We start from the raw sequence: 229,058 nt of genomic DNA, 5'->3' as shown, positions 1-229,058 counted from the left end.
GCTTCGGTTCTCATACCCTAGCCTTTCCTTTTGCCGTGATTTGTCGGCGTATTTCGTCTAACGTCTCGAATACACGAGCAGTCTGGTCCAAGGTATGGAGTGGATGCTCGCGTTCCCCGTTCAGGATCGCGGCGGTTACCTCCCGGAGCATGGGCACATAGCCGTAGCCCTCCCTCGTCGTCTCATAGATCTCGCGTGTTTCGCCTTTTTCGGGGCTGAAGCGGTGGAGTGTGAACCGGGACGCGAACCAGAAGCCGGTGTCGATCGTGATCCAACCGGAAGTTCCTGATAGAGAAGCGGCCTGGTCAAGGAAATCGACCATCGAACTCGCACCCTGGGCGAAACGCCCATCGGGGTAGTTGAGCGTGTAGTTTTGGCTGAGGTCTATCGCGTCCGCTTGCACGATGCCCTCAGCAGTAACACTCGATGGATCGCCGAGGAACATGTGACTGATTGTCACTGGGTAGATGCCCTGGTCCAGGAGTGCGCTGCCGCCAGGCTTCCAGCGGCTTGATTCGTCTCGCGGGAAAGGTGCGCCGAAGGACGACCTCACGCTGCGGATCTCACCGATCGCCCCCTCGCGCACGATTTCACGAAGGCGAAGGTAGGTCGGGTTGAACTTCATCCACATTGCCTCCATTAGGAAAGCCCCGGATTCGGACGCAATGGCGGCGAGTTCCCGGACCTCCGCGGCATTCAAGCCGATCGGTTTCTCGCAGAGCACGTGACGACCACGATTGAGCGCCTCGCGTGCGAGCTTGAAGTGCGTGACATGCGGCGTGCCGATGTAAACGGCGTCAATGTCCGCATCGAGCATTTCGCCGTAGTTGTTGAAGCCGACGGGGATCGCAAACGAGCTAGCGAACTCCTTTGCTGAACGCGTGTGGCGGCTGGAGATGGCGACGACATCAGCATTGTCCACGAGGGAGAAATCTGCTGCAATTTGCCTGGAGATCCCACCAGTCCCTGCGATGCCCCACCGAAGTCTTCTCTTGGATGGGCCCATCAACTCTTGATACCGCCGGCGTATCCCTGCATAAGTTTCTTCTGAGCAAATACGTAGAAGGCAAGCACGGGCGCCATGGCGATGAGGACCACGGCGAAGCTCAAATTCCACTGCGAGACGAGGCTTCCGACGTAGTTGTAGACCACCACAGGAAGTGTCATGTACGGCGAGCCGTTCAGGAAGATCACTGCCGTGAAGAAGTCATTCCAGACGAGGAGCCCTGCCAGGATGGCCACCGTCCCTGTTGCTGGTGACATCAGCGGGAAGATGACGCGCGAGAAAATCTGGAAACGGCTCGCCCCATCAATGGTGGCCGCCTCTTCATAGTCCCTGGGCAGCCGCCTGAAGAAGCCGGAATAAATGAACACCGCCAGGGGCATGGTCATGGCCGTGTAGATGATGATCATGCCCCACGGGTTGCCAATTAGGCCAAGGCTTCGTGCACCGATGTACAGGGGAAGGACCCCGAGTTGGGTGGGCAGGACGATGGCGATCAGGAAAATTCTAAAGACGTTGTTGGATAGTTTCCGGGTGCTCCGCGCGAACACGTAGGCTGCAGCCGAGGACAGGGCTATGAGCACCAGCACGGTTCCGATGGTGATGAGAAGGCTGCTGGACATGCCTTGGTAAACATTGCCGGACTGACTGCCCGTTGGCGAGAGCAGTTGGATGAAATTATCAAAAGTGGGAGCCGACGGCGGGGCAAAGGCAGAGCTGGTGAGCACCTCCTCCGTGGTTTTGAGTGAGGTGCTGATCAGGATCCAAAATGGAAGCAGCAATATGATGGCGGCAATTACCACCAGGATTTCCCTGGCGAGCGACCACTTCGTGTAGCGATGCATTTCAGTCTCCGTTGTTGGCGCGGTCGCGCACGATGAATTGCTGGATAAGTGCGAGGATCAGGATGAATACCGTGAGGATAAGAGCTGCGGCCGCACCTAAACCGAAGGCACCATAAACGAAAGTCTGCGAGTAGACCTGGGACGCGAGCGTCTGTGTAGCGTCCGCTGGTCCGCCCCCAGTGAGCGTGAGGACCTGGTCAAAAACGGACAACCCCTGAATCAGGGTGAGGACAGTCGCTATGGCCACCGACGGCTGAATGGTCGGCAAGACAATGCTTCGGAATATCCGCCACATCCCCCCACCATCCAAGGCTGCTGCTTCTTCCAGTTCCACGGGCACTGTGGCGAGACCGGCCAAATAGATGACCATAACGAACCCGATGCTCTGCCAGACCATGACGGCCAGGATGCACCAGAGCGCCAATGAGGGGTTTGCCAGCCAGTCCTGCTTCAGGTTTCCCAGACCAACAGCTTCCAGGAACTGGTTGAGGGGTCCGTCGAAGGCAAAGATGAATTTCCAGACGAAGGAGACAGCCACGGAGCTGAGCACCACCGGCATAAAAATCAGCGCACGCAGTACGAAACGTGTCTTAAGCGTCCTGTTCAGTGCCAGGGCGAAGAGCAGGCCAAGGATGTTTGTGAAAACCACGAACCCGGCCGCAAGAAACAAGGTGTTTCGAACGGAGCCCACCAGCGTTGGATCTTGGAGTACCTGGATGAAGTTGTCGAAGCCGACGAAGTTGAAGTCCCCCAGTCCAGTCCAGTCAGTGAAAGCGAAGAACGCTCCGAATGCTGTTGCCATGTAGGTGACGACGAGCGTGAGGGCGACAGCCGGGAGTGCCCACCACCAACGGCCGAAGCCGATCCCGGAAGGGCGCCGTGAGGGTGCCGGAGGGGGTTCGTTGTTGTCAGTCCCTGGCGGGATGATCCGGCCATTGGTAATAGTCACTGTCGTGGTTCCTTATTTGTTGCTGAAGGGAAAGGGAGGTGCCGGCCAGTTGCTAAGCCGGCCGGCACTCATCGTTTATTTGCCCCAGGCGGCGTCCATGTCCTTCAGGACATCCTCGGCCGATTTTTGTCCTGTGATCATGGCGGTAACACCCTTGCCGAGGCTGTCGTAAACCTTGGCCGAGGGCCATTCGATCTGTCCCAGCGGACGTACTTTGTCCTCCTTGTACAGCCCCGAGATGGGTTCGTAGCTGGCGGGGAGCGCGTAATCGCCAAGGTTGACGGGAAGGGTGCCCTGGCCCTTCGCGACCATCTCGGCGCCTTCTTTTTCGCTGAAGTACTTCAAGAACTCCTTTACCAGCTTGGGGCTCTTGGTCTTTGCGTTACCGGCGAGGGCAAGCTCAGCCGTTGTGCCCAGGTACGTGTCTGAAATGCCCGGGCCAGGCATTGGAAGGACAACGGGATTCACAGCCCCCTTGGACCCATCGGCGATGCTCTTGGCTGCTCCGCCGGGAGCAAAAAAGCCTAGGGCTTTACCCTGCCCGACTGAACCGATGATTACGTCGAAGCCGGCACCGGCAGCACCGTCCTGGAAGCATCCTGAATCGAACATCTGTTTCACACCGTTGAGGGCTTGCTGCCAACCTTTCTCATCCGAGAATGTGGTCTTGCCGGCTGCGCGGTCTTCATTCCAATCGGGATTCGGCCCATAAACCGTTGAGGTTGCCAAGGTCATTGCCAAAATCCCCGGGTTTGCGGGAACGGTGCCCGCAAGGGCGGTCAGCGAGACACCCTTGTCGCGGGCAACCTTGCACTGCTCCAGGACGTCGTCAAACGTCGAGGTGTTGTCCAGCTGCACCCCCAGTTCCTGTGCCTTGGCCTGATTGAAGATTAGACCGGCGGGCATCGAAGACAGTGGAACGGCGTAAAGCTTGTCCTCATACTGGAAGAGCTTTTCAATGCTGTCCGGCAGTGTTTCCTTGAGCTCCGGCCCATTCAGTTCCAGGAGCAGTCCAGCTTTGGCGAAACCAGTCATTGCGCCTACCTGCCCCTGGCCGGAGAAAACGCTGATGACGTCGGTGGCGGTGCCACCTTGCAGTTGCGTTGTAACTGTCTGAGGAAGAGTTTCCGCCGGCAGCTTGACCAATTCGACCTTGACGCCTGGGTTTGCTTTCTCGAAGGCGGCCACTGTGTCCTGAATGAACGTATCCGTGGGGTTGGCGGTGGAGAACGAAAAGCGAATCGTTTGCGGCTCGGCACCCGTTGGCTCGGTGGAACCTGAACCGCCGGCACAACCGGTCAATACGACGGAAGCAGCAACAGCGGTGGCAGCGACGGACAGCCACCCACGGCGGTTAATCGAAAACTGTGACACGGGGTACCTTTCAGACATCTTTGTCGAGGGGCGACTTCTCGGAAACGCTAAGCCCTCGTGGCTCCGGCAGTGGCCCGTGGCCAGCTACCTCTTATGGATTCCAGTAGACCGAAGTTCGTTCGCGCCGTCCACGCGACTTTGCTTATGGCCTCCATTGATGGAAGTGATGGTGCTTACTTTCCCATTCCATACCAGGCATCGGTCCTTCTGATGGCGGGAACGGGTATTCACTCCAATCGGGCGGATATGCTTGTGCTATTCAGGCGGGGTGAGGGCACATGGCATACAGGCCATGATGAATAATCCCCCCCGATGCCTAACGGGTATCGGGCAAGCAGACGAAAACGCACACTGTTTCGTCCCGCCTGCACGCCTTCCGGCGGGACTCTCAATTCTGTTGGAGATCCAATGACTGTTACCCGGCCCACTCACAGTGGCTGTCCCTTCCTCAATCCGCAAAAGCTCTTCGAAGACCTTGCAGAAGCGCGGACAGCCCAGGGACTCCCCCATTCGGACACCTTCGAAAGCCGGGTAGTCACGCGGTACGACGATATCGTCCAAGCACTCCACGACCCGGCAACCTTTTCCTCCCAGCCCACTGTAGGGACTGTCCCCTCCCCCTGGCGCGAACAATTCGAGGGCCGGGTGCCCAGCAGGGGAACGCTGCTGGGTTTGGACAACCCGGACCATGACCGCCTGCGGTCAAGCGTCAACAGCTTTTTTATGCCCCGGAAGCTGGCCCGGTACGAGGGCTGGATCCGTGAACAGGCCCACCTCATGGTCGATGGTTTCGTTGAGGACGGCCGGACGGAGTTGAAGCTGTCCTTCGCCCTGCCGTTGCCGCTGAAGGTTATCGCACACGTCGTAGGCCTTGACTCCGAACGGTCCGAATGGATAGGCGCAGCCCTTGGCTTCTTTATGGGCCCCCGGGACATCTACCACCCGGGAACCCCTGACGAGAAAGCGAAGCTTCTGCTCGACCTGCACGACTACATCCTGGAGGTCATGGACGAGCGCAAGCACAACCGCCGGGACGACCTGATCAGCCACATATGGAATGAGCGGGAGTCGGGAGCCGTTGAGATGACGGACTTCGAAATGTTGTCCATGTTTCCGGGGCTAATGCTGGCAGGACACGAAACATCTTCGAATCTGATCTGCATGGGCCTGTCACATCTCCTGGCTGACCCAAGCCGTTACTCGGCCGCGCAGAAGGATGACACCTCGCGGGCTGAAGCCCTTGAGGAACTGTTCCGCTACGAGTCAGCCATCACTGGTATGAAGAGGTTGGTGACCAAGGACGTCACCCTCGGTGGGACGCAGCTGAAGGCCGGTGAAACAGTCTTTCTTGCATACGCCGCCGGATCCCGTGACACAACAAAATTCAGTGAACCGGACAACATCAACTTTGACCGCGATTGGGCTGTGCCGCACCTGGGATTTGGCCAGGGCATTCACGCGTGCCTGGGAGCGCCGCTCGCACGTCTCCTCCTCCGCATCGAACTGGAAGTCCTGCACGAGCGGCTTCCGGATCTTCGTCTCGGTGTCCCATACGACGAGCTGGAGTACACGGTCGTCTCGGAGGGCCGGGGCATGGTTGCCCTGCCGCTCGAATGGACGCCGGTGCCTGTCGCCGAAAGGACCAGCGCTGCCATCATTGATGAACTTCCTTCGGCCGCCCTTCCCGTAACTGTCAGCGCCCGCCGCCTTGTCACCGAGAACGTTGTGGAGCTGACGCTGGAGACCAGCGGTCCTGACACTGTGAGCTGGGAACCAGGGGCGCACCTTGACCTTGAACTCCCCGACGGCTCCTTGAGGCAGTACTCGCTGTGCGGTCAAACGGGAACCTCTGAACTGCGGATAGCTGTCTTAAAGGAAGACAGCGGCCGAGGAGGGTCCAAGCTCATTCACGACCAAGTCAAGGTCGGAGACAGGTTGAGCATCAGGGGACCTCGCAATCATTTCAGGCTGAAGCCAGCCCAGTTCCTGCTGTTCGTCGCCGGTGGCATTGGAATCACTCCCCTGCTTCCCATGATTGAAGGAGCTGAGCGCCGCGGCACACCCTGGCGCCTGCTCTTCCTTGGCCGCGACCGGAAACTCATGCCCTATGTCGAGGACCTGGTGCAGCGCCACCCGGCGAACGTCTATGTCTGGCCAAGCAGCGAACGCGGCCGCTACAACCTTGATGACATCTGGTCCAGGATTCCCGCCGAAGATGCCTTCATATATGCCTGTGGCCCGAACGAACTTCTGGAAGGTCTGGAAGAATCCGCCGGCAGGCACGATGCAGATTTCCGGCTGGTAGTAGAGCGCTTCGCAGCACAGAAGGTGGAGCACCTGCCCAATCGTCCCATCGAGGTGCAGATGTCCCGAACCGGGAAGACCGTCACGGTAGGGGTGGACGAGAACGTTCTGGACGTCCTGAACCGGGAGGGCGCCAGCATCCTGTCGACCTGCCGCGAAGGTACCTGCGGGACCTGTGAAGTGCGGGTGCTGGAGGGAGTACCCGAGCACCGCGACTCGGTCCTCAGCCTTGAAGAGCGACTCGCGAATCGAACGATGATGACCTGCGTGTCACGGTGCCGGAGCCGGCGCTTGGTGCTGGACGCGTAAGCAACCACAAGCCTCCACACTCCGTGGCCAGAAGGCCGCCCCGGTCCCACTCCTGACCAATGCCCTTTGCGCCCTCCAAACTGCAGGCGCAAAGGGCATCCGGAGATGATCGGCTTTTGTCCCGACGTTGTCGCTGCAGGGAGTTCTTCGATGAACCCTGCGGAGACCGCGGAAATAGTTTTCCCCTATGCTCACCATTTTTACTCCGCATGGTCGTTTTGCGCCCAAAGTGCCAGTCAGAGTCCTAGGGTGAGACCAAATACAGCTGCCCCTGCCTAAAGGACCTCTAATGCCAGACCTGCCCCATGCCCGCGACGGAGAATCGAGCAAGGACCCCCTGCTGTTCCAGGAGTTCGTTGATCCACCGGCAAGTGCACGTCCCAGGGCTTGGTGGCACTGGATGGACGGAAACGTTGATGAGGCTGGAATCGTCAAGGACCTGGAGTGGTTTGCCGCATCCGGAGTCGCCGGTGTGCAGGCGTTCAACGGCTCGATGGGAACACCTGAATATGTAGCCGAAAAGGTCACCTTCCGTTCCCCCGCCTGGCAGTCAGCAATGAGGTGTGCCACGGACACTGCCGACCGGCTGGGCTTGGAGCTGTCAATCGCCACCTCGGCCGGGTGGAGTGCCACCGGAGGCCCATGGGTCCGCCCCGCAGCAGGAATGAAAAAGCTCGTCTGGAGCACGACAAAGGTCAGCGCCGCCGATCGGGCACCCTTGGCGCTACCCGTCCCGCCGTCCGTATCCGGGCCATTCCAGGACGTCCCGTTCAAGGCCGTCCGTGGGTCGGAAATGAAGATACCCGACCACTATGAGGAGGTGGCCGTTGTGGCGCTTCCTCACCGTGAGTGCCATCATCCGGTCCTCCCTGCAAGGCTTACCGCCAGCGGCCCATCGTCGGGCGAACGCACTTTGGATACGCTGGCCGACGGTCGATTCTGGCCCGCCGCCGAGCTGCCTGCCGCCGATACTGCCGATCGTGACGGGCGCGGCACAGCTTGGGTTCTGTTGGACTATGACGAGCCCGTTGCGATTGCTTCCATCCGAGCCGGCCTGCCCGCCCGGCACGGCTTCGGCTCGTCGCCCGCTCCCTTGGCCTGGCTTGAAGCCAGCGACGACGGTACTACCTTCAGGACGATCGTCGAGCTTCCCCCGTCCCCTTCCCCCGTCCGCTCGGCGGCTTTTCCCGCCGTGACGGCTCGCTATTTCCGGCTTCGTCTTCAGGACCGTGTCGGCTTCGGCTTTCCTTTCGGGCCCGGTGTCAAACCTCTGAGGTTTCCGGCCCCGGAGGGACAAAACGCTCTCTTCAAACTGTCCGGACTACAACTCTTTCCGGGTCCCCAGGTCAACCGGGCAGAAGAGAAGGCCGGCTTTGCACCCGTCCCCGACTTCTATGCCATCGAGGGTGGCCCCTCGGAGGAGCTGGCCGCAGTCCAGCCTGAGGACATCGTTGATCTGAGTGACCGGCTTCAGCCGGACGGGACTCTGGACTGGGAGCCGCAGCAAGGTGACTGGACAGTCATTCGCTTCGGGTACTCCCTCACCGGCCACCTGAACGGGCCGGCTCCCGCGGACGCCACAGGCCTGGAAGTAGACAAGCTCGACGCCGGACTGGTCACCGAATATATCGAGCAGTACCTTGGCTTTTTTGACGATGCCCTGGGCCAGGAACTCGTCGGCTCCAAAGGGGTGACGGCCCTGCTCAGTGACAGCATTGAGTCCGGGCCGCAGAACTGGACAACTGCGATGCGGGAGGAGTTCGCCAGCCGGCGCGGCTACGATCTTCTCCCATGGCTGCCCGTGGTCAGTGGCGTTTTAGTGGGCGGCGCCCAACGCAGCGACGCATTCCTGTGGGATTTCCGGCGCACCATCGCAGAGCTTCTGGCGGAGAAGCATTACGGGACCATCGCCCGAATAGCACACGCACGGGGAATGGGCTATTACGCCGAGGCGCTGGAGGACCACCGCCCACAGCTGGGCGACGACCTCGAGATGCGCTCCCACGCCGACGTCCCCATGGGAGCGATGTGGTGCTACGAACCGGAAAACGGCCCCCAACCAACGTATGTTGCGGACTTGCGCGGCGCCGCCTCCGTAGCCAACATCTACGGAAAAGCAGCAGTGGGAGCTGAATCCATGAGCGCGTTCGGCAAGCCATATATGTTCACCCCCAGGAACCTCAAACCCATCGTGGACATGGAATTCGCCCTGGGCGTCAACCTCCTGAACCTCCATACCTCCCCCCATCAGCCGGACGCCGCCCCCAAACCAGGTGTGACCCTCTCGCCCTACCTCGGCCAGGCCTTCACCCGGAACGAGACCTGGGCCCACGCTGCCCGGCCGTGGATCGACTACATCGCACGCTGCAGCCACCTGCTCCAGCAGGGAACGCACGCCGCCGACATCGCTTACTTCTACGGCGAAGAAGCCCCGGTGACCGGTGTGTTCGGTGATTCAGCCCCCGAGGTCCCTGAAGGATACGGGTTCGATTTCATCAATCTCGATGGTCTGTTGAACCACATCACGGTTACGCCCGCCGGTCATCTGCTCAGTACCGGGGGGGTTACGTACCGACTCCTTTACTTGGGCGGATCCAGCCGCCGCATGACGCTGGCCGCAGTCCAGCGCATCACCGAACTGCTCGACGCCGGAGCAACAGTGGCCGGATGGCGGCCGCAGAGCTCACCGAGCGAAGGGGACGACAGGGACGATTGGACCGCCGGCGTCGATGCCCTCTGGAACCAGCAACGGCAACGCCTTCTGGACCTGGAAGGGGTGCCCACACTTGACGGGCTCACGGTTGCGTTGGCGAGGATGGAGGTCCGTCCCGACTGGGTCCTGAGCACCGCCGATGGCTCAAATCTGGCCGTGATCCATCGTCGCCTTGACGAAGGCGACCTGTACTTCTTCAGTAACCAGCTCGACCGGCCGGAGAAGGTCCATGCAACATTCCGGGTGACGGCCACGGCGGCAGAGCTCTGGGATCCGGTAAGTGCCAGCCGCGAGACTGCTTCGATCATCTCTGGGGAAACCTGGGAAACAAGCCTCGATATAGACCTTGATGCGTTTGGCTCCCTATTTATCCTGCTCGGACACGAACACTCCCGCCTGGCTCCACCCCCTGAACAGCTGGAAGTTCCTGGACGGCCGGAGTCTCCCGTGCAGGGGCAGGAGCTGGACGGACCCTGGCATGTAAAGTTCGACGGTGATTCCCAGTCCCCTTCGCCGCTCACCTTGACTTCGATCGAACCTTGGAGCGGCCCCATCGCTTCGGACCATCCAACGGATGTAAAGCACTTTTCCGGAACAGCCGTCTACAGCCACACGTTCCAGCTCAACCAGCCCGGGAACGGATCCATGGACCGGTTGGTGCTGGAAATTGGCGACGTTCACGACCTTGCAGAAGTCCGCCTCAACGGGCGGGACCTGGGCGTGCTCTGGACGCCACCCTTCAGGGTGGAAGTCACCGGTGCTGCTAGAAACGGCGAGAACCTGCTGGAGATAGCTGTCACTAACTCCTGGGCCAACCGGCTCATGGGAGACGCCGCGGCTGCTGGTGTGACGGCACGCCCGGGCGCCCACGTTTTCGAACCCAAGGCCGACACGCTGCCGGCTGGCCTTCAGGGACCGGTGCGGCTGATGGCCTACAGGAAGTAGCTGTTCCGGATGGAACACTGTGGGGAGCCGGCCACAGGCCTGGCTCCCCAAGGAGTTCTCGAGGTGTCGGCTACTCGGTGGGTGTCGTCTTTTCCGAAAGACGCTGTTCGGGCATGAAGATGGACAGCAGTACTCCCACGGCGAAGATACCGGCGAGCACCGCGAAGATGGGAAGGAAGGCACCCGAGTAGATGTCTGCCACGCCCGCCTGCAAAGCGTCAGGAAGCTCCTGGACTAAGTGGGGGTCGGTAAGGGTGGTAGCGGGGAGACCGAGGCTGTTGCTCGCTGTGGCCTGTGCGAGCGAGGCTGCGAAAAGTCCGCCTAAAGCGGCAGTTCCTACCGTGACACCCAGTTCCCGTAAATACCCCAGTGAAGCGGTGACTCCTCCAACCACCGAATGCGGCATGGCATTCTGGGCAGCGACCACCGTGAGCTGCATAAAACTGCCCACTGCCAACCCCAACAGGGCGATCAACACTCCGACTACGGGCAGCGGCGTTCCGGGCGGAAGGAACCGAAGGCAGAGCGCGACTACGGTGGCCAGAGCAGAACCGGCGAGCGGAAAAACCTTGTATCTACCGGTACGGGTGACGATCCAGCCGCTTAGGTTGCTGGAGAGCATCATTCCCAGCACCAGGGGCAGCAGGATCATTCCCGCCACGGAGGCTGAGGTCGAGTAGGCCATTTGTATATAGCTTGGCAAGTAGGCCACCACGCTGAACAGCCCGGCGCCGATCACCAGCCCCAGCCCCGCAGCGTTGACCACCGGCCAGCTTTTGAACATGCGCATCGGTATCAGCGCATGTTCCGAGCGTATCTCCACCACCACAAAAATGACTCCGAATACGGCGGCGGCCAGATACAGGCCGAGCACCACACCGGCAGGAGCATCAGATTCTGTAGAGAGTGCAACCGCGCCGACCAAAGTGCACGTGAAAGGGAGCATTGTCATAATGCCGGCCCAGTCCATTCCGCCCCTGCCGCGGGCGACGTGGAGTTTGCGCAGTGAAAATGCCATTGCAAGCGCGAGGAGGCCCAATGGCAAATTGATCCAGAAAACCCAGCGCCAACCGACGGTATCCGTGATGGCGCCGCCCAGTAAGGGGCTGACAACTGTTGCAATGCCAAACACTGAACCTAGGGGGCCAAGATATTTCGGCCGCTGTCGCGGTGGAACCATGTCGGCAATGATCGCGGCCGGCAAGACAGCCGTGCCGGCGCCCCCCAGCCCTTGAATTGCGCGGTACACGGAGAGCTGGAACATGTCCTGCGCAAAGCCGCAAAGCACGGAAGCCACAAGGAATATTGCCAGTGCGACCATCATCAGCGCCGGCCTGCCGAACCTGTCCCCGAGACGCCCATAAACGGGCATGGCAACAGTCATTGCCAATGCGTAAGCCGTGATAACCCAAGCCATGTGATTGGCCCCGTCCAACTCCCCCACCACTGTTGGTAAGGCTGTCGCCACAATGGTGTGGTCCAGCGCTCCCAGTAAGACGATGATCAGGAGTGCGGCGTAAACGCGGCCGATCCGAATCCCGGCCGCAGGATTCCCCGGCGTTTGTTGCTCCGAGCGTGGCACGACTGGTTCAGCATCTGATGGGGTGGTTTTCGACAAGTCTGCACGGCGCACCGCAACCTCGTTCCGGGAATGCCAGCGGGACTGGCACGACGCCGGCCAGGTGCGCGTCCGGGGGAATCTCCACCCCGACCGACGGGCCCTCCGAGGCCCCAGCGTCCTCTCGAACTTATCATCGGCCCCGGCCTTGGATCGATGGGATTATGCATTCGAATTCTCGATAGCCCGCATACCTTGGAACTATTTCCGTAGCCTCCTGTCCGGCGCGTTTACTTGATGAAAACTCGACGAAGAGGAGAGCTTCCGATGGCACAGACCATTCCTACTTCCACCGCTGAATCCCAGGAGACAAGCCCGGACAATCCAGCGTGGTTCCGTTACGTCCTTGGCCAGTACCCCACCGGGGTCACGCTCATCACGGCAGCCCGGGATGATGAACCTGTCGGCATGGTAGTGGGTACTTTCAGCTCGGTATCACTGGACCCGCCCCTTGTGGCCTTCATGCCCGATGTCCGCTCCACCAGCTGGCCCAAGATCCAGGAAGCCGGCTCTTTTTGCGCCAACGTCCTGACCGCGGCCCAGCAGGACATTTGCCGCGCCTTTTCCCGCAAGGCCGATGACCGCTTCAGTGCTAATGCCTGGGCGGATACACCTTCGGGCAGCCCGCGGCTCGCGGGCTCGGCTGCCTGGATCGACTGCGACATCGAAAACGTGATCCGCGCCGGGGACCATGACATCGTCATTGGACGGGTGAAAGCCCTCGGGGTGGGCGAGTCAAAAGATCTGCCACTACTATTCCTGCGTGGCGGCTACGGCTCCTTCAGCATTCCGTCGATCATCTCCCCCGCAACAGCCCTGACACGCCATGTGAAAGCTGCAGACGTTGCCAGGCCTGAAATCGAGGCTCTTGCAGAGGCGCTCAAACTTGAGGTCCTCGTCAGCGGCGTAGTCGATGACTCAGTTATCGTTTTGACCGCAGCGGGCATGGCCAGTTCCCCCGTAGGCTCGCCCTCACGGGTAGGGGTCTCCTTTCCCCTGGCGGCACCCCTGGCCCCCCTTCATGTGGCCTGGGCCGGAGAGGCCGCCGAGTCGCGCTGGATTACCAACGCCCAAAACGTCGTGGAGTACGTTGATCCCGAAGTTGCCCATGCTGAACTGCGGCACGTCCGTGAAACCGGATATGCAGTCTCCGCTGGTAAGGCGACCGCGGCCGAGTTTGAACGACTGGTTGCGGTGCCAAGTGACACCGCAGCTCCCGACCTGAGCGGCGTCCTGCCTGGGCTGCTGGAACGGACGGCATCCATGGGTCCAGCATCCATCGATGACCCGGCGGGAGTGACATCACTCCACGCCCCGGTTTTTGACTCCGCAGGACAGGTGGCCGTCACACTGACCCTCAACGGTTTTTCCGGATCTGAATCACCTTCCCGGCTCGCCGAATGTCGGGACCACCTCCTGGCGGCTGCATCCGCGATCAGCGACGGGATCGGAGGCCGGCCTCCACACTAGGAAGCAAGCGAAGCAAGGACAAGCCGTTGGCCTATTGACCGCAGCTTTGAGCCGGCCCATAATTAGTATCAACATTCTAATTCGGGTTCTGCCGTATGAGACCGAAACCCCTCAACGTGGAGAAGAACATGGTCAATCTGCTGACAGCCGACCTCAACCTGCTCGTCTCGCTCGACGCGCTGCTCGAGGAGCGGAACGTTACCCGGGCTGGTGCACGGATCGGAATCAGCCAGCCAGCGATGAGTTCTTCACTACAGCGCTTGCGAAGGCAGTTCGACGACGAGTTGTTGACCCGCGTGGGCTCAGCCTACGAGCTCACTCCGTTGGCGCAGGTCCTCAAGGAGGATGTCTCTGAGATCCTTCGCCTTGTGGAACGCACCTTCGATGCCCAGGCCGTCTTCGATCCAGCGTCTTCCACCAGGAGTTTCCGCGTGATCACTTCGGATTATTGCCTCACGGTGCTATCCGGAAAACTCATGGCGATGTTGCAGGAGGAGGCTCCCGGTGTTCAGGTGCACTTTGACGCTGTCACGCCCTTGGCCGTGGATCGCATCAAGGAGACGTTGCAGAACGCCGACCTGATGCTCATACCCAAGGGGCACTTCTCCGGGTTTCCACACAACGAGCTGTTCACGGACAACTGGGTTTGCGTGACCGGCGCCGATTCACCCGAGCGCAGCCTCACGGTGGAGGAAATGCGGGACGCCCGGTGGGCGAGGCTGTTCGGAGCAGAGGTAGACTCCACGCTCGCTGACCGGCGCGTCTATGACCTGCAGCTGGGCGAGAAAACCGACATCATCGTCGACACCTTCCTGATGCTTCCGTTCGCTGTCGCGGGTACTGACCGGCTTGCTTTGGTCCAGGAGCGCCTGGCCCGTCTGTTGGCTGTCGTAGCAGGCGCCCGCGTCATGCAACTGCCCATCAACCTTCCCACCCTTGTCGAGTGTGCCTGGTGGCACCCGTCAAAGTCCGGGGATCCGGGACACCAGTGGTTCCGACGCCTCGTTGACAGGGCCGCCGCGCAACTGGAACCGGTTTTGCCCGCCGAATTCCCGTCCACAAACCCTACGGGCGACGATGCCGCTGCCCAGCTACATGTGGCTTAACGCCCATCATTCCGCCAACCTCTAAACCCCCAACTTTCCAGGAGTTTTCCATGCACTTTTCCCTGTTTCTCACCTCCCGCTCCAGCAGCCCGGAGGAAGACCGCCCAGTGATGCAGGCCATGGTGGAGCACGCCATTGACGCCGAACAAAAGGGTTTCGACGCCGTGTTCCTGCCGGACCACCACTTCACTGGGTATGCTCCCCCCGCCAGCGACCCGTTCGTGTTCGCCGCTTACCTGGCCGGAAAACTGGACCGCATGCACTTTGGGTTCTCCGTTCAGACGCTGGCCCTGCATCACCCCGTCAGGTTCGCGGAGCGGCTGGCGCTGCTGGATCAGTTGACGGACGGCAAGCTGCTGGTCGGAGTTGGCAGCGGAACCACCCCCGAAGAAATGATCGGCTTCGGGGTGAACTTCCAGGACAGCTCACGGCTGGCTAACGAGAACCTCGAAATCGCCGAAAAACTTTGGGCGAAGAAGCCCGGTGACGAGCCTGTTACCTTCGACAACGGCCACTACCGGGGATCGGTTGTGTCCCGGATTGTCCCGGCCCCCTACACCAAGCCGGAGCCCCGCGTCATGTCGGTTGCAGCCCGGCCCTCAAGCGTGGAACGCGCTGCAAAGAAGGCACAACCGGCATTCATCCTCGCTTTCGCGCCCCCCGTTATCGACGGCGGCAACGCTTTCGAGTTCGTCAAAAAGAACTTCACCAACTACCGCACCGCCCTCGAAGCCGCCGGCCACTCCGAAGCGGCTGTCAGGGCAGCACTGGAGTGGACCACGCACTCCTACCAGCACGTGCACATCGCCGAGACCGACGAACAGGCCGCCGCGGAGATGGACATCATCCTGGAGCAGTACCAGGAAGCAGTGGAACGTGAGCACGCAGCCAATAAGGCGGCCGAAGCCATCAGCGGCGTGGACCTTCGCCCGGCACCGGACGCCCGTACTGAAGGGTACAAAGGCACCTGGTGCCTCTATGGCAGCCCGGAGACAGTCGCCGCCGAACTCCAAAAGTACGCTGACCTGGGCATCGGCAACGTCCTCCTCGCCCTTATGGGCGGCCCCCTCACTGAGGAGCGCCGCCGCTTCACCGAGCAGTCCATGCAGCTCTTCTCAGAACGCGTCCTGCCGCTGTTGAAGTCCTCGGATGCTGTTGCTGCGCCTGAGAAGGTCGCGGCCCGGTGATCTCTGGTCCGGTGGCAGGCACTGCGGCCAAAGCCGTGCCTGTTTCCAGCCTCCGTGGTGCCGAATTAACCGGTGGCCGCACCGGTTGGAGTACGACGCGCAGCGAAGAGACAGGCGTCGAAGAGATGGTCTTGCTCGACGGTCCCATCGGCATCGTCAGCAAGGCGATGGACGAACGAGACACTTCCCTCATCATGCCCTCCGGAACCGCGTTGGCCGCCACATGGAACCCGGAACTGGTGTCCGAAGTCGGACAATTAATTGGCCAGCAGGGGCTGGAACGAGGCGTCAATGTCGTCCTGGGACCGAACCTGAACCTTCCGCGTTCGCCCCTCTCGGGGAGGGCCTTCGAGATGTTCTCCGAGGACCCATACCTGACAGGTGTGCTCGGTGCCGCGTGGGTCCGGGGCGTCCAGTCCCAGGGCGTCGGGTCGTGCACCAAGCATGTCGTGGCGAACGACACGGAGACTGAACGGCGACGGATGAACTCGCGCCTTGAGCCCGCGGTCCTCCGGGAGACGTACCTGCGGCCCTTCGAAACAGCAGTCCGTACGGCAAACCCCTGGATGCTGATGATGGCCTACAACAGGGTCAACGGAACACACTGCTCCCAGAACGCGGAACTGATCGGCATACTCAAGGACGACTGGCAGTACGACGGCGTGGTGGTTTCGGACTGGTTTGGAGTGGATGACACCTCCGCGTCAGCCACCGCCGGGTTGGACCTGGAGATGCCAGGGCCGGCCAAGTTTCTGGGCGACAGGTTCGCCGAGGCCGTCGTTGCCGGGGACATTCCGGAAGCGCGGCTGCGTGACGCCGTCGAACGCATCACCCGGCTCGCGGACAGGACCGGACGCCGTACAGGAGGAAAGGCGCCGGAACCTGCCCGCATCCGCACGTCTGCAGAGCAACGCGATGTCCTTACAAGGGCTGCCGCTGCATCATTCGTGCTGCTGGAAAACAGGGATAACGTGCTGCCGCTGGATCTGGCGAGGACCCGGAGGTTGGCCGTGGTTGGTCCCAACGCCACAAAGCCCTGCTTCCAGGGCGGCACCTTCGCAACCGTCCGGCCCGAAGGCGAGGTCGTCACACCACTGGATGCCATCCGGGATGCCGTAGGACCGGACGTAGAGGTGGCCTACGAGGCGGGGGCCGAGCCGTCCTCGCCCCTGCCACTGACCGAACTGGGCAGCACAGCGCCGGACGGCACACCAGGGGTACTGCTGGAGATCCTCACAGCGGACGGGAACGGTACCGCTGACGTCCTGTACAGCGAGGTCCGGCAATCGTCGTCGTTCGTGTGGTTCGGCCCGGTACCGGGCTTGGGCGCCGGCGTTCCTGGCCGCGCCCGTATCACCGCCCGCCTGAGGTTGGAGACAGCGGCGCGCTGGGAACTTGGAGCCGGGGGTACAGGCACCAGCGCTCTTACCGTCAACGGCAGGCATGTGCTGGAAGTCCCGCCTCCCGCCCCCCACGATGTCATGGGGGCTGTCGCGAGGGCTGAAACGCACCAGATCAGCCTTGACCTGCCCGCGGGCGAGGTGGAGGTTTCGGTGGAGATGGCATTCCAACCCGGGAGGGTGCAGGCCATCACTGCCGTCGCTACACCCGAAAGTACAGCCGATCCCCTGCAGGACGCCGTCAAATTGGCGGACTGGGCGGACACGGTCATTCTGGTCGTCGGCGACGAGCAGGGCTCCTCGCGCGAAAGCGCCGATCGGACGACAGCAGCACTGGAACCGGCATGCGATCGCCTGGTTGAAGCAGTGGCAGCGGTCAACCCGGAAACTGTGGTGGTGGTCAACGCCTCCCGAGCAGTGCTGCTGCCCTGGGCGGAGAAAGTGAAAGGGCTGGTCATAGCCTGGTTCCCCGGGCAGAAGTTCGGGCACGCCCTTGCATCTGTCCTGACCGGTGCCGCCGCACCCTCCGGGCGGCTCCCGGTGTCATTCCCCGGACAGGACGAGGACATCCCGGGCTGGGGCACGGGCTTGGACGCTGACCTGACACTGGACTACGCCGCCAGCGAGCCAACGGGCTACCGTTATTTCGAAACGTCCGGAAGGAGCCCACGCTATCCGTTCGGCTACGGCCTCGGGTACACGGACTTCAAACTGGTTGATGCCGTGCCGGCATCAACCACGCTTGGTCGTGGCGACAATGCTGCGGGGGTGGAAGGCGTGGCTGTCCACGTGACGCTCCGCAATACTGGTAGGTCGCCGGGTCGGGACGTCGTCCAGCTTTACGGCAAGGCACCTGGCGAAACAGGGTTTCGACTGATGGGCTTCGCAGCACTGGATGTGTACGCCGATGCGAGTGCCGGGGCAACGGTCGCCGCGGACCCGCTCGGCTTCCGCCGCTGGGATATAGCGAACTCCCACTGGATCGTTCCCCCCGGTGATTGGGAGTTGCGGGTGGCAAGGAATGCCGCTGACGAAGGAATCCTCTGTAGGATCACCTTGTGACTGTTCCGGACACCAAGTCCCGTGAGCCCAAGCAGGCCAGGAGCCGCCAATCGTTCGAAAAGACGATCGAGGCGGCCCTGGCCCTGCTGCAAGAGCGGGGCAGCGACGAATTCACTCTGGCCGATGTCAGTGCCCGGTCCGGCGTGTCCATCGGTTCCATCTATGCACGGTTTCAGAGCAAGGATGAACTGATCCGGGTGGCCCACGGCCGGAAAATGGATGACATCGACGCCGTCTCAAACCATCTTTTCGAATCTTTGTCGATCAGCCCGAATGCAGGACTGGAATCAGTGGCGCAAGCAGCTGTTGACCGGACCATAGAGGTCCTTCGCCGGTACGCGGATATTCTCCGACCATTCATGCTCCGTGCCACCCAGGACGAAACGATTTCGAACCGCGGCGCGGCCTCGCATGCTGTCCTGGCAAAAAACTTCTCAGACGTCTTGAACCAGTGGCCTGAAGGATTCCTCCACGAGGCCGACGTCGACTGGAGCTTCAATGTTGTCTACAGCGTTGTAGCGCGCCGGCTGGGACTTGGCAGCACCATGGAAGGCAGTGGAAACTTCGAATGGCGGGAGATCGCCGAGAAGCTGGCCGGCATGGTCGCTTCCTATCTCCTGGCGGGCCACCAAGACTCAACGCGCCCCTGACCCTGCGGCATAACGAGCGGCGATACCGGCTATCCAAAAGCTCGTCTTCCGGTCATTCTCCGACTCTCGGCATAGTGGAAACTATCACCGCTGAAATTGATCCAAGGAGATCCCATGCATGTTCGCGTCAGCCCAGGGTCTGTGGCGCTTGATGAACCAGACGATTGCACCAGCTTCAAGGTGATGCTGTCGGCTGCAGCCAAGGACAGCCTCCCGAGGCTGCTTGAATCGACAGCGGCTGGCAAGCTGGAGGGCCAGGAAGTCATGGTATCCGTGTCCTGGATCAAGGGCGAATGCGCCGGCCGGATCGGAATGGGCTGGAACTACCGCTTTGCCAACATGCTGGTATACGCCGCCGGAAAAGGGTGGCTGAGCGACGATGGAAGCCACGTACGGGCACACATCGAGACGTTCTAGAGACGCCGTCTCCTAAACGCAGGCATTTCAGAAGACCTCGATGCAGTACTGCATTGAGGTCTTCTTTGTCTTACAAGGGCAGCGGGGATTGGCGAGCCGAGTACGGCACGAGAAGACAGCGCTTCCGAAGACCACGGCTGATTCGGATCACCACTTCCCTTTTTCGGACTATGAAGTGGTACGCGTGGCTCGAAGGCGTTCAGCGATTCGTTCAAGTGCATCGTCCACGGGTTCAAAGGATGTGGGCAAATTCAGGAATCCGTGGAGCATTCCTCTCACCAGGGCCTGCTCAACGTCAACGCCTGCTGCCGCCAGCGTAGCGGTGAACGCTTCGCCGGACGCGCGGAAGTCGTCATACTCAGCGTTCAAGACCAAGGTCGGCGGGAGCCCGTCCACATTGGCCAGGGCGGGCATTGAGTAGCCCGGCGGATTGGAACTAAGCGCACCAAGATAGTTTTCCCTCATCGAGCGGAACATCTCCGGCGGGAGCCGCAGGACCGGCAGCATCTGCGCCAGTGCGAGTTCCAAGGACTTTGAAGGTGCCGGTAGATCAGCGTGCATTGAGGGATACACCAGTATCAGATGCTCGGGCGCCCAGTTATCCTCGTCGCGCAGACGCAGAGCTGCCCCAGCAGCAAGGTTTGCGCCTGCGCTCGCTCCGCCAACGGAAATCGACGACATGACTAGGTCTTCAGTATTTTCACGCACCCATCGAATTGCGGCCACAACGTCATCCAGGGGGACGGGATAGGTGATGCCTTCCACGGCAAGCCTGTAGTCAACGCTCACCACTACGGCACCGGCCCTATGGACAAGTTCCCTGGCGGTCCAGTCGGCTTCTTTCATGTCGAGATCGCCGAACCGGAAAGCACCCCCGTGCATCCAGATGAATCCCGGCCTGCCCTGCAAAGCCCACCCTTCAGGAAAGTAAATCCGCACAGGTATGGGACCGTGCGGGCCTGAGATACTTCGTTCTTGTGTGATAACACTGGTGGGTGGTACGGCACCGGGATAGGCATCGAAGGCTTCCAACTGACGAAGCATTGCCGGGCTCGAAAGAGCTTCGGCGATGGACGGGATCCCGTCCAAGAGCACAAGCCGTGAGGCAATTTCAGAGTGGAAAGGCACAGATCTTCCTTTATGTGGGTCTTACCTGAAGCGGACGCAAGCCAGGTACGCTTTCATCGGACGAAGCCAGTTGAACTAACTCAAGCGCAGCACTACGTGGGCGGCACCCTCGATGCCGCCACCCACATACACATCAAATTCGCCCGGTTCTACGGTAAATTTTCCCTCGTTGTCCCAGAATCCGAGGTCTTTCCACCCCAGTTCAAAACTCAGCTGCTTGGCCTGCCCGGCTTCCAACGCTGTCCGGGTAAAGGTGCGGAGCCTCCGCACGGGCTGGGTGAGTGAAGCCACCCGGTCACGAATGAAAACAAGCGTGACTTCATCCCCTGCCCGCTCCCCTGTGTTGGCTAACGGGATGTCGAAACGGAAGGTCCGTCCCTCGCGTATTGCGTCGAGTGCCATTTCTTCAGTTTCTACGCGAAGCGCTCCGTAGCTAAAGCTCGTGTAGCTCAGCCCGTGGCCGAACGCGAACTGCGGCCCCAGCGGCAGATCCCGGTACTTGGAGGTATACCGGTCGTCCGTGTTCCCAGGTCCCATGAGCGCGACATCGATGACTGCCTCCTCGATGGTTGCTGAGAGCTTCGCCGGTCGCCCCGTATTTTCGTGGTCATAGTAAATGGGCACTTGGCTGGCAGACCGCGGAAAGGTCATAGGCAACCTGCCTCCAGGGTTCACGGCGCCACTTACAGCACGTGCAACGGCTGCGGGTCCTTCCAACCCAAGATGCCAGGCTTCGAGAACGGCGGGAGCCGAATCGATCCAAGCGCTGGTCACCAGGGGTCGGCCGTTGAACATGAGAACCGCAAAGGGAGTGCCTGTTCCCGCGATTCTTTCGATCAGTTCTTCCTGACCGCCCGGCAATCTCAGGTCGCTGCGGGAACTGGCCTCGCCTGTCAAGGATGAGGGTTCACCTACGGCAATCAAGACCACGTCATGTTCGGCCGCCGCCGCTACCGCCTCGGCCAGAAGTTCGCTGTCCTTTTGGAAGAACCCGGCGCCCTCCTTCACGGTCAGTATCCAGTCAGGACATTCCTGACGTAGTGCGTCCGCGAGGGTGCTGGAGGGTTCGGCAAAGGACTGCGCCCATGCTCCGAGATGATCATTGCTTTCCGCATAGGGACCCACGAGCAATACCCGTTGGGGTGATTGCCCAAGTGGAAGGACGCCGTCGTCATTTTTTAGAAGCACAAGGCTCTTTTCTGCGGCGTCTCGGGCCGCCCGCCGGCTTTTGTCTGTCGGGGTTGTAACTTCCAACGCAGGATCCCTTAGGGGAGTCTCAAAAAGGCCAAGGGCATGTTTGAGCCGCAAGACCCGGCGGACAGCATCATCTACCCGTTCGGGAGACACGTTGCTGGCGGATAGCAGCGTTCCGCCGTTAGCGCCGACGACGTTACCGCCCATTTCGACGTCGAGACCGGCAGCGAAGGACTGCCGAAGCGCATCGCCAAGATCAGCGGCGACCCCGTGCTCGATGAGATTGACGACGCCATCGGCGTCGCCGACAACAATGCCGTCAAAGCCCCACTCCTCTTTCAGCAGTTTCGTCAAAAGTTCGCTGTTGGCGTGCGCCGGGCGTCCCGAAACTGTGTTGAAGGCTGCCATGACAGTGGCCGCCCCGGCCTCAACGGCAGCTCTGAACGGTTCCAGGTATACGTTGCGCAGACGCTGAATAGACAGGTCGACAGTATTGTAGTCGCGCCCGCCTTCAGCCTGGCCATAGGCGACGAAATGCTTGGCACATGCCAGGATCGAGTCCTCGTCAGCAAGAGATTCCCCTTGGTACCCACGAACCTTGGCGGCACCGAAGACGCTGTTAACGTGGGTGTCCTCACCGAAGCCTTCCACTACCCGTCCCCACCTAGGATCCCGTGAAACATCAATCATCGGGGAAAATGTCCAGTTCACGCCTCCTGATGCTGCTTCCTTCGCTGAGATCCGGGCATCTGACTCAGCCACGGCCGGGTCAAAGCTCGCAGCCTGCGCCAACGGAACAGGAAAGGTAGTGCGCTGGCCATGGACTACGTCCAAGCCGATAAGCAGAGGAATTCCGTGCGGGGTCTCCTCGCGGGCCAGGCGTTGAAGTTCATTGGTGGCTTCCGCACTTCGCGGCCAGAAGACCGCCCCGATTCCACCTCGCACCAGGTCCTTGACGTCTTCGAATCGGGGGCGGAAGGCAATCTGAAGTTGTGCGAGCTTCTGCTCCCAAGTCATGGCAATGAGGAGCTCGTCGATGACCTCTCCCACTGTTTCACTGCGCAGCTCATGAGCATCTGTTCGGCTGGCCATGGATAACTCCTAGTTGGCTTGTTTAAATCAGGGGCACTGGCCCTAAACGCGGATGGGACGTGGCAACTTACGTCGACCACGCTGGACAGCGCTCACTTCTTCAGGGGGCTTCCCAACATGCGCCGTAGCCAAGCCTCACGCGCGGCCCGCGTATCACGCGAAATCGACGCCGCTGGTGCGAGCAGTTCGTAGCCATGGAAGCCGCCCGGCCACACATGGAGTTCCGCCTGTCCTCCGCTTTTCCAGATTTTGCTGGCGAATTCCACTACTTCATCACGAAACGTTTCCGCTGACCCCACATCCAAAAACGTGGGAGGCAGGCCGGACAGATCAGTCGCCCTAGCCGGCGCCGCGTAGGGGGATACATCAGGGGTCCCCTTCTGGCTACCGAGGAGAGCAATCCAGCCGACCTCGTTGCGCGAGCGGTCCCAGGTGTCGATACCCTCCATCTGGCATGCCGAGACCGTGTTGTTTCGATCGTCAAGCATCGGCGCAGTCAGCATGAGCCCGAGAGGCATCCGGCGCCCATGGTCGCGTGCGAGCAGAATGAGGGACGCTGCCAGTCCGCCGCCGGCACTCTGTCCCAGGACAATGACGCGATTGTCGTCAATGCCCAGTTTGTCCGCGTTTTCAAGCGTCCAGCTTAAGCCAGCGGCGCAGTCCTCTACAGGGCCCGGGTAGGGTGTCTCGGGGGCCAGTCGGTACTCAACTGCCACGATGACAAGGCCCAGAGCTTCTGCAAGATGTATATAGGCGGCCATGCTTTGCCTTGCGGTTCCGCTGAACATTCCTCCCCCATGGACCAGATAAAGTGCTGGTCGGCGAAGGGAAGGCTGGGCGGGAGTGCAAATCACGACGCTGATATCTGCCCCGGCTCCGCCAGGAATGGTGCATTCTTCTATGGTGAAAGCGCCGTCTTGAGACAGAACCGCATCGGTGGGAGGTCCGAAGCCCATTGGCGGCTGACGCGCGGACTGAAGGGTCTCCAGCGTGAGGGTAGGAAACGGCGGGATGTTCGCCAAGACCATGCCGCATTCCCGGTCAAGGGGCGGTGGGGGAACCACTTCGGTGGGCTGGTCGTAACCTGTCAAGACGCCGCTCCTCTTTGTGATTCGGCTTGCTCTCTTAGTCTCTGCTTTGTCGCTGCCGCTTGATGCTTCCGCGGAAGCACCCAGCGGCACCGTTCTCAGCTCACCCGAACGCGCCGATCCTGTTTGCTGTTGTGAAGCCCAAATCTTTGTCACAACCACTTTCGCGCCGCGCTCCTGCTGCCGGAAGACGAGTGTTCTTATGCCGGGTATCGGCCGAACTTATACCGCGCCACCGCCCCGCTGCCGACTGGAGGCTCTTCAGCGCCACGCGGTCGATGCACGTCTGCTTTCACCACCTGCCACCGCCAAGGAAGAATATGGCCTCCTGGCTGAGACGGATGCACCTTGGGCATGAAGCGGCTGGTCAAAAAGGGCAGACCTTCACCAGTGTTGTCCCTATGATCCGCCAGACGTGTGGGGACTCGTCCCCACGCGCATCCCTGCCACCACCGACACGTGTACCAGTTCGGGGAGCACATGCCGGCCTCTTCTTACGACTTCCAGCTGGAGGTCCTAGCGGGTCGGGTTATGCGCTGCTTTTGATCTGGTCGATGCGCTCCTAGGTCACCGCGCCGCTGTCGGCGAGTTCCTCGATAAGGGATTCCGGTCACCGGAACTGGTCAACGCGACGACCCTTGAAACCACCGGTCCGACTCGCCGCACCACCACAACGCAATGCCGGCATTCGCGTTAGGCGCCGTTCAGCTCGGCTCGCGTGGGCGGGTTGGCGCCCGGCCGGGACACCGTGACGGCCGCCGCCTTCGCGGCATGGGCCAGCAATTCAGCCAGGCCCTCCGCAGGGAGTTCGCGCAGGTCCTTGCGGTTCTGGGCACCGTCGAGGCCGCGGTCCACCAGGCCGGACAACAGCGCAGCCATAAAGGAGTCACCCGCGCCCACCGTGTCCGCCACCTCAACTTTGGGAGCCGGCACCTGCGCCTCGCCCTGCCGGGTTATCCCCCACGGCCCGTCCGCTCCACGGGTGACCACCACCATGGCCGGGCCCTCGTTGCCGCCCAGTTCCAGCCAGCGGCGGGCAGCGTCGAGAACGTCCATGTCCGGGTAGAGCCAGGCGAGGTCTTCGTCGGATGCCTTCACGACGTCCGCAAGGGTCACGAATTTTTCGGTGTGCCGGCGCGCATAGTCCACGTCGGTGATGATGCTGGGCCGGCAGTTCGGGTCGAAGCTGATGGTGGCCCGCGGGTGGGCGTATTCGACGGCGGCCAGCACGTCCGTGGCGCCGGGCGCCAGCATCGTGGCGATGGAGCCGGTGTGCAGCAGGGTGGTTCCCTGCAGCATAAACGCCAGCCGGTCGGCGATGCCGGGAAGCTCCCAGGTGAGATCGAAGGTGTAGGTGGCGGCGCCGTCGTCGTCAATCAGGGCGGTGGCCACGCTCGTGGGAAGATCGTCCGGGCCCAGCGGAAGCATCACAGAACTGGAGCGCAGGTGCGCGGCGACCGAATCGCCGTACGCGTCCCGGCCGTAGCGGCCGATGAACTGCACCGGGTGGTCCAGCCGGGCCAGGCCCACCGCAACGTTCAGCGGGCTGCCGCCCACGTGGGCCTCGATCCCGGAGGCGCGCTGGACGACGTCAACAAGGCCTTCGCCAATAACTGTGAGCATCCTCACACTCTGCCAGAGGAGCGGCTGGCCGGCACGTTGCTAAGCACGATGACGGTAATCCCAGCCGACTGGCCGGGCTGGCTGATGCTCTGACCCGCTATGGCGCCAGCAGCTCCTCGACCAGCTCCCGGCACTTCACGTAGGCCGCATCGTCGGGGTTGATGAGCGCGAAGTGGTCCCCGGGTACCGTCACCAGCCGCGCGGGCACCTTTCCGCCACGGCTTGCCTCAACGTACGTTGCGGACATGCCGAACGGTACGTCCTCGTCCTCGGTCGTGTGCACGGCGTAGACGGGGACGTCCAGCGGCAGCGCAGCCATCGGATCCGCGTACCGGTGCCGTCCCGGAAGGTCCGACGACGGCCCGCCCAGTAAGTTGGCCACGGCACCGTTGCTGAGGTTGAGCCTTTCAGCTTCCGCCAGATTGAGGACGCCGGACTGGCTCACCACCCCGGTGAGGCGGACGCCGTCGGGAGTGGCACCGGCTTCGCGCTGCTCGGCCTCAAGCCCCAGCGAGCCCAGCCGGTCGCGGCCTGCCGCCCACACCGCCAGGTGGCCGCCGGCGGAGTGCCCCAGGGCGACAACCTTCCGCAGGTCCAGCGCATGCCGGCCGGCAAGGTCGCGGAGTTTGTCGATCCCCGCCAGCACGTCCTGGAAGGTGTGCGGCCAGCCCCCGCCGTTTCCGGCCCTCCGGTACTCCAGGTTCCAGGCCGCCATGCCGTGGCTGGCAAGCTCCAGGGCAATCGGCTCCCCCAGTTCCGCACCGTACGTCGAGCGCCAGTATCCGCCGTGGATCACCACCACCACACCCTGGTGCCTCCCGCCCCCGGGCACCTCCGGCAGGAAAAGCTCGCCCCACTGACTGGGGTCATCGCCGTAGCCATACCTGTGCCGCTGCACTGCGTCCTCCACCTGCCGAGCCTACAGGGAGGGCTATGCTGCATTACCGCCAAGACAGGTGCCCTCGCCGGACGGGCAGGGTTAGGCTCAGGAGGAAACTGCAGGCAAAGGAGACGCAGCATGAGCAGCAGGACCGGTCCCGCCCGGACGCTGGCAACAGCCGGCCGGAAGCCATCCGCACCCGGAGATCATTCCCGTCTTTCCGCGCTCGTGGCCGCCGCCCCCGGGCGGCCGGGGCAGGTGTCCTTTTCTCCTTTCGACGGCGGCGCTGTGGGTGAAGTGCCTGCCTGCACTTCCGGGGACGTCGAAAACGCCGTTGCCGGCGCGCGGGCAGCCCAGCGGAAGTGGGCCGCTGTTTCCATGAGGGAGCGCAGCGCCGTCGTCCGGCGTTTCCACCAGCTGCTCCTCGAACGGGAGACGGAGATCCTTGACCTCGTCCAGGCCGAGAGCGGCAAGTGCCGGCTCAATGCGTTCGAGGAACTCGCCGACGCAGCCCTCACCGCGGCCTACTACGGGCGCACAGCCGAACGGTACCTGCGCCCCGCACGGCGGAGGGGTGCGGCCCCGGGCCTGACAAGGGCCGTGGAATACCGAACTCCCAAGGGCGTGGTGGGCATCATCAGCCCGTGGAATTATCCGCTGACCCTCGCCGTCTCGGACGCAATCCCGGCCCTGCTGGCGGGCAACGCAGTCGTCCTCAAACCTGATTCCCAGACCCCTTTCACCGCGCTGCTGGCCCTGGAACTGCTGCGGGAGGCCGGGCTTCCGCATGACCTGTTCCACATTGTCACCGGGGACGGACCCCTATTGGGACCGGCGCTCATCGCCGGGATTGATTTCCTGATGTTCACCGGCTCGTCGGAAACCGGGAAACTGGTGGCAAAGCAGTGCGGCGAGCGCCTCATTGGTTTCTCCGCGGAGCTGGGCGGGAAGAATGCCATGCTGGTCCTCGCGGACGCGGACCTGGAAAAGGCCGCCCGGGGTGCCGCGCAGGGCTGCTTCTCAAATTCAGGGCAGCTGTGCATCAGCATGGAGCGGATCTACGTGCACCACGGAGTCTTCGCGGAATTCCTGGCTGCCTTCACGAAGGAGGTGGAGGTGATTCGCCTGGGTACTGGTCCCGGCTGGGACATCGACATGGGTTCACTCACCGGCCAGCGGCAGCTGGACCGGGTCACCGCCCACGTCCAGGACGCCGCCTCGAAGGGTGCCAGGATTGTCACGGGCGGCCGCGGCAGGCCGGACCTTGGCCCGTTCTTCTACGAACCCACCATCCTCACCGGCGTGACGGAGGACATGACCGTCGCGCGTGAGGAAACGTTTGGACCCGTCGTCGCCGTGTACCAGGTGAAGGACGACGACGAAGCCATCGCCTTGGCCAATGACTCCCGCTACGGACTGAATGCCAGCGTCTGGTCTGCCCGCCATGGGCAGAAAGTGGGGCGGCGCCTGCAGGCCGGGACTGTCAACGTGAATGACGGGTACTCGGCTGCATGGGCCTCCCATGATGCGCCGATGGGCGGGATGAAGGACTCCGGTGCCGGGCGGCGCCACGGCCGTGCGGGAATTCTGAAGTACACCGAGGCGCAGACCGTCGCAATTCAGCGGATCTTCCCGATTGGCCCGGCGCCGGGAATGACAAACAAGCGGTACGCCCGGCTGGTCAAGGGCGCGATACGTCTGATGGGCCGGTTCTCCTGATGGGACCCGGCTGATGGGCCGCGGCACTTCCCTGTCCGGCAGGACCGTGCTGGTCACAGGGGGAGGCAGCGGCCTGGGCCGGCGGATGGCCATCGGTGCCGCCCGGCGGGGTGCCCGCGTGGTCATCTGGGACGTCTCCGCCGAAAGCGGCAGCTCCGTCCGGGACGAAATCCGCGCCGCGGGCAACCTTGCGGAAGCGCAAACCGTAAACGTGGCGGACAAGGATGCTGTCAAGCAAGCAGCAGCGGCTGCCGGGCAGGTGGATGTGCTGGTCAACAATGCGGGGGTGGTCAGCGGCCGGCAGCTCCTCGACGCGACCGACGAGGACATCAGACGGACGTTCGACGTCAATGTCCTGGCCCTCTACTGGGTGACGCGCGCATTCCTGCCCGGAATGGTGGACCGGGGACGGGGCACTGTAGTTACTGTCGCAAGCGCGGCGGGCCTGGTGGGGGTAGCCAAACAGAGCGACTACTCCGCCAGCAAGTTCGCGGCCTTCGGTTTCAACGAATCCTTGCGCGCCGAGCTGCGGAACGGAAGGACCGGAGTGTCAACCTTGGTGGTCTGCCCGTACTACATCGACACGGGAATGTTCGACGGCGTGCGCACCCGGTTTCCCAGGCTGCTTCCCATCCTCAAGGAAGAAGAAGTAGCGGCGGGGATCCTGGACGCCATAGAAAGCGGACGGCAGAAACTGGTGCTGCCGCCGCTCGTGAACCTGGTTCCGGCAGCGCGGATGCTTCCCGTCGGAGCATTCGACCGCCTGATGGATGTCCTCGGCATCAACCGGACCATGGACCAGTTCACCGGGCGCGCCCGTGATGCCTTATAGCCCCAGCCACATTGGTTCCGTCACCGGAAGTCGACACTCTTGTCTTTGGCTACCTCCAGCAGCGTCGTCTGGAAGGCGATCTCGGCCGCGGCCCTGACCCTGTCATGCCGGTGTGCCAGGAGCACCCGGCGGGAGGGGGCACTCGAGCCCAGCGAGACGATGCTGACACCTGGGTGCTTGTTCACCACAGCCGTCCGTGGGGCAAGGGCTATGCCCAGGCCCACGCTGACCATGGCCTGGGCCTCCTGGTAGTCATTGGCATGGAAGGAAATCCGCGGTGAAAATCCTGCGGCCTGGGCGCTGCGGTGGAGCACCTCGACCACCGGGTGCTCCTCTTCCCGGACAATCCACTCCTCATTCGCCAGGTCCGCCATGTCCACCTGCTTGCGGCGGGCGAGCCTGTGGTCCTTGCCCACGATGAGGGCTGTGGCATCTTCGAAGACGGTTGTCAGGGCGAAGTTTTCCGGACTCAGGCGGTTCCATTCGTAGTCCCAGAGCAGGGACATCCCCACTTGCCCGTTTTCCAGCATCTCAATGAGGTCATCAAAGCGGCTGCTGCGCACGTGCAGGGTGATCGCCGGGTACTGCGCCTTGAACCTGCTGATGACCAACGGCAGGAACGAACCACCCAGGGTGGGAAACGTCCCCATGGTGAGGCTGCCCCGGTTCAGCCCCGCGATCTCGGCAAGGTCCGCTTCCGCGGCTGCCATCTGGCGAAGGATTCTTCGTGTATGCGCCGTCAGGACGTGGCCGGCGTCCGTGGGCACCATTCCCCTGGCCTGCCGCTGCAGGAGGGGCTGCCCCACTTCGGCCTCGAGGCGCCGGAGCTGCTGCGAAACGCCGGAGGGGGAATAGACGTGCTTCTCTGCCGCGGCAGTGATCGAACCGAGCTCCACAACATCCAGCAACAGTTCCAGTCTCCGAACGTTCAGCATGGCGGCCTTCCTTGAAGTTTTCGTTATACCCCCCTAACAATTTTAGCCACTTACTTCATCCAGCGCGGCGCGGCGCGGGGTGGTGCCGCGGTCCCCGCCCCAAAAGACCCAATCCACGTTCCTGACGCGTGGTTTCAGGGCGCTAAGAATGAAGTAAAAGTGCAGGGATATGCAGTTTTTAGCGTTTGTAATTCATCTGGGATGGGCATCACACTGGGTTAGCCGACAGGGCAAATCGCCCGTATTCCGGCGCCGGGAAAGGTGTGAAAGCAATCATGGTAAAGATCCCTGCCGCCTGGATGCGTGGCGGAACCAGCAAGTGCTGGGTCTTCGAATGGGACAGCCTGCAGGTCCCGGGGAAGACCGTGGATGAGGTCCTCCTGCGGCTCTACGGAAGTCCTGATAACCGCCAGATCGATGGTGTTGGCGGCGGTACATCCACCACCAGCAAGGCTGTCATCCTGTCCCGCTCGCTCTCCGATGAAGCGGACGTGGATTACACCTTCGCCCAGGTGGGGATCGAGGAACAGCGCGTCGACTGGGGCAGCAACTGCGGCAACTGCTCGGCCGTCGTCGCCCCGTATGCCATCGAACGCGGCTGGGTGGAAGCGGGTCCTGAGACCACGCTGGTCCGCACCCTGAACACCAACACCAATCAACTCATCCTGCAAAAGGTCGATACACCCGGCGGCGAACTGGGTTACTCCGGCGACCAGGTCATCCCCGGTGTACCGTTCCCGGGCATGCCTGTGGGAATGGGCTTCTTCGACCCCGCCGGACGGACAACGGGAAAGCTCTTCCCCACCGGGGAGCCAATGGACAAGGTCACCTTTGACGGCAGGCAGGTGCCCGCAACGCTTATCGACGCCGGCGCTCCCGTTGTCATCGTGGAAGCCGAATCCGTGGGCCTGACCGGCCACGAAACGGCAGCAGAGATCGATTCGCGGACCGAACTGCTGGTGCATCTCGATGACATGCGCCGTGACGCTGCGGTGCAGATGGGACTGGCCGGAAGCCGGGCGGAAGCCGAACGCGCCATTCCCAAACTGGCCCTCGTGGCCAGGGCCGGGCAGTCCGACGAAGCGGACCTGGTGGTCCGCATGCTGTCCATGGGCCGCCTCCACCCGGCCCTTGCGATCACGGGCAGCGTTGCTCTGACCATGGCGGCCCAGCACACCGGAACCGTGGCGGCGAACCTCATTTCCAGTGACGTTTCAGAGGGCGTCACCCTGCGGACCCCTGCCGGCCTGGTCCAGACCTGGTCTGAAGCCAGGGACGGGGTCCCCGTTGTCGGTGCGCTGCGCAGCGCCCGGCGGCTTGCCGACGCGGAACTCCTGCTGCCGGACACCTGGTAAAGCGCCCCATTACAAGCACGCCCCCTCCGGCTGCCCCCACAGCTGACACGGCACATGAATTAAGGACCCCTCAATGACGAGTCAAAAGTCTTCCCTGGAACCTCCCGAAGGCCTCCAGGAAACAACGGCCACGGAACAGCCCGAACCGGCCAAGCACAGCCGCCGCATGGTGCTGGGAGCAATAGCCTCCTTCGCCGTTCTTGGCCTGGCAACAACCGTGCTGGGCGAAGGGCTCCTGAACCCGCCCTCCAGCACCGAAGACGGGAACTACAGCGGCGAAACCGTTGAATTCCTGATTCCCCTGGCCTCCGGCGGCGGCACCGACACCTGGGCCCGCTTCATCGGTACGGAGCTGACCAACTACATCCCCGGCCGCCCCGGTTTCGCGCCCGTCAACGAACCCGGTGGCGAGGGCATCTCGGGCACCAACAAGTTCGCCCGCTCGGCAAAGACCGACGGTACCGAGATCCTGGTGGGCACCGCGTCTACCGTGGTTCCGTGGGTCCTGGGCCGCTCGGCCGTGAAGTACTCGTTCGAGGACCTGAAACCCGTGGTGGTCAACGGCACCGGCGGCGTCATCTACGCCCGGACGGAAGCCGGCGTCAACGGCATCGGCGACCTCATCCACAGGGACAAGCCCCTCGAATTCGGAGGCATCAGCGCCACCGGGCTGGACATCACCACCCTCGTCGCCTTCGATCTGCTCGAAGCCGACGTGACCTCCACCTTCGGCTTCGAAGGCCGCGGCCCGGTCAACCTGGCGCTGCAGCGCGGAGAAATCGACCTGGATTACCAGACCACCTCCGCCTACGGCTCCGCCGTGGAGGGCATCGCCAAGGAGGGCAAAGCCACCGTGCTGATGTCCTTCGGGCAGTTGGACGGCTCGGGCGACGTCATCCGGGACCCCAACTTCCCGGACGTGCCCACGGTCGTGGAAGCCTACGAGCAGCTGCACGGCAAGAAGCCCTCAGGGGAAAAGTTCGAGGCGTACAAGACCCTGCTCGGCCTGACGTACACCTACCAAAAGGGCCTTTGGGTCCCCAAGGACACGCCCGAGAAGGCCATCAAGCTGCTGCGTGAATCAAACGAAAAGCTCGGCGCCGACCAGGACTTCCAGGCAAAGGCAGCGAAAGTCCTGGGCGGCTACCCCCTGGTAGCGGACGCGGACATGGCCAACCGCGTCAGGGACGCCTACACCGTCAGCAGCTCCGTCAGGTCCTACGTCAAGGACTTGCTCGAGAGCACCTACAACATCCACGTTGAATAAGGACCATCATGCTTGACTCCGCTATGGCAGCGCTGGCATCACTCGCTGACCCGTCCCTGCTCATCATGCTCCTGATCGGCACAGTCGCCGGCCTCATCATGGGCCTCATCCCCGGCCTCGGCGGCACAGGCGCCGTCGCCATCCTCCTGCCCATCACCTTCGGCATGGAACCGCCACAGGCCCTGGCACTCCTCATCGGCGCACTCGCCGTGGTCCACACGTCAGACACCGTCTCGGCCGTGCTGCTTGGTGCCCCCGGCTCCGCCTCAGCCAGCGTGACAATGCTCGACGGCTACTCCATGGCGAAAAAAGGGCAGGCCGCCAGGGCACTGACGCTTGCGTTCCTGTCCTCCATGGCAGGCGGCATCATCGGCGCCGTCGGCCTCACGCTCGCCATACCCCTCGCCCGGCCCCTCGTGCTGTCCTTCGCAAGCCCGGAACTGTTCATGCTGACAGTCCTCGGTGTAGCCCTCGCCGCCGTTCTCTCCCGCGGCAACATCATCAAGGGCATCTCCGCAGGCCTCCTCGGCCTGGTCCTCGGCATGGTGGGCACCTCACCCACAACGGCCGAGGAACGCTTCACCTTCGGCAGCCTGTTCCTCGGCGACGGACTGTCACTGGTAGCCGTGGCCCTGGGCATCTTCGGCCTGGCCGAAATCGCCTCACGGGCCAGCCAGCGCCGCGGCCAGACGGAGACCATCACCGTTGGCGGAGGCTGGGGCAAGGGCATCCGGGAATGGCTGTCCCACTGGACACAGGTCATTCGAGGCGCCCTCATCGGCATCTGGGCAGGCGTGCTGCCCGGCGTCGGCGCCACCGCCGGAACATGGCTGGCCTACGGCCAGGCCGTTGCAACCGCCAAGGACAAGCGCCAGTTCGGCAAGGGCGACCCCCGCGGCATCGTCGGCCCCGAAAGCGCCAACAACTCCGTCGAAGCCGGCGACCTCATCCCCACCCTTCTGTTCGGCATCCCCGGCGGCGTCCCCTCGGCAATGCTCCTGGGCATGCTGCTCACGTACGGAATCCAGCCGGGCCCGTCCATCATCACCGAACACCTGGACCTGATGTACCTCATCGTGTGGTCCTTCGCGATTGCTTCCATCCTCGGGGCCCTGTTCTGCTTCCTCAGCGTCAAGCAGCTGGCCAAGCTCACCAAGGTCCCCTTCGCCGTCCTGGCTGCAGGCCTCGTGGCCGTTATGCTGCTCGGCTCCTTCCAGGAGGGCGGCCAGCTCGGCGACCTCTGGGTGATGATCATCCTCGGCGTTTTCGGCTGGCTGCTGAAGTCCACCGGATTCCCCCGCGCCCCATTCCTCATCGGGTTCGTCCTGGCAATCCCGCTGGAACGCTACTACTTCCTCACCGACAGCCTCTACAACGGACTGGACTGGATGGCCCGCCCCGGCGTGCTGGTCTTCCTCGCCATCCTGATCCTGCCCATCCTCTGGGCCTTCATCAAGTTCATCCGCGCCCGCAGGAACACCAACCTCGACGACGGACACCGGGACGAGCGCCCGGAAGATGACGAAAGCCCCCTGAAGGACTCCACCTGGTCCCTCGCCGCCGCAGGCATCTTCGCCGCCGCCTTCGCCGCAGCACTGATGTCCTCGGCGTCGTTCTCGCCCGAGGCCCGGCTGGTGCCCCAACTGGTCAGCATCGGAGGCCTGGTCTTCTCCGGCATCCTGCTCTTCATTGAGATCCGGACAAGGCTTCGCGGCAGGACGCCTAAGGCAGGTCAAACCATCTCCGAGGAGGCAGAGGGAATCCTTGCCACACAGCCCGCGAAGGCAGGCTGGACCCTCGACGCAAAGTTCGCGTTCAAGACCTTCCTATGGATGACAGGGTTCCTGGCCCTCACGGCCGCCTTCGGATACCTGATCGCAGTCACGATCTTCATCCCGGCCTTCCTCCTGATAGTCGCAAGGGCCCGGCTCAAGACGGCGGTGGTCTACACAGCGGTGCTGTACGTGGTGCTCCTCGCACTCCCGTCGCTCCTTCCCATCGACCTGCCCCAGGGCTGGCTCAACACACTCGTCTAGGAACCAGCATGCCCACCACCAAAAACGACGGAAGAGACAAACCATGACGGTTCTCGTTGCCTACGCCCCCGCACCTGAGGGCCGCGAAGCCCTCACCCAGGGCATCGCCGAAGCAGTGCTCAGGAAAGCAGACCTCCTTGTGGTCCATGTTGGCCGCGGCCATCACGGCCTGGAGGCGAATGACCTGAAGGACATCGAAGACCGGCTGCAGGCAGCAGGGCAGGCACTGCATCTCGAATCCTCGGTCCTCGCAGACCCCGGCGACGCAGTCATCCAGATCGCCCAGGACCGGAACGTGGACATGATCGTCATCGGCCTGCGGCACCGCTCCATGGTGGGGAAACTCATCCTGGGAAGCACCGTCCAGCGCATCCTGCTGGACGCCACCTGCCCGGTACTCGCAGTCCGCGCAGACCGGCTCAACTGACCGCACTGTTCAACCAACCATCCGGCGGGACCGCCTCCATCCGGTCCCCCACTGGCTGCCGGTAACGCCCGGCAGGGATGTCCCACCCCGCATTCCATCGCAACAGGAACCCCGAAGGACGGGCGCGGGGCGGGACAGCACCAGAAGGAGGCAGGGGACCTACCAGTCACCCTGCCTCCTTCGCACGCCCCAGCACCCTGCATGCGGGGACCCGATCCATGAGGAGACCACATGATTAGCACCGAGCAACAGACCGCTGCCCCGGAGGGCGATTCCTGGGAGCACAGTCCCGGGCCCCGGCCCCGCCGCCGTATCCTACTGATTGCGGCTGCCGGTTTCGCGCTTCTGAGTCTGGTGGCCATCGTGCTGGGAGGGAACCTCTTCACCCCGGCGGCCACCACGGATTCGGAGCCGACCATGACCGCGACCCAGATCGTCCCGCTCGTCGTCCTCGTGGTGATGTTCATCGTGGCCACGAAATGGCCCCTGAACATCGGTGTAATGGGCCTGGTGGCATCCTTCGGCATCGGCTACTTCATGCTGGGAATGACCGACCGGGAAATCCTTGCGGAATTCCCTGCCAGCATTGTCCTGACCATCATCGGTGTCACCTACTTCTTCAGCATGGCGCAGCGGAACGGCACCATCGACATCATCGTCCAGAGCTGCGTCCGCCTCGTCCGGGGCAAGACGCTGGTGCTTCCCTGGGTCTTCTTCCTGCTGGCCGCGGCGCTGACGGCGCTGGGCACCTTCTCCCCTGCCGCCGTCGCACTGCTGGCACCCGCGGCGATCGGATTCGCCTACGAGTCGCGCATCCATCCCGTCCTGATGGGCGCCTTCATCATCAACGGAGCGCACGCGGGCGGCTTCTCCCCGCTGTCCGTGGCGGGCGTGCTGGTCCATGACATCGCGCTGGACAACGGCTTCCCCATCTCCCAGGGTGCCCTCTTCACGGCCAGCTTCGCCCTCAACCTCATCCTGTCCGTCCTGACAATCGTCATCTTCGCCCTCCTGGGACGCCTCCGGGACGGCGAAAAGGGCCAGCACGCCGACCTGGTAGTACCGGTCACCATCAGGCCGCACGGCCAGCAGATCCTCACCCTGGTGCTGATCGTTGCGATGCTCGTCTGCACCTTGGGCTTCCGCATGCCCATCGGATTTGTTGCCCTCTCCGCGGGCCTCCTGCTGGCCCTCATCAACATCAAGGAACACCAGACGTTCATCGGCGGCATTTCCTGGTCCACGGTCCTGCTGGTGGCCGGCATGATCACCTACGTCTCCCTGCTCCAGCACGTCGGAGTCATCGACACCCTCGCCGAGCAGGCCCTGGCACTGGGAGCACCGCTGCTCATCGCACTCGTCCTTTGCTACGTGATAGGCGTCGGCTCGGCCTTCGCCTCCTCGACGGCGCTGCTCACCGCCTTCATCCCCCTGGCCGGCCCGCTCCTGGCCACCAGCACCCTCAGCGCCTCCGGAACGGTGGCAGCACTCGCTATTGCCGCCACCGTCGTCGACGTTTCCCCCTTCTCCACCGACGGTGCCCTTGTGGTGGCCAACGCCCGCGAAAACGACAGGCAGCGCGTCTACAAGCAGCTGATGATCTACGCCGGAGCCGTGGTGCTGACCGCCCCGGCACTGGCATGGGTCCTGCTGGTGCCCACAGGCATCATGTGAGCATCGCCGAAGGCCCCGGAATGGACCTCCCCGTTTGGCAGGGACCGTTTCTGGGCACGGTGTTGTCATGGATGCTGCGGAAACTATTACTACCCAGGACTCGACGGTCGATGAATGGACGGAGGCCCTGGCCCAGTCCACCGGTTCCCCGGGCGGTGGCGCCGGGTCCGGGCTGATGCTTGCCGTGGCGGCGTCACTGACGTCCATGGTTGCCGGTTACACGGAACCGAAAGAGCACGAGGCCGCGGAAGTGGCGGAGATCCGGGAGCGGGCCCAGGCCCTCCGGCGGGAGGCTCTGCAGCTCGCCGATGAGGATGCGACGGCGTCGCAGGCCTTTGGTGCCGCATTCCGCCTGGATCCGGGTCCGGACCGGGAGGAAGCCATCCACCGCGCGTCACTCGACGCCGCCAAGTCATCGGCCGTGCTCGGCGAGCGCGCCATCGAAGCCGTCGATGACCTGGCCTGGCTGGCGGCCAACGGCAACCCGGCGCTCATTGCCGATGTCGTCGTCGCGTTCGGGGCACTGCGTGCGGCGGTGGCCGGGGCGCGGACCAACGTCAGTTTCGACCTTGCGTCGCTGCGGTCCGCGGGCGCCACCCTTGAGCAGATCCGTGAACAGCACCAGGACCTGTGGTCCGCTGTGGAACGCCTCAGCACCGCGCTTGACCGGATCGACGGTCTGACGGCCCGGATTGATCACCGCGCCGCCCCCACCGATAGCATCTGATGGAGCGGGCTCCCCATTCGGTCGCCCGGCGGGACGAACCACCGCACTGACGGCGGACCGACATTGAGGACAGTATCTTGGATGGAGTCTTAAAGGGCTTCTTTGTGGTGGGCGCGGTCATGCTGGTCGGCTACATCCTGGGCAAAACAAATGCCCTGGGCCCGCACGGCACAAAGGTGCTCTCCACCCTGACGTTCCTGGTGGGGCTGCCCAGCCTGATGTTCTCCCTGATCGCCTCGCGGCACATCTCCGACGTCCTCAGCACAACAGGCCTGATCTCGGTGGCCACGGCGGCAGCCATGATGGCCGTGTTCGCCATCATCGGCGCCATCGCCAGATGGGGGGTCCGCAGGACGACCATCGGAGCACTGGCCACCGGCATCGTGAACTCCACCAACCTCGGCGTCCCGCTGTCGTCCTACGTGCTGGGCAGCGCCACCTACGTCACGCCCATCATGCTGTTCCAGCTCGCCGTCATCACCCCGATCGCCCTCACCATCCTGGACCTCAGCGATCCCGACGCGGAAAAGCCCTCCATCGGGCGCATCCTGGCCACGCCCTTCCGCAACCCCGTGACGGTGGCGGCCATCCTCGGAATCATCGTCAGCGCCGTCGGGATCCAGGTTCCCGAACTGATCCTGGATCCGCTGTCGCTGATCGCCCAAGTGACCGTCCCCCTCATGCTGATGATTTTCGGCATGTCGCTGCACGGCCTGTCGCCCCGCGGCACCAACGGCGACGGTGCGCCCACCACGGTGGCCGTGATCCTCAAATCAGCCGTCCAGCCCGCCCTGGCGTGGGTGCTGGCCGTGTTCGTGTTCCGCCTGGATGCGTTCAGCACGTTCGTGGTCACCGCCTGCGCCATCCTCCCCACCGGCCAGAACGTGGTCCTGTACGCCGTCCGTTACCGCGTGGGGCAGAGCCTCGCGCAGTCGACGGCGGTGATCACCTCGGTTCTAGCGGTGCCCCTGCTGCTGGGCGCGGCCTGGCTGTTGAACTGAACCGCCTGGCCCAGAGCCGCCCGGCTGCAGCCGGCAGCCACCGGCACAGGGCCCAGTAGCCCACCCCCAGCACGAGGGACCCGACGACGGCCAGGACCGGGTTGACAGGAAGCAGCAGCGGGTAGACCAGCCAGTGGGTGAGGTAGATGTACAGCGACGCCGCGGCCAGCCAGCCGATGACCCGGCGCAGGAACGCGGGCACAGGCAGCGCCGGCACCCACACCAGCAGCAGGATTCCTGCGGCGACGGTGACATCCCTGACGCTGCTGCCAAAGAAGCCCGGCAGGGTCACCAGGGTGATGGCGGAGACAGTGATCCTGTGGAGGTGCGTGCGGGCCCGCGCGAGTGCCCAGCCGAGCGCGAAGATCCAGAAGACGGGCGGGGGTTTGGGCAGGCCGGGATCCACGACGTCGTACCGGCTCAGCAGCGCGATGGCCACCAGGCCCAGTGCAAAGGCAAAAGGTGCCCGGCGCTCCAGCCGGTCAACCCAGGGCACGGCCATGAGCGCTGCCACGGCCAGCAGGATGTACACCAGCAGCTCCACGAACCAGAAATGCCACTGCGTGGTTACCGCCTCGGGCCCCACCATCGCGTTGAGCAGGAAAATGTTGGCCACCGTGTAGTGGTCCGTGAGGAGGTAGGCCACGGCGATGAAGGCCGTGGAGGGCACCACTATCCGGGCAACGCCGCGGAGCTGGCGGCGCAGCCGGGTTACCCGCTGGTCGGCCAGCTGGAACCGTGCGAAGTTGTAGCCGGCCACCGCGAAGAGCAGGTGGGCGGTCTGGAACATGATCAGCTCCACGTGCGTGGCCACGATGCACACGATGGCGACGGCCCGGAGCACAATCGAGGTCTCCAGGAAGGAGAAGGGGCTCCGCCGCCGGGGCTTCCGGCGGCGCTCCAGTTCCCGCACCGGCAAGAGGTGCCAGTCGGCGGGAAGCTGTCCCAGGACGCGTTCCAGCTGCACGGAGACTGCCACGTAGGACAGCGAGTCGCCGTCAAGGGAGACGAACGTGTCATCGTCCCCCACCACGGGACATTCCAGGGCTTCGGCGAAAATGGTCCGGATGTCGTCGACGTGGCCGGCTGGGGCTGGACCCGCCGGAGCGGCTTGGGCTGTTGCCGCGTGATCCGCAACGGCGGCGCTGGTTGCACCGGCGGCACCCGCAGCAGCGGGCTCCGGAGCGGCAAGGGCCAGGACCCCCGGGTAGTCCACCTTGCCGGTGGCCAGGCGCGGCAGGGCTTCCACAGTATGGATCACGACGGCGGCGCGGGGCAGCCCGAGCGTGCCGGCCAGGGTTTTGGCGAGGATTCCGCCGTCGTGCCCGCCTTCGACGGCGATTACCAGACGGTCGTCCGTGCCGGCGGCGGCCGAGGTGATCCCCATGTCGGCAAGGATCCGCTCCACCTGCCCGAGGTCCACGCGCAGGCCCACGATCTTCACGAACCGGCTGCGCCGCCCCACCACCTCATACAGGCCGTTGGGCTGCCGGCGGGCGAGGTCGCCGGTGCGCAGTTCGTGGACTTCCCGGCCGAGTGCGAGGTCTGCGGGATCCTCGGCGTACCCGAGCATGACGTTGGGGCCGCTGTAGACCAGTTCCCCGTCTGCCAGGTCCTCCACGGGGTCGATGCGGAAGGATCCGCCCGGCACGGGGACCCCGATGGTGTCGGCATGGTCGGCGGCAAGGTCCGGCGGAAGGTAGGCCATCCGGGCCGTTGCTTCCGTTGCCCCGTACATCACAAAGAGGTCCCAGCCGCGGCGCTGCCCGGTTTCCGCCCAGGAGCGCACCTTCTCCGGCGCCAGCCGCCCGCCGGCCTGGGTGACGTAGCGCAGGTGCGGCAGGTCCTCGTCCGCGAAGCCGACCCGGTCCAGGAGGTCGAAGGTGTAGGGAACGGCCGCGAAGGAGGTGGCCTGCCGATCCCGGAAGAGATCCCAGAAGCAGGGGTCCACCACCGAGAGGTCCGTGAGCACCAGCCCTGCCCCGCGGATCAGGTGGCTGTTCACAACTGACAGGCCGTAGCAGTAATGCAGGGGCAGCGTGGTGGCGGCCCTGTCATCGGCCCCAATGCCCAGGTACTCGGCGATGGCCTCGGCGTTGGCCGTGAGGTTGGTGTGGGAGAGGCGCACCAGTTTCGGCGAGCCCGTCGAGCCCGAGGTGCTGAGCAGCAGCGCCAGTTCAGGATGCAGGTGATGCCGGGAGCCGTTGCGCCGCTCCTCGAGCACGGGCACCCCGTGGCCGTCGCCGGAGCGCAGCAGCACGTCCGGGTCATAGGCGTGCATGAGGGACGCGAGGGCCTCCGGTTTGTCGGCCGGGGCCAGCAACAGGACGTGGCCGGCGGACAGGGCTGCGAGGTAGGCCACCAGCGAGTCCAGGTCGTTCTGCGCTGCCAGCACCACCAGCCGGCGTGCCGTTCCCAGGCGGGCGGCGGCGTCGTCAACGCGGGAGGCAAGCTCCCGGTAGGACAGGACGCCGTCAGCGCTGAGCACTGCCGGGCGGTCGCCGTGGCGGGCGAGGTCGGTGAAAGCGGCCCGGGCGAGGTCTGGCTGCGCGGTCATTGCGTCACCGGGGCGATATATGTGGACATAAAGCTGGCCTAACTTAGCTGGACGGGCTCGGGCGACCGTTGATGCAGGGAGCTGCCCGGGGGCGGGGAAGTGATGGCGTGGTCGCCCAGCAGCAGCGTGGGTGTGGTCCCTGCCGCCACGGTCACGGCCACCGCTGTTCCCACGGGGTGGCGGACGGTGTGGGGCTGCCAGGAGCGCACGGTGCGTCCCGAGGCCAGCCTGACGTAGTGAAGGACAAAGGCGCCGTGGTACTCGACGGCCGAGACGCGCGCCGGGGAATCGGGGTCCGGGCGCAGCGCCACCTCGTGCGGCCGCAGCACCACGTCCACGTCCGCCTCGCTGTTGGCCCAGCCCGGCACGGTGGAAACGACGCCGATTTCGCAGGTCAGGAGGGCGCGGTGCACATGGGCGGGGAGGAAGTCCGCGTCGCCCATGAAGGAGGCCACAAATCTGGTGGCGGGCTGCTCGAAGACCTTCTCCGGCGTGTCCGCCTGTTCGATGACGCCGCCGCGCATCACCACCACCCGGGTGCCGACGGAGAGCGCCTCTGTCTGGTCGTGGGTGACGAGGACGCCGGTGGTGCCGGCCTCACGCAGCGTTGCCACGGTGTCCCGGCGCACCTGCGCGCGCAGCGACTCGTCCAGGCTTGAGAACGGCTCATCCAGGAGGACGACGGCGGGGCGGGGCGCCAATGCGCGGGCGAGCGCCACGCGCTGCTGTTCGCCGCCGGAAAGCTCGTGCGGGTACCGGCCCGCAAAGTGGGCAAGGCGTACCAGGTCCAGGACTTCCCCGGCCCGGGCTTTGCGCTCACCACGGCTCAGCCTGTCCAGCCCGAACTCCACGTTCTGCGCCACGGTCATGTGCGGAAACAGTGCGTAGTCCTGGAAGACGAGCCCTACCCGGCGCCGCTCGGGTTCCACGAAGCGGCGCTTGTCCGCCACGACGTCCCCGGCCACCCGGATGGTGCCCTTGTCCGGCCGTTCCAACCCTGCGGCGAGGCGGAGTGTGGTCGACTTGCCGCAGCCGGACGGCCCGATGACGGTCACCAGCTCGCCGGCCGGAACTGACAGGTCCAGCGTATCGACGCCCACGGCCGAGCCGTAGTTTTTGCTGACGCCTTCGAAGACGAGCGCTGCAGGAGCACCGTCCGTGCCGGCAGGATGCTTTCCACGTGCCACACGAATGGTCATGCCGGGACCTTTCCAGGTGTTTCATTGCGGCGGGCCTGCCTGACGAGGACCAGGACGGGGAGGACGGCGGCCGCGACGATCACCAGTGCGGGCAGCGACGCCTTTTCCCAGAAGTTTTCGCGGGCAAGTTCGTAGACCCAGACGGACGCCGTGGTGAAGCCGAAGGGCCGGAGCAGCAGCACGATGGGCAGTTCCTTGACGGCGTCGATTGCCACCAGCATCAGGGCCACGGCAATCCCGGACCGTGCCAGGGGAACATGGACCCGCGCCAGGATGCGCCGTGGGCCGGCGCCCAGGCTGAGCGCCGAGAAGGTGAGGGTTGCCGGGATTTTCGCGAAGCTGGCGTCCACGGCCTGGTAGGCGGGGGCGAGGAAACGGATCACGTAGGCGTAAAGGATGCCCAGGACCGAACCGGTGACCAGCAGCCCGGTGCCGCCAGGAACACCTGCAGCCTCGAGGGCATCATCCAGTGCCGCGAAGGAGATGAGGACGCCGATGCCCACCACGGCGCCCGGCACGGCGTACCCGAAGGTGGTCAGCTGCGCCGCCGAGGAAACGAACCTGCCCCCGCTGAGGCGGACGCCGTGCCCCACTGCCACGGAGATGAATACGCAGGCCGCAGCAGTGACTGCCGCGACCAAAAGGGTATTGACGATGTACTCGCCGAAGCGCGGATCCGCGAGGAAGCCGGGGTTTTTGACGGCCCCGCCCACGGCCCATCCCAGCAGCTGGAGGACGGGGATCAGGAAGCCTGTGCTGACGGCAGCCGTGCACAGAGCGGCGGCAGCCCAGCCACGGCCGCCGTGCAGCGTTGTCGGCTGCAGGCCCTGTCCCCTTCCGCCCTGCCGGTGATAGCGTGCCCGGCCGCGCAGGGCCCGCTCCCCCGCCAGGACGGCAACGGCGAACAGCAGGACCAGGACGGCCAGCTGGGTTGCGGCGTGGAAGTTGAAGGTGCCCTTCCAGACCAGGTAGACACCCACGGAAACGGTCTGGACGTTGAAGTACTGCACCGTCGCGAAGTCGGTGAGCGTCTCCATCATCACCAGGGCCATGCCGGCGGCCAGCGACGGCCTGGCGAGCGGCAGCAGGACCCGCCGGAGTGCGCGTCCCCGCCCTGCACCGAGGGTCCGGGCTGCGTCATACGTGCCGGATGCGTGCTCACTGAGCGCGGTGCGCGCCAGGAGGTAGACGTAGGGGTAGAGGGACAGCGACATCACCAGCACCGCGCCCGGCAGCGACCGGACGTCGGGGACCCAGACGTCCGGCCCCAGTACGGCACGCAGGGCGGTCTGCACCGGCCCGGAGACGTCGAACACGGAGAGGAAGACGAAGCCCAGGATGTAGGCGGGTACGGCCAATGGCAGGACCAGCAGCCAGGCGAAGACATTGCGCAGCGGAAAGCGGTAGGCGGTGACGAGCCATGCGAGGCCGCCGCCCACCAGGAGGGAGCCCGCTGCCACTCCCAGCATCAGGAGCAGGGTGGTGAGCACCATGCCGGAAAGTCCCCGTGGCGGTGCGGTGTCGCCCACGCTGCCCAGGCCATCAACAACCACGGCGAACACGGGGGTGGCAACCACCACGGCCACCAGGACCACGAGTGCGGACCACGCCGGGCGCCCGGCACCGGCCGTCCGGCGGGGACGGCGTTTCGGCGTCCCCGCTTCAGCGAGGACCGCCGTTTCGGTCACTTGTATCCGGCCTCGGCGAGCAGGTCCACGGCCGCGGCGTTGAGGTCGCCGTAGGCTTCGGCGTTCAGCGGCATCCGCTTGAAGTCACCAAAGCCCGCAATCACCGGCTCGGGTTTGGCTGCCGGGTTGACCGGGAATTCGTGGTTGGCGTCGACGAAGGCGTTCTGGCCCTTCGTGGCGAGCCACTCGATGAGCCGCTGCGCGTCCCCGGCGTTGTCGGAGCCCTCCACCACGCCCGCACCGGAAATGTTGACGTGCGTCCCGGCGCCTTCCTGGCTTGCCCAGTAGAGGTCCACCTTGAAATCGGGTTTGTCCTCCAGCGTCCGGGCCAGGTAGTAGTGGTTGTTGATGCCCACGTCGCAGGTGCCGGCGTCGATCGCCTCAAGCAGCAGTACGTCGTTGCTCATGATCTGAACGTCGTTGGCCACCCAGCCCTTGGCAATCTCCAGGGCCTTCTCCCGGCCGTGCAGGTCGATCAGGCTCGCGACGAGGGACTGGGTGTAGGACGAGGTGGCGTCACGCATGCACAGCCGCCCCTTCCACTTCGGGTCCGTCAGCCCGGCGTAGGTGTCCGCCGCGTCGAAGTCAGCGGGATCCACGTTCTGGGGGTTATAGGTGACGGTGCGTGCCCGCATGGCCAGCCCGAACCAGCGCCCCTGCGCGTCACGGAGGTCCTCCGGGACTGCTTCATTGAGGGCGGCTGAATCAATGGCGGCGAGCTCATCCTGGCGCGCCGCATTCCACAGGTTGCCGGCGTCCACCGTCATAAAAACGTCCGCCGGGGAGTCTTCCCCCTCGGCTTTCAGGCGCTCGAGAAGTTCTGCGTCGTCACCGCTGATGAACTCCACGGTGATGCCCGTTTCGTCCGTGAACTGCCCGAACGCGCCCTCCAGGTCATAGTGGCGGGCTGAGTAGATCTGCAGGTCGGCAGGCTGTCCACCGATGATGCCGCAACCGGTCAGGGCGGATGCCAGTACTGTCAGGCCTGCGGCGGCAGCGAGTAAGCGTCGAGTGGGCACGTTGGGGCTCTTCTCAGGGGGCGGCTCTGGGACCGCACGGCAATTTGGCAAGGTAAGGCTATCTTAATTACTTGCCCGGCCTGTAACTGTTAAGGGCCGTGACTGCCCAGCAGGCGCCGTTGGACGTCGGTTACTTCCGGGTACGCCGCCTGCGTGCCTTTCCGGGTGGTGGCCAGGGCCGCGGCCACCGAAGCGAACGCGGCAGCATCGGCGAGCGCATCCCCTGCGGCCAGGCGCACGGCAACCGCGCCGGTGAAGGCATCTCCGGCCCCCGTGGTGTCCACCGCGTCCACCTTCGTGGGCTTGATGAACGTCACGCGGGCGCCAGGCCCGGCCAGCGAGTCCAGCACCACGGAGCCCTGCGAACCCAGCGTCACCAGCACCTGCCGGATCCCCCGCTCCGCGAACCGTTCCCGCACGGCGTCCCACTCTGCGGCGGCGGCCTCAGCGCCCGGCACCGACGCGCCGGCGCCCAGGAACAGCGCGGCCTCGTGCGCATTCACCAGCAGGACATCGGCGAGGACGGCCAGGGCGGCGGGGACCTCCGCGTACGGCGAGAGGTTCAACAGGACTGTTGCGCCGGCGTCGTGCCCTGCCTGCGCGGCTGCCACCACCGTTTCCATGGCGACTTCAAGGCAGAGGCTGACGACGGCGGCGCCGTCCAGGACGTCGCCTGCCTCGGCGACGTCGGCCGGGGAGAGGGTGCCGTTGGCCCCGGCCGAGATGATGATGTTGTTCTCGCCGCGTGAATCCACGGCGATGACCGCAACGCCCGTGGGCTCGCTGGACGTCCGGACGTGTCCCACGTCCACACCCGCCCCGGCAACCGAGGCGAGCAGCATGTCGCCGTTAGGGTCCTCCCCCACGGCACCGACGAGGCTGACCCGGCCGCCCAGCCTGCCCGCGGCGACGGCCTGGTTGGCGCTCTTGCCGCCCGGGTTCACGGCGAAGCCGTTGCCGTGCACCGTCTCGCCGGGCAGCGGGAGGCGTTCGCAGTAGATGGTCAGGTCCGCGTTCAGGGAGCCGACGACGACGATCCGGCCGGTCTTTCCGGCGCCGGTGGTTCCGCCGCTCATTCGGCCACCTCAGCCTCGATCGGCTTGGGGATCAGCAGCGAGGCGGCGAACGCGGCCACGGTCAGGGCCAGGCCCACCACCACAACGGTCAGGTAGGAAGCCTGCGCATCGCCGAGTGCAGACGTCGCCACCAGCACGGCGGGCAGGATGAGGAAGCTCAGGCCCGCGCCGAGGTTGAAGGCACCGGCATTCATGCCGGGCAGGAAGCCGGGGTTGCCCGCGGGCGAGAGGACAACGCCGAGTCCATTGAGCATGATGTTGACCGTACCGGCGTACATGATGCCCAGCAAGACCGTGCCGGCGATCATCAGGGGGAGGCTGTTGAGACCGAAGAACGCGATGATGGCGAGCGCGGCAACACTCCCGAGGAGTCCGATGCGCAGCACTTTGGTGTAGCCGAGGACGGGTGCCAGCTTGCCGCTCAGCGGGCCGACGAGCCAGCCGAGCAGGGCGTACGGGGTGAGGATGATCAGCGACATCTCCGTGGGGCCGATGCCGAAGCCGGGCTCGGCGGCCTGCACGTAGGCGGGGACGATGCCGTTGATCACGGCGAAGATGCCCGTCATGGTGAGGGTGGTGGTGAGCAGCGGTGCCCAGGTGGCGCGCTGGCGCAGGTGCACCGTTTCCACCATCGGCTGGCTGGCCCGCTTTTCCGTCCGCCAGAAGGCGAGGAACGCGACGGCGGAGACGGCCACGAGTGCGAGGCTCAGTACGAGGGTTCCGGAGGAGAAGGCGCCCACCAGCTTGGAGCCTTCGTTAAGCGCTGTCAGCAGGGCGCCCACGGCCACCACGATGAAGAACACACCGCGCCAGTCCATGGTGGTGCCGGCCGCCGGCTTGCTTTCAGCGGCGAGGAAGGCGATCAGCGCGGTGGCCACAACAGCAAGGACCACCATGAGCCAGAAGATGCTGCGGAAGCCGTAGTGCTCCGCGAAGTAGCCGCCCACGAAGGAATCGACGCCGGCCACGCCGCCGTTCACGGCGGTGATGAGGCCCATCAGGGTGCCGTATTTACGGGGGTTGCTGACGGCGGAGCGCAGCATGATCAGGCAGAGCGGCACGGTAGGTCCGCTGACGCCCTGGATGATGCGGCCCACGAACAGCCAGGTCACATCCGGTGCCAGGGCTGCGATGACGGAGCCGGCGGCCATAAGCAGCATCATGCCCAGCAGGACCTTCTTGCGGCCGATGATGTCGCTCAGCCTCGGCAGGAACAGGGAGAACAGGGCGGCCGCGGTGAAGAACCAGGTCTGCGACAGCCCGATGACGGCCTGGTCCGTTTTAAGTTCTTCGCCCATGGTGACCAGGGCGGGGCTGAGCATGGAGGCGTTGAGCTGGAAGGCCACGCAGGCCGCCAGGAGGGCGATCATCAGCGCGGTGACATTGCCGCGGCCGGTCTTGGGTGCGGTGATCGTGGCAGTCATCTACTTGACCCCTCCGGCGGTGAGGGCCGCGCCTTCGCGGCTGTCGGCGTCGGACGGCTCGCCGATGCGGACCAGCGCATCGGTGACCAGGTCCCAGAACTTCGTGTGGTCCAGGTCCACCGCAACGCTGGTGTGGCAGTCAGCCGGGGCCGGGGCACGGAAGTCCGCCACGGTCATGCCCAGGGTCAAGGTGCCCTGCAGTTCGATGTTCACCGGCACCTTGCGGGTGCTGACGATGCTGGGATCGATGACGTAGGCCACGGCGCACGGATCATGCACGGGCGGGAAGTCAAAGCCCTGCGCGTCCTTATAGGTGTGGGCGAAGAAGTCCATCAGTTCCGTGACGAACTGTGCGGGTTTGGTGCCGATGGCCGCGATCTTTTCGACGACGTCCGGGGTGGCCAGCGCCTGGTGGGTCAGGTCGAGGCCCACCATCACCACGGGCCACTTTTCGTTGAAGACGATGTGGGCGGCCTCGGGATCGATGATGATGTTGAACTCGGCCACCGCGCTCCAGTTGCCCACGTGGTAGCCGCCGCCCATGAGGACAACTTCCTTGACGCGCTCCACGATGCGAGGTTCCTTGCGGGCGGCCAGGGCGATGTTGGTGAGGCCCGCGGTGGGAACCAGGGTGACGGTGCCCGGCTCGTGCGCCATCACGGTGTCGATGATGAGGTCGACGGCGTGGCGGGGGTCCAGCTCGATGGTGGACTCGGGGAGGGCGGGGCCGTCCATGCCGGACTCGCCGTGGATGTCCGGCGCGGTTTCGATGCTGCGGACCAGGGGGCGGCCGCAGCCGGCGGCGAAGGGGACGCCGGTGATGCCGGCGATGGTGCCGACGGCCAGGGCGTTGCGGGTGACCTTTTCCAGGGTCTGGTTGCCCACCACCGTGGTGACGGCCAGCAGGTCGATGGCGGGGTTGCCGTGCGCGAGCAGCAGCGCCACGGCATCGTCGTGCCCGGGGTCGCAGTCCAGGATGATTTTGGTGCGTCCGGCCTGGCTTGCGGGCTGGGGATTTGGTTCCACGATGGTTCTCCACGTCATTGGGGTCCTGCCTGGGGTGGCAGGAGGCTCAGCATTCCGGAGTGATCATGACACTGTTTCGGCGGTCACGTCAAACGCTTAACGCTCCCCACCCGCCCCCTCTCCTCGCAAGCTCGGACAGGGAACCCTGCGGGCGTGGGCCCACTTACGTCAAACGCTTGATGCCATGCGCTGCCTGAAAGTGTTGTGTTGCTACTACGATCGAGGTATGGAATCCGTGGAACAGGTGCAGCAGCCGCCGCGCCACCGGCGGATCACGGCCGCCATGGTTGCCGAGCGCGCCGGGGTCTCGGTGGCCACTGTGTCACTGGTGGCCAACGGCAAGACCGCAGGCCGCGTTTCCGAGGACAACATTTCCCGGGTGCGGGACGCCATTGCCGAGCTGGGCTACGTGGTGGACGGCATCGGCAGCTCCCTGGCCAGGGGCGTCAGTTCCATCGTGATCCTGGTGGCCCCGGACATTTCCAACCCGTTCTTCGCCAAGGTCATCGCCGGGGTCCGCGAATCGCTGGGCCCCAGCTACCAGCTGCTGCTGTCCGTCACGGACTCGGGCGAGTTTCCGAAGGCAGCCGACGTCCGCAAGCTGATGTCCCTGCGCCCGGCCGGGCTCCTGGTTGACGCCCCGAACGCCGACTTCCTTGAGGACCTGTCCGTGGGCGGGCCCCTGGTGCTGCTGGACGCACCCGGGATGGAGTCGTTCGCGCCGGCCGTGAACCTGGACGTGGCCTCTGGAGCGCGGGAACTGGCCGCGCATCTTGCCGACGCCGGGCATCGTCGGGCGGCCTACCTGGACAGCGTTACCGGGACCACTACCTTCGCCATCCGCCGCGATGCATTCCTGGCCGAGGCGGCAGCGCGCGGCATGACGGTGGATTCCGCCGACGTGCGGAGCACAACCATCGACGTCGGAGCGGCAGCGGCCGCCTTCGCCCACGCCTGGCCGGACTGGCAGCGGAACGGGATCACCGCCGTGGTCTGCGCCACCGATACGCACGCCTACGGTGTGCTGCAGGAAGCGCGCGTGGCAGGGGTGAAAATCCCGGAGGAGCTGGCCGTGGCCGGCTTCGACGACCTTCCCTACTCCGCCACCAGCAGCCCCGGCCTCACCAGCGTGCACCTGCCCGCCACTCCCCTGGGCCTGAAGGCCGGTGAACAGCTGCGCCGGCTGATGGAGGGACGGGCGCTGGAGCCCACCGACCTGACGCTGGAAAGTTCCCTGGTGGTGCGGGGTTCAACGCTCGCGGGACGCTGAAGGTTACTGCCGCCGTCGTTCTGTCACAGCCCGGCCGTAAGCTGGGAGCATGCCGAGTCACTGGGAAAGCCTGGACGCGCCGCTGCGCGAATCCGTGCAGCACAACGTGGAGATTTACGAGCGCGTCCGCCCTGCCCTGAAGCTGGTCACGCGCGATGTCCTGCTGATCCTGCGGGACATGCTGAAGGACTCCGAAGTTACCCCGCTGTTCGTGACCGGCCGGACCAAAACCGTGGAATCATTCAAGGAAAAGATTTCCCGGACGGAAGAACCGCTCGAGCCCGGCGGACCTCCCGTGCTGAAGTTCCCGGACCCGTTCCGCACCCTGAACGACATGGTGGGGATCCGCGTCATCACCAAACTGCCGGCGGAAAATGCCGCGGTGGCCAACATCATCAAGCGCCAGCGCCAACTGTTTGACTGCCGGGGGGACCGGGAGAAGGACATCGGATCCATCGAGTCCGGCACCTACGGGTATTCCAGCCGCCACCTGATCCTCCGGACCATCCAGAACGAGGCGGTCAAGGAGTACCAGCAGGTCTTCAACCCGGACATCGCGCCCAACGGCAGCTACTTTTTTGAATGCCAGATCCGCACGATCTTCGCCCACGCCTGGAGCGAGATCGAGCACGACATCCGGTTCAAGGCCGAGGACCCAAGGGCGTGGACCCCGCATTTCGACCGCCAGTTCACGGCGACGGCGGCCATGCTGGAAACCGTGGAAACTGCGTTCGCCGACCTGCACGAACGGTACGAGGAAGTGCGCAGTTTCTGGGACACGGACGGCGAGGGGGCGGCGCCGTTGACCCCCAACCGGATCCGCGACGTGTGGCGCACTCTGCTGCCGCACGTGGACCGGAAGGTGGACGACGACTGGGGCTGGGCTGCCGAGCTCCTCGCCGCGCACGGCCTCAACCAGACCATGCAGCTGGCCGGGCTGCTCAGCGCCAACCGCATCACCGAGGTCCGCAAGGCGCTGGACCACCGCTACTCCCCCGGCCCGGACCGGCTGCTGGATGACCTGCTGCTGTGGCAGTACGGCACCAAGCACATCGACCTCACCGCAGAACCGGCCGACGCCGTCCCGCACCCGCGGCGGGACAGCCTCCTGCGGCGGCTCAAACAGATCGAACGGTACCGGCTGACGAAGAAGTAGGGACGCCGCTAGGAAGATGTAGAGCGCGTGTCGAAGGCCGCGGCCGATTCCCGCAGAAGGCGGGCCACCGTGTCCACGGGCGTGCCGGCGGACCGCCGCCTGTCGAAGCGCCGGAGGACGATGCGCCGCGTACCCAGCCCGGGGACGTCCAGGACGTCAACCCCGTCCTGGACAACGCCCGTCAGCGCCAGGGTGGGCACGATGGCTGCGCCCTCGCCGGCAGCCACCAGTGCCAGCGCGGTCAGCGTGTCCTGATACTGATGCACGGTTTCCATCGGGACACCCGTTGACTGGCGGAGCCGGCCGAGTACCGAGGCGTTGGCGGCTGACGGCTCGACGCCGAGCCACGGAAATGGCAGGCGGCCAAGGTCAATGTTCTCGGTGGTAAGGAGGGCGCCGGCGGGAACCACCAGTTTCCAGGGCTCGTCCAGCAGGGGTTCCTCTATCATTCCGGCGGACAGCGAACGTTCGCCGGACGTCGTCGAATCGAGCTCCACCACCACGGCGTCCAGGGCTCGCTGCCGGAGGAGCCGCATCAGGGCGGGGAAGTCGTCCTCAATCATCCGGATCTGCAATTGCGGGTACTGGATGCGCCACTCGGGCAGGCGCGGGATCACCACGGTCCGGACAAAGCTGGTGAATCCGCCGACGCGCACCACGCCGGCAATGGTGGCACCGCCTTCGATGCGGGCGCGGGCGACGCTGAGGGCGCGTTCAATCTCTTCTCCGGCTTCGGCTATCGCCAGTCCGGCCGGTGTCAGCACCGAGCCTTTGGGTGTGCGAAGGACCAGCGAGTGCCCTGTTTCCTCCTCAAGTTTGTTGAGCTGCTGGGAGACCGCGGAGGCCGTAATTCCCAGTTCGTCAGCGGCGGCGAGCACGCCGCCGGTACGGGCAATCGCAAGGAGCACACGGAGCCGGCGCGGATCGATATCCATGTTAAGCAGTTCTAAACCATGTCTTCAGAGGAATGCAATTGATCTAAAGCTTGGGCCTGCTCATAATTGCTGCTAAAGGGCTAGTTACGCCGGGTGATTATCGGCTGGGCATCAACTGTGAAGGGACATCATGGAACTGCTGTGGGAAATTGCGGGCTGGGCAGGCGCGGTTGCAATACTCAGCGCGTACCTCGCCGTATCCATGGGTTGGCTCAAAGCCGGCAAGGGCTTCCAGATCGCGAACCTCCTCGGTTCCTGCGCCTTTATCGTGAACGGCGCATTCCACGAGGCATGGCCGTCCGTGGTCACGAACATCGCCTGGTTCCTCATCTCAGCGGTAGCGCTGTTCCGCATGCGCTCCGCGGACGGGGCCGCGGCTACCAACGGTGAAGCCCCGCAGGCGCAGTTCCCTGGCGTTCCGGAGACCGGCCAAATGGCCATTATTGACGCGCCCCGCGCAGCGTAGCTTCACCTGCTCCTCAACGGCAGGCCGCTTAGTCCTGCCCCGCGGCGGCCAGCTTCTCGGATCGGTTAACTGACCGGCGGATACCAACTATCCGGACGGCGACCCCCACAAGGACGAGGCTGATTCCCAGCGTCATCAGAATCCAGACCGGTACCGTAGCGGCATCGATATTCCGGTAGCACTCTGCCGCCAACCCGGTAGTCCGCATCTGCACGTCGGCCATTTCGGCTGCGGTGCTGTTCGGAAGCAGAGGACTGCCGCACAGCGGCCCCACCGTCTTCAGCCCGATAACAAAACTGAGGATGTGCAGGGCGAATCCGACGGCGACTGTCAGAAGCCAGCCGCGCCGCTGGCTAAGCTCCTGATTAATGTCCCTGGTCGCATCTCCCGGAGAATCTCGAACCTCCATACGTAGAGCTTAACGGGAGTCCCGCCTGCCGTGGTGGCGTCCGTGTTGAGGTGGACGCGCCTGTGTGGCGGGAACGGCTACACGTACTGCGTTCATTTATGGATAACCCCTAGGATGACCCTCATGACATCTGATGACGAGAAGGATCCTCCTGTACCCGCCGATCTGGTCGGGGCACCGAAGCGCATCCACCACGATCGGGTTGCCCGAGAGAATGACCGATCCGACCGCACGACCCCTTCGGAGCAGCCGACGGACTAAAAAATTTTTCCTGTCTTGTCGATCTGATGCCGGCCCGTTCGACGCGATAGTAGAAGGACGCATCAGGCGTTCTCAGTACGAAGGAGAAGAACCGTGAAGTTCATGCTGATTATGCGCGCTACCGAAGAGGCAAAAAAGGCCTACGAAGCGGCGGACATTGAACAGATCATCAATGCCATGGGCGCCTACAACGAATCGCTCATGAAGGCGGGAGTGCTGCTCGCCGGTGAAGGGCTCGCCGACGATATGAGCGAGGCCTTCGTTGTTGATTTCTCAGGCGAGAACCCCATTGTTACCGACGGCCCCTACGGGGAGACCCATGAAATGTTCAATGGATTCTGGATCATCCAGACCGCCAGCAAGGAAGAAGCTGTGCAGTGGGCCAGCCGCTGCCCGCTGGGCCCGGGCAACAAGCTCGAAGTCCGCCGCGTCACCGATATGAGCGACTTTGAAGACTTCTCGGACAACGAATTCCTCCAAAAGGAAGCCGGCTGGCGTGAGGAACTCAACCAGCCCTAGCCGCATGGCCGACGATCCCTTAAACACCTCCACACCGGCGATCCAGCGCACGCTGGACGCCGTGTGGCGGATCGAAAGCGCGCGGATCATCGCAACGCTTGCCAGGATGACCGGCGACGTCGGCCTCGCGGAAGATCTCGCCCAGGAAGCCCTGATCGACGCCCTCACGCAGTGGCCCGGGTCAGGCGTCCCGGATAACCCGGGCGCCTGGCTTACGGCCGTGGCAAAACGCAAGGCAATAGATAACTGGCGCCGCCGGGACCGGCTCGACGAACGCTACCGTGCAATCGCGCACGACCTTACGGAGATGACCGAGGACCAGTGGCAGCCCATCCCCGATGATGTGCTCAGGCTGGTCTTCATCGCCTGCCACCCGGTGCTCTCCCGTGAGGGGCAGGTCGCCCTGACCCTTCGCACCGTGGGCGGGCTGACCACCGGGGAGATTGCCCGGATGCTGCTGGTTCCCGTCGCCACCGTCCAGCAGCGCATCGTACGGGCAAAGAAGACCCTGTCGGCCGCCCGTGTGCCCTTTGACACCCCCGAGCCGAACGAGTGGAACGCGCGGCTGGGCTCGGTGCTGGCGGTGCTGTACCTCATCTTCACCGAAGGTTATGCCGCCACAGCAGGTCACCAGTGGATCCGGACCGACCTCGCCAACGAAGCGCTGCGCCTTGGGCGTGTGCTTGCCGGCTTGCTTCCTCAGGAGCCCGAAGTTCACGGCCTCGTCGCGCTGATGGAGTTCCAGGCATCCCGGTTCGCCGCGCGCGTCCGCCACGACGGTGCCCCGATCCTGCTCGCTGACCAGGACAGGTCACGCTGGGACAGGACGCAAATAGGACGTGGCCTGGCATCACTGGCACGTGCCGATGCGCTCGGCCGCGGAAGGGGCAACTACTGCCTTCAGGCGGCCATCGCGCAATGCCACGCGACCGCCCGCAGCTTCGAAGAAACCGACTGGAACAAAATCGTGCTGCTCTACGAGGCCCTGGGACGGCTGGCACCCAGCCCCGTTGTCGACCTGAACCACGCCGTAGCAGTTTCCATGGCCACCGGCCCTGCAGCCGCCTTGAAGATCGTGGACCGCCTTGTTGCCGGAGGCACCCTCCGCCACTCACACCTGCTGCCAAGCATCCGGGGAGAGCTGCTCACCAGACTCGGAAGAACAGAGGAAGCCAAAACCGAACTGTTGCAGGCAGCCGCACTCACGGCCAACGAACAACAAAAAGCGGTTCTCCTCGCCAAGGCAGCCACCCTCTGATTATTCGCGCGGGCTCCGGGCCAAAGGCCCAGACGGGCAGGCTCCTGCCGCAGTACAGCTGAACGGCAGTGGTTCCAGGGCAAATGGCGGTGCACTGCTTGCCGCGGTGGCGCCCGCTTCAGCGGTGGGATCGGCTGGATTCACCTTCGTACTGCGGGGCAATGCTGAAATGTGAAAAAGTGTGGACATGGCTGCACTCATCGAGGATTACGCGTTACTTTCGGATCTTCAGACCGGTCCTCTCATCTCCCGGGAAGGCAGCGTGGACTGGCTTTGTTTCCCGCGCTTCGATTCACCGTCTGTGTTCAGCCGGCTTGTAGGTTCTGACGAACACGGTCACTGGCTGTTGGCCCCCAACGATTCAGGTGCAGTCGTTGTCGACCGGCATTACGTCGAATCCACGTTTGTGCTGCAAACGTTGTGGGAAACCTCCGGCGGGCGCATCCTGGTGACGGATTTCATGCCCCTGGGAGACAGCAGTTCCTCCCTGGTCCGCCGTGTCACAGGTTTGGCCGGCAGCATGGAAATGCGGCAGGAACTCCGGATCCGGCCAGGATATTCCACTGTCCTGCCGTGGATGAGCCGTGTTATCGACAGTGGGCCGACGGCATCGATGGTTCTGTTGGCAATGGCAGGTCCGGATGCTTTCGCACTGAGAGGACCCCATCTGCCACAAGCCCATGCGCACGGACATGAAGGAACGTTCCTCATCTCCGAAGGCGAAACGGTGGATTTCGAATTAACGTGGTTCCCTTCGCACCGCCCCGTGCCGGCCGCGACGGACGTTGACGCCGCCCTCGAAGTAGCAACCGAGTATTGGAGCCGGTGGGGAAGCCACTGCAGGCAAGACGGCGCCTATGGAGGCGCCGTTAAGCGGTCATTGTTGGTACTTCGCGCCCTCACGCACATGGAAACCGGGGGCATCGTCGCAGCGCCCACCACGTCCCTTCCGGAGGACTTCGGTGGACCGCGGAATTGGGACTACCGGTACTGCTGGTTGCGCGACGCAGCCCTGACATTGGAGTCGATGCTGACCCACGGCTACGAAACAGAGGCCCTTCAGTGGCGCAACTGGCTCCTTCGCGCCCTCGCCGGTGACCCTGAGCAAATGCAGATCATGTACGGGGTCGGGGGCGAGCGGGAACTTCCGGAACGCGAACTTACCCACCTTCCTGGCTACGCCGACTCTAAGCCAGTGCGCATTGGCAACGCCGCCGTATCGCAGTTCCAAGCGGATGTTGTTGGTGAAGTGATGGTGGCCCTGGAGAGACTGCGTATGGCCGGAGGAAAAGAAGACCATTTCTCCTGGGCACTTCAGCAGGCACTCTTGGGCTTCGTCGAAAAGCATATCGATGACAGGGACTTCGGGCTCTGGGAGATGCGCGGCGAAGCACAATACTTCACCCACTCCCGGGTTATGATGTGGGCCGCTTTCAACAGCGCGGTCCGGGCGGTACGGCTGCACGGGCTGACTGGTGATGTTGAGAAGTGGGAGCACCTTCGTGACCGGTTGCGTGAGGAGATCATGCGCGAGGGATTCAACAGGAGCATCGGCTCATTCACGCAAACCTACGGTGGAACTCAAACAGACGCGGCGTTGCTGGTGATGCCCCAGGTCGGTTTCCTTCCGTACAACGACGAACACATGCTCGGCACGGTCGCACGGTTGGAGCAGGAACTCCTTACCGGCGACGGCCTTTTGCTCCGCTACCGGACAGAGAGCGGCGTTGATGGTTTGGAGCCGGGCGAACACCCTTTCCTCGCATGCTCATTCTGGCTGGTGGAACAATACGCACGCACAGGTCGGCACGGCGAGGCAAAGACCTTGATGGACAAACTCGTGGGGCTCGCAAACGAGCTCGGCCTGCTGAGCGAAGAGTACGCAAGCGATGAAGATCGGATGGCCGGCAACTTTCCCCAGGCATTCTCACACTTGACCCTCGTCAGGGCGGCCGACGCCATGCACGGGGTGGACCGGCTCAGCCTGACTGTCGAAGAACCGGAGTGAACACGGTCTCCCCCAGCCCGCCCCTACCCTCGGTGAGCACAAGCGATTTTTCCCGGAAACGACGCTTTCGCCAAGGTTTTTGCAACCTGGGTTTCCAGCGTTTCTCCAACTCGGGTTCCTGAAAGTGGTTGATACCACTCGTTCAAGCGGTGTACCGGTGTTTGACGCGTTCATCGAATCTTGCCGGTCTTACCGAGCTGAGCAAGGCGCTGCCTAAAAACCCTCGATTGCGAGGCTTACTACCGGCTAATTCGCGACGCTACGCCCTTTGCTCACCACGGGCTTCGTCGCGGTGCCCCCAGGAGCGTGTTGCCGGCGCGGTGCTGCAAAATGACCGTCCCAGTTGAGCGGCGCAACCACTGTGAAAAGCCAAGCTATTCGCAAGCCCCTCCACCGATCCTTTCCTCGTAGGCATCATCCGTCCTGCAGTTGAGCTATTCCGGGGCCTGAGAGCTCCGATAAGGAAAGGACTCGTAATGAGCTTTCGAAGGCACGTTCCTCCCGGTACGCCAGGTAACTCGTCCTCACGCAGACGCATCACTGGCTTGCTCGCGGGAACCACCACGCTGGCACTTGTGGGAGCCGGTGCGTCCGCTGTAATGGCGGCGAATCCCCCGGTCGGCCCCGGCAACATCGAAATTTTCACCAAGCGCGACATGGTCGCCATCGAGGGATACGCTGCACAGGCGGGACAGGACGCGACCATCCGCGTGTCCCGCGGCGGTAACCTCATCGGCGTCGCACGCGGGGTGGTCGACGCCACAGGCTTCCTCGAGGTCAATCACCCGGGAGGTGTTTGCTGGGATGTGGTTACACCCAACATCACAGGAGGCGACGAAGTCACGGTCGAGTTTGAGGACGGCAGCGGCGACGGAGCCCTTGCAGGCACATCGATAATCACCTCGGTCGACGCTGTTGACGGGACGCCCACTCCGGACGTCGCCGGCGACATCGAGGGCCAGGTTGTGGTCAAGGGCACGTACGGCGCGGACGTTGACACCGCCCGTATGGCGGTGGAAATCGTCAACCCTGATATGAGGGACATGGGCATCGGCGAGCGTGCAATCGGCTGGCCCGACGATGAGGTACCTGCCGGCTACAGGGTCGATGGCGTCGCTGAGAACGGCGAGTTCACCGTGACGTACGGTTTCTTCTCTGAAGCCGAGCGGGACGCTGCTATGGCCGGCGACCCGTCCGTAGCGAGCTGGCAGGCAGAACCGGTGGGGGTTGAAGCCCAGCTCGGCCTGACCATCTCCGAGTTCAAGGAGATCGACGGCCCAGGCTTCGGCGGATGCCCCGCGGGGCCCTCCGGGCAAGCACCCAACTCACCCACTGAGGCCTTCGCCAGCGCGGCAGGCAACGGCAGCATTACCGCCACCTGGGCACCCGCCACCGTCCCCGCGGACGCTCCGGCCATCACCGGCTACGAAGTGATCGCCGAGGACACTGTTCTGGGCCAGGAAGTGAGCATCAAGGTCGGAGCCGAAGAAACAAAAGCAACCATCCGCGGCTTGGTGGACGGTCAGGTGTACCCGGTCAAGGTCGTGGCACTGAACGGACAGGCAAGTACCCCTGCAACCGCTGGCACGGTTACCGCGACGTCTGCCGAGCTGCCTCCAGAGGCCTCCGCACCCACAGCCCCGGGCAACGTGGCGGTGAACGACGGTTCCCTGCTCGGTTCAGCGGATGTCACGTGGACCGCGGCCGCCGCCAATGGCTCGGCTGTCACCGGGTACACCGTCGAGGCGCGGTCGGGCGATGCGGTAGTCGTAACGGCTGACGCAGGAAGCGGCGCCACTTCAGCCAAGCTCGAAGGGCTGACACCTGGCACAGAGTACAGCTTCGTCGTCACGGCCAAGAGCAGTGCCGGCAACACCGCAGCCGAACCGGTTATCTACTCCGTGAAGGCAGGGGAACTGACTGCACCGTCCGCTCCCAACGTCGTTCGCGTGACCACGGGCAATGGCAGCGCAACTGTCGAATGGCAGGGTGCAGCCGCAGGCAATACACCGGTTACCGGTTATGTACTGACGGCCACGCCGGCCGCAGGAACAGCGGTCACGGTGGAGACGGACGCGGCAGCGCGTACCGCCGTGCTCAGCGGGTTGACCAACGGCACCACCTACACCCTCAAGCTGGTCGCTAAGAGCGCAGCAGGCGATAGCGCTCCGGCAACCTTTGGTACCGGCGCTTCGTCAACCGTGACTCCCGCGGACCAGCTCACGGCCACGGCCGAGTTCCGCGCTGACAAGCGGGAATGGCGGATTGGTGGAAGCGCCAGCATCACCACCGGCAACACGATCACGGCCACCGCCAACGGTGTGCGGATCGGCACCGCGGTGGTCGCCGCTGACGGTACCTGGACGATCCGGGCCCGTAACTCGCTTGCAGCAGCGACGTCAACCATCAACGTGACGTCCTCCGCGGGCGGATCCATCACCGTACCCGTCAGTTCAAGGTAGTCGAATCCACTGAAAAAGGGCCGGAGAACGGCTCTTCGAAGAAGTCCCCCGTCCCATTTGGGACGGGGGACTTCTGTCGTGGTTGGAGGTTCTGCAGCCGCGAAGTGACTGTTCAATGACTAATGTCCAGACGGTGAGGTCCGTCAAGATGGTAGGTATGTTGCCTTTGAGCCAGATCTTCGCGTTGAGGGAAACGGTGGACCAAGAATGGCGTTCCCCAGTTGCCGACGCTGTGGGCGAGTGCTGGGGCGTGCCGGCAGGGGCTCTCCGTTTCTGGCGTTCGTCCGCGGCCCACGTGTTTGTTGCCCCGCCAGGAGCTGACTCCCGAGGTGTGCTGTACGCGCGGTTCGCGCCCGCGGAGGACCCCGCGGGGTACCGCCTTGCCGAAGGCGCGCGGTTCCATGCCCGTTTGGCAGCCGCTGGTGCTTCTGTTGCGCGGGTTGTCCCCTCCCGAATAAACACAATGGTCGAGCGGATCGGTACGCCGCTCGGCGACATGTACGCCTCGGTCCTGGGCAAGGTGGACGGGGACGAGCTGGATGTTGAGGAGCTCGACGGCGGTGCTGCCGCCGCCTGGGGAGCAACGCTGGCTGCCTTTCACCAGGCCGCGGGCCAGCCGGCCATCCGAGCCCAGACAAAGCCGCCGGATCCGTTCGCCGCCTTGGCAGCTGCCCCTGCTGCACTGGAAGATCCGGAACTGGCGGAAGCTGCGAAGACCCTGAGCACAGTACTAACGGCCAGCCCTGCCACGCCGCTCGTTCTCGGTCACGGCGACTTTGAACTCGACAACCTGCGCTGGACTGACGGATGGCCTGCCTGCTTCGACCTGGACGAATCCGGGGCTATGCCGGCGGCAGCGGATGTGGCCTCAGCAGCACGGGACCTTCTGGGGCCACGCCCAGGTTCCCCGGAACATCCCGAGCTCCTAACGGCCTTCCTCCAGGGCTACCAACGCATCTCGGGCCAAACCATCGAGCCCCAGGAGCTGGTGTTGCCCCGGGCAGCCTTCGCCGCGCAGCAACTGCTGCAGGCAACTGAAGTCCTGGATACTCGCTCCCCCTCCGTCGCCTGGCTCAAAGAACTGGACGGGTCCCTGCGAACCCATTACCAAATTCAGCATGACCTTCTACTGATAACCGCGGACGTATTGGTTTAGCCAGCTTGAGAGCGGCCGCAGAAAGAGTGCTTTCGCGCCCTCCGTGGGGATTCTCAGGTCTCAGTGAGAGCGCTGTTGCGTTGAGCAAGGGTCAGGAAGATCCCTGTGTGGTCAAGGCCGCCGTCGCCCCGCGCCACCATATCCTCGAAAAGATCCTTGATTACCGTGCTCAGGGGTAGCTCCAGCTGTGCCGTTCCAGCCGCCCCCAGCACGAAGTTGAGGTCCTTCAGCTGGTTTTGGGCGCTGCCGCCCCCTGTGAAGTCGCCGTCAATCCATCTGTGCCCCTTTTGGCGCAGCACCTCGGAGTCGGCCAGCCCGCCCCGGAGCAGTTCGAGCATCACCGATGGATCGAGTCCCCCGCCGCGCGCGAGAAGCATGGCTTCGGAAACTGCCGTGACCGTGCCGGCGACCACGATTTGGTTGCAGGCCTTGGCGAGGGCGCCCGAACCTCCGGACCCCATGTGCCGGATGGTGCTGCCCATGAACTCGAACGCCGGGGCGACCGAGCGAAGTGCGTCCTCGTCCCCGCCCACCATGATGCTCAGGGTGCCGTTTTCGGCACCCACGGTGCCGCCACTGACAGGGGCGTCCAGGACCCGGACGCCATGTTCGCGAAGCATCCGTTCGCCAAAGGCCGCCACTGCCCCCGGCGAGACGGTCCCGTGCACGACGAGTATGGGCCGGGCAATGCCCCGGGCTGTCCATCCGGCTAACAGGCCCTCTTCTCCCGGAAGCAACGATTCGACGTGGCTTAGGTCCGGCAACACGGTGAGGACGATGTCGGCGGCCGCCTCAAAAGGTGAAGTCGCAACGCGGGCGCCGAGGCCCACCAAGGCTTCGGCCTTCGAAGCAGTCCGGTTCCAGACTGTCAGCTCGCCGTAGCCCTTCAGCAGGCGGCGCGCCATCGGTTCCCCCATCGGCCCTAATCCCATCAGGGCAAGCGCTGGGTGGTCATGTTCAGGCATTGGGATCCTTTAGAGATTAGGGCAGACGTTACTGGTTGGTCAGGAGATCAGACGGCCACAGGATGAGCTGCGGGAAGACGGCCAGCATGACGATGGCAACCACCATGACCACGTAGAGCGGCACCGCGGCCTTCACGATCTTCTCCATCGGCAGCCCGCTGACATAGGACGCCGCGAACAGGCAGACGCCGACAGGCGGCGTGACCAGGCCAACGGCAAGGGCAGCAACGAGGAAGACGACGAAGTGGATGGGATCCACGCCGGAAGACACAGCCGCGGGCATGAGCACCGGTGTGCAAAGCAGGATGGCGGCGACTTTGTCCATCACCGTTCCGATGATGATCAGGATCAGGCCGATCAGCAGCATGACGATGGTGGGGTCGGTGCTGACGCTCAGCAGCCAGCTGCTGACCTTTGCCGGCAGTCCGTCAATGGTGAAGATGTAAGAGGCGACGCCGGCGATCATGGCGATGAGCAGGATGGTGCCGGTGGTGAGGCCAGCGTCCACGATCATTTTGGGCATCTGGCGCCACTTCATGTCCCGGTAGACGTAGATGCCCACCAACAGGCTGTAGAAGACGGCGACGGCGGCAGCCTCCGTGGGCGTGACGAGCCCGCTGAACATGCCCACCAGGATGATCACCGGGCCGCCCATGGCCGGGATTCCCCCGAGGACGATCCTCAGGCCCTTCTTGAAAGGCGTCCTTGAGACCTCGCCGTAACCGTGGCGTGCCGACAGGAAGAAATTCACAAGCATCAGGACGAGGATCAGGACAATGGACGGTCCAAATCCGCCCGCGAGTGCCGCGCCTACCGACACGTTCGCGGTCGAGGCGGCGATGATCATGAGGATGCTCGGCGGTATCAGTGAGGACAGGGTAGCGGTGACCATGGTCATCGCGGCCGCATAGGGCCGCGGGTACTTATGGTCAGTCATGGCCTTGATCTCGATCTTGCCAAGGCTGACAATGTCGGCAACCGAGGAACCGGAGATGCCGCCGAAGATTGCGCTCGATGCGATGTTCACTTGGCCAAGGCCGCCACGGAAGCGGCCGAAGATGACTTCGGCGCCACGGAAGATGCGGTCTGAAATACCCCCTCCGGCCATGAGGTTGCCGGCCAGGACGAACAAGGGGACGGCAACCAGCAGGAAGCTGTTCATGGAGCTCATCATTGACTGCGGCAACAGGTCGAGGGGGATGTCGAAGATCAGCAGCGTGGCGATGACGCCGATGCCGAGTGAGACTGAGAGCGGAACGCCCAGCAGCAGCAGGAGGAGGAAAATGCCCAGCAGGGTCAGGCTCATGCGATCATCTCTCCTTTGAGGATCCGCTTACGCATATAGGGGGAGAAGTAGACGGTGGTGATATGGGCGACGATTGCGAGTGCCGCGCCAATTACAAGGGGAAGTGTTACCAGGAACATTTTGAGTCCCAGGGCAGGACTGGACTCTCCGGCGGCGTACTGCTGCAGCATCAGTTCCACCGTCTTGTAAAGCAGGACACTGAAGAACACGGTCCCGCAGATGGCGTAGAGATGCATGCTGACTTGCTTAAGCCAGGCTGGTCCCCACGCCACCGCGAAGTTCACGCGCGGGTGCACGGCGGCCCGGAAGCCGGCTGCCATCCCCAGGAAGGTGGTGTCCATGAACAGGAAACGGGTCAGTTCCTCGGTCCATGGCAGCGAGGCTCCCATCTGCCGGCTGACCATCTGGGCCGCAAGGCTAAGCAGCATCGCGCAGATTCCGACGAAGAGGAGAGCATCCACGGCCTTCCAGATCAGACCATGAGGTTCCGGGACTTCGCCTGCCGGAACCACCGTGATGCCATCTTCGGCCGTCTGGTGTTCGGCCCCACGGGTTGGGGTGGTTCCTTCATCATGCATTGCACTCGTCTCCTGCACTGGACCCGTCACCTTACCGTCCAAGGAATTCAAGGCTTGACTGTACGAATTCCTTGCCCACCTTGCCTTCAAGCTCGGGGTAGACCTTCTGCGCTGCCGCCTGGAACTTTTCCCGGGCTTCAGGCGTCAGTTCGTTGATCTTCACGCCTTCGCCTTTCAGCTTCTCAAGGGTTTTGGCGGCTTCGTCGGTGTCGTACTTCGTCTTGAAGTCAGCGGTGTCGTCTGCAGCTTCCTGCAGGACCTTCCGGGTATCCTCATCGAACGAGTCCCACTTCTTCTTGCTGAACCCAAGGACGAGGCCGTCCGAGATGTGGCCGGTCAGGGAGAGGTAGTCCTGGACTTCGAAGAACTTGTTGTTCACGGGAACTTCCAGGGGGTTTTCCTGGCCGTCGATAGTGCCGAGCTGCAGGGCGGTGTAAACCTCTTTGAAGTCCATCGGCGTCGGGTTGGCGCCCACTGAGCCAAAGAACTTCACCCAGAGGTCATTCTGCGGTACCCGGAGCTTCAGGTCCTTGAAGTCCTCGGGCTGGGTAATGGGGCGCACCGAGTTGGTGGTGTGCCGGGGAGTACGGGTCAGCATGGACACGCCCTTGATACCCAGCTTGTCCAGTGAGCCCAGCAGTTCCTTGCCTGGCTCGCCTTCAAAGTACTTGGTGACCTCCTCCGAGTCCTTGAAAAGGTAGGGAAGGCTGACGGCATTCATCTTCGGCTCGAAGGACGCGTATACGGAAGTCGACATGATGGTCGAGTCCAGCGTGCCATTTCCAAGCAGGTTGACGGCGGCGTTCTGGTCCCCGCCAAAAAGGGTGCCATCGGGGAACGTCTCGACCTTGACCTTGCCGTCGCTCAGCTCGGCAACCTTGTCGGCGAAGTGCTTTGCGGAGACGCCCATGGAAGAGGTTGCCGGGTCACCGAGGCCGAGGCGCACGGTGGTGCTGGCGCCGGCACCACCGGCCCCGCCCCCGCCGCAACCGCTGAGGACAGTACTGACGGTGAGTGCAACGGCCACAGCTGCGGCGGCCAGGATGCGCTTTGGCATCTGATTCTCCTTTGAATACTTGCTGGTCCCTGGCCTGTACGGACAGGGGTACTGATGCTTTGATGGCGGTGGTTAAGGCGTCCTGGGCTGTGCGGTATGGGCGAGAACGGCTGCTCTCGCTGCTTTCTTGTGCGTGCAGGTACACGCCTACAGAACAGGATGGAAGATCACCTTCCGAAGTGGAACCGGTACACTTTTGTACCACGGGCTGGCGCGGGTGTAAACCGCAGGAGCAGATGACAGCCTGGAATTACTTCGAGAATTGCAGCCGGGCAACGCTGGACCGTTCGACCAGTTCGGCGGCTACGCGTATGACGTTGGGTTTTCCCGACGCCTTGCCCTGCGTGTTGGACAAAGCGAGTTGCACGGAGTGCCGGGCGAGCAGATCTATGGGCTGCCTGACGATTGTCAGGGCCGGGGTCATGAGTTCGGTCCAGGGTGAGTCTTCGAAAACGATGACGGATAGGGTGCGGGGAATGTCGATTCCGGCGTGGGATAGGCGCCGCAGAACTTCGGTTACCTGGGCGGTGTTTGCCACCACCAATGCGGTGGGCGGCTCCTCGATGCCGAGGAGCGCCGACGCAGCATCTCCTCCCGCCGGCCCGCGGAACGCGGCGTGCCGGATGAGGAGCTCATCCTGCTCCAGGCCGGCTGTTTCCAGGGCTTGCCGATAGCCGGCGATCCGGTCCCTTCCGGTGGTGGAGGCAGCCGGCCCGGAGATAATCCCGATTCGGCGGTGACCGTGCGCGGCGAGCAGTGCCGTAGCAGCCCGGGCGGATTCGAAGTTGTCGATGCTCACCACGTCTACTTCAGGGAGCGAAGGTATTGATCTATCGACAAACACCACATCAGTCCCAAGGTCCTGAAGCTGCTTCCAGATTGCCAGGTTGTTGCCGGTCGGGGTCGCGATAATCCCGCTGACCCTGCGTTCGATCAGTGTCGCCAGACGCTCTGATTCCAGCTGGTCATCCTCCTGCGTGGTCATCAGCAGCACCTGGATTCCGCGGGCGTGCGCCTCCTGCACCACCTGGTCGGCCAGTCGGGCGAAAAATGGGTTGGAGACGTCGGCGAGGAGCAGCCCCAGCGTGGTAGGCGGGCCATACTTTAGCTCCCTGGCCGCCGTGCGGGGATGGTAGCCCAAGTCCTTCATCACGCCGTTGACCCTGGCGCGGGTAGCTGCAGCGACTGGACCTGAGCCCGGATTCAGCACCCGCGAGACAACTGCAACGGACACCCCGGCCGCCTGGGCAACATCGCGGATGGTCGGTTGTTTCTGCACGCCTACTCCTTTGTCTGGCACTTCCTGGACATCCGGGAACCTTTTTTAGCCTAGGGCTTGACCTCAGGCCTACGCCTGTGACATAAAAGTGTACCGGTTCCACTTATTTTACCTTAGTTCGATCCCGCTTGGACTGCAGAGCCCCACTACCAATGGCGGCGAGCCGCACGGTGATAAGTAGAGCCCCACAATCTGCGGTTGATCCCAGACCAGCCCGCATCCCTTCCGGAACAGCGCCGTATCCCTTGAAAGGCAACTCATGAATCTGCACCATCTCCTGACCCAGCGCGAGGCCGACGGAAAGCCCATCCGGGTCGGCCTGATCGGCGCCGGACGCTACGGGACGATGTACCTGGCCCAGGCAAACAACATCCCGGGCATCCACGTCGTCGCCATCGCAGACATCAACGTCAAACGCGCTGAAGGTGCTTTCGAACTCGTTGGATGGCCCAAAGACCAGATCGCCCCCGACATCGCAACCGCCCTGAGGGACCGCTCAACCGCGATCGTGGCCAACGCCGACGAGCTTTTCGACGTCGACATCGACATCATCGTGGAAGCCACCGGCAACCCCATCGTTGGCGTCAAGCACGCACTGCGCGCCATCGAAACGAAAAAGCACATCATCATGGTCACGGTTGAAGCCGACGCCTTGGCAGGGCCCGCTCTTGCCAAGCGGGCAGAAGCAGCCGGCGTTGTCTACTCAATGGCATACGGCGACCAGCCGGCCCTCATCATGGAACTCGTCGACTGGGCCCGCACCAGCGGCTTCGACGTCGTCTGCGCCGGCAAGGGTGCCAAATTCCTCGAGCACTACCACGAGATGAACCCCGACAACGTCTGGGAAAACTGGGAATTCTCCAAGGAACTCACCGACTCCGGGCAGCTGAACCCGAACATGCACACCTCCTTCCGCGACGGCACCAAGGCCGCCATCGAAATGGCCGCCGTCGCCAACGGCGCAGGACTGGTCCCCTCCGACACCGGGCTGACGTTCACGCCCGGAGACGTTGAGGAAATTGCCTCAATCTGCCGCCCCGCCGATGTCGGAGGAGCCCTCGCACACGAAGGGACCGTCGACGTCATGTCCAGCGTCAACCGCGACGGCACCTGGATCCCCCACAACACCCAGGAAGGCGTCTTCGTCGTCGTGAAGGCCACGAACGCGTACGTCTCCGGCTGCTTCAACGAATACCCCTGGCACCCGGACCCCACCGGCCAGTACGCCGCCCTGTACCGCCCCTACCACTACGTCGGCCTGGAACTGAATGTATCCATCGCCAACGCCGTGCTCCGCGGAATTTCCACGGGTTCACCCATCGGGTTCTTCGGCGACGTCGTTGCCACCGCCAAGAAAGACCTCAAAGCCGGCGAATTCCTCGACGGCGAAGGCGGATACACCGTCTGGGGCCAGCTCGTTTCGGCGAAGCACTCCGTAACTACCGGTGCACTGCCGGTCGCACTGGCCCACCACGTGGAACTGCGCAATGACGTCGCCAAGGGCGGGATCGTCCGCTGGGATGACGTCATCATGGACGACTCCCTGGCCCAGGCCCTCGAACTGCGCCGGGAAACCGAAGCCCTTGCCCTTGAGGCAGTGTCGAAGTAGCTGGCAAGCGGGGATTCCACAATGGGCTGAACCTAGCATCCACTGAAAGTTCGGCCCCTGGAAACCTCGCCGCTCTCAGCTAAGTCTGACGAACACCCTGCGGATGTTCGGCGCGGACCGACGGACTCTACCCGTCGGTCCGCGCCGCGCCCCCAAGGACCCTCCCACGCCCCTCAAGGGCACCCTTAAAGCGAGGAGAACCCCAGCATGACCATCGTCGTCACTGCAGCTTTTAGCCCGAAGGAAGGCGCCTTCGACCAGGTCGTCGCCGCCCTCTCCCCCGCAATCAGCGAAGTCCACCAGGAACCCGGCTGCCTGCTCTACGCGATCCATGAAGCCCCCAACAACCAGATCCTCATGATTGAGAAATGGGAATCAGCTGCGCTGCTGGACGCCCATGGCGAAGGTGAACCGGTCAAACGCCTGAACGCCTCCCTCGAAGGCCTGCTGGAAAAGCCTGTCGTAGTGACCCGGATGGTTCCGATCCCCGCAGGAACAGCACAACAGGGAGCGCTGTAGTGCACAGCCCTCTTGTCGTCATGGGCGTGTGTGGTGCAGGCAAGACGGTGGTCGGCGCTGCCCTCGCGGCCCGGCTCGGAGCAACCTTCAAGGACGCTGACGACCTGCACCCCTTGCCGAACGTCGAAAAAATGACAGCTGGCATACCGCTCACCGATGAAGACAGATGGCCATGGCTTCGCCTGGTCGGCGAAGAACTCGCGGCCGAACACCCCCAGGGGATCGTGGTTGCCTGTTCGGCCCTCAAACGCGCCTACCGTGACGCTATCCGCGCAGCCGCTCCTTCCACCAGGTTCATCCTCTTAAAGGTCGACCCTTCGGTACTGAAGGAGCGGATGGTCCAGCGCCCAGGACACTTCATGCCTCAATCCCTCCTCACCTCACAGCTGGAGACACTCGAAGCCCTGGAAACAGCCGAAGCCGGAATGACAGTGACATCCGAAGGCGGCATCGAAGCACTCACCGATCAGATCCTCGCAAACCTGCGCCAACTACCTCCCGCAGTACCGGCCGGTACCGATCAGAACGGAAGATGAGTTTCTAACCCGACGCCTCCGAGCGTCTTGGCACGTGCAGGAATATCTTCTCAGGGCCCGGGCTTGTCCCAAGTGGCAGGAGCAGCACATATGAGGAGGACCATGATTACCGGTACAGAATCAACATCAGGTGCTCGGCGTACAGCTTTGGTGGTAGGAGCCACCGGCATCGCGGGATCCGCGTTGGTGGACATTTTGACGGGCGAGGGCTGGGACGTTCTTGCCTTGTCCCGCCGGCCCGGAGCGGAGCGCGCCGGGGTTCGGTGGCTTTCGGCGGATCTGACCTCGGCCGCAGCCTTGGCCAATGTGCTTGAGCCGGAGAATCCGTCGCACGTTTTTTTCACAGCATGGTCGCGCCGTGCCACCGAGGAGGAGAACATCAGGGTCAACGCCGGCATGATGCGTGACCTGCTCGCCGCACTCCGCGGCAAAGACGTGGCCCACGTTGCCCTGATGACCGGCCTAAAGCATTACCTCGGACCCTTTGAGGCCTACGCGGCAGGAGAAATGGCCGACACGCCTTTCCACGAGGAGGAGCCCCGCCTGCCGGTGGCGAACTTTTACTACGCGCAGGAGGATGAGCTCTGGGCCGCATCGGCCGAGCAGGGGTTCACCTGGTCAGTGCACCGCGCGCACACGGTCATCGGGCATGCGGTGGGCAACGCCATGAACATGGGACTTACGCTCGCCGCCCAGGCCACCCTTTGCAGGGAGAGCGGGGAGCCGTTCGTCTTTCCCGGGTCCGAAATGCAGTGGAACGGCCTGACTGACATGACGGACGCAGGTCTGCTCGCAGAGCACATGCTCTGGGCATCCACGACGCCTCAAGCCGCGAACGAGGCCTTCAACATCGTCAACGGCGATGTGTTCCGCTGGCGATGGATGTGGCCGAAACTCGCAGCCTACTTCGGCGTGGAATGGGAGGGGTACCAGGGTGAGCCCCGGCCTCTCGAGCAGTCCATGGCAGGGCGGGAAAACCAGTGGAGGGAACTTGCCCGGCGCCATGACCTCAGCGAGCCGGACCTGGACCGCGTCGCTTCCTGGTGGCACACCGACGGCGACCTGGGCCGCAACATCGAGGTAGTGACAGACATGGGCAAAAGCCGGGACGCCGGGTTCACCGGCTATCGCCGGACACTGGATTCCTTCACCACACTCTTTAACCGCTACCGTGCGGAGAACCTCATCCCCTGATCGGTGCGCTACCTGCGACCGGTGCCGGACGAGGAAACAGGAGTAGCAGTCACGAGTCGGCTGCTATTGCTGAGTCTCGTCCTCAGACGAGTCAGAGGGTCAACCTGCTGATGTTTATTGCCGCGCGCAGTGGGGTCACCGGAAGGCAGGTGAAGTGAACGGCATCGACGACCACATCGCGTGTGCTGGCGCCACGCCCGTAGGAGTCCCGCTGCACGGCCGCACCGGTCCCCCGGCTCAGGACTTGGAACAGCAGGAACTCGACGGTGTTGAACTCTCCCTGTTCCTCGAGCACCGGCCGGAGGTGGTCCAGCAGCGCCGTGACCACCTCAAAGGCGACCCGGGGCTTTCCTGTTATCGGGTCGGCCAGCTCACCCTGCAGTCCGTAACGGCTGGCCTGCCAGGACGCGAGTTGCAGTTGGGTAGCCGAAGTGGGGAATGGACTGACGCCGTCGCGCCACTGCCGTGCCGCGGTTTCCGCCAACCCGCGGACCAGGGCCGCCAGCAGGACGGTGTCGTCAGCAAACAGGCACACGTCGGCGACCCGGACCTCTACGGTCGGGTGCTTGTGGCTGAGTCGTGCGTCCAAGTACAGGTTGGCTTTGTCCAAGGGCACGCCGGAGCTGAGGATCTGCCCGATTTCACGGTGGTACGCAGCAGCGGAGCCGTAAATGCCAGCCGCTCCGGTGGTGGGCCAGCGGCTCCAAGCCTGCCAGCGGTAACTCGCATAGCTTGAGTCCACCCCGTTCCAATACGGTGAGTTGGCACTGATGGCCAGCAGGACGGGCAGCCAAATCCGGATACGGTCCAAGATGGCGACGCCTTCTTCTTCGGACTCGATCTCCACGTGCACGTGGCAGCCTCGTGTTAGCTGTTCAACAGCGGTAAGCCCGAACCTTTCCATCAGCTGGGCACATCGTTCACCCGGGGCGATGGTGGACTCGACCGGCAGCGCCGAAGTTGCCAACGCAACCGCCCGCGCTCCTGCCCGCCTGGCCGCAGAGTCGGCGCTCTTCCGCCCGGCGGTAATGTCATCGGCGATTTCGGCGAGGGTAACCCGCGGCAGGGTACAGGTTTCGATCTGTTCCTGTTTCATTTCGCTGGTTAGGCGGGGAAAGTCGGTGAGCTGTTCCAGGACTTCGCCCAGCGGCAGGGGCTTCCCGCTCTCGCCGTCGACAATCAGGAACTCCTCCTCAACACCCATCCTGCGCGTCATCGCAACCCGCCAAGGACGTGAAGATCCCCCGTGTGCATCCACTTAGCTGCTCGGACACCACCGTTCTTCCGGATAACGTAAGCCACTGAGCTCCTCGGCATAGGTCCGCGGGTTGCTTGCTCAACCCGCCCCATTTTCACACACGAAGTGGCGCGGAGGACCCTGGAAAAGACCATGGCCCGCCCCCCAACGGAAAGCGGACCATGGCGGTCTCATCGACGGTCCCGGATGTTCTCCGGATGGGTGCCGGCTGTTAGCGGTTGGTGCGGCCGTCGTCGTCGAGGTCGATGTTTTCCTTGCGGACCTCTTCGGTCACGGTGTGCTCGTCGGTCACCGTTTCCTTGTCCAGGCGGACGCGTTCGACGGGGACGGCTTCCTTTTCCACCACGGGGCGTTCCTCATGGAGGATGACCTCGTGTTCTTCTTCGCTGATGGCAGGGCCGTCCAGAGCGGCGCCCCTGTTGGCGTCGGTGATGGGCTCGCGTTCCAGGCGGACCTCTTCGCGCTGGACCGGGACGGTGGTGGTGACGTTCTCGGTGACCACGTACTTGCGCAGCCGCACACGGCCAGCCTCTTCCTTCCGGGTGCCGACGTGCAGTTGCTCCTCAGACCGGGTCATCGCCTCGTCCGTGGTGGGTCCTGAAGTGTCGTGACCCACCGTGCCGCGGCCTACGGCTGCGGCCTCAGCGGTGTTCGCGTCACCCTCACGGCTAAATCCGTTGGAGAGACCATAGTAGGTGTAGAGCTCGTCTTCCTCGGCGGGTTCCAGATGCCCGTCAGGGGCGACACGGGGCGCGTCCTTGACCTTGTCCTTGGTGTGGGCGACGACGATGTCGTTGCCGTCCTGCGAAGCGGAGCCCAGCGGGGCGAAGGACTCATGGGTTCCGAAGAGCCCGGTCTTGACCGTGACCCACGTGGGATCTGAGGTCTGGTCATCAACGTAGATCTGCCCGATGGATCCGATTTTGGTTCCGTCGGAACCGATGACATTGCCGCCGGCGGTGGTCAGTGCAGAAAGGTTTTCAGTGTTTAGCACGATGTTCTCCTTCTAATGCTGTTGATGAATGCGGCGTGGGGCGCGCGGGTTAGCGGTGGGTGGATCCGGTGGTGCGTGTGGTGCTGCGGGAGAGCAGGATGGCCAGGGCGATCATGGCGATGCCGAGGACGAAGTGCAGCCAGTTATCCGCGGTGTTGACCGGAACGAAGTTGGCGGGGGTGTCGTGGCCGATGATGAGGCCGTACAGCCACAGGATGAGGTAGATCACGCCGCCGTAGAGCAGGTAGCTGCGGGCCTGTGTGTTGGTGCGGGACATCAGGATCCCGGCGACACCGAAGAGCAGGTGGACGATGTTGTGCAGGATCGAGACCTGGAAGATGCCCAGCAGGAGCGCTTCGGAGCCGTGTCCGGCGAAGGAGAGCGCTTCGTAGTTGCTGGTGATGCCCGGGATGAAGCCGAGGACTCCGACCAGCAGGAAAACGGCGCCTACTGCCTGGGCTGCTTTTTGAACGGTGGTTTTGGGTCCGGTGGTGCGGTTGGTTGTCGCCATGTGGTTGCTCCTGTCGTGGTGGAATTCTTCTTTTGCCGATCGATGTTTGTGTGCCGGGCGGCGGTGGTCCGCTCAGAGTTCCGGAGGCGCAGGATGTGTTTTTCCAGCTGTCGGCGGAACAACGCATCCTCAGGCGCTTCCGCTTCCGTGCCCTCATGAATGAGTTCCCCGGCTGCGGAAAGGACAGCCCGGCCTTCCGCGGTGAGGCGGATGTCGGCGCTCCGGCCGTCCCTACCCGGTTCCTTGGTCAGGAATCCGAGGTTTTGAAGCCGCCGCAGCACCTTGCCCAGGCTTTGCCTGCTCACGCAGAGCATTTCGGCCAGCTCCGTCGCCGTTGTTGATTCCAGTTCCGCCGTTGTCTCGAGTGCGTCCAGCGATCCTGTGGTCAGTCCGAGCTTGGCCAACCGTCGGTTGAGCCGCCGCTCATCGAGTCGGGCAGCGATGCTGACGAGCTTGTGGGTGGCCCATTGCTCCGGAACAGTGCCCGGCTGTGCCTTCATGTGCCGCGGACCGCCGGCAGCGGGTGATTGCTGGTCGGGGTCCGGCGGCCTCCCCGCTGGGTCACGGGGAGGCTTTCGGACCTGGTCCCGGCCGCTCATGTGTTCTGGACGTTGTCCTTGGCGTCGGTGGCGCGGTCTTTGACGTCGGTGGCGGCGTGCTGGCCTTCGGCTTTGACGTTCTGGGCTGCGTCGGTGGCGGTGGCCTTGACGTTTTCCATGGCTTCCTGGGCCGGTTCCTTGAGGTCCTGGACCATGTCCTTGGCGGCGTCGGTGACCTGGGTGGCCAGAGGCTGCGCGGCGGTCTTGAGCTGGTCGGCCGCTTCGCGTTCCTTCTGGCTGGCCGGGATCAGGGACGAGACGAGCATCCCGGCGCCGAACGCGATCAGGCCTGCGGCCAGGGGGTTGCCCTGGGTTTTGGCTTTGACCTGGTCCGGTGCGTGGGAGATCGCGGTGCCGGCGTCGCTGAGTTTGGCCGCGGCGTTGTCCTTGGCCCCGTGGAGGGTGTCGCCGGTGCTGTGCAGGGCGTTGCCGGTGTGTTCGGTGCCGGTGTGGACCCTGTCCTGGACCCGGGTGGTGGCGGTGTCTGCTGCTCCCATGATCTTCTCCTTAACCCCGCTGACGGCGTCTTTGACCTTGTCGGTCTGGCGGTGGACGATGTTGGACGGGGTGACCTTGTCCGCGACGGCGTCCACGTTGGTGCCCAGGCGCGCGCGGGTGGCTTCAATGTCTTGGCGGATTGCGTCCGGGTTATCGCTCATCGGTTTACCTCACCTGGTTTTAGGGTTGGGGGAATTTCGGACAGTGTTTCGCCGGTCTGGGGCATGCCCTTGATCTGCTTGAGTTCCTTGCGCCCGATCGAGGCCAGGACCGCGGCGATGATGCCCCAGATCACGGCGACGATCACGGCGGCCCAGCCCAGCGGCATCAGGGCGCCCAGGGCGAACATCAGCGCCAGGGACAGGAAGACCAGGACGAAGTGTCCGGCCACGCCAGCCCCGCCGAGCATCCCGGCGCCCTTCCCGGCCTTCGTGGCAGACTGCTTGGCTTCGGCCTTCGCGAGCTCCACTTCCTGACGCATCAGGGTAGACAGGTCCCGGGTCACATCACCCAGCAACTCACCCAGCGACGCGTTATCCGCCTTCTGATGCGCCTCACTCGGCGGCATCTCCGGTATCTGACTACTCACAGGTGCCGTCCTTCCTTGGCCTGGTACAGGTCATCTTCGAACCGCAGCGGCGTATCTTCGGCTGTGCCTGACGGCAGGGCCGAGGTGGATACCGGAGCGCCGCCGGCTACAACTGGCTCTTCGTAAAAATCCGTGGCGCTGCCGGATGCAAACACGCTCTCCTGCCGGGCCGGAGCTCCAACCGTCCGCGGGGTTTGCCCTGATGTAAGGGGTCGCTGGCCAGCGGAAGCCTGGGATCCCGGGGCCCCTGCCTGAAGGCCGCGGCCGAGCCTGCCCACGAGGATCCCTGCCCCTGCTGCCAGCAGCAAGAAGGTGCCGGGACGGTTGCGCGCGAACCTCTGGACCTCGCCGAACAGGTCGCCAGGCTCTTTGTTCTCGATCCACGAAGCCACGGATTCACTGCGCTGGGCAGCCTGCCGTATCAGGTCACTGGCGATGCCCTGCTGCTCGGGTGCCTCAGCCATGGTCTGCAGCTGGCTGGAAAGAGTGCGGATACCCTCGGCAGCCTTGTGCTGCTGGGTGCCGGCCTGGTTGGACAGACCAGATTTCGCCTGGGACAGCAGATCCTTGGCGCTGGACTTCGCCTCAGAGGCCACGTGGGCGGCCTCTTCCTTCGCCGTCTGGGCAACGCCCTGCGCGGCGCTGGCGGCATGCCCGGCGACATTGGACGCTTCTTCCTTCGCGACCTGCTTTTTGGATTCGGGGGCGCCTTCGGACGCCTGGGTAACGGAAGGGGTCGTTCCGACGGTCGTAATCTCGGTGTCCTGCGAGGACGACCCCGAAACGTTGGTCCACTGATTTTCAGTCATCATGCTCTCTTTCCGTCAGGTCAGCTGCTGTTGATGCATCAGCACTGACGCAATAGTAAGCATGATTACTAATAAATAGTAAGTACACTTTCTAATTGTTGCTGGGATGGCACCCGTCGTACCGTGAGTGACACTCGCGAAGGCGCGCCCGGCCCCGCTGCCGGCGCGGTGATACCACCCCCGTCCAGGCCAAGAAGAACGCCTTCGACTCCGGTGAATACAACATCGGCAACATGGCGAACTCCCTCACCGATCGCCGCTCCGCTTCCTTGAAGTAGTAAGTACACTTATCACTATGGCTTCTTGCACTACGAAACGCTGGGGCAGCCAGAAGCACTGCCAGATTGGAGGTGGAAGGTATGGATGAAGCGGCGAAGCGGCGGCTGGAACTTGCAGCACTGGTCGTCGACGGTTTGCAACCACAGGTTCTTTGGCCCTCCTATTTCGGCCACGCCCCGTGTTCTGAGTTTGAGTTGCGCGCCTACCTTCATGGCGTCCTTGCCCTTCCCGACTTTGAACATGGGCACGGCACTGACCCGAAGGGGAAGGAGGCCACCGCAAGGCGGCGGCCCCCACAGTCCATTCCGCGCAGATCCGATCAACCGGATGGCGTGGTGAAGAGGTCTGACGAGGATCTCCTGGCTGCGTTGGGAGCGGCGGGCAGGTTCCTTCTTACCCCTGAACGGGCAGAGGAGGAACGGTTGGCATCGTTGCGGGAAACTGACCTCCTCCACACAGGTCCGGAGGAAACCTTTGATCGGGTAGTAAATGCTGCCCGGGAGTACTTCGGCGTTGGCGCTGCCTCACTGTCACTGATCGCGAAGGACGCCCAGTTCTTCAAGTCCGCTATCGGCCCTCTCCGGGAGGAAACCCCACGTCAAATCGCACTGTGCGCAGAGACAGTGAAGCGGGACTCAATGCTGGTCATAAACGACACTCTGACTGACGAGCAATTCGCTTCGAATCCACTCGTCATCGGGGACCCTTACATCCGTTTCTATGCCGGCTATCCCCTGCACGGTCCGCGTGGGTGGAACATTGGGACTTTGTGCGTCATCGACCAGAAACCCAGGACGTTCACTGCATCTGACGAGCTGGTACTTCGGTCCCTCGCAGCCATCGCCCAGAATGACATCGACGCACGGACGTTGCGGTGATGATGTCATACCCGGGACGGGCGCCGGGGGTTGTCCATGACACGGCTCCCGTTTACGTTAAGGCATGCCCATGACCCCTGAACCACGGCCGCCCGTGATGGAGCTTCAGAACCTCCTGATCAGTGCTGAAAGCGTTGAGGACTTTCTCAGTGGTCTGTCGGGTGTCGCCGCCGCCACGTTGAGTGGACGTACCCGGAGCACCATTGACTGCGGCATCACATTCCAGGAGGGAAGCCGCCGCGTTACCGTCGCCGGCAGCAGCCCGCGCGCTGTCCGTCTGGACCAAATTGAGCAGCGCATGGGCCAAGGACCCTGCGTGGAAGCCCTGCGAACCCTTGCCCCGGTGCTCCTGGAAGATGTCGCGAGTGACCCCCGCTGGCCGTCCTACCAGCAGGAACTCGCTTCCCAGAACTGCCGAAGCGTTCTCGGCATGCCCCTGCACATCGGCAGAGATTCCACTGCCGCACTCAATTTCTTTGCCTCCGGCCGGGTCTTCGACGACCAGACGATCAAAGAAACCGCTGCCTTCGCAGGCGCAGCCTCACAAGCTATCCGCCTCGTGCTGAAAATCAAGGACGCCCAAAACACCGTAGGAGAGCTAAGGTCAGCCCTGGAAGGCCAGACACCCGTGAGCATCGCTTGCGGGATACTCATGGCGCAGAACCGTTGCAGCCAGGACGAGGCCATGACCATCCTGACCAACGCGTCGAAGGCCAGCGATAAGACGCTGCAGGACCTCGCAAAAGAAATCGTCACCCACCTCTCCGGAGAAACCCCCGCTACCTTCTTCCAAAGTTGAAGCCCATCAGCGAACGAAGCAGCATCGGCGGAAACTCATCCCTTTGCAGCGCCCGCGGGAGGGGCGGTGGAGTCCCGGACAATCAAGTGCGTGGCAAGCTCGACGCGGTGGGAGTCCAAGACCTCCCCGCGCGCCTGGCGCAGCAGTGATCGAAGTGCCGCGCGGCCCATCTCCTCCATCGGTTGGGCCACGGAGCTGAGTGACGGCACGGATTCCTCACCCTGTTTTGTCCCGTCGAAACCGATGAGGCTGATGTCCTCGGGAACACTGACCCCTCGTCGGCCAGCTTCACTGAGGACGCCCAGTGCAATCGCGTCGCTTCCGGCGAATATTGCCGTTGGCCGCTGGTCCAACTGAAGCAGTGCCTGGAATCCGGCAACGCCGCTCTCCCGGCGGAACCTGCCACCGGACACGATGTACTTGGGGTCCACTGTGACGCCACGGGCCATCAAAGCGGCCATGTAGCCGTGCAGCCGGGCCTGGTTGCATTCGGCCTTTTCTATCCCGCCGATATAGGCGATCCGCCGATGCCCCAGGTCAAGCAGATGTTCCGTCGCGGCCTTGCCGCCGGCCCAGTTGGTTGCCCCGACGCTTACCACATCCGCTGAGGGCGGGTTGAACGGGTCAATGACGACGACGGGAATCTTGCGCCGGCGGAACGCCTGCAGTTGGGCCTCGCTGAAAGCGGACGTCACTACGATCATTCCCGCCCTGCCCTCGTCCAGCATGCGTTGCGCGCGGCGCTCAGGGCTGCGCAGGTTCGAGGGTGACGGGCCGGTGACGCTGACCATGATCTCGACGTCGGCAGCGGCGGCAAACTGCAGGATTCCGTTGAGGACCTCGATCATGTAGGCGGAGTCCAGGACGTCCATGACCACCTCGACAACAGTGCCGGCCTCCACGGCCGAGCGGCGCTGCACCGGGGACCGGTACCCGGCTTGCTCGAGAGCCGCCAGGACACGGGCACGGGTTTCCGGCGCTACGTCATCGCGGCCGTTCACCACCTTCGAAACGGTTGGCGCCGAAACGCCGGCCTGCAGCGCGACCATGGCAAGCGTTGGCTTGGCCTGCTCCGGAATCTTCAGCGATCTCACGGCTTCGCAACCTTTCGAATTTTTCGTGAGCTTCATTCTGCAGAAGCAGCTACCTAACGGTCAAGGGAGGTCCGGGTGTGAGCAGAAAATTTCAGCCCAGCCCTCTTGACCTCAACGGGACAGGCACTTTAGTTTAGAGCGTGATCTAAATCACCCTTTCGAAATGTTTCGAATCGGTGATGCTGGGCTACGGGCCCCGTCTTGCAAAGAAGTAATCCCAGATGGAGAAGCAATGAAGCAGCCCCAGACGTCCCGCCGCTCTTTCCTCGCCCTTGCCGCCCTGACTCCGTTCGCTGTCGCCGCGACCACCGCCTGCGGCGCTTCCGGACCGGGCGCCCCCAGCGCCGGCGGGGGCGCCGGCATGTGGTACCTGTCCGGTGCCGTGGAAGCCAGCGCCGCCAACTCCAGCCAATGGCAAAAGGTCAAGGCATATGACGACAGGACAAGGAACGGCCATGACACGACCAATCACTCTTTTTACCGGCCAGTGGGCCGACCTGCCCTTTGAGGAGGTGGCCCGGCTCGCTGGCGAGTGGGGCTTCGACGGGCTTGAGATCGCCTGCTGGGGCGACCATCTGGACCCGCGCCGCGCCGCCGAGGACGACAACTACCTCCAGGGCCGGCTGGACATCCTGGAGAAGAACCACCTGAAAGTCTTCGCCATCGCCAATCACCTCACCGGCCAGGCCGTGTGCGACGACCCCATCGACGAACGCCACCAGGGCATCCTGTCCGCGGAAATCTGGGGCGACGGTGATGCTGAAGGAGTCCGCCGCCGGGCCGCCGAGTCAATGAAGGACACAGCCCGCGCAGCCGCGTGCCTCGGCGTCAGGACGGTTACAGGCTTTACCGGTTCCTCCATCTGGAAGGCCGTCGCCATGTTCCCGCCCGCCTCCGAGGCAATGATCGACGCCGGCTACCAGGACTTCGCCGACCGCTGGAACCCCATCCTGGACGTTTTCGAGGAGGAGGGTGTCCGCTTCGCACTGGAGGTCCACCCCTCCGAAATCGCCTACGACTACTGGACCGCCAAGCGCACCCTGGAAGCCATTGGGCACCGCAAGAGCTTCGGACTGAACTTCGATCCGTCCCACTTCATCTGGCAGGACCTGGACCCGGTGATGTTCCTGCAGGACTTCGCCGAACACATCCTGCACGTCCATGTGAAGGAATCGGTCCGGCAGCTTGATGGCCGCAACGGCCGCCTGGGCTCCCACCTGGCGTGGGCGGATCCGCGGCGCGGCTGGGACTTTGTCACGGCCGGCCACGGCGACGTCCAGTGGAACCGGATCTTCAGGACCTTGAATGCCATCGGCTACGACGGCCCTACCAGCATTGAATGGGAGGACGCCGGAATGGACAGGCTCATCGGTGCACCGCAGGCGCTGGCCATGGTCCAGGAACTCGCCCGGATTGCCCCGCCCGCAGCGGCCTTCGACGCCGCGTTCGCCAGCCGCTGACCCGAACCTCCTGCCGGCCCTCAGCGTGCCGGTGGATAAACAAAGGAAATCCTCAATGACAGATCGCAAGAATGCCTTGGTGGTCCGCGGCGGCTGGGACGGCCATCAGCCCTACGAGGCCACCGAGCTCTTCATTCCCTACCTCAAGGACAACGGCTACGACGTCCGCGTGGAGGAATCACCCAAGGTCTACGCCGATGCCGGCTACATGGCAGGCGTGGACCTGATCATGCAGTGCATGACCATGAGCACCATCGAAAAGGACGAGTTCGCTGGGCTGCGAACCGCCGTGGAAAACGGCACCGGCCTGGCGGGATGGCACGGCGGGATTGCCGATTCCTACCGGAACACCTCCGACTACCTGCACCTGATCGGTGGCCAGTTCGCCTGCCACCCCGGCAAGCATGCTGATGAGTGCGTCGGTGAACAGTCCGACAACTACGTGCCCTACACCGTGAACATGGTGCCCGCAGCCGCGGAACACCCCATCACCAAGGGCATCCCGGACTTCGACCTGGTCACCGAGCAGTACTGGGTTCTCTCGGATGACTACATCGACGTCCTGGCCACCACCACCCAGAAGGTCCGGGAGTGGGACCCCTGGAACCGCGAAGTCACCTCACCGGCCATCTGGACCCGCCAGTGGGGCAAGGGCCGCATCTTCGTCGCAACTCCCGGCCACCGTGTCGAAATCCTCCAGGACACCAACGTCCGCACCATCATCGAAAGGGGCCTGCTGTGGGCAAGCCGTTGAAAGTAGGAATCATTGGCTGCGGAGCCATCATCGCGCAGTACCTGGCCAGTTTCCGGAAACTCGGGGACGTCCAGCTGGTGGCGGTGGCGGACCTCGACCCCGGACGCGCCCAGGCCGTCGCGGAACAATACGAGGGCGTCCGGGCCGTCTCCGTGGAATCGCTCCTCGCGGCGGACGACGTCGAACTCGTCCTGAACCTGACCATCCCGGCGGCGCACGCCGAGGTGGCACTGAAGGCCATCGCCGCAGGCAAAAGCGTGTACGGCGAGAAACCCCTTGCCGCCACAACCGGCCAGGCGCGCAAGGTGCTGGACGCAGCGCGCGAGGCGGGCGTCGTCGTCGGCTGCGCTCCTGACACGGTGCTTGGCACCGGCATCCAGACCGCCCGCAAGGCGATCGATGACGGACTGATCGGCGCCCCCATCTCCGCGAGCGCCACCATGGTAACCCCAGGCCATGAGCGCTGGCACCCCAACCCGGACTTCTACTACCAGCCCGGCGGCGGACCCCTCCTGGACATGGGCCCCTATTACGTGACCGCCCTGGTCACCCTGCTGGGCCCCGTCGTCTCAGTCATCGGCGCCGCAAGCCACACCCGCGATGAGCGGACCATCGGCTCCGGGCCGCGCCAGGGCGAAAAGGTCCCCGTGAATATCGATTCCCACGTGACCGGCGTCCTGGTACACGCCTCCGGCGCACTCTCAACCCTGGTGATGAGCTTTGACGCCGTGAAGTCCAAGTCGCCGAACATCGAGATCCACGGCGACCGCGGATCGCTGGTTGTGCCGGACCCGAACCACTTTGACGGCGACGTCCAGCTGTTCGCTCTTGGCGCTGAAGAATGGGAAACCCTTCCGGTGTCCGCCGGGTACGTTGACGCCGGACGCGGCTTCGGCATCGCGGACCTTGCCTCCACACCACAGGACGCCGAGCCCCGGGCCGGCGGAACCCTGGCTTACCACGTCCTGGAAGTGATGGAGTCGGTCCTCGAATCAGCCCGCACCGGCTCGACGGTGCCCATCACCAGCACCGTTGAACGGCCGGAGAGCGTGGAACTGACTGTCCTGACCGACGATGTGGACGCGCTCCAGCCCCAGGAAGCTTCCTAGGGCATGGCCTATACAGCCGGGACCGCCTCGCGACCCCCAGGCTTAGTGGGAAGGTCGGCGGATTCGCCGGGTTCAAGCAGGCAAGTCTTATCGAGCTGCGATTCACCAGTCTTCGGGCTCGGCCTCAACCGGCCTTATGTGAAGCTAGTGGGCTGAGGCAACCAGGAGGGGCCTCCCCGAGTTGCCTAGGTCTCGTCGAAGCGGGCTCGCTTTTCCGAAGCGCAAAGATCGTCCGGTACGCCGATATCTGAAGACGTGAGGCCTGAAGGGCTAGAGTCATCGGGGCGCGCAGTAATCGATCAGAGAGGCTACGGCATGGACCCGTACCAGCAGAATCAACCGCCATACCCTCCGCAGCAGCCGTACCCGCCCCAAGGGCAATACCCGCAGGGGCAGTATCCGCATCAGCCATACTATGGTCCACCTCAGCCTCAGTGGCACGTTACTCCGCCTCCACAAAAGAAGAATGAGAGCAAGTTCTGGTGGATACTCGGGGGCATCGTGATAGCCGTGACTCTGCTCGCCATCCTCGGCTTCGCTGGATGCTCCGCTCTCGCGCAGGAGATCAACGGAGGCGGAGGCTCGCAGGAGGAGAAAGCCAGTGCGATGCTCGCGCGCGTTGACAATGTTCCGGAAAGCGACTGGGTGGTGAGGTTCCGCGATGATCCCAATGTTGACCCAGGCTGCCTCTCCATCGACACCTCTTGCCTGAAGCTCACCGCGGGATGGTCAGTCGACCACCCGGTGAGCCTCGCAGACGCAGCCAACCGCTTCGGGATGGAGGGAGTCGCGGAGGGACCGACCTCGGGCGACTACATCGGATGCATGAAAAGCGAGGACAACGGCTACAGCAGGGAGTCCCTCTGTGTAGATGAGTCGCCTGACGATCCAGGTACCTACCTCGTTACGATCAGGATGGAGCGCGACTAGCGTTCAAGCTGACCACTAAAAGCCCGTATCACCCTGTCCCCGGGCCTGGTGAATCCTGCCTATAGCCGAGGGGCGCCCACCTCCGGGGAACCATTTCGAGCGAGGCGAAGCTGGATGGTGCTGTGCTGGAAGCTTCGTGCCGCGACGACCCGACACGGTGCCCAGATGGATACGTTTCCCCAGCCAGCGTCAACGGATCCTGTGATTTTCACGATGAGGTTGCTGGCAGGAAATGATTATGGACGAGATTTAAAGCATGCGTCGCTTCTCACCAGCCTCGGCCTAGTCGGGCAATAGTCGCTCCCCCACCCCGAAACCGCCTACCCCTCACCACCGATAGCTGACGTTATGTAAAGCTGAAGGCTGCGTATTGCATCAGATGCATTTTTTCGGGGTTAGCCGGCTGGGTCATCTAAATTGGGGCTAGTTCCCGCATTCCGGCGGCTCTTGACGTGGTCCCTGAACGGGCTAACACTCGTTCTCAATACCGTCGAACGGAGGCCGGCGTGAAAGGTCAGCGCATCGGGTACGTAAGGGTCAGCACCCTTGACCAGAATGAGCAGCGCCAGCTCGAAGGCCAGGTCCTGGACCGGGTCTTCACGGACAAGGCCTCCGGCCGGGACACCGCACGGCCGCAGCTGACCGAATTGCTCCGGTTCGTCCGGGACGGGGACGCCGTCGTTGTGCACAGCATGGACCGGCTCGCCCGCAACCTCGATGACCTGCGCGCCCTGGTCCAAGGGCTCACCCGACGTGGGGTGCGGGTGGAGTTCCTCAAGGAGCAGCTCGTCTTCACCGGTGAGGACTCCCCCATGGCTAACCTCATGCTCTCCGTCATGGGTGCCTTCGCCGAATTCGAACGCTCACTGATCAGGGAACGCCAGCGCGAGGGCATCGCTCTGGCCCAGCAGCGCGGCGCCTACAAAGGACGGAAAAAGACGCTGACACCCGAGCGTGCAGCAGAACTGGTTGAACGCGCCGGCAGCGGTATCCCGAAAGTCGTCCTAGCCCGCGATTACGCAATCAGCAGGGAAACGGTCTACCAGTACCTCCGCCACGCAGCGTTGAAGTAGGCCCCTCCCCCGCGTTCCCAGATAACCCCGCGGTTTACCCTGCAGGGTCGTCCATCGAACTTCGGCGCTGACCTTGGCAGGAGTTTCGCCAAGGTCAGGCCGTCCGCCGGCATCGCCTCACAAACGCCAGGGGCGGTGTCCATGTGCGAACAGGCGGGAGGAAGGCGCCGTTCCCCCGCCGCGAAGTAAGCGGCGGGGGGTGGAGTCGCATGCTTTACTGTTCGGGCAACGTGTTGTCCCAGTGGTCGCGCCAGTTTCCGTACAGTCCATCGTTCAGGTCTGCAGAGGGGTGACGCCAATGCCGACCGCTGGTGGGTAGAGGCGGGAGTCGGTCCGGGTCCTGGCCAGGCGCGCAGGTGCCTGGGCGCTGGTATGCCGAAGGGGTTGGTGTCTTCCTGTGCGCTGACGTCGGCCTTGTAGGTTGTTGCTGGTGTGGGAGCTGCACAGGAGTTGGCCGCTGTGGAAGCTCCTTCCTCTGCCGCTTGATGTCCTCGAGGAGCCTGCCGACATCTTTGAAACCCACTGTGCCTTTGTGAATCTGGGAAAGGTCCAGCAGGTCGGTCTCCAGCCAGTACCTCCTCAGCAATGTTTCTTCTCCGGGGTATCCCATGCCTTCTGCCATGATGAGCGCGTGGCCGCCTTCGTCCAGAAGTAGTAGTCTGGCCACTTCTTGGGCGGCCGGGGTAGCTGCCCTGCCGTAGACATCTGCCAGGGCGCCCCAGGTGTGGAGTAGCGCATCGAGCAGGTATTCGTCTTTTAGCGTTTGCCGGACCTTTGAGTGGCTGAGCTCCAGAATGTCCATGACCAGCCCGTTGGGCATCGTCGCGGAGTGCTGCCCGCTAAGCCGCAAGAACGCATCGACCCTTGCGGCTGTAATGCCGTAGGCCCTTAGCCAAGTGAGTACCGCCTGAGACTGCCCGGTGCCCGGCCGCCGCTCCTCGATATAAGTCGCCGCGGTCCAGTTGATAAAGCGTGAATATGGATGTGATTTCAAGGTTGACCTCCTGTGTCTGAGGGCGTCTGCGGCGCCCGGAATTTTCGGATGAGGGCAAAAGAAAAGGACCGTCCAGGGGACGGTCCTTCGAGGGGTCATGATTTTGAGGCTGACTTAGGGTGTAGAGGTTGGCTCCTTTCAGTGCTTAAAAGAAAAGAACCCCTGCTGTTGCAGAGGTTCGAAGGTTGTTAAGGCAGTATGCGCCGTATGCCGTTACCAATTCAACGGTGATGTTCACATGGTCTGAAAGCTGGCTATCAGATGGCCCATATGAATCATGATGGCGGGTGGCGTCAATAGGTTTTTGGTTACACGTAACAGCGTAGGTTGTATCTACTTTTTAGGTTAGCAGCCGCCCCAAATTCAACTGTGCACGAAGATCATCCACAGTTTTTCTGGCCTTCGCAATGAGAAGACCCCTGCGGCATACAGGGGTCCTTCTTGAGGTATGCCCGATGTTCCCGCGACTTCCGTGTCACTTGCAAGTCGAGGGTTCGGTGACTATCGCCAGGCAAAATCAACGCCGCGGGGTCGGCTTGCAACTCCAGTCTTCGAGTGCTGCAGAATCGGATCTTGCACTGGGATGAGGGGTAGTTCCTTTAACTTTGACTGTACTGGATAGTGTCAAGTTTCTTGCGTACGCGCCTCGGGCCCTGGGCTGATGATCGCTCATTTCCCATGGGAGCATAGCCAGAAAAATGAAGGTGCGGACGGTCGTCTTGCATGCCTTTGGGATGGCTTGAATGTGGACCGATGCCGTGACATTGGCAAGGTCAACACAAGAAATGTCTCCTCCTTCTAAACCTAGAAAGGGCTCACCAAATCCGAGTGCGTACGGACAATTCCGCCGGGGGTCCATAAGCCCCTTCTACTGGCCTCTTCGCAGCTCGTTAAGGGCCTGCACGATCTCCCGCATCTTATGCAATTCTTCCGTTGGTTCCTTGAGCTTCACGCCGGCAGCGGGCTGCGGCGTTAGGCCGAGAACAGAAGGATTGAGATGAAAAGTCTCCACGTACTGGTGAGGATTGGGACCACTGCCGAAATAGTTGACCGTGAGGTCCACGGGGATATCAAAGCCGGCTGCCCCGCTCGAGCCGGCCTGGTCGCGCGGCCCCAGGAACCAATATGTCCTGATACTGGTATCGGGCGGCAAGATTTGCGGGTGCTCAAACATGGTCCGCAGGGCCTCGGTCAGCGTGTCCGACTCCGGCCACTCCGAAACTGTGATGGTCAGGTTACTTGCGGATGAGCGCCCGGAATTTCGGACAACGAGGTCCCAAGCGTTAAATCCTCCGATACTGGGAACGATCCTTGCGTAAACATAGGGCCGGGTCTGCTCTACGCTGTCCTTCTCCATCTGCTCGTGGGCCCGCTTGCTTTGATCTAGGGTGTCCCTGGCTACTCGCCAAGCAAGCACGGCGCCGACCAGAAGACCGAAGGACAAGATGGCGGTGGCGAGAGTTGCGTAGGCCGACAACCACGCAGCATCTGCGGCTGACTGGGCTATATCAGCCGAACGCCGGGCGAGCTCTTCGGGATCCGTATCAGTGATAATTTGCACGGGCCCAGCCTAGACCGGGCCGCGTCAGTCTCACGGGCAGCAGCAACGCGCCGCGGCCTATCCTGTACACCGTAATCGGACTCCAGCTCGGCAGGGCTTTCCCGTAGGCGACCCATGGACGAGATCCTGGACACTTTCATGTCCCGCGACGACAGCGCATAAGCGCGACAGGTACTCTGAGCAGCAAACACTTCGAGATGGGGGACGACATGGCTGATTCTGAGCTTGCATGCACGGTGGACGGCTGTGACTATGCCGGCACATTCCGCTTGGGCGCGGGAGACAGCAGTACCTACCTTGGCTGGATCCGGGAAGAGCACCCGAATCATCCGCGCAACCACTCCGCAGGCCCGCGAAATGTGAAGCCGAAGGAACTGGATCTGGAGATGGAGCTCGCCGGGACGGCGAGCTGAACTTCTAATCCGGCTGCTTGAATATCGACGGGGGATTCGTTGAGTAACTCATCTGACAGCTTTTCCAACAGCCTGGAAAATCTCGGCCGGACCGCAAGAGCGGCCTCGCCTGCCGCATATAGCTTTGGCCGCCTACGCTCCGAAGCTAGCGGCGGGGTGCCCCTCAACGGTGCTAGTTACCAGGCGGCTCCCCCGCCGCCGGCGCCCACGCGTTATCAAGCTGCGGAACAGCTCCAACATTTGGAGGAGACCAAGGTTCTACTCGCTGCACTAAACCAGACCATCCAAAACGCTGAGGAAGACCGAAAGCGCGTCGACCAAGATCGCACGCAACAGTCACTCTTCAACAAACGGATGACAATTGTGGCTATTGCCTTGTCCCTTGCAGCGGTCGTGGCTCCGTTCCTGATCTACTTCCTGGAGCACGGCTGGTGGTGGGAGGCTTACCGCCCGTAGCAGAGGCAGACTTGAGGTCAGCTCGCCGTTGAAAGCCGCTGGAACCTTCGGTAATTACTTGGACGGGATTACTGGGTGAGCGCAATGGCCGTCCCCAATGCTGACATCTGACAGGCCTGATGCTATGACCACGAGTAGAGATTCGTGATGCATGAGCGGATCACCGTTCCAGAGTCGGGGATGAACAAGGCAGTCACGAATTTATCCATGTCAGCTTTACAGAATCACAATTATCGGCGTTTTCTGGAGAGTCCGGTAGGAGCAGGAAATCAACCCAATCTGCAGCCTTCCACGGCAGGTGCATCGCGATGAATCCGCAGGTCAGCATTGTCTTATTTCGGGCGCTCGTTAAGAATGAGTCAATGACGGTCTATGTGCGATCACTTGAAACAGTTGTCCCGAAAACGATGCTGGTTCAGACAGAAGCCCGTGACGTGTTTGCGGCCCAACCCGGGTTGTCCAGGCTTGGCTCACGGCTGGTCAATACGTGTTTTGACTCGGCTGCCATCGACACGCGCTTCACCGCAGTGGAGGAAACCTTGTGTAGCAAGCCGTCCCCGCGATTTCCCCGCTAGCCCAAGCTCCTCAGCTCGCCAACTGACTGGCAATTTCTCCATCTATCCTGACAAGCCACACCCGTTAAACGAAGCCTCTGCCGCTCTTCACAAATCCCAAGGGCCAGCATTGTACTGCTAAGCGGCTTCAAACTCATGCCGGCACAGGTCGAGCCAAAGGTCATGATTCCTCCTTTGGAGACCCGGATGGCTGCTAGGAAAGCAACTTTACCTAATCTCTGTATCGGCTCACATTGCCAAGCGTTGGTTGACCCCATTGCGCGGAGGACGGCCGTCGGCAAACCAGCGTGGGAATGTCACATCGAACAGTTGCTCGCGCGCCAGTTCGGCTCCGCCTCGCAGGGGTTCTCGCTCGTCGTTGACGGACTGGAGAATCGCGAGGTCCCGCGTGGCGAGAGGCAGCGACAACTCGTAGACCCGCTGGCGGACTTCAGCAAGAAAGACCTCGCCAGCGGAAGCGAGGGCTCCGCCTATGACGATTACTCCGGGATTGAACATATTGACCAAGGCCGAGATGACTTCTCCTGTCACCCGCGCCGACTTTTCAATGAGGGCGATTGCCAGTGGGTCTCCATCGGCGGCGGCCAGGGTTATGTCCTCCGGGTTTAGGGGTGCTTTTTCGGCCCTTCTCGCGAGTGGTCCTTCGGCTCCCTCCCGGATGGCAAGCTCTGCGTCCCGCACCAAGGCCCACCCAGCCGCGACAGCTTCGAGGCAGCCAATCTTCCCGCAGCGACACTGTGCATCCGAGCCCGGGACTTTGACGTGCCCGATATCTCCTGCAGCACCATTGGCTCCGCGGTGTATCCTGCCGTCCGACAGTAAACCAACCCCGATCCCGGAGCCGATCTTGCAATAGAGCAAGTCCGCAAAGGAATTACGCTGTCGGGAGCGCTCACCAAGCGCCAAAAGGTTCACGTCATTGTCCACCCAGACCGGCGCGTTGAATCGCTGCTCAAAGGGGGTGCGGACATCGAAGTCATGCCAGCCGGGCATAATTGCAGGCGCAACTGGATGTCCGGTGGCGAAGTCAACAGGACCGGGAATTCCTACCACGACACTCCAGACCGGCCGCTTTGGGCCCTTCTTGAGTAAGTCGGTCACGAGGGACATCACCATCTCAATGGTTTCCTCAGGCCCGCGGGAGATGTCCCAGTGGCGATGCGTGTGCTCGAGTATGTCGCCCTCTAGCGCCGCAATTCCGACTTTGACGTGCAGCGCTCCTAGAGCGCAGACAACGATGAGTCCCTGTTCAGAGCGGAAGCGAAGGGTTCGGGGTTGTCGGCCGCCTGACGAGGCTCCGAACTCACCCTCACTCAAGTAGCCGATCTCGATGGCTCGGTCCACCCTTTGGGAAACAACGCCACGCCCCAAGCCTGTAATTTTGCCAATTTTCGGACGCGTGGTCGCTTCGCCGCTCCGCACAATGTTAACAATGCGCAACAGGCTCGTGACTTCATCCGTTTGGGCTCCAAAGCGGAGTGTGGACACTGTGGCCATGATGAAACTCTTCCATATCCGGCGGTACTGGGGCCCGTACTGCAACTAATGCCAAAGCCCCGCCTACTTATAATTGCACGCACTAAAGGCTGGACCCCTTCTCATTCATCAGGAGGCATCGTGGGCATCGTCATGCTGATTCACGAACTCCCCAGGCCGATCGAAAGCATCCTTCCACTCCGCCCGGAGTGGAAGGATGGGGCCGCCGTTAACGCCGGGAATGGAAACCCCTCCAGACGCTGCCTACGAGGCAGAGGGTCATTGTCACCCTGAGGGCTATCCGCTGACTACTGTGCTGGCTGCGGGAGGAGTAAAGCCGAGAGATTCCAAACTTATGAGCAAATCGCGCGTCCGGTTACAGACAGCGCGTACCCCAGTCCACAGCGGTTAGTCATGGAGTGCGGTGTACCTAAAGTTGCGAAACCGAGCGGTACCGTCACCGACAGCGAACAGCGCCGGTCGCAGGCTGAGCAGTTCGTCCGCTGTATTGGTGTTATATCCGGAGACTTCGAAACGCAGGCTGTGCCGGGACCATGTAATTCCGTCGGTGCTGTAATACTGCGTGACGATGTTCCGATCGTTGACGAGGCGAAGATGCAGTATCTGGGTTTGAGGGGCGGGTTCCCGCCAATAGTGCAAGTCGCGGCCGGCCCTGTAGGTTGTCATATTCGAACCGTCGTGGCCCATCCCGCAATAGAGCCGGTGGCTGTAGAAGAGGAGCAGTCCCGCCTGGACTTCTCCTGCCAGTTCAACTTCCACGCTCACTTCGTAGGCCAGGTCCCCGACGATGCACGTCAGCGGGGCACTGTCGGCAGGGGATGTGCCACTGGCCCGGAGAACGAGCCCGTCCTCAAAACTTGCTCGGGTGTATTCCTCTTTTGACGGGCTAAAGAACGTCCACTGGGTGCCGAATCGCGGTTGAGAAAAATCGTCCGAAAGCGCGATTCCGTGCTTGGCTGTTCCCGAGGGGCTGCCTCCTAGAACCGGCGCCATCAGCGGTTGGGATAGATCACCACCGGAGGCAACGGGCCAACCGTCCTCGTCCCACTCAATAGGCTGCAGCAGGGTCTGTCTGCCCAAGGTGACGAAGCTGTTCTCGTAGGCGTGGTACACCGCCCACCACTTGCCCCCTGGACCCTCGAAGAGGGTCGCGTGCCCCCGGTTCCACCACCGCTCTTTGGCATCCCAAGTCCGGATCAGAGGGTTGGCTGGGCTGTCTTCCCACGGTCCGTGAACGGAACGGGAACGGGCTACGGTCACCATGTGGCCGGTGGGCGGACCCGACGTTCCTCCTACAGCTGTCGTTAGGTAAAACCAATCTCCCCTCTTAACCAGTTTCGGTCCTTCGAGGGCATACGCTTCGGTGACCCAGTCGTCGGGGTACCGCCACCCGTCATACGCGTGTTCGATAGGGCCATCAACTGTAAGTCCGTCGTCGCTGAGGCGCACGACACTCACGCCGCTTAAGAAGAGGTAGCGCTCCCCGTCCTCCCCGACTATATGGCCCGGGTCAATGTATCCGGATATACCGACAGGAGTTGGTTGGCTCCACGGTCCGCGCATGTCCTCAGAATGGATAACGTAGATTTGCGCAGCGCCGGCTGGAAAAGGGGACATTGCTGTGGGAATCACAGGGATGTAAATGAAGTAGCGGCCCTCGTGCTTGCACATGTCCACGGCAAAGACATTGCCGATGGGTTTATCCAGAGCAGTTCCAACTGGCGTCCAGTTCAGCAGATCCCTGGAATGCCAGATGGTCAGGCCGGGAAATGCTTCAAACGATGAAAACGTCATGTAATAGTCGTCGCCGTCCCGGAGAATCGCCGGATCAGGATGGTCACCAGCGAAAATGGGGTTCAAAAATGTGCCGTCACCTAAGTCGGCTATTCGCTGGTTATCGAGACCTTGCGCGCTCATGGCTGCCACCGACATTGGACTCCTTCTTACCTGTGTACATATAAATTGTGCTCTTTCGAATGCCTGCGGCATTGCGTCTTGAATTACGCGTGCGGGCTGCTCTGAAGCTTGCGCACCAGGGCGTGCTGGCGGCGTACCTGGTCGCGTCCGCGGTAGGGTTCGCGCCGGCCTTCGTATTCGCTGGAGAGCCAGCCCTCCCAGTTGGCTTTCTGGAGAGTCTTAACGATTTCTGCCCATGGCACGTGCAAGTCCTGCAGGCTGTCGTCGATTTCGAAGAATTTCGCCTGGATGAAGTGGACGTGCGGGAGGATTTCGGCCAAATGGGACATCGGGACGGCCAATGGTTCGAGGAACGCAGGGCGCTTGCCCTTTTCCACTTCGATGCCTTCGTGACCGTCGTCCACGGGGGCTGTCTGGAAGATGCCGGTATCCACCAGGAGCTTGAAATGCTTTGAACCGGTCCGCTCGATAAAGTCCAGGTAGCCCTGGGTAACCGGATGTTTGATGGGCGTAGGGCTATGGATCTCGGGGCAGATGATGATGTCCAGGTCCTGCGCGAGGTCCAGGGACCGTTCGACTGCGCCCTGCCAGATCGGGTGGGGGTCGAGGTCGAAGGAGGTTACCCCGAACTTGGGGCGGACGGAGGTGAAGCCCAAGGCGGAGGCCAACCGGAGGTCCTTTTGAAGCTGGGCGGCACCTTCTGCTTCCGTGAGGTCCCGGTCGAACCACATGGCCGTGTCCACCCAGGCGCCATAGTTGCTGGGGACCAGTGAGTAGCGTTCGAGCATCTTGTGCCAGCCATCAATCCATGCAGGTGCGGGGGCGGGATAACCGGGAACATTGCCCTCGCCGAGGATCTCGATGCCGGTGGCTCCGATATCGGCGATGTCGGCCATGACATCCTCAAGGCTCATGGACGTATAGATGTCTCCCGAGTAGCTGTAGGTGGAGACACTGTGATTGATGCCTCCCGCCGGGGCGGGGGGAACGATGGTTCCCTTCGCCGTCGCCGGGAATGCCGACCGCGAGACGGCGGGCGGGAAGTACGGGCGGCGAAGGTACACGGTGACGTCAATGGTGTGTACGCCCGTGGACAGGCCGCCCGGCTTGGGCACGGTGATCACTGCGTATTCGTCCAGTTGCCACCGGACGTCCGTTGTCGACCGGAGGGCATCCAGGGTGAAGGTCTGCCCTTGGAGCGTCCACAGCGGGACATGGGACTCCCAGCGTTCGCCGTCCACGACGACGTCGATGCCGTCCAGCAGGCTTGCTGCGGTCCCGCGGTAGTTGGGGTTGCGGAGGACAATCTGGAAACCGGTCATCCGGCCGTTCTCCTCAACGTTTTTAAAGCCCCGGCTTTGGATGATGTTTCGTTCGAGCATGGCGTCAGTTCCTTTCGGCGTGGAGGCCGCGGACGATGTCGCGCGCCCCGCGGATAGCAAGTGCCACGGAGGTCAAGGTCGGATTGCAGGCCGTGGCGGTGGGGATGACACCGTTTCCGGCGACATAGAGTCCGGTGACGTCCCAGACACGCGAGTCGGGGGAGCAGACTGATGTGCCGTCGGGGTGTTCTCCCATCCGTACGGTGCCTTGGTAATGAAGTGATGCCCCGGGCGGGAGGGTCATCGGGTTCTCGTTCAGCGGTTCCCCCAGTGCTTCTGCGGCCCGGCGGACAGCCTTTCCTGCAGCAGCGATGGAGTTTTTGTCACGTTCGGTCAGCTGATAGTGGATGGTCATGGCGGGCATGCCGTAGGCATCGAGGCGGTCATCGTCGAAGGCCACCCGGTCGGATGCCTGGATGTCCTTTGCGCAAAACCAGCCAAGGCCAACTATTGACCCAGGCGCCGGTTCGTCGTCGTCTGCCAGGGCTACCGGTGACGCGTCGAGCTGCATTACCTGGCCGTGGAAGGGCTCCTCATCCGTGAAGGGCACCCAGCTCACACCGCTTTGCGGAATGATAGCCGTTCCTGTCGAGGGCATTGGAGCCGCTGTTGCCGGGACGTCACGCAACCTAACGGCAAATACCGTCTGCGGCTGGTCGTTGAGGTACCGGCCCAACGCATCCGGCCGTACTCCCGATGCCCACAGGAGTTGCGGGGTCCGCAGGCTGTCCCCGGCCACCACCACGCACCGTGCGGAGATGGTGTGTTCTTCACCGGAGAGCATGTCCCGCACGGAGACTCCGCGGACGCTCCCGCCTTCAACCAGTACCCGGGTGACCAGGGCGTCGGCGAAAAGCGTGTGGTTCGGGTTGGACCGGGTCGCGTCGCCGTAGACGACGTCCGACCCTGCCCAGGTCGCGGTCCCGTCATCCTGGATCTCTACCGCCAGGGGCATGATGCCCACCCTGCGGTCATCGGGGCGTCCATCGTCCAGCACCGTGCTGAGCCGGCGCCTTACCTCGTCGGCCATGGGGGCACCGGCAAAAGCTGACGTACTGACTTTCAGGAGCCGTTCACCTTCGCCGAGGAGGGTGTCAAGGTCGGTCAGGAACGGGATGCGTTCGCTGCCTCCGGGGCGCGGGCAGGCGGCGGTCCAGTGGGCACCCATGCCGCCGACGTTGCTTGACATCGCTGCGGCGGGAAGACCGTCCTGGCCTACTTGGCGGTATCCGGTGTCCAGCAGGTACGTCCCGGGGCGGACCAGGCGGGGCGGCCCGTCTGGTTCCTCAACGCCGGCGCCAACAAGGGAGGGCACCAGGCCCTGGGAGCGTTGCTGTGCGATGGACCGCTCTGCGGCGTCGGCAATGTTCTTGACGTGCAGCCCGGGCCGCTCGGCCAGTTGGGGTCCGACTTCAAAAGTGGCGATCACCGCTGTCGGGCTTTCTTCGCTGAGGATGCGTGCGTAAGCTGCGCCGGTGGGCCCGCTGCCGACGATGGCGACGTCCACGTGCCGGGGAAAAGTTCTGGTCATGTGCTGGTCTCTCATGGATAAGTTGGGCGCGGGAATTCCAGCCCTTGGCGACCGGGTGTTGCCTGGGCCGAGTTCCTTGGGACGGTGTGTCGGCTTTGTCTACGCTGCGTTTGTGGACTGTGCCAGGAGTTTCCGGGCTGCCCGCCGCTCAGCCTGTCGGCGAGGATCCGGCACGGGGGCGGCGAGGAGGAGCTGGCGGGTATAGGGGTGCCGGGGGTTGGAGGTGATCAGATCTGACTCTCCCTGCTCCACAATGCTGCCGCTTTTCATGACGGCCACGCGCTGGCTGATGTGCCGGACTACTGCGAGGTCGTGGGTGATAAAGAGGTAGGCGACGCCTGTGAGCTGCTGGATTTCGGTGAAGAGTTCCAGAACCCGCGCCTGCGTCGAGAGGTCCAGTGCGCTGACGGGTTCGTCGCAGACAATCAGCTTGGGGTCCCTTGATAGCGCGCGGGCGATGGCGATCCGCTGCCGCTGGCCGCCGGAGAATTCACGGGCCAGCCGCCGTCCCGCATCAGCAGGCATGTGCACCCTGTCAAGCAGTTCCCGCACTTTTCGCTCCGCGTCGGTACGGGATGTCCCAGCGACAAGCAGCGGCTCGGTGAGGATGTCCCCCACCGCCATGGCCGGGTTCAGGGAAGTGTAGGGGTCCTGGAAGACCACCTGGATGTCCTTGCTCAGCTGCCTCCGGCTGCGCTTGTCCAGCCCGGAAATGTTGGTGCCGTTGAAGGTGATGGTTCCACTGGTGACCGGGGCCAGTCCCAGGACGGCACGCCCCAAGGTGGACTTGCCGGACCCCGACTCGCCCACGAGCCCTACTGTTTCGCCGTGCCCAATTGTGAGGGAAACGCCGTCCAAAGCCCGGAAGGGCTTGCCCCTCCAGCTGCGGGCGGGATATTCAACCACCAGGTCCTCGATCTGCAGCAGCGAGCTGGCGCCGGCGGGTTCTGTCGTTGCACTCATAGCTGAGCTTCCTTGTGAAGGGCCGGATGACCGGCGTCTTGTGCGGGATTGGCTGCAGGCACGGGGGGTGTTGGCGTTGTCTCCTCCAGTGATGCTGCCAGCAGCTCGCGGGTGTACTCGTGTCCCGGGTTTTCGAAGAGTTCCTCGGCGGAGGCCGTTTCCACGACGCGTCCGTGCTGCATCACAGCGACTCGATCAGCGAGATCAGCGACGACACCGAAGTTGTGGGTTACCAGGATCACTCCCATGTTCCTTTCCGACTGAAGTTCACGGATCAGGTCGAGCACTTCCGCCTGAACGGTGACGTCAAGGGCCGTGGTGGGCTCGTCGGCAATGAGCAGGTCGGGGTTGCAGGAGACGGCACCGGCGATCAGGACGCGCTGTGCCATGCCGCCGGAGATCTGGTGCGGGTATGAGTCAAAGACGCGGCTCGGCTGGGCAATTCCCACCCGCTCAAGGAGCCTTAACGCTTCTGCTTTTGCCTCGGCGCGGGACAGGCCAAGATGGTGCTGCATGGGCTCGGTCAGTTGGCTGCCGATCCGGAAGGTGGGGTCCAGGTTGGACATCGGTTCCTGGGGTATGTAGCCAATCCTCTTGCCCCGGAGACTGTTCATGGCAGAAGGGGTGCAGCCCCGGAGGTCCCTTCCGTCAAAGGTCATGCGGGCAGCGGAGGTGCGGGCGTTCGCGGGCAGCAGTCCCAGGATTGAGAAGGCAGTCTGGCTTTTCCCGGAACCGGACTCCCCTACTAGGGCGAGGATTTCTCCGCGCCGCAGGGTGAGATCGATCCCGTGCACGACAGTGCCCTCGGATCCATCGGCCTTCGGGTAGCTGACTTTGAGTCCCCCGACCTCAAGCAGGCTATCGGGAACCGGGCTCGTGACTTTCGTTGGCTGGTCGGCCGGTTCGATAACAGCGGAACCAGCGGCTTTTTCAGCAGCCGGGCCGCGCCGGGTACGCGGGGCCCGTGGAGCGCCGCCTTCCAAAGCGTCGCGCAGGGAGTTTCCGAGGAGGCTGAAGGCAGTGACGGTGAAAATGATGGCCAACGCCGGCCAGAGCAGCAGCTGGGGGCTGGTGTAGATGTTCTGGAAGGCGTCGCTGAGCATGCCGCCCCAGCTTGCCTGGTTGGCTGAACCGAGTCCGAGGAAGTCCAGGCCTGCCTGGATGGCGACGGCGATACCGGCCAGCTGCGCTGTCTGGATGATGGTGGGTGCGACCACTACGGGCAGGATGTGGCGTGCCATGATGCGTCCGTCGCTAAGGCCTGAAACCCTCGCTGCATCGACGTATAGCTCCTCCCGGACGGCGATCACGGATGACCGAACAAGGCGGAAGACGGCCGGGGCTATGAGCACCCCGAAGACGGTCATGGCGAGTTCGGTGCTGCGTCCGAACTGGGCCAGCACCACGAGCAGGACCACAATCGCCGGGGCCGCCATCAGCAGGCTGCTGACCCAGTTGGCTGCACCATCGAATGCACCCCTGTAGTAACCGGCGATGACGCCGGCGGGCAGACCAATCAGTACCGAAATGCCGGCAACTATCAGCGAACCAGTCAGGCTGGTCCGGCCGCCGTAGAGCAGTTGGGCCAGGACGTCGCGTCCCACTCCGTCGGTGCCAAGGGGATGGTCGGCGCCGGCCGGGGCCAGTGCATTGGCGATCTGTGAGGCCGTGGGGCTGGCGGAGGTCAGCAGCGGTGCCGCGAGGCTGGCGAGCACGGCCAGGACCAGGTAGGCGAAGCAGAGTACGGCGGTTGGATCTTTTAGGAGCCTTCGAATGATCCCGGGCCTGGGTACTTCGGCCGTGGATGAGATTCCGGCCGGTCCTCCGGCGTGAAGGTTCGTCACGGTCATGATGTACGTACTTTCGGGTTGAGGAAGCCCAGGGCGATATCCACCAGCAGGTTCACAATGACCACAAGGATCACCATGACGACGACGACGCCGAGGACTAGCGGGACATCGCCCTGACCTGCGGCTCCAGCGGCGCGGCCACCGATGCCGGTGAGCGCGAAAACCTTTTCGATGATGACGGCACCGCCGAGCAAGGCGATGAACTGGAGTGACAGGACGGTCAGCGACGCAGGGGCTGCATTCCGGAGGGCGTGCTTGAGCAGGATGCTCCGTACCGGGAGTCCACGGCTGCGCAGGGTCCGGATGTAGTCCTTTTGCAGAACATCGATCATAGAGCCGCGGGTCTGCGTGGCGACGGTGCCGATGGCTCCGATGGCCAGGGCCACGGCCGGGAGGGTGATTGAGGCCAGCCATTGCCCGGGGTCATCCGCAAAGTCGACGTAGCCCAGTGCCGGGAACATCTTCAGCTGCACGGCGAATACGAGGGCCAGGACGATGCCCACCAGAAAGTTGGGGACTGCGAAGGCAACGATGGAGATGGTCTGCAGGACTTTGTCCAGCCAGCCGCCGCGGACAGCAGCCACCACACCCAGCACGACGCTCACCAGTGCCGTGAGCACAACAGCGGCGAGCACCACCGACAGGGACACGGGAAGCGCCTGGGTGAGGAGCGTCGTCACGGGCTGGTTGTTGGCCCATGACGTTCCGAGGTCGCCGCGCAGCGCTGCGCCGAGCCAGTCCAGATAGCGGGTGAGTGTGGGCTGGTCCAGCCCGAGCTCTGCGTTTTTGGCGGCCACCTGTTCAGCAGTGGCGTTGTTGCCCAGGATGCGCCGGGCAGGGTCCGAGCCGGCCATGGCGGTCAGGAAGAAGGTCAACGTGGAGACCGCGAAGACCAGGATGATGCCGGCGCCGAGCCGGCGAAGCAGGAACGTTATCATTGGTGGCTCTCAGTTGATGATGGACGTGGCGTTGCCAGCTCGGCGCCAGGGAATTACTTGGCGGGGGCGAAGTTGTACAGGGCGGGGACGTTCACGTTGGCCTGCGGGGTGAGCTTGACGTCCTTGGAGGTTGCGTAGGCGCCCTCTTCGAAGTACCACGGTGCGAACCAGGCCTGCTCCACAACGTGCTTGTTCAACTCGCGCAGGGCTGCGTCGCGACCTGCATCGTCGGAGTTCTTGGCCTTGTCCAGGAGCTCAACGATCTTGGGGTCGCTCACTTTGAACGGGTTGAAGAGTGCGCCCGGGGCCATGGTCTGCTGGGACGAGTTCCAGGCACCGCTGGAAGTAAGACTGAAGTAGTTCATCGGCCACTTCGCGCCGATAACACTTCCCACTACCTGGTCGGCGGTGATCGGTTCGTACGTAACAGTGATTCCAATTGCTGCCATTGCCTCCGTCATGGCCGCCTGGGCTGACGGATAGACCGGCGAGAAGTCAGGCAGTTTCATAGAGAACCCGGAGCCGTAGCCCGCGTCGGCCATCAGCTTCTTGGCTTTGTCGACGTCGTAGGGGTAGGAGTCCTCAAGGGAGGCATCGTAGGCGGCAGTTGTCGGCCCGAACACCTGAACGGTCTTCTTGCCCCTGCCAGCACCCAGCGTTTTGACGATGGCGTCGCGGTCAATGGCGTGGTTGATGGCCTGGCGGACACGGACGTCAGCCAGCGCGGGCGCGCTCTTTCCCTCGCGGTCCCACAGCCAGATACCCTGCACCGAGCCGTTGGTGTAGGTAGTGACATTCATCCCCGCGTCCCTGGCGCCCTTCACCAGATCATTTGTGCTGGCTTGAACACCTTGCAGTTGTCCTGCGCGAAGCCCGTTAAGTGCCGCTGATGCGTTCTCCAGCAGCTTGATCTTGACCTCGTCATAGGGGTAAGCGTCTTTGTTCCAGTAGTTCGGGTTGCGCGTGAAGACGTAGTTGTCGCCCGCCGTTGATTTGGCCTGGTCCAACACGTAGGGACCTGAGCCCACCGGGTTGGTCTTCAAATCGGCATTACCCAAAGCCTGGGGACTGGCCATGAACCCGCTGGAGCGGGACAGGCTCCCCAGCAGCGCAGGGTCAGGTTCCGTAAGGTTCACCGTCAGGTGTGTGCTGTCCTTGACCTCCACCGAGCTGACGGACTTGAGGGAGGACCCGGCTTCGCCCTTGGCGGCCTTCGCCTTCTCGAGGTTTGCTTTCACTGCTGCTGCATCCAAGACCGCGCCGTCGCTGAATTTGACGTTATCGCGGAGTACGAGGTTCAGAACCTTTTGGGAATCGTCGTAGGTCCACTCTGTGACCAGGTTGGGAACAGGGTTTCCGTTCTCGTCCAGGTTCAGCAGGGAGTCATATACCGCCTGGTAGTAATGGCTTTCCGGCCCTGAGGCGGGCATTTCGCCTGGAACGTAGGAGGTGGGCACCTGGATCGTGGCGAGCGACAGCGATCCTGCACTGGCGGCCGCCGCTCCCCCTGTCGGGCCTCCATTGCTGCAGCCGGTGGCCGCGAGCAGGATCGAGGCCGCCACTGCTGATGCGAGGAAACTTCTTCTCTTCATGTCTACTCCGTTGGGACTGAGGAACTCCCGATTATCGTCCTGAGCCGCCCGTGATGGGTGGACGTTTTCGGCGGGAGGAAAGGGATGAGGATCAGCTTCGGCTGGATCACCGACTGCGCTCCTGCTAATGACTTTAGTTCCGCAGGAACATATGTGTCAAGGCTCACTTTTGTGGAGCTGGTAATGACTAGTGAACGGCCGCTAAACGATGGAGGCTCGCGGCCTGCCCGACCGGGGTCCCCTGTTCAATCCACAGTCCCAGTGAGGCGGGCGCGAACAGCTGCTCGACGGCCATAAGGCTTGCTCCAATGACCCCTTCCTGGAAATCGAGGGAGGCGGGACGAAGGGTCAGCCGCTCGGTCGCCAGCTTGGTGCTGCGGCGCATTACGGTTTCAGACAACGTCTCAAGCGCCTCGCTGCCGGCGCGCAGCATGCCTCCCCCGATAACGACCACGCCGGGATTGATGAAATTGACCAGGCTGGCCACAGTAGCGCCGATGGTCTGCGATGCCTGAATCACAGCAGACGAGGCGAGCTTGTCTCCCCGGGCCGCTGCAGTACCAATATCCTCCGGCGTCAGCCGGCCGCGGTCGGCTAAACGGGCGGAGAGGTAGGGGCTCTCCCCGGCCACCGGGGTAAGTTGTCTGACCAGCCCCCATCCGCCTGTGACGGCTTCGAGGCACCCGGTCTGCCCGCACCTGCACACCAACGCCCGGTCATCGCTGATCTGGACGTGGCCGATATCTCCCGCTGCCCCGTTATCTCCCCTGTAGACGTCACCTCCGGAGACGAGTCCGGAGCCGATGCCGGTCCCGACTTTGATGTACAGCAGATCGCGGCGGTCGGTTGGATGACCGCGGTGCCACTCACCCAGGGCCATGAGGTTAACATCGTTATCAACCCACACCGGGGCGTCGTAACGTTCCCGTAGCCACGATCGGACGCTGAATCCGTCCCACCCGGGCATGATGGGCGGGGCCACAAGCTGTCCTGTACCGAAGTTGACGGGTCCCGGAACTCCGATACCAAAGGCCCACGGCTCCTTCTTGGTCCGCTTGGCCAGCCGCAGGAACATGTCGTGCAACTGCCCCATGGTAGCTTCAGGACCCTCAGTAACATCCCAGTCCCGGTGGAGGGAAGCCAATGCTGTTCCGTCCAGGCTGGAAACTGCCGCCCGTATTTCTCCTGCACCAATCAAGCCGGCAAACACGTGCCCCGCATCGGCTCGAAACCGAAGCAACCTCGGCGCACGGCCACCACCCGAGGGGGCGAAATCACCGTCCTCCAAAAGACCCACTGCCATTGCCTGCTGTACACGCTGGGCCACAAGCTTCCGCCCCAAACCGGTCGCCTGCTCCAGTGCCGGCCGGGTCAGGGCATCACCGGTCCGGACAAGGTTGACGAGCCTGGCGTAGACGAATGCGTCCTGGGGTGAAGGTTGGGTGTTCACGCGGTCTCCAGAGTTCAGGGCGGGTTGAATAAGCACTTTTGTTCCTGTAGAACATATGTTACATCTCACGTATGCGGTGGGAAAGCGCCTCCTGTGCCTTCTCTGCGCTGAACAAGGAAGCTCCCACCATGCCGGATTCCGATGCCCTTGACCCTTCCATAGCCAGGCCGGCCAATACAGACGGCCTCTTTGCAGACTTTGCTGCTCCCCCATTGGCGGCCCGGCCCAGGGCATGGTGGCACTGGATGGACGGCAACGTGAACGAGCCGGGTGTCAAGGCAGATCTGGAATGGCTCACCGCTTCAGGAGCGGGCGGCGTGCAAATGTTCTTCGGGTCCTTCGGAACACCCGCCCGTGTTCCTGAGCCGGTTGAGTTCCGGTCGCTGGCATGGCAGTCCGCCGGCTGGCATAGCTGGACGGGGCTTCGTGTCGGCGAGCCCGCCACTGACCATACGTTTGAGGGGCGCTCCAGGTTGCCGCTGCGCAATCTGTTCGCATAGTATTCGTGACATTCGTCTTGGCCGACCCTCTGTCGGCGCGGTTGTGTCGCTTCCGTAACTCGGTGGCACGATCCGGGCTGGAAACCCAAGGACCTTTCTGAACTTTACGAAAGGACCCGCCATGTCCATTTCCTCATCCCGCCGCTTGCTCGTGCTGGGAACCAGCACATCCCCGCTCTCTCCCACCAGATTCCGGCTGCTCCTCGCGGCGCTCCTAGCGGTCTCGTTCCTCGGTGCACTCGATCACACCATCGTTTCGACCTCGCTGGCCACTGTTGCCGGCGAGCTCGGAGCCCTTGAGCACATGAGTTGGGTCGTGGTGGGCTACACGCTCGCCAGCACCGTCCTTCTCCCCGTACTGGGAGGACTGGGTGATCGAATCGGACCGCGTCTGGTGTTCCTGGTTGCCCTTAGCGCCTTTGTCGTATCTTCCTTCGCGTGCGGTCTCGCCTCTGACATGACGCAACTCGTCATCGCGCGAGTACTCCAAGGTATGAGCTCCGCCGGCCTGCAACTAATGTCGCAAACGATCGTGGCGGAGGTTACAACACCAAGGCAACGGCCCCGATATCTTTCACTCATCGGCGCCGCTTTCCCTGTGGCCATTCTCATTGGGCCGCTCCTAGGGGGCCTGATCACAGACCACTGGGGGTGGCCTTGGGTGTTCTGGATCAACGTGCCAGTGGGGCTCGTTGCGCTCGTCCTGGCGGTCATCGCCGTTCCCCACATCGAACCAGCGGGCAAAAGACGGTTCGACGTCGTTGGAGCACTCCTGCTCACAGCGGTCCTCGTGGCGGTGGTGCTGGCAGTCGCTTGGTTCAGCTCAGGACACTCATCAGCATGGATCGCCGTTGGAGCAGGCGTAGCAGCGTTAGCCGCTCTTGTCGCCGTCGAGCGTGGCCAGCAGAACCCCATCATCCCGGTTCACCTGTTTCGCAACCGCACCTTCAGTGCAGGTGTGGGACTATCAGCAGTCATGGGTGCCGGACTCATCTCAGCTACGGCGTACCTGCCAACGTACTTCCAGATGGCATATGGCGTGAGTGCCACCATCTCAGGGCTGGTTCCCATCGCAACCGTGCTTGGAATGTTGGTGGGTAATCTTGTGACGGGTTGGCTCGCTTCGCGGACAGGCCGCTACCGTGTCTTTCCGATCGTCGGTACGGTGATGGGAGCCCTCGGACTCGGGGCCATGTCCGTGCTTCCGGAGGGTGCGCCGCTGTGGGTCCCGGCGTTGATCATGGCGTTCGTCGGCCTCGGCACTGGAGCGTTCATGAGCCTCGCCATTGCCATCGTGCAAAGTGCTGCACCACGCAGTGAACTCGGCACCGCAACCGCAACCGCCGGGCTTAGCGGCCAAATCGGATCCACCATCGGGTCAGCCGTAGTGGGTGGTGTGGTGGGGTTCGGGGTCGCATCGCTCCTGCCAACCGGGCTCGACTCCCACACCCTCACCCCGGCCTTGGTCCACGCCGCAGACCCCGCCCTGCAGGCCGAGATCGCGTCGATTTACCACGACGTGTTTTCTCCCGTTTTCCTTGCACTGGCCGGCATCTACATCCTGGGTTTCATTACAGCGTTACTGCTGCCTGATGGACGCCTTTCGGACGAAGCCACCGCACCCGCAGACAACCCTGCCAACCTAGCACTGCAAGCGAAGGATTAACATGCCCGACAACACGACTGTGAGGTGGGGGCTTGCCGGCACAGGAACCATCGCCCGGGAATTCGCGCAGACCCTGACTGAAGTACCCTCAGCCTCGCTCACTGCTGTTGCATCCCGTACCACCGCAGCCTCACGAAAGTTCTGTTCCGAATTCGGCATCCCGAAACAGCACCTGTCATTTCAAGACCTTGCCCGTGACCACACCATAAACGCGGTGTACGTCTCCACCCCGGCAGGACTGCACCATGAGCACGCCACGCTGTTTATGGAGGCGGGCAAACACGTCCTGGTTGAGAAACCGTTCACTTCTACCCACGCCGAAGCCCTGGACCTGGCTCGAACCGCCAAGCGAACCGGGACAATCCTGATGGAGGCCATGTGGTCCCGCTTCCTTCCTGCCTACGTTGAGCTGAAGCGGCTGGTGGACGACGGCGCCATCGGAGAGATTCGAAAGGTTGAAGCGTCCTTCGGTTTCCCGATTCCGGAGGCTGGTCCGCGGGCACGGCCACAGTTGTACGATCCCGCGCTGGGCGGCGGAAGTCTGCTGGAGATGGGCGTTTACCCTGTTCAGCTCTCGCACTGGCTCCTCGGCAATGAGCCGGCCGTCGCCGCGTTCGGCCGCAGCAGCACCAGCGGTGTGGACCTGGACACAACGGCGCTTTTGTCCTTCGGTGACGGTGCAACCGGAAACATCAGCTCATCAATGTCCACAGTGCTTCCCAATGACGCACGGATACTGGGGACCGAGGGCTACATCCAGCTGCCGGCCCCGCACCATTGTCCAAACGAGCTGACTGTTTCACGCTACAACCCCTCGGGGCCGGGACTCATGCAGTCCCACCTCATCCACACGCCCATAGTTGGCGGCGGACTCAAATACGAAATTCTCGAGTTCCACGCGCTTCTCGAAGCGGGTAGGTTGGCGAGTTCCGTGATGCCCCTTAGCGACTCTCTGGCCATCATGCGCACGCTCGACCTCATAAGGCGCCAGGTTCACGACCCTTCTCAGGAGGATCTTCACCGTGAAAGTTAAGGTACAGCCGGAGCGGATCCTGGCAACCATGACCCGGGACACAATTAAACCCGCTACACAAGTATTAAGGACACATACCATGCCGTACCAGAACCTCCCGCGACTCGAGCGGACAGGCAACCACACCCGTCTCATCGTTGAGGAGAAGCCGTTTCTCTGCATCGGGGGTGAACTGCATAATTCGAGTGCATCCGACCGAAGCTATATGTCCCCCATCTGGGACAAGCTTGCAAAGGCAGGGATCAACACCGTGATCGCGCCAGTGACGTGGGAACAAATAGAACCGGTGGAGGGACAACTCGACTTTTCGATCGTGGACGGATTGGTGGAAGACGCCCGGTCCACCGGGGTCCGTCTGGTAATGATCTGGTTTGGGGCGTTCAAGAACGCCTTCTCCACGTATGCCCCCAGCTGGGTTCGCGCTGATCGTGACCGTTTTCCGCGCGCGGACAGGGGCGTTAAACCGCTGAAGACCCCCTTCTCCTATCCCGGATCCATGCCGCGGCCAAGCTTGTCCGTCTTCTCTCGCGATCTTTTTGAAGCGGACCGAAATGCCTACACGGCCCTGTTGAGGCATGTGGCCCTGATCGATCCGGACCATACAGTCATCATGGTTCAGGTTGAGAACGAAGTGGGGCTGTTGGGTGCAGGAAGAGACCACAGCGCGCTGGCCGAGGCCGCGTGGAATGCACCGCTCCCCGAGCAACTGATGACTGCGGTTTCCGGAGCTCCGGATTCCTTTGACCCTGAGCTTGTACAGGCCCTTGGCGCAAATCCGGACAGCAGCAGGAGCTGGGCGGACCATTTCGGCGACGACAACCTCGTTGCTGAAGAGACCTTTATGGCGTGGGGATTTGCATCCTTTGTGGGAGGTCTGGCGGCTGCCGGAAAAGAAGTACTGCCCCTCCCCGCATACGCAAATGCCTGGATCGGCCCCCAACGTGGTCAGGACCTGCCCGGCCAGTACCCAAGCGGCGGACCAACGGCCCGGATGGTCCCGGTGTGGCGGGCTGCGGCGCCGGCCATTGACTTCTTGGCACCGGATATTTACGTTCCCAACTCGGCAGAAGTCATGCGGCAATACGCCAGCGATTCCAATCCCTTGTTCATCCCTGAAGCGCGTTTTCGCGCCGGTGATGCGTTTTTGGCTATTGGCGGCTTTGGAGGCCTCGGCTACAACGTCTTCGGTGTGGAAGAAGGTAGGGAAGGCAACCAATTCAGCACCGCCTGCTCCATCATTACTTCCCTTACTCCAGAGATAGTGGATGCCCAGCGCGACGGCCGGATTTTTGGTTTCGCCCTAGACCCGGACGAGGAATCCATCCGCACCGACCTGGTGGGTACCGGCATCACTGTTCGCAATTCCAGGAAGCTCCTCGAAGATATGCTCCTCGACGCAGGTGTGCGGGTCCCACCCGCGCCGGAACTCCTGGAAGAAACGGTGGCTGCCACCCATGGCCCCACCCCAGGAGACGCCCGTCCCTTCGGGATGGTCCTGGCCATCAATCCCACCGAGTTCATAGTGGTGGGCCAAGGAGCGCAGGTGGACTTCCACAAGCTTGGTTGTGACGTTGAGCTTGATTCAGTGAGGGAGTTGGTGATGACCGACGCCGGGCCACAGGAAGGACGATTCCTCAACGGGGACGAACGTCTTGAAATCCTCTCCGACAAGCACATCAGCGCCGTGAAGGTCCGTCTCCTGATTACCACGAGCTAAAAACCACCAGCTCACAACCCCATTTGCCGTTTCACCCGGTATCGTCGTCCGGCTCTCCTTGCTGGACAGGATCCCCACGTTGGAGGTCGCCCTCCGTGAGCCCTCGATGAGGGCGTAGATCGAAGCGTTTGAGGCCTATTCGGACGTGCCGACTCTTCCACATGCCCAGACTCGTAGGGGACTGAGCGCGCCATGCGTCCGAGTGGTTAGCCCCAGCCCGACACAGGGCGCCGCGGCTTGGGACACAGAAGTAAGGGACTTAGACCTGGCCCACTAAGAGGCTCGGTCGGACCGCCGCCCACCTAGGGACAATTCCTATGGGTTATCCACGGCTGGAATTTGGGAGCTACCCCAACGGTTCCCAAATTCCAGCCGTGGATAACCCGCATTGACCCCAACGGTGGACGGAATGGAGTCACTATCACCAGCTTGTCTGAGCCGAATCAGTTGACGGAATATCCATTATCGGTGTTTCAAAATGGGCGGGGAAGCTGCCGGAATAAGGAAGAGTAGGGGTCTCTCTTAACCACAGCCCACCGACTACGGCGCAGCAGCAAAACCAGTGCCTGCCTTTATAACGCCAGGCCTCGCTTGGCTTACGGAGGCCGCGACGCCGGACAAGTCCCTCCAAGATACCTGTCATGCCGCGGTCGGGGTGAAGAATTAACCTACGTAAAATTCAGACCAACCCAGGCGTAGTGACCGGGATCGTACCTCCGAACACAGATCGGAACTCTTCGTCGAGTAGAGTGCCGACGCACAGTTCCTGCGAAATTTCCTTGGTCTCCTCAGAGTGTGAACCAGACATCTTTGTCTCCTAGCGAAGGGTCACTTGTAGTGTCCGCCATGCGTGCACCTTACTACAGGTTATATTGGTTTTATGACGACCGTAAATAATTTGGTATAGATTGTTATAGATGTAAATTTACGAACGTCACGGCTCTGCTATATTAGAGATCCGACACCAAGAGGAGTCTGCCGTGGATCGTCTATCCCGAACAAGCCCCCGTGCCAGCGTAGATCGCACTGTTGAGTGGGTGGACACGGATGCTTCCGGGCACCAGCACAATTCGGCGGTGATGCGCTGGGTGGAGTCCGCCGAGGCAGAGCTGTTCCTTCATACCCTCAAGCTGCCTGAATACTTCCCGAGTGTTCCCCGCGTTCATCAAGAGATCCACTTCAAGGCCAAGTTGTGGTTCGGGCAGAGGATTACGGCGACGGTAGGCATCTCCAAGCTGGGTAGGACGTCCATGACCTACGCCTTTGAGGTTTACGGGCATCAGCACGATGGCCTGGCAGGGGGCGTGGCCGCTTTCGGAACAGTAACAGTGGCTCATGTACCGCCGGGCTCGGCCAAAGCTCAGCCCTGGCCGGTCGCCGTCGTCCAGGCCGTAGCACTCCCACAGCGGCCAGGGGCTGAGGCTCACTCCCGGGCAGGTAATCCAGGACATGTTGACCCGAAAAATTAGCGTAAGGAAACCCGTGAAAGTGCTGGCTCATGTGAAGCCAGCACTTTCACGGTGCTAATGTCCCGCATTAGGGCACTTCCGCCGCCGGCGGATTTCCGTCCTGGGGCCAGAATCAGCTGCCCTGAGCCGCGGCCCCGGAAAGACGATCCTTCCCCAATGGCCATGACGCCGATTCCTGCCATTGCCGGAGGGAACAATATTAAGCGACCCCGGCAAACCTGCCTAAGGAATAGAGCACGCGCTCGGTGACTTCGTCGATGCCGCCGCTGCCATGGACTTGGGTCAGGATGCCGCGCTGGGCATACCTTGCGACAACGGCTTCGGTCTGCTCGTTGTAGAGGTCCAAGCGGTGGCGGATGACGGCTTCGTGGTCGTCAGAACGCCCCGTTTCCTTCGCCCGACCGAGCAGGCGGGCAACGAGCTCTTCATCGTCGGCCGTCAGCTCCAGGACGACGTCGAGCTTCCGGTCGCATTCCGCGAGGATTAGGTCCAGATACTCCACCTGGGCAACGGTCCGGGGGTACCCGTCCAGCATAAAGCCGCTTCCTACGTCGGCCTCACTGATGCGGTCGCGCACCATCTTGTTGGTGACGCTGTCAGGAACGAAGTCACCGGCGTCCAGGTACTTCTGGGCTGCCAGGCCGAGAGGGGTCTGGCGCTTCACGTTGGCACGGAAAATGGCGCCTGTGGAGATGGCAACTATGCCAAGATGCTCAGAGATCCGCTCCGCCTGGGTTCCCTTGCCGGAACCAGGAGGTCCAAGGAGCAGCATTCTGGTCATGACAAAACCCCTTTGAGATTGTTAGTGGTATTGCACAACATAGTCCTGCCAGGCGGACTCTGCAGAGCCCTGACGAAGTGTTCGGCCCGGGGCTCTGCAGTGGATTCTCCCGCCGTAACGTGCCCGTGGGTGACGGTGCCGAACGTGGCCATCGTGCCGGCGTTCGGAGTTGCGTCGTCAGAAGCTCCAAGAGACTCGCCCCGAATTGTGCTGGTGGACGGAGTATCGGTATCCACCCACTCCACGGTCCGTTCAACGCTTGCCTCCGGAAACTGCGCTTCCGTGGTTCCGATACTTTTCGAAGGAGCACTCCCCCGCATTCCAGCGTGATCCATAAATGCTCCTAGCGGGCGCCGATCCTGGCAACCTCATCGTCCGGATCGCCGTCGCCAGTAGACGGGATAACCAGCGGCTCGGGTTGCGGCTTGGGGATCATCGCCACCGCCGCGGCCGCAAGTACAGCGATGCCGGCGAAGACCGCGAAGTTGGCCTCGAACGGCAGTTTGGAGCCGGCGATCCAGCCGCCGATCAAGGGGCCGGAGATGGCGCCGAGCCTGGCGAAGCTCAAGGCCCAGCCCGTGGCAGTACCGCGGACCTTTGCCGGGTAGTAGTCGGCGATGTAGCCGGTCAGAACCAAGGAGGTGGAGATGGAACCCACGCCGGCGAAGGCGACGAACAGCAGGTTGACCACCATGGTGTTCGGGAAGACCAGCAGCATGATGCCCAGGCCGCCAAGGATGTAGAACACCACCAGGATGAGCTTCTTGCCGTACTTGTCTGCAGCGCGGCCGAGGAGGAGGCCGCCGATGGCTGAAGCAAGGCTGAACACCAGCAGGAAGGTGAGGGAGGAGCCGAGATCGTACCCAGCCTTCTTCATGATGCTCGGCAGCCAGGTGTTGAGGCCGTAGACCAGCACCAGTCCGCAGAACAGTGAAATCCAGAAGAAGACGGTGGAGCGCAGGTACTTGCGGGAGAACATGGTGGTGATGGTCCTCCACCAAGGTTCTGCCACTGCGCCCGCGGCGGCCTGCGCCGGTGCCGCCACCGGTGCATAGTCGGTGATCCGAAGCTTCGCCGCCAGCGCTTTCGCTTCGGACCTGCGGCCCTTGGACTCGAGGTATTCCAGCGATTCAGGAAGGAGCTTCCAGATGACCGGCAGGAGGACCACCGGCGCGGCGCCGATGGCAATCACGGCACGCCAGCCGCCAAGGGGAAGGACGAACAAGGCGGCCAGTGCGGCTGCCACGATGCCCAGGGAGTAGCCGGAATACATGAGCCCGTAGTTGAAGGAGCGCTTGTTGGGCGCCGAATACTCGATGGTCAGCGCCGCTGCCACGGGGATGACACCGCCCATGCCCAGTCCGCCCATCAGGCGGAACAGGCCAAACAGTTCAGGCGTGGGAGCCCATGCTGCGCCTGCCTGGGTCAGGGTGAAGATGGCCATCGAGGCCAGCAGCATCTTCTTGCGGCCAACGAGGTCGCTGAGGGTGCCGATGAACAGCGCGCCGATCAGCATTCCAATCAACGCATAGGAGCCCAGACCACCCAGGGCCAGCGGACTCAGGTTCCATTCCTTGTACTCGGCAAGGGCGGGCAGGATGGCGCCGAGCACACCGACGTCGTAGCCCTCGGCCAGGATGGCAAGCCAGCAGCAGAAGAGGACAACTCCGGTGCTGCGCTTGGGGACGTTCCAGGTGGTAGCGGGTGCGGCGGCCATGGCTACTTCACCAGGACCGACGCAGCGGCTGACGCGGGGGTCCAGCGAAGATGGGGAGTGGCGGTTGCGGCGTCTGGTTCCTTCAGGAGGGACAGGCGGGGGCGTACGGCGTCGGTGCGGGAGCTCGGTGGCTTGCGGCGACCGGCCCGGAACTGCGGGATCCAGGTGGCGCCCGGGCCCTGGTATTCCTGTTCGGCCGCTGCGTGCAGGGTCCACTGGGGGTCGTGCAGGTGGGTGCGGCCCAGCGCAATGAGGTCGGCGCGGCCGGCGAGGAGGATCGAGTTGACGTCGTCGTAGGTGGAGATGGCGCCGACGGCGATGACGGCCGCGCCTGCCGGTGCGGCCACTTCCTGGCGGATGCGGTCGGCAAACGGGGTTTGGTAGCTGCGGCCGAAGGCCGGCTTTTCCTCCTTGGCCACCTGGCCGGTGGAGACGTCCAGGCCGGCTGCGCCGTGCGCCACAAAGGCCCGGGCGATCTCGACGGAATCGTCGGAGGTGTTGCCGCCGTCGATCCAGTCCGTGGCGGAGATGCGCACCGTCACCGGCTTGCCGGCAGGCCAGGCCGCCCGGACGGCGTCGAAGACTTCCAGGGGGAACCGCAGCCGGTTCTCCAGGCTCCCGCCGTACTCGTCGGTCCGCCGGTTGGAAACCGGCGACAGGAACGAGGACAGCAGGTAGCCGTGGGCAGCGTGCACCTCGAGCAAGTCGAAACCTGCCTCCTCGGCCCGCAGCGTTGCGGCGACGAACTCCTCTTTGATCGAGTCCATCCCGGTGCGATCGAGTTCCAGGGGAACCTGGTTCCGGGGGCCGTAGGCGACCGCAGATGGGCCAACCGCCTGCCAGTTTCCGGCCTCCAGCGGTTCGTCGATGCCTTCCCACATGAGCTTGGTGGAACCCTTGCGGCCTGAGTGGCCGATCTGGGCGCCGATCTTGGCGCTGGACTGGCTGTGAACAAAGTCCACGATTTCCTTCCAGCTGTCCCGCTGCACGTCTGTGTACAGTCCGGTGCAGCCGGGCGTGATGCGGCCGGCTTCGGAGACACACACCATTTCGGTCATTACCAGGCCCGCACCGCCCAAGGCCTTGGATCCGAGGTGCACCTTGTGGAAGTCGCCGGGGATACCGTCAACGGCGGAGTACATGTCCATGGGGGACACCACAACTCGGTTCTTCAGTTCCAGTCCGCCGATGCGGAAGGGCTGGAACATGGCCGGTGCTGTTTGGGTGAGCCCTTGGGACTGTGCGAAATGGCGCTCCACGTCGGCGGCGAATTCCGGGTCGCGCAGGCGCAGGTTTTCCTGGGTGATGCGGCGGCTGCGGGTCAGCAGGTTGAACGCGAACTGGGTGGCGTCCTGGTCCTTGTACTGGCCGATCCGTTCGAACCATTCAAGGGATGCCTGGGCGGCCCGTTGGGTGGATTCGACCACGGGGCGGCGCTCAGCCTCGTACGCGGAGAGGGCTGATTCCAGGTCCTGGTGTTCGTGCAGGCAGGCGGTCAGCGCGAGGGAGTCTTCCATGGCCAGCTTGGTGCCGGAGCCGATGGAGAAGTGCGCGGTGTGGGCGGCGTCGCCGAGCAGCACTACATTGTCCTTGCGCCAGCTGCGGTTGCGGACGGTGTTGAAGTTCAGCCATTTCGAGTTGTTGGACAGGACCTCGTAGCCGTCCAGTTCCTCGGCGAAAATGGAGCGGACTTTGGCGATGGCCTTTTCATCCGAGACGCCGGGGGGAAAGACGTCATTGGCGGTTTCGTCGAAGCCGGCGGCGTGCCACACATCCTCGTGCATTTCGACGATGAACGTGGAGCCTTCGTCAGAGTAGGGGTAGCCGTGGATCTGCATGACGCCCCATTCGGTTTCCTTCACGAAGAACTTGAAGGCTTCGAAGACCTGGTCGGTGCCGAGCCACATGTACTTGTTGGTCCGCGGATCCAGGTCAGGGCCAAAGGTATCCGCGTATTTTGCCCTGATCTGCGAGTTGACGCCGTCAGCGGCCAGCACCAGGTCGTAGTCCGCTTCGAGTTCCTCGATGGCGGGGGCGATGGTCTGGAAGCGCAGGTCCACGCTGAGCTCGGCGCAGCGGCGCTGCAGCAGTTCGAGGAGTTCCTTGCGGCTCATCGCGGCGAAGCCCTGGCCGCCCACGCTGATCATCTGGCCGCCGAAGTGGACGTCGATGTCGGACCAGCGGGCGAAGCGGCGGCTCATGTATTCGGCCACAACGGGGTCGGCGTTGCCGATTCCGCCGAGCGTCTCGTCTGAGAAGACGACGCCGAACCCGAAGGTATCGTTCGCCGCGTTGCGTTCCCAGAGGGTGACCTCGTGGGACGGGTCGAGCTGTTTCATCAGGGCTGCGAAGTACAGGCCGCCGGGGCCGCCTCCAACAATGGCGATTTTCATGGTCTTTCTCCTTCTATGCCTGGCTCTGGCCGGCGGCGGTGAGTTGTTGGGTTTCGTCCGCGAGGCTGTCGCGGAGCTTGAAGTGCTGCAGCTTGCCGCTCGGATTGCGGGGCAGCTCTGTGACGAAGCGGAGTTCCCGGGGGTACTTGTAGGGCGCGATGGTCGCCTTCACGAAGTCCTGGATTTCCTTGCCCTTGGCGGCGTCGCCGATGACGCCGTCGCGCAGCACTACGAAGGCGCAGACTACGGTTCCCCGCTCGGGATCGGACCGGCCGATGACGGCGTTCTCCACCACATCCGGGTGCTGGTCTATCGCCGCTTCAACCTCGGGGGCGCCGATGTTGTAGCCGGAGGAGACGATCATGTCGTCGGAGCGGGCCTGGTAGGTGAAGTAGCCGTCCCCGTCCATGGAAAAGGTGTCGCCGGTGACGTTCCAGCCCCCCACCACATATTTGGCCTGGCGCGGGTCGTCGAGGTAGCGGCATCCGGTGGGACCAATGACCGCCAGGCGCCCGTTCTGCCCGGGCCCGAGTTCGTTGCCGTCGTCGTCAAGGATGGTGGCGCGGTAGCCCGGGACTGCCTTGCCTGTGGTTCCCGGCCGGATGGTATCCCCTGCCGCTGATATGAACACGTGAAGCAGCTCGGTGGAGCCGATGCCGTTGACCAGCCGTAGTCCGGTGGCCTCATGAACGGCTTCCCACGTTTCCTTGGACAGGTGCTCACCGGCGGAGACGGCGATCCTCAGGTTGCGGAGGAGGTCGCCCCGTCCTTCCTTGAGGATGGCGCGGTAGGCGGTGGGAGCGGTAAAGAAAACAGTTGCCCCCGCAGCGGCCGCACGTTCGGCCAGCTCCACCGGGCCGGCCTTCTCCGTGAGCAGCGAGGATGCCCCGAACCGCAGGGGAAAGACCACCAGTCCGCCCAGCCCGAAGGTGAAGGCCAGGGGTGGCGACCCGGCAAAGACATCGTCAGCGGTGGGCTGCAGGATATGGCGGGCGAAGGTGTCGGCGTTGGCCAGGATGTCCCGGTGGAAGTGCATGGTCACCTTCGGCACGCCGGTGGTGCCCGAGGTCGGACCCAGGAGTGCGACGTCGTCGGCAGCGGTGTCCACCGCTGAGAATGTCCCGCTCTTGGCGTCGCAGCGCACGGTGAGGTCGCCGTCGTCGGGCCCTCCATAAGTCACAACCGCCACCCCGCCGGCGGCAGCCTCGAGGTCGTCCACGAAGCGGTGGTCAGAGATGGCCACCACGGGCTTGGTGAGCTGGATCAGGGTGGCGACCTCGCTGGATCGCAGCATGGGCATGGTGGTCACCACTACTGCCCCGGCCTTCAGCACGCCCAGCCAGGCGGCGACAATCCACGGATTGTTGGGTCCGCGCAGCAACACGCGGTTCCCGGGGACCACACCGAGGTCTTCGGTGAGCACCTGGGCCACCTGGTTGGCGCGCTTTTGAAGTTCCCCGTAGGTCCAGACGGTACCGTCAGGGGTCCGCAGGGCGGGCCTGTCCGCGCCGCGCTCGGCGACGGCACTGTCGATGAGCGCAACGGCGGCATTGAGCCGTTCAGGATACTGGAGTTCGGGGAGGGTGAATTCGAGCGCCGGCCAGGTGTCGGCGGGCGGCAGGTGGTCGCGGGTGAACGTGTCCACGTGGGCCGATGGCGTCATGCTCATGGCCGTTCCTTTCAGTGGTGCGTCGGTGAAGCAGATGGTTGAGTGGGTGGCAGGTTAGGCGCCTGTGCGGATCATGCCTTCCTGGGCGACCGTGGCAAGGAGGCGTCCCTGCCGGTCGAAGAAGCGGCCCATGGCCAGGCCCCTGTTGCTTTGGCCGGATACGGCTTCCTGGGCGTACAGGATCCATTCGTCAGCGCGGCCGTCGCGGTGGAACCACATGGAGTGGTCCAGGCTGGCCGTTGCGAGTCCGGGGCTGGACCAGTGGAGGCCGTTGACCCTCAGGAGCGGTTCCAGGATGGTGTAGTCGCAGACATAGGACAGCGCAGCCCGGTGAAGATCGGCATCGTCCGGAAGGGTATCGAAAGCCTTCACCCAGATCGCCTGCTGCGGAGCGGTGCCACCCTCCAGTTCGATGTACACCGGTCCCGGTACGTGCCGCATGTCGAAGCTGCGGCCCGTGGACCAGTAGTCGGCCGCAGGACCTTCGGCTTCCTCCAGTGCCTCGGCTGCACTGCGCAGTGAGTCAGGTTCGACGGCGGCGGGAACGTCGGGCTGGAAGTCCGGGCCGTCCTCGGGAACCTGGAAGGAGCCCATTGCGGCGTAGACAGCCTTGCCGTTCAGGAACCCGCGGACGGTCCGGGTGGAGTACCCGCGGCCGTCGCGCAGCCGCTCCACTTCGTAGCGGATCGTTGCTCCGACGTCGACTGGCCGCATGAAGTAGCTGTGCATGGAGTGCAGTGCCCTGTCTCGGTTGACTGACCGCATCATCGCTGCGGCGGCCTGGGCCACCATGTCCCCGCCGTAGGCCTTGGGCCAAGGCACGTACTGGGTTGTGGCGTCGTAGGCCTCGTCGTAGACCTGTGCCGGGGCGGGCGTCAGCTCCACGGCCCGCAAGAAGGTCTCCGAGGTCAGGGTTCCGGTGATCATCGCGGTCAGGCCCTGCGGTAGCCGGGGAGGGTTTCGTCGGCCACGTCGTCGAGGTTGACCACCAGGTTCTCCGGCGTGCGGGCGGTCAGCCAGACGAGTTCCTCGGTGACGGACATGTTTGCCTCCACGTGGGGCATGAACGGCGGGACGAAGACCCAGTCGCCGGCCTTCATGTCGAGGAATTCCTGGTAGTTTTCCCCGAAGTAGATGCGCCCCTGGCCGCGCAGCACGTAGCCGCCCGTTTCGGCTTCGCCGTGGTGGTGCGGCAGCGAGCGGTACCCGGGGGTGTTGGATACCTGGCCGAACCAGATCTTGGTGGCCGGGGTGTGCTGGATGCTGACGCCCGAGACGCGGATGCAGTCCCCGGACTGGGCGGTGTTGGTGTCCTCGTGCCCTGCCCGGGTGACCACGGGGACTACCTTGCCGTCGGCCTGGGCATAGACGGAGTTGTCGCCTTCGAGGCGGTAATCGGTGGCTGTCTGGTTCATTGCGGTCACTCCTTGGTTGATGTTGGACTGATGCGGACGACGTTTTCAAGGCGTCCGATACCGGTGATTTCGGTGGCGAGCACGTCGCCGTCGTTCAGGAAACGGGGCGGCGTCATGCCCATCCCCACTCCCCCGGGCGTTCCTGTCAGGACGAGATCGCCCGGGCGCAGGGTGGTGAACTGGGAAATGTAGGAAAGAAGCTTTGCAGGGCCGAACACCAAGGTGCCGGTGTTGCCCTTTTGGACGACGTCCCCGTTGACGTAGCCAACGACGTCGAACGTTGCGCCAACCTCGTCGGGTGTGACGAGGACCGGGCCGACAGGAGTCGTGGCATCAAACGCCTTGCCCTGGAACCACTGCAGTGTCCGGTTTTGCCAGTCGCGCATGGAGACGTCATTGGCAACCGTGTAGCCGGCTATTGCCGCTGCGGCCTGATCCGCGTCCGCGCGGAAGATTTCAGTGCCGACCACGACCGCCAGCTCGGCTTCCCAGTCAACGCGGTCGCTTCCCTGAACCTCGATGGTGTCATTGGCTCCCACCAGGGTGTCCGCGTACTTGGCGAACAGGGTGGGGTACTGGGGAAGTTCCCGGCCCATCTCCTGGATGTGGTCCGCGTAGTTCAGGCCGCAGCAGATGACCTTGCCGGCGCGGGGAAGAAGGGGCGCGTAGTCCACGGCGCCGCCTTCAATCACTACCGGCTTCTCTGCAGCAGCGGCCTCGCGGACCAGGTCCCGCCAGTCCGGCCGGGCCAGCAGTTCCCCGACGTCGGAGGCCGGGAGGGCAACATAGGCATCTGCACCCGTGGCGAGTGCCGCCGTCGTTCCCTGTCCGGCCGTGCGCAAGGTGGCGAGTTTCATGGATTCTGTCCCTTCGAGAATGATGTGTCGACTTTTTTACGATCGTCACATATGCTCAACGTAGCACGGCGGAATTGATCTGCACAGAGCCTTTCCGGAACTTTTTTCAGAAGCCACGCACCAGGAGGAACAGCATGGGCCACAAGACAATCAACCCGGAGTCGCTTCCCAAACCGTCCGGATTCGCGCACGGGATGCTCGCCGGGAACACGGTGTTCCTGGGCGGCCAGACAGCCCTGGACAAGGACATGAACATCGTCCCCGGCGGCATAGTGGAGCAGTTCACGCAGGCGTTCTCGAACGTCCTCACCACACTGCGCGAAGCAGGCGGCCAGCCGGAGGACCTGGTCAACGTGACCATCTACCTGACCGACGTGGAGGATTACATGGCCAACGGCCGCGAGATCGGACGCATCTGGCGGGAGATGGCGGGTTCGCAGTACCCGGCAATGGCAGGCATAGGGGTCACCCGCCTGTGGCAGAAAGAGGCATTGATTGAAATCCAGGGCATCGCTGTCATCAGCGAACGCTGACCCCGGAAAGTAAAAGAGGATCCGGCCCGGCCGAGTGGCCGGCCGGATCCTCTTTTGGGTTCACAGGCTTTCTGGGTCTCTAGGCTGCTTCCGCTTCCTCCACCAGGGACATGGCATACATTTCGGCCATCGGGGCGATCAGGCGGTGCACGCTGAAGAAGATCCGGCGCGCCTCGGGCCCCTGCCAGCCCGGCGGGAGGTACTCAAGGGGCAGCCCGGGGTCACGGTAGGGCAGGCGCCGCCACAGGGTCAGCATGGGTACGTAGTAGCGGAACGCGTCCCGGCGAAGATCCTCCGAGGAAGCGGCCAACGCCTTTTCGGGGTCATCACCCACCAGCGCGGTCCAGTCCTCCAGCGATCCGCCGTACGTGTCCATGAACTCTGAGATCTGCGACTCCAGGGCTTCCAGGTCCCACCATTGGGCCACCTTCGCCCGCATGTCTGAATCCGAGGAGTAGTCGCCGGTAAAAAACTCCACGTACTCGTCCAGCCCCCGGGATTCAAGCCGCTGCCTGGCGCCTTCCCGCACCCCGGAAGGTGCGATCCAGACCCCCGCCCCCATGGAACCAAAACCCAGCCTGGTCAGCTCGGTGCGCAGCTGGTGCCGCCGGTCCCGCATCGACTCGGGCACGGAAAAGATGGCCAGGACCCACGGGGCTCCGGTGGCGGCACGGTAGGGGGCGAAGATGCGCTCGTCGCCCTCACTGACGAGCTTTAATGAACGCTCGGAGAGCTCGTACCTGGCCACGCCGCCGTTCCTGACACTCGTCAGTACCCCCTTGGCCTTCAGCCGGGAGACGGCCGAGCGGACGCCGGGCGCATCGTGGCCCAGCTCGCCAAGCATCTGGATCAGCACGGAAATGGGAAGCTGCCCGCCTCCGCGGCGCCCGTAGAGCCCGTAGATCGTCAGGATGAGCTGCTGCTGGGGCAGTGAAGGAACAGGCGCAGCAAGCATGCGATCGGGTCTCGATTCTGTCAGGGTCACAGTCCTTCCAAGCATATTTGAAAGACGAAGCACTCCATTTAGTGGCCTTTGAACGCTTCGGCCAGCCACCAGGCCCCCCCGTCGGAAGCGATGCGGGCATCAATGACCAATGGCGCGTTGCGTGGCCCTGCCAGCCATTCGTTGACGCCGTCAAGGTCGCCCACCGAGCGGACAATGAGCGCGGCCGCGCCATATCCGCGGGCAATTGAGGCGATATCCACCTGTGGGAACCGCACGACGTCCAGGTCCTCGTCATTGGCGTCGAAGTGATGGACCTCGGCGCCATAGGCGGAATCGTTGTAGATGATGGCCACGAGGGGGATTTTCTCACGGACCAGTGTTTCTAGTTCCGAGATGGCCATGAGGAAGCCTCCGTCGCCGGCTCCCAGGACGGGCAGCCGGTCTGGCCGGGCCTTGGCGGCACCAATGGCCGTGTACAAACCGAGGCCGATTGACTGGAAGGCCTGGGTGAAGCAGAATCCGAACTCGTCCGGCACGGACAGGTAGGTGCTGGGATAGCCCATGAAGTTGCCGGAATCAATGGATACGATGCGCTCCGGCGGCAGAATGCGGTCAAGTTCCCGGGTTAGCACGCGGGGGTCTATGACCTCGGAGGTGGACAAGTCTTCTGTCGGTTCCGTATTCCAGCGGGCATGCTCGGCGATCTCTCGCGCCATTTCCGGCGTCCGCAGGCCTACCGCGTCGTGCTGGGATGACCGCAGCTTGGCAAGCACGGCAGCTGCCGTTTCTGCACTGTCGCCCAGCACGCCTAGATCGATGGGACGGTTGGTGCCAAGAGCGCGGTCCTCAAGGTCCACTTGAACCACCTTCGCTGTGGGCCCGATCAGCGAACCGTGGCGCATTGTCCACATGTTCAGGGCGCATCCCCAACCGATGATTAGGTCGGCTTCGGAAATGGTTGCCGCGGTGAACGGCGAGGAAAAGCCGCCGGAAATACCCAGGTTGAAGTTGTCACCCTGGAAAAGGCCGTGTGCGACGGCGGAGGTGGCCACGAGTGCCCCCGCCGCCTCGGCCAGCGCGGCGATTTCAGGTCCCGCGCCGCGGCCGCCGCGGCCGGCGACAAAAAGCGGCCGCCGGGCATTCCGGATAAGCTCGGCCAGCTCGTCAACAGCCGCATCGGTTGGTGCGAACCGCTGCGCCGGGACCAGCGGTGCCGGCTCCGCAATGCCCTCTGGTGCCGGCGCTGCCTGGATATCAGTAGGCAGGGACAGTACAACTGTCCGGCGCTCGTTAACGGCCGTCCGGTATGCCCGGACCGTGTCAGCCACAGCGCTTTGCGGTGAGTGGATCCGCGCGGCCACCGCTCCCACGCTGCGGGCCAGTGCGTCCTGGTCAATCCTGAAGTTGGATCCCACCGCGGAAGCGGCCGTATCGGCGGTCACGACGATCATGGGCGTTCGGCTCTTGGCAGCTTCGCCGATACCCGTCACCGCGTTGGTCAGCCCGCACCCCTGGTGGGTGGAGACGACTCCCACCTTCCCGGACATCCGCCCGTAGGCATCGGCCATGGTGGCAGCACCGCCTTCATGGCGGGCTGCCGTATAGGGCACGCCGGCCCGTCGCAACGCATTGGTGACCACGAAGTTCCCGCTGCCCACCACGCCGAAAATGTGGCCAACGCCGAGCCGGGCAAGCGTGTAGCCGACCAGGTCGCTGACATTGCCGGCCACAAGGGCGGGCGAAACGTTCGGCGTAGCCACGTCACTGCTCGCGAACCCACTGGTAATAACAGTCATTGTCTCTTCTCCTTCGGGGACAGCGCGGAAGCGGCAGCCGGCGACGTCATTGGCGCAGGCAAGATTCCGCCCACTACGATGGTATCGCCTAAAATTTACGAGCGTCAAGCACTTGAAATATGCTTCGTGCTGACGGATGCCTTCAGATGGCGGTGCAGTTAGAGTGAGGTGGCAGCCGGGGTTGTGTCGAGGAGGTTGCGCCGGATCTCCTCGCCCACTTCGCGGAGTTTCTCGGCAAACAGTGCAGCATTGGGGGGCAGTGGCCTGTCCGCATGGAGCAGGATGCCAACCTGCTGGGCGAGCCCGGCGAGGTGCAGCTCGAGCATCTGCAGGCCCGGCTCCGCAACTGCCATGGACTCTGGCATCAGGGCAAGGAACCCTGCCTCGGCCACGAGGGTGCGCAAGGTGGCAGGAGTTCCCGATTCCACGCGCTGGACCGGCGGCGTAAGGCCGGCGTTGCGGAAGTTCTCCTCGAGTTCGTCACGCAGCGGTGTATTCGCCAGTGGAACTACCCAGGGGTGCCCGACGAGATCCTTCAGTGAGGCCTCTGCAAGGCCATGGACAGGGTGGCTGGGCGCGGCAACAACGCGGAATTCCTCCCGGTATAAAGGGACAAGCCGCAGGCGTGACGTACTGGGATGATCGGTAACCCGGCCCACTAGCAGGTCGAGATCGCCGTTGCCCAGTTCCTGTATCAGGGCTTCGGGCGGCGCCTCCCGGAGCAGGACTTCCACCCGGGGCCTTTCAGCCGTGAATCGAGCCACCGCCCGCGGCAGCAGCAGGTTGGCGCCGGTAACGTGCGCGCCTACCCGCACCACGCCAGCCCCCGGGTCTGTGAGCTCATCCACCCTGCGGCGCAAAGTACTCACGTGACTCACAATCGCCTTGGCGTGCTCGAGGCACGCCTGCCCTGCCGGTGTGGGTACCATGCGGCGTCCGGTTCGCTCGAACAGCGGCGCTCCGACCGCTTGCTCGGCTTCCCGTAAGGCCCGGCTCAAGGCCGGCTGCGTCAAATACAGTTCTTCCGCAGCCCGGACTAGGCTCCCTTGTTCTGCAATTGCAAGCACGATCACAAGATGACGCAGCTTCAGGTGGGTCGTCAGCAGCGCCCGCAGGTCCATCTCTTCATCCTACGGGCTCGTCCTCCAGGCAATCAGCGCGCAGCGGCCGCAGCGGCCTGGCGTGGAATCGCGACTTCCCGGTCCCACTGGGAAGCCTCGCGGCCGGCCGCTTTGAGGACCTGCTTGCGTACCTTGCCGTTCTCGGTCTGAGGCAGTTGCTCCACCACGCGCAGGAAGCGCGGGATGGCAAACGACGCCAGCCGTGGAGCGCAGAAATCACACAACTCGGTGAAATCGACTGGCTCCCGCAGGATGAGTGCTGCCATGACCTCATCCTCCCCCAACTCCGAATCGACGGCATAAACGGCGGCGTCCTGGATGGCGGGATGCTGTCGCAGCACCTGCTCCACTTCGACAGAGGAGATATTCTCGCCGCGGCGGCGGATAACATCCTTGATCCGGTCAACGAAGCGAACCCACCCGTCCTCGTCGAGGACAACCCGGTCTCCGCTATGGAACCAGAGGTCCTGCCATGCTTTTGTCGTTGCTTCGGGCATGGCGTGGTAGCCGGTGGCCATCGCGTGGGGCTGGTCGCTGCGGATCAGCAGCTCACCGGGCACGCCGCTGGGAACGGGCACGCCATCGGCGTCCACTACGCGGATGGAGAATCCTGGCCGCACCTTTCCAATGTAACCGGGGCGCCACTGATCAGGGGTTGACCCGATCACTGAATTCGTTTCTGTGGACCCGTAGCCGTCGAGCAGCAGCACTCCAAACCGGTCGCGGAAAGGCTCTACGAGCCTGGCGGGCGTCGCAGGTGAGAGGGCCAGACGGATTTTGTGGTCCCGGTCGCCGGGCTTGGGATCCTTGCCGGCGAGGATGCCCACCATTGCGCCGAGAAGATATGTCACGGTGGCACCGGCGGAGGAGGCATCCGACCAGAAGCGGGATGCGGAGAACCGCGGGCCCAGAACGTACTCGCCGCCGCATACGACGGCCTGCATAAAGGCATTGAGGGCGTTCGTGTGAAAAAGGGGCAAGCACGTGTACAGCACGTCCTCGGGGCCAAGCCCTAGTTGGTCGGACATGTTCACCGCCCACCAGTAAAACTGGCCTTGGGGGCACAGCACTCCTTTGGAAACCCCTGTGGTTCCTGATGTGTACAGGACGGCGGCGGTCTCGGCCGGAGCGGCGTCCACTGGTTCGACAGCAGTGCCAGGCTCCGGCATCGGGATCACCTGGAAGGGTGTCTGAAGATCCGGGGCGGGGCCGTCGATGACCCATGCCTTGCGAAGGCCGTCCGGAGCCACTGCAGCCAGATGAGGCAGCTGCTCGGTTTCTGCCACCACCAGTGCGGCCTGGGAGTTCTCCAGCACGTGCCGCAACTGTTCCCCTCGGCTGGCCGTGTTCACAGGAACAGCGACGGCACCAATCCAGGCGCAGCCAAGAATCAGGTCGAGCAGCTCTGGCCGGTTTGAGGACATCAATGCAACCGTCTGTCCGCGCTCGATCCCGGCGCTGCGCAGCATGCCTCCCGCTCCGGCTGCGGCCTCCACCATTGCTTGACTGTCGCGGCTGACCTCACCGCAGCGGAACAGCGGTGCCGAGGGGGCTTTGCTGGCGCGCTCAAGCAGCATCTGCGGGATGGTCAGTGGACGCTGCCGCCGTTGGGCATGTGTCGAATTCATGGCTGATCCTCATTTAGGTTCGAGTCGATGGGTATGTAGGCGTTGACTCCGGACCCGGCGTTGGGGTCATTGGTAAGGGGCACGCTTTGTCCCGGTTTAGATTCAGAACCGGTCAGGCGGGCGATGACCCGAAGTCCGCCGTTGAGGCCCAGGGTTGCCAGGACGGTGCCGCCAGAAAGTGTCGTGGTCTGCTCAACAGTTCCGTGTTCTGCTGCAACTGTTGAGAAACTGTCCTCTCCGCAGACCGGGCAAAACAGGCGGGCCGGAAAAAGGAGGCTCCGGCAACTCCGGCATTCCTGCACCATGGCGCTCATTTCGCGGCCTCCAGCACGGACATGGTGGCGCAGGCGCCATAGCGGTACAGGACCATGCCGTATCCGCTGACCACAGCATGGCGGGCGGAAACCTGGCGTTCTCCTGCAGTGCCCATAAGCTGGCGGGCTGCCTCAACCAGCCCGTGCATGCCGCCGGCCGCGCCCGCCTGTCCCGCCGAGAGCTGGCCCCCGGAGGTGTTCACCGGCAGTTCACGGGTGGCGATGCGGCGCTTAATGAAATCCGCAGGGTGATCGTCTGCCGGCAGAACGCCGAGGTCCGCCAGCTGCGCCACCACCATGGAAGGGTAATCGTCGTACACGCAGGCGAGGCCCACGTCCCCCGGGCCGATTCCGGCTTCCTCCCATCCGGGCTGGGCGCATGCCCGCAGCCCGGTTTCCAGCCCGTCACCGGCCTGCTGGTCGGTGTTGTAGGACGCGCGCACCGTGAGCACCTTTGCACGGGGTGTGCCGTTGCCGGGGTCAGCCACGAGGACAACTGCGTCAGCGCCGGTTACCGGAGGCACGCAGTCGTAGCGGCCCAATGGCGTGGCGACGGCCGGTGCGCTGAGGTATTCGTCCATGGTGAGGGCTTTCCGGTAGACAGCCCCGGGGTTGTCTGCGGCCCATTCGCGCTGGGCGATGGCGATGTGTCCGTAGTCTTCACGGGTGAGCCCGAGCGCCTCCATCTGCCGCGTGGTAAGCATCGCGAACAGGGCGTTCGGTCCGTTCATCGGCAGTGGCGCGAGGTGGTCCTGGGTCGCGCGGTTGTAGCTGGCCACCAGCTGTGAGAATGCCGGCCCGTCCATCAGGTCCCCTGCAGCGAGGACGATGACTTTGGCATCACCGGCTTCGATCGCCCGCACTGCGTGCTGGAGCATGCCGCCAGCGCTTGCCCCGCCGTTCGTATCCTGCATCAACCAGGTCAGGCGAAGGCCCATCCGCCAGGCCAGGTCAATGGCGTGGTCGGGGTTAAGCGTGAAGCTGGAGACCGCGAATCCGTCGACGTCACCCGGGGTGAGACCTGCTTCCCGCAATGCGTTGCGGACGGCACGGGCAATAACCTGGGATGTTTCCGTCCCTGGTTGGGGGTGGCGGGTGTAAGGCGATTGCCCTGTTCCGATAATGGAGACCGTCACGTCGGTCCTTTCTGGGGTTTGCTACAGCAAGGGCGGGAAGATCCGGACGCTTAGGAGACGGTCTCTGCCGGCTGTCCCGCGACCTGAGGCTGATCGTCGTGCTTTTTCCGGCCGCCCGCGGCGACCACCGCTATCAGGGTCACCAGCACCATGCCAATGAGGTACAGCGACACCGGTGCGGAGGAGTTGAAGTTCAGCAGCAGGGCCGTGGCGATCATGGGGGCTACCCCGCCGGCGAACACGGCTGCGATTTCGTGGGCAATTGCCATGCCGGAGTAACGGACTTCGGCGGAGAACAGTTCATGGAAGAACGCCGGCTGGGTTCCGATCATGGCACCGTGGCAAACACCGTTGGCGATGAGGAAGGCAAGGATCACCACGGCAGGGGTGTTGGCATCGATCATTGCAAAGAACGGGAAGGCCATCACACCCATGCCCACGGCACCAAAGGCGTACACGGGGCGCCGGCCGATGCGGTCAGAGAGGTATCCGAAGAAGATGTAAGCGCCGAACGAGACCAGCATTGACACCGCCACGGCCAGGAGCAACAGCCCCTTGTCTACTCCTACGTGGACGCCGTAGACGATCGAGAAGGAAAGGAAGATGTACGAGCCGCCGTTTTCAGCGACGCGCAGGCCCATGGCAATAAGGATTTCGCGGGGATGGGCCCTTATCGCATCCAGCGCGGGGACACGGTGCTGGGGACTGCTCTTGCGGACTTCGGTGAACTCCTTGGATTCGGGAAGCTTGAGGCGGATGTAGGCGCCCACACCAAGCAGAACGATGCTCACGAGGAACGGCAGACGCCAACCCCAGGCCAGGAACTCAGGTTCGGGCATCAGCTGGACCAGGAAGAAGGCCAGGGAAGACAGGACGAAGCCGAGCGAGATGCCGCCCTGGCTGAAGGCTGCGAGCATGCCCCGGCGTGAGTTGCCGCTGTTTTCGCTGATAATCAGAACGCCGCCCCCCCATTCGCCGCCGGCGGCGATGCCTTGAAGGATTCGAAGGACGATGAGCAGCGTCGGCGCCAACACCCCAACTTGGGCGTAAGTGGGCAGGAAGCCCATCAGCATTGTGCTGATCCCCATGATTGTCAGTGTCATGACCAGCGACTGCTTGCGCCCCAGCTTGTCTCCGATGTGACCGAAAATTATTCCACCCAGGGGGCGGGCAGCGAACCCGACAGCGAATCCGGCAAAAGCCGCCATCGTGCCCACGAGCGGGTCTGTGCCGGCGGGGAAGAACAAACGTCCAAACACGATGGCCGATGCTGTGGCGTACAGGAAGAAGTCGTACCACTCAAGGGCATTGCCGACGAGTGAGGCAACAACGTACTTGCGGACCCCGGGACGTTGTCCCGGCGATGGGGTTTGGGGATGAGACATTGTTGCTCCTTAGTGCTGAACTGTGGCATTTGACGGGCCGGCGTGACTTCGGGTCATGGCCTTATCTCTGCTGATCCGGCGTGCGCCCTGCAAGCGAGCTCCATAAGTGTGACGGGCGTTACGTTGACTTATTTCAGTGTCCCTCCCGGGGCCGGTACCGTCGAATGCCTATATCGCCAGGGTCTATGCAGGTTCCGGTAAGCCAGCCCGATACGCGGCAGTAGGTGTTCCGGACCGCACAGCGCGGTGCTAACGTCGCAGCCATTGGCCCTGGTGCACACGCCGCGGGCAGCCACGCAATCCTCAGGCCTTCGCTGGGGTCAACACTTTAGGAGCTCCCATGGAACTAAACGCTGTGAATGACACCCGTCAGGCCGGCTTGGCCCGCCTGCTCGCTGATCTTGGCACCAAACGAACCGGCGTAGTGGACCTCACGACCCCGCTCTCCGCCGCCACGCCCACACTGGAGTTGCCCGCGCCATTTGCTAATCTCATTGATTTTTCGCTCGAGGAGGTCTCCGCTTACAACGAGCCAGGACCCTACTGGAAGCACCACAACATCCATACAGGAGAGCACATCGGCACCCATCTGGACGCCCCGGTACATTGGGCCACCGGGCGCGACGGCAAGGACGTCGCCCAGATCGAGCCAGCCCGGTTAGTAGGCCCAGCCCTTGTCCTGGACGTCACCGCAGAGGCCGCCGCGGACCCCGACTTCCTGCTGGATCACCACCACATCCGCGAATGGGAGTCGGAGTATGGATCACTGCCAGAGGGTGGCTGGCTCCTCGTTCGTACCGGGTGGGACAACCGCTCCCAGGACCGTGAACGCTTCCTGAACAAGGATGAACAGGGCAACCCCCACTCCCCCGGATTTACAGTCGAATGCGCCCAATGGATTGCAGAAGAATCCGGGTTGTCGGGAATCGGCGTAGAGACGGTCGGCATTGACGCCGGCGCAGCCGCCGGACAACAGCCCCCTTTCCCGGCCCATCACTTCCTGCTGGGAAATGATAAGTACGGCATCACTTCGCTGCGGAATCTGGCTCAGCTGCCGCCAGTCGGCGCAGCGCTCATCGTGGCCCCGTTGCCGATCGTCGGCGGAACCGGCAGCCCGGCCCGCGTGCTCGCCCTGGTTGACGCAAACCAGATGCATTGATCAAGGACGCCGGGGGCGTTCAGTGGCGTGCGCGACATGAAGAAGCCCGCAACAGGTCGGATCCGAGTCGGGGATTATTGGCCGCAGTTGTGCTCTGGGAATGGCCAAGCTAGCGCCAGGGTGTAGACCGGCGTAGCCTCGACGAAAACGAACAGGGCGCTGGGCGGGACTAGATACGGAGGCCGGCTCGACGGCCAAGGGTTAATTCGTTAGAGGAGCCAGACATGGCTGGCTGGAATGCTGACGCGGCGGCCGGCCCGATGGGGCCACAGTCAGTTACCTTGGTGCAAGGATCATCGTTCTGCATCTCCTTCCTGAACGGAGACAATCCACTCCGAACTTCCACACGGTCTGTTCATTCAGGACACCCGTGTCCTGTCCGGCTGGAGCCTGACCGTTAACGGTCAGCCACTCGAGCCCTTGGCGGCGGAGACGAAGGAGCCGTACCGGGAGTTGTCCGGCGCCGGTGTTCCAAAAGCCCTCCTTGCCCGTGACTACGGGATCAGCAGGGATACCGTCTGCCAGTACCTTCGGCACGCCAAGCTGGAGTGATCCGCTCCCTGCCTGCGCCGTCGAGTGCCACGGTCCGCACAACCGTTAGCTTCAGGGAACATCCATTATCGGCTCTTTAAATCCGGCAGTGGGAGTGGCTGCGAGTGCTCCCCTCAACGATCATCTACGCCGCCAGAATTTCCCCTTCAACGTCATTTTCGGCATGCTCGGAGACCGGATCGGCTGGCGCAACGCAAGTGCAGGCTAGTTATCCCTGACAATCAAGCAGGAGCAACCGCACCAGTGGGTCACGGCTAATTCAGACGAAGGGCAGTCAGTATTCCTGCCCGAATTACGAGGAGCCTTCGTGAAACTGCTCAGACGATCAAAATCATTGCGTCCTCCTTGTGCGTTCAATCCTTGCTGCATTAAGGAGTTTGGATGAATTGGAGAGCTGGAACCGTTAGGATACGAGACGTGATCGCTCTAACGATCTGCGCGCGGTAGTTTCAACAGCTCTTGCCACTGCGCGAGTCACCCGAGGGTCCTTCCAGTCCGGAATTACCTGACCAGGCCATAGGCCATCCTCTGCGGCGATATCGGCTATGGCATGCGCCGCCGCGATCTTCATGTCCAGGGTGATGCACTTGGATCCGCCGTCGAGGGCACCCTGAAATGTGCCTGGCAACGCGAGCAACTTGTTGAGCCGCGTGGATAACACTGTCCTCCCGACGCCAGCCGTCGGCTCTGTCGAGGGCACAACCCAGGGACCTAACGGAACTAGTTCAAAAACAACGGCGTCCAGGGCCAACCCCTCAAGGTGATCTTCAGTGCTCGCCTCACCGCCCCAGGTGATAATGGCATCTGCTCCGTCGACCGCTTCCTTCAATCCGCCTATCCGACCACCCGGGTTGGTGAGCCATGCTAAATCATCCTGCACGGCGTTCAATTCATTGCGTTCCCGGGAAATAATCCCTTGGGAGTCCACGAGAATGATTTCTGCAATGCCCTGGGCGAGGAGAAGTTCAGCTATACCGGTGGCAGCGGGGCCATCTCCTGCTATGACCACTTTGAGTTGCCCAACTTTCCGGCTCCTCAAGCGTGCAGCATTAATCAGCGCAGCAAAGACAACGATGGCAGATCCGTGTTGCTCATTGTGCATAACGGGAATTTGCAGCTCATCATTCAAGATGGTTTCTATCTCATAGCATTGCAAGGTTGAAATACTGTCGAGGCAAACGGCATCAACGTAGCGGCTGATCTGCTTCACACTTTCGACAAACTCAACCATGTTTTGACTCCCCAAAGTTATCGGGATCAGTTCCAGCTGATCACAGACCCAAGAGCGGGCTTGCGTTGCTTCCTTACCGGGCCGGGAATCGCCGCTCCGTGCGTTGGGCTCACTGATCCCTGACGACATGCCACTGACCACCGCCACCTTTCGCAGGTTGCTATCCCCGTCCATGTATTGGCGCCGCGTGATAGCCCAGCCATTCTCAAGAAGGGCCGGAGCCGCCTCCACCCGCATGAGCGGTTCAGGAAAGCCTTGGTGTCCATGCTCAGCCCACGATTCTTTCACTTTTTCGACTTTCACTTGGTTCTCAATGCTTATCGATAGTCCTACATCTGCACTACGGAAGATGTAGGACTTGTGCTCCCAAAAGACCGTTCGACGTGGTTGGCCGGCTTCTTCTCGCATCGCCGGCCCTCTTCATGGCTGGCACTTGGAGGTCATGGGCGGACCTTCGGCATCTTGGGGAAATTTCCCTGGTTGGGTCAAAGGGCTAAAGAATCGAGGAATTGCTCGATCACGGCAACCACTTCGGCGCTCTTTTGCTCCATGAGGGGGATGCGGCCACCTTCAACTTCCACGACCTGAACAGACTTTGAATTCGAATAGGCGGCCGCGATCTTGGAGGTGTGCGGGTAAGAGACGGGGTCTTCTGTGGGGGCGAGCAACAGGATTGGAGCGGTGACGAGCCCAACGCGGTTTTCCATGACATAGCGTGCGCAAGCACGGTGGCCCTCGGCTGGGTCGACGCCGGGCGCCAGCGCATCCCTGATGAAGCGATCGAGGAGGCCGGGCTGGCCCTCCGGGTAGAAGGAGTAGCGCTTCGCCCACAGTTGTTTGAGATGCTCACCGTCCTCCTGCCGGGTGACCACGTCTACCCCTTTGCTGGTGGACGTGCTTTCGCTCATTTGGCGGGTTGTGCGAAAAGACGAATCGGCGAAGGCCCCGGCTGATAGGACTGACGCGGAGACGCGGTCAGGCGAGGCGGCAGCGACCTCGGAGGCCACAAACATGCCTGTGTGATGACCGACTAGAGCGAAGCGCTTCAATTGAAGGGCGTCCGCGAGTGCGATCACGCCGGCGGCATATTGCTCAATGGTTTGAGGGCAGCCGGGCGCGGGTTTGGCGGACATGCCGAATCCGTACATGTCCATCGCTATTACCCTGCGTTTTGCCGCCAGCAGCGGGTGCACCTCCCGGAACTCATCAAGAGAGCGCGGCGTCTGGTGAAGCAGGATCACAGCTTCACCTTCACCGGCCTCGGCGTAATGCAACTGACCGAGTGGTGTCTCGGCGTACCCGTAGCGGAGCGTTACTTCGGACATGGGTTTCCCTTCAGCGATGTTTGCTGTCAAGCATCACCCTGCTCTCACTGCTCTACCCAGCGAGTGGTCCGCTCACCGAACCGCTCACGGGGGATCCGTGGTTAAATAATGGACAATCTGGATAGCGGCTCCGAACCGCTGCCTAACAATGGATTAGGAGAATGCAAGTGAGTACCGTGCAGCCAAACGTCCAGGCACCGGGACAACCGGACGACACTCAGCCCGACTCTGTACTCTCCAAGGCGCATCTGTTGCTGAGCGCGTTTAGGCAGGGTGTTTCTACGCTGGGGTTAACCGACCTTAGCCGCCGTTCAGGCGTCTCTAAAGCCAGCGCGCACCGCCTTGCTACGGAACTGGTGGAACTCGGCTATCTCACTCGGACTCTTGGCGGCTACCAATTGGGTTTGCAAGTGTTCGAATTGGGCCGGCTGGTTCCCGGCCCAGCGATCCTCCGCGATGTAGCGCGGCCGGCAATGCAGGATCTCCGGGTTGCGACTCGTGGAATCGTGCACCTGGCGGTCCCTGAGGGTGGGGAGTGTGTGTATCTCGACCGGATTGCCGGACGGAACGAAGTCGTGGTCATCAATTCCGTAGGGGATCGTGTGCCGTTTCATCTGACCGCGTCAGGTCGTATCTTCCTGGCGCACTCGCATCCTGACAGGATAGATCAGCTTGACACCGCCGGTCTGGCGGCACTCGGTGCGCGCAACCAAGCTGAGGCTACCGCTATATTGGCGGGGATTCGGACGCGTCGCTATGCGGAAGAGCGATCTACATGCTTCCGGGGGGCCAAGGCGCTGGCAGTTCCGATTGTCTACCCGGATTCGGAGCAGGTAGTTGCCGCAATCTCTGTCACTGTGCCTCTTGAGCGTCGTGACGAGCAGGATTTGTTGCGTGCCCTGTGGACAACGTCGAGCGATATCAGGGCAGGTCTTCTGCGGACGTTCGACCATGGCGTCGGGCCTCAGCCCATGAAAAACTTCCTCTAACTGTTAGGCGAATAAAATCAGAGGCTAATCCGGCTAGCGGACCAAGCACTTCAGCTCGGCACACATGAGCAGGGAGAGTTGTGGCATGGATAAAAAAGGCACCATGATCGACATCCTCGTCAAGCGCATCGAGAGCCTTGAGGCTGAAGCGGAAATCCGCCGGATACAGGCCCGCTACATGTTCCTCTGCGACACGCCATGTCCCGAGTTCGGCGTGGAAAGCGATCAGCAGCGTATCGAACTAATACTCGACCTGTACACCGAGGATGCGGTGTGGGAGGGGGTAGGCGAATACTACGAAAAACAGTTCGGCCGTTGCGTTGGGAAGGAAGAGCTGCGCGCTCATCTGAACCGGTTCTGGGCAAGCGACCAGGACCCGAAACTTATGCTGAACGCGCATTTTTTGACCTCGGAGCAGATCCACGTTCACGGTGACGAGGCCGACGGGCAGTGGATCCACTTTCAGCCGTGGCTCTTCGCAGACGGAAAGTCTTTGATCCGCAGCAGTCGACTCAACAACGCTTTCCGCAAGGTCGACGGCGCGTGGAAGATTGCCCGAACCCGCACAGAGAACGTCGCGATCGTCGACCTTCCGGAGTTCTTCGCCACGAGCTACCCTGGCACGTCCGTGCTTATGAAGCCTGCGGGAACGAACCAAAGCAACGAGCACGTCCAAGTAGGCGCATAACCATCATCGCCTGTACCGGAGCCGGGCGAAAAGCCGCCAAAGGCGCGGGCACAGCTCAGTAGCCCCAGATACTCCTGGTTCCGTCGAAGGTGAAGGCAGCTTGATCCAGAGATCGGGTAGCCTTCTCCAACCTTCCCGGCGACGACGGCGAGGTGTTCCGGCCGCGGACGGACGCCCTGATTCCGGCGCCCTTAATGGCAGTGCGCTGGCTGTCGACGGCAGAGCCGCCGCCCTGGCGTTGCTGCAGGGCCGAAGGCAGACGGAGTTCGACATGATGTCGTATTGGTGGTGAAGGGGTTCGCAGCGATGGCGCCAGGTTTGTCCGTAAAGGATGGGCCTAAAGGTGCTGCTCGGCCCATGCCGCTGCGAGCAGCGCCTGGATTTCGGTTGCGGCAACAACCTGGAATCCCAAGGGAAGGCCGCTGGCGTTGCGGAGGCCCGGGACGGCGACGGCAGCCAACCCCAAAGCCTGCCAAGCGCGGCTCAGGACGGGATCGCCGGTGACGTTGGTTCCGAGCGGCGCAGACCCAGGGGCGGCGGGACCGATAATGGCATCGTACTGCCCAAGTACACGGTCAACGATCCGGCGCGCGTCGGTCACCAATCGTCTTGCTTCCATGTAATCTGCCTCGGGCATCGAGGATCCGGTCGTGAGGAGGGTAGCAAGGGGTTCACTGAGCTGGTCGATGTGTTCAAGTTCCGCGGCGCGTTCCCGCGAAGCTTCATAAGCCATGACAACCCTGTGGGCGGCCGTCAGCTCGGCGATCAGCGCCTCATCCGGAAAGGGGTGGAGCTGTGCTCCATTGTCGGAGAACGAAGCGCACGCGGCGGACATGGCTGTATTCATCTCATCGGTGACCACCCCTAGCGGGTCGGCGGTCCAGAAGGCAATCCGTGGTGCCATCATTTTCCCCGGCAGATCTGGCTGCCCGCTGAGGGCCGACCACGCCAGTGCAAGGTCGGACGCAGTGGCGGCGAATATGCCATGTGCATCCAGGCTCGAGCTGAGACCGACCACGCCGGTGAGTGGAAACTGCCCATTTTTCATCACCAGTGAGGCCACGCCGCAGTATGACGCGGGTCGGGTGACCGATCCGGCGGTTTGTGATCCGATTGCGATCGGTACCTGGCCTGCAGCCACCGCCGCTGCAGAGCCGCTGGAGGATCCCCCTGGTGTGTGATCGAGATTGGCCGGATTCCGGGTGGGGCCGGGCTGAAAATAGGCAAACTCGGTAGTTACCGTCTTGCCCATCGGGATGGCCCCTGCTGACCGCCAGGCTTCGACGATCGCTGCGTCCTTCAGTGCCGGCTTGGCCGTTGTGCGCAGGACTGAGCCGCAGCGGGTGGGCATGCCTGCGAGATCGATAATGTCTTTCACCCCCATGGGGACACCTCGGAGCGGCCCGTCTCCGGTAATTGCGGGAGTCGGCACTAGATCGACCCAAGCCTGCACGGCGGAGTCAGTCTCACGGATGCGGTTCAGTGCCCGTTGCATTCCTTCTTCGGGACTTGTACGGTGCGCCGCCAAGTCCGCCACGAATTCTCGAAGGGACCACGGCTGCAGCAGGTTCACTCGTCACCCCAGGCTGCGTCCGCTTCCCAGTAGTCCATGCCATTGGCGCTCTTCCGGTGACGCCACTCCGAGGTCCGTAGGAGGGTGGGCTCAACGGTTGCTGTCACGTCGTCCGCAGCATCGGGACCGTCAGCCGGCACCCCCCAGTGAACCCAGTTCAGTTCGAGGCCGCCTGCCTCCCGCACGAAAAGGTCAACATGTTTCCACCCGTAGCCGTAAGTGTCGTTGTAGCAAGTGAGGGTCATATGAGATCGCGGATCAGCCATAGACCTATGCCATCGCAAATCTGTTTACTGCACGAGCCAGCGGTTCGCTCAGCGGTCCAACCCCTGCGCTTGCCCGGCCCTGATGCCTAACCATGGGGTTATCAGATTGCGAACGAGGAGGACCACCATGGACAGCATGCGTACATCGTCGAAGGAGGAGATGTGGGTTGCGGTTCTTGCAGAGCTCGCAGAGCGTCGTCAGGAATTCCACGTTCTTGGCTACGTGCCACGCGATTTCATCGAGAAGTTTTTTCCGCTGGGGCTCTACCGCGCCGCGACTCCAATACAATTCGGCGGGGTCGTTATGCCTCCTGCGGACTTCCTGAGGAGCATCGAACGCATAGGCCGGATTGACGGCTCTACTGCCTGGGTCGTGGCGTTTGCGTCGAGCAACACCTATTGCGGGGCCCTTCCGCTCGAAACGCAGGCCGAAATCTACAAGAACGGCCCTGACGTTGTCTTCACCGGCGGCCTGTTCCCCATGCAGAAGGCTGAACGCACTCCTGCAGGTTTCCGGGCCACTGGTCGCTGGAAATTTGCCAGCGGATCCATGGCTGCGGACTACATCAGCGTAGGGCTGCTTGACGATTCCGCGGGGGGCAAACCTCGAGCTGCGGTGCTTCCCGCCGACAAAGTCAAAATCGTTCAGGACTGGGACGTGAGCGGAATGCGTGCCTCCGGCTCGTTTGACACCGTCGTCGAAGACCTTGAGATTCCCCTGGAATGGACCTTCATCCGCGGGGGCGAGTCACTCATTGACGAGCCGCTTTTCCATTACCCGTTAATCGGATACCAGGCTCAATGCCATGCGGCCATTGGTCTCGGAGTCGCCCAGGGTGCTCTTGATTACGCACAGTCTGCGGGCTCATACCGGGGAATCACAGGGGCCCCCCCGGTAGGGGAACGCGCCTACTATCGCGTCGAGTTCGCTAAGGCATTCGTTGCTCTCCAATCGGCACGTTCCTACCTCCTTGATGTGGCGGAGGAAGTGTGGGAAACGGTGAGCAAAGGGCAGGAAGTGACCGACGATCAGAAGGCCCGCATCCGGCTTAGCGCCGTCAACGTGTCCGATACCGCGAGCCAGGTGGTGCACGACGTAGCGAAGGTCTCCGGCGCTGCAGTCATCAACAACTCGCATCCACTGCACCCGATACGGATGGATGCCCAAGTCCCGCAGCTGCACGCATCACTCAGCCAGCACATGTACGACGACGCAGGCGCCGTACTACTGGGTTTGCAGGCGACCACTCCCGGATTCCTGTGACATCAAATCCTGTTGCCCACCACCCATCAACACTGGAGCACTAAGACCATGACCATTGAATTCACCTCTGAGAACATTCATGACGTACATCCAGCAGACCTTGTCCAGGCTGACCGTGTGGCCGCACGGGTCTATACCGACCCGGAAATCTTTGAACTCGAGATGAAAAACATCTTCGAGAAGACTTGGATCTGGGTCGCGCATGAGAGCGAGCTTCCCAGTCCCGGCAGCTTCAAATCGACTTACGTCGGCCGGAACCCGGTCATCGTCACCCGGGACCGCAAGGGGACCTTCAACACTTTGGTCAACCGGTGCCGCCACCGTGGCGCCAGCCTCTGCGAACAGCGCACAGGAAAGTCCAATGGATTCACCTGTCCCTACCACGCCTGGTCTTACGGCCTTGACGGAAAGCTTCGTGGCATCCCATACCCCGAGGGATACGAGGGAGTTATCAGGAAGGAGGAGATGAGCCTGCAGAAGCTCCGTACCGAGAGCTACCGCGGCATCATCTTTGCGACATTCAATGCCGAAGCAGAGCCCCTCGAGGAGTTCCTCGGCGACGCCAAGGTCTGGATAGACCGCTTCCTGCAACAGGGCGGCGACTACCCGATCAAGGTCATTGGAACCCACCGCTTCAAATACAGCGGCAACTGGAAGATCCAGCTGGAGAACACGAGCGACGGATACCATTTCCCCATCGTGCACCGATCCTGGATGGCCACGGTTGACGCGGAAACAGCCAACATGCTCAGTTTCATGACCGACCCCGCATCGACATGCCACGACCTGGGAAATGGCCACTCCGTCATGCACATGGTGCCCGAGCACATGGATCTGAGCGCTGATGACGGGACCGAACCGCTCCAACCGCGCTTTGACGACCTGGTCGCCGAACTGAAAGCGGCCGGCGTTGACGACGGTCAGATTCGAAAACAAGTACACGCCATGCACGGCACAGGTTCGAACCTCGTTCTCTTTCCCAACATCGGGCTCTCTTCCGCGTTTTTCCGCGTGCTGCGGCCAATCAGCGCGAACGAGACGATCATCGAACACCTTGCCATCGGCCCTGACGCGCCACCTGAAATCGCCGGTCCGGTGAGTCGTGAACGGCTGCGCGTCCACGAACATTTCCAGGGCCCGTTTGGCTTCGGTACCCCCGATGATGCGGAGGGCTGGGACCGTGTGCAGCGAGGAGCGCAAGCATCTCCGGAGATGCCGATCTTGGTCAACCGAGGGCTGAACCGTGAGGTCAGCACTTCCGAAGGCTGGCCCACCTCACACAGCACCGACGAAACCGGCATGCGAGCCGCCTACCAGATGTGGAAGAAGATGATGAGCAATGACTGAAGCCGTAACAATTTCAACCCCGCTTAACACCCCAATCGACGACGCCCGGGTCGTACGGGCGATCCAGCTGATTTGGCGCGAAGCCGACCTGCTTGACCGCAAGGATTACATCACCTGGAACGAGCTGTACGCCGACGAAGGCATCTACGTCATCCCCGTGGATTCAGAGACTGATGATTTCGACAACAACCTCAACATGGTTTATGACGATGCCCGCATGCGAGCTCTCCGTGTGCAGCGTCTGGTGGAGGGTTATGCGATTTCAGCAGTGGACTCGGCGCGGACAGTTCGTACGGTGTCGAGGTTCGTCCCCGGGGAGGTAAGCGAAGATATCGTTTCCCTTCGCGCCGGCCAGGTGCTGGTGGCACACAAGCGGGGCAACTATGACCTGTGGGCCGCCGATGTCGACTACGTTATCCGGCTGGGCCAGACTCCCGTTGATGACCGCATCGTCCGCAAAGCCATCCGCCTTATCGACGCCGGGGACGTGGTGCCGGCTGCCGGATTCCTCCTATGAGGGACGTACTGGTGGTTGAGGTCGCGGAGATCCTCCACGAAGCGGAGGAGATCCGCTCACTGCGGTTGAAAAAGCTCAACGGGGCTCCCTTTACGGCCTTTGAAGCCGGGGCCCATGTCGACGTCGCCGGCCCGACCGGGATTGTGCGCCAATACTCGCTGGCCTCCGACCCTCGCGACTCCTCTTCAATCATGATCGCCATCAAGCGCGAGTCAGCTTCGCGAGGCGGGTCCGAGGCGCTGCACCAACTTCGGGTAGGCGATCACCTCAGGATTGGCAAGCCCCGGAATCTGCTCTCGATCGCCCCCAACGCTGACCGCCACCTGCTCGTTGCAGGGGGCATCGGCGTCACTCCCCTACTCAGCATGTCCTATGAGTTGCACAGCCGCGGCGAAGAGTTTGCCCTCCACTACTTTGCACGGTCAAGGGACCAGCTTGCATTCGCAGACTTCCTGGAGAACCGTGCGGAGTTCCGTGACCGAGTCACGATTCACCTCGGCACTCCGCGCACGCAGCTTCCTGCAACGCTGTCCTCTATAGGGGAAGGCCTCACGGGATCCAGCCACGTGTACACGTGTGGCCCCACCGGCTTCATGGCCAAGGTGGCCGAAACCTTCACTCCGGTGGTCGGCACCGACCACGTCCACATCGAACACTTCGCTGCTGAGGAGACTGAAACTTCGAGCAACCGGGCCTTCGATGTCCAACTCGATACTGGTGAGTCCTTTGAAATACCGGCGGATCGTTCGATTCTGTCTGTCCTTGAGGAAAACGGGATCGAAGTTTTCAAGTCGTGCGAAGAAGGTGTCTGCGGATCGTGCGTATCCGGGCTGCTGGAAGGAGTTCCCGACCACCGCGACCACTGTCTTTCCGAGGCGGATAAAGCGGCGGGGAAGGACATTGCGCTCTGCGTCTCCCGCGCACTGTCGGACAAGCTTGTCATCGAACTCTATTAAGCCTGAACAAAGAAGGACAGTCAGAATGCGCAGCCAGAAAGAGCGGACAGATACTCCTCCAAGGGATCACCCGGAGCGGAAGTCACAGTGGCGTCAGGTTCTCGGAAAGTACCCCACCGGCGTCACGATCATCACAACGGTCGATGAGGCCGGACAACCAGTCGGGATGATTGTCGGGACGTTTACGTCGGTCTCCGTAGATCCTCCACTGGTCGGTTTCCTGCCTCAAAAAACCTCATTTACCTATGCCAAAATTGAGAGTGCTGGTCGCTTCCGCGCGTCGGTCCTCGGGGCCGGACATGAAGAGCTGTGCCGCGCATTTTTCCGCGCGGCACCCAATGACCGTTTTGCCGGCGAGGGGTGGGAATTCGACGAGGGCGGCATCCCCAGGCTGAAGGACGCTGTTGCCTGGTTTGACGCCACCGTCCACAACATCCACCCTGCCGGTGACCACGTGATGGTTCTTGGCGAGGTAACGGACTTCGGGCTGGGTCCTCGAACAGGTGGACTGCCATTGGTCTTCCTCAACGGCGGGTATGGTTCATTCACGATCCCCCGGCAGGATTTCAACCTCGACAACCTGGGCGGCCAGTTGCGCCTCGCGACAAGCCTCGGGGATGAGGTTGAGGAGTTATCTCACAGCTTGGGACTGGAGTGCTCCATCTCAACGGTAGTTCAGGACACTGTGGTCGTGCTGACGGCATCTGATAGCCGATCACCGTACGTCGGCACTTACTTTCCCTTCGTCGCTCCAATCGATCCCGGCTTCGCGGCCTGGTCGACGCCCGCACTGCACCGCACGTGGACCGAAGGCTCCCGACATCTGAGAGGGCGGGTAGATGCGGCGCTGATCGAGGAAATCCTGACGCTCGTGCGGAAAAACGGCTATGCAATTTCCTTTGGACATACGAGAAGTGAGCAATTCAGCGCAGCCTTTTCGTCAGCTAAAGGCGACTGGGGCACGCTTTCGCCCGTTTGGGATTCCCTCGTGTCCGCCTATGAGGAATACTGCCGGCACCCCGAACCTGCAGCCCATGCAACCCTGATCCAGGTACCAGTCTTTGGACAAGACCAATGCGTGGCCTTCGAAATCGTGGTGAGCGGATTCGGACCTGGCGCCACCAGGGAACGCTTCCGGGAAATCGTATCGCGCACCCTTGATTGCGCAGTCCGGCTAACGGATAAGATCGGCGGGCGCGCCCCTAGCGATTACTCTATCCAGTTGCCCTAAAGGCAGTGAACCGACAAGCACAGGCCCCGTCCGCACCAATACGGCGGCTTTCCACTAGACCTTAGAGTCAAGGCAGTCGCTAGTGCCGGGCAGGTTTCGGGGTCATCGTGCTCCTGGTAAACGAATGCTTGCCTGCCCACACCCCGCTCCTTCCCACGCGCGGGTTGCCGGAGCTGCTCAACGCCATGTGGACGTGGTGGCCACAGACCTTCACTCCACTTTCAGACGAACGATTTGCGAGGAAGCACCATGACCGCTCTGCACTCCATTCCCCTGACCCTCATCGACGGATCGGCCACTGATTTCGGCCGCTTCAAGGGCGAGGTGGTGCTGGTGGTAAACGTCGCCTCCCGGTGTGGTTTCACCCCGCAGTACGCCGGGATGGAGGCGCTGCACAACAAGTTCCGGGAGCAGGGCTTCACTGTCCTTGGAGTTCCTTGTAACCAGTTTGCCGGGCAGGAACCGGCCGCCGACACCGAAATCGCCGAATTCTGCGAACGCAACTTCGGTGTGACGTTTCCGCTGACCACCAAGGCCGATGTCCATGGCGGGAATCAGCACCCGCTCTATGCTGAGCTGACAAAATTCCGGTCCACTGGAATCCCGGAGCAGGTGCAATGGAACTTTGAGAAGTTTCTGGTCACTCGCGACGGGGCCGTCGCGGCACGTTTTGCCTCCGCTGTGGCACCGGATTCCCCCGAGATCATCGAAGCTGTCCAGGCCGCCTTGAACGAGCCAGGGCAGAACCCCAGTGCAGGCTCCTATAGCTCTTGAGGAAAGAACCCGCATCCGGCGGCGAGACTCGCGGCGTTCCATTATGAGCCTCTACGAAGGCCTCACTTGGAACGGGTAAAGGTTCCCCGGGCACGGGCTACGCCCCCTTCTCACGCCGGCCTGAAACTGTGGACGTGGATGGGCCCAGCAGCAGCACCGGGAGGGCTCCCAAAACGCAGGCAAAACAGTCCGTTAGGAAACTCGTCAAGCAATCACGTGGGTAATGAACCGGTACCGGCCGGGGTCAACGATGAGCAGCTGTAGTAAAAGCAAAAACAATGGGGGACCCCGGCTGCATCGGGTTCTCCCGCGCTGTATTAATTGTCGGTTCGGCCAGCTCCCCTCCACGTGGTGTTAGATCCGGACCCAAAGAGCGTCAGAACAGGGCCCATCACCATTCCAGGGCCCTGTCAAAGCCCAGACGCAGATCACGCACAGAGGCGCCAATGTTGCCCGCCTTCACGAGGAAGTAGTGGATGCTTCGTGCCGTCGTTCTCCCCGGTGGTGCCAAGGGCACCCTGGTTTCCGTCTCCGGGACCGAATCCGCCAAAGTGCGGCCCCTCTATCAGGGCGAATCCCATTCGCTTGTATGTGCAGTAGGCGACGGAGCGGTCCCGGATCTCTATGGGGGAACCACGGGTTTAGATGGTTTCTCCAACTCGGCAGGGCGTCCAAGGCATGCAACAGACAGTTGTGTGAAGGTTTACCGCACCCGGCGACGACGAGCGGGGAGCGACCATCCGGCAAGAGTCGGGGTATGTGGCTGCTGCCGAGCTCTGGTCGGCACACAGATAACTGAGGGAGCACCAGCCGCTGCTCTACCGGAAAAGGAAATCCGCTTTCGGGGTGATCTGGCTGCCTCACTTCGGCCAGGCCTAACCTGACTGATGTGGGTAGGCTCCGGCCTATTTGACGTCCGAGGGGTGCTTTGCGAGCGGCACCACCGTGATGTCCATATAGGGGAACAGCGGAAGATTTTGCAGGACCTCGTGGAGTTCATCGTTCGAATCGACGTCGAAGATGGAGTAGTTGGCGTACTCCCCCACTACGCGCCAGATTTCCGGCCACTTGCCGGTGCGCTGCAGATCCTGGGAATAGGCCTTTTCCCGGGCCTTGACTTCGGCGGCTTCGGCCGGCGCCAGGTTCTCGGGCAGTTTGACGTCCATGTGGACCAGGTACTTCATGGTGTCCTCCCAATGGTTAGCGGTCAGTGCGGTAATGGTCCAGCTTGTCCTCGTCAATGGCAGTGCCTACGCCCGGTTCCTCAGGAACGCGGATGCGTCCGCCGGTGATGGCCAACGGCTCGGCCAGAAGATCGTCGGACATGTCCAGGTAGTTGGACAGTTCTGCTGCGCGCTTTGCCGTATGCGCGAAGGCTGCGCCGAAGGCAACGGACGCGACCGTACCCACTTGGGTGTCGATCTGGTTGCCAATGTAGACATCGATACCCATGCCCTCAGCCATCCCAACGATCTTGGCTGCCTCCGTAAACCCGGACCGGGCTGTCTTCACTGCCAGGAGGTTTGCGCCGCCGGTCAGGATTTCCCGCGCTGCTTCACCGAGGTTGGCAGCGGATTCATCGGCAGCGATGGGAATGGGAGCATTTTCCACAAGGCGACGGCGGCCCAGTACCTCGCGGGCGTCGTCGGGTTCCTCGAGGAACTGCAGGCCCAGATCGGCCGTGCGCCGCAATACCTCTGCCGCCTCGTTGGCGGACCAGCCACGGTTGGCGTCCATGTAGAGCTCGGCGTCCGCGCCGAGCCCTTCCCGCAGGGCCCGGGCGGCTTCGATGTCAAGGTGCAGCGGGTGGCGTCCGGTCTTGAGCTTGAACGTATTGATGCCATATGTGCCACGGAATTCCAGGGCCAATGCCAGCAGCTCCTCCGCCGGTTTGAAGCCGAGCATGTGCGAGACCCGCAACGAGTCGGAGTAGCCGCCCAGGAGTTTCGTCACTGGATGTCCAAGGGTTTTGCCGATGGCGTCCCAGACTGCGATATCGACGGCGCCCTTGGCTGTCTGGTTGTGCACCGTCCGGTGAAGGATGGCCTGGATCTTTTCACGGTCGAAAATGTCCACGCCGACCAGCTGGGGGGCAAAAACATCTTCCACGATGGCAACGATGGATTTTTGCGTCTCACCATACGTGTAGGGGCGCGGCGGGGTGTCCGCGGTGCCCACTGCCCCGTCGTCCGTGCGCAGCCGGATCAGGACATGGTCTGCCTCGTGCACGGAACCGGATGCGAAGTGCAGCGGTTGGAGGTACGGGATTGAGTAGGGTATCGCCTCGATGGATGCGATCTTCATAGTTCGGGAAGCCTTTCGTCAGGCAACGGGTCTAGACCCGGCAGGCGAAAACGGGTCCGCCACGGGATCGGCGTCTTGGGGAAACCACTTTCGCGGAGACCAGAGAAGCCCCGTTCCGCGGGTACGACAAGGTGAAGCCTCGCGAGCAATCGGAGGCTTCACCTTGTCAGGAGCGTTTTGGTCGTCCCCTGTCTTTCAGTCCTCGGGGTCGAGGATGAAGTTGTAGGTCACTTCGCGGCCGTTTCCTCCAGCGCGTTCCGTGGGCACAAGGATCAGTTCGGGCTTTACGGCCGCAGCGATGTCGTCATCAACATGTTGATCACCTTGGAAGTACAGCTGTGTGGTGATGAGCTGGTGTCCTGGCGCCGAAACCTTTACGTGGAGGTGGGCTGGGCGCCACGCATGCCAGCCCGCTGCTGAAATGAGTGCTCCGCAGGCGCCGTCGGTGGGAATCTGGTAGGGCGCCGGCTGAACAGTGTTGATCTGAAAGTTGCCCTGTTCATCCGCAACGATGGAGCCGCGGAGGTTCCATTCCGGCAGGCCGGGGGCGAACTGTGAGTAGAAGCCGCGGTCATCGGCATGCCACAATTCGATCAGGGCACCGAGGAGCGGTTCGCCGGCCGTATTGCGGACCTGTCCCTGAAACAGCAGCGCCGTGCCCGGCTCGTCTTCTCGCATCGGAAGGGTTGCCGGTGTGCGCTGGGCCGGTGCGTTGGGAATGTAGTAAGGGCCCTCGATAGTGCCCTTCGAGCCGCGGCGATTGGCGTTGGCTACTTCCTCCACGGAATGCTCGACCCAGACATCCAGGAACAGCGGCCACTCGCCGTCTTCTCCAACCTGGATGAGCCAAGCCTTGAGTGCGTTGTACTCGTCGTAGCTCACCTTTTCCTCGGCCACGGTTTCGTTGATCGCTTTGATGACGCGTCCTGCGAGAGTAGCGACGCGTTTCTGGCTTGCGTCGGCCGCGAACTTCTTATTTTCTCTGAAGCGCGCGGTTGCTCCAGCCCCCGAAGCTGCTGCAGTCGCCTGGGTTTCGATCGTCATACTGACTCCTTTGTCACTGCACGCCCTGCGTGCCTTTTTCGATGCCAGCCAGCATTTTTGGCAGGCAGATAGAGGTTCGGTTAATTGCGCACTGACACACTGCGCGATTGAATCAGCGCGCGGAAGCGGGACTACTTGGATGTTACGGAATGCCCGCCCCGCAGCGCTGACTGACTTGATCTACAGCAAACACAACCACATGGCAGAGTTGTTAGATCTTCGCCTTGTACTTAGCGAGAGGATTTACCAGCAACCGCAGGGCACGGTCGAAGAAGAATCCCATGATTCCAAGAGTGATGATGCCGACAAATGTCCAATCGATGCGTCCATAGTTGCGGGAGGTCCATATCAGGACTCCGAGCCCTTGATCGGCAGCAACCATCTCTGCAGACACGATTGTCAGGAAGCTGTTTCCCAGCGCCAGACGTGCGCCGGTAACGATATGGGGAACAGCGGACGGAAGGACAATGGAATAGAGCGTCTGGAAACGGCTAGCACCCAAACTCGATGCCGCCCGGAGTTTCGTCTCATCCGTTGCTACTGCGCCAGCCATTGTATTAATAACCACAACAAATACTGAAGTATAAAAAATCAGGACAATCTGAGACATGTCGCCGAGCCCGAACCAAACGACCGCAAGCGTCACGAAGGCGATCGGCGGAATAAAGCGGAAGAACTCGATATAAGGCTCAGCGAATTCGCGGATTATTCTCACGCGCCCCATAAGCAGCCCCAGTGGGGCGCCAACGGTGACACCAAGCAACCATCCGAGGATAATCCGGTAGCTTGAAGCGGTGATAGCCTCCCAGAGCGACCCATCATTGATGAGTCCCAAAGCCGCTTCTGCAGTCTGCCCAGGGGACGCAACCAGAGCGGGCCCGAACTGCAGAGACAAAAGCTGCCAAATGACCAACCCAGCCAAGATAGACATACAAGGGACTGCAGCCTTACGAAATGGAGAAGCGTACCGCGCCCCTGGGCGTGTGGCCGGCGTAGTTCGTCGGGCCGCCTGTACCTGTGTCATGAATTCTCCTTAGCGAGCCCCTGGTTACGGAGGGCTGTTCGCACTTCTTCGCCGATATCAGAGCGCAGTTTCTTGTGCAACTCGATGGCCCCTGCGGAGGTCTCGTCCCTAGGGCGGGGAAGATCTACCTCGTAGCTCGACTTAATTCGCGCTTTCGGTCCCGCAGTCATAACCAGGATCCGATCGGCGAGCAAAATTGCCTCGTCAATATCGTGGGTGACAAAGACTATGGTGCAGCCGCTTTTTTGCCATATACGGTCCAATTCGGTCTGCATTATGTGGCGCGTCTGGGCGTCCAAGGCGCCGAAGGGTTCATCCATGAGGACCACCCGTGGTTCGTTGGCGAGGACGCGGGCGATCTGCGCTCTTTGGCGCATCCCTCCGGAAAGCTGGGAGGGAAATTTATTTGCTGCCCCCGTCAAACCGACCAACTCGAGGTGCCGATCTGATATTCGACGTCGTTCCGAAGAACTCACGCCCCGCATCTTGGCACCGTACTCTATATTTTGCCGGACGGTCAGCCAATCGAATAGGGCCTCGGTCCCCTGAAAGACCATGCCGGTTTCAGGGCTTGGGCCATGAACTGGTTCGCCGTCAATGAGGAGCGAACCGCCCTTGATCTTTTCAAAACCGGCAACCGCGGTAATGAGCGTCGACTTCCCGCATCCACTTGGACCGAGAAGGCAGATAAACTCGCCCGGCCCCGCCGCAAAATCAACACCGTCAACCACCAGGAAGTCTCCGAAGCCTATTTGGACTCCTTCGGCGGCAAGGGCCGCTCCTGCCTTCGTCGGCATGGGTTCTGTTTTAAGCATCATACTGACCTCAATCACTTCACATTTTCCGAATACCAAGACGGGATGAAGATCGTCTTAAGCGCTGGCGCCTGTTTCAGGGTTCCGGCCTTGACGAAGAACTCTGCCTGCTGTGCTATTGCGCTGTAATCTGACTCTTCGTAGGCCCGGGCGCCGTAGTTCACAAGCGCCATATCCTTTGCGCTCTGGTTTTGATCGCCCCCAGTGGCTTTAGCAATAGCCGCAGAGGCCTTCTCAGGGTCACTCTGGACAAAATCGGAAGCCTGTTGCAGGACCTTCGCAATCGTCGCCACTTGGCTTGCGTTCTGGTCAATCCACTCCTGGTTGCCTGCCAGGACCTGCATGATTGGCTGATCGAAGGATCCGGTGTCCTGTAGGACTGTCAGTCCCAGCGCCACTCCTCGACTAGGCCAGGGCTCCCAGAGCACGAACGCGTCCACGTCGCCTTTCTGAGCCAGACTGGGAAGGGTCGCCGGGTCACTGGAAACGAACTTAACGCTCGCGGGATCTATGCCCTCGGATTTCAAATAAGTGTGGGCGAGAAAAGTACTCAACCCTGGAACCACGCCAAAGGTTTTGATATCAGCGGCCGCCTTGATGGTCGGCCGCGCCACCACCTTGGTGTAGGACCCCGACTCCATATACACAAAGGGGGCGCGCAAATCGGGGTTTTCTGCTGCAACCGTAAGAAGTGTCGTCGGACTGGAGCCCGCGAGCTGGACCTCTTTCCCGGCAATTGCTTGGATGGCATCGCCGCCGGCGGCGAATTTCCTGATCTTGACGTTCAGGCCTGCCTCCTTGAAGAGGCCCTGGGCGTCAGCCACGAAAAACAGCCCGTAGGTGGCATCGGCACCTACGCCGATAGTAACTTGGTTATTCGATCCGGATGTGCCAGTACCAGCCCCATCCGCACTACTGGCGCACCCGGCAAGCATGAATATGGCAAGAACGCCAAAGAGCATCTTTGGCATCCAACGGTGACGTCTCTGCATGGGTTTAATTCCTTTGTTGGGCCAGCCCGGCACCGACCTGAGCGGGGCATACGAATCAAGGTCCTCCTCAACCCCGGGGGAACTCAACACAGAGGTTCGCTCAGCGGACCATACAGCTGGGCCGGACACTTTGTGACGCGGATAACCGCTCAAAGGCAAATAATGGCAGTCATCCGGCTGCGGTCCGATCACTGAACCGAAGCGTCCAATCCTTCAGCCGGAAGGTGCAGGCTATGAGAACCCTTACTTTTAGCTTGAGAGGCTCCATCATGCGCGCCGCCCTGATTCACGAGTGGAACACTCCCCCACTCATTAGTGATGTTGCCGAACCACGGCGACTTCCCGGCGAGACTCTCGTCCAAATTGATGCTGCGGCGGTAGGCCACCTTGACATCACTGTGGCAAGCGGAGAGTTCACCCTGCAACCGCCACTGCCCTACGTCCCAGGCGTGGAGGGATCAGGCACCGTGCTTGAATCGGACACGTTCGAACCGGGAACTCAAGTGATTCTCCGTGACGGAACGATAGGTGTGGACCGCGACGGCACCTGGCGCGAGAAGGCCGCAGTTCCTGATGCTGCGCTGACTCCACTCAGGATTCGCGTAGATCCGAGCGTTGCGGCGACCTTCTTTGTCCCGACTGCGACTGCTTACATCGCCTTGTACGACCTCGGCGGCCTCGCGAAAGGACAGACGGTCATCGTTTCTGGCGCTACCGGCGCAGTGGGCTCAATGGCCGTCCAGCTCGCGCTTGAAGCGGGAGCAAATGTTATCGCACTCGTCTCGCGGTCCTCACGTCTGGCGCACCTGCCCGCAGGGGTTCGTGGGATCGCAGCTGATGATGCGGCAGCGTTCGCCCTTCTCGCGGCAGAACGACCTGCCGACCTGCTCGTGGACACCATCGGCGGTTCCGGCCTGAGCCAACGAATCAAGTGCGTCAAGCCCGGAGGAAAGGCAATTTGCGTGGGATACACAGCTGGCGCGAAATTTACTATTGATCTACCAAACTGGTTAGTCACGGACGTCACCATCTCGCCTCTGAGTCTGATAAGCAGGCAAGCACGCGCCAAGGAAGTGACAGCGCAACTGTTACCCAAGATCGCCGAAGGAACCATCCGCGTCGAATTCACCGAGTTTCCGTTCGAACAGACAGCAGACGCACTCCACCTGCTCCTGAACAGGGACATTCGTGGACGCGCTGTAATCCGCTTTTAACCATGGGCCCGCCTGCTATCCCCGGTACCGGTACTTACCATCCGAAATCCACCTACTCCAACACCGCTTTCCGTAGGAGCCCTAACTTGAAAGGAAGCGAGCCATTGTTGGACCTGCCAAAATTCCTTGCCCTCTTGTTCGATCAGCAGACCCTGGACTTCGCGGCCTGGGAGAAGGAACTCTCACGCAGCAGGGTCACGCTTACATCATCGGCATGGGCTGGCTGGTATGAGGAAGACTTTTAGCACAACTTCTGCCGTCCAGCCTTTTCGTGGGGGAAACACCGAATCGACGAAGCGTTTGCCTCCCCGCTCACAGGCAGGGTGGCTTATGACTTGGACCGTCCCGTAACTGCGGCGCGCATTGACAGCCGGGGCCGGATCATCCTCGACCTCAAGCATGGTGAGGGTGTCTTGGGCGATGCCACCTTGGATTTCATCGAGGATGCCCTCCGCAACGTCATGCTTGACCTTGAATACACCATCACGCAGGTCCAGCCGCTCCCCCAGCACGGAAAGGGCGCACGGGGAATCGAGTCTTTCATCCAGGGCGCACTCCGGAGCCCCGAAGTTGATGCCTTCACCCACCACGTATCAGCGCGCTCGGGCACCAACTATCGTCTTTTCACCCCCCGGAACCGGGGACGGTCCCAAGCCGTCCGCTCATTGTGTGGCTGCACGGCGGAGGCGAAGGCGGCCTGCTGACGGGCGGATATAACTACTACGACAACGAATCCCCGCTCCGCGCCAACCGCGGGCCCCTCGGATTCACAACAAACGAGGCCCAGGATCTCTTCGACGGCGCCTACGTGGTCGAAGAGATCCACGTCGATGTGGCTGGAAGATGGACCTGCAAACGCACCTCGCATCTGGGAAGTGATTGAGGAGGTATGCGCAACCCACAACGTGGACCGCGACCGCATCCATGTGGTGGGTTGCAGCAACGGCGGCTACATGAGCCTAAAAATGATCGTCGAATACCCGGACGCTTTCGCCTCCGCGGTGCCAATCTGTGGCGTTGTCGCCCCTTTCAACTCCCCCGGCCCGATGGTGCCGGACGAACAACTGGCCGCGATCGATACCCCACCTGATTAATCGCCGCCGCCGACGACACAATCATCGACCCGCAAGCCAACACGGTGCACGCCCACGAACAGATCCCCGGCTCCATCATGAGCCTCTACAGCAACGTCACGTGGAACGGGTACACCTTCCCCGGGCACTGGTCATGGATATACGCCGCCCGCAACGACCCCTCTCACGCCGGCATCAAACTGTGGCAATGGATGGCCCAGCAGCACCGCTGAGAGTCTCCAAAAAAAACGCAGGCCACACAGTTCTTTTAAGCATCCGCCAAGCAACCACGCGGGTAACCGGGTAAGGGGCCGGGTCAACGAAGAGCAGCTGAAATTAGGCAGCTAACGTCGAGGACCCCGGCCCCACGAGGTTTCCGGCGCTTTACAAGAGAACGTTCGGCTAGTACACCCCAACCTGACGTCAGGCAGCCCCCGAGAACCCGTCAGAATAGGGTCGGAACCGGCGTTTCCAGACACGCCCGAAGCAAGGTCCTAGCCCTCACCCTGACAAAGCCAGCCCCAGAGCAAGAACAACCTCTCTAATCGAACCGCACCGCGTCCCACTCAAGGATCCGCGGCTCGGCCAGACCCTCCACCACAAACGGATCGCCAGCAATAAACCGCTCCGCTTCCGCCCGCGAAGAAAAGATCCCCATCGAGGCGCCCGCAGGATCCTCCGAGAGGAACGGGCCCAGCGCGATCAGCCCGCCGCCGTCGGCATGGAACGCTTCGAAGTAGGCCTGATGGCGGGGGTACGTCTCGAAAACAAGCGAGCGGTCGATGCCCTCGGTCAGGCTGTACAGGACAACGCACTCCATCCGCGGTCCTAGGAGCCTGTCTTCCGGCCGGTGAGTTTGTCGAGGAGCCGGTCCACCATGCCCACGCCGGCTCCCACCGTCTTGTGGAACAACTCCGAATGCGGCGCGCTGGGGTGCGGCCGGGTGGGCGCCAGCTTTTTCGCCTTCTCCACCTTCTCGCCCATCTCCACGAGTTTCTCCCGGGGGATGTGCTGGCGCAGCTTCGGGAACTGTTCGGATTCCTCGTCACCCGCGTGATGCGTCAGCTGTCCCTCGAGCTCACGCACCAGATTCATAAAAGAGGAATCTGAAGGCTCGGCCTTTTCTAGCTGCTTCATCAGCTTGACGATGTCGTCGTGCTCTTTCTTGTCGTGCTCCACTTCCTCTTTACCGTTGGGCACGTGGTCCTCAATGGCGGGGTACACGAACATCTCCTCCGCCACCGCATGGCGCATCACTTCCGCGATCAAAGTGTCCGCCAGGTCCCGGCGCTGGCTTCCATCCGGGGCAGCATGGATCTGCGCGATCAGGGCAATCATGTCCCGGTGATCAGCGGTCAGGATGTCCACGACGTCCACGTTCGCACCGGCAGAATGGGTATCACTCATGACTTGGCCTCCTCCTTGGATCGCTTCCTTGCAAGCGGGGTGAGACGGTCAAAATACCACGCGTCAACAGCGGGATAAAGAGGCCAAGAGTGCCCCACGTCTGGACATCTCCCCGGCCAGGTAGCACGATCTGAGGTGTGACCCCCACAGACCCCTACCTTCGCGAACTGACCCGGCTCCGCCGCGTCAAGGACAGGATCGACCGGGAGTACGCGCAGCCGCTCGACGTCGAGTCCCTCGCCAAGGACGTCCACATGTCCGCCGGCCACTTCAGCCGCCGCTTCAAGCTCGCCTACGGCGAGTCGCCGTACAGCTACCTCATGACCCGGCGGATCGAGCGGGCCATGGCGCTGCTCCGCAAAGGCGACCTTTCCGTCACGGAGGTGTGCTTCGCCGTCGGCTGTTCCTCGCTGGGAACCTTCAGCACCCGCTTCAGCGAACTGGTGGGCATGCCGCCCAGCGCCTATAAACAGGAGGCGGAACGTGCGACGGCGGGAATCCCCGCGTGCGTCGAAAAGCAGGTTTCAAGACCGGTCAGGAATCGAGAAGCGCCCGCCGCGGAGCCGCAACTAGCATGACTGCCATGGACATCACCATCAGCTCAAGTTTCCTTCCGCACACCGACCCGGACGCCTCCATGGCGTTCTACCGCGACGCCCTCGGCTTCGAAGTCCGCAACGACGTAGGCCGCGGCACCATGCGCTGGATCACCGTGGGCCCGGCCGGCCAGAAGGACGTCTCCATCGTCCTGTACCCGCCGGCCGCGGACCCCGGCATCACCGATGACGAACGCCGGACCATCGCCGAAATGATGGCCAAGGGCACCTACGCAACGGTGGTCCTCTCCTCCCCCGACGTGGACGCAGCGTTCGCCAGGGTTGAGGCGAGCGGGGCCGACGTCGTTCAGGAACCCATCGACCAGCCCTACGGAATCCGGGACTGCGCCTTCCGGGACCCCGCCGGCAACACCGTCCGCATCAACCAGCAGCCGTAGGCTGATAACCAGCGACGCCGAAGGAGGCTGCGAGCGCAGCCTCCCCTTCGCGCCGCATGACAGATGGAGACCCGATGAGCACGGACACGGATACGGCCACCAGCGCCAGCAGGCCCTCGGACAGCACGCATGTGGCCGACAGCCATGACCTGATCCGCGTGCAGGGCGCGCGGGAAAACAACCTCAAGGACATCAGCGTCGACCTGCCCAAACGCCGGCTGACCGTGTTCACGGGCGTCTCCGGGTCCGGGAAGAGCTCGCTGGTGTTCGCCACCATCGCCGCCGAATCGCAGCGGATGATCAACGAAACCTACAGTGCCTTCGTGCAGGGCTTCATGCCGAGCCTGGCCCGGCCGGAGGTGGACTTCCTCGAGGGCCTCACGACAGCCATCATCGTTGACCAGGAGCGGATGGGCGCCAATCCGCGGTCCACGGTGGGCACCGCCACCGACGCCAACGCCATGCTGCGGATCCTCTTCAGCCGCCTCGGCACCCCGTATGTCGGCCCGCCCACGGCCTACTCCTTCAACGTGCCCACCCGCAAAGCCAGCGGCGTGATGTCCACGGACAAGGGCGGCCGGGTGGAAAAGGCCGTGGTGAGCCAGGCGGTGTACCTCGGCGGCATGTGCCCGCGGTGCGAGGGCATGGGCAACGTCAGTGACATCGACCGCACAGCGCTGTACGACGACGGCAAGTCACTGAGCGAGGGAGCGCTGACAGTTCCGGGCTACTCGATGGACGGCTGGTACGGCCGGCTGTTCGAGGGGATGGGCCTGCCGATGGACAAGCCGATCGCGAAATTCACCGCCAAGCAGCTGGACACGATGCTCTACGCGGAGCCCACCAAGATCAAGGTGGAGGGCGTCAACCTCACCTTCGAGGGCATCATCCCCAAGATCCAGAAGTCCATGCTGTCCAAGGACGTGGAGGCGATGCAGCCGCACGTCCGCCGCTTCGTGGAGCGGGCCGTGACGTTCCAGCTTTGCCCCGAATGCGAGGGGACCCGGCTGACCAAGGAAGCACTGTCCTCGAAGATCAACGGCAAGAACATTGCCGAGCTGTGCCAGATGCAGATCAGCGACCTCGCCGAGTGGGTCCGCGGGCTCAAGGACGCCTCGGTGGCCCCCCTGCTTAAAGGGCTCCAGCACCTGCTCGACTCGTTCTCCGACATCGGCCTGGGCTACCTCAGCCTCGACCGGCCCGCCGGCACCCTGTCCGGCGGCGAGGCGCAGCGCACCAAGATGATCCGGCACCTCGGCTCCTCGCTCACCGACGTTACCTACGTCTTCGACGAACCGACCATCGGGCTCCACCCGCACGACATCGAGCGGATGAACCAGCTGCTGCTGCAGCTGCGGGACAAAGGCAACACCGTCCTGGTGGTGGAGCACAAGCCCGAGACCATCGCCATCGCCGACCACGTCGTCGACCTCGGGCCGGGGGCCGGCAGCGCCGGCGGCACGGTCTGCTTCGAGGGCACCGTGGATGACCTCCGGGCCAGCGACACCATCACCGGCCGGCACCTCGGCGACCGCGCCTCCGTCAAGGAGACCGTACGGAAAGCGACCGGGGCACTCGAGGTGCGCGGGGCCTCCATGCACAACCTCCAGGGCGTCGACGTCGACATTCCGCTGGGCGTCCTCTGCGTGGTGACGGGGGTGGCCGGCTCGGGCAAGAGTTCGCTGATCCACGGCTCGGTGGCGAAACGCGAGGGCGTGGTGGTGATCGACCAGGGCGCCATCAAGGGGTCCCGGCGCAGCAACCCCGCCACCTACACCGGCCTGCTTGAGCCCATCCGCAAGGCGTTTGCCAAGGTCAACGGCGTGAAGCCGGCTCTGTTTAGCTCCAACTCCGAGGGCGCCTGCCCCACGTGCAACGGCGCCGGCGTCATCTTCACCGAGCTGGGCGTGATGGCAACCGTGGAGTCGCCGTGCGAGGACTGCGAGGGCCGCCGCTTCCAGGCCGCCGTCCTGGAATACACGCTCGGCGGACGCAACATCGCCGAGGTGCTGGACATGTCCGTGACGGAGGCTGCCGCCTTCTTCGCCGAGGGTGAAGCCAAGACCCCTCCGGCGCGGACCATCCTCAAGCGGCTGGACGACGTCGGCCTGGGCTACCTGAGCCTGGGCCAGCCGCTGACCACGCTGTCCGGCGGCGAGCGCCAGCGGCTCAAGCTCGCCACCCAGATGGCAGAGAAGGGCGACGTTTACGTCCTGGACGAGCCCACCACCGGCCTGCACCTGGCCGACGTGGAGAACCTGCTCGGACTGCTGGACCGGCTGGTCGACTCAGGTAAATCGGTGATCGTCATCGAGCACCACCAGGCGGTCATGGCGCACGCCGACTGGCTGATCGACCTGGGGCCGGGAGCAGGGCACGACGGCGGCCGGATCGTTTTCGAGGGCACGCCGGCTGAGCTCGTGGCGGCACGGCCCACACTGACCGGCGAGCACCTGGCGGCGTATGTCGGTGGTTGAGCCAGCGGAAACATACCGGTACGGCGTCGAGATCCTGCACCTGCTGGTGTCGCCCTCGCACGCCTACTTCGGCCGGGCGAAGGACGGGCCCGCGGATGTTCCCACCATTGACGCCGCCCAGGCTGAGGTGGTGGCGGGCAAGGGGATTGTGGGCGACCGGTTCTTCGGCAAGGCCGCCCACATGGACGCGGCGGTGACCCTGTTCGCCGTCGAATCCCTCGAAGCCATCGCCGCTGAACTGGGCGCCGGACCCTTTGACCCGCTGGCCACCCGGCGGAACGTCATACTCCGTGGCGCCCAGCTGGCTCCGCTCGTGGGTGCGGACTTCGCGCTGGAGTCCGACGGGTCGGTGGTCCATTTCCACGGTGGCCGGCCCGCGCACCCGTGCGCGTGGATGAATGAGGTGCTGGCACCGGGCGCCCATGCAGCGATGCGGGGCCGGGGCGGCATCCGCTGCCGGGCACTGTCCAGTGGCCTGCTGCACCGCGGACCTGCCGTGCTGGTCAGCCCCGTTCCTCTGGACCCCGGGCAGGCCGGCGTTCCGAGCCTCCTGCGGCCTACCCGGCTGCCGTAGCGGCGCCGTTCAGGGGACACGCTCAGGGGACAGGTTCAGGCAAGCGTCACATCAGGGCTGTGGCATTGGCGGGCGATCCGGTCCCGCCGGTGATGTTCAGCGGCTTGATGGTGATGAAGGCGTCCCACTGGCCGCTACTGCGCATGTGCCGGGCCAGCGGTCCCAGCCGCCACAGCTCCCCCAGCGGCATGCCCAGCTTGGCGAGCAGCTGCTGGTGCATCATGCCGTGGTCATTCGGGGCGGAGTCGCGGTATGGGCTGGAAGGCAGCGCAGGCAGGCATTCGAAGGCGAAGTTGTCCGCCGCGAGGAGCGCCAGCCGGTGGTCCCAGGCCCATCCGACAAACTCCTCCGACTGGGCAACGCCCGTAGCCCGTCGGCTCTCCCGCATCCGTTGCTTGTCCTCCGGCGGCAGGCCCAGGAACCACTCGCACCAGCCGGTGTGGAGCATCAGGACGTCGCCCTGCCGGAGGCTCACGGACTGGGCTGCCAGCACCGCCTTAATCAGGTCAAGGCCCAGTGGTTCGCCTGCGGCATGGTCAATGGGAGCAACCTGCCCGGCCCGGTACCCGGCGAGGTCCAGCAGCACTCCCCTGCCCGCGATGGGGGTGTCCGCCCATTCCTGGATGCCAAGGTCCGGCGTGCCCTCGCTGATGCGGTGGTCCGGCGTGCCGTTGTAGAAGCCCACGTCGTCCGCCCGGCGGTGCCGCAGCCCGTCGATCTGCGTTGACCCCTGCAGGTAGTACCCGTCCAGGAAGTCGTCGCGGTGGGCAGGGTGCGAGGAGTAGATGGTGTGCCCGGGAGCGCCGCGCTTGAGTGACATTCCGGGATCGAAGGCATCGGCCGGATAGTCCAGGCCAAAGGTGCGGCCAGTGCGGATGCAGTTCCGCGCTTCCAGCACCGCCTGCGGAGTAATGAACGACGGCGTCCCGCGGGTTGCGTCCGGAAAGAGCCCCCAGGAGGTGCCCGCCAGGGCGCCCTCCCGCTCCAGCAGCCCGGCGAATGTTGGGTAGTGTCCGTCTTCGGCGGCAGGACTCACCGTGCCCCTGCTTCCTGTGGCTGTTCCTGGTTCTGGTGGCGCTTGTAGCTGAGCAGGAAACCTGCAATGGCGCAGATGGACGCCGCGATGCAGATGGGTGCCTTGATGGTGTCATTGAGCAGTGTGAGCCAGTGGCCCTGGCCGGCCACCAGCGCGATGGCCTGTCCGGCCACGAACACAATGCCGCCAAGCAGCAGCGCTGCGAGGGTGAGGACGAACAGGACTTCGATGGCCCTTCGGATGGTGTGCATGGTGGAAGTCCTTAGATGGGCAGGATGCCGAGGATGATCAGGACGCCGATACCGAGCAGCGGCAGGGCGTAGTGGGTGAGCAGCCGGAGGAACGTTTTGATGGGGTCCACATCTGCGATGCCGCACGCCACGTACAGCGGGGCGCCTCCGGGCGGGACCGCCGCTTCGCAGGAGGAGAAGACCAGGACGGCCACCGCGGCCGTGGTTGCCGGAACGCCGGCTGCCACCAACGCGGCGACGCCGACTGTTCCGACGGCGGCCATGGTGGCCGTGGCGGACAGCGGTGCGGCCACGGCGATGACGATCAGCCCGATCAGGATGGCCAGGAGCCACAGCGGCAGATTCATCCCGTTCAGCAGTTCCGTCATCTGCTGCGGCAGCCCGGTGGCTGCCAGGGCGTTGGCGCCGGCGAAGGCGAACACCACGGTCACGCCCACAATCCCGAAGCGCGGCGCGGAGTCCTGCAGCAGCGCCCACCACGCCCGGCCGTCCCGGGGCAGCTTCTTCCGGCCCAGCAGGAGGCCGGTGATGATCAGGACCACGGGAATCCACACGATGACGCTGACCGCCTTGGTGACATCGCCCCCGGTCCAGTCCGAAAGACCCTTGGCCATGGCGCCGGAGGTGATCACCAGCGGAATGGCCACCACAACGAACAGCAGCAGCGTGGCCCAGCCGCGGCCGAATGCGGCCCGCACCGGCAGCCTGTGCGCTGCATCGAGCGGTGCCATCCCGCTCTTGCGGATCAGGAGCCAGGTGACGATCAGCCGGTGCAGGAAGCACCACAGGCCGCCGAACAGCAGCGGCATGACCAGCGCGTTGATGTCCAGGAGGGGCCCGACGGTGGCGGATCCGACCAGGACGAACATCGAGGCGCTGAACGGAAACGTGATTCCCATGCCCGCGTTGCCGGCCACCAGGGTTGCCGCCGCGGGCTTGTCGAGCCTGGATTTCTCCATCCAGGGAATGGTGACCGAGCCAACCGTGGCCGCAATGGCCGCCTGGTTGTGCACCACGCTGCCCAAACCGGCCGATGCCACCGTGGACACCCAGGCCGGCCCGCCTTTGACTCCGCCGATCAGTGAGTTCAGCAGGTCGATCAGCCGGTCCAGCACGCCGGTTTTATCCAGCAGGTACCCCATAAAAACGAATGCCATGGTGGCGTAGACAATCTCGTCAGTGAAGGCCGAGTACAGCGCATCCCAGCCGCTCCGGGCCGCTGCCGTACCGGTGAACGGGAGCACCGCCAGGAAGCCGAGGATCATGGCCTCGCCCACGCTGCGCTTCAGCACGGTGGTCCACAGCAGGATCACGGCAAGGTAGGCGCCGAGTGCCCAGATGCCGATCATGCTGCTGCTCCTGACGGCGGGACGCCGGTTAGGTGGTGGTTCACGTAATTCCCGTTCCTGATTCTGCCCGACTCTGCGGTCAGCGCAAGGCTGGTGCCGTTTCCTGGGCCATCCGCGCCAGGGCGGCGGCGGAAGCCGTGGTCATCTCCGCCGGCACCCCAAGGTCGCCCAGGTAGCTGGCCGTGTCCTGCATTTCCTTGGACCGGCGCACCGCGTGCTTGGCAGTGCCGGTGAGGAACCGGTCGATCACGGCTTGGCCGTCGCCGGCCAACTGGCTGGCGATCTGGGCCCGGATCCACTCTTCGAGTCCTGCGGCGCGGCCGGCTGTCACGGCCTCCACCACCACCGACGCGAGGCCCTTCATCAGGACGCTGCGCAGGAGCTTGTGCGCCATGGCCGCGCCGGGCTCACCGTCGGCAATTTCGACCTCCACTCCCAGCGGGGAGAGGAGGTCAGCCACAGCCTGGGCTCCGGGCCCGCTGACCATGAGGGGCGTCTTCTCCCCCAGCGCGGAAACGGGACCCAGGATGGCGACGTCGGCAAAGTCGGCTTTGCCGGGCAGGCGTCCGAGCTCCTGCATAACACCGGGCGAGGACGAGGTGAAGTCCGCGTAGCAGCTGCCTGCTTCCAGGACCGGAAGGCACTCCTCGGCGACGCTGCGTGCCGCGGCGGCTCCGGTCATCACCAGGACGATGCCGGCTCCGGTGCAGGCTTCGGCTGCGGTTGCTGCCCGGGTGACGCCGGCAGGGGTGGCGGGCGCAACAGGGTCAAAGCCGGTGACTTCATGGCCTGCGGCGTGGAGTGCCGCGGCGTAGGTGGCGCCGGCTTCGCCAAGGCCAATAACGGTTACCGCTGTCATTGTTCTCTCTGTCTTTCTTGCTCTAGGAACGGGATGCCACGATGGCTTGCCGGCGGTTGGTTTCGTCGGCGAAAACTGCTTCGGCAGCCTCTGCAACGGCGGCCGCCTGGTCCCGGGGAACCACTACGACGCCGTCGGAGTCGCCGACAATCACATCGCCCGGCAGCACGGGGACACCGCCGAAGGCGAGGGGCGTCCCCAGGCGGAAGGGGCCGTTCTTGTACGGGCCGGCGGGGGAAGTAGCCCGGGCGAAGACGGGCATGCCGATCTCACCCAGCGCCTCGGCGTCGCGCGCTGCTCCGTCCAGGGCGAAGCCGGCGATGCCGAGGTTGATGGCACGCTCGCCGATGAGCTCGCCGAGCAGGGCGCGGGAGGCGTCGCCGCCGCCGGCGACCACGATGACGTCTCCGGGCCGGGCCAGCTCCAACGCCTTGTGGATACCCTGGTTGTCCCCGGGCCGGGTCCACACTGTGAAGGCGGGACCGGCGAGGACGGCACCCGGCCAGATGGCCTGGATGCCGGAGTCCGCAACGCCGAGCCGGTCCATGGCGTCACCAATGTTGGCGGCCGGAAGCTTGGCAAGGCGGTCCACCACGTCCCTGTCGGGGCGGGGGAAATCGGCGTCGATGGTGTCGATGGCTGGAGTTGTCATGATGGTTTCTTCCGTCCGGTGATTGTGGGAGGGTCAGTCGGTCTTCTGGACCAGCGGCAGGACCTTCTTGAAGTCCTCTTCCTGTCCGGCCCAGAACTGCTTGTAGTCCTCGCCGGAGAGGTAGCTGGTCTGCAGGCCCAGATCGTTCATCTTCTGCACCACGGCAGGGTCTTCGATGGCCTTCTGGATTGCCGTTTCAAGCTTCTCCGCCACCTCGTCAGGCAGTCCGGCGGGTGCTGAGTAGCCGCGGGCGGTGCCTGCAATGAGGTCGTAGCCGGCTTCCTTGAACGTGGGAACGTCCGGCAGCGAGGGTGCTTTTTCGGCGGACATGACGCCCAGGACGCGGGCCTTGCCCTGCTTGGTCAGGTCAACCACGTCGCTGACGTTGGCCACGAGGATGTCCACGTGCTTGCCCAGGAATGCAGTGGTGGCCTGGGAAGCGCCTTCGGAGAAGTGCACGGGGGCGAACTCGGCACCGGTGGCTTCCTGGATCTGCGCCATGGCGAAGTGTTCACCGGTCTGGAGCCCGGTGGTGCTGGCGGTCATGGACTTGGGGTTTGCCTTGGCGGCGTCCAGGAGTTCCTTCAGCGTTGTGTAGGGGCTGTCCGGCTGGACTGCGATGACGGTGGGGTCGATGACCTGGCGGGCGAGGGGCTGGAAGCTGTCGCGGGTGTACTTGGCGCCGCGGGCAGGGTCCAGGGGCGAAACGACCACGGACGGGGAACCGGTGGCACCAATGGTGTAGCCATCGGGTGCGGCGCTGGTGAGCTGGGTGTAGCCGATCTGGCCGCCGGCACCGGGCTTGTTGATGACCTCGACGTTCGTGCCGAGTTCCTTTTCCAGGATCGGCTGGATGAGCCTGGCGGCCGTGTCCACTGCACCGCCGGAGGAGAAGGCCACGACGAGCTCGACCGTCTTGCCCTTCCGGGGGAAGTCGTTGGCGGAGGCGTTGGTGGCTCCGGCATTGGCGCCGCAGCCGGTCAGGGCGATCAGGGATGCAGCCGCGAGGGCGGCGGCGATACGCGGACGGGTTTTCATGGTTCTTCTCCTTTGAAGGGGGTGTTGGGGGGGTAAGTGCGGGGGGTTAGGTTTCGGGGTCTTCGTTGAGCGCCTTCGGCTTGCGGAGCTTGAGGAGCGGGCTGAAGATGATCAGCAGTCCAAGGCCGATCAGGACTGCGGAGATGGGACGGCTGGTGAAGATGCTGAAGTCGCCCTGGGAGATTTCGAGGGATTCGCGCAGCGAGCGTTCCATCAGGGGGCCGAGCACCAGGGTCAGCACCATGGGCGCCAGCGGGATGTCCAAGTGCCGGAGGGCGAGGCCCAGGAGTCCGAACCCGATCATGACGAAGACATCGAAGACGCTGAAGTTGATGGTGTACGCGCCGATGACCATAAAGAGCAGGATCAGGGCGGTGAGGATGGTGGTGGGAACCCGGAGGATGGAGGTCCACAGTCCCACCAGGGGAACGTTCAGGACCAGCAGGAGCAGGTTGCCGATGAAGAGGCTGGCGATGATGGCCCACGCGATGTCGGAGTGTTCGGTGAAGAGGGTGGGTCCCGGGGTGAGGCCCTGCTGAAGGAAGGCTCCCATGAGCACCGCGATGGTGGGTGATGCCGGGATGCCCAGGGTGAACAGCGGGATCAGGGCGGCGTTGGCGTGGGAGTTGTTGGCCGTTTCCGGACCGGCGACGCCTTCGATGGCACCCTTGCCGAGTTCGTTGCGGTAGCGGGAGAACTTCTTCTCGGCGCCGTAGGAGAGCAGGGATGACACGGAGCCGGTCATGCCCGGGATGAGTCCCAGGCCAAACCCGATGCCGGTGCCGCGGGCCATGGCCGGGGCACTGCGGCGCCATTCCTTGCCGGTGGGAAGCAGGGAACGCAGGTTGGGGGCGTGCACGTTGGGGGTGGCGCTGCCCTTTCGGTAGGACAGCAGTTCGGACAGGCCGAAGACACCCACAATCACGGCGACGAAGCTGACGCCGTCCAGGAGCCGGTCCATGCCGAAGGTGAACCGGGGTGCGCCGGCTACGGGGTCGATTCCCACCATGGCGATCAGCAGTCCGAGCGCGCCGGAAATGACAGCCTTGACCATGGATTTGCCGGCGAGCGCCACGAGCAGGGAGATGCCCACCACCATCAGCGCGAAGAACTCGGGCGGGCCCACGAGCAGACCCAGTTCGCCCAGCGGTTTGGCGGCCGCCACCAGGCCCAGGGTGGCGATGGTGCCGCCCACAAAGGATCCGACGGCGGCGATGGTCAGTGCGGCGCCGGCCTTGCCGATCTTCGTCATGGCGTAGCCGTCAATAGTGGTGATGGCAGAGGCAGCCTCACCGGGGGTGTTCAGCAGGACGCTGGTGATGGTTCCCCCGTAGGCCGTGCCGTAGAAGATGGCGCAGAGCATGATGATCGCTCCGGTGGCGTCCAGGTTCAGGGTGAGGGGGATGAGCAGCGCGACGCCGGCTACCGGGCCGATGCCGGGCAGGACGCCGATGATCGTGCCCAGGAGGCAGCCGAGGAAGGCGAAGAGCAGGTTCTGCCAGGTCATGGCGGCCGCAAAGCCGCCCATAAGTTCGTTGAAGATATCCACGTTCAGAGTCCGATCGTGTTCAGCAGGGGGAAGGCTGAGACGGGCAGTGCCACGTTGAGGCCGTAGTTGAAGGCGTAGAACGCGCCCACGCTGCCGGCGAGTGAGGTGATCAGGGAGGAAGGCCAGGCCCTGCCGCCGCGCAGCTTCAGGTGGTACATCAGGAAGAGGAACATGCTCAGCTGGAAGCCGAGCAGGTCCATCACGGCCGCGAGGATCACCAGGCTCACGACGACGGCAATGACCAGCCCGCGGTCCACGCCTTCGGCCGTTTCGCTCGGCCGCCGGAGCTCCTGGAGCAGCCAGACGACGGACATCGCCGCAAGGACGGCGCCCATGGCGAAGGGGAACAGGCCCGGGCCGGGGCCCAGCGACGTCCACAGGCCGAGCTCAATCGAACTGACCAGGACGTAGACGCCGACGGCGGCGAACGCGCCGATGCCGGCCAGCACAGACGGTGCCACCCGGGCAGGGCTTTCGGGTTTGGCTGTGACTGACTCCGTTGTCATGGATTCCTTCTCACTGTGCGTGCTTTCACTCCGCGTTGCGGTATTTCACAGAATGAAACTATATTGCGTACAGAGAAATAGTGACAGCAGACACACCTACTGTCAAGCGCAAGGAACTTACATAGAATGAAAGAATGGCGACGACGACATCAACGGAACCCCCGGCTGAGGAGGGCCCCAAGGCCTCCAACATGCGCTCCCTCTCCAGGGCCCTGGAGGTTTTCGCGGAACTCCAGCGGGCCGAGCGCCCGCAGCGCCTCAGTGATCTTGCCAAGACCTGCGGCATGAGCCTCCCGACCACCCTGAGGATCCTGCGGGTGCTTCAGGATTTCGGCATGGTCAGCCAGACGGGCAAGTCCTACCGGATTGGGCCGGCCGTCCTGCCGGCCGCAAGGAGTTTCCTGGAAAACGATCCACTCGTGGTCGCGGCCCGCCCCATCCTGCAGCAGGTTGCCTCGCAGACCGGACTGACGGCGTCGCTGTACACGCGGCTGGGCTTCGAGCGCATCCTGGTGGCACGCGTGGATGGCGAAGCGCCCCTGCGTTATGACCTTCCGCTGGGCAAGCGCCTGCCCCTCACGCTGGGCGCCGCGGGCAAGATCCTGCTGGCTTCATGGTCCGATGACGAGCTTCAGCAGGTGGTTCGGGCGGCTGTTGCGGCAGGCCAGGAGGACCCGGGCCTCACGGCGGCCGAGCTTCGCTCAAGGCTGCCGGAACCCGCAGCCGAGTACGCGTACTCCGCTGATGAGCGTGCCACGGGAGTGCTCTCGGTGGCGGTTGCCGTGCGCAACAGGACAGGGCGGCCCCCGAGCGAGTCGATTTCGCTGACCAGTCCCGTTGAGGCGGCCAGCGAAGCAACACTGAAGGCCGGAGTTCCTGAACTGCGGCGTGCCGCAAGCCGGCTTTCCGAGCTGCTCGAGGGTTCGGTGTATTAAGCGGCAAGATCATGGGCGCCGAAGGCCTGCTCAAAGCGCCTCGATGGTGGTTTCCGGGCAGCCGGGCGTTCAAACTGTCGGGGGCCCAGCCTAGACTTTCTGGCATGAGCGAAAACAAGGAAACCATCGGCAGCTCTACGCCTGAACCGGACGCAGGCCTCAACCGGGACCCGGAAGATTGGGTGACGGGAGATGAACCCATGACCGCGGCGCAGCGGAGCTACCTGGACACGCTGGCGCGGGAGGCAGGGGAAGAGCTCCCGGCGGACCTCAGCAAAGCGGAAGCGTCCAAGCATATCGACAGGCTGCAGCAGCGCAGCGGCCGTGTAACTGGAAACGGGCCCGGCAGCTAGCAGCGCCGGACCCGTCTCAACAGGAAAAGGTGGCTACCAGGCCTGGTGTTCGCGCGTCAGGCCGAAGGGGACCGTCTCGCTCAGGGCCACCGTGAACTTGTCCGCGCCGTGCCGCGTGACAAGGATGCCGTGGCGCTTCTCAGCGAGGGCGTGGGCCTTGGCAGCGGTGACAGCGGCGTCGAGCTCGCTGTCCATGCTTGCGCGGTCTGCGACGGTCAAGGTCAGAGGAAAGTTGGCGGTCATGGGTCTAGCCTTAGTGTTTTAGGGGTGGGACAAGCGCCGTTCCGCTCCCCCAAGCTACCGACGCGGCAGGGCATCTTACTGCCCAGTTCATAATGCCCTAGCACGGCGCCGCCAGCAACTTGAAAAATCAAGTAATAAAGAAGCGCAGGTCAGCGGCACGTACTCCTGGCAGCAGGCACAGCAATTACGGGCCCCGAGGGGTGGTCACTTAGAGTTGATGGGGAGTGGAAGCTGTTTTTGAACGCCTCCAATGCCCCGGAGAAGCCTCCCGGCATGACCCGTGCACCACTGCGCAACGACCTGTCTGTGCAACGACCTGACAAGGATTCCGCCATTTCCACCGACGCTTTCTTCGGCAATCTCACCCGGATCCGCAACGTCATCCTCCCGGCACCGGTGCGCGACCGGCTGAACACCGGCCGCGGCCTCCTGGGCGGGTTCATCGTGGTGCACCTTGTTTTCCTCGTCTTCGCCGCCTCGCTCTCCCTCCGCGGTGAGGCGTTCAGCGATACCTTCATTTACCGCGACTGGGCCATGGCCGGTTTCGACGACGCCAACCTCACGGGCGGCCCCAGCCCCTGGGTCTACCCCATCCTCGCGCTCATCCCCATGGCCATCGCCGGCATCGCCGGGCCCGGACCGTTCTTCTTCCTCTGGGTCCTGATGACCACCCTCCTCAACGGCTGGGCCCTCCTCAAACTCACCGAACGCGGCCGCAACACCCCGGCCATCCCTGCCGGCTGGTGGTGGCTTGTCTTCACCTTCATGATGGGCTGGCTGGGTTTCGCCCGCGTGGACGGCCTCACCGCCCCGCTGGTGCTGGTGGCCCTCGCCTACGGCGTCAACCGTCCCTTCATCGCGTCCGTCCTGCTGGCCATTGGCACCTGGGTGAAGGTCTGGCCGGCCGCCGTGATGCTGGCCCTGTTCGCCGTCCTGAAGAACAGGCTGCAGGTGGTGCTGGCAGGAATTGTGACGACGGCGGGGGTCGTTGCGCTTGCAGCGGCGGTTGGCAGTGTCCCCAAACTGCTGAACTTCCTCACCCAGCAGGGTGACCGCGGCATGCAGCTCGAAGCCACCTTCACCACACCGTGGCTTTGGCTGTCCGTCCTGAACGTCGGTGATTCGCGGATGTACATGAACACGGACATCAACTCCATGCAGGTGGACGGCCCTGGTACCGCCGTCATGTCCGTCCTGATGCAGCCCCTCCTGATCCTCGCCGCACTCCTGGTGGCCGGCCTGACGTTCTGGGCACTGCACAACGGAAAAGCCAGCGGGGGCGTGGACCGCACCGAACTCCTCCTGGCCGGCGCGCTGACACTCGCCACGGCATTTGTGGTCTTCAACAAGGTGGGCTCCCCGCAGTTCATGGTGTGGCTCGCCCCCGCCGTCGCGGTCGGACTGGCGCACAGCTGGCGTGAGTGGCGCGTCCCGGCCACCATGCTGATCGTGATCGCCGTTGCAACGTACTTCATCTACCCGCTGTTCTACGACGCCCTCAGCCACAACAACCCGTGGATGGCCCTGGTGCTGACCATCCGGAACGTCCTCCTGGTGGTCCTGTTCCTCTGGAGCGTCCGCCGGCTGTATTCGCTGGGCAAAAAGACGCCGGCGGCAACCCCCGCGCTCAAGGAGTCCTGACATTTCCACGAGGTTCTTTGACCGCCTGGTCAGCATCCGCAGCAGGGTCCTTCCCGCAAAGGTGGTGGACTGGTTCGCCCGCCCTTCCAGCGTGTGGTGGGGCTTCGCCGTCGTCCATCTCTACTTCCTGGGCTGGATGGCGTCCTTCTTCCTCCACGGCGATACCTTCAGCGACACCGAGCAGTACCGCCAGTGGGCCATGGACGGCTACAACCCAGCAGACCTCGACGGCAAAATCAGCCCCTGGGTCTACCCGGTCCTGGCACAGATCCCCATCTTCCTCGCGAACATCGCAGGGCCAAGCCTCTACCTCCTCGTCTGGTTCCTGGTCATCGCAGCCCTCAACGCCGTCGGGCTCTTCTACCTCACCCGCGGACCGCGCAAGGTCAGCGGAATAGCTCCAGCCTGGTGGTGGCTCTTTTTCACCGTTTTCATGGGCTACCTCAGCTTCGCCCGGGTGGAAGGCATCACCGCCCCCATTGTCCTGATCGCGCTGCTCTACGCCGCCGAGCGGCCGGTGGTGGCGGGCATCCTGCTCAGCATCGCCACCTGGATCAAGGTGTGGCCGGCAGCGGTGCTGGCGCCCATCGTGATCGCCAGCCACAAGCGGATCCAGGTTGTCCTGTCCGGCGTCGCCGTCACCGCCGTCGTGGCCCTGGGCACCTGGCTTTCCGGCGGCCTGCCGCACATCATGGACTTCCTCACCAACCAGGGCGAGCGCGGCATGCAGCTGGAGGCCACCTTCTCCACACCCTGGGTCTGGTTGAGCGTCTTCAACATCGCCGGCTCCAAAATGGCGGACAACACGGCCATCAACTCCACCGAGGTGTACGGCCCGGGGGCCGGCACGGCGGCGTTCCTGATGCAGCCGCTGCTCATCCTCGCCGCCGTGGGGGCCGCCATCCTGCTGGTCCGCGCGATGAACCGCGGCGCCGAACGTGAGGAACTGTTCCTCGAAGGTTCCCTCATGATGGTCACCGCGTTCATCGTCTTCAACAAAGTGGGCTCGCCGCAGTTCATCATCTGGCTTGCGCCGGTGATCATCGCCGGCCTCACGCACGACTGGGAGCGCTGGAAGGTGCCGGCAGCCCTGCTGATGGGCATCGCCATGACCACCTTCGTGATCTACCCGCTGTTCTACACGCCGCTCATCCATGCGCACCCTGTGATGGCGGCCATCCTCACCACCCGCAACGTGCTCCTGGTGGTCCTGCTCTGGTGGTCCGTGAAACGGACGGCCGAGCTCGGACGGAAGACGCCCTCGCCGGTGGCCGCGGGCGCGTAGCTAGCGGTTGCCCGTGTTCTGCAGGCTGTGCCGCCGCTCCAGGATCCAGCGCCAGCCGCGTTTCGCCAGGTCCAGCGGCCTGCCCTCGATCAGCAGCTTGCGTGTATGCACATCGAGGAATAAAAGGTAGAACGTGAAGGCAAGCGCCGTCACGAACGCCAGGGACGACGCGTCGATGGGCAGCTCCACGAAGGACCACACGGAGAGCTGGTCCTGCGCGCCGAACACCACAAAGAACGTGACGCCCACGTACAGGGACCTGATCTGCCAGTCGTCCCGGATCCCGGTAACGGCCAGGAACGGCAGGAACCACAGGATGTACCAGGGCTGGATGATGGGTGAGAGCATCACGACGGCGGTGAACGCCAGCGCCATCCGGCGCACCGCCCGCGAATAGTCGCCGCGGAACATCAGCAGCAGCACCAGCGCGATGGCGGCCCACTTCATGCCGGTCCGCAGCCAGGTGGCGAGTGTTCCGCCCGGAAGGCCCAGCGCGTTGGCGAGCATTTCCACCTGCTGGCCGAGGAAGCCTGAGGGCGAATAGCCTGTGTAGCCGGGGGTGGGGTCCATGATGGCCCAGGTCCAGCCGATCCCCAGGTTGTAGGGGATGCCGCTCAGGAGCAGCACGCCGAAGCTGATGCCCGCCGTCGCGCCCCACATCAGGAACTTGCGCGGCCACGAGGCCGAAGGGCCCGCCCACATCACCCCGATGAACGGCAGCAGCAGCACGGTGATCGGTTTGATGCCGATGGACGCGGTGACCAGGAGGAGGCCCAGCAGGTAGCGGCGCGTGGCGGCGAAATAGGCGCCGGCCACGGCGAGGCCCACCATCAGGGCGTCGTTGTGGGCGCTGGCGATGAAGCTGATCAGGAACAGCGGATTGGCAACGGCGATCCACAGCGCCCGCGCGCCATTGATGCCGTGCAGCTCCGCAAGCTTGGGCACGTAGATAACGCACAGCAGCACGCCGACGCCGGCCAGCAGGCGGAAGAGCAGGACCGACACGTCCGGCTGGGCTCCGGTCAGCCCCACCACGCCGCGTGCCAGCCACAGGAAGTACGGGCCGTAGGGCGTCCGGTTTTCCGCCCAGGCCGGATCGGCACCGAGGGCGAACCAGTTGTTGAGCGTGGAGATGCCCACCTCGTAGGGATTCTGGCCCTCCATCACCAGCCGGCCCTGGCCCGTGTACGCGTACACGTCCCGGGAGAACACCGGCACGCAGAAGAGCAGCGGCAGGGACCAGGCGGAGATGGCGATCACCACGGAGCGCAGTGAATTTTTTCCCCAGTCCGCGAGCCGCTGCCCCAGCCGCAGCCAGGACCGCATCAGAACCATGGCGCCAACAGTCAGCAGGATGGTGGAGACGGTGACGCCCCAGCCTTCGGTGCGGAGCGCGATGACCACCGGCTGCCGGATCATGGGTGAGCCGTTGGCTATCCAGCCGGTCCCGATGGAACCGACGAACATCATGAGGGAGCCAACAAAACCTTCAATGGTGGCGAGGTAGGCGTGGCCTTTTGCCGGGCCGGAGGCCTTGGCGGGCGCGCCGAGCCTGCTCTCCGAAGTCCCGAGGTGTGACCCGCCTGCCGTCATGATGTCGTCTGGTCCCCTACTTCGAATACGGCGCTGGTTGGACCAGCATGAAGGCCGCCCTGCAACCCGGCCATTTTATCAGCCGCCTTCAGTGCTGCCCCGGTCCATATCCCCCCTTGCAGGCCACAGTTTGACAACGGGGTCCGGCAGGCTGCGGGGGCTGGCGACCTGTTACGTCATCCGGTCGCTGCGGGCAGTCCGGTTCCTGCCCAATGACTTGGCCCTGTACAGGGCGGTGTCGGCCGAGGCGATGAGTTCCTCCACGTCGGGGGTCCGCGAATCGTAGAGGGAGATCCCGTAACTGGCGGTGGGCATCTCCATCCCGTCCACCGTGGGGGCCGACGCCAGGCGCCGGCTGATTTCCTGGGCGATCAACTCGGCCCGTTCCGCGCTGGCCCCCGGGACAAGGAGGACGAACTCTTCCCCGCCGTACCGCCCCACCAGGTCGGTGGACCGCACGGTGGCGGTGCAGGCGTCCGCGAAAGCCTGCAAAGCAAAGTCCCCGGCGGCATGCCCGTAGGAATCGTTGACCCTTTTGAAGTGGTCAAGGTCGGCCAGGATCAGCGCGCCGGAGCCCTTGGTGATGTCATGGTCCGTCAACTGCTCGGCCGCGAGGTCCAGGAAGGCTTTCCGGTTGAGCAGCCCGGTCAGGTCGTCACGGGACGCCACCACCCGGAGGGCACGGGTCTGCTGTTCGCTGCTCAGGGCGGCCATGCTGAAGGAAACCACCACCAGCAGGACCATGGTCACCATGGTGGTCACCGCGGAACCGAAGACTGTGACGAAGGTGGGCCCGTGCTGGCCTTCCGCCAGGAAAACCAGCCAGCGGAAGAAGTAAAAGACGGCCAGTCCGCCCGCCGCCACCGCCATGGGAACCCTGACGCGCGAATAACCGGGTTCCAGGCGCCACAACTCGTGTGAGGCCAGGCCGATGGAGAGGCTCATGGCGGCCAGGAACACCGGGCCGCCGGACCATGTGTTGGTGGCCGGGTTGTCCAGGACGGAGGCAATCAGCGTGACCAGGGGGAGGCCCGTAAACGCCCACTTGGGCGGCGGCACAGTACGCAGGGAGCGGGCGCCTGCCCAGACCGCCACGCCGCCGTGCACCAGCAGCACGTTCCCAAGCGGGTTGGACCAGATCTGGTGGGGCGTGCCGTCGAGCAGGAAAAATCCTGAACCGGCCAGGAAAAACACCAGCGCCAGGCACCACCAGCCGCTGTACGGCGAGCGCGTGACCCGGTAGGCGGAAAAGTAGAAGAGGACAACCAGCACCAGCGCCATCAGGCCGAATGCGATCCGGAGGGTCGCCGTGTCCAGAGCCATGTTTCCGAAGTCCCCCAAACGCCCGAATGCTGCCTGCCCCCAGTATCGCACCGCACTCCCGCACGCAGCAGCAGAACCCGCACCATGAGAAATACGCGACGGACCACCTAGGGTGGTTCATAAGCATACGTACCATCAGCATACGGACTACCCGAAAGGCCGGCCATGTTCCTTCTCTTTGGCTTCAAGACGGTACAGAAAGCACTCCAGGGAAAGGCAGCGAGCTGCCAGTACTGCCGCTCGTTTGTCCACCACCACCTTGAAGAGCGGGCCACCAAGTTCACCCTGTTCTTCATTCCGGCGTTCACCACGTCCCGGAAATACCTCATCACCTGCAGCAACTGCGGGTACGTCTCATCCATTTCCGCCCGCCAGAAGAGGGCACTGGAGCTGCAGGGCTGACAACCGCGCGTACTGGATCCGGCTTTTCTTCCCGGGGATCTGGCCCCCGACGGCGGCCGCGGCTAGAGTGGGTCCCGTCCCCCTGCTGTGGCTTGGCAGGGTAGGGGATCCCCGAGGGAATGGAGGTGGTTTTGATGACTGCGATTGCCGCGCGCCCTGAGCGCCCCGCACCCATCAACCAGACCATTTCCCTCGACTGCACCTGCCCCGCCTGACAATTTCCGGGCGGCGTTCCTCAGCCTGGTTCCGCCAGAGCTTCCTGGTGCATCGGGGACCTTCCCGAGGTAACCACAGTGAATACTTCTTCAGGCAACGCCCTGGACAGCACCACAACCAACAACCCTTTACACACTGACGGACCATCCGCCTACGGGTACACAGCCGCGGTGGCCCGCCATTTTGATGCCCACACCATGCCGGAAGCGAGCGGCCGGGGGCGGGTGGTCCGGGTAGACCGGAACCTCCTGCTGGTGGCCGTGGACGGCGAACTCCTGCACGTGCCCTACCCGCTGACCGGCGAGGCTGCCGTGACCGGCGACTGGGTGTGGATCGGACCCAACCGCGCCGGGGAACGCCAGATCCTGGGCGTCCTGCCCCGCCGGTCCGAGCTCAGCCGCAAGCGGGCATTTGAGGACTCCTCCGCCGCGCAGCTACTGGCCGCCAACATGGACATGGTGGGCGTGGTGGTGCCTGTGGACCGGCCCCTCACGCACAACCGGCTGGAGCGGACCCTTGTTGCCGCCTGGGACTCCGGTGCCACTCCCCTGGTGATCATCACCAAGGGAGACCTCGCCGAGGTGGCGGACGACGTCGTCGCGAAAGTCATCCTGCAAGCCGCCGGCGTGGAGGTGGTCACCACCTCGGCGGAAAGCGGTGACGGCATTGACGAACTGCTGCGGCACATCCCTCCCGGCGGGACCATCGTGCTCCTGGGCCCTTCGGGGGCGGGCAAGTCGACACTCATCAACGCGATGGTGGGGCACGAGGTCCAGCCCACCGGCGCGGTGCGCTCCGGTGACTTCAAGGGCAAGCACACCACCACGTCCCGGGAACTGGTGCCGCTTCCCAACGGCACAGTCCTGATGGACACTCCTGGGGTGCGGGGCTTCGGGTTGTTCGACGCCGAGGACGGCCTGGGCGAGATGTTCGGGGACGTGGAGGACCTGGCCGCGAACTGCCGGTTCGCGGACTGCTCCCACCAGAGCGAACCGGGCTGCGCAGTCCAGGCCGCCATCGCGGACGGGACGCTTACCGATCGGCGCTGGCACAGCTACCTCAAGCTGCAGCGCGAGCTGGCAGCCCTCGCCCGACGGAGCGATGTTGCCGCCCAGCGCGCCTACCAGCGGGAGTGGCACCAGAAGGTGGTCTCGGCCGGGAAGTCGCAGCGCTGGGCCGAGCGCGGCATTGCCGAACGGCAGGAACGCTCCGGCGGCAAGGACCGGAAGCGGCGCTGACCGCTCCGCGGTGTCCTGCGGACTGCAGGACACCGCGGACAGCGGCCAAAGGATTCAACGTTGTAAAATCAACCTCATGGGCATCCAGGCCCTGGACCGACACAAGGGGGAACCGCCATGGCGGCTACGCTGCACGACGTTGCCCGCGTGGCAGGAGTGTCCTTCAAGACCGTCTCCAACGTCATCAACAACCACCCGCACGTCCGCGACACCACCCGCGCCAAGGTTGAACAGGCCATCCAGGAACTGGGATACCGGCCCAACCTCACTGCCCGCAGTCTCCGGTCAGGCCACACGGGCGCCATCACGTTGGCCCTGCCCCAGCTAAAGCTGCCGTACTTCGCCGAACTCGCGGACGCCGTGATCGAGGCCGCCGCCAAGCGGGGGCTGGTGGTCCTCATCGAACAGACCGGAGCCGACCGCAGCCGCGAACTCGAGGTGATGGCCAGCCCGCGGCTGAAAATGTCGGACGGACTGATCTTCAGCCCGCTGGCGCTCGGCCAGGAGGACGCCGGCCTGATCAAGGCCGACGTGCCCATCGTCCTGCTCGGCGAGCGCATCTTCGGCAGCGCCTCGGACCACGTCACCATGCAGAATGTCACCGCCGCCCGGGCAGCCACCGAGCACCTGCTGGACATCGGCCGGAAGCGCATTGCCGTGGTGGGTGCCCACGAAGGGGAGGTCATCGGCTCGGCCGGCCTGCGCCTGCGGGGTTACCGTGAGGCGCTGGAAGCGCGGGGCATTCCGTACGACGACGGCATTGTCGCCTACGTGGTGGACTGGCACCGGTCCAACGGTGCGGCAGCCATGCACGACCTCCTGGACCGCGGTGCCGAATTTGATGCCGTCTTCGGATTGAACGACACGCTGGCGCAGGGTGCCGTTCGCGTCCTGCAGGAAGCCGGATACCGGGTCCCGGACGATGTTGCGGTGATCGGTTTCGACGACCTGGATGAGACCCGCTACTCCCTTCCCACGCTCAGCACCGTGGATCCGGGCCGCACCGAGATCGCCGAAACTGCCATCCGCATGCTGATGGAGCGGATCAAGGACCCGGAAGGGATGCCGCCCCGGGAAATCGAGACGGCGTTCCAGGTGCTGCCGCGCGAATCAACGGTCGGCACGGGCGGCTGACCCTGAGCGCCCGGCCCGCAGCGAATCAGTCCTGGGGCACAGAGGGCCAGCCGTCCTTCCACTCCAGGTCCAGCAACCCCAACCGGAAGGCGCCGTCCAGGTCCTTTGCGTAGTAGTGGTAGGCGAGCGTTCCGCCGGAGATTGACTGCCCGCCCGGTCCCACCCGGTTGCCTGCCGCGCCCAGCACAGGCGTGCCGCCGCCGTCGAGCAGTGCCTTTCCCTCCGCATCCACGTACGGTCCGCTGATGCTGTCCGCCCTGCCCACGGCAATGTTGTACGTGCTCTCCAGCCCCTGGCAGCAGAAGTCGCGGGAGAAGAACAGGTAGTAGGCGCCGTCATGCGGCAGGATGTAGGGCGCCTCGATGGCGTTCGGCGGCTCTTGCCGGTCGGCAATCACCATGGGCTCCGCGGCATCGGCGCGCAGCCCTCCCGGCCACTCCAGCTGCACCAGCTGCAGGCCGGTCCAAAAGGACCCGAAGGACATCCACGGTGTCCCGTCCGCGTCCTCGGCGATGCCGGGATCGATCGCGTTGAACCGCTCCCCTTTCGAGGAGATCACCTGCCCCCGGTCCACCCACTGGTAGGCGGGGTCTGCCGGGTCCAGGGTGCTGTTGGTGGCCAGGGCGATCACGGAAAGGTTCTTGCCGAACGTCGACGCCGAGTAGTACAGGTACCAGGTGCCGTCATGCTGGTAGAGCTCCGGCGCCCAGAGGTTGTCCACGCCCGGCACCGCTTCCTTGAGCCAGGCCGGCTTCTCCTGCCACACCTCGCCCGCGTACTCCCAGTTCACGCCGTCGTCCGAACGGCGCACCTGAATGTTGCCGTCCGCCACCTGGCCGTTCCCCGTCGAATAGATGAACCAGGGCTCACCGTTCCCGCCCTTCACCAGGGCTGGATCATGGGTGAAGAAGTCACCACTGAGTTCAGCGGCCGGGCGAACGTCCGACACTGGGGGCGCTGCCCCGCATCCAGTCAGGACCAGCACGACGACGGCGGCCAGCACCGTCGCCAGCCGCACCACTGTCAGCCGGACAGCAGGGCGGCCGGCAGGGGACGCATTTGGCCGGGCCACGTCAGCCGAGCGCGACGGCGGACCAGGACACGGGCGGCAGGGTTACGGTGAGCGTGCCCTCCTCCAGGACGGCACCCTCCAGCTGCTTCAGGCCCACACGGTCCTGGTCCTGCAAGGTGTTCTTGGCGTACACGTCATCGTCGTGCAGGGTCACGGCCTCGGTGATGACGGTGGCGTTGAGTTCGGAGACGTTGACGGTCACGTCAATCGACTCGGTCAGGCTGCGGTTCACCAGGAAGATGGCCGATTCTCCCGTGGCGGCGTCCGTGGTTGCCACCGAGTCCACCAGCGGGGCCTCGCCGTACACCGCCGTCGTGTAGGTTCCGGCGTCGATCCGCGGCTTGAGGACCTCGCCCTTGGCCAGGCGGGAGGTGACGGAGAACGGGAAGAACGTGGTCTGCCGCCAGGTTGCCCCGCCGGGTTCGGTCATGATGGGCGCGATGACGTTGACCAGCTGGGCCAGGGATGCCGCGGCAACCCGGTCGTGGTTTTTCAGGAGCGTCATGAGGAGGTTGCCGAACACCACGGCATCGGCCACGGAGTAGGTGTCCTCCAGCTGGCGCGGCGCGTGCGTCCATTCGTCGTTGACCTCGTCGGAGGCCTGGTGCTCGTCCAGGTACCAGATGTTCCACTCGTCAAAGGAGAGCTGAATCGTCTTTTTGCTCTTGAGCTTGTGCTTGACGTGGTCCGCCGTGGCCACCACGGTTTCGATGAAGTACTGCATGTCCAGGGAGGAGGCGAGGTAGGAGCCCAGGTCCCCGTTGCGTTCCTGGTAGTAGGCGTGGCAGGAGATGTAGTCCACGTAGTTGTAGCTGTGCTCCAGCACCACCCGCTCCCACTCGCCGAACGTGGGCATGGAGGATCCGGAGGAGCCGCAGACCACCAGTTCCAGGTTCTTGTCCGCGGTCTTCATCGCGGACGCGGTGCGGGCGGCAAGCTTTCCGTAGTCCTCGGCGGACATGTGGCCGATCTGCCACGGCCCGTCCATTTCGTTGCCCAGGCACCACATCCGGATGTCGTAGGGGTCTTTGGTGCCGTTGGCGATGCGCTGCTCGCTCAGCGCGGTGCCGGACGGGTGGTTGGTGTATTCCAGCAGGTCGAGGGCGGCTTCGATTCCACGGGTTCCCAGGTTGACGGCCATCATGAGCTCCGAGCCGGTGAGCTTGCACCAGCGGGCGAACTCGTCCAGGCCCACCTGGTTGGATTCGAGCGAGTGCCAGGCGAGGTCGCGGCGTACCGGCCGCTGGTCCCGGGGGCCGACTCCGTCCTCCCAGCGGTAGCCGGAGACGAAGTTGCCGCCGGGGTAGCGGATGGTGCTGGAGCCGAGTTCCTTGACGAGTTCGATGACGTCCAGCCGGAAGCCGTCCTCGTTGGCAGTCGGGTGGCCTGGCTCGTAGATGCCGTCGTAGACACAACGGCCCAGGTGCTCGACGAAGGAACCGAAGATGCGGCGGCTGACGGGGGCCACCACGGCCGAACGCTCGACGGTGATGACAGTGGGCGCCACAACGGCCAGGGTGGTGTCTTCTGCGGCAGGAGAGGTAATGGTCACGGGGTTTTCCTTTTCTTTTATAACGTTGTAGATGCCGACTAGGTAGCGCTAAGTGTCGTTATGGGGTGCCAAAACGGCAGTTAGCGCTACCTAGTTGGGCTCGGGGAAGTGACTGGATGGTTGGACGCGGGACCTACGGTTTCAAGCGCAGCCAGCCGTCGTCCCACCAGCCAGCCGGACAGCAGCAGCGGAAGCGATGCGCCCACCAGCGGCAGCAGCACCGGCAGGGCAGAGAAGACGACGACGGCGGCAGCCAGGGTTGCCAGCAGGGACAGGGTCATGACCGGGGAAACAAGCGGCAGGACAAATGCCGTCCGCCAGATGCTTCGGACGGAGTCGCGGTACCGTCCGCACAGGGTTACCGCGGCGGCTGCTGCGAGGAGTGAAGCCCCGCCGGCCAGCGTGGACAGGAGTAGGAGGACGGCGTGCATCGGGGAAGCCTGGGCGCCGGACGGCACCGCTGCCGTGAGCAGGTTGAGGCCCAGCACCAGGGCGGCCAGCCAGAACACGCTGCCCACCAGGTTGGCGTGCCGGAACCGGGAGCGGTAGACGGCCACGAAGTCGCGCACTACATGTCCGGTTTCGCCGGCGCGCAGCCGGGACAGGACCGTGGTGGCAGCGACAGCCGCCGGGAACGCACCCAGGAGCACCAGGCCGGCAAGCGTTCCGCCGGCGAACAGCACGTTGACCAGGACCAGGGTGGTGGCGAACCGCAGCCAGTCCATGAGGCGTCCGGCCCATCCCAGGGGAGCCTCATTCATGAATCCTCCCGGGTGCCGCTCCACACCACTCCGTCAGCGGCGATACCACTGAAGGACAGGGCGGGACGGTTGCCCGCCCAATTCCACGAGGGGAACACGACGGCATCGAGTTCCACGGTGCCGCCGTCCGGATCCTGCAACCTGAGGAGCAGTTGCCGGGGTGCAGCCGGAGCGGTTTCGACGGCGACAGGGACCTGCAGGGCTGTGACGTGGCGCGATACCGCTTTCACGACGTCGGTGGACCCAGGATCGAACCGAAGGACCTGCCAGCTGCCGTCCACGGGAGCGGGAGCCGGCAGGACCTCGCTGTCCCTGCCTGCGTAGGGCTGCGGGGAGACCACAGGCCACCCTCCGGCGTTGAAGAACATGCGCCGCACCTGCACCACGTGCTGGCTCGGATCATCAGCGAAGCGGACGTGGTGCACAACAAAATACTCGTCGGTTCCGTCCGGGCCGGGCTGGACCAGGACCGAGTTGTGGCCGGGCGCGAGCCATCCTGTGCCGCCGGCGAAGCGGTAGCTCCCCAGGACCTTGGTGCCGATGGCGGACGGCAGGACATCCAGGTCCGTCAGGGACCGGCCACGGACATCGCGGTAAGGTCCGGTGATGTGGTCCGCCACCGCCACCCGCATGTTGTAGGTGCTGAAGAGGGAGTCGTAAGAGCAGAACAGGACGTAGCGGTCCTCTTCCGGGCGGTAGAGGATGAAGGCGCCCTCGATGGCCCGGTCCACGGATGCAGGTCGGCTGGCGACGCAGGTGCCCAGGTCACCCGCCCGAAGCGGGGTGCCGGACGTCGGGTCCAGCGGCAGGGTGTAGATCCCTGAAAAGAACGAGCCGTACGTCATCCAGGGTTGCCCGTCCCGGCCGAACGTGACAGCGGCGTCAATGGCGTTCTGCGTCTGTTCCCCGGACGTGGTCGCCACCACGATGCCGCGGTCCTCCCACGGGCCTTCGGGGGCAGGTGCCACCGCCAGCCCGATGGCGGACGTGTTGGAGCCGAAGGTCGAGGCGGAGTAGTACATGTGCCATCCGCCGGCCGGCCAGCGGACCACTTCCGGGGCCCAGAGCCCGCTCGCCCCGGACCAAGCGGCGGCAGCGGCAGGAACGCCGTCGAACGCTGTTCCTGCGTAGGTCCACCGCACCAGGTCAGGCGACGTGCGGATATGTACGCCAGCAGGAATATCTGTGGAATTGGCCACGGCGTCTGTGGAGAACATGTAGTAGGTGCCGTCGTCGTCGCGAACCACCGTGGGGTCGTGGGCGTGCCGGGCACCCCAGGAAGCGGGGTCGGCGGTGGTTTCCGCGGGGAGGAGCTCAGGCTGCACGCTCAGCTGGTCAAGGTTTGGATGCGGCATGGTTCAGCCCTTGGATCCGGAGAGCGCAATGGATTCGATGATCTGGCGCTGGAAGACGATAAAGACAATCAGCACCGGAAGCAGCGCAATGAAGGACGCCGCCATGATCAGCGGGTAGTCGGTCTGGATGGCGTACTGGGCGTTGAAGTTGGCAATCACCAGCTGGAGGGTCTGCGTTTCCGGCGAGTTGAGGTAGATGATGGGCGCCAGGTAGTCGTTCCACACGGCCATGAACCAGAGGATGAACTGTGCTGCGAGCGCCGGCCTGATGGCGGGCATGATCAGCGTCCAGAAGATCTGGACGTAGGAGGCACCGTCGATCCGCGCGGCCTCCACGATGGAATCCGGGACGCTGTTCAGGAACTGGCGCAGGAAGAAGATCATGATGATGTTGCCGAACAGCCCGGGCACAATCAACGGCAGCAGGGTGTCCACCCAGCCGATCCCGGCGAAGATGGTGAACTGCGGAATCATCAGCGTGGGGAACGGGATCATCAGGCCGGAGAGCAGCCCCAGGAAGAGCACGTTCTTGAACGGCATGCGCATCTTGGCGAACGCGAAGGCAGCGAGCGCGGACGTCAGCGACCCGATGATGGTCACCGAGCAGGCCACGATCAGGCTGTTCTGGATGCCGCTCAGAAGGGGGCCGGCGGTCCAGATGCGTGCATAGTTCTCCCAGACGAAGGGGTCCGGGATCCACTGCGGCGGAAGTTCGAAGACGCCGTCCTTCGTCTTCAACGAGGTCGAAAAGGTCCAGGCCAGCGGGGCGATCATCACCACGGCACCCAAGGACAGGATGACGGTGGTGAGGAGGTTTCCCAGCCGGGTGCGGTCCTTGACCGAGCGCCCGCCCGGGTCCTTGGCGGGACCGGCCGGCCGGCTGGACAGGCCGGCGACGGGAATGGCGTCCGTGGGTTCCAGCGGCGGGGTGGTGATCACGTTCTGTGCGGACATGGCTGCCTGCCTCAATCGATCGAAAACTGGTTGCGGCGGTTGAGCCGGAACTGGATGAAGGTAATGATGAACACCAGCAGTCCCAGGACCACCGACATGGCTGAGGCGTAGCCCATCTGCAGGTTGTCGAACGCTTTCTGCCAGATGTACCAAACGATGGACGCGGACTCGAATTCGGGCCCGCCGGTGGGGGTCATGATGTTGATTTCCACGAAGATCTGGGATCCGCCGATGATGCTGGTGACGATCAGGAAGAACGTAACCGGGCGGACCATGGGGATGGTGATGTGGCGGAACTGCTGCCAGGCCGTGGCGCCGTCGAGCGCTGCCGCCTCATAGAGGTAGCGGGGCACGGACTGCAGGGCTGCCAGGTAGAGCAGCATGGAGTAGCCCAGGCCCTTCCAGATGGCCATGATGATGAGCGCAGGTTTGACGGTTGCGGTGTCCTGGAGCCAGTTGGGGCCGTCGATGCCCACCAGGGCGAGGCCCTGGTTGATCAGGCCGAAGTCGCCGTTGAAGGCCCATTGCCACAGGATGGCGACGGCGGCGATGGACGAGATCACTGGCAGGTAGTAGACCGTGCGGAAAAAGGTTGTTCCGCGCATCTTGCGGTTCATCGCCAGGGCGAGTGCCAGGGAGATGACCAGCCCGATGGGGATGCCGATCATCATGTACAGCGTGTTCCACAGCGACTTCAGGAAGTAGCGGTCGCCGAACATCTTGGTGTAGTTGTCCAGGCCCTTGAAGACCGGCGCCGAGATGCCGTTCCAGTTGGTGAAGGACGCGTAGACGGAGAAGAGGAGCGGGAAGAGCGTAAAGAGGAGGAAGCCGATCACCGGTATGGCAACGAAGAGGAGCGCTGCCTGGTGTTCCTTCCGGTGAAGCCGTGAGCGTCGCGGGCGCGTAATGGTTGTCATACCGGTGATCACAGCTCCTAGTTGCCGGCCTGCTGGTTGGCGGCGTCCAGGAATTCCTGCATTCGGGGCTGCGCCTCCTTCAGGTAGTCGGCGGCCGTCTGCTTGCCGTCAAGCACAGGCTGGATGTTGGTGAAGAGTTCGTCGTACCACTCGGCGTTGAAGGTGTTGCCGCCGGGAAGCGCCCGGCCGTAGTCCTTCACGATTTCCAGGAACTCTGCCTTGTTGGCAGGCTTGGTGGTGGTGTCCGCAGCCCAGGCCTCGGCCATGTCCTTCAGGTTGGGGATCTGGATTCCGGCGTCCACCAGGCTTTGCTGGGCTTCCTTGTTCGCGGTGAGATACTCCACGAGCTTGACCGCGTCCTCCGGGTGCTTGGTGCTCTCCGAAACGGCGATGCCCAATGTTCCGATCCAGCTGGCGGTTTCGCCGGACTCGCCTGCCGGGTACGGGATGACATCCCAGTCGAAGCCGAGCTTCTGGTAGGTGGACAGGTCCCAGGGGGCGATGGGGAAGAAGCCGATTTCACCCTTCATCCAGCGCTGGTAGGTGTCCAGGGTCTGGGCCTCGGCAACAGAGGGGGTGACGGCATGGACGTTCTGAAGGTCGGCGAACCACTGCAGGGATTCGGCGAATTCGGGAGTGTCCACGGTGACCTTGGTCCGGTCCTCGTTCAGCCAGTCGCCGCCGTTGGACCAGACGAAGGGCTGCAGGTTCCACTGGACGTTCAGGCCGGTCCCCCACTGGTCCAGGGTTCCGTCGCCGTTGGTATCGGCCGTCAGCTTCTTGGCGGCAGCCACGAATTCGTCAAACGTGTACGGCTTGTCCTTGTCCGGCAGGGGGATGCCGGCCTTTTCCAGCATGGTCTTGTTGTAGCCGAAGGAGAACGGTCCCACGTCCTTGGGGAGGGCGTAGATGGCACCTTCTCCCACGCGCTTGCCGTCGTAGCGGTAGCTGTCCACGCCGTATTCCCAGATGTTGTCCAGGTCGATGGTGTCCGAGCCTTCCACGTATTCAGTGATGTCCTTGACGATGCCGTTCTGCACGTAGGCCTGGACATCCCCGGGGCCGATATAGAAGACGTCCGGAACCTGCTTGCCGGCGATGGCGGCCTTCAGTTTGGTGGCGTACTGGTCTGCGGTGGTGACAATGATGTCCACGTCCACGTTGTTGTCGGCCTCGAACTGGGCCACAGCCTTCTCGTAGGCCTTCTTTTCATCTTCACCCCCGCGGAACATGAAGGTGAGCTTCTTTTCCCCGCTGTCCTCGGCGGTGGGGGCGGAGCAGCCGCCGAGCATGAGGCCGGCGGCGGTAAAAAGCGCCAGGGTCGCGGCCATGGGACGTGACTTCATCATCACGCAGTCCTTCCGGGTTGGGTGGAGCAAACAAGTTTATGGGCTGAGGCGGTACTGGAGCCCCACTGTCCGCGGTGGCGGACCGGCATCCGGGGCGGAACCTTTGCAACGTTGTAAGAAACCATCACACAGCCCTCAAGCTGCCGTCAAGGGTCCAGAAGCAGATTCTTTTCCCTCCCGGACGGCTTCCTTGACTCCACAAGGGGGGCATGCCATATTTCTCGTTACAACGTTGCAAGGTCTCGTGCCGCAGGGCGCATCCCCGCTGCTGCTCAACTTTCCTAATCCACCTTTTCGGAAGGACAACGTGATGATGAAGTCACGTCCATGGGCGCTGCGCGCCGCAGGATTGGCAGCAGCGGCAGGTATCGCCCTGGCGGCGCCAGCCCTCCCCACGACCGCTGCCCCCGGCAGCGCTGATGTCCCACAGCATGTCCAGTCCAGCCAGCCGGCAGGACAGAAACCGGCGCCGCAGAACCTCCCAAGCGATCTTCCTGGCGGCAAAACCGTGGTGGGCCAGACGGCCCCCATCCATGACCCGGCGCTGATCGTCGCCGACGACGGCACCTGGTACGTCTACTCCACCGGTTTAGTGAACCGGGAGAATGGCGGCACCATCCAGATCTGGTCGTCGCGTGACCAGGGCACAACCTGGAGCTACACCGGAACGGTCTGGGACAAGATCCCGGCCTGGATTGATGAGCACTTCGCCGACGGCGAGCTGCCGGGCAACCTTTGGGCGCCGGAGATCACCGAACATAACGGGACCTACTACCTGTACTACTCGGCGTCGCGCTTTGGCGGGAACAATTCCCTCACAGCCCTCGCCACCAACACCACCCTCGACCCCAATGATCCGGACTATGAGTGGGTGGACCAGGGCCTGGTGGTTTCGTCCCCGGCCACCGGGCTGGATCCCGCCAACCCCGGCAAGACCTTCAACGCAATAGACGCCGGCATTGTCGAGGACACGGACGGCACCCCCTATATGGCCATCGGATCCTTCTGGTACGGGATTTTCCTCGTCCCCATCGAATGGCCCAGCGGCAAACCGGTCAGCGACTGGCAGTCCAAAACGGTGAACATCGCGGACCGGTTTATGCCCGGCAATCCCGTCGAGGCGCCGTACATCACCAGGCACGGCGGCTACTACTACCTGTTTGTCTCTTTTGATTCCTGCTGCCGCGGCGCGGATTCCACCTACAAGGTGGCGGTGGGCCGGTCCACTTCCGTCAAGGGGCCCTACCTGGACAAGGAGGGCCGCGACATGTTCGGCGGAGGCGGTTCAGTAGTCCTGGATTCGCATGGTGCAGTGACCGGACCGGGCGGGCAGTCGGTCTTCGGCGACTACCTGGCCTTCCACTACTACGACGGCTCCAACCAGGACCTCCCCTACTTCCCAACGCTGGGCCTCCAGAAAATCGACTGGGTGGACGGCTGGCCCGAGTTCGACCAGACGGTGGAGCTGCCGGCGGTCCTGAAGCAGCCCAAGGCCACAGTCTCTGCCACACCCGCCAGCGTCACCGCCACGGCCACAGGCACTCCCGGCCCAGTGGCTGTGTGGGAAATTTCGCCCGACGGCGGCGCGACCTGGCAGCCGGCGGACATCCAGCCGGTCACGAGGCGGACGGACGAAGGCTTCTACCGTTCCGCGCTTGAGCTTCCCGGCAGGGACGGCACACAGCAGGACATCATGGTGCGAGCCGTGTTCCAGAACGCCCACGGCAAAGCCGCCACCGACGCCCTCGCGGTCCCGCCCGTCCACGGCAACGCGGCAGCCGGGAACCCTGCACGGTGACGGACGCCGCCAGTGCCAGGAAGGACAAACGGGAGATGAGAGCCTCGTGTTTGCAGTCCATGCCCTGCCCAAGTGCAGGACGGGCCACCTTTTGTCCGTCCAGTTAGTCAGCACCAGGGAGTAGGGTTCCGTCATGGACATCATCCTGGTTCCCGGTTTCTGGTTGGACGCTTCCTCCTGGGAGGAGGTGACGCCGGCGCTCGAGGCCGCAGGACACCGCACGCATCCCCTGACGCTGCCCGGGCTTGAAAGCGTGGACGCCAACCGCGCAGGGATCGGCCTCCACCAGCACATTGTTGCCGTCACGGCTGCCGTGGATGGCATCGAGGGAAAGGTGGTCCTGGTGGGACACTCGGGCGGCGGCGCCATCATCCATGCCGTGGTGGACGCCCGGCCAAACAAGGTGGAACGGGCCATCTACGTGGACAGCGGCCCCCTTGGTGAGGGCGGGGTCATCAACGATGAACTGCCGGCCGACGGGGACGACGTTCCGCTGCCGCCATGGGAAGGGTTCGAGGACGCCGACCTGGTGGACCTCGATGACAGCCTCCGGGCGGCGTTCCGGGCGCGTGCCATTCCGCAGCCGAAAGGCGTTGCCTACGACCAGCAGCATCTTCACGACGAACGCCGCTACGAGGTGCCGGCCACCATCATCGCGTGCGAATTCCCCTCGGCCATGCTTCAGGAATGGATCGCGGCCGGCCACCCGTTTGTTGCCGAACTGGCCCGCGTCCGCGATGTGGAATACGTGGACCTGCCCACCGGCCACTGGCCCCAGTTCACCAGGCCCGCGGACCTGGCCCGGGCCATCCTGGCGGCGGTGGAGCGGACAACGGCCAGCTAGATTGAACGGACCACCTGCCGAGGAGTCCACATGCCGCGCCCCCGATCCCCGCTCCTTTCCGTCGACGCCATCGTTGGCGCCGCCCTCTCCCTGGTGGACGCCACCGGCGACTTCAGCTTTCCCAAAGTGGCCAGGGAACTCGGGGTCAGCCAGGCATCCCTGTACAACTACATCGACAACCGCGAACACATCATCGAGCTGATGCGGGGACGCGTTTTTTCCGCCCGGGACCCCCTCGATACCCAGTACCTGCCCTGGGACGAGGCGCTCCGGATCCTCGCCCACAAATACCGAGACTGCCTGGTGGACCACCCCCGGCTGGTGCCGCTGCTCGTGACCCAGACCGTGCAGGACCTCGGTGTAATGCGCATCTACGAGGACATGGCCATCGTCCTGGGCAAGGCTGGCCTGGCAACCCCTGCGATCGTCCCGGCCATCACTGCGCTGGACTACCTGGTCCTTGGTTCGGCGCTGGAACTCACTGCCCCGGACGTCGTCTGGTCTCCCCCACCGGGGCAATTCCCGGCACTGTCCGGGGCCATTGCCGACCTCGGGTCCCCGGCGGAACGTTCGGACACCGCGTTTTCCTTCGGACTCGAAACACTGCTGGCCGGGATTAGGGCGGTCACAAAAGCAAGTTTCTGAAAGGCTTTCACAAAAACCCTTGTGCTGGCGGCAAGGCATCTTCATAATAAATGAAGGCCATTCATTTTGTGACGGCCTTCACTCCATCCCAGCAAGGAGAAGCCCATGTCCCCGGACGATAACCACATAGGGCGCGTTCCCCTCACCGCCACCAGGGCGGTTTCCGTATTCGGCATCAGTGTTGTTGGCTTCATGACCGCCAACCTGGTGCCCGTCATGATCGTCGCCCTGACCGGAGAACTCGGCTTTTCCGATACAGAGGCGGGCACGCTGATGACCGGCTCGCTGCTCGCCTGCGCCGTCGCCTGCCTGCTCACCTCCAAGTGGGCTGCCGCGAACGGGCGGTACACCGTGGCCCGGGCCGGACTCGTCCTGACGGCGGCAGGCTTCGGCGCTGCCGCGTTTATCCCGTCCGCACCCGTCGTCGTCGCGGGCGTCCTGGTTGGCGGCCTTGGAGCGGGCGGCGCTGTTTCGGCAGGCGGCGCCGCGCTCGGCGCCCTCCGCAACCCTGACCGCGCTTCCGGCATCAGCGGCTTTGCCAACCGCGCCATCGTTTCGGTGGTCCTGTTCATCATTCCCGCGCTGGGCGCAGGCATGGGCAGCGCATTCGGCCTGCTCGCGGGGCTCGCCCTGGCCGCCCTCTTCACCACCGCCTGGCTCCCGGACCGTCCCGTCAGTTCCGGCGTCACTCCGCTGGCAGTCTCCGCACCGGCCAAGAATTCAAAGCCCACCACCCTGGCGGGCATCGGCCTGCTGGCCTGCTTCGCCCTCTGGGCACTCAGCGAGGACTCCCTGTGGGCCGTCGCGGCCACCATGGGAGCGGACCAGGCGCAGCTCGACGAGACCGGCATGGGACTGGTCCTGAGCCTCTCCACCCTGGGCGGACTGCTCGCCTCCGGGCTGGTGGGACTCGCCGGGCGCAGGCTCGGACGGACCGCACCGCTGGCCGTGGCACTCATTGCCGGAGCCGCACTCAAGATGCTTTCCGGAACCGTGACGGAACCCAACCTGTACATCGCGGTCATCATCGCCTGGAACACCATCTACATCCTGGCCTTCATCTATATCGTGGCAACCGCCGCCGCCCTGGACGCCTCCGGGCGCTGGTCCGCGCCGGTGCTCGGCGTCTACCTGATCGGATCTTCCTTCGCGCCGTTCTTCGGAACCTTTGTTTCCACTGCCGCAGGGTACGACGTCCTCGGCTACGTCCTGGCCGGGATGACCCTCGTCCTGATGGTTCCGCTGCTCCTCATCTCCCGGATCTCCGTCCGGACCGAAGAAGCCGCCGCCGCGCCGCCGTCGGACATCAACAAAGCAGCCATCGCCTGATGACCCGCCCCTTACTGAAAGAAAGCACTCCCTTGCCTGCACGCACGCTCTATACCAACGCCACCGTATTCACCGCCGACGGCTCCCTTGCGGAGGCCTTCGTGGTGGAGGGCGCCCGGTTCATCCACGTCGGCACTGAAGCCGATGCCCGGAAAGCCGCCCGCGAAAAAGCCGTTGAAGTGGACCTTGCCGGCGGCTTTGTCCTGCCCGGCTTCATCGATGCCCACACGCACCTGCTGATGATGGGCCAGGCCCTGAAGAAGGTCCCCCTCCGGGAGGCAGCGGATCCCCGGGATCTGCAGCGCCGCCTCCGCGAGGCCGCTGCCGCCGGCGATGCCCCCCGGATCCTGGGCGCAGGATGGCTCTACAGCTCCCTGGACGGCCAGCGCCCCACCCGGGAGCTGCTGGACGAAGCGGTGCCGGACCGTCCTGTCTACCTGGATGCCAACGACCTGCACTCGGTGTGGGTCAACAGCGCAGCCCTGGCCGAACTGGGGATCGATGACAATACTCCCGACCCCATCGGCGGACGGATCGGTCGCGACCCTGCCACCGGGAAGGCGGACGGCATGCTGTACGAGACGGCAGCCCAGCAGATCATCTGGCCCGCCCTGGCCGGCTACCTCACGGACGAGGACCGGGATGCCCAGCTGGAGGAGGCCTTCGCGAACTATCTCGCCGTGGGTGTCACCGGGGCCGTGGACATGGCCGTGCAGGACGATGACCTTGCCGCCTTCCGGCGCGCCATGGAACGCCGCGGCGGCGCCCTGCCCATCAGGGTCAAGGGGCACCTCCTGGTGGAGCGCCATGAAGCCGAAGCCGACAACCTGGCGCAGGTGGCGAAGGCGGCATGGCTCGCCGCCGAGCTCGACGGCGGGTGGCTGCAGATCTGCGGCATCAAGCTGATGGTGGACGGCGTCATAGACAGCTGCACCGCCGCGATGAAGGAACCGTACGCCGACGGCAGCACCTGCGAGCCCATCTGGGACCGGGAATCCCTGACCCCCGTGGTAGTGGCAGCGGACGCGGCGGGCCTACAGATAGCCCTGCACGCCATTGGTGACGAGGCCTCGGACATCGCGCTGGACGCCCTCGAGGAGGCGTACCTCCGGAACGGTCCGCGGGAGCGGCGGCACCGCATCGAGCACCTGGAAACGGTCACCGGGGCCAACGTGAAGCGCCTGGCAGCCCTCGGGGTGGTGGCATCCATGCAGCCTGTCCACGCGGACCCGGCCATCCAGGACAACTGGCGGAGCGTCCTTGGCGACCACCGCATCGAGCGGGCTTTTCCCTGGACGGAGTTCACGGAAGCCGGCGCAACCCTCGCGTTCAGCACCGATGCACCCACCGCTCCGCACCAGCCGCTGCCCAACATGTACGTCGCCTCCACCAGGCGCTCGGCACTGGATCCCACCCTTGAAGCGAACCTGCCGGACTATGCCATGGAGCTCGCTGAGGCGTTGTGCCATGCCACCCGCGACGCCGCTTTCTCCTGCAGGGCGGAGGAGCAGCAGGGCCGGATCGCTGCCGGCTACCTTGCCGACTTCACCGTCCTGGACACCAACCCGCTCCAGGCAGACCCCTCACAACTGCTCACCAACCACGCCCGGCTCACCGTAGTGGGCGGCACAACAGCGTACGACGCCGGCACGGCCGCAGCTTCCCGCCGCACCGCAGCCGCATAAAGCGCAACCAGAGACAACCAGAAAGAACGTAGGAAGACAGATGAAACCAGCCCCCGCCCCCGCCGAGGCCGCAACGGCTTTCGATCCGGCTGCCACCGGCTCCATGCCTGCCGAATGGGAAGCCCATGACGGCACCTGGATGGCCTTTCCGCCGCCTAACGAAACCTTCGGTGAAGTGGGCAGCCCCACGCTCGACCGCGCCCGGGCCGCCTGGACTAACGTAGCCCGCACCATCGCCCGCCACGAGCCGGTCACCGTCCTGGCCGATCCGCGCGACGCCACCGCCGCCCGGGAGTGGCTGGGGGACGGGATCACCGTGGTGGAAGTCCCGCTGGACGACGCCTGGCTGCGTGACAGTGGACCCACGTTCGTCCACCGGCCGGACGGGTCACTGGCCGCCGTCGACTGGATCTTCAACGGCTGGGGTGCGCAGGAGTGGGCCTCCTGGGCAAATGACCAGGAGGTGGCCCGCACAGTATCGGCGGAGGCCGGGGTTCCGGTCCGGCCCAGTTCGCTGGTTAATGAAGGCGGCGGCTTCCATGTGGACGGCGAGGGGACCGTCCTGCTCACCGAGACGGTCCAGCTGGATCCGGGACGCAACCCCGGAGCCACGAAGGAATCGGTTGAAGCAGAAATCCACGCAGCCCTGGGCACCACCAAAGCCATCTGGCTGCCGCGGGGCCTGACGCGGGACTACGACGAGTTCGGAACACGCGGGCACGTTGACATTGTGGCGGCCTTCGCCGGCCCGGGCACCGTCCTGCTGCACCGCCAGGATGACCCGGCCCACCCGGACTATGAGGTCTACCTGGAACTCCGCTCCGTCCTCGCCGGGGAGGTGGATGCCAAGGGCCGTCCCCTGCGGATCATCGACGTCCCCGCACCCACCGTCCTGCAGGACGAGGAAGGCTTCGTGGACTGGTCCTACATCAACCACTACGTGGCGAACAACGCGGTGGTGCTGTGCGCTTTCGACGACCCCAATGACGCCATCGCCGCCGGCATCCTGGAACGCGCCTATCCGGGACGGACCGTGGAGCTGGTGGACGCCCGCGACATCTTCGCCTTCGGCGGCGGCATCCACTGCATCACGCAGCAGCAGCCGGCGCCCGCACCGAAGGGAGCTCCGGCGTGAGCCCGTTCAATGTCGTGGAAGCAGGCATCGCCCAGCTTCGTGCAGCGCTTGAGGCAGGTGAGGTGACCAGCGAGGAGCTGGTGCGCCTCTACCTGCAGCGGATCGAGAAGTATGACTCATCAGGCATATGCCTGAACGCGCTCGTGGTGATGAACCCGGAAGCGCTGGCGGATGCCAGGGCATCGGATGAGCGCAGGGCCAGGGGCGGCATCCTGGGACCGCTGGACGGCATCCCGTACACAGCCAAGGACAGCTACCAGGCAAAGGGCCTGACCGTCGCCGCCGGGTCCCCCGCCTTCAAGGACCTCGTGGCGCAGAAGGACGCCTTCACCATCGAACGGCTGCGGGCCGGCGGTGCTGTCCTCATCGGACTGACCAACATGCCGCCCATGGCCAACGGCGGCATGCAGCGCGGGGTATACGGCCGGGCGGAAAGCCCCTACAACGAGGACTACCTCACGGCCGCCTTCGCCTCAGGGTCCTCGAACGGGTCCGGAACAGCCACCGCGGCCAGCTTCGCGGCCTTCGGCCTCGCGGAGGAAACCTGGTCATCAGGCCGTGCGCCGGCGTCGAACAATGCCCTCTGCGCCTACACCCCGTCACGGGGCATGATCTCCGTCCGCGGCAACTGGCCGCTGGTCCCCACCATGGACGTGGTGGTTCCGCACACCCGGACGATGGACGACATGCTGGAAGTCCTGGACGTGGTGGTGGCGGACGACGCCGAAACCCGCGGCGACTTCTGGCGTGTCCAGCCGTGGGTTCCGCTCCCCAAGGCATCCGAAATCCGCCCCGATTCCTACGTGGAACTGGCGGTTCCGGACCGGGCCGCGGCTGTCCGCGTGCTGGCCGGTAAGCGCGTAGGCGTTCCGCGGATGTACATCAACGCGGACCCGGACGCCGGTACGGCAGGCAGTCCCGGCATCGGCGGACCCACCGGGCAGCGTATCCGGACACGCGCCTCCATCATTGAGCTGTGGAACGCGGCACGGCAGGACCTGCAAGCTGCCGGCGCCGAGGTTATCGAGGTGGACTTCCCTGTGGTTTCGAACTACGAAGGCGACCGTCCCGGAGCGCCCACCATCGGCACCCGCGGCCTGGTATCGCCCGAGTACCTGCGCCGCGAAATCGTGGACCTGTCCGCCTGGGGATGGAACGACTTCCTGGACGCGAACGGGGATCCGCAACTGAGCCGCCTGGCCGACGTCGACGGCGCCGCGATCTTCCCCGCGCCGGACGGATCGCTGCCGGACCGCTATCACGGGTTCGACGACGACATCAGCGACTATCCCGCCTGGATCCGGAGGGAGGGGGTTCCGTCCCTGACGGACATCCCGCATCTCAATGCCGGGCTTAACGGACTTGAAGAAACCCGCCGCATGGACCTCGAAGAGTGGATGGACGGCCTGGGCCTGGACGCTGTTGTGTTCCCGGCGGTTGCCGACGTGGCGCCCTCCGACGCCGACCGCAACGAGGCCTCCGCAGACCTCGCGTGGCGCAACGGGGTATGGGTGGCGAACGGGAACCTGGTTCCCCGTCACCTGGGCATCCCCACCGTCACCGTTCCCCTGGGAATGGCAGCGGACATCGCCATGCCCGTGGGTTTCACCCTGGCCGGCAGGGCCTACAGCGATACCGACCTGCTGCAGCTGGCCGCGGCCTTTGAGGCCACCGGCACGCGCCGTGTCCCGCCGCCCCGCACCACGTCCCCGGAAGAGGCTGAAGAGGCCTGACGGCCGGCTGCGCAAGAGGCTACGCTGGTGGCAGTGACTTTCATATCCTGCCTGTGACCCACAGCCTTCCGCAGTTCCCGTCGCTCCCCAGCGGAGCGGTGATTCCGCGTGCCCAGGAGGGGAACCCGACCACGGGTTCCCCTCCTCCCCGCACCAGCATCGGAACCACTTTCGGGAGACCCCATGAACGCCCACCCAACCCCCGGCACAGCTGCACCCATCCTCGAACAGGATGCGCTGCGCCCTGACTGCTCCAGCTGCTTCGCGCTCTGCTGCACCGCCTTCGGATTTACCCGCACGGCCGACTTCGCCATCGACAAGCCGCCCGCCGCACCGTGCCCCAACCTGGCCACGGACTTTTCCTGCACCATCCACGACCGGCTCCTGCCCAGGGGCTTCCGCGGCTGTACCGTCTTTGACTGCTTTGGTGCCGGCCAGGCGGTCAGCCAGCGCCTGTTCAAGGGCATCAGCTGGCGGGAGGCACCGGCGTCCAGCCAGGCCATGTTCGCTTCCTTCAAAACCATGAAGCAGCTGCACGAAATGCTCTGGCACCTTGCCGAGGCTGAAGCCCGGACGTTCAGCCCGGACTCCGCGGACGAGGTCCACAGGCTGCGGTCCATCCTCCAGGCCGCGGCCGACGGCCCCGTGGAGGACCTGCTGGACCTTGACCTCGAGTCCCTCCATCAGCGCACGGGCGGGATGTTGCGCGAGGTCAGCGAGGAGGTCCGTGCCGGCTATTTCGGCGGGGATGTCAGCGCTGCCACAGGCCTGCGGCCCGGTGCAGACCTGGCAGGTGCCAACTTCCGTGACGGGCAGTTGTGCGGGGCAGACCTCCGCGGGGCCTGCCTCATCGCCGCCGACCTGCGGGGCACGGACCTCACGGGCGTGGACCTGCTGGGTGCCGACCTCCGCGATGCCAGGCTCGACGGCGCCGACCTCTCCGGCGCGCTCTTCCTCACCCAGGCGCAGGTCAATTCAGCCCGGGGCACCTGGGCCACGCGGCTGCCGCGCGTGCTTTCCCGTCCGGACCACTGGAGCCAGGAAAAAGGAGCGTGATCCCGTTCCAGTCCTGGCCCGCCTTGACAGCGCATTTGTTAGCGCTGACAGTAAGGGGAGCCAAATTGAACCCAAGCGGAAAGCCGACCGAATGAAGAACTGGGCAGGAAACCTTGAATACGCGTCAGCCGACGTCCGGCGGCCGGAGTCCGTGGCTGAGCTCGCCGAGGTGGTGGCCCGCTCACCCCGCGTGAAGGCGCTGGGCTCCCGGCACTCCTTCAACCGGGTGGGGGATACCGACGGCGTACACATCCTGCTGGATGCCCTGCCGCAGCAGATCGACCTCGACTCAGCCAAGGGGACGGTCCGGGTCAGCGGCGGCGTGAGCTACGGTGCCCTCTGCCGCACCCTGGAGCAGTCCGGCGTGGCAATTCACAACCTTGCCTCGCTGCCGCACATCTCGGTGGCCGGGGCAGTGCAGACCGGCACCCACGGCTCCGGCGTGGACAACCAATCGCTGGCGGGCGCCGTCGAAGCAATCGAACTGGTGAGGCCCTCGGGCGAACAGGTGCGGTTGTCCCGCGCGGACGGGGACGAGTTCCTGGCATGCGTGGTGGGCATGGGTGCCCTGGGCATCATCACCGGCCTGGAACTCGCAGTCCGCCCCAGCTTCCGGATGCGCCAGCGGGTTCTGGTGGACCTGCCATGGGACCGTGCCCTGGAAAGCTTCAACGACCTCGTGTCCGGCGCCTACAGCGTGAGCCTCTTTACCACCTACTCCGGGGAAGCCATCAGCCAGGCCTGGTTCAAGGCATTGGATGAAGAGCCTGCGCTGGCGGACCTGTTCGGCGCAACCGTCGCCCTCACTCCCCGGCACCCCCTGCCGGACATGTCAGCTGAGAACTGCACGCTCCAGATGGACGAGCCCGGCCTATGGCTTGACCGGCTGCCGCACTTCCGCCATGAGTTCACCCCGAGCAAGGGCGAGGAGCTGCAAAGCGAGTTCATCCTGCCGCTGGAGCACGCGCCGGCTGCCATCGAGGCCGTGCGCAGCATCGCGGACAGGCTGGCGCCCCTGCTGTTCGTTTCGGAGATCCGCACGGGCGCCGCGGACGAGTTCTGGCTCAGCCCCTTTTACCGGCAGCAGAGCGTGGCGCTGCACTTCACGTGGAAGCCGCTGCAGCCGGAGGTCGAGGCCGTCCTGCCGGAGCTCGAGGACCTGCTGCGGCCCTTCGGTGCCAGGCCGCATTGGGGGAAGCTGTTCTCGCCGGAGGGCCACGACTGGGAGCAGCTCTATCCCCGCTTCGCAGCCTTCCGTTCCCTCGCGTCGGCCCACGATCCCGAGGGCAAGTTCCGCAACGCGCTGCTGGACAGCATCCTGGGCGTACCCGCCTCCAGCGCCCGCTGAGCCGTTCACCCGCGCCGGTCCCCCGGCGCACTAAGGGTTAGGCTGGACAGATGAAACGCCGCCTTGCCGCCCTGTCCGCTGTCCCCCTGATGCTGCTGCTTGCCGGCTGTGGTGCCGTGGAGGAAGCGGCAAGCAACGCAGCAAGTGATGCTGCGTCCAAAGTCGCCACCGCTGCCGCCGACGAAGTGAACCGGCAAATCTGTGCCGTCATCGAGGATGGCCTGGTCAGCGTGGAGGACAAGCAGGTGCTGGCAGGCTTGGTTTCCGCTGCCCGGACCGCGGGTGTTCCGACGGAAATCACGACGCCGTTGGGCGAGATTGCGGCGGCCGGGGACCAGGTGCCGGAAGGCTCGGTCAAGGCATTGAGGGACGCCTGTTCCGCGTAGAAATTGGCCCGGAAATTCCCCCTTTAGCCCCCTGCATCCTGGTGCTACGGTGAAATGACGAACTAGTAAGCCTGTGATACTAATCACGCGCGAAGGAGATCGTCATGGCTGAACGAGGCAACACCAAGCACGGCTCGAATCTGGACGACCAGATGCAGCATGAGACGCAGGGAGTGGTGCACGGCAACCAGCCGGCCCACGCCGAGGAATGGCGCGAAACCGAGCCGTTCCCGGACGACACAGACCCCAATGAGGTCCGGGAGGCGCTGAATCCCGTGGCATCAGCAGACCCCCTCGACGATGAGGAGGGGGAACAGTGACCGGCAGCCTCAAGGAATACGCGGATCTGTACAAGCTGCCCGGCCCCTGGTGTACGGCCTACGTGGATGCGGGCACCGGGACAGTGGACACCCTGGAAGCGGCCGACGTGCGCCCGGGCAACGCACGCGCCCAGCTGGAGGCCCAGGGAGCGTCCGCTGCCGACCTTGATGCGGTGGAACAGTCGCTCCAGCCCGAAGCCGGGATTCCCGCCCCGGTCTCCAGGTTTGTCCTGGTCCGCCAGGGCAAGGCGGAGATCAACGAAGTCCTCGCGGGAGACCGGGTACTGCCGGAGCGGATTTCGGTGGACTCCATCCCTGACCTGCTGCCGCTGGTGAAACACCGGCCCGAAGACCTTCCCTATGTTGTTGCCGAAGTCAGCCGGGAGCACGGCGAAGTCAGGCTGTACCACGCAGGCGCCGGCGCTCCTGACAGCACCCGGGAAGTCCAGGGCGAAACCGAGCATGTGAGCAAGTTCCAGGGCGGGGGCTGGGCGCACCTGCGGTTCCAGCACCACACCGAGGACGTCTGGCGACGGAACGCGGACGAGGTTGCCGGTGAAATTGATCGGGTGGTGGCGGAGAGTGGGGCCCGGCTGATTGTCCTGGCCGGCGATATCCGGGCGCGCGGCCTGGTCCAGGAGCAGCTCTCGAAGGCCAGCCAGGACCTCGTATCGGTGGTTGACTCGCATACCCACACGAAGGGCGCCGATAACGCCCTCCTTGATGACCAGGTCAACCAGCGGGTCGCCGAACTCTGGGCAGTAGAGCAGCAGGAGGTCATGGACCGGCTGGCCATGCAGGAGGGGCAGGCCAACCCCGAGTCCGCCACCGGGATCGGCGCCGTTGTGCATGCGCTTCAGCAGGCACAGGTGGACGTGCTGATCCTGAACGATGCAGCCCTGACCGAGCGGACCCTGCTGGCCCTCGACGCAGAACCGTGGATCGCCACCGCCGAGGAGGAATCCCTGGCGGCCAACGTCCTGGGCAAGGTTCCGGCACCTGCAGCACTGCTGCGGGCGGCCGCCCTGACCGATGCACGCGTCCTGTTGGTTCCCGGCCCTGTCCTGCCGGAGGGCGTGGACGTTGCCGCCCTGCTTCGCTGGCCCACGGGACCAGCCGCGCCTGCGTCGTCGTGAGCAAATTCGCTTTGCCACCCGCGAAAGTTACCGATCGGAAGGTGAAATCGTGACTACAGCAAATGAAAACCCTGATGCCGTCCCCGGAGTGATCATCCCGGAAGAGGACGCACTCCCCCAGCCCAGCCGGACGGGCCATGGAAAAATGCCCGAAAATATCGACGACGACGCGTATGAGGCGGCAGCCGAGCAGGAGCGGGTAGCAGCCGGCCTTGCCGACTACGCGCCCGGTGACGTTCCGCCGGCCACCGACCCACTGCCCCCGGAGGCGTCAGAAGAGGCCGACCTCGCCCAGCGCGGCCTGCTCGGGGAAGACCAGGAAGGCCAGGGATAGACCGTCCAAACCGTGGTTGAGCCTGTCGAAACCGAGCGGGGTTTCGACAGGCTCACCATCGGCGTTTAACCACTGCGTTCTCATCAGGACTGGGAATCCTGGTCCCAGTCCTGATGCTGATCCGGTGCGCGCCGGCCAGCGCGACCGGTGTGCTGCCGGCGCACTGACCGGTGTTCGGGCGCCACGAACGGTACGACTTCGGGATCATGCCCCGCCGGCAGCGCCTTAACGAACTTTGCCAGTTCCTCCCGCAGCACCTTCCAGGCAATGCCGGGATCATCCGGATAGGCGTTGATTTCGGCCGCCCGGGCGGCTTCCAGGGCTGCGTGCCCATGGTCTGTCAGCTCCACTTTCAATTGCCGGCGGTCTGCGGCGTGCCGGGTCCGGGTGATATGGCCCGAAGCTTCCAGCCGGGTGAGTACCCGGCCCAGCGTCTGGCTCTGGACGCGAACCGCTTCCGCCAACTGCTCCTGGTTCAGCGGTCCGGCAGCCAATCCTTCGAGGGCGATCACGGCAGCCCTCGTCAGGCCCAGGTGGGCCAAGGCGTCATCCTGGCGCCGTTGAACCAGGCGCGCCGCCAGAGTGATGAGGCGGTAGCTGTTCCGGGCATCCGGATCGGGATTGCTGGTCATCGGCCGCGGCCTTCCTGTAGGTGGAAAAGTGCGGGGGTTGCCTCCGTTGCTACCTACCTACAATAAGCATGCTTAGCATCATATTCGCAAGTAGGCTTACTATCCATTGCCGCAACGCGGCCTGAACAGGACGGACATCTTCACTTGCCCCTTGCGCATCAAATGGAAAGTGTGCTTAGTATCTAATTAGTAACCCTGCTTACTAACCGCCAGCACTGCTGGTTCTTGATCGCCAGCTAACCCTTCATGGAAAGAGAGCCCGATGACAGAGAACCAATGGCCCCAGACCCCCAACACCGCTGCGACCGATCCCTTCGGTGCATCAGAGGTAGGACCTGACCAGACCTTCACCACCCCCGCCGCTCCGGCTGGCGCCCCTGCGGCTGGATCTGGAACCTCCAAGACCCAGGCGGCCAAGGAAGAGGCTTCGAACGTCGCCGGCCAGGCAGCATCGGCAGCCCAGGGCGTAGCCCAGACGGCCAAGGAAGAGGCGGCCAACGTTGCGTACGAGGCGAAGTCCAGCGCGCAGGACCTGCTAAACCAGGCGAAGTCCGGGCTGAGCAGCCAGGCCGGCACCCAGCAGCAGAAGGCAGCCGAAGGCATCCGGACCATTTCCAGCCAGCTGCAGAGCATGGCTGATGCTCCGGACCAGCAGGGCGTTGCCAGCGACCTTATTCGGCAGGCAGCCAGCAGCACCGAGACCGTGGCCTCCTGGCTTGAAAACAAGCAGCCGGGAGACCTGCTCGGCGAAGTCCAGAGGTTCGCACGGAACCGCCCCGGTACCTTCCTGCTCCTTGCAGCAGGAGCCGGCGTGCTGGCCGGCCGCCTTACCCGCGGCCTTGCTGCAGGCAGCCCGGAGTCCCAATCTTCGGTCCAGGGCTCACCGTCCTACCGTTCGGTCCAGCCCGGAGTAGCTCCGCTGCGGCAGGAGACCGTCTATGCCGCCGGCACTGACGACCTCTTCACAGAGCCGACAGTTGGCACCGGAGCGCCGGTTTCCACCTCCACGCTCCCCTCCGGCACGACGGAAGATACCCCCCTCCGCTTCGAGGATGACCCCTACCGCGATGAGGACGGCAGCTACCACGCTGCAGACGGCACGTACCGGTCAACGGAAGGACGCCAGCTGTGAGTAGTTCGATTCCGGAGCCGGCCCCAAGTGAGGCGCATCAGAAGGCGGACAGCGCGTCGCTGGGTGAGCTGCTGGGTGATGTGACCCGGGACCTGTCCACCCTGATGCGCCAGGAAGTGGAGCTCGCGAAGGCAGAAGCCAAGCAGTCCGCCACGAAGGCCGGAAAGGGCGCCGGGATGCTCGGCGGGGCCGGCGTGGCCGGACACTTCGTCCTGGTCTTCCTGTCCCTGGCGCTGATGTTCGCCCTGGGCGCCCTGATGCCGCTGGGCTGGGCCGCCGTGATCGTCGCGGTGATCTGGGGCATCATCGCCGCGGTCCTGGCCTCGATCGGCCGCAAGGAACTCAAGCAGATCAAGGGCATGCCCCAGACCGGCGAAACACTGTCCGAAATTCCCCCAACCCTAAAACCAGGTGAGGTAAACCGATGAGCGATAACCCGGACGCAATCCGTTCAGACATAGAAGCCACCCGCGCACGCCTGGGCACCAACGTGGACGCCGTCGCGGACAAGGTCACCCCGTCCAACATCGTCCACCGCCAGACCGACAAGGTCAAAGACGCCGTCAGCGGGGTTAAGGAGAAGATCATGGGAGCAGCAGACACCGCCACCACCCGGGTCCAGGACAGGGTCCACACCGGCACCGAACACACCGGCAACGCCCTGCACAGCACCGGCGACACCCTCCACGGAGCCAAGGACACCGCCGCAGCCAAACTCAGCGACGCCGGCACCGCGATCTCCCACGCACCGGACCAGGTCAAAGCCAAAACCCAGGGCAACCCCCTGGCCGCAGGCCTGATCGCGTTCGGCGCCGGAATGCTCGTCTCATCCCTGATCCCGGCAAGCCAGAAGGAACGCGAAGCGGCCGACCAGCTCAAGACCGCCGCGCAGCCCCTGGCCACCCAGGTCACCGACGCCGCCAAGGACATGGTCCAGGACCTCAAGGAACCGGCCCAGGAAGCCATGGAAAACGTCAAGGCCACCGCCACCGACGCAGCCCAGAACGTCAAAGCCGAAGGCCAGCACGCCGCCACCGACGTCAAAGACCGCGCCACCGACGCCAAAACCAACGTCCAGAACACCTAAAAGGGTGTCTTAGGCAGACAGGACAGGCCGGTTCCCCGCGTGGGGAGCCGGCCTGTTGTCATGTCCGGTTAGCGCTTGCCCTTTTTGCGTGAGCCCTTGCCGCGGCCCTTGTCCGGGTTGGGGGCGTACCGCTGGGCCACCTTTGGCGCTTTCTTGGTGCCACTGCCGCGTCGGTCCGGTTTGGGTTCCTTCTTCACCTTGACCGGCTGCGCCGACGGCTGCCGTGAGCTTTGCGCGGTGCGCCCCCGGACGATCCCGATGAACTCCTCCAGCACCTCGTCGGTGGAATCCACGGGCCACACGAGGGCGATTTCGGTTGCGGGTGCGCCGGTAAGCCGACGGGCCACAGTGTCCTTGACGTTGAAATGGCGGGCCACGGACATGGGCAGGATCACCAGCCCGGCTCCGGTGGCAACCACCTCGAGGGCCGGTTCCGGCCCTCCCAGCGCGTCGACGTCCAGGAAGGCTTCCTTCTCCAGGTCGGCGAAGGCAACTTCCTCGAACACCGAGATTTCGTGGCCCTTGGGAGCCACCACCACGGGCTGCTCCTCGTACAGCGGGATGACGCTGAGGCCGTCGCGCTCGACGGGGAGGCGGACAAAGGCCATGTCAGCGGAACCGCCGCGCACCGCCTCGAGGCTCGTGCCGCCGTCGTGCATAAATGCCTGCAGGGGAATGTCCGGCATGCGCTCTTCCCACCGCCTGATCCACTTTCCGGGGGTCACCCCTGCCACGTAGGCGATGCGGAGGGTCCGGGGCGCAGCCTGCTCCGCGGAGTCGTCAGGCTCAGTGGAAGCGTCAGGTGGGGAGGTGTTGTCGGAGGGCACGTCTTCACAGTACCGTCCGCCCGGATACCCTTGAAGCATGACCTCTGCAAACTCCCAGTCCATGAAGCCGGCCACCGTTGCCAAGAAACTTGGCATCTACCTGCCCGCAACACCCCGGGAGTTCCAGGAATCAACCATCACCCGGGAAGAATTCGCCGAGCTCCAGGCCAACCCGCCGGAATGGCTCGCCGAACTGCGCCGCAACGGCCCGCACCCCCGCCCCGTGGTGGCGCAGAAACTGAACGTCTCCATCAGCGGCCTAGCCCGCGGCGGGGTTGAAGAAGCGCTGACGACGGCGGAAATCACCGCGCTGCTGCAGGCTCCGCCGCAGTGGCTGGTCACCGAGCGTGCCACGCACGCCGCGGTGCGCGCCGAAGCCCAGCGCGTAAAGGAAGAAGCAGCCAAGAAAGAAGCGAAGCAGGCCCGCGCCAAGGCGGAGTAGCCCTCCTCGTATCAGAGGCTTGTTCGCGGATCCGGACCTTGAAGGGTGGGATCCGCGAACAAGCCTCTGGTGTTTAAGGGATCAGTCCTGGTGCAGCTGGACGAAGTTGCCGCAGCCGTCGTCAAACACGGCGCTGATGCCGGACGGGTCTTCAGCCGGCTCACCCTTGAACACCACGCCGGCTTCCCGCAGCCGGTCGTACTCCACCTGCACGTCCGGGACGCCGAAGACGATGGCCGGCATCCCGGCGTCGTGGAGGGCATTCATGTAATTGGCGCCGATCGGGTTGTCGCTGGGCTCAAGCAGAAGGCCCACGGACCCGGCGTCAGCGCCCTGTTCGTTGGTGCCTGGATCCTTGATGATGAACAGGTTGTACTCCGGCATGGCCATCAGGGTCTCGAAGCCCAAGGTGCCGGTGTAGAAGGCGTGGGCTTCGGCGGGGTCCTTGACGTGGATGCTGCACATTTTGAGTCTCATGGTCCCCACGGTACGCGGCAGCACTGACAGCGGAAAGGGTGCCCCGGCCGGGTGCAGGCTTCGAACCCGCCAGCCCATTGACGCTGGTTCCCGGACCCTGTGCAATGGAAGGACCAGCCCGGGAATCCGTGGCCCGGGCGTCCGCTGGAGGTCAGGTGTCAACCATGGGGGAAATGTTCGAGGGTTTGATTCAGGGAGCCTGGGCGCTGCTGCTCTGCGGTCCCGTACTGGTGGCCAGCATTGCCGCGACGGTCTTCGTGGTCCGCCGCCGTGCCCTTGCCGGCGGGGACACCCAGGCTGAGCGCTCGGACCAGCTGTTCTGGGACCTGTTCCTGGGGTCTGCCGTTGCGGTTCCAGCCCTGCTGATCCCCACCCTGATTTCCCCGTGGACCGGCCTGTTCCTGGGCGGCGCCGGCGTGGCTGCCGGCATCGCCGCCTACCGGGGCACTCCCCGTTACCTGGCGCGGCGGGCCGCCCGGCGTGACTACCAGGCGCTGGAGTCGGCGCACCTGGCAGCGCAGGCGCAGCATGATGAGTTGATTGCCCGGTGGCGGCGCTACGAGCTGGACCCTGCTTGCAGCATCGACTACCCGTCCCTGACGGACGTGCGGCTGCCGGAGACGTCCGCGCTCATCAAGGCCATGAAGGCTGCGGACCAGTTGCGCGGCAATCCGCACCAGGGATATCCCGACGCCGTCACAAGCCTGGCTGCCTCCCTCGCCGCTGCGGAGCGGGCAGCGGGGATTCCGGCGGAGCAGGCCTAGGCCGCGGACACCGGGGGCCGGACGTTAAGTGGTGTGTCGGCCGCGGTGGAAGGGTCCGCTGCCGCGGGGATAGCATCCGAAGATGAAGCCAGAGGAAATACCAGCACGTGACCAGTTCGGCCGGCTGCTGGAGGACCGCGGGGTCTGGCGGCAGGCCACCACCCTGGAAGCCGCCGGCGAGCTGACCGCGCGATGGCTGGAGGGTGGCAGCTCCTACCAGCCGGGTCACCTGGCGGCGGGCTTCGACGAGGAAACGCGTCCCATCGCCGGAGCTTTGGCAGAGCTGAACCGAAACGGCCTTTTCACCAAGGAATCCCAGCCCGGCCTGCTCACGGGTTCAGCGGCGCAGCGGCAGTATGTCACGGGATTCTGCAGTCCCTCCCTGGCCGGCGAATTGCTGGCACTCAGCACCCGGACGGAACTGGTCACCGTGGCCCACGCCCCCGGTGAGGCCAGCAGCGCGGCCATCCCTGTGACGTTGGCCGGAACGGAAGTGACCACCGTGCTGGGGTCCAGCGAGAACCCCGTGGACGACGAACAGATCAGTGACTGGGCCGACGAGACCAATGACGCCCTGGCACTCCTGCTGGCCGATTCCTGGTACATGGAAATCCTGGACCCGGTCTGGGGACGCAATGACGTGCTGCTGCCGGCAGTCCTCGGGGCGCTGACGGGCCAGGGGTAGCGCGACTCCGGTGTAAGCATGCGAAAGGCGGGGCAGCATCAGCTGCCCCGCCTTTGATTCACGCAAATCTACAGCTCTACCGTGCCGCTTTCGCCGACGCTCAGCCGGCTGTTGGTGACCTTGGACTTCACCCACTGCAGGACGGTTGCGGCGGTGCCGCCGGGGCTGGTCCAGTACTCCGCCGAGTCCGAGTCGACGCGGAGCAGGCAGACCTCCGGAGTGTCCGGCCCGTCCGGGAACCAGGCCTCAACCGCCTGGTTCCACAGCTCGTGGATCTTGGCGCGGTCCGTCACGACCTCGGCCCGGCCTGCCACCGAAACCCACTCGGTGTTCTTGCCAAAGGCGACGTTGACCCGGGAGTCGGCCCGGACATGCGAAACCTGGGACGTGCCGAGCCCGGTGAAGAACCACATGTCGCCGTCGTCCCTTACTTCCTGGACGGCCAGCGGACGGCTGACGAGGGCACCCTCTTCGTTGATGGTGGTCAACATTCCGATCTTGGAATCGTTGATGATTTCCGTAACCTTGCTGATGCTCTGGGCGTCAGTCATGCCTCACCTCTTTCGTCTGGGGTCGGGGACGTTCCCCATCCGCCAGCCTATTAGTAAGCATGCTTATTTACCAGCCGGCGGGAACAGCTACTTTCGCTTCTTCGGCAATCCGGGCGGCGGTGCGAAGGCCCATCCGGATGGCACCGTCCACGTGCTGGTAGCCCTCCGCCGCCAAGTCGGAGGAGGACCAGTAGATCGGCCCGACCGGGGCGTGCTGGTCCTTGCCATAGCGATGCAACCCGCCCAGGTCATAGCTGGAGGCGTAGGCGCCGCGGGTCCATTCCTCCGAGCCCCAGTCGGACTCGTAGTAGACCTCCGGCGTCAGCGCCTCTGCACCCAGGAAACCGGCGATGGAGTTGAGGACGGCCTTCTTGCGGTCTTCGGCGCTGAGCTCGAACACGGCGTCGGCTTTTTCATCGGAGATAAAGCCCACCAGGGTGCCGCGGGTATCGCCATAGTTGGTGTTGTCGTACACCTCCTGCACCAGGGCGTCGGCGCCGAAGCCGGTGCCTGAGAGCCCGGCGTCACGCCAGAACGGCCTGCTGTAGACGGCGTGGACCTTGATGACCAGCCCCAGGGACTGGTGCTGGTGCATCTGGTGCTGGCGGCGCGGCAGCGGCGGGTTGAAGGAGACGCGGGAATACAGGTTGGGCGGCACGGCCATGATCACGAACCGGGCATTGACGGTGGCCTGCTCTGACTCGACGGTGACGCGGTGGCCGCCGTCCGCGGCCGGCTCCCAGTTGATGGTGCGCACCGGGGTGTTGAGGACGACGTCGTCGCCGAGTTCCTGCGCCAGCAGCAGGGAAACCTGCTGCATGCCGCCCACCACGCGCCGGTCCAGGATGAAGTCCTCGTCCGTGAGGTGGGTGAAGGAACCGGCCGAGGCTGCCATCAGGACAGCCTGCAGTGCGGAGAAGGCGTGCGCGGGTTTGGTGAGCATGCCCCCAGCGATGAACAGGCCGATGTTCTTGCAGGCCTCCTCGTTGGCGGAGTTCTGCCGCAGCCAGTGATGGAAGGAAATGGTGTCCAGCTCGCGCGCTTTCGGATGCGCCCAGGGTTCGGTGGCGCCGATCTCTGCTGCGAGTCCGTCCAGCAGTGCCACCAGCCTGTCCATTTCGACGGCGGTGGCGGGGTCCACCGGGAAGGTGTCGCCGGTGTAGCGCACGGGAATGCCGTCCGAGCCCATGTAGACGGACTCGCCCTGGCGGTACCGGGGGTAGGTCTTGAGGCCCAGCTCGTCCAAAAGCTCCAGGAGTACGGTCTGGTCCGGCGAGACCCATTGGCCGCCGATCTCCAGCATGGCGCCGTCCACGGTGTCGGTCCAGGTGCGGCCGCCTACTCGGTCGCGCGCCTCGAGCACGGCGACGGTAAGGCCTGCCTTTTTCAGTTCACGTGCCGCGGTCAATCCGGACGGCCCGGCTCCAACGACCACAACGTCGCGGTTCAGGTTCAGCATGATGTCCTTTCTGCGGCCCGTCAGGTGACCGGGACCACTAAATGAATGCCATTCATTTAGTAGAACTATAGCGGCTCTTGGCAGGGACCGGAAGTGCCCGGGTGGAATAATGCTGGAGACCACCAAAGAAAGGGCAGGAATGCCGGCAGTATCAGCCGCACAGGGACGCGCCACGGGGAATGCCGCCGCGAATGGGTCCGGCAATTCCGAGGCACGGCGTCGGCGCGCCGGCAGGCCCTCGGCGGCCGTGCTGGACAAAACCGGGATCACCGCCGCGGCATTGGAGCTCGTTAGCCGGAAAGGCTACGACGGGCTGACCATGGCCGCACTGGCGAAACAGCTGGACGTCGCTCCTTCGGCCCTGTACAACCACGTGGCATCCAAGCGGGACGTACTGCTCCTGGTGGAGGACCACCTCATGTCCCTGGTGGACGTCTCCGGCTTCGGCGCTTCGATGTGGGAGGAGGCCGTGCGGACCTGGGCCTGGAGCTACCGGAATGTCTTCGCGGAACACACGCCGCTGATTCCGGTGATTGCCGTACTGCCCGTGACGGACGCGCCGCAGACCCTGGCGATGTACGAGGCCATCAGCAAGGGCTTCCTCGACGCCGGTTTCCCAGAGTCGCGGATTGTGTCATCGATCGTGGCGTTGGAGTCCTTCATCTTCGGCTCCGCGTACGACGTCACCGCGCCGGAGGACATCTTCGAGCCCGGCACCATGGCTGAATCAACTCCGCACTTCACCGCCGCCGTGCGCAGCCTGGGCGGGCCGCCGTCGTCGGAACGTCCGGCGGACACGGCGTTCAGCCTGGGACTGGAGGCGCTGATTTCCGGTCTGGGGGCCCTGCGGGGCTGAAGCTTTTTTACCCGGCCGGCGGACGGGGTGCGGCATCCCGCTCGCTGATGGTGCCGGCGTCGGCGTCGCTGCCGGCGCTATCGTCACCTGCGGCCTTGTCGTTGGCGTTCTCCGCGGCGGCCCGGGCATAGGTGGCTGAAACACGGCGGTACACCGGGGTCAGGAAGGCGAGCAGCGCGGCGGCAATCATGATGATCCCGGCGATCAGGAACACCAGCGCAATGCCGCGGGAAACGCCCTCACCCAGCAGCGGGGCCAGTTGCGCAGAACCTTCCTCCGACCGCGCATACGGGATGATCCAGAACTGGGCGATCGGTGCGATGAGGAACGCGGTGATCGGTGCCGCCGCCGACTCGAAGGCCATGGCGAAGCCGAACACGCGGCCCTGCCGGTTCAGTGGCACCACCTGCTGGATCACCGTCTGCTCGGCCGCTTCCACCACAGGAATCAGGATCAGGTACATCCAGATGCCGACGATGTAGAGCCACGCCCACTCCCGGATGGTGAATACTGCGCCAAGGAACCCCATCGCCACCACGGCGAGCAGCAGGCTGCGGAGCGGGTTGGCGCCAAGTCCGAACTTGCCGATCAGCGCGCCGCCGATGATGAATCCGGTGGAACCCAAGGCGAAGACGGCTCCCCACACCTCCACGGGGAACATCTCCAGGCCGTACGGATCCATCAACGCCATGTAGACGCCGCCGATGAAGTTGTTGAACGTGGAGAACAGGATCAGCGCGAACAGGCCGGTGATGGCCATGACGGCGGCGATTGACCCGCGCAGGTCGAACGCACCGTGGGCATCTGTGGCGGCAACGCGTACTTCCTCCGGCATCCGCAGGGTCAGCAGGTGCGCGAAGGCCAGGACTGTCAGGAAAATGGCGACGACCACCGTCCAGCCCATGCCCAGCAGCCCCACCGACAGGCCGGAGAGCACCGAGGTGACGATAAACGCGAGCCCCTGCACCATGCCCACCATCCCGTTGGCGTTGGCCCGGCGGTCCGGTTCGATGAGGATGGTGACCGTGGTGGAAAGGGCGACGTTGCGCATGTTCTCAACCACCGCGCCCACCAGGATGATCATGGTGAAGATCCAGAACCACGGCTGCGTCAGGTCCAGCAGCCGGGGCGTGGGCGTCAGCAGGAACATCACGCCGGACAGCACGAACATCACCAGGGTGAAGCCCGCGGCGAAGCGCATCACGGCAAGCTTCCGGTAGCGGTCCACGAAGGTGCCGAAGCTGATGCTGGAAAGGGCGATCAGGAGCATGTACGCGCCGCCGATTACCCCGGTGGCGATCACGTTGCGGGTCTCCAGGTACACCCAGAATGTCAGGGCGAACCACAGGTAGCTGGTGGTGATGTTGGCCAGCGCGGTGTTCACCAGGATTCCGGTGAAGGTGCGGGACCGCTGTTCCGGGCTGCGCAGGGACGTGTCGACGGCGCCAGGATCGGTTGGTGGGTCTTCCCCGCCCTGAGCGGATGGTGCCGCCGCTTCCTCCGAAAGGTTCGCGCCGCCGTCGTGAGCTTCAGCGGCCCCGGAAGGGGCCGGTTCGTGCCCGGTCATGCGTCCCAGTGTAGTTACCGCCGGCGGTCCCGGACATGGTTATTCCTGCAATTAGGGGTAATCGCCCTGGAAGCACTTGTAATACAAGTTAGTAACTTATATCCTAAGGGTGTGGGCGAAGGAGCCCAGCCCCGCCTTTAGGAGAATCCATGAGCACCGTTGACTTCATCCGGCACGTCAAGCTGTCCACTGCCCGCCTTCCCCTCGCTGTTCCCATCAGTGACGCCAAGGTCTTCACCGGCCGGCAGAAGCCCATGACCGAGGTGGTCTTCCTCTTCGCCGAGATCACCACCGAACTCGGACACACCGGCATCGGCTTCAGCTACTCCAAGCGCGCCGGCGGCCCCGCCCAGTACGCCCACGCCAAGGAAGTGGCCGAGGGCATCATCGGCGAGGACCCCAACGACATCGCCAAGATCTACACCAAGCTGCTCTGGGCGGGCGCTTCGGTGGGCCGATCCGGCGTCGCTACCCAGGCGCTGGCCGCCATCGACATCGCCCTCTACGATCTCAAGGCCAAGCGTGCAGGCCTGTCACTGGCAAAGTTCCTCGGCTCCTATCGCGACTCCGTCCAGACCTACAACACCTCCGGCGGCTTCCTCAATGCCACACTCGACGAGGTCAAGGCCCGCGCCACCCAGTCCATCGAAGAAGGCATCGGCGGCATCAAGATCAAGGTGGGCCTCCCGAACAGCAAGGAGGACCTCCGCCGCGTCGCGGGGATCCGCGAGCATATCGGCTGGGACGTCCCGCTGATGGTGGACGCCAACCAGCAATGGGACCGCGCCACCGCCCTCCGCATGGGCCGGCAGCTCGAGGAGTTCAACCTCATCTGGATTGAGGAACCCCTGGACGCCTACGACTTCGAAGGCCACGCCCACCTGGCCCAGGTCCTGGACACACCCATCGCCACCGGTGAAATGCTCGCCTCCGTGGCCGAGCACAAGGGCCTCATCACCGCGAACGGCTGCGACATCATCCAGCCGGACGCCCCGCGCGTCGGCGGCATCACCCAGTTCCTGCGCCTCGCCGCCCTCGCGGACGAACGCGGCCTGGGCCTGGCCCCGCACTTCGCCATGGAAATCCACCTCCACCTCGCCGCCGCCTACCCGCGCGAGCCGTGGGTGGAGCACTTCGACTGGCTTGACCCGCTGTTCAACGAGCGCCTCGAAACCAAGAACGGCCGGATGATCGTCCCGGACCGCCCCGGCCTCGGCGTCACCCTCAGCGACCAGGCCCGCGCCTGGACAACCGAGTCCGTGGAGTTCGGCGCGTAATCTTGAATCCATGAGCCGGAACCTCACCGCGGACCTCGCCGCCGACCTTCGAAACCGCATTGTTGACGGCGTGATCCAGCCAGGCGAGAAGCTTCCGAGCGAAAACACGCTGATCAGTGATTTCGGCGTCAGCCGCACCGTTGTCCGCGCCGCCCTGACCCGGCTCCAGGCCGAAGGGCTCGTGGAAACGGAGCGGGGACGCGGCAGCTTTGCCCTTACTCCGCCCTCCGAAGGGCCCTCGGCAGCGCCGGGGGCCCGTCCGGTGGCCACCACCGAGGACCGGCTGCACATGCTGGAATTCCGGATGGGAGTGGAAACGGAAGCCGCCGCGCTGGCTGCCCGCAACCACTCCGAGCGCCAACTGCGGGCGGTGACCTCGGCTCTCGAGGAGTTCACGGCCAGCGCCGGACATCCGGCCCACGCCATGAAGTCTGACTTCGAATTCCACCGGGCCGTGGCCGCGGCATCGGGCAACCCGTTTTACTCTGACTGCCTCGCCGCGCTGGGCCAGACCATGATCGCCATGCCCCGCACCCGGCTGATGACCGACGTCGAGCATTACGCCCGGGACCACTTCGACCAGGTGGTGCAGGAACACCGTTCCATCGCGGACGCCATTGCCGACGGCGATGAGGCAGCAGCCGCGGCCGCCATGCGCAGCCACCTGGCCAACTCCCGACGCCGGTTCAAGGCTTCCGCGCGCCCGTAGCCTTTGCCGGGTGAGCCTCCCCCGCCGAAACCTAAGCCTGTTCGCAAATCCGAACCATCAAGGGCCGGACCCGCGAACGGGCTTAGGTCCGGTCCCCCCTTACAGAATGCAAAAGAGCCCCGGTCCTAAGACCGGGGCTCTTTCATTTGCGTGCGCGAGGGGGGATTTGAACCCCCACACCCTTTCGGATACTGGCACCTGAAGCCAGCGCGTCTGCCGTTCCGCCACTCGCGCGCAACTTCTTTCGCCTGACAATGGCCGGTTTCCCGAATCCGCAGTCTTGCAAAAGCAGCGAGATCAAGCATAACGGACTGATGCGGAAAAACACCAATCGGGCTCCGGAACGACTCCGGATGCCCCATTCAACCCAACGAAAAGAGGCCCCCTCGTGCCGCGGCAGCCGGCGCCCACCCAGGGCCGGCCGCCCCTGAAAACTGAACTTTTCGCGGCGCCCGGCCGTTGTGGATTAAGGTCATTCACAGGCCCGCCCAGTAGTATCGGATGTAGACGCGGCTGCTGCAGGCAGGCGCACTGCTGAGTTGTGGACTGCACGGCAAGTGGGGTTCCGGTACACAAACGGCCCCGCACGCGGGGGGAAAGGAGAAGAACCATGGGACTGCTGGACAAAGTTGAACGCGGCATTGAAAAGGCCGTCCGGGGCGTCTTCTCCACCGGCTCAAAGGCCCAGGTTGAACCCGTGGAGATCGCCAGCCGGCTCCGCCGCGAAGTGGACCACAAATCCCTCACGGTGGCGGCAGGACGCACATTGGTGCCGAACGTCTTTGACGTCCGGCTCAGCGACGACGACTTCCGCCGGGCCCAGGAATGGGGCACTCCGCTTGCTGAAGAACTGTGCGATGTTGTCATCAACCACGTGCGCAGCCAGGGCTACACCCTGCAGGGCTCCGTGCGGATTTCATTCCGCCGTGATGCCGAACTGCGCGCAGGGGACTTCGAAATCGCCTCCTCCACCGAGAAGTCGGCAGGCACCCCCGGCAGTCCACCTGCCCGCCCCAACCTTCCGGCCGCCCCAAGCCGCCAGCCCGTCAGGCTGCAGCCCGTGCTGGACATCGACGGGCAGCGTTACTCGCTGAACGCCCCGTCCATCGTGCTGGGCAGGTCTTCAGAGGCCGACATCCACGTCGAAGACACCGGGGTTTCACGCCGGCACCTGGAAATCCGCACCGCAAACGGCGTCACGAGCGCCGTGGACATGGGCTCCACCAATGGAAGCTACGTCAACGGGCAAAAGGTTTCCGGAAGTACCGAACTTACTGACGGATCCACCATCACAATGGGACGGACAAAGATCATCTTCCGCCTGCTTCCTGCCAGCCCTGGTGGCAACGCATGAGCGACCTGACCATTACCGCGTTGCGGTTTGGCTTCCTGCTGCTCCTCTGGGTTCTGATCTTCAGCATCGTGTCGGCGATGCGCCGCGACCTTATGGTGGGTCGGAAGGCTGCTGCCGGGGCACCCACTGCCCGCCAGGTCCGCAAGAATCCCGAACTCGCCGAGTCCCCGCCGCAGCCCGTGAAGCAGCAGGCCCGGCAACTGGTGGTGGTTGAGGGTCCGTTGAAGGGGACCACCCTTCCGCTGGCTGCCAGCCCCATCCTGCTGGGACGGGCCCAGGAAGCCACGCTGGTACTGGAGGACGACTATGCCTCCGGCCGTCACGCCAGGCTGTTCCCGCAGGGCAGCCGCTGGTTCATCGAAGACCTGGGCTCCACCAACGGAACCTACCTGGCGGACCAGCAACTTACCCGTGCCCTGCCCGTTGAGCCAGGCGTACCTGTGAGAATCGGCAAGACGGTCATTGAATTGAGGCCATAGCCGTGGCCGTCACCGAGAATCCCGCTAACGGGCAAAAGCCCGCGGAGCGGCCCCTCATCATGCGGTTCGCCGCCCGGTCCGATGTAGGCCGGATCCGTTCCAAAAACGATGACTCCGCCTATGCCGGGCGCCACCTGGCCGTGGTGGCTGATGGCATGGGCGGCCATGCGGGCGGTGACGTCGCCTCCGCCGCCACCGTCCTGGACATGATCCACCTGGACCGCGATGACTACGACGGCGACGCCGGCACCATCCTCGCCGACGAGATCCAGACGGCGAACTCCCTGCTCTCCGAACTCGTGCACATCAACCCCAAGCTGGCCGGCATGGGCACCACCGTCACCGCCCTCCTGCTGGCCGAGGGAAAACTGCACTTCGCCCACATCGGCGACTCCCGGGCGTACCGCCTCCGGGACGGCGAGTTCGAGCAGGTCAGCGTTGACCACACCTTCGTGCAGCGGCTCATTGACGAAGGCAGGCTCAAGCCCGAGGAAGCGGAAACCCACCCGCACAAGAACGTCCTGATGCGCGTGCTCGGCGATGTTGATGCCAGCCCCGAGCTGGATCTGGACACCCTGGACGTGAAGCCGGGTGACCGCTGGCTTCTGTGCTCCGACGGGCTCAACTACGTCGCCGGACATGCGGTGGAGCGCACCGTCAAGGAAACCAAGGACCTCCGCGAGTGCGTGGAAACCCTCGTTGACCTCACCCTTGAAGCGGGATCCCCGGACAACGTCACCGTCGTGATGGTGGAGATCGTGGAGGAAACGCCCGACGACGTCAGCACCGCCGCCGTCGACGTCATCCCTTCCGTTGGCGCCGCCAAGCCCGCTGCCGCAGCTGAGGCTCCCGGCGCACCTGCCGGGGACCAGTCCAAGGACGACGGCGGGCCGGATACGGACAGCGCAGCGGAGCCGGCCTCGGAAAGGTCAGGATCCAGCATTGTGGAGCCGGCTTCCACCGACCCCCACCTGGGTGAACACCTGACCGCAGAGGTCCTCCGGGAAGAATTGGCATCGCGTCCCCACGAACTTGTGGGGGCTGCGGCGTCGGCGGCGGAGACCGGCTCGATCCCAACCATCGGCGGACGCACAGTCGCCCGGCGGGCGGCCACCCTCCTCACCCACAAGGCAGAACCGGCGCAAGGCGACGAAGACGAAACCCTCGTCCCGCTGAAGCCCCGCCGATGGGTCACCTGGTCCATCGCCGCCGTGGTCCTCCTGGTTCTTGGCGTCGGCCTGTGGCTGGGCTATGCCTGGACCCAAACCCGGTACTACGTGGGCGAATTCGATTCGCGCGTAGCCATCTACAACGGCGTGTCCCAGCGGCTCGGGCCCATCCAGCTGTCCCGCCTGGAAACAGTCACGGAACTCCCGATGAGCTCCCTGCCTCCGTTCTCCCAGCAGCGGGTCCGCCAGACCGTTCCGGCCAATGACCTCTATGACGCCCAGCGGATCGTGAAGAACCTGGAACTCACCGGCACCACGTCGCCGGAAGAGGGATGCCCCACGGCGTCGGCTTCCGTCCCTGCTACGCAGTCCGCTCCCGCCCCAACACCGACGGATCCGGCGGCCAGCCCCGCTGCCGGGGCACCGGCCCCTACTCCGGCAAGCCCGTCCCCCTCACCCACTCCCACTGTTACTTGCGAGGTGGGCCAATGAGCCAGCTCAGCACTACTCCGAAACCACGCCGCAATGTGGAGCTTGCACTGCTCCTGCTGGCACTCACCATCGGCATCGGCGCGAACATGCTGGTGGGCGTGGACCAGGAGAAGGCCTTTGACTCCGATTTCTGGTTCCAATCCAGCCTCCTGGCCGTAGCCGCGCTGGTCTTCCACGGCGTCCTTCGCTTCCGCGCTAAATATGCTGACCCGGTAATACTTCCGCTGGTGGTCGCCCTGAACGGTATTGGCCTGGCCATGATCCACCGGCTGGACGCGCCGGGCGACGACACCGGCAACAACCAGCTGCGCTGGACCCTGATTGCGATGGCCGTGGCCATCGCCGTGATCTGGTTCCTTAAAGACCACCGGATCCTGCGCCGGTTCACCTTCATCTCCCTTGCGGCCAGTGCACTCCTGCTCGTCCTGCCGCTGGTTCCAGGCATCAGCGCCGGCGAGATCCTGGGTGCCCGGGTGTGGATCAGGCTTGGCCCCATGACGTTCCAGCCCGGTGAGGTCGCCAAGATTACCCTGGCCATATTCTTTGCCGGGTATCTTTCCTCCAACCGGGACCTCATCCTGCTGGCGGGCCGGAAGATCGGGCCCCTCCAGTTCCCGCGGTTCAAGGACATGGGTCCCATGATCACGGCGTGGCTGGTCAGCATCGGCGTGCTCATCTTCCAGCGCGACCTGGGCTCCTCCATCCTGTTCTTCGGCCTGTTCATCGTGATGATCTACGTGGCCACCAGCCGGATCAGCTGGGTAGTCATCGGCCTGGCCCTCATCGCAGGCGGCGGGTTTGTGGCAGCCCAGGTGTTCTCCCACGTGCAGCTGCGCATCGACGGCTGGCTCAACGCCTTCACACCGGAGGTCTACGACCGCTTTCCCGGCGGAAGCCGGCAGATCATCCAGGGGCTGTTCGGCATGGCCAACGGCGGCCTGGTGGGCACCGGGCTGGGCCAGGGGCGCCCCGACCTGGTTCCCTTTGCCAACAGCGACATGATCATTGCGTCCCTGGGCGAGGAGCTGGGCCTGATTGGCCTGTTCGCCGTCGTCCTGATGTACCTCCTGCTGTTCACGCGCGGCTTCCGCGCTGCGCTGGGCACCCGGGACGCGTTCGGGAAACTCCTGGCGTGCGGCCTGTCCTTCGCGGTGGCGCTGCAGTGCTTTGTGGTGATCGGCGGTGTGACCCGCCTGATCCCCCTGACGGGCCTGACCACGCCGTTCCTGGCGGCCGGCGGTTCTTCCCTGCTGGCCAACTGGATCATTGTTGGCCTGCTGCTGATGATTTCGCATACAGCCCGCGGCCCTGTGGACACCACTCCCTTGCCTGCGGGCAAGGGTTCTGAAGCAACCGGCATTGATACTCCTACCGAGGCGGTGAAGCACCTGTGAACCAGGCAATACGGCATTCATGGGTGGCGGCCATCGCTATGTTTGCCCTCATCTTCGGGGCCATCAGCTACGTCCAGGTGATCGGCGCCGACGAACTCAAGGCGAACCCCTGGAACCAGCGCGCTGTCCTGCAAAGCTTCTGCAACGACCGCGGCGCCATCATCGTGGGTGGATCACCGGTGGCAGAGTCCGTGGAGACCGGTTCGGAGACCTGCGCGTTCCAGCGCACGTACCCACAGCCGGAACTGTATGCGGGCATCACCGGTTACTTCTCACAGAACTTTGGCGCCACCGCCCTGGAGCAGTCGATCGGAAGCGAGCTGGCAGGCAATTCCGACCAGCTGTTCCTGGACCGGGTGGGTCAGCTGTTCCTCGGCAACCAGCCCAAGGGTGCGTCCGTGGAACTCACCATCGACCCCGAAATCCAGCAGCTCGCCTACAGCCTGATCCCGGACGGGCAGCGCGGATCCATTGTGGTCACCAACCCCAAGACGGGCGCAATCCTGGCCATGGTGTCCAAGCCCTCCTACAATCCGAACCTGGTGGCCACCCAGGACCTCGCCGCCGCTGACGCCAGCATGAATGAACTGATCAAGGTTCCCGGAATCAACCTGAACCCGAACGTCAGCGGACCCACCGGCGAACAGCTCGCCCCCGGATCCGTGTTCAAGCTGGTGGACACCGCGGCCGCCCTTGCATCCGGAAAGTACAACAAGGACAGCGTGCTGCCCAACCCTGCGGAACTCCCGTTCGAAGGCATCCAGTACCGCCTGCCCAACTATGCGGGCGGAAACTGCTACACCCGGGACACGGCAAGCTTCGCTTTCGCGCTCCAGCAGTCCTGCAACACTCCCTTCGCAAGCATTGCCCTGGACCTGGGCCGGGACGCCATCGCCGAGCAGGCAGAGAAGTTTGGTTTCGGCCAGGACATGGGTGACCAGCTGAAGCTGGACTATGCCAGGGGCAACACCTTCCCCGATGACCTCGACGGCCCCGGCCTGGCGCAGTCCGTCATCGGCCAGAAGGACGTCCGGGCCACCCCCCTGCAGGTGGCCCTGATGACTGCCGCGATCGCGAACGACGGCGTCCAGATGCAGCCCACCCTCATCAAGACCCTGCGGTCTCCGGACCTGCGGGTGATTGACGAACCGCAGCCGAAGTCGCTGCGGACCTCCACCACCCCGGACATCGCCAACCAGATCACGGAATGGATGGTGAGTGCGGTCAGCGAAGGCATCGCGAACCGGGCCGCCGTTCCCGGTGTCCAGGTGGCGGGAAAGACCGGAACCGCCGAGCTGGGCAACGGGAGCAACAACTCCTGGTTTACCGGATTTGCCCCCGCAAACAACCCGCAGGTGGGTGTCACGATCGTCATGGAGGGCGTAGACATCACCACCGGCGCACAGCTGACCAGTCCGAACGCGAAGAGAATTTTTGAGGCGGTGTTGAATAAGTGAGGCCTACAACCGGAATCACCCTCGGCGGCAGATTCCAGCTGACCACGCGGATCGCGATCGGCGGCATGGGGGAAGTCTGGAAAGCGAAAGACCTCGTCCTGGGCCGCATCGTCGCCATCAAGGTGCTCAAGGAGGAATACACGGGCGATCCCGGCTTCCTTCAGCGTTTCCGTGCGGAGGCCCGCCACACAGCACTCCTAAACCATGTGGGCATCGCCAATGTCTTTGACTACGGCGAGGAAGAAGGCTCGGCCTACCTGGTCATGGAACTCGTTCCGGGCCAGCCGCTCAGCAGCATCATCGAACACGAGCAGGTGCTGTCCCCGGACAGGACCCTGTCCATCATCGCGCAGACCGCCCGGGCCCTGTCCGTCGCCCACGCCCAGGGACTGGTGCACCGCGACATCAAGCCGGGCAACCTGCTGATCACGCCCGAAGGCCGAGTCAAAGTCACGGACTTCGGCATCGCCCGCCTTGCCGACCAGGTGCCCCTCACCCAGACGGGCCAGGTCATGGGCACCGCCCAGTACCTCGCTCCCGAACAGGCCACGGGCCAGACCGCCACGGGATCGTCGGACATCTACTCGCTGGGCGTCATCGGCTACGAGTGCCTCAGCGGGCACCGCCCTTTCTCCGGGGAATCCCAGATCGCCATCGCCCTGGCCCAGGTCAACGATGCTCCGCCGCCGCTGCCGGAAACCCTTCCCACGCCGGTCCGCGCCCTCCTGATGTCCATGCTGGCCAAGGATCCCAAAGACCGGCCGGCCAACGCCATCAAGCTGGCCGAAGCCGCCGAAGCCATCCGCAACGGCGACATCAGCGCCGCACGCGCCGCCGTCCCCGGCATGCTGCTTTTTGACGCCCCGGACACGGGCCCCATCACAGCCCCGGTGGATACAGCCACCGCACCGACCGGGATCATTGGCGCCTCACGGGATTCATCACCAACTCCCACCTCCGCCTTGCCGGTGCTTGGTGCCGGCGCGGCCGGTGCCTCGGCCGTTGATCCCGAGGGCCCCCAGAGCCAGCTCGCCCGGGCGAATGCCTTGGCGGCTGAGCGTACCTGGGTTCCCGAAGAAACAACGTACGACGACGAGCCCGCCGATGAGCCTGAACGCCGCGGCCGCAGCCCCTGGACATGGCCGCTGATCGCGCTGATCCTGCTGGTGCTGTTCGCCTTGGTGGGGTTTTTCCTGAACCAGCAGGGCGTCCTCTTCCCCTCCAATAACGCCACGTCCAGCGCGCCGTCCAGCAGCCCGCCCGCCACCAGCGCAACCCCCACCAGCGCAACACCAACTCCCACTCCAACCCAAACGCGGAATACGCCGACGCCCACGCAGGAGCCCACGCCGGAGACTGTCAACGTGATACCTGCTGCTTACCTGGGCAAGGATTACCGCCAGGTCCAGTCGGAGCTGTCAAACCTGGGGCTTGCCGTGACGGTGGAGCCGCTGCAAACCAGCGAGGCCGCACCGGGAAGGGTAGTGGGGCTAAACCCGACTGGTCCCTTGCCCGTGGGATCGCCCATCACCGTAACTTACGCCGTGGCACCGCCACCAGCCACGACCAGCAGCGCTCCAGTTCCGGTTCAGACTGCGTCGCCCACCACCGCCCAATCTGCTCCTTCGCCCCGGCTGACCCTGCCCGCTTGTGCACCCGGCGAGACCCCGGGAACGCCGCCCACCTGCACGCCTTAACCGCCAGGACGATCAGTGAACGAGTCACCGCGCACACCGTTGCACCGTGAGGACAGCCTCCCGGTGGATAACCAGCGTGTCCTGAGCGGCCGCTACGAACTGGGCGGCCTGATTGGCCGTGGCGGCATGGCGGACGTGTACCGCGGTGTGGACACCCGGTTGGGGAGGACCGTCGCCATCAAGCTGTTGCGGCCGGACCTGGCACGGGATCCCCAGTTCCAGGCGCGGTTCAAACGCGAGGCCCAGGCTGTTGCCGCCCTGAACCACTCGTCCATCGTTGCCATCTATGACACCGGCGAACACCTCGTTCCCGACGGGTCGGCGGAAAACGTCCGGGTGCCCTACATCGTGATGGAGTTCGTTGAGGGCAAGACCATCCGCGACCTCATCCGGGCGAACGACGTCACCATTGACCGGGCCATCGACTACTGCCTGGGGGTCCTCGGTGCGCTGGAATACAGCCATAAGGCGGGCATCGTCCACCGGGACATCAAACCGGCCAATGTCATGTACTGCGAGGGTACCGATTCCGTGAAGGTGATGGACTTCGGCATCGCCCGCGCCATCGCCGATTCCTCAGCCACCATGACCCAGACACAGGCAGTGGTGGGCACCGCACAGTATCTCTCGCCGGAGCAGGCGAGAGGCGAGACCGTGGACGCCCGGAGCGACCTGTACTCGGCCGCCTGCCTGCTCTACGAAATGCTGACGTCCCGGCCCCCGTTCATCGGCGACAGCCCGGTATCCGTTGCGTACCAGCACGTCCGCGAAATCCCCGCGCCTGCCAGCAGCCTGAATCCGGAAGTAACGCCGGCACTGGACACCGTGCTGGCCAAGGCCCTGCAGAAAAACCGGGATGACAGGTTCCAGGACGCTGCCGCCTTCCGGCGTGCCCTGCGGGCCGCACGGTCCGGCGTTCCGGTGCCTGCCGTGGCCGCCTCCGAGGCTCCCACCGACCCGAACGACCATGTACCGGCAGCCGCTCAGGCGACCCAGGCTTTTGCGGCCACAGGAGCCAGCTTCCTGGACGATGCGCCCACTGGCCGGCTGGCCGTCACGGCATACGAGCCCGACGGCGGACCGGCCGTTGGGATGGAGGATCCCCGGGACGCCGAACCGCTGCCCCTGGGCCTTGTTCCGGAACGTGAGCCGACCGCCCGCCAGAAGTCACGCCGTCGTGCGTGGATCGCCACCCTGGTGGTTCTTACCCTGCTGGTCCTGGCCGGAGGCGGGCTGTGGCTGTACAACACGGTAAACCGGCCCGAACCGGCACCGCCCAAGGTGCAGATTCCGGTGGTGGCCACCATGACCGAATCGGCGGCACTGCAGGAACTCTACAACGCGGACCTGAAGCCGCGGATTGTCCGCAGCCAGAACGACACCGTCCCCAAGGGCCAGGCCATCGGCACCGACCCGGCTTCCGGTGTTTCCCTGGATCCCGGTGCCGAGGTGGTACTGAATATCTCCGAGGGGCCCAGTGCGGTAAAGATCCCGGAGAGCCTGCCGGGCAAGACAGAAGCGGCAGCGCGGGATATTTTGCGGCAAAGCGGCCTGGTGGGCGCGCCGTCCACCACGACGGCCAACAGCGCCTCTGTACCTGCCGGAATCGTCATTACCACCAGCCCTGCCCCCGGGCAGATGGTGGGCGTGGGAACCAGCGTTGAACTGGTGGTGTCCACCGGAAAGGTGGCTGTCCCCGAACTGCGCGGGCGTACCCGTGAGGAGGCCGAGGCTGCCCTCAAGGAGCTGAGCCTGGTTCCCGCCGTCATCGAGGCGGAGAACGCCCAGGTGGAGCCGGGAAGGGTGATGGAGCAGAGCGACCCGGTCAACGCCGCCGTGGAGCAGGGCAAGACCGTGACCATCGTGGTGGCCAAGGCGCCGCCTCCGCCGCCGTCGCCCTCCCCGACACCAACCCCCACGCCGACGCCCTCACCCACCTCGTCCCGGAGGGGATGAGCCGGAGCGGGGCGCCCGGGGGCGTGCCAGGGTCAGTGCTGTCAGGTTGGTGCTGTCAGGTCAGTGCTGGATGAGCGGGCTCAGTTTGGCTGCCCGCGCGGCCGCGCCGGCCATGCCCAGCGACTCCAGCCAGTTGCCCAGCATCTGGTAGCCGCCCTCGGTCAGGACCGACTCCGGGTGGAACTGCACCCCGCAAAGGGGTGCGGTGCGGTGCTGGAGGCCCATGATGACGCCGGAGGCGGTTTCAGCGGTGACCTCAAGGACATCGGGAATGGACTCCCGGACAGCGGCAAGCGAGTGGTAGCGCGTGGCCGTGACGGGGGAGGGGAGCCCGGCGAAAACGCTGGTGCCGATGTGTTCAACGAGTGACGTCTTTCCGTGCATGAGCTCGGGCGCGTGTGTCACCTTGCCGCCGAATGCCTCCGCCAGCGCCTGGTGCCCCAGGCATACGCCGAACATCGGGACGCTGTTTTCGCCGCACCATTTAATCAGCTCAATGCAGACGCCGGCCTCGGCCGGGTTGCCAGGGCCGGGTGAGATCAGGACGCCGTCGCGGGTGCTGGCCAGCTCGATGGCCTCGGCCAGGGTGACGTCGTCGTTGCGGACCACGGTGGTCTCGGCGCCGAGTTCCTGGAGGTAGCCCACCAGGGTGTAGACGAAGCTGTCGTAGTTATCCACCACGAGGATCTTGGTTGTGGTCATGGCTGGCTTGCTGCACCAATCGTTGAGTCAGTGAACTGGGTGTACTCGGACATCCACGGAAAAAGGAACTGCACCATCAATACCAGTGCGACGGCGATGAGTACCAGTGAGGTGACGATCCTGAGCCACAGCGGCCCGGGAAGATGGCGGAAGATCCAGCCGTACATGCTCAGCCCTTTCCGATCGCTGCGGCCACCTGGGCTGCGATTTCCGCCGGCGGCCCGGCCGATGCGGGGCGCCAGCTGTCCAGCAGGGCGTAGGCAATGATGCGTTCTTCCGCACCGAAGCGCGGGTTGCAGCTGGTCATGGTCAGGAAGCTTTCGGTGGGGGTGACGCCCGGAAGGGTCGGCACCGGTTCCAGGACGTCGGTGCGGGAGGGCATCACGATCTGGTTGTTGCGGAACACGTAGACGTAGTAGCCGTCCTTGGTCTGGACGTAGATCTTGTCGCCGGGGACCAGGGTGTGGATATTGTCCAGCACGGCGCCGTGCGTCTGGCGGTGCCCTGCGACCGCGAAGTTGCCCACGGCGCCCGGCATCGCGGTGTTGGCGTAGTGGCCCAGGCCCAGGGTGTCAAGGACGTCACCGGTGGTTCCCTGCACGATGGGCCGGGTGTAGTTGGCGCCGAACCGGGGGATGTACATGATGCCGATTGTCCCGGCGTGGCCGGGGGCGGCCGCCACTACGGGCGACCCGAAATCCTCGACGGCGGGCGGAGCGGCAGCATCAGGGGTTTCGGAGGCTGCGCCGCCGAAGTCCTGGGCGAATTCCTTGATGACTTCACTCTGTTTGGCGCCGGATTCCACGTTGGTCCACCACAGCTGCCAGGCGACGAACAGCAGGAGGATGATGCCGGCGGTAATCAGCAGCTCACCGAGCACCTGGATGGTTCCGCGCAGAATTCCGCCGCCGGCAGCCGGCGCAGCGGCCGGCCTCACCTTCTCCTGCAATACCACGCGTTCTCCTCGGGGCGGTTCCGGTGGGCACCGGCGGCCCGTGAACTCCGGCTAGAATTGGCTGCTAGTAAGAATCCAGATTTGACCAAGATCGCGCAGACCGCTGGCAATTTCCTTCTTGCAGGATATCAAGCCCGGGACGCCGAGCTTGCCTCAGCCCGCCAAGGAGAGCCAGTGCCCGAGTCAAAGCCGCGCAAGAAGACTGCCAGCACAGCCGAGAAGGCTTCCCCCCAGGCATACAAACCAAATCCGGTGTGGTTCAAGCCCGTGATGTTTGGCCTGATGATTATTGGCCTGTTCTGGATCATCACGTTCTACATCAGCGAGGGACGTTTTCCCGTCCAGGCGTGGGAATCATGGAACATCGTGGCCGGCTTCGGCATCGCCATCGTGGGCTTCCTGATGACCACACGCTGGCGCTCCTAGACTTTTCCACACCACCCACGGGCCCATTCCGCCGGGAGATACGTATGGCAGCTGACACGTCAGGCGTGGTGGTGGGCGACGACGGCCTGGCCCGGCCGGCCTGGGCATCAGTGGATCCGCTGATGCGGGACTACTACGACCATGAATGGGGCCTTCCGGTCACGGACGAACGTGGCCTGTACGAACGTATTTGCCTGGAAGGCTTCCAGTCGGGGCTTTCCTGGGCCACCATCCTGCGCAAGCGTCCGGCGTTCCGTGCCGCCTTCGCGGACTTTAATCCCGATGCCGTGGCGTTGTTTACCGACGCTGACGTGGAACGCCTCCTGCAGGACTCCGGCATCGTGCGGAACAGACTGAAGATCCTGGCCGCCATCAGGAACGCCCGGGCCACTCTCGCCCTGCGGCAAGAGGGCGGCCTGGTGGACTTCGTCTGGAAATTCCAGCCTGCAGAGACTCCACAGCCGCTGGTACACACCGATATCCCCACCCAGTCCGAGGAGTCCGTAGCTCTCTCCAAAGCCCTCCGCAAAAAGGGCTTCTCCTTCGTTGGGCCAACCACGATGTTCGCCTTGATGGAAGCCATCGGGATGGTGGACACACATCTGGTGGACAGCCACCGGAGGGGTTCGTCAGGGGTTTGGACCGCGTCTACCAGGTAGCGGGGTTCTCCCCAGCTGTTGGGAAAGTTATCCACACTGTTGAAAACCTGCGGATAACCATGCGCAGCCCGGACCGAGCGCCAGAACTGGGGCCAACTTCCGAATCACACCCCCGAAATGCAGTTATTAACAGTGTGGAATACCTGTGGATAAACAATCGCGGCACCGAAGAGCCGCTCCACGGTTAACGCTCCCGGCGCACAGGATGGTGGCTGGTGATGGAGATGCGGTTGAAGGCGTTCATGCTGGCAGCCGCCCAGCTCACTACCGAGAATTCCTCTTCGGTCAGGTAGTCACGGGCAAAACCCTCCTCCTGCTCACGCAGCCGGTCCGAGGGGAGCTCGGTGATGCTTTCGACCAGCGCCAGTGCGGCGCGTTCCTTCTCCGTGAACAGCGCTGTGTCCCGCCACGCGGGAAGCACGGCCAGCCGCTGCGAAGTTTCACCCGCCTTGAGCGCGTCCCTCACGTGGAGGTCCAGGCAGTAGGCGCAGCCGTTGATCTGGGAAATCCGCACGTTGAGGAGTTCCAGGGTTTTCGCGTCGATGCCGGCGTCCTGGGCGGCTTCCTTGATTTTGAGTGCCAGCCCGTTAATGGCCCGCCAGAGGGCAGGATGCTGCTTGTCGAGGAAGATGTGCTTGGTGGTGGCGGTCAAGGTTTCCTCCTGGAAGCCGGCGGCAGGATAAGAGCATCAGAAGCTTATCCACTTACCAACATCCCGATACCCACAAGTTATCCACAACTGTGGAAACAGCTGGGGGAAAATTCGGCGTCCGAGGCCTGCACGTTGCCATCCGCCGGGATTCTCAATACGGAATGACACCGGCGGAACTTATTAACAGTGTGTATAAGGCTGTTGATTCACACCCTGTCGCGGCACGGCGGGCACGGAAAAGCCACCGCTGAGCGCGACTTTTCCACAGTTCGGCGCAGCAGGGGCATTTTGTCCACTTACGCACATGCCTATCCCCAAGAGTTATCCACAGATGTGGAGAAAGACAGGCTCCAATCGGGGAAAAACCCGGCAACGCGGCGCGAAAGTTGCTGGTTCTTATGAATCACAGGCGTGTAAGTTACCAACACTGTGGATAACGGCTGTGGAAAACAAAAAAACCCGGCGCCGTGAGCGCCGGGGTTTTGTGATGGAAACTGTCCATGTGGGGGTTCGCGGGTATTACATGGAGACGCGGGCCCATACCGCCACTGCGAGCAGGACCAGTACCGCCACCAGGCCTGCGGCCTGGATAAGCCCCTGGCGGCGTCCGCGGGGTGTGTAGGCAAGCACTGCCGCACAGAGCCCGCCCGTAATGAGGCCTCCCAGATGCGCCTGCCAGGCGATTTGGGGGATCAGGAAGCCGATGACGCCGTTAATCGCGATCAGCACCCACAGCTGGCGGGTGTCACCCCCGCGGTGCCGCTGGACCAGCAGCAGGGCGCCGAAGAGCCCGAAAATGGCGCCGGAAGCACCCACCACTCCATACAGCGGCAGGCCCGGCTGATACAGGGGAGTGAGCAGGAGATAGCCCACAGAGCCGCCGATCGCGGAAATCAGGTAGAGCGCCAGGAACCGGGCCCGCCCCAGCAGCGGTTCAAGGGCCTGGCCAAACGCCCAGAGCATATACATGTTGAGCGCGATGTGGAGGATGAACCCCTGGGAGTGCAGGAATGCGGCCGTGAGCATCCGCCATGGCTCAAACTGCCCGTAACGCGGCTCGGCATAGATATTCGCAAAGCCCAGGCTCTGGTAGACAGCGTCGTTGGGGATCAGCCACTGCAGGACATAAAGCACCGCGCAGACGGCGATGATCCCAAACGTCACCATAGGTTTGCCGGTGGCCACGGCGCCGCCGTAGACGGTCCGTACCTCCGGCGTCGTACGCCTTGTTTCGTTGACGCAGTCAACGCATTGGAATCCGACGGCGGCCGCCCGCTGGCAGTCGGGGCACGCGGGGCGCCCGCACCGCTGGCAGCGCACATACGATGGCCGGTCCGGGTGCCGGGGGCACACCGGGACCTGGGCGGACGGCTCAGCCGACGGAATTCCGTAACTCATGGTGCGGTATTACAGCTGTTCGATGTCGATGCTGTTAATGGTGACGTCCTCCACCGGGCGGTCGCCCATGCCGGTGCGGACACCCTCGATTGCGTCAACAACCTTCTTGGATTCGTCGTCCGCCACCTCGCCGAAGATGCTGTGCTTGCCCTGGAGCCAGTCGGTGGGGATGGTGGTGATGAAGAACTGCGAGCCGTTGGTGCCCTTGCCCATCTGGATGCCGGCGTTGGCCATGGCCAGCTTGTACGGCTGGTTGAAGCTGAGCTCAGGGTGGATCTCGTCGTCGAACCGGTAACCAGGGCCACCCGTTCCGCGGCCCAGCGGATCGCCGGCCTGGATCATGAAGTCCTTGATGATGCGGTGGAAGATGGTTCCGTTGTACAGCGGGGTGCCGGTCTTGTCCTCGCCGGTTTCGGGGTGGGTCCACGCCTGCTCGCCGGTGGCGAGGCCGATGAAGTTCTTGACGGTCTTGGGCGCGTGGTTCCCGAAGAGGTTAACCCTGATGTCGCCGAGGCTCGTGTGGATGGTTGCTTTTGCAGTTGCGATGGCAGTCATAGGGCCCATTCTTCCACGCCGTCCAAGGGCCGGTGCGGCCTCGGCAACAGTTCCGCGCTGGGTGAAATCTGCCCAAAATCCGCCGTGTGAATAGCCGGTGATGACCAAGCCACGTAGGCTAACCACAAACCGTCACATTAATCGGGAGGTAGTTGTGAAGAAATCGGATCGTATTGCCCGTGACCTTGAGCTGTCAGTCATCGGCGCAGTGGAGAATGCCAAGGATTGGGCGGGCCCCCGAGTGGAAGCAGCTGTAGACTGGGCTGTTCCTCGCCTCCAGCACAGCCTGGACACCGCATCTCCCAAGATCCAGGAGGGCCTGAAGTCGGCGGCACACAACCTGGCGGACGGCGTGGCCACCGTGACTCCCCGGATCCAGGACGGCCTGGCGCAGCTCGCCCCCAGGATCAATGACGCCGTGGAAGGCGCCTCCCCGCGTCTGCATGAAGCGCTGGACAAGGCCACCCCGGTGGTCCTGAACGCCCGCGACCGCGTCGTCGTGGAGTACCTGCCCCGGCTGTCGGACCAGATCGGCCACGCTTCCGAGGCCGTACACCGCACCCTGGAGAACACCCCCGCCCGCGTTGACGCCGTCGCGCAGAAGCTTGGTGACGTGGGGATTGTCCACATCATCCAGGAGCAGGCCCAGGCCACGGGCAGCCAGCTGAAGGCGGCCGCCACCGGAGCCGGACGTAGCGTCGGCATCCAGCTGGCACAGCCGGAGCCGCCCAAGAAGCAGCGCGGCTGGCTGGTCTTTGGCGTCATCGCCGCGGCGGTCGCTGCTGGAGTTGCGGCCTGGAAGGCCTCCAAGCCGGTCGAGGACCCCTGGAAGACCCCGTCGCCGGTCACGTCCACTCCGGCTCCGGTCCCTGCCACCACTGTCAATGACGTCAAGGAAACCACCCTGGACGCGTCGGACAAGGCGGCGGACGCCACCGCGTCCTTCGCAGCCGCCGGTGCGGACAAGACCTCCGGGGCTGCCGACGCCGCCAAGGAAAAGGCCGAGGACGCTGCCGACAAGGCCAAGCACGTGGCTGAGGACGTTTCCGACAGCACTGCCACGGTTGCCGCCGACGCCAAGACGGCCACCAGGAGCAACGCAGACAAGGGCAGCACCCAGGCCTAGTCAACGCATTCACCGGAAGGGGTCCCGTTGCACGGGGCCCCTTCTGGCGTCTCCGGGACTCCTGCTCTTCATCCGATGTCCTGCTTCCCCTTCCAGGCAGGACTGCCGCGCGGTGCTAGATTTGAGGTGATGTCAGCCGATCAATCCCTTGGGGATGCCTTGAACGACGCAGCCGAGCTGCCCCGTGTGTCCATCGTTATCCCGGCGTACAACGAGGAGAGCGTCATCCGGCAGTGCCTTATAGCTGCCATCTATCAGTCCGTCCCTGCCCACGAAATCATCGTGGTGGACAACCTTTCCAAAGACCGCACAGCTGAGATCGTGCGGCAAATGCAGCTCGAGTATCCGGAAAGCCCCCTTATCCTGCTGAGCCAGGACCGGGAACAGGGACTGATTCCCACCCGCAACTTCGGCCTGGATAACGCAACGGGTGACGTCCTGGGCCGCATCGATGCTGATTCGGTGCTGGAGCCCGACTGGGTGGAGCAGGTGCAGCGGGCGTTCCTCGATTCCTCGGTCCAGGCAGCCACCGGCCCGGTGGTCTACTACGACATGCCGATGCGCCGCTTCGGGCTCAAGGCCGATGACAAGATGCGCCAGCTGATGCTGAAGCTGGCCAAGCACCAGTACCACTTCCTGTTCGGGTCGAACATGGCCTTGCGCGCCTCCGCCTGGGCAACCATCCGGGCTGAAACCTGCCGCGATGAGCGGGACGAGATGCACGAGGACATAGATTTGTCCCTGCACCTGGCCGACCACGAACTCAAGATCCAGTACTGCCCGCAGATGGTCTCCGGGATGTCCGCTCGGCGGCTGGAGGACTCACCCCGGGACTACCGCTACTACGTGACGCGGTTCGACCGCACCTACAAGGCGCACAACGTCAAGAAGATGGCGCTGAAGGCTCCCATGGTGGTCTTCTTCTCGGTGTATTTCCCGGCCAAGATCCTGCGGGCCATCCACACCGTCAACACAGCACAGCCGGTCCGCCGCGGCGGCCAGTAGCCGCCCCTCTGCCAAGGCCGAACCTGGTCCTTCCGCGGGCTGCTGGTCGGTCCTAGCTAGTCGGTGCCCAGCTCCGCCAAGGGACGGTCCGACGGCGGTTCGTCCCCGGGTGCGCTGTCCCGCCGGCCTGCCCTCCCGGGCTTCTGTCCGAGGACGACGACGGCGAGTCCCGCCAGGATGAGGCCGAGCCCCGCATAGGTGCCGGCGGGAAGCGTCTCCCCGAGGAACACGGCCGCGAGCAGGGCGGCGCCCGGAATCTCTAGGAGGATGATCATCGAGACCAGGAGCGGGCTCATGGTGGCCAGCAGGTGGTTGAAAGCAGTGTGGCCCACCAGTTGCGCGCACACGGTGATGGCAAGGATTCCCAGCCAGCCTGCCGCCTCGAAGCCCGCCAGCGGCTGGCCTGCCAGTACTGCCATCAGTGCCACCAAGGCGGCGCACATCCCGTAGCAAAGCGTCGTGTACGTTCCCGTGGTCATGCTTTGCCGCGCCTTGCCTCCTGCCAGGGTGTACAGGCCGGCAAGCGCTCCGCCGGCCACGGCCAGGAGATCACCCAGCAGGGCGTCCGGGGACGAGCCCATGTCGAACCCCGTGATGGCCACGACGCCCGCGAAGGCGATGCTGAGCCCCGCCAATACCTGCCAGCGGTGGCGGATGCCGCGGAACAGCTGGAAGACGGCAATCCAGGCTGACTGCAGGCAGACCAGCGCGGTGGCCGCGGCAACAGACGTCAGTTGCAGCGAGGTGATGAAGCAGGCGAAGTGGAGGGCAAGTGCGACGGCGGCCAGCAGCGACCAGCGGAACTCTCGGCGGGTGACCCTGCCGAACTGGCCAGGCTCACGGACAAGGGTGGGGGTAGCCATGACGGCCGCTCCGATGGCATTCCGCCAGAAGGCGATGGCCAGGGCACTGACGCTGGTGGCACCCAGGGTGGCCGCAATCAGCGGGCCGGAAGAGGCAACACCCAGGACACCCAGGGCCGCGAGTAAGAGGTTCACTGTCCAACCCTAATGTCGGTACCTGCCGGGCAAAACAAAAGTCCCGGCCAGCGTTTCCGCTGACCGGGACTTTCCTATGGTGGAGGCACGGGGACTCGAACCCCGAACCCCCTGCTTGCAAAGCAGGTGCGCTACCAATTGCGCCATGCCCCCATAAGAAGCAACCCGTCAATCATACCCTAGAACCGGGGAGCCTTTGACCAGCTCCCGGACCGGGCGTCCAGGCTAGTCCACCGTATCGGTTGACTTGCTCCAGACATCTTTCCGGGCTTCGGATTCCTGTGCTTTTCGGTAGACAAGGACGCCTGCGATTGCAGCTGCAAGTACCAGCAACTTCTTCACATGCTCCCCGTTCCGGCCCGGCTGCGGGTTACCCCGAACCAAACCTCCACTTGAACCTGCACAGGTTCCGTGGGCGTACCAGGACTTGAACCTGGGACCTCTTCGTTATCAGCGAAGCGCTCTAACCGCCTGAGCTATACGCCCCGATGCCTCATCGGGCCGAGACATGACTTTACAGCACATCCCGGCCCGATCTCAAATCGGGCCTTTCCGCCGGCCGGAAGCCGGCGGAAACGGGGTCCTAATCGTCGGTGAGGGTAACGCCGATGCCGCCTACAAGGGTGGCGGAGATGTTGTACAGCACGGCCGACAGCATGGACAGCGCCGTCAGGAGGACCACGTTCACCACGGCGATGATGGTGGCGAATGAAGCCACCTGACCAAGGGATGCGACCTTCTTAAGTTCGAAGCCGCCGCCCTCGGAGCCGGCCAGCGTGCCGAGCAGGCTGTCCACCTGGTCGAAGATGCCGGTGAGGTCAAGGACGGTCCACAGGACGATGGCAGCCACCACTGTGACGATTCCCAAAGCCACGGACAGCAGGAACGCCATTTTCAGGACGGACCAGGGGTCCACCCTGCTGACCAACAGCTTGGCACGGCGGACTTTTGCCTTTGGCGCCGGCTTGACCAGGCCCGGCGTTCCCTGCCCGGGAGCCGCAGCGGCGGGACGGGGCCCCTGCGCCGGCCGCTGTCCGGGCTGGCCCTGCGGGCCCTGGACGGGACGCTGGCCGGGGACGGCCGGACGCTGGCCCGGAGCACCGGCGGGCGCTGGCGGCCGCTGCTGCGGACGAACGGGGGCGTTCACGCGGGGCGCCGCCGAGGGTCGGTTTCCGTCGGGAACAGTGCTGTTCGGCTTGGGAAATGAGTCGGAATTACTCACTCGTTACCTCCGTGTTGTCTTCGTTCGGCTCAGCGTCGCCCGAGGCGTCCTCTGACTCAACGGCCGGTGATTCTTCTGCCATTGCTGGCGCGGCGGATTCCCCGGGGGTCCCGCCATCTTCAGCCAACGTTACGTCATCCTCCAGCGATTCCTCGCCCTCAAGACCCCGTTCGCTGTTCCGTGCCACTTCGATGATTCGGTCGTTCTTGTCCGGCTTGGCAAAGATGACGCCCATGGTGTCGCGGCCCTTGGCGGGCACGCCGGCCACTGAGGACCGCACCACCTTGCCGCCTTCCATGACCACCAGCACTTCATCTTCCTCCTGGACGATGAGCGCCCCCACCAGGTCGCCGCGTTCCTCGGCAAGCTTGGCCACCTTGATGCCCAGGCCGCCGCGGCCCTGGAGCCGGTATTCCTCCACTGCCGTGCGCTTGGCGTAGCCGCCCTCGGTCACGATGAACACGTAGGAACCGTCCGTGACCACATTGGCGGCGAGCAGCTCGTCGTCTTCGCGGAATTTCATGCCGGTGACGCCGGACGTGGCCCGGCCCATGGGCCGGAGCGCGTCCTCGGTGGCAGTGAAACGGATGGACTGGCCCTTGCGGGACACCAGCAGCAGATCGTCTGTTTCGGACACCAGCTGCGCCGAGACCAGTTCGTCGCCGTCGCGGAGGTTGATGGCGATCACGCCGGCGGAACGGTTGGTGTCGTAATCCTCCAGGCGCGTCTTCTTGACCAGGCCGCGCTTGGTGGCGAGGACCAGGTACGGTGCCTGCTGGTAGTCCTTCAAATCCAGGACCTGGGCAATGTGTTCGTCGGGCTGGAACGCCATCAGGTTGGCCACATGCTGGCCCTTGGCGTCCCGGCCGGCTTCCATCAGCTCATAGGCCTTGGCGCGGTACACGCGGCCAAGGTTGGTGAAGAACAGGAGCCAGTGGTGGGTGGTGGTGACGAAGAAGTGTTCCACCACATCGTCCCCGCGGAGCTGGGCACCCTTGATGCCCTTGCCGCCGCGCTGCTGTGAGCGGTAGTTGTCGCTCCGCGTGCGCTTGACGTAGCCGCCGCGGGTGATGGTGACCACCATCTCCTCTTCGGGGATGAGGTCTTCCATGGACATGTCGCCGTCGTAGCCCATGAGGATCCTGGTGCGCCGGTCATCGCCGTGCTTGTCCACGATCTCGCCGAGTTCGGTGCTGATGATCTCACGCTGCCGCTGCTCCGAGCCCAGGATCGCGTTGTACTCGGCGATCAGTTCCTCGAGTTCGGCGTGCCGGTCCTGGATCTTCTGGCGTTCCAGGGCGGCGAGGCGGCGCAGCTGCATGTCCAGGATGGCCCGGGCCTGCAGTTCGTCGATGTCCAGGAGCTCCATGAGTCCGTCGCGTGCTGCTTCGGTGGTGTTCGACGCGCGGATGAGGGCGATGACCTCGTCCAGCATGTCCAGGGCCTTGAGCAGCGCCCGAAGGATATGCGCTTCTTCTTCCGCCTTGCGCAGGCGGTAGCGGGTGCGCCGGGCAATGACGTCCATCTGGTGCGTCACCCAGTGGCGGATGAAGGCATCCAGGCTCAGGGTGCGGGGCACTCCGTCAACAATGGCCAGCATGTTGGCGGAGAAGTTGCTCTGCAGTTCGGTGTGCTTGTAGAGGTTGTTCAGGACAACCTTGGGCACGGCGTCGCGCTTGAGGACGATGACCAGCCGCTGGCCGGTGCGGCCCGACGTTTCATCGCGAAGGTCGGCGATGCCCTGGATCTTGCCGTCCTTGACCAGTTCGGCGATCTTGATGGCCAGGTTGTCCGGATTGGCCTGGTACGGAAGCTCGGTAACCACCAGGCAGGTGCGGCCCTGCAGTTCCTCAACGTTGACCACCGCACGCATGGTGACGGAACCTCGGCCGGTACGGTAGGCGTCCTCGATGCCCTTGTGGCCCAGGATGGTGGCGCCGGTGGGGAAGTCGGGGCCCTTGACCCGCAGCAGGAGTTCTTCGAGCAGTTCCTCGCGGCTGGCGCCGGGGTTGGCCAGGTACCACTGAACCCCGTCTGCCACTTCGCGGAGGTTGTGGGGCGGGATGTTGGTGGCCATGCCGACGGCGATGCCGGAGGACCCGTTGACCAGCAGGTTGGGGAACCGGGCCGGAAGGATGGTGGGTTCCTGGTTCTTGCCGTCGTAGTTGTCCTGGAAGTCGACGGTTTCCTCGTCGATGTCCCGGACCATCTCCATGGCCAGCGGCGCCATCTTGGTTTCGGTGTAACGCGGCGCGGCAGCGCCGTCGTTGCCGGGGGAACCGAAGTTTCCCTGGCCGAGTGCCAGCGGGTAGCGCATGGTCCAGTCCTGGATCAGGCGGACCAGGGCATCGTAGATCGCAGTGTCGCCGTGGGGGTGGTACTGGCCCATGACTTCGCCCACCACGCGGGCGCACTTGTTGAAGGAACGGTCGGGGCGGTAGCCGCCGTCGAACATTGCGTAGAGAACGCGCCGGTGGACGGGCTTGAGGCCGTCGCGGACGTCGGGGAGGGCACGGCCCACGATGACGGCCATGGCGTAGTCCAGGTAGGACCGCTGCATTTCCGTCTGCAGGTCCACCTGCTCCACACGGTCAATCAGCACGTCGCCTTCAAGAACGGTGTCCGGAGTCCCGGCGTCTGATGCCGGAGTCTCGGGTGTTTCGTCGCTCATTTATTTATTTCCGTTTCAGGTATATGTCAGATTCTGAATATTTAGGAGCGGCGCTCTAGATATCCAGGAACCGGACGTCCTTGGCGTTCTGCTGGATGAAGTTGCGGCGTGATTCCACGTCTTCGCCCATGAGGACAGAGAAAATCTGGTCAGCGGCGAGGGCGTCGTCCATGGTGACCTGCAGCAGCGTCCGGTTGTCCGGGTCCATGGTGGTGTCCCACAGCTCGGTGTAGTCCATCTCGCCCAGGCCCTTGTAGCGCTGGATGCCGTTGTCCTTGGGAATCCTGCGGCCCGCGGCCTGGCCGGCCACCAGCTTGGCGTCGCGTTCCCGGTCGCTGTAGACGTAGTCGTGGGCCGCGTTGGACCACTTGATCCGGTACAGCGGGGGCTGCGCCAGGTAGACGTAGCCGTTTTCGATGAGGGGCCGCATGTAGCGGAACAGCAGGGTCATCAGAAGGGTGGTGATGTGCTGGCCGTCCACGTCGGCATCGGCCATCAGGACGATCTTGTGGTACCGCAGCTTCGAAAGGTCGAAGTCTTCGCCGATGCCCGTACCGAACGCGGTGATCATGGACTGGACCTCGGCATTGCCCAGGGCCTTGTCCAGGCGTGCGCGCTCCACGTTCAGGATCTTGCCGCGGAGGGGCAGGATGGCCTGCGTTTCCGGGTTGCGGCCGCGCTTGGCGGATCCGCCTGCGGAGTCACCCTCCACGATGTAGACCTCGCACTTCTCCGGGTCCTTCGAGGAGCAGTCGGAGAGCTTGCCGGGCATGCCGAAGGATTCCAGGGGGCTCTTCCGGCGTGCGTTGTCCCGTGCCTTTCGGGCCGCCATGCGCGCCTGGGCTGCGGAAATTGCCTTACGGATGACATCACGGGCCGGGCCCGGGTTGCGTTCCAGCCAGTCGCCGAGTCCGTCAGTGACCACACGCTGGACGAAGCCCTTGACCTCGGAATTGCCGAGCTTGGTCTTCGTCTGGCCTTCGAACTGGGGCTCGGACAGCTTGACGGAGATGACGGCGGTGAGGCCCTCACGGATGTCGTCACCGGTGAGGTTGTCGTCTTTTTCCTTGATGATCCCCTTTTCCCGCGCATAGCGGTTGATCAGGGAGGTCATGGCAGCGCGGAAGCCCTCTTCGTGGGTTCCGCCCTCGTGGGTGTTGATGGTGTTGGCGTAGGTGTGGACGCTCTCGGAGTAGGCGTTGGTCCACTGCATCGCCATTTCCAGGGCGATCCGGCGTTCCTTGTCCTCGGTTTCGAAGGCGATGACGTCCTCATGGACAACGTCCACCTTCTTGCCGGAGTTCAGGTGCTTGACGTAGTCCAGGAGGCCTTCGTCGTACTGGTACACCACGGTGCGGTGCTCGGCGCTGACCTCGCCTTCGGTGGCGATGGCGTCCAGGTCCAGGTCGGCGTCGGCTTCATCCTTGGCGGGTGCGCGTTCGTCCGTCAGGGTGATGCGCAGGCCCTTGTTGAGGAAGGCCATCTGCTGGAACCGCGCGCGGAGGGTCTCAAAATCGAACTCGGTGGTTTCGAAGATTGCCGGATCCGGGTAGAAGGTCTGGGTGGTGCCGGTGCGGTCGGTCTCTTCACCCTTGACCAGGCTGCCCTGCGGCTTGCCGCCGTCAGCGAAGGACATGCGCCAGACGTGGCCCTGGCGGCGGACCTCGGTGTCCACGCGGCTGGACAGCGCGTTGACCACCGAGATGCCCACACCGTGCAGGCCACCGGAAACCGCGTAGCCCGCGCCGCCGAACTTGCCGCCGGCGTGCAGGATGGTCATGACCACTTCGACGGTGGGCTTGTGCTCTGTGGGGTGCATGTCCACGGGGATGCCGCGGCCGTCGTCCACGACTTTGACGCCGCCGTCGGCCTGCAGGACGATCTCGATGTGGGTGCAGTACCCGGCCAGGGCCTCATCGACGGAGTTGTCCACCACTTCGTACACCAGGTGGTGGAGCCCGCGCGGCCCGGTGGAACCGATGTACATGCCCGGCCGCTTCCGGACGGCTTCCAGGCCTTCAAGGACAGTGATGTCGCTGGCGCCGTACTCGCGCGGCTTCGCGGATTCCGCCGGGGTGTCAGGGGTACGGGCATCCTCGACTGCGGGTTCAACTGCCAGAATATCTGTATTGTCGTTAGCCACAGGCGCTGTCGACTCCTCTGTTCTCGATGATGGCCGGCCGGTTTCCCTTCCGTCCGGAAAAGTCACCCGCCAACAGGCACAAACTTATGGCGCCGGTGACTTGCTGACGGTTGGGGGCCCGCACTCCGCGTGCCGGATGCGCACGGAGAACGGACTCAGTCAACGTTTCACCCGCGCCCAGTTATCTGCAACGATTCTACCGCGAAACAGGCCATAACCCCGCATTCCAGGGGCGTGGACAGGCGGCAACGTGGCCGTGTGAGGCCGTTGACCGCGCCTAGGGCGCCCCAGGAGGACGGCCTCCGGGTGCCTATACACCCTCCGGCCCTTTCAGCGCTCTACACGCCGTTGGGGGTATTTTCAAGAGTCGGCAGCGAAGCTAGCCGTAGGTATCCCGGGGGCCGCGGCCGTTGACGGTTCGGCCGCCCTTGCGCCAGCTCGGGGCTGAGGGGCCGAGCACCTGGATGCTGGTGACCACTCCGTCGCCGAGTTCCACCCTGAATTTCTCGAGCAGGCTGGCACTCAGCAGGCGGAGCTGGGTTGCCCATGCGGTTGAATCGCAGCGGACGTGGAGCGTGGTGGCCGTAAAGCTTTCGGGGGTGCAGTGGGCCGAGATTTCCGGTCCCACCAGGGTGGCCCATTCGGCCATGACGGAGCCGACGGCCACGGGTGACGTCCAGCCGCGTTCGGCTACAAGCCGGCCCACCACTTTGCCCAGCCCCAGCGGGTCGCGGCCGGTGGCGTGGAACTGGCTGAAGCCGCGGGTGTCCCGGATTCCGTTTTTGCCTTTTGCGGACCCCGGGCGCACTGCCTTCCTGCGGATTTCACCGCGGGCAGCGGCGGCCTCCCGCATTCTGTTCAGTGCGGCCTGCGGGGCATCAATGTTGTCG

210 protein-coding genes, 3 tRNA genes and 3 pseudogenes (2 of these 216 cut by a window edge) are annotated in these 229,058 nt (G+C 63.8%); 104 read left to right on the top strand and 112 right to left on the bottom strand.

The features are described from left to right. The 3 genes in view from ACZ9BC_RS02130 to ACZ9BC_RS02120 are tightly spaced (each overlapping or abutting the next) and all read right to left on the bottom strand, a layout consistent with a single transcriptional unit that may run on beyond the window. Nucleotides 1-14: the 5' portion of a family 43 glycosylhydrolase gene (locus ACZ9BC_RS02130; protein ID WP_476244520.1), read on the bottom strand. Its footprint begins 1,540 nt before the window's first position; only the first 14 of its 1,554 coding nucleotides appear in the window; it begins with the start codon at nt 12-14; its stop codon lies beyond the left edge, outside the window. Continuing rightward, nucleotides 11-1,006, bottom strand: a complete 996-nt coding sequence (locus ACZ9BC_RS02125; protein ID WP_476244519.1) for a Gfo/Idh/MocA family protein — start codon at nt 1,004-1,006, stop codon at nt 11-13. Before ACZ9BC_RS02125 ends, ACZ9BC_RS02130 begins: the two co-directional genes overlap by 4 nt. Next, nucleotides 1,006-1,626, bottom strand: a complete 621-nt coding sequence (locus ACZ9BC_RS02120) for a carbohydrate ABC transporter permease (RefSeq protein ID WP_476244518.1) — start codon at nt 1,624-1,626, stop codon at nt 1,006-1,008. The genes ACZ9BC_RS02125 and ACZ9BC_RS02120 overlap by 1 nt, the downstream gene beginning before the upstream one ends. Nucleotides 1,627-1,675: 49 nt before the next feature. On the opposite strand from ACZ9BC_RS02120, the gene ACZ9BC_RS02115 reads away from it, so the two are divergent. Then, nucleotides 1,676-1,840: a hypothetical protein gene (locus tag ACZ9BC_RS02115; RefSeq protein ID WP_476244517.1), complete on the top strand. Its 165-nt coding sequence runs from the start codon at nt 1,676-1,678 to the stop codon at nt 1,838-1,840. 9 nt (nt 1,841-1,849) lie between these two features. On the opposite strand, the gene ACZ9BC_RS02110 is transcribed toward ACZ9BC_RS02115, so the two are convergent. Both ACZ9BC_RS02110 and ACZ9BC_RS02105 read right to left on the bottom strand, forming a co-directional pair. After that, nucleotides 1,850-2,797, bottom strand: a complete 948-nt coding sequence (locus tag ACZ9BC_RS02110; protein WP_476244516.1) for a carbohydrate ABC transporter permease — start codon at nt 2,795-2,797, stop codon at nt 1,850-1,852. 75 nt (nt 2,798-2,872) lie between these two features. Next, entirely contained in the window at nt 2,873-4,189 is a 1,317-nt protein-coding gene (locus ACZ9BC_RS02105; protein ID WP_476244515.1) for an ABC transporter substrate-binding protein, read from the bottom strand. A gap of 390 nt (nt 4,190-4,579) precedes the next feature. Here ACZ9BC_RS02105 and ACZ9BC_RS02100 point away from each other — a divergent pair, with 390 nt between their 5' ends. Next, nucleotides 4,580-6,784 carry a cytochrome P450/oxidoreductase gene (locus ACZ9BC_RS02100; RefSeq protein ID WP_476244514.1) on the top strand — a complete coding sequence of 735 codons (2,205 nt, stop codon included), beginning with the start codon at nt 4,580-4,582 and terminating at the stop codon, nt 6,782-6,784. Between the two features lie 289 nt (nt 6,785-7,073). Further along, complete coding sequence (locus ACZ9BC_RS02095; protein WP_476244513.1) at nt 7,074-10,442, top strand: glycosyl hydrolase; 3,369 nt, start codon at nt 7,074-7,076, stop codon at nt 10,440-10,442. A 70-nt stretch (nt 10,443-10,512) separates the two neighbouring features. Here the strand turns inward: ACZ9BC_RS02095 and ACZ9BC_RS02090 are convergent, their stop codons facing one another. Further along, entirely contained in the window at nt 10,513-12,060 is a 1,548-nt protein-coding gene (locus tag ACZ9BC_RS02090) for an MDR family MFS transporter (RefSeq protein ID WP_476244512.1), read from the bottom strand. A 267-nt stretch (nt 12,061-12,327) separates the two neighbouring features. On the opposite strand from ACZ9BC_RS02090, the gene ACZ9BC_RS02085 reads away from it, so the two are divergent. The 6 genes from ACZ9BC_RS02085 to ACZ9BC_RS02060 all read left to right on the top strand — a co-directional run bounded on the left by ACZ9BC_RS02085 (nt 12,328) and on the right by ACZ9BC_RS02060 (nt 19,352). Then, nucleotides 12,328-13,530 carry a flavin reductase gene (locus ACZ9BC_RS02085; RefSeq protein WP_476244511.1) on the top strand — a complete coding sequence of 401 codons (1,203 nt, stop codon included), beginning with the start codon at nt 12,328-12,330 and terminating at the stop codon, nt 13,528-13,530. Between the two features lie 95 nt (nt 13,531-13,625). After that, complete coding sequence (locus ACZ9BC_RS02080; protein WP_476244510.1) at nt 13,626-14,636, top strand: LysR family transcriptional regulator; 1,011 nt, start codon at nt 13,626-13,628, stop codon at nt 14,634-14,636. 50 nt (nt 14,637-14,686) lie between these two features. Next, on the top strand, nt 14,687-15,823 hold the full coding sequence (locus ACZ9BC_RS02075) for an LLM class flavin-dependent oxidoreductase (protein WP_476244509.1): 1,137 nt from the start codon (nt 14,687-14,689) through the stop codon (nt 15,821-15,823). Further along, a complete protein-coding gene (locus tag ACZ9BC_RS02070) occupies nt 15,820-18,285 on the top strand; it encodes a glycoside hydrolase family 3 C-terminal domain-containing protein (protein ID WP_476244508.1) in 2,466 nt (821 codons plus the stop codon). The genes ACZ9BC_RS02075 and ACZ9BC_RS02070 overlap by 4 nt, the downstream gene beginning before the upstream one ends. Beyond that, on the top strand, nt 18,282-18,935 hold the full coding sequence (locus tag ACZ9BC_RS02065) for a TetR/AcrR family transcriptional regulator (RefSeq protein ID WP_476244507.1): 654 nt from the start codon (nt 18,282-18,284) through the stop codon (nt 18,933-18,935). The genes ACZ9BC_RS02070 and ACZ9BC_RS02065 overlap by 4 nt, the downstream gene beginning before the upstream one ends. A gap of 114 nt (nt 18,936-19,049) precedes the next feature. Beyond that, nucleotides 19,050-19,352 carry a hypothetical protein gene (locus ACZ9BC_RS02060; RefSeq protein WP_476244506.1) on the top strand — a complete coding sequence of 101 codons (303 nt, stop codon included), beginning with the start codon at nt 19,050-19,052 and terminating at the stop codon, nt 19,350-19,352. 168 nt (nt 19,353-19,520) lie between these two features. Here ACZ9BC_RS02060 and ACZ9BC_RS02055 read toward each other — a convergent pair whose 3' ends face one another. The 5 genes from ACZ9BC_RS02055 to ACZ9BC_RS02035 all read right to left on the bottom strand — a co-directional run bounded on the left by ACZ9BC_RS02055 (nt 19,521) and on the right by ACZ9BC_RS02035 (nt 26,375). After that, nucleotides 19,521-20,480, bottom strand: a complete 960-nt coding sequence (locus ACZ9BC_RS02055; RefSeq protein WP_476244505.1) for an alpha/beta hydrolase — start codon at nt 20,478-20,480, stop codon at nt 19,521-19,523. A 75-nt stretch (nt 20,481-20,555) separates the two neighbouring features. After that, entirely contained in the window at nt 20,556-22,766 is a 2,211-nt protein-coding gene (locus ACZ9BC_RS02050; RefSeq protein WP_476244504.1) for a glycoside hydrolase family 3 N-terminal domain-containing protein, read from the bottom strand. A gap of 92 nt (nt 22,767-22,858) precedes the next feature. Continuing rightward, complete coding sequence (locus ACZ9BC_RS02045) at nt 22,859-23,794, bottom strand: alpha/beta hydrolase (protein WP_476244503.1); 936 nt, start codon at nt 23,792-23,794, stop codon at nt 22,859-22,861. Nucleotides 23,795-24,547: 753 nt separating this feature from the next. Next, nucleotides 24,548-25,477: a carbohydrate kinase family protein gene (locus ACZ9BC_RS02040; protein ID WP_476244502.1), complete on the bottom strand. Its 930-nt coding sequence runs from the start codon at nt 25,475-25,477 to the stop codon at nt 24,548-24,550. A gap of 97 nt (nt 25,478-25,574) precedes the next feature. Continuing rightward, nucleotides 25,575-26,375 carry an alpha/beta hydrolase gene (locus ACZ9BC_RS02035; RefSeq protein ID WP_476244828.1) on the bottom strand — a complete coding sequence of 267 codons (801 nt, stop codon included), beginning with the start codon at nt 26,373-26,375 and terminating at the stop codon, nt 25,575-25,577. A 120-nt stretch (nt 26,376-26,495) separates the two neighbouring features. Between ACZ9BC_RS02035 and ACZ9BC_RS02030 the strand changes: the two genes are divergently transcribed. Then, complete coding sequence (locus ACZ9BC_RS02030) at nt 26,496-28,076, top strand: succinic semialdehyde dehydrogenase (protein WP_476244501.1); 1,581 nt, start codon at nt 26,496-26,498, stop codon at nt 28,074-28,076. Nucleotides 28,077-28,089: 13 nt separating this feature from the next. Continuing rightward, nucleotides 28,090-28,908, top strand: a complete 819-nt coding sequence (locus ACZ9BC_RS02025; protein ID WP_476244500.1) for an SDR family oxidoreductase — start codon at nt 28,090-28,092, stop codon at nt 28,906-28,908. Between the two features lie 20 nt (nt 28,909-28,928). Here ACZ9BC_RS02025 and ACZ9BC_RS02020 read toward each other — a convergent pair whose 3' ends face one another. Then, the gene (locus tag ACZ9BC_RS02020) at nt 28,929-29,843 is read right to left on the bottom strand and encodes a LysR family transcriptional regulator (RefSeq protein WP_079596979.1); all 915 of its coding nucleotides are present in this window, start codon (nt 29,841-29,843) and stop codon (nt 28,929-28,931) included. A gap of 275 nt (nt 29,844-30,118) precedes the next feature. Here ACZ9BC_RS02020 and ACZ9BC_RS02015 point away from each other — a divergent pair, with 275 nt between their 5' ends. The 7 genes from ACZ9BC_RS02015 (at nt 30,119) to ACZ9BC_RS01985 (ending at nt 38,330) form a co-directional block, all read left to right on the top strand. Continuing rightward, the gene (locus ACZ9BC_RS02015) at nt 30,119-31,198 is read left to right on the top strand and encodes a PrpF domain-containing protein (protein ID WP_476244499.1); all 1,080 of its coding nucleotides are present in this window, start codon (nt 30,119-30,121) and stop codon (nt 31,196-31,198) included. A 73-nt stretch (nt 31,199-31,271) separates the two neighbouring features. Then, nucleotides 31,272-32,465 (top strand): type 2 periplasmic-binding domain-containing protein, encoded by a 1,194-nt coding sequence (locus ACZ9BC_RS02010; protein WP_476244498.1) that lies wholly within the window; start codon nt 31,272-31,274, stop codon nt 32,463-32,465. Nucleotides 32,466-32,473: 8 nt separating this feature from the next. Next, nucleotides 32,474-34,501, top strand: coding sequence for a tripartite tricarboxylate transporter permease (locus ACZ9BC_RS02005; protein WP_476244497.1), 2,028 nt, complete (start codon nt 32,474-32,476; stop codon nt 34,499-34,501). Nucleotides 34,502-34,544: 43 nt separating this feature from the next. After that, on the top strand, nt 34,545-34,928 hold the full coding sequence (locus ACZ9BC_RS02000; RefSeq protein WP_476244496.1) for a universal stress protein: 384 nt from the start codon (nt 34,545-34,547) through the stop codon (nt 34,926-34,928). 231 nt (nt 34,929-35,159) lie between these two features. After that, entirely contained in the window at nt 35,160-36,602 is a 1,443-nt protein-coding gene (locus ACZ9BC_RS01995; protein WP_476244495.1) for an SLC13 family permease, read from the top strand. Nucleotides 36,603-36,669: 67 nt separating this feature from the next. Further along, entirely contained in the window at nt 36,670-37,329 is a 660-nt protein-coding gene (locus tag ACZ9BC_RS01990) for a cyclodeaminase/cyclohydrolase family protein (protein WP_476244494.1), read from the top strand. 77 nt (nt 37,330-37,406) lie between these two features. Next, nucleotides 37,407-38,330, top strand: coding sequence for an AEC family transporter (locus ACZ9BC_RS01985; RefSeq protein ID WP_476244493.1), 924 nt, complete (start codon nt 37,407-37,409; stop codon nt 38,328-38,330). Here ACZ9BC_RS01985 and ACZ9BC_RS01980 read toward each other — a convergent pair. From ACZ9BC_RS01980 to uriH, 7 genes are all read right to left on the bottom strand, one after another. Then, nucleotides 38,275-40,887, bottom strand: coding sequence for an AMP-binding protein (locus ACZ9BC_RS01980; RefSeq protein ID WP_476244492.1), 2,613 nt, complete (start codon nt 40,885-40,887; stop codon nt 38,275-38,277). The two genes, ACZ9BC_RS01985 and ACZ9BC_RS01980, sit on opposite strands and share 56 nt — an antisense overlap. A 38-nt stretch (nt 40,888-40,925) precedes the next feature. After that, nucleotides 40,926-42,086 (bottom strand): ABC transporter ATP-binding protein, encoded by a 1,161-nt coding sequence (locus ACZ9BC_RS01975; RefSeq protein ID WP_476244491.1) that lies wholly within the window; start codon nt 42,084-42,086, stop codon nt 40,926-40,928. Next, complete coding sequence (locus tag ACZ9BC_RS01970) at nt 42,083-43,774, bottom strand: ABC transporter permease (RefSeq protein ID WP_476244490.1); 1,692 nt, start codon at nt 43,772-43,774, stop codon at nt 42,083-42,085. Before ACZ9BC_RS01970 ends, ACZ9BC_RS01975 begins: the two co-directional genes overlap by 4 nt. Continuing rightward, complete coding sequence (locus ACZ9BC_RS01965; RefSeq protein ID WP_079596990.1) at nt 43,771-44,793, bottom strand: extracellular solute-binding protein; 1,023 nt, start codon at nt 44,791-44,793, stop codon at nt 43,771-43,773. Before ACZ9BC_RS01965 ends, ACZ9BC_RS01970 begins: the two co-directional genes overlap by 4 nt. An 89-nt stretch (nt 44,794-44,882) precedes the next feature. Next, nucleotides 44,883-45,869 carry a ribokinase gene (locus ACZ9BC_RS01960; protein ID WP_476244489.1) on the bottom strand — a complete coding sequence of 329 codons (987 nt, stop codon included), beginning with the start codon at nt 45,867-45,869 and terminating at the stop codon, nt 44,883-44,885. Further along, complete coding sequence (uriT, locus tag ACZ9BC_RS01955; RefSeq protein WP_476244488.1) at nt 45,866-47,293, bottom strand: uridine transporter UriT; 1,428 nt, start codon at nt 47,291-47,293, stop codon at nt 45,866-45,868. The genes ACZ9BC_RS01960 and uriT overlap by 4 nt, the downstream gene beginning before the upstream one ends. Then, nucleotides 47,294-48,337: a uridine-preferring nucleoside hydrolase UriH gene (gene uriH / locus ACZ9BC_RS01950; protein ID WP_275728340.1), complete on the bottom strand. Its 1,044-nt coding sequence runs from the start codon at nt 48,335-48,337 to the stop codon at nt 47,294-47,296. Nucleotides 48,338-48,545: 208 nt separating this feature from the next. Between uriH and ACZ9BC_RS01945 the strand changes: the two genes are divergently transcribed. Together ACZ9BC_RS01945 and ACZ9BC_RS01940 are read left to right on the top strand one after the other, a co-directional pair. Continuing rightward, a complete protein-coding gene (locus ACZ9BC_RS01945; protein ID WP_476244487.1) occupies nt 48,546-49,589 on the top strand; it encodes a LacI family DNA-binding transcriptional regulator in 1,044 nt (347 codons plus the stop codon). 49 nt (nt 49,590-49,638) lie between these two features. Next, nucleotides 49,639-50,745, top strand: coding sequence for a GTP pyrophosphokinase (locus tag ACZ9BC_RS01940; RefSeq protein ID WP_079596995.1), 1,107 nt, complete (start codon nt 49,639-49,641; stop codon nt 50,743-50,745). A gap of 8 nt (nt 50,746-50,753) precedes the next feature. On the opposite strand, the gene ACZ9BC_RS01935 is transcribed toward ACZ9BC_RS01940, so the two are convergent. Further along, nucleotides 50,754-51,680 carry a LysR family transcriptional regulator gene (locus ACZ9BC_RS01935; protein ID WP_476244486.1) on the bottom strand — a complete coding sequence of 309 codons (927 nt, stop codon included), beginning with the start codon at nt 51,678-51,680 and terminating at the stop codon, nt 50,754-50,756. 130 nt (nt 51,681-51,810) lie between these two features. On the opposite strand from ACZ9BC_RS01935, the gene ACZ9BC_RS01930 reads away from it, so the two are divergent. Next, a complete protein-coding gene (locus tag ACZ9BC_RS01930; RefSeq protein ID WP_476244485.1) occupies nt 51,811-52,146 on the top strand; it encodes a CBU_0592 family membrane protein in 336 nt (111 codons plus the stop codon). Nucleotides 52,147-52,174: 28 nt separating this feature from the next. Here ACZ9BC_RS01930 and ACZ9BC_RS01925 read toward each other — a convergent pair whose 3' ends face one another. After that, complete coding sequence (locus ACZ9BC_RS01925; protein WP_476244484.1) at nt 52,175-52,555, bottom strand: hypothetical protein; 381 nt, start codon at nt 52,553-52,555, stop codon at nt 52,175-52,177. 354 nt (nt 52,556-52,909) lie between these two features. On the opposite strand from ACZ9BC_RS01925, the gene ACZ9BC_RS01920 reads away from it, so the two are divergent. The 5 genes from ACZ9BC_RS01920 to ACZ9BC_RS01900 all read left to right on the top strand — a co-directional run bounded on the left by ACZ9BC_RS01920 (nt 52,910) and on the right by ACZ9BC_RS01900 (nt 60,219). After that, entirely contained in the window at nt 52,910-53,335 is a 426-nt protein-coding gene (locus ACZ9BC_RS01920; RefSeq protein WP_079596999.1) for a YciI family protein, read from the top strand. Nucleotides 53,336-53,339: 4 nt separating this feature from the next. Beyond that, complete coding sequence (locus ACZ9BC_RS01915; protein ID WP_476244827.1) at nt 53,340-54,593, top strand: RNA polymerase sigma factor; 1,254 nt, start codon at nt 53,340-53,342, stop codon at nt 54,591-54,593. 187 nt (nt 54,594-54,780) lie between these two features. Continuing rightward, on the top strand, nt 54,781-56,601 hold the full coding sequence (locus tag ACZ9BC_RS01910; RefSeq protein WP_476244483.1) for a glycoside hydrolase family 15 protein: 1,821 nt from the start codon (nt 54,781-54,783) through the stop codon (nt 56,599-56,601). Nucleotides 56,602-57,077: 476 nt separating this feature from the next. Continuing rightward, nucleotides 57,078-59,063 carry a fibronectin type III domain-containing protein gene (locus ACZ9BC_RS01905; protein WP_476244482.1) on the top strand — a complete coding sequence of 662 codons (1,986 nt, stop codon included), beginning with the start codon at nt 57,078-57,080 and terminating at the stop codon, nt 59,061-59,063. A 115-nt stretch (nt 59,064-59,178) separates the two neighbouring features. After that, on the top strand, nt 59,179-60,219 hold the full coding sequence (locus ACZ9BC_RS01900) for a phosphotransferase (RefSeq protein WP_476244481.1): 1,041 nt from the start codon (nt 59,179-59,181) through the stop codon (nt 60,217-60,219). A gap of 53 nt (nt 60,220-60,272) precedes the next feature. Here ACZ9BC_RS01900 and ACZ9BC_RS01895 read toward each other — a convergent pair whose 3' ends face one another. The 5 genes from ACZ9BC_RS01895 to ACZ9BC_RS01875 form a co-directional block, all read right to left on the bottom strand. Further along, nucleotides 60,273-61,184 (bottom strand): NAD(P)-dependent oxidoreductase, encoded by a 912-nt coding sequence (locus ACZ9BC_RS01895; protein WP_476244480.1) that lies wholly within the window; start codon nt 61,182-61,184, stop codon nt 60,273-60,275. Between the two features lie 28 nt (nt 61,185-61,212). Further along, complete coding sequence (locus tag ACZ9BC_RS01890; RefSeq protein WP_079598186.1) at nt 61,213-62,490, bottom strand: TRAP transporter large permease; 1,278 nt, start codon at nt 62,488-62,490, stop codon at nt 61,213-61,215. After that, complete coding sequence (locus ACZ9BC_RS01885) at nt 62,487-63,068, bottom strand: TRAP transporter small permease (RefSeq protein WP_476244479.1); 582 nt, start codon at nt 63,066-63,068, stop codon at nt 62,487-62,489. Before ACZ9BC_RS01885 ends, ACZ9BC_RS01890 begins: the two co-directional genes overlap by 4 nt. Before the next feature lie 31 nt (nt 63,069-63,099). Continuing rightward, on the bottom strand, nt 63,100-64,125 hold the full coding sequence (locus ACZ9BC_RS01880) for a DctP family TRAP transporter solute-binding subunit (RefSeq protein ID WP_079598188.1): 1,026 nt from the start codon (nt 64,123-64,125) through the stop codon (nt 63,100-63,102). Between the two features lie 250 nt (nt 64,126-64,375). Beyond that, nucleotides 64,376-65,404 carry a LacI family DNA-binding transcriptional regulator gene (locus tag ACZ9BC_RS01875; protein ID WP_275728360.1) on the bottom strand — a complete coding sequence of 343 codons (1,029 nt, stop codon included), beginning with the start codon at nt 65,402-65,404 and terminating at the stop codon, nt 64,376-64,378. 259 nt (nt 65,405-65,663) lie between these two features. Here ACZ9BC_RS01875 and ACZ9BC_RS01870 point away from each other — a divergent pair, with 259 nt between their 5' ends. From ACZ9BC_RS01870 to ACZ9BC_RS01855, 4 genes are all read left to right on the top strand, one after another. Next, nucleotides 65,664-67,013 (top strand): NAD(P)H-dependent oxidoreductase, encoded by a 1,350-nt coding sequence (locus ACZ9BC_RS01870; protein WP_115524971.1) that lies wholly within the window; start codon nt 65,664-65,666, stop codon nt 67,011-67,013. Between the two features lie 207 nt (nt 67,014-67,220). Continuing rightward, on the top strand, nt 67,221-67,532 hold the full coding sequence (locus tag ACZ9BC_RS01865; RefSeq protein ID WP_079598191.1) for a putative quinol monooxygenase: 312 nt from the start codon (nt 67,221-67,223) through the stop codon (nt 67,530-67,532). Further along, nucleotides 67,532-68,068: a gluconokinase gene (locus tag ACZ9BC_RS01860; RefSeq protein ID WP_476244478.1), complete on the top strand. Its 537-nt coding sequence runs from the start codon at nt 67,532-67,534 to the stop codon at nt 68,066-68,068. The genes ACZ9BC_RS01865 and ACZ9BC_RS01860 overlap by 1 nt, the downstream gene beginning before the upstream one ends. A 102-nt stretch (nt 68,069-68,170) precedes the next feature. Next, nucleotides 68,171-69,262 carry an SDR family oxidoreductase gene (locus ACZ9BC_RS01855; protein ID WP_476244477.1) on the top strand — a complete coding sequence of 364 codons (1,092 nt, stop codon included), beginning with the start codon at nt 68,171-68,173 and terminating at the stop codon, nt 69,260-69,262. A gap of 91 nt (nt 69,263-69,353) precedes the next feature. Here the strand turns inward: ACZ9BC_RS01855 and ACZ9BC_RS01850 are convergent, their stop codons facing one another. The 7 genes from ACZ9BC_RS01850 to ACZ9BC_RS01820 form a co-directional block, all read right to left on the bottom strand. Further along, complete coding sequence (locus tag ACZ9BC_RS01850) at nt 69,354-70,478, bottom strand: glutamate--cysteine ligase (RefSeq protein ID WP_476244476.1); 1,125 nt, start codon at nt 70,476-70,478, stop codon at nt 69,354-69,356. Nucleotides 70,479-70,731: 253 nt separating this feature from the next. Beyond that, nucleotides 70,732-71,514: a DUF2382 domain-containing protein gene (locus ACZ9BC_RS01845; RefSeq protein WP_476244475.1), complete on the bottom strand. Its 783-nt coding sequence runs from the start codon at nt 71,512-71,514 to the stop codon at nt 70,732-70,734. Nucleotides 71,515-71,563: 49 nt separating this feature from the next. Continuing rightward, entirely contained in the window at nt 71,564-72,025 is a 462-nt protein-coding gene (locus tag ACZ9BC_RS01840) for a DUF4383 domain-containing protein (RefSeq protein WP_476244474.1), read from the bottom strand. Beyond that, the gene (locus ACZ9BC_RS01835; protein ID WP_476244473.1) at nt 71,962-72,525 is read right to left on the bottom strand and encodes a MarR family winged helix-turn-helix transcriptional regulator; all 564 of its coding nucleotides are present in this window, start codon (nt 72,523-72,525) and stop codon (nt 71,962-71,964) included. The genes ACZ9BC_RS01840 and ACZ9BC_RS01835 overlap by 64 nt, the downstream gene beginning before the upstream one ends. A gap of 95 nt (nt 72,526-72,620) precedes the next feature. Continuing rightward, nucleotides 72,621-73,283, bottom strand: a complete 663-nt coding sequence (locus ACZ9BC_RS01830; protein WP_476244472.1) for a DUF3618 domain-containing protein — start codon at nt 73,281-73,283, stop codon at nt 72,621-72,623. Beyond that, the gene (locus ACZ9BC_RS01825) at nt 73,280-73,690 is read right to left on the bottom strand and encodes a phage holin family protein (RefSeq protein ID WP_275726975.1); all 411 of its coding nucleotides are present in this window, start codon (nt 73,688-73,690) and stop codon (nt 73,280-73,282) included. The genes ACZ9BC_RS01830 and ACZ9BC_RS01825 overlap by 4 nt, the downstream gene beginning before the upstream one ends. Nucleotides 73,691-73,707: 17 nt before the next feature. Beyond that, nucleotides 73,708-74,520, bottom strand: a complete 813-nt coding sequence (locus ACZ9BC_RS01820; protein ID WP_476244471.1) for a hypothetical protein — start codon at nt 74,518-74,520, stop codon at nt 73,708-73,710. 614 nt (nt 74,521-75,134) lie between these two features. On the opposite strand from ACZ9BC_RS01820, the gene ACZ9BC_RS01815 reads away from it, so the two are divergent. Next, complete coding sequence (locus tag ACZ9BC_RS01815; protein ID WP_476244470.1) at nt 75,135-75,677, top strand: GAF domain-containing protein; 543 nt, start codon at nt 75,135-75,137, stop codon at nt 75,675-75,677. Nucleotides 75,678-75,747: 70 nt separating this feature from the next. Continuing rightward, on the top strand, nt 75,748-76,476 hold the full coding sequence (locus tag ACZ9BC_RS01810; protein ID WP_476244469.1) for a GAF and ANTAR domain-containing protein: 729 nt from the start codon (nt 75,748-75,750) through the stop codon (nt 76,474-76,476). A gap of 35 nt (nt 76,477-76,511) precedes the next feature. Here the strand turns inward: ACZ9BC_RS01810 and ACZ9BC_RS01805 are convergent, their stop codons facing one another. Beyond that, nucleotides 76,512-77,525, bottom strand: a complete 1,014-nt coding sequence (locus ACZ9BC_RS01805; RefSeq protein WP_476244826.1) for a LacI family DNA-binding transcriptional regulator — start codon at nt 77,523-77,525, stop codon at nt 76,512-76,514. Between the two features lie 277 nt (nt 77,526-77,802). On the opposite strand from ACZ9BC_RS01805, the gene ACZ9BC_RS01800 reads away from it, so the two are divergent. The 6 genes from ACZ9BC_RS01800 to ACZ9BC_RS01775 all read left to right on the top strand — a co-directional run bounded on the left by ACZ9BC_RS01800 (nt 77,803) and on the right by ACZ9BC_RS01775 (nt 82,896). After that, nucleotides 77,803-78,078, top strand: coding sequence for a hypothetical protein (locus ACZ9BC_RS01800; protein ID WP_476244468.1), 276 nt, complete (start codon nt 77,803-77,805; stop codon nt 78,076-78,078). Then, nucleotides 78,026-79,030: a sugar phosphate isomerase/epimerase family protein gene (locus ACZ9BC_RS01795; protein ID WP_476244467.1), complete on the top strand. Its 1,005-nt coding sequence runs from the start codon at nt 78,026-78,028 to the stop codon at nt 79,028-79,030. The genes ACZ9BC_RS01800 and ACZ9BC_RS01795 overlap by 53 nt, the downstream gene beginning before the upstream one ends. Nucleotides 79,031-79,085: 55 nt before the next feature. Continuing rightward, nucleotides 79,086-79,784 (top strand): ThuA domain-containing protein, encoded by a 699-nt coding sequence (locus ACZ9BC_RS01790; RefSeq protein WP_476244466.1) that lies wholly within the window; start codon nt 79,086-79,088, stop codon nt 79,782-79,784. Then, nucleotides 79,769-80,893: a Gfo/Idh/MocA family protein gene (locus ACZ9BC_RS01785; protein ID WP_476244465.1), complete on the top strand. Its 1,125-nt coding sequence runs from the start codon at nt 79,769-79,771 to the stop codon at nt 80,891-80,893. Before ACZ9BC_RS01790 ends, ACZ9BC_RS01785 begins: the two co-directional genes overlap by 16 nt. 510 nt (nt 80,894-81,403) lie before the next feature. Further along, nucleotides 81,404-81,823: a hypothetical protein gene (locus tag ACZ9BC_RS01780; protein ID WP_476244464.1), complete on the top strand. Its 420-nt coding sequence runs from the start codon at nt 81,404-81,406 to the stop codon at nt 81,821-81,823. 506 nt (nt 81,824-82,329) lie between these two features. Further along, nucleotides 82,330-82,896, top strand: a complete 567-nt coding sequence (locus tag ACZ9BC_RS01775; protein ID WP_476244463.1) for a recombinase family protein — start codon at nt 82,330-82,332, stop codon at nt 82,894-82,896. A 214-nt stretch (nt 82,897-83,110) separates the two neighbouring features. On the opposite strand, the gene ACZ9BC_RS01770 is transcribed toward ACZ9BC_RS01775, so the two are convergent. Together ACZ9BC_RS01770 and ACZ9BC_RS01765 are read right to left on the bottom strand one after the other, a co-directional pair. Beyond that, nucleotides 83,111-83,890 carry a hypothetical protein gene (locus ACZ9BC_RS01770; RefSeq protein WP_476244462.1) on the bottom strand — a complete coding sequence of 260 codons (780 nt, stop codon included), beginning with the start codon at nt 83,888-83,890 and terminating at the stop codon, nt 83,111-83,113. A gap of 868 nt (nt 83,891-84,758) precedes the next feature. Next, complete coding sequence (locus tag ACZ9BC_RS01765; RefSeq protein ID WP_476244461.1) at nt 84,759-85,451, bottom strand: hypothetical protein; 693 nt, start codon at nt 85,449-85,451, stop codon at nt 84,759-84,761. A 209-nt stretch (nt 85,452-85,660) separates the two neighbouring features. On the opposite strand from ACZ9BC_RS01765, the gene ACZ9BC_RS01760 reads away from it, so the two are divergent. Further along, nucleotides 85,661-85,864 (top strand): hypothetical protein, encoded by a 204-nt coding sequence (locus ACZ9BC_RS01760; RefSeq protein ID WP_476244460.1) that lies wholly within the window; start codon nt 85,661-85,663, stop codon nt 85,862-85,864. Nucleotides 85,865-86,682: 818 nt separating this feature from the next. Next, nucleotides 86,683-86,856: pseudogene (locus ACZ9BC_RS01755) on the top strand (type III polyketide synthase); the annotation flags it as partial. A gap of 267 nt (nt 86,857-87,123) precedes the next feature. Here the strand turns inward: ACZ9BC_RS01755 and ACZ9BC_RS01750 are convergent. From ACZ9BC_RS01750 to ACZ9BC_RS01710, 9 genes are all read right to left on the bottom strand, one after another. Then, nucleotides 87,124-88,392, bottom strand: coding sequence for an ROK family protein (locus ACZ9BC_RS01750; RefSeq protein WP_476244459.1), 1,269 nt, complete (start codon nt 88,390-88,392; stop codon nt 87,124-87,126). Nucleotides 88,393-88,779: 387 nt separating this feature from the next. Continuing rightward, on the bottom strand, nt 88,780-90,324 hold the full coding sequence (locus tag ACZ9BC_RS01745; protein ID WP_476244458.1) for a family 43 glycosylhydrolase: 1,545 nt from the start codon (nt 90,322-90,324) through the stop codon (nt 88,780-88,782). 68 nt (nt 90,325-90,392) lie between these two features. Beyond that, nucleotides 90,393-91,691: a C-glycoside deglycosidase beta subunit domain-containing protein gene (locus ACZ9BC_RS01740; protein ID WP_476244457.1), complete on the bottom strand. Its 1,299-nt coding sequence runs from the start codon at nt 91,689-91,691 to the stop codon at nt 90,393-90,395. 4 nt (nt 91,692-91,695) lie between these two features. Then, nucleotides 91,696-93,222, bottom strand: coding sequence for a GMC oxidoreductase (locus ACZ9BC_RS01735; RefSeq protein ID WP_476244456.1), 1,527 nt, complete (start codon nt 93,220-93,222; stop codon nt 91,696-91,698). Between the two features lie 99 nt (nt 93,223-93,321). Next, nucleotides 93,322-94,185 (bottom strand): ATP-binding cassette domain-containing protein, encoded by an 864-nt coding sequence (locus tag ACZ9BC_RS01730; protein WP_476244455.1) that lies wholly within the window; start codon nt 94,183-94,185, stop codon nt 93,322-93,324. Then, nucleotides 94,182-96,035, bottom strand: coding sequence for a dipeptide/oligopeptide/nickel ABC transporter permease/ATP-binding protein (locus ACZ9BC_RS01725; RefSeq protein ID WP_476244454.1), 1,854 nt, complete (start codon nt 96,033-96,035; stop codon nt 94,182-94,184). The genes ACZ9BC_RS01730 and ACZ9BC_RS01725 overlap by 4 nt, the downstream gene beginning before the upstream one ends. Beyond that, a complete protein-coding gene (locus ACZ9BC_RS01720) occupies nt 96,032-96,973 on the bottom strand; it encodes an ABC transporter permease (RefSeq protein ID WP_476244453.1) in 942 nt (313 codons plus the stop codon). Before ACZ9BC_RS01720 ends, ACZ9BC_RS01725 begins: the two co-directional genes overlap by 4 nt. Before the next feature lie 53 nt (nt 96,974-97,026). Further along, on the bottom strand, nt 97,027-98,565 hold the full coding sequence (locus ACZ9BC_RS01715; RefSeq protein WP_476244452.1) for an ABC transporter substrate-binding protein: 1,539 nt from the start codon (nt 98,563-98,565) through the stop codon (nt 97,027-97,029). 187 nt (nt 98,566-98,752) lie between these two features. Then, the gene (locus ACZ9BC_RS01710) at nt 98,753-100,015 is read right to left on the bottom strand and encodes an ROK family protein (protein ID WP_476244451.1); all 1,263 of its coding nucleotides are present in this window, start codon (nt 100,013-100,015) and stop codon (nt 98,753-98,755) included. A 128-nt stretch (nt 100,016-100,143) separates the two neighbouring features. Here ACZ9BC_RS01710 and ACZ9BC_RS01705 point away from each other — a divergent pair, with 128 nt between their 5' ends. The 5 genes from ACZ9BC_RS01705 (at nt 100,144) to ACZ9BC_RS01685 (ending at nt 106,400) form a co-directional block, all read left to right on the top strand. Then, nucleotides 100,144-100,515, top strand: a complete 372-nt coding sequence (locus ACZ9BC_RS01705; RefSeq protein ID WP_476244450.1) for a glycosyl hydrolase — start codon at nt 100,144-100,146, stop codon at nt 100,513-100,515. A gap of 121 nt (nt 100,516-100,636) precedes the next feature. Then, nucleotides 100,637-102,181 carry an MDR family MFS transporter gene (locus tag ACZ9BC_RS01700; RefSeq protein ID WP_476244449.1) on the top strand — a complete coding sequence of 515 codons (1,545 nt, stop codon included), beginning with the start codon at nt 100,637-100,639 and terminating at the stop codon, nt 102,179-102,181. A gap of 1 nt (nt 102,182) precedes the next feature. Continuing rightward, the gene (locus tag ACZ9BC_RS01695; RefSeq protein WP_476244448.1) at nt 102,183-103,214 is read left to right on the top strand and encodes a Gfo/Idh/MocA family protein; all 1,032 of its coding nucleotides are present in this window, start codon (nt 102,183-102,185) and stop codon (nt 103,212-103,214) included. Then, nucleotides 103,204-104,931 (top strand): DUF5597 domain-containing protein, encoded by a 1,728-nt coding sequence (locus ACZ9BC_RS01690; protein ID WP_476244447.1) that lies wholly within the window; start codon nt 103,204-103,206, stop codon nt 104,929-104,931. The genes ACZ9BC_RS01695 and ACZ9BC_RS01690 overlap by 11 nt, the downstream gene beginning before the upstream one ends. Nucleotides 104,932-105,911: 980 nt before the next feature. Further along, nucleotides 105,912-106,400 carry an acyl-CoA thioesterase gene (locus tag ACZ9BC_RS01685; RefSeq protein ID WP_476244446.1) on the top strand — a complete coding sequence of 163 codons (489 nt, stop codon included), beginning with the start codon at nt 105,912-105,914 and terminating at the stop codon, nt 106,398-106,400. Nucleotides 106,401-106,599: 199 nt separating this feature from the next. Here ACZ9BC_RS01685 and ACZ9BC_RS01680 read toward each other — a convergent pair whose 3' ends face one another. From ACZ9BC_RS01680 to ACZ9BC_RS01650, 7 genes are all read right to left on the bottom strand, one after another. After that, the gene (locus ACZ9BC_RS01680; RefSeq protein ID WP_476244825.1) at nt 106,600-107,172 is read right to left on the bottom strand and encodes an adenylate kinase; all 573 of its coding nucleotides are present in this window, start codon (nt 107,170-107,172) and stop codon (nt 106,600-106,602) included. A gap of 352 nt (nt 107,173-107,524) precedes the next feature. Next, on the bottom strand, nt 107,525-108,898 hold the full coding sequence (locus ACZ9BC_RS01675; RefSeq protein WP_476244445.1) for an MFS transporter: 1,374 nt from the start codon (nt 108,896-108,898) through the stop codon (nt 107,525-107,527). Between the two features lie 2 nt (nt 108,899-108,900). Next, a complete protein-coding gene (locus ACZ9BC_RS01670) occupies nt 108,901-111,291 on the bottom strand; it encodes a bifunctional salicylyl-CoA 5-hydroxylase/oxidoreductase (RefSeq protein ID WP_476244444.1) in 2,391 nt (796 codons plus the stop codon). Between the two features lie 13 nt (nt 111,292-111,304). Next, nucleotides 111,305-112,960, bottom strand: a complete 1,656-nt coding sequence (locus ACZ9BC_RS01665; RefSeq protein ID WP_476244443.1) for an AMP-binding protein — start codon at nt 112,958-112,960, stop codon at nt 111,305-111,307. 54 nt (nt 112,961-113,014) lie between these two features. Next, nucleotides 113,015-113,887: an acyl-CoA thioesterase gene (locus tag ACZ9BC_RS01660; RefSeq protein WP_476244442.1), complete on the bottom strand. Its 873-nt coding sequence runs from the start codon at nt 113,885-113,887 to the stop codon at nt 113,015-113,017. Nucleotides 113,888-113,892: 5 nt separating this feature from the next. Continuing rightward, complete coding sequence (locus tag ACZ9BC_RS01655) at nt 113,893-114,375, bottom strand: cupin domain-containing protein (RefSeq protein WP_458778717.1); 483 nt, start codon at nt 114,373-114,375, stop codon at nt 113,893-113,895. Nucleotides 114,376-114,380: 5 nt separating this feature from the next. Then, complete coding sequence (locus tag ACZ9BC_RS01650; protein ID WP_476244441.1) at nt 114,381-115,232, bottom strand: fumarylacetoacetate hydrolase family protein; 852 nt, start codon at nt 115,230-115,232, stop codon at nt 114,381-114,383. 134 nt (nt 115,233-115,366) lie between these two features. On the opposite strand from ACZ9BC_RS01650, the gene ACZ9BC_RS01645 reads away from it, so the two are divergent. After that, nucleotides 115,367-115,765: a RidA family protein gene (locus ACZ9BC_RS01645; protein WP_476244440.1), complete on the top strand. Its 399-nt coding sequence runs from the start codon at nt 115,367-115,369 to the stop codon at nt 115,763-115,765. A 79-nt stretch (nt 115,766-115,844) separates the two neighbouring features. Here the strand turns inward: ACZ9BC_RS01645 and ACZ9BC_RS01640 are convergent, their stop codons facing one another. From ACZ9BC_RS01640 to ACZ9BC_RS01605, 8 genes and pseudogenes are all read right to left on the bottom strand, one after another. Then, complete coding sequence (locus ACZ9BC_RS01640; RefSeq protein WP_476244439.1) at nt 115,845-116,720, bottom strand: PaaX family transcriptional regulator; 876 nt, start codon at nt 116,718-116,720, stop codon at nt 115,845-115,847. A 68-nt stretch (nt 116,721-116,788) separates the two neighbouring features. Continuing rightward, nucleotides 116,789-118,507, bottom strand: a complete 1,719-nt coding sequence (locus ACZ9BC_RS01635; RefSeq protein WP_476244438.1) for a thiamine pyrophosphate-binding protein — start codon at nt 118,505-118,507, stop codon at nt 116,789-116,791. 158 nt (nt 118,508-118,665) lie between these two features. Beyond that, the gene (locus ACZ9BC_RS01630) at nt 118,666-119,376 is read right to left on the bottom strand and encodes a LysR substrate-binding domain-containing protein (protein ID WP_476244824.1); all 711 of its coding nucleotides are present in this window, start codon (nt 119,374-119,376) and stop codon (nt 118,666-118,668) included. A gap of 48 nt (nt 119,377-119,424) precedes the next feature. After that, nucleotides 119,425-119,628: pseudogene (locus ACZ9BC_RS01625) on the bottom strand (helix-turn-helix domain-containing protein); the annotation flags it as partial. Nucleotides 119,629-119,660: 32 nt separating this feature from the next. Continuing rightward, nucleotides 119,661-121,256, bottom strand: a complete 1,596-nt coding sequence (locus ACZ9BC_RS01620; protein WP_476244437.1) for an ATP-dependent acyl-CoA ligase — start codon at nt 121,254-121,256, stop codon at nt 119,661-119,663. Further along, the gene (locus tag ACZ9BC_RS01615) at nt 121,253-121,561 is read right to left on the bottom strand and encodes a zinc ribbon domain-containing protein (RefSeq protein ID WP_476244823.1); all 309 of its coding nucleotides are present in this window, start codon (nt 121,559-121,561) and stop codon (nt 121,253-121,255) included. Before ACZ9BC_RS01615 ends, ACZ9BC_RS01620 begins: the two co-directional genes overlap by 4 nt. A gap of 5 nt (nt 121,562-121,566) precedes the next feature. Beyond that, on the bottom strand, nt 121,567-122,706 hold the full coding sequence (locus ACZ9BC_RS01610) for a thiolase family protein (protein WP_476244436.1): 1,140 nt from the start codon (nt 122,704-122,706) through the stop codon (nt 121,567-121,569). Between the two features lie 50 nt (nt 122,707-122,756). After that, entirely contained in the window at nt 122,757-124,091 is a 1,335-nt protein-coding gene (locus ACZ9BC_RS01605) for an MFS transporter (RefSeq protein WP_476244435.1), read from the bottom strand. A gap of 340 nt (nt 124,092-124,431) precedes the next feature. Here ACZ9BC_RS01605 and ACZ9BC_RS01600 point away from each other — a divergent pair, with 340 nt between their 5' ends. Together ACZ9BC_RS01600 and ACZ9BC_RS01595 are read left to right on the top strand one after the other, a co-directional pair. Beyond that, complete coding sequence (locus tag ACZ9BC_RS01600; protein WP_476244434.1) at nt 124,432-125,250, top strand: cyclase family protein; 819 nt, start codon at nt 124,432-124,434, stop codon at nt 125,248-125,250. A 224-nt stretch (nt 125,251-125,474) separates the two neighbouring features. Next, nucleotides 125,475-125,727: pseudogene (locus ACZ9BC_RS01595) on the top strand (glycogen debranching N-terminal domain-containing protein); the annotation flags it as partial. Between the two features lie 478 nt (nt 125,728-126,205). Here ACZ9BC_RS01595 and ACZ9BC_RS01590 read toward each other — a convergent pair. Further along, nucleotides 126,206-127,336, bottom strand: coding sequence for a malic enzyme-like NAD(P)-binding protein (locus ACZ9BC_RS01590; protein ID WP_476244433.1), 1,131 nt, complete (start codon nt 127,334-127,336; stop codon nt 126,206-126,208). A gap of 182 nt (nt 127,337-127,518) precedes the next feature. After that, the gene (locus tag ACZ9BC_RS01585; protein ID WP_377204703.1) at nt 127,519-128,358 is read right to left on the bottom strand and encodes an alpha/beta fold hydrolase; all 840 of its coding nucleotides are present in this window, start codon (nt 128,356-128,358) and stop codon (nt 127,519-127,521) included. Nucleotides 128,359-128,525: 167 nt separating this feature from the next. Here ACZ9BC_RS01585 and ACZ9BC_RS01580 point away from each other — a divergent pair, with 167 nt between their 5' ends. After that, nucleotides 128,526-129,347, top strand: coding sequence for an IclR family transcriptional regulator (locus ACZ9BC_RS01580; RefSeq protein ID WP_377204704.1), 822 nt, complete (start codon nt 128,526-128,528; stop codon nt 129,345-129,347). Nucleotides 129,348-129,432: 85 nt separating this feature from the next. Then, entirely contained in the window at nt 129,433-130,035 is a 603-nt protein-coding gene (locus ACZ9BC_RS01575; protein ID WP_476244432.1) for a nuclear transport factor 2 family protein, read from the top strand. Between the two features lie 337 nt (nt 130,036-130,372). On the opposite strand, the gene ACZ9BC_RS01570 is transcribed toward ACZ9BC_RS01575, so the two are convergent. Together ACZ9BC_RS01570 and ACZ9BC_RS01565 are read right to left on the bottom strand one after the other, a co-directional pair. Continuing rightward, on the bottom strand, nt 130,373-131,530 hold the full coding sequence (locus tag ACZ9BC_RS01570) for an amidase (protein WP_476244431.1): 1,158 nt from the start codon (nt 131,528-131,530) through the stop codon (nt 130,373-130,375). A gap of 74 nt (nt 131,531-131,604) precedes the next feature. Beyond that, entirely contained in the window at nt 131,605-131,874 is a 270-nt protein-coding gene (locus ACZ9BC_RS01565) for a hypothetical protein (protein ID WP_476244430.1), read from the bottom strand. Between the two features lie 127 nt (nt 131,875-132,001). Here ACZ9BC_RS01565 and ACZ9BC_RS01560 point away from each other — a divergent pair, with 127 nt between their 5' ends. The 6 genes from ACZ9BC_RS01560 (at nt 132,002) to ACZ9BC_RS01535 (ending at nt 137,963) form a co-directional block, all read left to right on the top strand. Next, on the top strand, nt 132,002-133,138 hold the full coding sequence (locus ACZ9BC_RS01560) for an acyl-CoA dehydrogenase family protein (RefSeq protein WP_476244429.1): 1,137 nt from the start codon (nt 132,002-132,004) through the stop codon (nt 133,136-133,138). Nucleotides 133,139-133,186: 48 nt separating this feature from the next. Further along, nucleotides 133,187-134,485 carry an aromatic ring-hydroxylating oxygenase subunit alpha gene (locus ACZ9BC_RS01555; RefSeq protein WP_476244428.1) on the top strand — a complete coding sequence of 433 codons (1,299 nt, stop codon included), beginning with the start codon at nt 133,187-133,189 and terminating at the stop codon, nt 134,483-134,485. Then, nucleotides 134,478-135,002, top strand: coding sequence for an aromatic-ring-hydroxylating dioxygenase subunit beta (locus ACZ9BC_RS01550; protein WP_142061215.1), 525 nt, complete (start codon nt 134,478-134,480; stop codon nt 135,000-135,002). The genes ACZ9BC_RS01555 and ACZ9BC_RS01550 overlap by 8 nt, the downstream gene beginning before the upstream one ends. After that, the gene (locus ACZ9BC_RS01545) at nt 134,999-135,958 is read left to right on the top strand and encodes a PDR/VanB family oxidoreductase (protein ID WP_377204710.1); all 960 of its coding nucleotides are present in this window, start codon (nt 134,999-135,001) and stop codon (nt 135,956-135,958) included. Before ACZ9BC_RS01550 ends, ACZ9BC_RS01545 begins: the two co-directional genes overlap by 4 nt. A 25-nt stretch (nt 135,959-135,983) precedes the next feature. Continuing rightward, nucleotides 135,984-137,189 (top strand): flavin reductase, encoded by a 1,206-nt coding sequence (locus ACZ9BC_RS01540; RefSeq protein WP_476244427.1) that lies wholly within the window; start codon nt 135,984-135,986, stop codon nt 137,187-137,189. A 249-nt stretch (nt 137,190-137,438) separates the two neighbouring features. Further along, nucleotides 137,439-137,963, top strand: a complete 525-nt coding sequence (locus ACZ9BC_RS01535) for a glutathione peroxidase (protein WP_476244426.1) — start codon at nt 137,439-137,441, stop codon at nt 137,961-137,963. Between the two features lie 905 nt (nt 137,964-138,868). Here ACZ9BC_RS01535 and catC read toward each other — a convergent pair. The 6 genes from catC to ACZ9BC_RS01505 all read right to left on the bottom strand — a co-directional run bounded on the left by catC (nt 138,869) and on the right by ACZ9BC_RS01505 (nt 144,142). Next, on the bottom strand, nt 138,869-139,147 hold the full coding sequence (catC, locus tag ACZ9BC_RS01530) for a muconolactone Delta-isomerase (protein WP_142061347.1): 279 nt from the start codon (nt 139,145-139,147) through the stop codon (nt 138,869-138,871). A gap of 16 nt (nt 139,148-139,163) precedes the next feature. After that, nucleotides 139,164-140,267: a mandelate racemase/muconate lactonizing enzyme family protein gene (locus ACZ9BC_RS01525; protein ID WP_476244425.1), complete on the bottom strand. Its 1,104-nt coding sequence runs from the start codon at nt 140,265-140,267 to the stop codon at nt 139,164-139,166. A gap of 195 nt (nt 140,268-140,462) precedes the next feature. Beyond that, on the bottom strand, nt 140,463-141,311 hold the full coding sequence (catA, locus tag ACZ9BC_RS01520) for a catechol 1,2-dioxygenase (protein WP_476244424.1): 849 nt from the start codon (nt 141,309-141,311) through the stop codon (nt 140,463-140,465). Between the two features lie 211 nt (nt 141,312-141,522). Further along, on the bottom strand, nt 141,523-142,242 hold the full coding sequence (locus tag ACZ9BC_RS01515) for an ABC transporter permease (RefSeq protein WP_377204714.1): 720 nt from the start codon (nt 142,240-142,242) through the stop codon (nt 141,523-141,525). An 89-nt stretch (nt 142,243-142,331) separates the two neighbouring features. Beyond that, complete coding sequence (locus ACZ9BC_RS01510) at nt 142,332-143,132, bottom strand: ABC transporter ATP-binding protein (protein WP_476244423.1); 801 nt, start codon at nt 143,130-143,132, stop codon at nt 142,332-142,334. Between the two features lie 32 nt (nt 143,133-143,164). Continuing rightward, on the bottom strand, nt 143,165-144,142 hold the full coding sequence (locus tag ACZ9BC_RS01505) for an ABC transporter substrate-binding protein (RefSeq protein ID WP_377204716.1): 978 nt from the start codon (nt 144,140-144,142) through the stop codon (nt 143,165-143,167). Between the two features lie 233 nt (nt 144,143-144,375). On the opposite strand from ACZ9BC_RS01505, the gene ACZ9BC_RS01500 reads away from it, so the two are divergent. Continuing rightward, a complete protein-coding gene (locus ACZ9BC_RS01500) occupies nt 144,376-145,356 on the top strand; it encodes a quinone oxidoreductase family protein (RefSeq protein ID WP_476244422.1) in 981 nt (326 codons plus the stop codon). A gap of 206 nt (nt 145,357-145,562) precedes the next feature. Here the strand turns inward: ACZ9BC_RS01500 and ACZ9BC_RS01495 are convergent, their stop codons facing one another. After that, a complete protein-coding gene (locus ACZ9BC_RS01495; RefSeq protein WP_476244421.1) occupies nt 145,563-145,943 on the bottom strand; it encodes a hypothetical protein in 381 nt (126 codons plus the stop codon). Between the two features lie 80 nt (nt 145,944-146,023). On the opposite strand from ACZ9BC_RS01495, the gene ACZ9BC_RS01490 reads away from it, so the two are divergent. Genes ACZ9BC_RS01490 through ACZ9BC_RS01480 form a run of 3 tightly spaced genes read left to right on the top strand, consistent with a single transcriptional unit; the run spans nt 146,024 to nt 146,662 of the window. Then, nucleotides 146,024-146,239: a hypothetical protein gene (locus ACZ9BC_RS01490; RefSeq protein WP_476244420.1), complete on the top strand. Its 216-nt coding sequence runs from the start codon at nt 146,024-146,026 to the stop codon at nt 146,237-146,239. Next, a complete protein-coding gene (locus ACZ9BC_RS01485) occupies nt 146,232-146,450 on the top strand; it encodes a prolyl oligopeptidase family serine peptidase (RefSeq protein ID WP_476244419.1) in 219 nt (72 codons plus the stop codon). The genes ACZ9BC_RS01490 and ACZ9BC_RS01485 overlap by 8 nt, the downstream gene beginning before the upstream one ends. 44 nt (nt 146,451-146,494) lie before the next feature. Beyond that, entirely contained in the window at nt 146,495-146,662 is a 168-nt protein-coding gene (locus tag ACZ9BC_RS01480) for a hypothetical protein (RefSeq protein ID WP_377204721.1), read from the top strand. A gap of 308 nt (nt 146,663-146,970) precedes the next feature. Here ACZ9BC_RS01480 and ACZ9BC_RS01475 read toward each other — a convergent pair whose 3' ends face one another. After that, on the bottom strand, nt 146,971-147,249 hold the full coding sequence (locus ACZ9BC_RS01475) for a YciI family protein (RefSeq protein ID WP_476244418.1): 279 nt from the start codon (nt 147,247-147,249) through the stop codon (nt 146,971-146,973). Between the two features lie 8 nt (nt 147,250-147,257). Beyond that, on the bottom strand, nt 147,258-147,836 hold the full coding sequence (locus ACZ9BC_RS01470; RefSeq protein WP_476244417.1) for a hemerythrin domain-containing protein: 579 nt from the start codon (nt 147,834-147,836) through the stop codon (nt 147,258-147,260). Between the two features lie 137 nt (nt 147,837-147,973). On the opposite strand from ACZ9BC_RS01470, the gene ACZ9BC_RS01465 reads away from it, so the two are divergent. The 4 genes from ACZ9BC_RS01465 to ACZ9BC_RS01450 all read left to right on the top strand — a co-directional run bounded on the left by ACZ9BC_RS01465 (nt 147,974) and on the right by ACZ9BC_RS01450 (nt 151,881). Further along, nucleotides 147,974-148,414: a helix-turn-helix transcriptional regulator gene (locus ACZ9BC_RS01465; RefSeq protein ID WP_476244416.1), complete on the top strand. Its 441-nt coding sequence runs from the start codon at nt 147,974-147,976 to the stop codon at nt 148,412-148,414. After that, complete coding sequence (locus ACZ9BC_RS01460; RefSeq protein ID WP_476244415.1) at nt 148,411-148,830, top strand: VOC family protein; 420 nt, start codon at nt 148,411-148,413, stop codon at nt 148,828-148,830. Before ACZ9BC_RS01465 ends, ACZ9BC_RS01460 begins: the two co-directional genes overlap by 4 nt. A 74-nt stretch (nt 148,831-148,904) precedes the next feature. Continuing rightward, a complete protein-coding gene (locus tag ACZ9BC_RS01455) occupies nt 148,905-151,307 on the top strand; it encodes an ATP-binding cassette domain-containing protein (RefSeq protein ID WP_476244414.1) in 2,403 nt (800 codons plus the stop codon). After that, entirely contained in the window at nt 151,300-151,881 is a 582-nt protein-coding gene (locus tag ACZ9BC_RS01450; protein ID WP_476244413.1) for an MOSC domain-containing protein, read from the top strand. Before ACZ9BC_RS01455 ends, ACZ9BC_RS01450 begins: the two co-directional genes overlap by 8 nt. 46 nt (nt 151,882-151,927) lie before the next feature. Here the strand turns inward: ACZ9BC_RS01450 and ACZ9BC_RS01445 are convergent, their stop codons facing one another. The 8 genes from ACZ9BC_RS01445 to ACZ9BC_RS01410 all read right to left on the bottom strand — a co-directional run bounded on the left by ACZ9BC_RS01445 (nt 151,928) and on the right by ACZ9BC_RS01410 (nt 159,121). Next, a complete protein-coding gene (locus ACZ9BC_RS01445; RefSeq protein ID WP_476244412.1) occupies nt 151,928-152,917 on the bottom strand; it encodes a cyclase family protein in 990 nt (329 codons plus the stop codon). Further along, on the bottom strand, nt 152,914-153,168 hold the full coding sequence (locus ACZ9BC_RS01440) for a hypothetical protein (RefSeq protein ID WP_476244411.1): 255 nt from the start codon (nt 153,166-153,168) through the stop codon (nt 152,914-152,916). The genes ACZ9BC_RS01445 and ACZ9BC_RS01440 overlap by 4 nt, the downstream gene beginning before the upstream one ends. Nucleotides 153,169-153,179: 11 nt before the next feature. Next, nucleotides 153,180-154,517: a TRAP transporter large permease subunit gene (locus ACZ9BC_RS01435; protein WP_476244410.1), complete on the bottom strand. Its 1,338-nt coding sequence runs from the start codon at nt 154,515-154,517 to the stop codon at nt 153,180-153,182. Between the two features lie 79 nt (nt 154,518-154,596). Beyond that, on the bottom strand, nt 154,597-155,376 hold the full coding sequence (locus tag ACZ9BC_RS01430) for an NAD(P)-dependent oxidoreductase (RefSeq protein WP_476244409.1): 780 nt from the start codon (nt 155,374-155,376) through the stop codon (nt 154,597-154,599). 22 nt (nt 155,377-155,398) lie between these two features. Continuing rightward, entirely contained in the window at nt 155,399-156,028 is a 630-nt protein-coding gene (locus tag ACZ9BC_RS01425) for an RraA family protein (RefSeq protein ID WP_476244408.1), read from the bottom strand. Between the two features lie 33 nt (nt 156,029-156,061). Further along, on the bottom strand, nt 156,062-157,066 hold the full coding sequence (locus ACZ9BC_RS01420) for a tripartite tricarboxylate transporter substrate binding protein (protein WP_476244407.1): 1,005 nt from the start codon (nt 157,064-157,066) through the stop codon (nt 156,062-156,064). 46 nt (nt 157,067-157,112) lie between these two features. After that, on the bottom strand, nt 157,113-158,615 hold the full coding sequence (locus tag ACZ9BC_RS01415; RefSeq protein ID WP_476244406.1) for a tripartite tricarboxylate transporter permease: 1,503 nt from the start codon (nt 158,613-158,615) through the stop codon (nt 157,113-157,115). A 2-nt stretch (nt 158,616-158,617) separates the two neighbouring features. Beyond that, nucleotides 158,618-159,121 (bottom strand): tripartite tricarboxylate transporter TctB family protein, encoded by a 504-nt coding sequence (locus ACZ9BC_RS01410; RefSeq protein WP_476244405.1) that lies wholly within the window; start codon nt 159,119-159,121, stop codon nt 158,618-158,620. A 134-nt stretch (nt 159,122-159,255) separates the two neighbouring features. Here ACZ9BC_RS01410 and ACZ9BC_RS01405 point away from each other — a divergent pair, with 134 nt between their 5' ends. Together ACZ9BC_RS01405 and ACZ9BC_RS01400 are read left to right on the top strand one after the other, a co-directional pair. Next, entirely contained in the window at nt 159,256-160,056 is an 801-nt protein-coding gene (locus ACZ9BC_RS01405; protein ID WP_476244404.1) for an IclR family transcriptional regulator, read from the top strand. Nucleotides 160,057-160,160: 104 nt separating this feature from the next. Further along, entirely contained in the window at nt 160,161-160,409 is a 249-nt protein-coding gene (locus tag ACZ9BC_RS01400; protein WP_079599039.1) for a DUF3072 domain-containing protein, read from the top strand. A 33-nt stretch (nt 160,410-160,442) separates the two neighbouring features. On the opposite strand, the gene ACZ9BC_RS01395 is transcribed toward ACZ9BC_RS01400, so the two are convergent. Next, nucleotides 160,443-160,652 carry a hypothetical protein gene (locus ACZ9BC_RS01395; RefSeq protein ID WP_079599040.1) on the bottom strand — a complete coding sequence of 70 codons (210 nt, stop codon included), beginning with the start codon at nt 160,650-160,652 and terminating at the stop codon, nt 160,443-160,445. A 273-nt stretch (nt 160,653-160,925) separates the two neighbouring features. Between ACZ9BC_RS01395 and ACZ9BC_RS01390 the strand changes: the two genes are divergently transcribed. Together ACZ9BC_RS01390 and ACZ9BC_RS01385 are read left to right on the top strand one after the other, a co-directional pair. Beyond that, entirely contained in the window at nt 160,926-162,293 is a 1,368-nt protein-coding gene (locus tag ACZ9BC_RS01390; RefSeq protein WP_476244403.1) for a glycosyltransferase family 87 protein, read from the top strand. Nucleotides 162,294-162,354: 61 nt separating this feature from the next. Next, nucleotides 162,355-163,578, top strand: coding sequence for a glycosyltransferase 87 family protein (locus ACZ9BC_RS01385; protein WP_476244402.1), 1,224 nt, complete (start codon nt 162,355-162,357; stop codon nt 163,576-163,578). Here ACZ9BC_RS01385 and mptB read toward each other — a convergent pair whose 3' ends face one another. Continuing rightward, a complete protein-coding gene (gene mptB, locus ACZ9BC_RS01380) occupies nt 163,579-165,171 on the bottom strand; it encodes a polyprenol phosphomannose-dependent alpha 1,6 mannosyltransferase MptB (protein WP_476244401.1) in 1,593 nt (530 codons plus the stop codon). 171 nt (nt 165,172-165,342) lie between these two features. Next, nucleotides 165,343-166,494 carry a GGDEF domain-containing protein gene (locus ACZ9BC_RS01375; protein ID WP_476244400.1) on the bottom strand — a complete coding sequence of 384 codons (1,152 nt, stop codon included), beginning with the start codon at nt 166,492-166,494 and terminating at the stop codon, nt 165,343-165,345. A gap of 165 nt (nt 166,495-166,659) precedes the next feature. Between ACZ9BC_RS01375 and ACZ9BC_RS01370 the strand changes: the two genes are divergently transcribed. From ACZ9BC_RS01370 to ACZ9BC_RS01360, 3 genes are all read left to right on the top strand, one after another. Beyond that, on the top strand, nt 166,660-166,896 hold the full coding sequence (locus ACZ9BC_RS01370) for a zinc-ribbon domain-containing protein (RefSeq protein WP_476244399.1): 237 nt from the start codon (nt 166,660-166,662) through the stop codon (nt 166,894-166,896). A gap of 293 nt (nt 166,897-167,189) precedes the next feature. After that, entirely contained in the window at nt 167,190-168,350 is a 1,161-nt protein-coding gene (rsgA, locus tag ACZ9BC_RS01365; protein WP_476244398.1) for a ribosome small subunit-dependent GTPase A, read from the top strand. Between the two features lie 117 nt (nt 168,351-168,467). Next, nucleotides 168,468-169,484 carry a LacI family DNA-binding transcriptional regulator gene (locus ACZ9BC_RS01360; RefSeq protein WP_476244397.1) on the top strand — a complete coding sequence of 339 codons (1,017 nt, stop codon included), beginning with the start codon at nt 168,468-168,470 and terminating at the stop codon, nt 169,482-169,484. A gap of 25 nt (nt 169,485-169,509) precedes the next feature. Here ACZ9BC_RS01360 and ACZ9BC_RS01355 read toward each other — a convergent pair whose 3' ends face one another. The 7 genes from ACZ9BC_RS01355 to ACZ9BC_RS01325 all read right to left on the bottom strand — a co-directional run bounded on the left by ACZ9BC_RS01355 (nt 169,510) and on the right by ACZ9BC_RS01325 (nt 177,444). Beyond that, on the bottom strand, nt 169,510-170,556 hold the full coding sequence (locus ACZ9BC_RS01355; protein WP_476244396.1) for an arabinan endo-1,5-alpha-L-arabinosidase: 1,047 nt from the start codon (nt 170,554-170,556) through the stop codon (nt 169,510-169,512). A 1-nt stretch (nt 170,557) separates the two neighbouring features. Beyond that, nucleotides 170,558-172,063: an arabinosylfuranosidase ArfA gene (arfA, locus tag ACZ9BC_RS01350; protein ID WP_476244822.1), complete on the bottom strand. Its 1,506-nt coding sequence runs from the start codon at nt 172,061-172,063 to the stop codon at nt 170,558-170,560. A gap of 131 nt (nt 172,064-172,194) precedes the next feature. Further along, complete coding sequence (locus ACZ9BC_RS01345; protein ID WP_476244395.1) at nt 172,195-172,869, bottom strand: YesL family protein; 675 nt, start codon at nt 172,867-172,869, stop codon at nt 172,195-172,197. Further along, nucleotides 172,866-174,224 (bottom strand): arabinan endo-1,5-alpha-L-arabinosidase, encoded by a 1,359-nt coding sequence (locus tag ACZ9BC_RS01340; protein WP_476244394.1) that lies wholly within the window; start codon nt 174,222-174,224, stop codon nt 172,866-172,868. Before ACZ9BC_RS01340 ends, ACZ9BC_RS01345 begins: the two co-directional genes overlap by 4 nt. A 3-nt stretch (nt 174,225-174,227) precedes the next feature. Continuing rightward, nucleotides 174,228-175,178 (bottom strand): carbohydrate ABC transporter permease, encoded by a 951-nt coding sequence (locus ACZ9BC_RS01335; protein ID WP_476244393.1) that lies wholly within the window; start codon nt 175,176-175,178, stop codon nt 174,228-174,230. 11 nt (nt 175,179-175,189) lie between these two features. Then, nucleotides 175,190-176,095 (bottom strand): carbohydrate ABC transporter permease, encoded by a 906-nt coding sequence (locus tag ACZ9BC_RS01330; RefSeq protein WP_476244392.1) that lies wholly within the window; start codon nt 176,093-176,095, stop codon nt 175,190-175,192. 17 nt (nt 176,096-176,112) lie between these two features. Continuing rightward, nucleotides 176,113-177,444, bottom strand: a complete 1,332-nt coding sequence (locus ACZ9BC_RS01325; RefSeq protein WP_476244391.1) for an ABC transporter substrate-binding protein — start codon at nt 177,442-177,444, stop codon at nt 176,113-176,115. A gap of 310 nt (nt 177,445-177,754) precedes the next feature. Between ACZ9BC_RS01325 and ACZ9BC_RS01320 the strand changes: the two genes are divergently transcribed. The 13 genes from ACZ9BC_RS01320 to ACZ9BC_RS01260 all read left to right on the top strand — a co-directional run bounded on the left by ACZ9BC_RS01320 (nt 177,755) and on the right by ACZ9BC_RS01260 (nt 191,193). After that, nucleotides 177,755-179,242 carry an arabinan endo-1,5-alpha-L-arabinosidase gene (locus tag ACZ9BC_RS01320; RefSeq protein ID WP_476244390.1) on the top strand — a complete coding sequence of 496 codons (1,488 nt, stop codon included), beginning with the start codon at nt 177,755-177,757 and terminating at the stop codon, nt 179,240-179,242. 133 nt (nt 179,243-179,375) lie between these two features. Continuing rightward, complete coding sequence (locus ACZ9BC_RS01315) at nt 179,376-180,086, top strand: alpha/beta fold hydrolase (RefSeq protein WP_476244389.1); 711 nt, start codon at nt 179,376-179,378, stop codon at nt 180,084-180,086. 30 nt (nt 180,087-180,116) lie between these two features. Then, nucleotides 180,117-180,731, top strand: coding sequence for a TetR/AcrR family transcriptional regulator (locus ACZ9BC_RS01310; RefSeq protein ID WP_079599049.1), 615 nt, complete (start codon nt 180,117-180,119; stop codon nt 180,729-180,731). A 105-nt stretch (nt 180,732-180,836) separates the two neighbouring features. Continuing rightward, the gene (locus ACZ9BC_RS01305) at nt 180,837-182,060 is read left to right on the top strand and encodes an MFS transporter (protein WP_476244388.1); all 1,224 of its coding nucleotides are present in this window, start codon (nt 180,837-180,839) and stop codon (nt 182,058-182,060) included. A 32-nt stretch (nt 182,061-182,092) separates the two neighbouring features. Continuing rightward, the gene (locus tag ACZ9BC_RS01300; protein ID WP_476244387.1) at nt 182,093-183,745 is read left to right on the top strand and encodes an amidohydrolase; all 1,653 of its coding nucleotides are present in this window, start codon (nt 182,093-182,095) and stop codon (nt 183,743-183,745) included. Nucleotides 183,746-183,785: 40 nt separating this feature from the next. Continuing rightward, nucleotides 183,786-184,880 carry an agmatine deiminase family protein gene (locus ACZ9BC_RS01295; protein ID WP_476244386.1) on the top strand — a complete coding sequence of 365 codons (1,095 nt, stop codon included), beginning with the start codon at nt 183,786-183,788 and terminating at the stop codon, nt 184,878-184,880. Continuing rightward, entirely contained in the window at nt 184,877-186,613 is a 1,737-nt protein-coding gene (locus ACZ9BC_RS01290; RefSeq protein WP_476244385.1) for an amidase, read from the top strand. Before ACZ9BC_RS01295 ends, ACZ9BC_RS01290 begins: the two co-directional genes overlap by 4 nt. Before the next feature lie 183 nt (nt 186,614-186,796). After that, nucleotides 186,797-187,669, top strand: a complete 873-nt coding sequence (locus ACZ9BC_RS01285) for a pentapeptide repeat-containing protein (protein ID WP_476244384.1) — start codon at nt 186,797-186,799, stop codon at nt 187,667-187,669. 91 nt (nt 187,670-187,760) lie between these two features. Continuing rightward, complete coding sequence (locus tag ACZ9BC_RS01280) at nt 187,761-189,017, top strand: D-arabinono-1,4-lactone oxidase (RefSeq protein ID WP_476244383.1); 1,257 nt, start codon at nt 187,761-187,763, stop codon at nt 189,015-189,017. A gap of 50 nt (nt 189,018-189,067) precedes the next feature. Continuing rightward, complete coding sequence (locus ACZ9BC_RS01275) at nt 189,068-189,403, top strand: hypothetical protein (protein ID WP_476244382.1); 336 nt, start codon at nt 189,068-189,070, stop codon at nt 189,401-189,403. 104 nt (nt 189,404-189,507) lie between these two features. Continuing rightward, a complete protein-coding gene (locus ACZ9BC_RS01270) occupies nt 189,508-189,723 on the top strand; it encodes a hypothetical protein (protein ID WP_476244381.1) in 216 nt (71 codons plus the stop codon). Next, the gene (locus ACZ9BC_RS01265; protein ID WP_476244380.1) at nt 189,720-190,859 is read left to right on the top strand and encodes a baeRF2 domain-containing protein; all 1,140 of its coding nucleotides are present in this window, start codon (nt 189,720-189,722) and stop codon (nt 190,857-190,859) included. The genes ACZ9BC_RS01270 and ACZ9BC_RS01265 overlap by 4 nt, the downstream gene beginning before the upstream one ends. 49 nt (nt 190,860-190,908) lie before the next feature. Then, a complete protein-coding gene (locus tag ACZ9BC_RS01260) occupies nt 190,909-191,193 on the top strand; it encodes a hypothetical protein (protein WP_476244379.1) in 285 nt (94 codons plus the stop codon). An 83-nt stretch (nt 191,194-191,276) separates the two neighbouring features. Here the strand turns inward: ACZ9BC_RS01260 and ACZ9BC_RS01255 are convergent, their stop codons facing one another. Continuing rightward, nucleotides 191,277-191,825, bottom strand: coding sequence for a MarR family winged helix-turn-helix transcriptional regulator (locus ACZ9BC_RS01255; protein ID WP_476244378.1), 549 nt, complete (start codon nt 191,823-191,825; stop codon nt 191,277-191,279). 262 nt (nt 191,826-192,087) lie between these two features. On the opposite strand from ACZ9BC_RS01255, the gene ACZ9BC_RS01250 reads away from it, so the two are divergent. From ACZ9BC_RS01250 to ACZ9BC_RS01240, 3 genes are read left to right on the top strand one after another with little or no spacing between them, the layout of a single operon-like run. After that, entirely contained in the window at nt 192,088-192,957 is an 870-nt protein-coding gene (locus ACZ9BC_RS01250; protein WP_476244377.1) for a hypothetical protein, read from the top strand. Further along, on the top strand, nt 192,954-193,385 hold the full coding sequence (locus ACZ9BC_RS01245) for a phage holin family protein (RefSeq protein WP_476244376.1): 432 nt from the start codon (nt 192,954-192,956) through the stop codon (nt 193,383-193,385). The genes ACZ9BC_RS01250 and ACZ9BC_RS01245 overlap by 4 nt, the downstream gene beginning before the upstream one ends. Continuing rightward, nucleotides 193,382-194,044, top strand: a complete 663-nt coding sequence (locus ACZ9BC_RS01240) for a DUF3618 domain-containing protein (RefSeq protein ID WP_476244375.1) — start codon at nt 193,382-193,384, stop codon at nt 194,042-194,044. The genes ACZ9BC_RS01245 and ACZ9BC_RS01240 overlap by 4 nt, the downstream gene beginning before the upstream one ends. 68 nt (nt 194,045-194,112) lie before the next feature. Here ACZ9BC_RS01240 and ACZ9BC_RS01235 read toward each other — a convergent pair whose 3' ends face one another. After that, entirely contained in the window at nt 194,113-194,946 is an 834-nt protein-coding gene (locus ACZ9BC_RS01235) for a LysR family substrate-binding domain-containing protein (protein ID WP_476244374.1), read from the bottom strand. Here ACZ9BC_RS01235 and ACZ9BC_RS01230 point away from each other — a divergent pair. Continuing rightward, nucleotides 194,909-195,313 (top strand): DUF5997 family protein, encoded by a 405-nt coding sequence (locus tag ACZ9BC_RS01230; protein WP_476244373.1) that lies wholly within the window; start codon nt 194,909-194,911, stop codon nt 195,311-195,313. The genes ACZ9BC_RS01235 and ACZ9BC_RS01230 overlap by 38 nt on opposite strands. Before the next feature lie 81 nt (nt 195,314-195,394). On the opposite strand, the gene ACZ9BC_RS01225 is transcribed toward ACZ9BC_RS01230, so the two are convergent. Further along, nucleotides 195,395-195,790 (bottom strand): VOC family protein, encoded by a 396-nt coding sequence (locus ACZ9BC_RS01225; RefSeq protein ID WP_476244372.1) that lies wholly within the window; start codon nt 195,788-195,790, stop codon nt 195,395-195,397. A gap of 164 nt (nt 195,791-195,954) precedes the next feature. On the opposite strand from ACZ9BC_RS01225, the gene ACZ9BC_RS01220 reads away from it, so the two are divergent. Together ACZ9BC_RS01220 and ACZ9BC_RS01215 are read left to right on the top strand one after the other, a co-directional pair. Then, on the top strand, nt 195,955-196,554 hold the full coding sequence (locus tag ACZ9BC_RS01220) for a hypothetical protein (protein WP_476244371.1): 600 nt from the start codon (nt 195,955-195,957) through the stop codon (nt 196,552-196,554). Between the two features lie 82 nt (nt 196,555-196,636). After that, nucleotides 196,637-197,239, top strand: a complete 603-nt coding sequence (locus tag ACZ9BC_RS01215; protein WP_476244370.1) for a DUF6919 domain-containing protein — start codon at nt 196,637-196,639, stop codon at nt 197,237-197,239. A 68-nt stretch (nt 197,240-197,307) separates the two neighbouring features. Here ACZ9BC_RS01215 and ACZ9BC_RS01210 read toward each other — a convergent pair whose 3' ends face one another. Together ACZ9BC_RS01210 and ACZ9BC_RS01205 are read right to left on the bottom strand one after the other, a co-directional pair. Then, nucleotides 197,308-197,790: a pyridoxamine 5'-phosphate oxidase family protein gene (locus tag ACZ9BC_RS01210; RefSeq protein WP_476244369.1), complete on the bottom strand. Its 483-nt coding sequence runs from the start codon at nt 197,788-197,790 to the stop codon at nt 197,308-197,310. A gap of 67 nt (nt 197,791-197,857) precedes the next feature. Beyond that, a complete protein-coding gene (locus ACZ9BC_RS01205) occupies nt 197,858-199,249 on the bottom strand; it encodes a flavin monoamine oxidase family protein (RefSeq protein ID WP_476244368.1) in 1,392 nt (463 codons plus the stop codon). Nucleotides 199,250-199,388: 139 nt separating this feature from the next. On the opposite strand from ACZ9BC_RS01205, the gene ACZ9BC_RS01200 reads away from it, so the two are divergent. Beyond that, nucleotides 199,389-200,105 (top strand): TetR/AcrR family transcriptional regulator, encoded by a 717-nt coding sequence (locus ACZ9BC_RS01200; protein WP_476244367.1) that lies wholly within the window; start codon nt 199,389-199,391, stop codon nt 200,103-200,105. Between the two features lie 7 nt (nt 200,106-200,112). Here the strand turns inward: ACZ9BC_RS01200 and ACZ9BC_RS01195 are convergent, their stop codons facing one another. Continuing rightward, nucleotides 200,113-201,672, bottom strand: a complete 1,560-nt coding sequence (locus ACZ9BC_RS01195) for an MFS transporter (RefSeq protein ID WP_476244366.1) — start codon at nt 201,670-201,672, stop codon at nt 200,113-200,115. A 149-nt stretch (nt 201,673-201,821) separates the two neighbouring features. On the opposite strand from ACZ9BC_RS01195, the gene ACZ9BC_RS01190 reads away from it, so the two are divergent. Both ACZ9BC_RS01190 and ACZ9BC_RS01185 read left to right on the top strand, forming a co-directional pair. After that, the gene (locus ACZ9BC_RS01190; protein ID WP_476244365.1) at nt 201,822-202,949 is read left to right on the top strand and encodes an L-talarate/galactarate dehydratase; all 1,128 of its coding nucleotides are present in this window, start codon (nt 201,822-201,824) and stop codon (nt 202,947-202,949) included. Between the two features lie 10 nt (nt 202,950-202,959). Further along, nucleotides 202,960-203,658 carry a FadR/GntR family transcriptional regulator gene (locus ACZ9BC_RS01185; RefSeq protein ID WP_079597967.1) on the top strand — a complete coding sequence of 233 codons (699 nt, stop codon included), beginning with the start codon at nt 202,960-202,962 and terminating at the stop codon, nt 203,656-203,658. Nucleotides 203,659-203,809: 151 nt separating this feature from the next. Here ACZ9BC_RS01185 and ACZ9BC_RS01180 read toward each other — a convergent pair. Next, nucleotides 203,810-203,892 (bottom strand) — tRNA-Leu (locus ACZ9BC_RS01180). Nucleotides 203,893-204,268: 376 nt separating this feature from the next. Between ACZ9BC_RS01180 and ACZ9BC_RS01175 the strand changes: the two genes are divergently transcribed. Genes ACZ9BC_RS01175 through pknB form a run of 7 tightly spaced genes read left to right on the top strand, consistent with a single transcriptional unit; the run spans nt 204,269 to nt 213,656 of the window. Further along, complete coding sequence (locus ACZ9BC_RS01175; RefSeq protein ID WP_476244364.1) at nt 204,269-205,012, top strand: FhaA domain-containing protein; 744 nt, start codon at nt 204,269-204,271, stop codon at nt 205,010-205,012. Continuing rightward, the gene (locus tag ACZ9BC_RS01170) at nt 205,009-205,491 is read left to right on the top strand and encodes an FHA domain-containing protein FhaB/FipA (RefSeq protein ID WP_476244363.1); all 483 of its coding nucleotides are present in this window, start codon (nt 205,009-205,011) and stop codon (nt 205,489-205,491) included. The genes ACZ9BC_RS01175 and ACZ9BC_RS01170 overlap by 4 nt, the downstream gene beginning before the upstream one ends. Nucleotides 205,492-205,493: 2 nt before the next feature. After that, nucleotides 205,494-207,152 (top strand): PP2C family protein-serine/threonine phosphatase, encoded by a 1,659-nt coding sequence (locus tag ACZ9BC_RS01165; protein ID WP_476244362.1) that lies wholly within the window; start codon nt 205,494-205,496, stop codon nt 207,150-207,152. Continuing rightward, complete coding sequence (locus ACZ9BC_RS01160; RefSeq protein ID WP_476244361.1) at nt 207,149-208,546, top strand: FtsW/RodA/SpoVE family cell cycle protein; 1,398 nt, start codon at nt 207,149-207,151, stop codon at nt 208,544-208,546. Before ACZ9BC_RS01165 ends, ACZ9BC_RS01160 begins: the two co-directional genes overlap by 4 nt. Further along, nucleotides 208,543-210,003 (top strand): penicillin-binding transpeptidase domain-containing protein, encoded by a 1,461-nt coding sequence (locus ACZ9BC_RS01155; RefSeq protein ID WP_476244360.1) that lies wholly within the window; start codon nt 208,543-208,545, stop codon nt 210,001-210,003. Before ACZ9BC_RS01160 ends, ACZ9BC_RS01155 begins: the two co-directional genes overlap by 4 nt. Continuing rightward, nucleotides 210,000-211,700 carry a protein kinase domain-containing protein gene (locus ACZ9BC_RS01150; RefSeq protein ID WP_476244359.1) on the top strand — a complete coding sequence of 567 codons (1,701 nt, stop codon included), beginning with the start codon at nt 210,000-210,002 and terminating at the stop codon, nt 211,698-211,700. Before ACZ9BC_RS01155 ends, ACZ9BC_RS01150 begins: the two co-directional genes overlap by 4 nt. A 15-nt stretch (nt 211,701-211,715) precedes the next feature. After that, the gene (gene pknB, locus ACZ9BC_RS01145; RefSeq protein WP_476244358.1) at nt 211,716-213,656 is read left to right on the top strand and encodes a Stk1 family PASTA domain-containing Ser/Thr kinase; all 1,941 of its coding nucleotides are present in this window, start codon (nt 211,716-211,718) and stop codon (nt 213,654-213,656) included. A 60-nt stretch (nt 213,657-213,716) separates the two neighbouring features. Here the strand turns inward: pknB and ACZ9BC_RS01140 are convergent, their stop codons facing one another. Genes ACZ9BC_RS01140 through ACZ9BC_RS01130 form a run of 3 tightly spaced genes read right to left on the bottom strand, consistent with a single transcriptional unit; the run spans nt 213,717 to nt 215,313 of the window. Further along, a complete protein-coding gene (locus ACZ9BC_RS01140; protein WP_079597959.1) occupies nt 213,717-214,358 on the bottom strand; it encodes an aminodeoxychorismate/anthranilate synthase component II in 642 nt (213 codons plus the stop codon). After that, a complete protein-coding gene (locus ACZ9BC_RS01135; RefSeq protein ID WP_165976935.1) occupies nt 214,355-214,525 on the bottom strand; it encodes a hypothetical protein in 171 nt (56 codons plus the stop codon). The genes ACZ9BC_RS01140 and ACZ9BC_RS01135 overlap by 4 nt, the downstream gene beginning before the upstream one ends. Nucleotides 214,526-214,527: 2 nt before the next feature. Then, complete coding sequence (locus ACZ9BC_RS01130; protein WP_476244357.1) at nt 214,528-215,313, bottom strand: class E sortase; 786 nt, start codon at nt 215,311-215,313, stop codon at nt 214,528-214,530. Nucleotides 215,314-215,487: 174 nt separating this feature from the next. Between ACZ9BC_RS01130 and ACZ9BC_RS01125 the strand changes: the two genes are divergently transcribed. Both ACZ9BC_RS01125 and ACZ9BC_RS01120 read left to right on the top strand, forming a co-directional pair. Further along, complete coding sequence (locus tag ACZ9BC_RS01125) at nt 215,488-215,739, top strand: cell division protein CrgA (protein ID WP_079597957.1); 252 nt, start codon at nt 215,488-215,490, stop codon at nt 215,737-215,739. Nucleotides 215,740-215,783: 44 nt separating this feature from the next. Further along, a complete protein-coding gene (locus ACZ9BC_RS01120) occupies nt 215,784-216,398 on the top strand; it encodes a DNA-3-methyladenine glycosylase I (protein WP_476244356.1) in 615 nt (204 codons plus the stop codon). Nucleotides 216,399-216,582: 184 nt separating this feature from the next. Here the strand turns inward: ACZ9BC_RS01120 and ACZ9BC_RS01115 are convergent, their stop codons facing one another. The 3 genes from ACZ9BC_RS01115 to ACZ9BC_RS01105 all read right to left on the bottom strand — a co-directional run bounded on the left by ACZ9BC_RS01115 (nt 216,583) and on the right by ACZ9BC_RS01105 (nt 219,003). Continuing rightward, the gene (locus ACZ9BC_RS01115) at nt 216,583-217,050 is read right to left on the bottom strand and encodes a carboxymuconolactone decarboxylase family protein (protein ID WP_476244355.1); all 468 of its coding nucleotides are present in this window, start codon (nt 217,048-217,050) and stop codon (nt 216,583-216,585) included. 519 nt (nt 217,051-217,569) lie between these two features. Further along, on the bottom strand, nt 217,570-218,448 hold the full coding sequence (locus ACZ9BC_RS01110) for a rhomboid family intramembrane serine protease (protein ID WP_476244354.1): 879 nt from the start codon (nt 218,446-218,448) through the stop codon (nt 217,570-217,572). A gap of 9 nt (nt 218,449-218,457) precedes the next feature. Beyond that, nucleotides 218,458-219,003: a peptidylprolyl isomerase gene (locus ACZ9BC_RS01105; protein WP_079597953.1), complete on the bottom strand. Its 546-nt coding sequence runs from the start codon at nt 219,001-219,003 to the stop codon at nt 218,458-218,460. 154 nt (nt 219,004-219,157) lie between these two features. Between ACZ9BC_RS01105 and ACZ9BC_RS01100 the strand changes: the two genes are divergently transcribed. Both ACZ9BC_RS01100 and ACZ9BC_RS01095 read left to right on the top strand, forming a co-directional pair. Further along, entirely contained in the window at nt 219,158-220,129 is a 972-nt protein-coding gene (locus ACZ9BC_RS01100) for a hypothetical protein (protein ID WP_476244353.1), read from the top strand. Between the two features lie 129 nt (nt 220,130-220,258). Then, nucleotides 220,259-221,134, top strand: coding sequence for a glycosyltransferase family 2 protein (locus ACZ9BC_RS01095; RefSeq protein ID WP_476244352.1), 876 nt, complete (start codon nt 220,259-220,261; stop codon nt 221,132-221,134). A gap of 56 nt (nt 221,135-221,190) precedes the next feature. Here the strand turns inward: ACZ9BC_RS01095 and ACZ9BC_RS01090 are convergent, their stop codons facing one another. The 8 genes from ACZ9BC_RS01090 to ACZ9BC_RS01055 all read right to left on the bottom strand — a co-directional run. Next, nucleotides 221,191-222,132, bottom strand: a complete 942-nt coding sequence (locus ACZ9BC_RS01090; RefSeq protein WP_476244351.1) for a DMT family transporter — start codon at nt 222,130-222,132, stop codon at nt 221,191-221,193. 77 nt (nt 222,133-222,209) lie between these two features. Next, nucleotides 222,210-222,285: transfer RNA gene (locus ACZ9BC_RS01085), tRNA-Ala, on the bottom strand. Between the two features lie 72 nt (nt 222,286-222,357). Then, complete coding sequence (locus tag ACZ9BC_RS01080; protein ID WP_217700331.1) at nt 222,358-222,474, bottom strand: DLW-39 family protein; 117 nt, start codon at nt 222,472-222,474, stop codon at nt 222,358-222,360. A gap of 70 nt (nt 222,475-222,544) precedes the next feature. Further along, nucleotides 222,545-222,618, bottom strand: a tRNA-Ile gene (locus ACZ9BC_RS01075). Nucleotides 222,619-222,715: 97 nt separating this feature from the next. Next, nucleotides 222,716-223,354 (bottom strand): DUF3566 domain-containing protein, encoded by a 639-nt coding sequence (locus ACZ9BC_RS01070; RefSeq protein WP_476244350.1) that lies wholly within the window; start codon nt 223,352-223,354, stop codon nt 222,716-222,718. Next, nucleotides 223,347-226,025, bottom strand: a complete 2,679-nt coding sequence (gene gyrA, locus ACZ9BC_RS01065) for a DNA gyrase subunit A (RefSeq protein WP_476244349.1) — start codon at nt 226,023-226,025, stop codon at nt 223,347-223,349. Before gyrA ends, ACZ9BC_RS01070 begins: the two co-directional genes overlap by 8 nt. 55 nt (nt 226,026-226,080) lie before the next feature. After that, nucleotides 226,081-228,168 carry a DNA topoisomerase (ATP-hydrolyzing) subunit B gene (gene gyrB / locus ACZ9BC_RS01060; RefSeq protein ID WP_115526027.1) on the bottom strand — a complete coding sequence of 696 codons (2,088 nt, stop codon included), beginning with the start codon at nt 228,166-228,168 and terminating at the stop codon, nt 226,081-226,083. Between the two features lie 379 nt (nt 228,169-228,547). Beyond that, nucleotides 228,548-229,058 carry the 3' portion of a DciA family protein gene (locus ACZ9BC_RS01055; RefSeq protein ID WP_476244348.1) on the bottom strand. It continues 47 nt past the right edge of the window, so only the last 511 of its 558 coding nucleotides appear in the window; its start codon lies beyond the right edge, outside the window — the gene reads right to left on this strand; its stop codon occupies nt 228,548-228,550.

The sequence above is a fragment of the Pseudarthrobacter sp. TE3704 genome (assembly GCF_056279405.1).
The sequence above is the reverse complement of the archived record's forward strand: the minus strand, read 5'-3'. Positions and strand labels throughout refer to the sequence as shown.

Coding starts and splice junctions, on each gene's coding strand:
- ACZ9BC_RS02045 (WP_476244503.1), bottom strand. CDS start 23,794: ATGGTCTTGGCGAACATCCCGCCGTTTCCTACCCTCACGCTGGAGACC.
- ACZ9BC_RS01545 (WP_377204710.1), top strand. CDS start 134,999: ATGAGGGACGTACTGGTGGTTGAGGTCGCGGAGATCCTCCACGAAGCG.
- ACZ9BC_RS02100 (WP_476244514.1), top strand. CDS start 4,580: ATGACTGTTACCCGGCCCACTCACAGTGGCTGTCCCTTCCTCAATCCG.
- ACZ9BC_RS01865 (WP_079598191.1), top strand. CDS start 67,221: ATGACCATCGTCGTCACTGCAGCTTTTAGCCCGAAGGAAGGCGCCTTC.
- ACZ9BC_RS01840 (WP_476244474.1), bottom strand. CDS start 72,025: ATGGCGACAACCAACCGCACCACCGGACCCAAAACCACCGTTCAAAAA.
- ACZ9BC_RS01325 (WP_476244391.1), bottom strand. CDS start 177,444: ATGATGAAGTCACGTCCCATGGCCGCGACCCTGGCGCTTTTTACCGCC.
- ACZ9BC_RS02105 (WP_476244515.1), bottom strand. CDS start 4,189: ATGTCTGAAAGGTACCCCGTGTCACAGTTTTCGATTAACCGCCGTGGG.
- ACZ9BC_RS01190 (WP_476244365.1), top strand. CDS start 201,822: ATGAGCACCGTTGACTTCATCCGGCACGTCAAGCTGTCCACTGCCCGC.
- ACZ9BC_RS01675 (WP_476244445.1), bottom strand. CDS start 108,898: ATGGCCGCCGCACCCGCTACCACCTGGAACGTCCCCAAGCGCAGCACC.
- ACZ9BC_RS01140 (WP_079597959.1), bottom strand. CDS start 214,358: ATGACCACAACCAAGATCCTCGTGGTGGATAACTACGACAGCTTCGTC.
- gyrA (WP_476244349.1), bottom strand. CDS start 226,025: ATGAGCGACGAAACACCCGAGACTCCGGCATCAGACGCCGGGACTCCG.
- ACZ9BC_RS01205 (WP_476244368.1), bottom strand. CDS start 199,249: ATGCTGAACCTGAACCGCGACGTTGTGGTCGTTGGAGCCGGGCCGTCC.
- ACZ9BC_RS02120 (WP_476244518.1), bottom strand. CDS start 1,626: ATGTCCAGCAGCCTTCTCATCACCATCGGAACCGTGCTGGTGCTCATA.
- ACZ9BC_RS01620 (WP_476244437.1), bottom strand. CDS start 121,256: ATGAATTCGACACATGCCCAACGGCGGCAGCGTCCACTGACCATCCCG.
- ACZ9BC_RS01695 (WP_476244448.1), top strand. CDS start 102,183: ATGCCCGACAACACGACTGTGAGGTGGGGGCTTGCCGGCACAGGAACC.
- ACZ9BC_RS02020 (WP_079596979.1), bottom strand. CDS start 29,843: ATGCTGAACGTTCGGAGACTGGAACTGTTGCTGGATGTTGTGGAGCTC.
- ACZ9BC_RS01650 (WP_476244441.1), bottom strand. CDS start 115,232: ATGAAACTCGCCACCTTGCGCACGGCCGGACAGGGAACGACGGCGGCA.
- ACZ9BC_RS01470 (WP_476244417.1), bottom strand. CDS start 147,836: ATGAGTGATACCCATTCTGCCGGTGCGAACGTGGACGTCGTGGACATC.
- ACZ9BC_RS02040 (WP_476244502.1), bottom strand. CDS start 25,477: ATGCTCACAGTTATTGGCGAAGGCCTTGTTGACGTCGTCCAGCGCGCC.
- uriT (WP_476244488.1), bottom strand. CDS start 47,293: ATGACTGCCACGATCACCGCACCCAAGACCGGCCGCGGCAATGTCACC.
- ACZ9BC_RS01660 (WP_476244442.1), bottom strand. CDS start 113,887: ATGATCACCGGAACCCTGACCTCGGAGACCTTCTTGCGGGCCGTGGAG.
- ACZ9BC_RS01395 (WP_079599040.1), bottom strand. CDS start 160,652: ATGACCGCCAACTTTCCTCTGACCTTGACCGTCGCAGACCGCGCAAGC.
- ACZ9BC_RS02095 (WP_476244513.1), top strand. CDS start 7,074: ATGCCAGACCTGCCCCATGCCCGCGACGGAGAATCGAGCAAGGACCCC.
- ACZ9BC_RS01730 (WP_476244455.1), bottom strand. CDS start 94,185: ATGAGTGCAACGACAGAACCCGCCGGCGCCAGCTCGCTGCTGCAGATC.
- ACZ9BC_RS01930 (WP_476244485.1), top strand. CDS start 51,811: ATGGAACTGCTGTGGGAAATTGCGGGCTGGGCAGGCGCGGTTGCAATA.
- ACZ9BC_RS01475 (WP_476244418.1), bottom strand. CDS start 147,249: ATGGAGTGCGTTGTCCTGTACAGCCTGACCGAGGGCATCGACCGCTCG.
- ACZ9BC_RS02060 (WP_476244506.1), top strand. CDS start 19,050: ATGCATGTTCGCGTCAGCCCAGGGTCTGTGGCGCTTGATGAACCAGAC.
- ACZ9BC_RS01980 (WP_476244492.1), bottom strand. CDS start 40,887: ATGACCGCGCAGCCAGACCTCGCCCGGGCCGCTTTCACCGACCTCGCC.
- ACZ9BC_RS01790 (WP_476244466.1), top strand. CDS start 79,086: ATGACAGATCGCAAGAATGCCTTGGTGGTCCGCGGCGGCTGGGACGGC.
- ACZ9BC_RS01200 (WP_476244367.1), top strand. CDS start 199,389: ATGCCGGCAGTATCAGCCGCACAGGGACGCGCCACGGGGAATGCCGCC.
- ACZ9BC_RS01420 (WP_476244407.1), bottom strand. CDS start 157,066: ATGAAAACCCGTCCGCGTATCGCCGCCGCCCTCGCGGCTGCATCCCTG.
- ACZ9BC_RS01645 (WP_476244440.1), top strand. CDS start 115,367: ATGGGCCACAAGACAATCAACCCGGAGTCGCTTCCCAAACCGTCCGGA.
- ACZ9BC_RS02030 (WP_476244501.1), top strand. CDS start 26,496: ATGAGCAGCAGGACCGGTCCCGCCCGGACGCTGGCAACAGCCGGCCGG.
- ACZ9BC_RS01735 (WP_476244456.1), bottom strand. CDS start 93,222: ATGACCAGAACTTTTCCCCGGCACGTGGACGTCGCCATCGTCGGCAGC.
- ACZ9BC_RS01835 (WP_476244473.1), bottom strand. CDS start 72,525: ATGAAGGCACAGCCGGGCACTGTTCCGGAGCAATGGGCCACCCACAAG.
- ACZ9BC_RS01215 (WP_476244370.1), top strand. CDS start 196,637: ATGAAGCCAGAGGAAATACCAGCACGTGACCAGTTCGGCCGGCTGCTG.
- ACZ9BC_RS02115 (WP_476244517.1), top strand. CDS start 1,676: ATGAAATTATCAAAAGTGGGAGCCGACGGCGGGGCAAAGGCAGAGCTG.
- ACZ9BC_RS01640 (WP_476244439.1), bottom strand. CDS start 116,720: ATGCTTGCTGCGCCTGTTCCTTCACTGCCCCAGCAGCAGCTCATCCTG.
- ACZ9BC_RS01525 (WP_476244425.1), bottom strand. CDS start 140,267: ATGAAGATCGCATCCATCGAGGCGATACCCTACTCAATCCCGTACCTC.
- ACZ9BC_RS01390 (WP_476244403.1), top strand. CDS start 160,926: ATGACCCGTGCACCACTGCGCAACGACCTGTCTGTGCAACGACCTGAC.
- ACZ9BC_RS01960 (WP_476244489.1), bottom strand. CDS start 45,869: ATGAGCGGCGGAACCACCGGCGCCGGAAAGACCGGCCGGATCGTCGTC.
- ACZ9BC_RS01250 (WP_476244377.1), top strand. CDS start 192,088: ATGACAGAGAACCAATGGCCCCAGACCCCCAACACCGCTGCGACCGAT.
- ACZ9BC_RS01405 (WP_476244404.1), top strand. CDS start 159,256: ATGGCGACGACGACATCAACGGAACCCCCGGCTGAGGAGGGCCCCAAG.
- ACZ9BC_RS01295 (WP_476244386.1), top strand. CDS start 183,786: ATGAAACCAGCCCCCGCCCCCGCCGAGGCCGCAACGGCTTTCGATCCG.
- ACZ9BC_RS02000 (WP_476244496.1), top strand. CDS start 34,545: ATGACGGTTCTCGTTGCCTACGCCCCCGCACCTGAGGGCCGCGAAGCC.
- ACZ9BC_RS01830 (WP_476244472.1), bottom strand. CDS start 73,283: ATGAGCGATAACCCGGACGCAATCCGCCAAGACATTGAAGCCACCCGC.
- ACZ9BC_RS01540 (WP_476244427.1), top strand. CDS start 135,984: ATGCGCAGCCAGAAAGAGCGGACAGATACTCCTCCAAGGGATCACCCG.
- ACZ9BC_RS01515 (WP_377204714.1), bottom strand. CDS start 142,242: ATGTCTATCTTGGCTGGGTTGGTCATTTGGCAGCTTTTGTCTCTGCAG.
- ACZ9BC_RS01550 (WP_142061215.1), top strand. CDS start 134,478: ATGACTGAAGCCGTAACAATTTCAACCCCGCTTAACACCCCAATCGAC.
- ACZ9BC_RS01340 (WP_476244394.1), bottom strand. CDS start 174,224: ATGCCGCATCCAAACCTTGACCAGCTGAGCGTGCAGCCTGAGCTCCTC.
- ACZ9BC_RS01665 (WP_476244443.1), bottom strand. CDS start 112,960: ATGAGCATGACGCCATCGGCCCACGTGGACACGTTCACCCGCGACCAC.
- ACZ9BC_RS01850 (WP_476244476.1), bottom strand. CDS start 70,478: ATGACGCGCAGGATGGGTGTTGAGGAGGAGTTCCTGATTGTCGACGGC.
- ACZ9BC_RS01510 (WP_476244423.1), bottom strand. CDS start 143,132: ATGCCGACGAAGGCAGGAGCGGCCCTTGCCGCCGAAGGAGTCCAAATA.
- ACZ9BC_RS01400 (WP_079599039.1), top strand. CDS start 160,161: ATGAGCGAAAACAAGGAAACCATCGGCAGCTCTACGCCTGAACCGGAC.
- ACZ9BC_RS01160 (WP_476244361.1), top strand. CDS start 207,149: ATGAGCCAGCTCAGCACTACTCCGAAACCACGCCGCAATGTGGAGCTT.
- ACZ9BC_RS01440 (WP_476244411.1), bottom strand. CDS start 153,168: ATGCACACCATCCGAAGGGCCATCGAAGTCCTGTTCGTCCTCACCCTC.
- ACZ9BC_RS01370 (WP_476244399.1), top strand. CDS start 166,660: ATGTTCCTTCTCTTTGGCTTCAAGACGGTACAGAAAGCACTCCAGGGA.
- ACZ9BC_RS01975 (WP_476244491.1), bottom strand. CDS start 42,086: ATGACCATTCGTGTGGCACGTGGAAAGCATCCTGCCGGCACGGACGGT.
- ACZ9BC_RS01720 (WP_476244453.1), bottom strand. CDS start 96,973: ATGATAACGTTCCTGCTTCGCCGGCTCGGCGCCGGCATCATCCTGGTC.
- ACZ9BC_RS01505 (WP_377204716.1), bottom strand. CDS start 144,142: ATGCAGAGACGTCACCGTTGGATGCCAAAGATGCTCTTTGGCGTTCTT.
- ACZ9BC_RS01285 (WP_476244384.1), top strand. CDS start 186,797: ATGAACGCCCACCCAACCCCCGGCACAGCTGCACCCATCCTCGAACAG.
- ACZ9BC_RS02010 (WP_476244498.1), top strand. CDS start 31,272: ATGACGAGTCAAAAGTCTTCCCTGGAACCTCCCGAAGGCCTCCAGGAA.
- ACZ9BC_RS01255 (WP_476244378.1), bottom strand. CDS start 191,825: ATGACCAGCAATCCCGATCCGGATGCCCGGAACAGCTACCGCCTCATC.
- ACZ9BC_RS01895 (WP_476244480.1), bottom strand. CDS start 61,184: ATGCCTGAACATGACCACCCAGCGCTTGCCCTGATGGGATTAGGGCCG.
- ACZ9BC_RS01800 (WP_476244468.1), top strand. CDS start 77,803: ATGAAGCAGCCCCAGACGTCCCGCCGCTCTTTCCTCGCCCTTGCCGCC.
- mptB (WP_476244401.1), bottom strand. CDS start 165,171: ATGACGGCAGGCGGGTCACACCTCGGGACTTCGGAGAGCAGGCTCGGC.
- ACZ9BC_RS01565 (WP_476244430.1), bottom strand. CDS start 131,874: ATGGCTGATCCGCGATCTCATATGACCCTCACTTGCTACAACGACACT.
- ACZ9BC_RS02075 (WP_476244509.1), top strand. CDS start 14,687: ATGCACTTTTCCCTGTTTCTCACCTCCCGCTCCAGCAGCCCGGAGGAA.
- ACZ9BC_RS01105 (WP_079597953.1), bottom strand. CDS start 219,003: ATGACTGCCATCGCAACTGCAAAAGCAACCATCCACACGAGCCTCGGC.
- ACZ9BC_RS01220 (WP_476244371.1), top strand. CDS start 195,955: ATGGGGGAAATGTTCGAGGGTTTGATTCAGGGAGCCTGGGCGCTGCTG.
- ACZ9BC_RS01715 (WP_476244452.1), bottom strand. CDS start 98,565: ATGAAGAGAAGAAGTTTCCTCGCATCAGCAGTGGCGGCCTCGATCCTG.
- ACZ9BC_RS01810 (WP_476244469.1), top strand. CDS start 75,748: ATGACCCCTGAACCACGGCCGCCCGTGATGGAGCTTCAGAACCTCCTG.
- ACZ9BC_RS01110 (WP_476244354.1), bottom strand. CDS start 218,448: ATGAGTTACGGAATTCCGTCGGCTGAGCCGTCCGCCCAGGTCCCGGTG.
- ACZ9BC_RS02125 (WP_476244519.1), bottom strand. CDS start 1,006: ATGGGCCCATCCAAGAGAAGACTTCGGTGGGGCATCGCAGGGACTGGT.
- ACZ9BC_RS01820 (WP_476244471.1), bottom strand. CDS start 74,520: ATGACTGAAAATCAGTGGACCAACGTTTCGGGGTCGTCCTCGCAGGAC.
- catC (WP_142061347.1), bottom strand. CDS start 139,147: ATGAAGTACCTGGTCCACATGGACGTCAAACTGCCCGAGAACCTGGCG.
- ACZ9BC_RS01585 (WP_377204703.1), bottom strand. CDS start 128,358: ATGTCCGAAGTAACGCTCCGCTACGGGTACGCCGAGACACCACTCGGT.
- ACZ9BC_RS01910 (WP_476244483.1), top strand. CDS start 54,781: ATGGCTGCACTCATCGAGGATTACGCGTTACTTTCGGATCTTCAGACC.
- ACZ9BC_RS02025 (WP_476244500.1), top strand. CDS start 28,090: ATGGGCCGCGGCACTTCCCTGTCCGGCAGGACCGTGCTGGTCACAGGG.
- ACZ9BC_RS01925 (WP_476244484.1), bottom strand. CDS start 52,555: ATGGAGGTTCGAGATTCTCCGGGAGATGCGACCAGGGACATTAATCAG.
- ACZ9BC_RS01305 (WP_476244388.1), top strand. CDS start 180,837: ATGTCCCCGGACGATAACCACATAGGGCGCGTTCCCCTCACCGCCACC.
- ACZ9BC_RS01745 (WP_476244458.1), bottom strand. CDS start 90,324: ATGTCGGTGGCAGCCATGAGCGCGCAAGGTCTCGATAACCAGCGAATA.
- ACZ9BC_RS01600 (WP_476244434.1), top strand. CDS start 124,432: ATGGAACTAAACGCTGTGAATGACACCCGTCAGGCCGGCTTGGCCCGC.
- ACZ9BC_RS01680 (WP_476244825.1), bottom strand. CDS start 107,172: ATGCTGCTCCTTGGACCTCCTGGTTCCGGCAAGGGAACCCAGGCGGAG.
- ACZ9BC_RS01230 (WP_476244373.1), top strand. CDS start 194,909: ATGACCTCTGCAAACTCCCAGTCCATGAAGCCGGCCACCGTTGCCAAG.
- ACZ9BC_RS01905 (WP_476244482.1), top strand. CDS start 57,078: ATGAGCTTTCGAAGGCACGTTCCTCCCGGTACGCCAGGTAACTCGTCC.
- ACZ9BC_RS01170 (WP_476244363.1), top strand. CDS start 205,009: ATGAGCGACCTGACCATTACCGCGTTGCGGTTTGGCTTCCTGCTGCTC.
- ACZ9BC_RS01435 (WP_476244410.1), bottom strand. CDS start 154,517: ATGATCGGCATCTGGGCACTCGGCGCCTACCTTGCCGTGATCCTGCTG.
- ACZ9BC_RS01670 (WP_476244444.1), bottom strand. CDS start 111,291: ATGAAAATCGCCATTGTTGGAGGCGGCCCCGGCGGCCTGTACTTCGCA.
- ACZ9BC_RS01240 (WP_476244375.1), top strand. CDS start 193,382: ATGAGCGATAACCCGGACGCAATCCGTTCAGACATAGAAGCCACCCGC.
- ACZ9BC_RS01360 (WP_476244397.1), top strand. CDS start 168,468: ATGGCGGCTACGCTGCACGACGTTGCCCGCGTGGCAGGAGTGTCCTTC.
- ACZ9BC_RS01335 (WP_476244393.1), bottom strand. CDS start 175,178: ATGTCCGCACAGAACGTGATCACCACCCCGCCGCTGGAACCCACGGAC.
- ACZ9BC_RS01560 (WP_476244429.1), top strand. CDS start 132,002: ATGGACAGCATGCGTACATCGTCGAAGGAGGAGATGTGGGTTGCGGTT.
- ACZ9BC_RS01425 (WP_476244408.1), bottom strand. CDS start 156,028: ATGACAACTCCAGCCATCGACACCATCGACGCCGATTTCCCCCGCCCC.
- ACZ9BC_RS01700 (WP_476244449.1), top strand. CDS start 100,637: ATGTCCATTTCCTCATCCCGCCGCTTGCTCGTGCTGGGAACCAGCACA.
- ACZ9BC_RS01120 (WP_476244356.1), top strand. CDS start 215,784: ATGGCAGCTGACACGTCAGGCGTGGTGGTGGGCGACGACGGCCTGGCC.
- ACZ9BC_RS01635 (WP_476244438.1), bottom strand. CDS start 118,507: ATGACTGTTATTACCAGTGGGTTCGCGAGCAGTGACGTGGCTACGCCG.
- ACZ9BC_RS01185 (WP_079597967.1), top strand. CDS start 202,960: ATGAGCCGGAACCTCACCGCGGACCTCGCCGCCGACCTTCGAAACCGC.
- ACZ9BC_RS01705 (WP_476244450.1), top strand. CDS start 100,144: ATGCCGGATTCCGATGCCCTTGACCCTTCCATAGCCAGGCCGGCCAAT.
- ACZ9BC_RS01990 (WP_476244494.1), top strand. CDS start 36,670: ATGGATGCTGCGGAAACTATTACTACCCAGGACTCGACGGTCGATGAA.
- ACZ9BC_RS01555 (WP_476244428.1), top strand. CDS start 133,187: ATGACCATTGAATTCACCTCTGAGAACATTCATGACGTACATCCAGCA.
- ACZ9BC_RS01570 (WP_476244431.1), bottom strand. CDS start 131,530: ATGCAACGGGCACTGAACCGCATCCGTGAGACTGACTCCGCCGTGCAG.
- ACZ9BC_RS01135 (WP_165976935.1), bottom strand. CDS start 214,525: ATGTACGGCTGGATCTTCCGCCATCTTCCCGGGCCGCTGTGGCTCAGG.
- ACZ9BC_RS01890 (WP_079598186.1), bottom strand. CDS start 62,490: ATGAGCCTGACCCTGCTGGGCATTTTCCTCCTCCTGCTGCTGCTGGGC.
- ACZ9BC_RS01270 (WP_476244381.1), top strand. CDS start 189,508: ATGGCTGAACGAGGCAACACCAAGCACGGCTCGAATCTGGACGACCAG.
- ACZ9BC_RS02085 (WP_476244511.1), top strand. CDS start 12,328: ATGGCACAGACCATTCCTACTTCCACCGCTGAATCCCAGGAGACAAGC.
- ACZ9BC_RS01855 (WP_476244477.1), top strand. CDS start 68,171: ATGATTACCGGTACAGAATCAACATCAGGTGCTCGGCGTACAGCTTTG.
- ACZ9BC_RS02015 (WP_476244499.1), top strand. CDS start 30,119: ATGGTAAAGATCCCTGCCGCCTGGATGCGTGGCGGAACCAGCAAGTGC.
- ACZ9BC_RS01455 (WP_476244414.1), top strand. CDS start 148,905: ATGAGCACGGACACGGATACGGCCACCAGCGCCAGCAGGCCCTCGGAC.
- ACZ9BC_RS01375 (WP_476244400.1), bottom strand. CDS start 166,494: ATGGCTCTGGACACGGCGACCCTCCGGATCGCATTCGGCCTGATGGCG.
- ACZ9BC_RS01900 (WP_476244481.1), top strand. CDS start 59,179: ATGACTAATGTCCAGACGGTGAGGTCCGTCAAGATGGTAGGTATGTTG.
- ACZ9BC_RS01615 (WP_476244823.1), bottom strand. CDS start 121,561: ATGGTGCAGGAATGCCGGAGTTGCCGGAGCCTCCTTTTTCCGGCCCGC.
- ACZ9BC_RS01605 (WP_476244435.1), bottom strand. CDS start 124,091: ATGTCTCATCCCCAAACCCCATCGCCGGGACAACGTCCCGGGGTCCGC.
- ACZ9BC_RS01410 (WP_476244405.1), bottom strand. CDS start 159,121: ATGACAACGGAGTCAGTCACAGCCAAACCCGAAAGCCCTGCCCGGGTG.
- ACZ9BC_RS01210 (WP_476244369.1), bottom strand. CDS start 197,790: ATGACTGACGCCCAGAGCATCAGCAAGGTTACGGAAATCATCAACGAT.
- ACZ9BC_RS01725 (WP_476244454.1), bottom strand. CDS start 96,035: ATGACCGTGACGAACCTTCACGCCGGAGGACCGGCCGGAATCTCATCC.
- ACZ9BC_RS01175 (WP_476244364.1), top strand. CDS start 204,269: ATGGGACTGCTGGACAAAGTTGAACGCGGCATTGAAAAGGCCGTCCGG.
- ACZ9BC_RS01310 (WP_079599049.1), top strand. CDS start 180,117: ATGCCGCGCCCCCGATCCCCGCTCCTTTCCGTCGACGCCATCGTTGGC.
- ACZ9BC_RS02050 (WP_476244504.1), bottom strand. CDS start 22,766: ATGGCCAGCCGAACAGATGCTCATGAGCTGCGCAGTGAAACAGTGGGA.
- ACZ9BC_RS01225 (WP_476244372.1), bottom strand. CDS start 195,790: ATGAGACTCAAAATGTGCAGCATCCACGTCAAGGACCCCGCCGAAGCC.
- ACZ9BC_RS01330 (WP_476244392.1), bottom strand. CDS start 176,095: ATGACAACCATTACGCGCCCGCGACGCTCACGGCTTCACCGGAAGGAA.
- ACZ9BC_RS01575 (WP_476244432.1), top strand. CDS start 129,433: ATGGATAAAAAAGGCACCATGATCGACATCCTCGTCAAGCGCATCGAG.
- ACZ9BC_RS01940 (WP_079596995.1), top strand. CDS start 49,639: ATGCCGAGTCACTGGGAAAGCCTGGACGCGCCGCTGCGCGAATCCGTG.
- ACZ9BC_RS01825 (WP_275726975.1), bottom strand. CDS start 73,690: ATGCCGCCGAGTGAGGCGCATCAGAAGGCGGATAACGCGTCGCTGGGT.
- ACZ9BC_RS01885 (WP_476244479.1), bottom strand. CDS start 63,068: ATGCATGATGAAGGAACCACCCCAACCCGTGGGGCCGAACACCAGACG.
- ACZ9BC_RS01880 (WP_079598188.1), bottom strand. CDS start 64,125: ATGCCAAAGCGCATCCTGGCCGCCGCAGCTGTGGCCGTTGCACTCACC.
- ACZ9BC_RS01275 (WP_476244382.1), top strand. CDS start 189,068: ATGAAACGCCGCCTTGCCGCCCTGTCCGCTGTCCCCCTGATGCTGCTG.
- ACZ9BC_RS01795 (WP_476244467.1), top strand. CDS start 78,026: ATGACACGACCAATCACTCTTTTTACCGGCCAGTGGGCCGACCTGCCC.
- ACZ9BC_RS01760 (WP_476244460.1), top strand. CDS start 85,661: ATGGCTGATTCTGAGCTTGCATGCACGGTGGACGGCTGTGACTATGCC.
- ACZ9BC_RS01655 (WP_458778717.1), bottom strand. CDS start 114,375: ATGAACCAGACAGCCACCGATTACCGCCTCGAAGGCGACAACTCCGTC.
- ACZ9BC_RS01460 (WP_476244415.1), top strand. CDS start 148,411: ATGACTGCCATGGACATCACCATCAGCTCAAGTTTCCTTCCGCACACC.
- ACZ9BC_RS01805 (WP_476244826.1), bottom strand. CDS start 77,525: ATGGTCGCGCTGCAGGCCGGCGTTTCGGCGCCAACCGTTTCGAAGGTG.
- ACZ9BC_RS01095 (WP_476244352.1), top strand. CDS start 220,259: ATGTCAGCCGATCAATCCCTTGGGGATGCCTTGAACGACGCAGCCGAG.
- catA (WP_476244424.1), bottom strand. CDS start 141,311: ATGACGATCGAAACCCAGGCGACTGCAGCAGCTTCGGGGGCTGGAGCA.
- ACZ9BC_RS02005 (WP_476244497.1), top strand. CDS start 32,474: ATGCTTGACTCCGCTATGGCAGCGCTGGCATCACTCGCTGACCCGTCC.
- ACZ9BC_RS01320 (WP_476244390.1), top strand. CDS start 177,755: ATGATGAAGTCACGTCCATGGGCGCTGCGCGCCGCAGGATTGGCAGCA.
- ACZ9BC_RS01315 (WP_476244389.1), top strand. CDS start 179,376: ATGGACATCATCCTGGTTCCCGGTTTCTGGTTGGACGCTTCCTCCTGG.
- ACZ9BC_RS01995 (WP_476244495.1), top strand. CDS start 35,160: ATGATTAGCACCGAGCAACAGACCGCTGCCCCGGAGGGCGATTCCTGG.
- ACZ9BC_RS01535 (WP_476244426.1), top strand. CDS start 137,439: ATGACCGCTCTGCACTCCATTCCCCTGACCCTCATCGACGGATCGGCC.
- ACZ9BC_RS01750 (WP_476244459.1), bottom strand. CDS start 88,392: ATGGCCACAGTGTCCACACTCCGCTTTGGAGCCCAAACGGATGAAGTC.
- ACZ9BC_RS01915 (WP_476244827.1), top strand. CDS start 53,340: ATGGCCGACGATCCCTTAAACACCTCCACACCGGCGATCCAGCGCACG.
- uriH (WP_275728340.1), bottom strand. CDS start 48,337: ATGACGTGGAGAACCATCGTGGAACCAAATCCCCAGCCCGCAAGCCAG.
- ACZ9BC_RS01945 (WP_476244487.1), top strand. CDS start 48,546: ATGGAATCCGTGGAACAGGTGCAGCAGCCGCCGCGCCACCGGCGGATC.
- ACZ9BC_RS01935 (WP_476244486.1), bottom strand. CDS start 51,680: ATGGATATCGATCCGCGCCGGCTCCGTGTGCTCCTTGCGATTGCCCGT.
- ACZ9BC_RS02080 (WP_476244510.1), top strand. CDS start 13,626: ATGAGACCGAAACCCCTCAACGTGGAGAAGAACATGGTCAATCTGCTG.
- ACZ9BC_RS01740 (WP_476244457.1), bottom strand. CDS start 91,691: ATGCTCGAACGAAACATCATCCAAAGCCGGGGCTTTAAAAACGTTGAG.
- ACZ9BC_RS01280 (WP_476244383.1), top strand. CDS start 187,761: ATGAAGAACTGGGCAGGAAACCTTGAATACGCGTCAGCCGACGTCCGG.
- ACZ9BC_RS01500 (WP_476244422.1), top strand. CDS start 144,376: ATGAGAACCCTTACTTTTAGCTTGAGAGGCTCCATCATGCGCGCCGCC.
- ACZ9BC_RS01195 (WP_476244366.1), bottom strand. CDS start 201,672: ATGACCGGGCACGAACCGGCCCCTTCCGGGGCCGCTGAAGCTCACGAC.
- ACZ9BC_RS01430 (WP_476244409.1), bottom strand. CDS start 155,376: ATGACAGCGGTAACCGTTATTGGCCTTGGCGAAGCCGGCGCCACCTAC.
- ACZ9BC_RS01345 (WP_476244395.1), bottom strand. CDS start 172,869: ATGAATGAGGCTCCCCTGGGATGGGCCGGACGCCTCATGGACTGGCTG.
- ACZ9BC_RS01870 (WP_115524971.1), top strand. CDS start 65,664: ATGAATCTGCACCATCTCCTGACCCAGCGCGAGGCCGACGGAAAGCCC.